Origin of the sequence: Levilactobacillus yonginensis, assembly GCF_003946265.1 — a bacterium.
GTDB lineage: Bacteria > Bacillota > Bacilli > Lactobacillales > Lactobacillaceae > Levilactobacillus > Levilactobacillus yonginensis.
In genome coordinates this window covers 1-171,016 of the sequence record NZ_RHNO01000004.1, presented here as the reverse complement: position 1 = coordinate 171,016, position 171,016 = coordinate 1, and the positions used below count along the sequence as shown (strand labels likewise).

156 protein-coding genes, 3 tRNA genes, 1 other RNA gene, 3 pseudogenes and 2 other annotated features are annotated in these 171,016 nt (G+C 47.7%); of the genes and pseudogenes, 134 read left to right on the top strand and 29 right to left on the bottom strand.

Going from position 1 to position 171,016, the window contains the following annotated elements; genetic code table 11:
- Positions 1 to 81: 81 nt before the first annotated feature.
- From EKM87_RS03810 to EKM87_RS12705, 11 genes and pseudogenes are all read left to right on the top strand, one after another.
- Positions 82 to 276: pseudogene (locus tag EKM87_RS03810) on the top strand (transposase); the annotation flags it as partial.
- A gap of 432 nt (positions 277 to 708) precedes the next feature.
- On the top strand, positions 709 to 1,017 hold the full coding sequence (locus EKM87_RS03805) for a hypothetical protein (protein WP_125682007.1): 309 nt from the start codon (positions 709 to 711) through the stop codon (positions 1,015 to 1,017).
- 76 nt (positions 1,018 to 1,093) lie between these two features.
- Positions 1,094 to 1,165, top strand: a tRNA-Asn gene (locus EKM87_RS03800).
- Between the two features lie 213 nt (positions 1,166 to 1,378).
- Positions 1,379 to 2,095 (top strand): NEAT domain-containing protein, encoded by a 717-nt coding sequence (locus EKM87_RS03795; RefSeq protein WP_125682005.1) that lies wholly within the window; start codon positions 1,379 to 1,381, stop codon positions 2,093 to 2,095.
- A gap of 68 nt (positions 2,096 to 2,163) precedes the next feature.
- Positions 2,164 to 3,339, top strand: a complete 1,176-nt coding sequence (locus EKM87_RS03790; RefSeq protein ID WP_125682003.1) for an NEAT domain-containing protein — start codon at positions 2,164 to 2,166, stop codon at positions 3,337 to 3,339.
- The gene (locus EKM87_RS03785) at positions 3,332 to 4,090 is read left to right on the top strand and encodes an NEAT domain-containing protein (RefSeq protein ID WP_125682001.1); all 759 of its coding nucleotides are present in this window, start codon (positions 3,332 to 3,334) and stop codon (positions 4,088 to 4,090) included. The genes EKM87_RS03790 and EKM87_RS03785 overlap by 8 nt, the downstream gene beginning before the upstream one ends.
- A gap of 14 nt (positions 4,091 to 4,104) precedes the next feature.
- Positions 4,105 to 4,998, top strand: a complete 894-nt coding sequence (gene isdE / locus EKM87_RS03780) for a heme ABC transporter substrate-binding protein IsdE (RefSeq protein WP_125681999.1) — start codon at positions 4,105 to 4,107, stop codon at positions 4,996 to 4,998.
- The gene (locus tag EKM87_RS03775; protein ID WP_125681997.1) at positions 4,995 to 5,963 is read left to right on the top strand and encodes an iron ABC transporter permease; all 969 of its coding nucleotides are present in this window, start codon (positions 4,995 to 4,997) and stop codon (positions 5,961 to 5,963) included. Before isdE ends, EKM87_RS03775 begins: the two co-directional genes overlap by 4 nt.
- Complete coding sequence (locus EKM87_RS03770; RefSeq protein WP_125681995.1) at positions 5,944 to 6,702, top strand: ABC transporter ATP-binding protein; 759 nt, start codon at positions 5,944 to 5,946, stop codon at positions 6,700 to 6,702. The genes EKM87_RS03775 and EKM87_RS03770 overlap by 20 nt, the downstream gene beginning before the upstream one ends.
- Before the next feature lie 440 nt (positions 6,703 to 7,142).
- Positions 7,143 to 7,508, top strand: coding sequence for a hypothetical protein (locus EKM87_RS03765; RefSeq protein ID WP_125681993.1), 366 nt, complete (start codon positions 7,143 to 7,145; stop codon positions 7,506 to 7,508).
- Positions 7,509 to 7,670: 162 nt separating this feature from the next.
- On the top strand, positions 7,671 to 7,793 hold the full coding sequence (locus EKM87_RS12705; protein ID WP_125682020.1) for a transposase: 123 nt from the start codon (positions 7,671 to 7,673) through the stop codon (positions 7,791 to 7,793).
- A gap of 108 nt (positions 7,794 to 7,901) precedes the next feature.
- Here the strand turns inward: EKM87_RS12705 and ppx are convergent, their stop codons facing one another.
- Genes ppx through EKM87_RS03735 form a run of 5 tightly spaced genes read right to left on the bottom strand, consistent with a single transcriptional unit; the run spans position 7,902 to position 14,002 of the window.
- Entirely contained in the window at positions 7,902 to 8,837 is a 936-nt protein-coding gene (gene ppx, locus EKM87_RS03755; RefSeq protein ID WP_125681991.1) for an exopolyphosphatase, read from the bottom strand.
- A complete protein-coding gene (locus EKM87_RS03750) occupies positions 8,838 to 10,997 on the bottom strand; it encodes an RNA degradosome polyphosphate kinase (RefSeq protein WP_263853765.1) in 2,160 nt (719 codons plus the stop codon).
- Between the two features lie 2 nt (positions 10,998 to 10,999).
- Positions 11,000 to 12,529, bottom strand: a complete 1,530-nt coding sequence (locus EKM87_RS03745) for a Ppx/GppA phosphatase family protein (RefSeq protein WP_125681987.1) — start codon at positions 12,527 to 12,529, stop codon at positions 11,000 to 11,002.
- Between the two features lie 27 nt (positions 12,530 to 12,556).
- Entirely contained in the window at positions 12,557 to 13,378 is an 822-nt protein-coding gene (locus EKM87_RS03740; protein WP_125681985.1) for a LicD family protein, read from the bottom strand.
- 33 nt (positions 13,379 to 13,411) lie between these two features.
- Positions 13,412 to 14,002: a DUF5067 domain-containing protein gene (locus tag EKM87_RS03735; protein WP_225428387.1), complete on the bottom strand. Its 591-nt coding sequence runs from the start codon at positions 14,000 to 14,002 to the stop codon at positions 13,412 to 13,414.
- A 146-nt stretch (positions 14,003 to 14,148) separates the two neighbouring features.
- On the opposite strand from EKM87_RS03735, the gene EKM87_RS03730 reads away from it, so the two are divergent.
- The gene (locus EKM87_RS03730) at positions 14,149 to 14,592 is read left to right on the top strand and encodes a MarR family winged helix-turn-helix transcriptional regulator (RefSeq protein WP_125681981.1); all 444 of its coding nucleotides are present in this window, start codon (positions 14,149 to 14,151) and stop codon (positions 14,590 to 14,592) included.
- Positions 14,593 to 14,890: 298 nt separating this feature from the next.
- Here the strand turns inward: EKM87_RS03730 and EKM87_RS03725 are convergent, their stop codons facing one another.
- Positions 14,891 to 15,340 (bottom strand): OsmC family protein, encoded by a 450-nt coding sequence (locus tag EKM87_RS03725; RefSeq protein WP_125681979.1) that lies wholly within the window; start codon positions 15,338 to 15,340, stop codon positions 14,891 to 14,893.
- Positions 15,341 to 15,730: 390 nt separating this feature from the next.
- Between EKM87_RS03725 and EKM87_RS03720 the strand changes: the two genes are divergently transcribed.
- Positions 15,731 to 15,910 carry a hypothetical protein gene (locus tag EKM87_RS03720; protein ID WP_125681977.1) on the top strand — a complete coding sequence of 60 codons (180 nt, stop codon included), beginning with the start codon at positions 15,731 to 15,733 and terminating at the stop codon, positions 15,908 to 15,910.
- A 506-nt stretch (positions 15,911 to 16,416) separates the two neighbouring features.
- On the opposite strand, the gene EKM87_RS03715 is transcribed toward EKM87_RS03720, so the two are convergent.
- Positions 16,417 to 16,788: a DUF1304 domain-containing protein gene (locus tag EKM87_RS03715; RefSeq protein ID WP_125681975.1), complete on the bottom strand. Its 372-nt coding sequence runs from the start codon at positions 16,786 to 16,788 to the stop codon at positions 16,417 to 16,419.
- A gap of 216 nt (positions 16,789 to 17,004) precedes the next feature.
- On the opposite strand from EKM87_RS03715, the gene EKM87_RS03710 reads away from it, so the two are divergent.
- From EKM87_RS03710 to EKM87_RS03690, 5 genes are all read left to right on the top strand, one after another.
- Complete coding sequence (locus tag EKM87_RS03710; RefSeq protein ID WP_125681973.1) at positions 17,005 to 17,499, top strand: alcohol dehydrogenase; 495 nt, start codon at positions 17,005 to 17,007, stop codon at positions 17,497 to 17,499.
- A gap of 136 nt (positions 17,500 to 17,635) precedes the next feature.
- Positions 17,636 to 19,024, top strand: coding sequence for a class II fumarate hydratase (locus EKM87_RS03705; RefSeq protein WP_125681971.1), 1,389 nt, complete (start codon positions 17,636 to 17,638; stop codon positions 19,022 to 19,024).
- Positions 19,025 to 19,738: 714 nt separating this feature from the next.
- A complete protein-coding gene (locus EKM87_RS03700) occupies positions 19,739 to 20,218 on the top strand; it encodes an RNA polymerase sigma factor (RefSeq protein ID WP_125681970.1) in 480 nt (159 codons plus the stop codon).
- On the top strand, positions 20,215 to 21,147 hold the full coding sequence (locus EKM87_RS03695) for a sigma factor regulator N-terminal domain-containing protein (protein WP_125681968.1): 933 nt from the start codon (positions 20,215 to 20,217) through the stop codon (positions 21,145 to 21,147). The genes EKM87_RS03700 and EKM87_RS03695 overlap by 4 nt, the downstream gene beginning before the upstream one ends.
- A 179-nt stretch (positions 21,148 to 21,326) precedes the next feature.
- On the top strand, positions 21,327 to 22,691 hold the full coding sequence (locus tag EKM87_RS03690) for a M20/M25/M40 family metallo-hydrolase (RefSeq protein ID WP_125681966.1): 1,365 nt from the start codon (positions 21,327 to 21,329) through the stop codon (positions 22,689 to 22,691).
- A 227-nt stretch (positions 22,692 to 22,918) separates the two neighbouring features.
- Here the strand turns inward: EKM87_RS03690 and ssrA are convergent.
- Positions 22,919 to 23,289: a transfer-messenger RNA gene (gene ssrA, locus EKM87_RS03685) on the bottom strand.
- Positions 23,290 to 23,564: 275 nt separating this feature from the next.
- On the opposite strand from ssrA, the gene EKM87_RS03680 reads away from it, so the two are divergent.
- The 9 genes from EKM87_RS03680 (at position 23,565) to EKM87_RS03640 (ending at position 34,705) form a co-directional block, all read left to right on the top strand.
- Positions 23,565 to 24,299 carry a response regulator transcription factor gene (locus EKM87_RS03680; RefSeq protein WP_125681964.1) on the top strand — a complete coding sequence of 245 codons (735 nt, stop codon included), beginning with the start codon at positions 23,565 to 23,567 and terminating at the stop codon, positions 24,297 to 24,299.
- Positions 24,296 to 25,768 (top strand): sensor histidine kinase, encoded by a 1,473-nt coding sequence (locus tag EKM87_RS03675; RefSeq protein ID WP_125681962.1) that lies wholly within the window; start codon positions 24,296 to 24,298, stop codon positions 25,766 to 25,768. The genes EKM87_RS03680 and EKM87_RS03675 overlap by 4 nt, the downstream gene beginning before the upstream one ends.
- A gap of 97 nt (positions 25,769 to 25,865) precedes the next feature.
- A complete protein-coding gene (locus tag EKM87_RS03670) occupies positions 25,866 to 27,014 on the top strand; it encodes a class I SAM-dependent methyltransferase (protein ID WP_125681960.1) in 1,149 nt (382 codons plus the stop codon).
- 185 nt (positions 27,015 to 27,199) lie between these two features.
- Positions 27,200 to 28,066: a GRP family sugar transporter gene (locus tag EKM87_RS03665; RefSeq protein ID WP_125681958.1), complete on the top strand. Its 867-nt coding sequence runs from the start codon at positions 27,200 to 27,202 to the stop codon at positions 28,064 to 28,066.
- A 238-nt stretch (positions 28,067 to 28,304) separates the two neighbouring features.
- A complete protein-coding gene (locus tag EKM87_RS03660) occupies positions 28,305 to 29,651 on the top strand; it encodes a glucose-6-phosphate isomerase (protein ID WP_125681956.1) in 1,347 nt (448 codons plus the stop codon).
- A 296-nt stretch (positions 29,652 to 29,947) separates the two neighbouring features.
- Entirely contained in the window at positions 29,948 to 32,968 is a 3,021-nt protein-coding gene (locus tag EKM87_RS03655) for a YfhO family protein (protein WP_125681954.1), read from the top strand.
- A gap of 197 nt (positions 32,969 to 33,165) precedes the next feature.
- Positions 33,166 to 33,238, top strand: a tRNA-Gln gene (locus EKM87_RS03650).
- Between the two features lie 299 nt (positions 33,239 to 33,537).
- A complete protein-coding gene (locus EKM87_RS03645) occupies positions 33,538 to 34,071 on the top strand; it encodes a hypothetical protein (protein WP_125681952.1) in 534 nt (177 codons plus the stop codon).
- A gap of 55 nt (positions 34,072 to 34,126) precedes the next feature.
- Complete coding sequence (locus EKM87_RS03640; protein ID WP_125681950.1) at positions 34,127 to 34,705, top strand: hypothetical protein; 579 nt, start codon at positions 34,127 to 34,129, stop codon at positions 34,703 to 34,705.
- Between the two features lie 222 nt (positions 34,706 to 34,927).
- Here the strand turns inward: EKM87_RS03640 and EKM87_RS03635 are convergent, their stop codons facing one another.
- Positions 34,928 to 35,185: a hypothetical protein gene (locus EKM87_RS03635; RefSeq protein WP_125681947.1), complete on the bottom strand. Its 258-nt coding sequence runs from the start codon at positions 35,183 to 35,185 to the stop codon at positions 34,928 to 34,930.
- A gap of 405 nt (positions 35,186 to 35,590) precedes the next feature.
- On the opposite strand from EKM87_RS03635, the gene EKM87_RS03630 reads away from it, so the two are divergent.
- Positions 35,591 to 35,664: transfer RNA gene (locus EKM87_RS03630), tRNA-Glu, on the top strand.
- A gap of 293 nt (positions 35,665 to 35,957) precedes the next feature.
- Here EKM87_RS03630 and EKM87_RS03625 read toward each other — a convergent pair.
- Both EKM87_RS03625 and EKM87_RS03620 read right to left on the bottom strand, forming a co-directional pair.
- A complete protein-coding gene (locus EKM87_RS03625) occupies positions 35,958 to 37,721 on the bottom strand; it encodes a SpaA isopeptide-forming pilin-related protein (RefSeq protein WP_125681945.1) in 1,764 nt (587 codons plus the stop codon).
- 405 nt (positions 37,722 to 38,126) lie between these two features.
- Positions 38,127 to 38,789 (bottom strand): EAL domain-containing protein, encoded by a 663-nt coding sequence (locus EKM87_RS03620; protein WP_125681943.1) that lies wholly within the window; start codon positions 38,787 to 38,789, stop codon positions 38,127 to 38,129.
- Between the two features lie 289 nt (positions 38,790 to 39,078).
- On the opposite strand from EKM87_RS03620, the gene EKM87_RS03615 reads away from it, so the two are divergent.
- Positions 39,079 to 40,203 carry a GGDEF domain-containing protein gene (locus tag EKM87_RS03615; RefSeq protein WP_125681941.1) on the top strand — a complete coding sequence of 375 codons (1,125 nt, stop codon included), beginning with the start codon at positions 39,079 to 39,081 and terminating at the stop codon, positions 40,201 to 40,203.
- 101 nt (positions 40,204 to 40,304) lie between these two features.
- Entirely contained in the window at positions 40,305 to 40,511 is a 207-nt protein-coding gene (locus tag EKM87_RS03610) for a hypothetical protein (RefSeq protein ID WP_125681939.1), read from the top strand.
- Between the two features lie 117 nt (positions 40,512 to 40,628).
- On the opposite strand, the gene EKM87_RS03605 is transcribed toward EKM87_RS03610, so the two are convergent.
- Positions 40,629 to 40,958: a hypothetical protein gene (locus tag EKM87_RS03605; RefSeq protein ID WP_125681937.1), complete on the bottom strand. Its 330-nt coding sequence runs from the start codon at positions 40,956 to 40,958 to the stop codon at positions 40,629 to 40,631.
- Positions 40,959 to 41,130: 172 nt separating this feature from the next.
- Between EKM87_RS03605 and EKM87_RS03600 the strand changes: the two genes are divergently transcribed.
- The 4 genes from EKM87_RS03600 (at position 41,131) to EKM87_RS03585 (ending at position 47,226) form a co-directional block, all read left to right on the top strand.
- Positions 41,131 to 42,864, top strand: coding sequence for an ABC transporter ATP-binding protein (locus EKM87_RS03600; RefSeq protein WP_125681935.1), 1,734 nt, complete (start codon positions 41,131 to 41,133; stop codon positions 42,862 to 42,864).
- Positions 42,857 to 44,698, top strand: coding sequence for an ABC transporter ATP-binding protein (locus tag EKM87_RS03595; RefSeq protein ID WP_125681933.1), 1,842 nt, complete (start codon positions 42,857 to 42,859; stop codon positions 44,696 to 44,698). The genes EKM87_RS03600 and EKM87_RS03595 overlap by 8 nt, the downstream gene beginning before the upstream one ends.
- A 152-nt stretch (positions 44,699 to 44,850) precedes the next feature.
- Positions 44,851 to 45,861, top strand: a complete 1,011-nt coding sequence (locus tag EKM87_RS03590; RefSeq protein ID WP_125681931.1) for a serine hydrolase domain-containing protein — start codon at positions 44,851 to 44,853, stop codon at positions 45,859 to 45,861.
- A gap of 240 nt (positions 45,862 to 46,101) precedes the next feature.
- A complete protein-coding gene (locus EKM87_RS03585) occupies positions 46,102 to 47,226 on the top strand; it encodes a zinc-ribbon domain-containing protein (RefSeq protein ID WP_125681930.1) in 1,125 nt (374 codons plus the stop codon).
- Between the two features lie 81 nt (positions 47,227 to 47,307).
- On the opposite strand, the gene EKM87_RS03580 is transcribed toward EKM87_RS03585, so the two are convergent.
- Positions 47,308 to 48,012 carry a type 1 glutamine amidotransferase gene (locus tag EKM87_RS03580; RefSeq protein ID WP_125681929.1) on the bottom strand — a complete coding sequence of 235 codons (705 nt, stop codon included), beginning with the start codon at positions 48,010 to 48,012 and terminating at the stop codon, positions 47,308 to 47,310.
- Positions 48,009 to 49,358: a Mur ligase family protein gene (locus EKM87_RS03575; RefSeq protein ID WP_125681926.1), complete on the bottom strand. Its 1,350-nt coding sequence runs from the start codon at positions 49,356 to 49,358 to the stop codon at positions 48,009 to 48,011. The genes EKM87_RS03580 and EKM87_RS03575 overlap by 4 nt, the downstream gene beginning before the upstream one ends.
- 207 nt (positions 49,359 to 49,565) lie before the next feature.
- Between EKM87_RS03575 and EKM87_RS03570 the strand changes: the two genes are divergently transcribed.
- The 26 genes from EKM87_RS03570 (at position 49,566) to EKM87_RS03445 (ending at position 73,719) form a co-directional block, all read left to right on the top strand.
- Positions 49,566 to 50,150 (top strand): thymidine kinase, encoded by a 585-nt coding sequence (locus EKM87_RS03570; protein WP_125681924.1) that lies wholly within the window; start codon positions 49,566 to 49,568, stop codon positions 50,148 to 50,150.
- A gap of 167 nt (positions 50,151 to 50,317) precedes the next feature.
- Complete coding sequence (gene prfA, locus EKM87_RS03565) at positions 50,318 to 51,403, top strand: peptide chain release factor 1 (RefSeq protein WP_125681922.1); 1,086 nt, start codon at positions 50,318 to 50,320, stop codon at positions 51,401 to 51,403.
- Positions 51,396 to 52,232 (top strand): peptide chain release factor N(5)-glutamine methyltransferase, encoded by an 837-nt coding sequence (prmC, locus tag EKM87_RS03560; protein WP_125681920.1) that lies wholly within the window; start codon positions 51,396 to 51,398, stop codon positions 52,230 to 52,232. The genes prfA and prmC overlap by 8 nt, the downstream gene beginning before the upstream one ends.
- A gap of 29 nt (positions 52,233 to 52,261) precedes the next feature.
- Positions 52,262 to 53,281 carry an L-threonylcarbamoyladenylate synthase gene (locus tag EKM87_RS03555; RefSeq protein ID WP_125681918.1) on the top strand — a complete coding sequence of 340 codons (1,020 nt, stop codon included), beginning with the start codon at positions 52,262 to 52,264 and terminating at the stop codon, positions 53,279 to 53,281.
- Positions 53,282 to 53,358: 77 nt separating this feature from the next.
- A complete protein-coding gene (gene glyA, locus EKM87_RS03550; protein ID WP_125681916.1) occupies positions 53,359 to 54,600 on the top strand; it encodes a serine hydroxymethyltransferase in 1,242 nt (413 codons plus the stop codon).
- A gap of 93 nt (positions 54,601 to 54,693) precedes the next feature.
- Positions 54,694 to 55,329 (top strand): uracil phosphoribosyltransferase, encoded by a 636-nt coding sequence (upp, locus tag EKM87_RS03545; RefSeq protein ID WP_125681914.1) that lies wholly within the window; start codon positions 54,694 to 54,696, stop codon positions 55,327 to 55,329.
- Positions 55,330 to 55,669: 340 nt separating this feature from the next.
- Positions 55,670 to 56,389, top strand: coding sequence for a F0F1 ATP synthase subunit A (gene atpB, locus EKM87_RS03540; protein ID WP_125681912.1), 720 nt, complete (start codon positions 55,670 to 55,672; stop codon positions 56,387 to 56,389).
- Between the two features lie 37 nt (positions 56,390 to 56,426).
- A complete protein-coding gene (gene atpE / locus EKM87_RS03535) occupies positions 56,427 to 56,639 on the top strand; it encodes a F0F1 ATP synthase subunit C (RefSeq protein ID WP_048732192.1) in 213 nt (70 codons plus the stop codon).
- 55 nt (positions 56,640 to 56,694) lie between these two features.
- The gene (gene atpF, locus EKM87_RS03530; protein WP_125681910.1) at positions 56,695 to 57,210 is read left to right on the top strand and encodes a F0F1 ATP synthase subunit B; all 516 of its coding nucleotides are present in this window, start codon (positions 56,695 to 56,697) and stop codon (positions 57,208 to 57,210) included.
- On the top strand, positions 57,200 to 57,742 hold the full coding sequence (gene atpH, locus EKM87_RS03525; protein ID WP_125681908.1) for an ATP synthase F1 subunit delta: 543 nt from the start codon (positions 57,200 to 57,202) through the stop codon (positions 57,740 to 57,742). The genes atpF and atpH overlap by 11 nt, the downstream gene beginning before the upstream one ends.
- 30 nt (positions 57,743 to 57,772) lie before the next feature.
- Complete coding sequence (gene atpA / locus EKM87_RS03520) at positions 57,773 to 59,314, top strand: F0F1 ATP synthase subunit alpha (protein WP_125681906.1); 1,542 nt, start codon at positions 57,773 to 57,775, stop codon at positions 59,312 to 59,314.
- Between the two features lie 29 nt (positions 59,315 to 59,343).
- The gene (locus EKM87_RS03515) at positions 59,344 to 60,243 is read left to right on the top strand and encodes a F0F1 ATP synthase subunit gamma (protein WP_125681904.1); all 900 of its coding nucleotides are present in this window, start codon (positions 59,344 to 59,346) and stop codon (positions 60,241 to 60,243) included.
- 22 nt (positions 60,244 to 60,265) lie between these two features.
- Positions 60,266 to 61,681, top strand: a complete 1,416-nt coding sequence (gene atpD, locus EKM87_RS03510; protein WP_125681902.1) for a F0F1 ATP synthase subunit beta — start codon at positions 60,266 to 60,268, stop codon at positions 61,679 to 61,681.
- 13 nt (positions 61,682 to 61,694) lie between these two features.
- Positions 61,695 to 62,114, top strand: coding sequence for a F0F1 ATP synthase subunit epsilon (locus tag EKM87_RS03505; RefSeq protein WP_125681899.1), 420 nt, complete (start codon positions 61,695 to 61,697; stop codon positions 62,112 to 62,114).
- Between the two features lie 549 nt (positions 62,115 to 62,663).
- Complete coding sequence (locus EKM87_RS03500) at positions 62,664 to 62,894, top strand: DUF1146 family protein (protein ID WP_125681897.1); 231 nt, start codon at positions 62,664 to 62,666, stop codon at positions 62,892 to 62,894.
- 27 nt (positions 62,895 to 62,921) lie between these two features.
- Positions 62,922 to 64,229, top strand: a complete 1,308-nt coding sequence (gene murA / locus EKM87_RS03495) for a UDP-N-acetylglucosamine 1-carboxyvinyltransferase (protein ID WP_125681895.1) — start codon at positions 62,922 to 62,924, stop codon at positions 64,227 to 64,229.
- Between the two features lie 154 nt (positions 64,230 to 64,383).
- The gene (gene mreB, locus EKM87_RS03490) at positions 64,384 to 65,388 is read left to right on the top strand and encodes a rod shape-determining protein (protein ID WP_125681893.1); all 1,005 of its coding nucleotides are present in this window, start codon (positions 64,384 to 64,386) and stop codon (positions 65,386 to 65,388) included.
- 22 nt (positions 65,389 to 65,410) lie between these two features.
- Positions 65,411 to 65,701, top strand: coding sequence for a membrane protein insertion efficiency factor YidD (yidD, locus tag EKM87_RS03485; protein WP_125681891.1), 291 nt, complete (start codon positions 65,411 to 65,413; stop codon positions 65,699 to 65,701).
- Positions 65,702 to 65,714: 13 nt separating this feature from the next.
- Positions 65,715 to 65,939 carry a DUF2969 domain-containing protein gene (locus EKM87_RS03480; RefSeq protein WP_125681889.1) on the top strand — a complete coding sequence of 75 codons (225 nt, stop codon included), beginning with the start codon at positions 65,715 to 65,717 and terminating at the stop codon, positions 65,937 to 65,939.
- A gap of 95 nt (positions 65,940 to 66,034) precedes the next feature.
- Positions 66,035 to 67,240, top strand: coding sequence for an FtsW/RodA/SpoVE family cell cycle protein (locus tag EKM87_RS03475; protein ID WP_125681887.1), 1,206 nt, complete (start codon positions 66,035 to 66,037; stop codon positions 67,238 to 67,240).
- 17 nt (positions 67,241 to 67,257) lie between these two features.
- A complete protein-coding gene (locus tag EKM87_RS03470; RefSeq protein WP_125681885.1) occupies positions 67,258 to 67,560 on the top strand; it encodes a glycine cleavage system protein H in 303 nt (100 codons plus the stop codon).
- 199 nt (positions 67,561 to 67,759) lie between these two features.
- Complete coding sequence (locus EKM87_RS03465) at positions 67,760 to 68,611, top strand: SPFH domain-containing protein (protein ID WP_125681883.1); 852 nt, start codon at positions 67,760 to 67,762, stop codon at positions 68,609 to 68,611.
- Between the two features lie 24 nt (positions 68,612 to 68,635).
- Entirely contained in the window at positions 68,636 to 69,604 is a 969-nt protein-coding gene (locus EKM87_RS03460) for a DUF2785 domain-containing protein (protein ID WP_125681881.1), read from the top strand.
- 74 nt (positions 69,605 to 69,678) lie between these two features.
- Entirely contained in the window at positions 69,679 to 70,821 is a 1,143-nt protein-coding gene (locus tag EKM87_RS03455) for a D-alanine--D-alanine ligase family protein (protein WP_125681879.1), read from the top strand.
- A 76-nt stretch (positions 70,822 to 70,897) separates the two neighbouring features.
- Positions 70,898 to 72,508, top strand: a complete 1,611-nt coding sequence (locus EKM87_RS03450) for a glycerophosphodiester phosphodiesterase (protein ID WP_225428386.1) — start codon at positions 70,898 to 70,900, stop codon at positions 72,506 to 72,508.
- Between the two features lie 353 nt (positions 72,509 to 72,861).
- Positions 72,862 to 73,719 (top strand): helix-turn-helix domain-containing protein, encoded by an 858-nt coding sequence (locus tag EKM87_RS03445; protein WP_125681877.1) that lies wholly within the window; start codon positions 72,862 to 72,864, stop codon positions 73,717 to 73,719.
- Positions 73,720 to 73,868: 149 nt separating this feature from the next.
- Here EKM87_RS03445 and EKM87_RS03440 read toward each other — a convergent pair whose 3' ends face one another.
- The 4 genes from EKM87_RS03440 to EKM87_RS03425 form a co-directional block, all read right to left on the bottom strand.
- A complete protein-coding gene (locus EKM87_RS03440; protein ID WP_125681874.1) occupies positions 73,869 to 74,348 on the bottom strand; it encodes a universal stress protein in 480 nt (159 codons plus the stop codon).
- Positions 74,349 to 74,443: 95 nt separating this feature from the next.
- The gene (locus EKM87_RS03435; RefSeq protein WP_125681872.1) at positions 74,444 to 74,731 is read right to left on the bottom strand and encodes a hypothetical protein; all 288 of its coding nucleotides are present in this window, start codon (positions 74,729 to 74,731) and stop codon (positions 74,444 to 74,446) included.
- 473 nt (positions 74,732 to 75,204) lie between these two features.
- Positions 75,205 to 76,458: a replication-associated recombination protein A gene (locus tag EKM87_RS03430; protein WP_125682016.1), complete on the bottom strand. Its 1,254-nt coding sequence runs from the start codon at positions 76,456 to 76,458 to the stop codon at positions 75,205 to 75,207.
- Positions 76,459 to 76,501: 43 nt separating this feature from the next.
- Positions 76,502 to 76,966, bottom strand: coding sequence for a YueI family protein (locus tag EKM87_RS03425; RefSeq protein ID WP_125681870.1), 465 nt, complete (start codon positions 76,964 to 76,966; stop codon positions 76,502 to 76,504).
- Positions 76,967 to 77,041: 75 nt separating this feature from the next.
- On the opposite strand from EKM87_RS03425, the gene EKM87_RS03420 reads away from it, so the two are divergent.
- Entirely contained in the window at positions 77,042 to 77,641 is a 600-nt protein-coding gene (locus EKM87_RS03420; RefSeq protein WP_125681868.1) for a DUF1054 family protein, read from the top strand.
- Between the two features lie 80 nt (positions 77,642 to 77,721).
- A complete protein-coding gene (locus tag EKM87_RS03415) occupies positions 77,722 to 78,762 on the top strand; it encodes an AI-2E family transporter (RefSeq protein WP_125681866.1) in 1,041 nt (346 codons plus the stop codon).
- A gap of 85 nt (positions 78,763 to 78,847) precedes the next feature.
- On the opposite strand, the gene EKM87_RS03410 is transcribed toward EKM87_RS03415, so the two are convergent.
- From EKM87_RS03410 to EKM87_RS03395, 4 genes are all read right to left on the bottom strand, one after another.
- On the bottom strand, positions 78,848 to 79,252 hold the full coding sequence (locus EKM87_RS03410) for a hypothetical protein (protein WP_125681864.1): 405 nt from the start codon (positions 79,250 to 79,252) through the stop codon (positions 78,848 to 78,850).
- A gap of 66 nt (positions 79,253 to 79,318) precedes the next feature.
- Positions 79,319 to 79,780, bottom strand: coding sequence for a hypothetical protein (locus EKM87_RS03405; protein ID WP_125681862.1), 462 nt, complete (start codon positions 79,778 to 79,780; stop codon positions 79,319 to 79,321).
- Between the two features lie 323 nt (positions 79,781 to 80,103).
- On the bottom strand, positions 80,104 to 80,709 hold the full coding sequence (gene rpsD, locus EKM87_RS03400; protein WP_125681860.1) for a 30S ribosomal protein S4: 606 nt from the start codon (positions 80,707 to 80,709) through the stop codon (positions 80,104 to 80,106).
- A 198-nt stretch (positions 80,710 to 80,907) separates the two neighbouring features.
- The gene (locus EKM87_RS03395) at positions 80,908 to 81,378 is read right to left on the bottom strand and encodes a GAF domain-containing protein (protein ID WP_125681858.1); all 471 of its coding nucleotides are present in this window, start codon (positions 81,376 to 81,378) and stop codon (positions 80,908 to 80,910) included.
- A gap of 190 nt (positions 81,379 to 81,568) precedes the next feature.
- On the opposite strand from EKM87_RS03395, the gene ezrA reads away from it, so the two are divergent.
- The 39 genes from ezrA (at position 81,569) to trxA (ending at position 128,200) form a co-directional block, all read left to right on the top strand.
- Positions 81,569 to 83,302, top strand: a complete 1,734-nt coding sequence (gene ezrA, locus EKM87_RS03390) for a septation ring formation regulator EzrA (RefSeq protein ID WP_125681856.1) — start codon at positions 81,569 to 81,571, stop codon at positions 83,300 to 83,302.
- 148 nt (positions 83,303 to 83,450) lie between these two features.
- Positions 83,451 to 84,596, top strand: coding sequence for a cysteine desulfurase family protein (locus EKM87_RS03385; RefSeq protein WP_125681854.1), 1,146 nt, complete (start codon positions 83,451 to 83,453; stop codon positions 84,594 to 84,596).
- Between the two features lie 20 nt (positions 84,597 to 84,616).
- On the top strand, positions 84,617 to 85,834 hold the full coding sequence (thiI, locus tag EKM87_RS03380; protein ID WP_125681852.1) for a tRNA uracil 4-sulfurtransferase ThiI: 1,218 nt from the start codon (positions 84,617 to 84,619) through the stop codon (positions 85,832 to 85,834).
- 739 nt (positions 85,835 to 86,573) lie between these two features.
- Positions 86,574 to 87,083, top strand: coding sequence for a thiol peroxidase (locus EKM87_RS03375; RefSeq protein ID WP_125681850.1), 510 nt, complete (start codon positions 86,574 to 86,576; stop codon positions 87,081 to 87,083).
- A 23-nt stretch (positions 87,084 to 87,106) separates the two neighbouring features.
- Positions 87,107 to 87,319: a binding site (T-box leader), on the top strand.
- Between the two features lie 84 nt (positions 87,320 to 87,403).
- Positions 87,404 to 90,049, top strand: coding sequence for a valine--tRNA ligase (locus EKM87_RS03370; RefSeq protein WP_125682014.1), 2,646 nt, complete (start codon positions 87,404 to 87,406; stop codon positions 90,047 to 90,049).
- 340 nt (positions 90,050 to 90,389) lie between these two features.
- Positions 90,390 to 91,709 (top strand): bifunctional folylpolyglutamate synthase/dihydrofolate synthase, encoded by a 1,320-nt coding sequence (locus tag EKM87_RS03365; RefSeq protein ID WP_125681848.1) that lies wholly within the window; start codon positions 90,390 to 90,392, stop codon positions 91,707 to 91,709.
- A gap of 42 nt (positions 91,710 to 91,751) precedes the next feature.
- Positions 91,752 to 92,417: a RadC family protein gene (radC, locus tag EKM87_RS03360; protein WP_125681846.1), complete on the top strand. Its 666-nt coding sequence runs from the start codon at positions 91,752 to 91,754 to the stop codon at positions 92,415 to 92,417.
- A gap of 153 nt (positions 92,418 to 92,570) precedes the next feature.
- Positions 92,571 to 93,575 carry a rod shape-determining protein gene (locus EKM87_RS03355; protein ID WP_125681843.1) on the top strand — a complete coding sequence of 335 codons (1,005 nt, stop codon included), beginning with the start codon at positions 92,571 to 92,573 and terminating at the stop codon, positions 93,573 to 93,575.
- An 83-nt stretch (positions 93,576 to 93,658) separates the two neighbouring features.
- Complete coding sequence (gene mreC / locus EKM87_RS03350; RefSeq protein ID WP_125681841.1) at positions 93,659 to 94,510, top strand: rod shape-determining protein MreC; 852 nt, start codon at positions 93,659 to 93,661, stop codon at positions 94,508 to 94,510.
- Between the two features lie 13 nt (positions 94,511 to 94,523).
- A complete protein-coding gene (mreD, locus tag EKM87_RS03345) occupies positions 94,524 to 95,054 on the top strand; it encodes a rod shape-determining protein MreD (protein ID WP_125681840.1) in 531 nt (176 codons plus the stop codon).
- A 20-nt stretch (positions 95,055 to 95,074) separates the two neighbouring features.
- The gene (locus EKM87_RS03340) at positions 95,075 to 95,746 is read left to right on the top strand and encodes a septum site-determining protein MinC (protein ID WP_125681838.1); all 672 of its coding nucleotides are present in this window, start codon (positions 95,075 to 95,077) and stop codon (positions 95,744 to 95,746) included.
- Between the two features lie 2 nt (positions 95,747 to 95,748).
- Positions 95,749 to 96,555 (top strand): septum site-determining protein MinD, encoded by an 807-nt coding sequence (gene minD / locus EKM87_RS03335; RefSeq protein WP_125681836.1) that lies wholly within the window; start codon positions 95,749 to 95,751, stop codon positions 96,553 to 96,555.
- 52 nt (positions 96,556 to 96,607) lie between these two features.
- Positions 96,608 to 96,834, top strand: a binding site (T-box leader).
- A 175-nt stretch (positions 96,835 to 97,009) separates the two neighbouring features.
- Positions 97,010 to 97,651, top strand: coding sequence for an amino acid ABC transporter permease (locus tag EKM87_RS03330; RefSeq protein ID WP_125681834.1), 642 nt, complete (start codon positions 97,010 to 97,012; stop codon positions 97,649 to 97,651).
- Positions 97,652 to 97,669: 18 nt separating this feature from the next.
- A complete protein-coding gene (locus tag EKM87_RS03325; RefSeq protein ID WP_125681833.1) occupies positions 97,670 to 98,305 on the top strand; it encodes an amino acid ABC transporter ATP-binding protein in 636 nt (211 codons plus the stop codon).
- 14 nt (positions 98,306 to 98,319) lie between these two features.
- Positions 98,320 to 99,168 carry an amino acid ABC transporter substrate-binding protein gene (locus tag EKM87_RS03320; protein WP_125681832.1) on the top strand — a complete coding sequence of 283 codons (849 nt, stop codon included), beginning with the start codon at positions 98,320 to 98,322 and terminating at the stop codon, positions 99,166 to 99,168.
- 180 nt (positions 99,169 to 99,348) lie between these two features.
- Positions 99,349 to 100,626, top strand: a complete 1,278-nt coding sequence (gene yfmF / locus EKM87_RS03315) for an EF-P 5-aminopentanol modification-associated protein YfmF (RefSeq protein ID WP_125681831.1) — start codon at positions 99,349 to 99,351, stop codon at positions 100,624 to 100,626.
- Positions 100,619 to 101,905 (top strand): EF-P 5-aminopentanol modification-associated protein YfmH, encoded by a 1,287-nt coding sequence (yfmH, locus tag EKM87_RS03310; protein ID WP_404819655.1) that lies wholly within the window; start codon positions 100,619 to 100,621, stop codon positions 101,903 to 101,905. The genes yfmF and yfmH overlap by 8 nt, the downstream gene beginning before the upstream one ends.
- Before the next feature lie 115 nt (positions 101,906 to 102,020).
- Positions 102,021 to 102,965, top strand: a complete 945-nt coding sequence (locus EKM87_RS03305) for a helix-turn-helix domain-containing protein (protein ID WP_125681827.1) — start codon at positions 102,021 to 102,023, stop codon at positions 102,963 to 102,965.
- Between the two features lie 72 nt (positions 102,966 to 103,037).
- Positions 103,038 to 103,625 (top strand): CDP-diacylglycerol--glycerol-3-phosphate 3-phosphatidyltransferase, encoded by a 588-nt coding sequence (pgsA, locus tag EKM87_RS03300; RefSeq protein WP_125681825.1) that lies wholly within the window; start codon positions 103,038 to 103,040, stop codon positions 103,623 to 103,625.
- A gap of 72 nt (positions 103,626 to 103,697) precedes the next feature.
- A complete protein-coding gene (locus tag EKM87_RS03295) occupies positions 103,698 to 104,948 on the top strand; it encodes a competence/damage-inducible protein A (protein WP_125681823.1) in 1,251 nt (416 codons plus the stop codon).
- Positions 104,949 to 105,038: 90 nt separating this feature from the next.
- Positions 105,039 to 106,160 carry a recombinase RecA gene (gene recA / locus EKM87_RS03290; protein ID WP_125681821.1) on the top strand — a complete coding sequence of 374 codons (1,122 nt, stop codon included), beginning with the start codon at positions 105,039 to 105,041 and terminating at the stop codon, positions 106,158 to 106,160.
- 239 nt (positions 106,161 to 106,399) lie between these two features.
- Positions 106,400 to 107,959 carry a ribonuclease Y gene (gene rny, locus EKM87_RS03285; protein WP_125681819.1) on the top strand — a complete coding sequence of 520 codons (1,560 nt, stop codon included), beginning with the start codon at positions 106,400 to 106,402 and terminating at the stop codon, positions 107,957 to 107,959.
- Positions 107,960 to 108,185: 226 nt separating this feature from the next.
- Entirely contained in the window at positions 108,186 to 108,980 is a 795-nt protein-coding gene (locus EKM87_RS03280) for a TIGR00282 family metallophosphoesterase (protein WP_125681817.1), read from the top strand.
- Between the two features lie 28 nt (positions 108,981 to 109,008).
- Positions 109,009 to 111,696 carry a DNA mismatch repair protein MutS gene (gene mutS / locus EKM87_RS03275; protein WP_125681815.1) on the top strand — a complete coding sequence of 896 codons (2,688 nt, stop codon included), beginning with the start codon at positions 109,009 to 109,011 and terminating at the stop codon, positions 111,694 to 111,696.
- Positions 111,697 to 111,768: 72 nt separating this feature from the next.
- A complete protein-coding gene (gene mutL, locus EKM87_RS03270; RefSeq protein ID WP_125681813.1) occupies positions 111,769 to 113,784 on the top strand; it encodes a DNA mismatch repair endonuclease MutL in 2,016 nt (671 codons plus the stop codon).
- A gap of 80 nt (positions 113,785 to 113,864) precedes the next feature.
- On the top strand, positions 113,865 to 114,470 hold the full coding sequence (gene ruvA / locus EKM87_RS03265; RefSeq protein ID WP_125681811.1) for a Holliday junction branch migration protein RuvA: 606 nt from the start codon (positions 113,865 to 113,867) through the stop codon (positions 114,468 to 114,470).
- A 21-nt stretch (positions 114,471 to 114,491) separates the two neighbouring features.
- Positions 114,492 to 115,514: a Holliday junction branch migration DNA helicase RuvB gene (gene ruvB, locus EKM87_RS03260; RefSeq protein ID WP_125681809.1), complete on the top strand. Its 1,023-nt coding sequence runs from the start codon at positions 114,492 to 114,494 to the stop codon at positions 115,512 to 115,514.
- Between the two features lie 234 nt (positions 115,515 to 115,748).
- On the top strand, positions 115,749 to 116,102 hold the full coding sequence (yajC, locus tag EKM87_RS03255) for a preprotein translocase subunit YajC (RefSeq protein ID WP_404819654.1): 354 nt from the start codon (positions 115,749 to 115,751) through the stop codon (positions 116,100 to 116,102).
- A 522-nt stretch (positions 116,103 to 116,624) separates the two neighbouring features.
- Entirely contained in the window at positions 116,625 to 117,692 is a 1,068-nt protein-coding gene (dinB, locus tag EKM87_RS03250; protein WP_404819653.1) for a DNA polymerase IV, read from the top strand.
- A gap of 97 nt (positions 117,693 to 117,789) precedes the next feature.
- Positions 117,790 to 118,755, top strand: coding sequence for a DHH family phosphoesterase (locus tag EKM87_RS03245; protein ID WP_125681802.1), 966 nt, complete (start codon positions 117,790 to 117,792; stop codon positions 118,753 to 118,755).
- On the top strand, positions 118,752 to 120,110 hold the full coding sequence (locus EKM87_RS03240) for a DEAD/DEAH box helicase (protein WP_125681800.1): 1,359 nt from the start codon (positions 118,752 to 118,754) through the stop codon (positions 120,108 to 120,110). The genes EKM87_RS03245 and EKM87_RS03240 overlap by 4 nt, the downstream gene beginning before the upstream one ends.
- Positions 120,111 to 120,412: 302 nt before the next feature.
- Positions 120,413 to 123,055: an alanine--tRNA ligase gene (alaS, locus tag EKM87_RS03235; protein WP_125681798.1), complete on the top strand. Its 2,643-nt coding sequence runs from the start codon at positions 120,413 to 120,415 to the stop codon at positions 123,053 to 123,055.
- A gap of 192 nt (positions 123,056 to 123,247) precedes the next feature.
- Complete coding sequence (locus tag EKM87_RS03230; RefSeq protein WP_125681796.1) at positions 123,248 to 123,520, top strand: IreB family regulatory phosphoprotein; 273 nt, start codon at positions 123,248 to 123,250, stop codon at positions 123,518 to 123,520.
- Positions 123,517 to 123,954 carry a Holliday junction resolvase RuvX gene (ruvX, locus tag EKM87_RS03225; protein ID WP_125681794.1) on the top strand — a complete coding sequence of 146 codons (438 nt, stop codon included), beginning with the start codon at positions 123,517 to 123,519 and terminating at the stop codon, positions 123,952 to 123,954. The genes EKM87_RS03230 and ruvX overlap by 4 nt, the downstream gene beginning before the upstream one ends.
- 8 nt (positions 123,955 to 123,962) lie before the next feature.
- Positions 123,963 to 124,274 (top strand): DUF1292 domain-containing protein, encoded by a 312-nt coding sequence (locus EKM87_RS03220; RefSeq protein WP_125681792.1) that lies wholly within the window; start codon positions 123,963 to 123,965, stop codon positions 124,272 to 124,274.
- 138 nt (positions 124,275 to 124,412) lie between these two features.
- Positions 124,413 to 124,676 carry a cell division protein ZapA gene (locus EKM87_RS03215; RefSeq protein WP_125681790.1) on the top strand — a complete coding sequence of 88 codons (264 nt, stop codon included), beginning with the start codon at positions 124,413 to 124,415 and terminating at the stop codon, positions 124,674 to 124,676.
- Between the two features lies 1 nt (position 124,677).
- Entirely contained in the window at positions 124,678 to 125,214 is a 537-nt protein-coding gene (locus tag EKM87_RS03210; protein WP_125681788.1) for a CvpA family protein, read from the top strand.
- 26 nt (positions 125,215 to 125,240) lie between these two features.
- On the top strand, positions 125,241 to 127,604 hold the full coding sequence (locus EKM87_RS03205) for an endonuclease MutS2 (RefSeq protein WP_125681786.1): 2,364 nt from the start codon (positions 125,241 to 125,243) through the stop codon (positions 127,602 to 127,604).
- Positions 127,605 to 127,885: 281 nt separating this feature from the next.
- Positions 127,886 to 128,200 carry a thioredoxin gene (gene trxA, locus EKM87_RS03200; protein ID WP_125681784.1) on the top strand — a complete coding sequence of 105 codons (315 nt, stop codon included), beginning with the start codon at positions 127,886 to 127,888 and terminating at the stop codon, positions 128,198 to 128,200.
- 158 nt (positions 128,201 to 128,358) lie between these two features.
- On the opposite strand, the gene EKM87_RS03195 is transcribed toward trxA, so the two are convergent.
- Positions 128,359 to 128,868, bottom strand: a complete 510-nt coding sequence (locus EKM87_RS03195) for a YslB family protein (protein WP_191988557.1) — start codon at positions 128,866 to 128,868, stop codon at positions 128,359 to 128,361.
- A 188-nt stretch (positions 128,869 to 129,056) separates the two neighbouring features.
- Between EKM87_RS03195 and murI the strand changes: the two genes are divergently transcribed.
- The 4 genes from murI to cbpB are packed head-to-tail and all read left to right on the top strand — an operon-like array spanning position 129,057 to position 131,519.
- Positions 129,057 to 129,884, top strand: coding sequence for a glutamate racemase (gene murI / locus EKM87_RS03190; protein ID WP_125681779.1), 828 nt, complete (start codon positions 129,057 to 129,059; stop codon positions 129,882 to 129,884).
- A gap of 2 nt (positions 129,885 to 129,886) precedes the next feature.
- The gene (locus EKM87_RS03185) at positions 129,887 to 130,486 is read left to right on the top strand and encodes an XTP/dITP diphosphatase (protein WP_125681777.1); all 600 of its coding nucleotides are present in this window, start codon (positions 129,887 to 129,889) and stop codon (positions 130,484 to 130,486) included.
- A gap of 3 nt (positions 130,487 to 130,489) precedes the next feature.
- The gene (locus tag EKM87_RS03180; protein ID WP_125681775.1) at positions 130,490 to 131,008 is read left to right on the top strand and encodes a YfcE family phosphodiesterase; all 519 of its coding nucleotides are present in this window, start codon (positions 130,490 to 130,492) and stop codon (positions 131,006 to 131,008) included.
- A 22-nt stretch (positions 131,009 to 131,030) separates the two neighbouring features.
- Positions 131,031 to 131,519, top strand: a complete 489-nt coding sequence (gene cbpB / locus EKM87_RS03175; RefSeq protein WP_125681773.1) for a cyclic-di-AMP-binding protein CbpB — start codon at positions 131,031 to 131,033, stop codon at positions 131,517 to 131,519.
- Between the two features lie 174 nt (positions 131,520 to 131,693).
- Here the strand turns inward: cbpB and EKM87_RS03170 are convergent, their stop codons facing one another.
- Positions 131,694 to 132,563: a mechanosensitive ion channel family protein gene (locus EKM87_RS03170; protein ID WP_125681771.1), complete on the bottom strand. Its 870-nt coding sequence runs from the start codon at positions 132,561 to 132,563 to the stop codon at positions 131,694 to 131,696.
- 164 nt (positions 132,564 to 132,727) lie between these two features.
- On the opposite strand from EKM87_RS03170, the gene EKM87_RS03165 reads away from it, so the two are divergent.
- The 4 genes from EKM87_RS03165 to EKM87_RS03150 all read left to right on the top strand — a co-directional run bounded on the left by EKM87_RS03165 (position 132,728) and on the right by EKM87_RS03150 (position 135,482).
- Entirely contained in the window at positions 132,728 to 133,132 is a 405-nt protein-coding gene (locus tag EKM87_RS03165; protein ID WP_125681769.1) for a DUF948 domain-containing protein, read from the top strand.
- Positions 133,133 to 133,154: 22 nt separating this feature from the next.
- The gene (locus EKM87_RS03160) at positions 133,155 to 133,553 is read left to right on the top strand and encodes a hypothetical protein (protein ID WP_125681767.1); all 399 of its coding nucleotides are present in this window, start codon (positions 133,155 to 133,157) and stop codon (positions 133,551 to 133,553) included.
- A 234-nt stretch (positions 133,554 to 133,787) separates the two neighbouring features.
- Positions 133,788 to 134,108 carry an ArsR/SmtB family transcription factor gene (locus tag EKM87_RS03155; RefSeq protein ID WP_125681765.1) on the top strand — a complete coding sequence of 107 codons (321 nt, stop codon included), beginning with the start codon at positions 133,788 to 133,790 and terminating at the stop codon, positions 134,106 to 134,108.
- A 78-nt stretch (positions 134,109 to 134,186) separates the two neighbouring features.
- Entirely contained in the window at positions 134,187 to 135,482 is a 1,296-nt protein-coding gene (locus tag EKM87_RS03150) for an arsenic transporter (RefSeq protein WP_125681763.1), read from the top strand.
- Between the two features lie 303 nt (positions 135,483 to 135,785).
- Here EKM87_RS03150 and EKM87_RS03145 read toward each other — a convergent pair whose 3' ends face one another.
- Positions 135,786 to 136,883, bottom strand: a complete 1,098-nt coding sequence (locus EKM87_RS03145) for an aminopeptidase P family protein (protein ID WP_125681762.1) — start codon at positions 136,881 to 136,883, stop codon at positions 135,786 to 135,788.
- A 194-nt stretch (positions 136,884 to 137,077) separates the two neighbouring features.
- Between EKM87_RS03145 and ccpA the strand changes: the two genes are divergently transcribed.
- The 5 genes from ccpA to EKM87_RS03120 all read left to right on the top strand — a co-directional run bounded on the left by ccpA (position 137,078) and on the right by EKM87_RS03120 (position 148,211).
- Positions 137,078 to 138,079 carry a catabolite control protein A gene (gene ccpA / locus EKM87_RS03140; RefSeq protein WP_125681759.1) on the top strand — a complete coding sequence of 334 codons (1,002 nt, stop codon included), beginning with the start codon at positions 137,078 to 137,080 and terminating at the stop codon, positions 138,077 to 138,079.
- A 182-nt stretch (positions 138,080 to 138,261) separates the two neighbouring features.
- Positions 138,262 to 139,089, top strand: a complete 828-nt coding sequence (locus tag EKM87_RS03135) for a hypothetical protein (protein ID WP_125682012.1) — start codon at positions 138,262 to 138,264, stop codon at positions 139,087 to 139,089.
- 350 nt (positions 139,090 to 139,439) lie between these two features.
- Positions 139,440 to 143,843, top strand: a complete 4,404-nt coding sequence (locus EKM87_RS03130) for a leucine-rich repeat protein (protein WP_125681757.1) — start codon at positions 139,440 to 139,442, stop codon at positions 143,841 to 143,843.
- Between the two features lie 384 nt (positions 143,844 to 144,227).
- Positions 144,228 to 146,081: a DUF5776 domain-containing protein gene (locus tag EKM87_RS03125; RefSeq protein WP_125681754.1), complete on the top strand. Its 1,854-nt coding sequence runs from the start codon at positions 144,228 to 144,230 to the stop codon at positions 146,079 to 146,081.
- A gap of 282 nt (positions 146,082 to 146,363) precedes the next feature.
- The gene (locus tag EKM87_RS03120; RefSeq protein ID WP_125681752.1) at positions 146,364 to 148,211 is read left to right on the top strand and encodes a DUF5776 domain-containing protein; all 1,848 of its coding nucleotides are present in this window, start codon (positions 146,364 to 146,366) and stop codon (positions 148,209 to 148,211) included.
- A 342-nt stretch (positions 148,212 to 148,553) separates the two neighbouring features.
- Here EKM87_RS03120 and EKM87_RS03115 read toward each other — a convergent pair whose 3' ends face one another.
- Both EKM87_RS03115 and EKM87_RS03110 read right to left on the bottom strand, forming a co-directional pair.
- Complete coding sequence (locus EKM87_RS03115; protein WP_125681750.1) at positions 148,554 to 149,294, bottom strand: amino acid ABC transporter ATP-binding protein; 741 nt, start codon at positions 149,292 to 149,294, stop codon at positions 148,554 to 148,556.
- A complete protein-coding gene (locus EKM87_RS03110; protein ID WP_125681748.1) occupies positions 149,287 to 150,765 on the bottom strand; it encodes an ABC transporter substrate-binding protein/permease in 1,479 nt (492 codons plus the stop codon). The genes EKM87_RS03115 and EKM87_RS03110 overlap by 8 nt, the downstream gene beginning before the upstream one ends.
- 276 nt (positions 150,766 to 151,041) lie before the next feature.
- Between EKM87_RS03110 and EKM87_RS03105 the strand changes: the two genes are divergently transcribed.
- The 18 genes and pseudogenes from EKM87_RS03105 (at position 151,042) to EKM87_RS03020 (ending at position 168,130) form a co-directional block, all read left to right on the top strand.
- A complete protein-coding gene (locus EKM87_RS03105) occupies positions 151,042 to 151,779 on the top strand; it encodes a YebC/PmpR family DNA-binding transcriptional regulator (RefSeq protein ID WP_125681746.1) in 738 nt (245 codons plus the stop codon).
- A gap of 261 nt (positions 151,780 to 152,040) precedes the next feature.
- Entirely contained in the window at positions 152,041 to 155,337 is a 3,297-nt protein-coding gene (locus EKM87_RS03100; RefSeq protein WP_164506422.1) for a YhgE/Pip family protein, read from the top strand.
- Between the two features lie 104 nt (positions 155,338 to 155,441).
- Positions 155,442 to 156,416 (top strand): annotated as a pseudogene (gene comGA, locus EKM87_RS03095) (competence type IV pilus ATPase ComGA); the annotation flags it as partial.
- A complete protein-coding gene (locus tag EKM87_RS03090) occupies positions 156,352 to 157,401 on the top strand; it encodes a type II secretion system F family protein (protein ID WP_125681740.1) in 1,050 nt (349 codons plus the stop codon). The pseudogene comGA and the gene EKM87_RS03090, both read left to right, overlap by 65 nt.
- A complete protein-coding gene (locus EKM87_RS03085) occupies positions 157,401 to 157,685 on the top strand; it encodes a prepilin-type N-terminal cleavage/methylation domain-containing protein (protein ID WP_191988556.1) in 285 nt (94 codons plus the stop codon). The genes EKM87_RS03090 and EKM87_RS03085 overlap by 1 nt, the downstream gene beginning before the upstream one ends.
- Positions 157,678 to 157,749 (top strand): annotated as a pseudogene (locus EKM87_RS12700) (prepilin-type N-terminal cleavage/methylation domain-containing protein); the annotation flags it as partial. The gene EKM87_RS03085 and the pseudogene EKM87_RS12700, both read left to right, overlap by 8 nt.
- Positions 157,750 to 158,005: 256 nt before the next feature.
- On the top strand, positions 158,006 to 158,299 hold the full coding sequence (locus EKM87_RS03075; protein ID WP_225428389.1) for a hypothetical protein: 294 nt from the start codon (positions 158,006 to 158,008) through the stop codon (positions 158,297 to 158,299).
- Positions 158,296 to 158,736, top strand: coding sequence for a competence protein ComGF (locus tag EKM87_RS03070; RefSeq protein ID WP_125681736.1), 441 nt, complete (start codon positions 158,296 to 158,298; stop codon positions 158,734 to 158,736). The genes EKM87_RS03075 and EKM87_RS03070 overlap by 4 nt, the downstream gene beginning before the upstream one ends.
- The gene (locus EKM87_RS03065) at positions 158,691 to 158,930 is read left to right on the top strand and encodes a hypothetical protein (RefSeq protein ID WP_125681734.1); all 240 of its coding nucleotides are present in this window, start codon (positions 158,691 to 158,693) and stop codon (positions 158,928 to 158,930) included. The genes EKM87_RS03070 and EKM87_RS03065 overlap by 46 nt, the downstream gene beginning before the upstream one ends.
- Positions 158,931 to 159,026: 96 nt before the next feature.
- Complete coding sequence (locus tag EKM87_RS03060; protein WP_125681732.1) at positions 159,027 to 160,049, top strand: class I SAM-dependent methyltransferase; 1,023 nt, start codon at positions 159,027 to 159,029, stop codon at positions 160,047 to 160,049.
- A gap of 18 nt (positions 160,050 to 160,067) precedes the next feature.
- Entirely contained in the window at positions 160,068 to 161,258 is a 1,191-nt protein-coding gene (locus EKM87_RS03055) for an acetate/propionate family kinase (RefSeq protein ID WP_125681730.1), read from the top strand.
- A gap of 209 nt (positions 161,259 to 161,467) precedes the next feature.
- The gene (locus EKM87_RS03050) at positions 161,468 to 162,874 is read left to right on the top strand and encodes an amino acid permease (RefSeq protein ID WP_125681728.1); all 1,407 of its coding nucleotides are present in this window, start codon (positions 161,468 to 161,470) and stop codon (positions 162,872 to 162,874) included.
- 194 nt (positions 162,875 to 163,068) lie between these two features.
- Positions 163,069 to 163,917 carry an aldo/keto reductase gene (locus EKM87_RS03045; RefSeq protein WP_125681726.1) on the top strand — a complete coding sequence of 283 codons (849 nt, stop codon included), beginning with the start codon at positions 163,069 to 163,071 and terminating at the stop codon, positions 163,915 to 163,917.
- 11 nt (positions 163,918 to 163,928) lie between these two features.
- Positions 163,929 to 164,537 carry a metallophosphoesterase family protein gene (locus tag EKM87_RS03040; protein ID WP_125681724.1) on the top strand — a complete coding sequence of 203 codons (609 nt, stop codon included), beginning with the start codon at positions 163,929 to 163,931 and terminating at the stop codon, positions 164,535 to 164,537.
- A gap of 62 nt (positions 164,538 to 164,599) precedes the next feature.
- Complete coding sequence (locus tag EKM87_RS03035) at positions 164,600 to 165,991, top strand: bifunctional metallophosphatase/5'-nucleotidase (protein WP_125681722.1); 1,392 nt, start codon at positions 164,600 to 164,602, stop codon at positions 165,989 to 165,991.
- Positions 165,988 to 166,701, top strand: coding sequence for a YutD family protein (locus EKM87_RS03030; protein ID WP_125681720.1), 714 nt, complete (start codon positions 165,988 to 165,990; stop codon positions 166,699 to 166,701). Before EKM87_RS03035 ends, EKM87_RS03030 begins: the two co-directional genes overlap by 4 nt.
- Positions 166,702 to 166,713: 12 nt before the next feature.
- Positions 166,714 to 167,508, top strand: a complete 795-nt coding sequence (locus EKM87_RS03025; protein WP_125681718.1) for a TIGR01457 family HAD-type hydrolase — start codon at positions 166,714 to 166,716, stop codon at positions 167,506 to 167,508.
- The gene (locus tag EKM87_RS03020) at positions 167,501 to 168,130 is read left to right on the top strand and encodes a TIGR01906 family membrane protein (protein ID WP_125681716.1); all 630 of its coding nucleotides are present in this window, start codon (positions 167,501 to 167,503) and stop codon (positions 168,128 to 168,130) included. The genes EKM87_RS03025 and EKM87_RS03020 overlap by 8 nt, the downstream gene beginning before the upstream one ends.
- A gap of 64 nt (positions 168,131 to 168,194) precedes the next feature.
- Here the strand turns inward: EKM87_RS03020 and EKM87_RS03015 are convergent, their stop codons facing one another.
- Together EKM87_RS03015 and EKM87_RS03010 are read right to left on the bottom strand one after the other, a co-directional pair.
- Positions 168,195 to 168,869, bottom strand: a complete 675-nt coding sequence (locus EKM87_RS03015) for a VTT domain-containing protein (RefSeq protein ID WP_125681714.1) — start codon at positions 168,867 to 168,869, stop codon at positions 168,195 to 168,197.
- Positions 168,870 to 168,976: 107 nt separating this feature from the next.
- A complete protein-coding gene (locus tag EKM87_RS03010) occupies positions 168,977 to 169,486 on the bottom strand; it encodes a phosphatidylglycerophosphatase A family protein (protein WP_125681712.1) in 510 nt (169 codons plus the stop codon).
- A 132-nt stretch (positions 169,487 to 169,618) separates the two neighbouring features.
- On the opposite strand from EKM87_RS03010, the gene EKM87_RS03005 reads away from it, so the two are divergent.
- Both EKM87_RS03005 and EKM87_RS03000 read left to right on the top strand, forming a co-directional pair.
- On the top strand, positions 169,619 to 170,206 hold the full coding sequence (locus EKM87_RS03005; protein WP_125681710.1) for a peptidylprolyl isomerase: 588 nt from the start codon (positions 169,619 to 169,621) through the stop codon (positions 170,204 to 170,206).
- Positions 170,207 to 170,229: 23 nt separating this feature from the next.
- The gene (locus EKM87_RS03000) at positions 170,230 to 170,616 is read left to right on the top strand and encodes a CvfD/Ygs/GSP13 family RNA-binding post-transcriptional regulator (protein WP_125681708.1); all 387 of its coding nucleotides are present in this window, start codon (positions 170,230 to 170,232) and stop codon (positions 170,614 to 170,616) included.
- Positions 170,617 to 171,016 lie beyond the last annotated feature (400 nt).

Sequence of the window (171,016 nt, the reverse complement as noted above, 5' to 3'; positions counted from 1 at the left end):
ATACCGCGGTGAAGCCGCTTAATCAAATCTACAAAAATTATAGTATTTCATCCGTCAACTTGACAGGGACTAGTACAGATGTTTGATCAGCATGCAAATTTGAAGTATAAATTTGGGAACCGACATTTTTGGTCAGTAGGCTATTATGTAAGCACGGTGGGTATGAATGAGGCCACCATCAAAAAATATATTCGTGACCAAGAAAAACATGACAAGGCGGTGGATAAGCTCAGTGTTCGGGAGTACGAGGACCCTTTCAAGGGTCAAGGTAGGTAATACAAACGCCGCTTAAAGCGGCAGCAAAAGTGGCAAACGCAATTTGGCTTTGACACACAAAAGCCAGCGCCTTGAGACGCTGGCCGGTACCCAGGGCTTATAGCCCTCGAGAAAACCACCCGTTTAACGGGTGGTTTTTATTATGCACTTTTAGACGGGAAGATGGCAGGGAAGAAAAATAAATTCTTTTCAACCGTCACAAACGTTGGTACAGCTCACCTTTTAATAAAAAAATCGATAAATGCGACAATTATTTTCAGAAAGCGGTTGACAGCGCTTACAAATGTCGGTATATTATACACGTAAGGTATTAATAATTACCTTCTAATCAATTCTCTTTCTCTCTTATGCCGACCACTGCCATTCCCTGGTAGTGGTTTTGTTTTGTCTAAAATCACGGTATAATAGAATATTGTGCGGAGGTGAGTAGTGATGAAAAGTCACGAAGTATTTACATTAATCGAGGAAATTACCCGACTAGATGGCAGTAAGTATATGGAAGTCAGCAATATGGTTCAAAATGGTCGGGCGGAGTTAGCCGTAGAACGTGGATTGATCAAGCAAGTTCGCATTCTTCAGTTGAACATTGCCCATACGCCTCACGTCCAAGCCTATGAAGACTATGTTAATGAGCATTACACCATGCCAGAAGAGGACTTTAAAACTTTTCAGGAGTGGGAAAAACCAACCGAAGTTCAGGATGAAGTTCAAGCCATTCTGCACGAAAATCATATTGGTTAGAAAAAATCTCATAGAAATTTCATAATTCACTTGTTTTACCCCTGAATACGTGTTATAACTAATTCATAGCAATTCTTGCTCCGTAGTTCAGCGGTAGAATAATTGACTGTTAATCAAGAGGTCGCTGGTTCGATCCCAGCCGGAGCAGTTGTTAAGAGGGTTCAGGATGAATAATCCTGAACCTTTTTTCGTGCAATTGAATGGGAACTCAGTTAGCATACGATAAGTCAAAAGTTATCTCAACCCGTACTTTTTTTTATAAATAGGGCGCAAAAGTGTGGTACTCAATTAATAATCGTGCTACTATGAAAACGGATTCACATATCTACATATTTCTAACTTTTTGGAGGGAGTTATACTTATGAAAAAATCTTTAACCGTTTTAAGTGCGTTGTTAATGTTGTCAGGTGCGGGTGCCGGCATTCCTTTGAGTCAGGTGGTTACGCCAACACCAACTGCGCAAGCGGCTAGCCTGAATGCGGCTAAACTCGCAAATGGTAAGTACAGTGTGGCTTACAGTATTCTCAAGACGGGGACCAGCACGCCTTCTGATGCGGCGACTTACTTTAGTTTGAAGGCAAATGTGGTTGCTAAAAACAAGAAGACGTCAGTGGCTTTGAAGACTACGGCAGCAGCTAACCAGATGATCCAATCAATTACGTTGGGTGGTAAACAGGCGAAGGTGACCAAGTCTTCGACCGGGAACGTTTATACGTTTAGTAACGTTAATTTGAAAAAGAGTCAGACCATTAGTTTTGCTTTGAGCATTCCCAATATGCCGCAAGTCATGAAAGAATCTGCCACGCTTAAGTTTAAGACGAGTTCGTTAGCAGCAACAACTAAAGTGAAGTTAAGTACGAAGAAGATCAAGGCTAAAGGCAAGAAGGTTACTGGCACCACAACTAAGGGTGCTAAAGTTACCGTTAAACATGGAACGACGACTTTAGGCAAAGTGACAAGTAAAAAGAAGGCTTACACGGTCAAGCTGAAAAAGGCCGTCAAGAAGAGCTGGAAGTTAAAGGTTACCGCTTCTAAGGCCGGCTACAAGACCGTAACGAAGACCGTTACCGTTAAGTAAGTGAAAAAATCACTGCCAGGTCGGTAGTGATTTTTTGCGTATTCAAATAAAGAAATGGGGGAGCAATAATGCAACGATTTAGACGATTTTTACGAGTCGTAGGATTGCTGATACTGGGCCTCGTTGCGGTGAGCTTCAGCCAAACGCAAGCTGCCCACGCTGCGACAACCCTAGACGATGGCATCTATCAGGTACCCATGAAAATTATTAAAGCCGACTCAAGTGCCACCTCCTCAGCCAACGCTTTCTTTGGCGAGACGGCTGCGGTTCGCGTGCAGCACGGTCAGTATACGGTCATGATTACGTCGAACGGTGAGCAGTATATCAAATCAATGAAAGTCGCCGGGGCAACGCTGACCTTAGCAAAAACGCTTGATAGCCAAGCGATTTACCAATTTAGCTTGGCCAAGCCAATTAGTCCACTGGCAACTTCTTTCAATTTGACAACGCCAATGGGAGCAATGAAGGAGTCAGCTCGCATGGTGCTTGACTGGGACCAGGCCAAATTGGTTTCATCGGACACCACAGCAACTAGCTTGTTAAGCCAAGCAGAAAAGTTGGTGAAAGCATCGGCTAGTTCAAGTAGTCATTCAATAGCTGACAAGCCGAAAGCGACAACGACCAAGAGTACGACAGCTACTTCTGCCGTTTCTAAACCGGCAACCAAGGCAGCAGAATACTGGAAATATCAGGTGATCCAAGGCGATAAGATGAAGAAGTCTGACGCTGATCAGTACTACACGGACGTTGCCCAGGTGGTGCCAACCAAGAACGGTTATCAAGTTACACTGAATGTAAAGTATGCGAAGTCGCTAAAATTGGGTTCACAAGCAGTTGTGCCAGAGGCTATTAATGGTCAGTCACCGCAGAATGTCAGCTACGGGCAGAGTGGTCGCAATTATACGATGTCCTATACCTTTACGATTGCGAGCTTACGAGATCTGACCAAGCGCCTGATTCCCGGTAAGATCCACGTGACGGTGCCGGCACTGAATATTAGTCAAACGTTCCCTGTGCGCTTTCGGTTTGCAGCGAGTGGTGCCGCTGACCTAGCTTCAGCAGCTAACGTAAGTGCGTTGCCCAAGAAGACGGTGGCGAAGTCTGTTGCCGCACCGACCGCTGACCACGCAACTAATGCCGCCAAGTTACCAGAGACTGGTCACCAGAACAACTTAGTGGCAACCCTAGTGGGGAGTGTTCTTTTGGGAATGCTAATTATCTGGGGAGGTAAGCGCCATGCGTAAATTGCTAAACTTACTTCTGATTCTCTGCATGGTTGGCATTGGGGTTTACTGGGCCAAGCCAGCGACCGCGCATGCGCAAGCTATCAGCTATTCGGCACTGAAGTACGGTACGAATCAAACGTCAATGGCGAGTGGATATTTTGTTCGTCCAGCTAAGGTCGTTGTTAAGAATCACGCGTACGTTGTGACCATGGACATCAAAACGGCTAAAAAGTTGACCAGTTGGCCGGTCACGGTGACCTCAGTGAATGGTCAAGCCCCGCAGGACGTTCAGAAGAAAAAGGACGCTGCCGGAAATTCCCATCTTTACTATTCGTTTACGACCACGAGTTTGAAGTCACGAATCAATGCGAAGTTATCGATTTACGTGCCCAAGGTTTACAAGGCTAAGCACAATATTTCGTTTAAATTTCAAACCAAAGGGTTACCAGCACTTAACACGTCGACCGCTAAAACAACAACGCCGGCGCCGGCAACTACCAAAGCAGACGCAGCGTCTGCATCAAAAAAGACGTCAGCTAGTTCGGCCAGCAGCAATAAACCGTCCACGGGGAGTTCTAAGACCACTACTAGTTCCAAAACGAGCGCCAGTCAGCAAGCCAGCACCTCTTCCGCAGCGCATTCTCAGGAAGCAGACAGCGCTGCTAAGGTTCCCGCTCAAAAGACTCACTGGGGTGGCCTGATTGGTGGAATTGTGGCAATCGTTGTCCTGGTCGGCGGTGGTAGTTGGTGGTACTTCGGACGTCATTAGGAGGTCGGTCTTATATGCAAAATCCACGAAAAATCGGACTGATCACGTTGGCTGTCCTGATTGTTTTGGGAGTAGTTGGTGGTGGGATTGCTTGGCAACGGCAACGGCAAAAGCAAGCGCAGCCACGGATCGTTGCCACCACCTACGCTATCGTTCAGATTGCGGATAAACTGAATTTACCACTGGTTGGGGTACCAACGACTCAAAATAAATTACCGAAGCAGTATCAACACGTAACTAAAGTGGGGAATCCCATGAATCCTAGTGTCGAAAAAATCACTTCGTTAAAACCAACGGCGGTGTATTCGGTAACGACACTGGATGATCAGTTTGGGAAAGCCTTTAAAGAACAACATGTGACGCCACATTTCCTCAATCTCACTAGCGTTGCTAGTCTTGAAAAGACGCTAACTCAGTTAGGAAAAAAATATGATCGACAACCGGCCGCTACTAAACAGGTGCGGCTGATCAAACAGGCCAAACAACGGGCCCAGCGACGGGCTAAACACCGGCAAGCGCCGCGGGTACTTGTTTTGATGGGATTGCCTGGTGCCAACTATATGGTGGCAACCAATCATTCTTACGTGGGTGATCTGGTGCAATTGGCTGGCGGCCAAAATGTGTTTGCACAACCGAAGCAGGAGTACTTACAACCGAACGAAGAAGCCATTCAAAAGGCGAATCCACAGGTGATCTTGCGGTTGGAACACGCCATGCCAGCAATGGTTACCCAACAGTTTAAGCAGGAGTTCAAGCAGAATGGCATGTGGGCTAAGACAGCGGCTGTTAAGCAACATCGTGTCTATGACCTACACGAGCCAACCTTTGATGCCACGGCGAATATGAACGTTGTGCCAGCCTTGAATCAGGTCAGCCAGTGGCTGTATCCGAAGGGGGCGGCCACATGAAAAACAACGCAGGCTGGTGGTATGGTGGGGTTCTGACCCTGCTGTGCATCACTATCTTGGTAGCTTTAATGGCGGGCACCACCTGGATCAGTTTGGGCCAGCTGGGCAGAATTGTGGGGGCGCCAGCCAGTCGCGATTTTACCACGGTCTTTTCCTTGCGGGTTCCCCGGATTTTAAGCAGTTTGATTTGCGGGGGGAGTCTAGCGGTTGCCGGGGCCCTTTTTCAAGCGGTCTTCCGGAACCCCATTGCTGACCCGAGTATCTTAGGAATTAGCTCGGCAGCTGACTTCTTCAAATTAGGTGGGGCGATGCTGGTTCCCTGGTTACCAGGGCGTTCCTGGGTGATGGCCATTCTGGGTGGCCTGGTGGCGCTGATGATTTTAACCAACGGTAAAGCCCTCAGTAATCCGTACCGCCTCATTATTGTTGGGGTGGCGTTAGATGCCACGTTTGTGGGCTTACAGCAATTGCTGAGTGGTGGGGCCACCCAGGTCAGTCAGAGTACCTTTAATGCTATGACGTGGGCTGACACGACGATTCTGCTCATTCTAGGGGTCTTAGGCCTCTTTGTAGCACTGATACTAGCACCCTGGGCTAATTACCTTAAATTACCCGATGATGCCCTTAGAAACGTTGGTATTCCCGTTAGCGTTCTCCGATGGAGCCTGTTACTTTTAGCCACTTATTTAGCGACCAGTGTCACGGCCATTGTTGGAGTCATTCCCTTTGTCGGAATCGTGGTTCCCAACGTTGCGCGGCGAATCGTAGGACATGATTACCAAACCCTCCTGCCATTTTCAATGTTGGTTGGTGCTTGGTTGATGTTAGCTGCGGATACGCTGGGACGGACGGTCATTGTCCCCAGTGAGATTTCTGCAGCAACGATGATGGCCGTCATTGGTGGACCGTTTGTTATTATTCTCTTACAACGGGGGCGAGTTCTACATGGAATGTCAACACATTAGTTACCAATACCCCCAGCAAGCAACGGGATTGGTGGATTTATCTGGCCTTTTTCCTGAGGGGCAGGTTACCACGATCATTGGTCCCAACGGTGCGGGGAAGTCGACGCTACTCAACGTTTTGGCTCGGCGGTTACTCCCTCAGCAAGGCACGGTGTTGGTAGCTGGCAAAGATAGCCGTGCCTTATCCGAGCGCCAATTCGCTCAACAAGTGGCGCTAGTGACTCAGCAACACGAGTTATTTGATGAATTGACAGTCCGTGAAGTGGTGGCAACTGGCCGCTTACCCTATCACGGGCTATTGTCACAGGTGCCCCCGGCAGAAGTGGCCCCGTATCTTGAAGCTAATGGACTTGCCGACCTGGCAGACGACTTGATTCAAAATCTATCGGGGGGCCAACAACAGCGCGTTTGGCTAGCTGCGGCGTTGGCCCAGGAACCGCGGGTACTCCTCTTGGACGAGCCGACGACTTACTTGGATGTGCACTATCAACAAGCGTTGATGGCTCAGCTCCGGGATTTGGCCGCGCGGGGGATGACTGTGATTCAGGTACTTCACGACATTAACCAGGCCTTCAGGGTCAGTGACTGGCTGTGGCTATTGCAGGACGGTCGGCTGGTTAAGTGCGGGACGCCCACTGAATTAAGAACAGCACCGTTATTGGCGCAAACGTTTAAGACAGCAGTTGAAATCGTTGAGGTACCGAAACTGGGGCCCTATATTGTGCAATTACCAGAGTGACTGGCAAGTTGATCAGATTTGAAATAGCAGTTATTTAGTAAATAATTTTAGATAATAGTTTAGAGGATGATGAGTATTTGTGCTCATTATCTTCTTTTGCTTAGAAAGTATTTGTCGGGACTGGTCAGAAATCAAGGCTCAAGTGAGCGTAGCTAATCGACATCAGATTTGGCGATGATGGCTACTAGGTTCGGAATAGCTGTAAATAAGCACAATCCGCAAATAAAGCGCACAGTTTAGGACTATCGAAATTGGCTAAATTTTAGTTGTCGAATTTAAATTGAATTTGAAAGGGAATTGCCCCCTTAAGATTCCTTTGCTAACACAGATTGACAAAGAACGCTTTAAATACCAGACTGGTGATAAGTTAGACGTAGTGGTGGGGTGACGCAAAATTGGCCTTAAAACGTTAAAAGTTATCGGGAAGAGGGGGAGCGTGTATGATGAAAAAAACAGTAACGATTGGATTAAGAATACTAGCTTCAATGATAACTATCTATGTAGGCCTATGGTACCTTGTAAACGCTGACGCTGAAGTAAATACGGTTGAAACAGTTGATCCGTCATTTATTTGGGCTGATGCACTTATGTGGTTAGAAGTTGGGTTGATGTTCCTTATATTAGTTAACTTGTGGTTAGGATTTCGACTATCTGAGAAGGTAACTAATTGGAGTGTGATAAGTTCATTGTTCGTGTCTATTCTGATCTTTTTCATGGCACAAGGACTAGGATTTTTCATTCCAGTGATAGTGGTTTTGTCGTTAATTATTTGGATTCTAAATTTCAAAATAAAAGAATTGCATTAATGATGAACTATCGGAATTAAATCCTTGAAGTTCAGTAAGTTATTGATATCGAAAGATATTTAGTCAAGACGTAAAGCGCAGGCTATTAATATAAACTTCCTAATTATTACCCAAATTAAATGAATTGCCTAAGTATAAGATGAATCAGACTTAATTTGATCCATCTTTTTTGCATGTACTCAAAAACCCGTTTCCAACATCCCAATAGAGGGCATCAATCATAGAATCAAGCAAATAATGCACACGGTTTTAGGCTATCGCAATTGGATGAATTGCAATTGTTAAATTCAAAATCAGAATACAGAAAAGAGGTCCAATTCGAAAGTGAATTGGACCTCTTAAGTTTTCTTCATCAATGCTGGTTGCCTAATTTATACAAGTCCCAGCAGGCAGCTAATCAATTGCTGATTTAATCTGCTCAATGCGTTCAAATAAAATACCGTCACGCAGACCAGCGTTGGAGAAGGTGATCTGTTGCGAGTCTAACAATCGCATCAGCAGGGCCACGGGAATCAACCCGCCGATGATGATGTCGGCCCGGTCCTTGGAGAGTCCCGGGACCTTTTTCCGTTCAGCCAAGTTGAGGCCGAGCAGTTGGGTGAGGGTGGCGTAAACGTCATCGGCACTAAGCTTGTAGCCGTGAACGTCTTCAAAATTCAAGAAGTTTTTATTCCGCCGGTTGATCTTTGCTAATGTCCGGTTGGCGCCACCTAATCCGATGACAGGAAGGTTCTTAGCCTCGTTTAACCACCAGACATCGTTGAAGACGTTGTTCACGAAAGTCATCGCTGAAAAGAGCGAGTCAGCCTGAACCTTGTCACTTTCCAGGTAGGCTTGTGACAGGGTCACCGAACCCAGTGGAATTGAGACAACGTGCTTCATTTGCCTGTTTTGAACCAGGATGAGCTCGGAAGAAGCCCCACCAGTGTCGACCAGTAAGCCATTGATGATTGGCAGCGTGTTCACGACTCCCAGGTAGTCATACCGCGCCTCGGTGGTCCCAGAGATGACGTCGAACGTGAGATCAAGTTCATCTTTGACCAGCTTTAAAAATTGCTTTTGATTACTGGCTTGACGAACGGCTGCTGTGGCAACCGCCTTGATTTTGGGAGCATCTAATTCAGCATAGATTTTTTTGAATTCCCGTAAAGCTTCCAGTGTTCGGTCGATAGCCTCGGGTTGTAAGACCTGTTCAGTTCCCATGTTTTCTGAGAGACGGACGTAGCGTTTGACCTGGTTGACGGTATTGGGGGTACCAGCCTCGTCAATTTCACTAATGGTCATACGAACCGAGTTGGAGCCTAAGTCAATAACGACTAAATTTTCCATTTATTCAATACTCCGATCAATGGGGGATTTGGGTTGGTTCTTAGGACTGAGCATCGGTTTGAATTGGCGCGGCGCGTTCGTTTCTTTTGGTTGCCGGGTCGTATTCGCGGCCGTTTTCTGCTCAGCTTGCTGCATGAATTCTTCTTGTGCGTCTAGTGGTTCTAAGCCTCGCCGGTCCACCCGGGTGAAGGTTCGGTCAGGCGTCAGAACACGCGTCTTGACGTTATCATGCCAGAGCGTTGAGAAAATGTCAAAGACCCGTTGCCGCAGGTCATCCTTTAAAATTGGGAAGAGGAGTTCTACCCGCCGATTGAGGTTTCGGGTCATGAGGTCAGCGCTGGACAAGTAAACTTGAGGATCACCTGCATTGGCAAAGCCATAAACGCGACTGTGTTCTAGGAAGCGGCCGACAATGGAGTGGACCTCGATGTGTTCACTTAATTCGGGGATGCCCACGTTCAGGCAACAAATCCCCCGGACGATGAGTTTGATTTGGACACCAGCATTGGAGGCCTCGTAGAGTTTGGCAATCATGGCTGAATCGGAGAGGGAGTTCATCTTCATTTCGATCCAGGCCGCTTGACCGCTCTTGGCGTTCGCAATTTCCTGATCAATTTTGGACACGATGAAGTCGCGAATCCCATCGGGTGACATGTGAAGCTGATGGAAGTAAGGGGGTTCTGAATAGCCGGATAACATGTTGAAAATGTTAGAGGCGTCGATTCCCATATCAGTGTTGGTCGTCATGAGGCCCAAGTCAGTATAGAAGTGGGCAGTGACGTCGTTGTAATTCCCGGTTCCCATGTGCATGTAGCGGCGGATCCCATCGGGTTCCCGCCGAACGATTAAGGCCAACTTACAGTGGGTCTTCAACCCGATTAGGCCGTAGATAACGTGACAGCCCATCTTTTCCAGTTGTTGCGCCCAGTGGACGTTGTTCTCTTCATCAAAGCGTGCTTTAACTTCTACTAAAACGGTGACCTGCTTGCCATTCTGAGCGGCACTCCCGAGGTATTTAATAATAGGTGAGTTAGCCGAGACCCGGTACAGGGTCATCTTGATGGCCAGAACGCCGTCGTCGCAGGCAGCTTGGCGAATCAGTTCCGTGACCGCTGAGAAGGAGTTAAATGGGTGATGGACCAGAACGTCGTGTTGCCGGATAGTCTTGAAGATATCGTCGTCATGCTGGAGGCCGGGAACGTCGGCCGATTTGAAGGCCGGGTAGCTTTCTTCAGCGTGGCCACTGATCTGTTTCGTGAGCTTGCTGAGAAAAGTTAAATCGATGGGGCCACCAATTTCGTAGACGGCATAGTCGTCGATCTTAATCGCAGCGGTCAAGCGCTTCCGTAGAGACTGGCTGATGCCAGATTCTACTTCCAGCCGAACGGCACTCCCATGTTCCCGTTTCTTGAGTTGGTGTTCCACTTCCTTTAATAGGTCGGACGTATCTTCTTCGGCCACATCCAAGTCCATATCCCGGATAACTCGGTAGTTGGCTACTTCCTTGACTTGGTAGCCAATGAAGAGGTTCCCGATGAAGGTTTTGATAATGTCTTCCAACAGGATGAAATCATTGTCAGCCCCAGGGAGCCGGACGGTCCGAGGAAAGATTTCTGGCACTTGAACCGTTGCAAAACGCCGGTCCTTCTTGTCCCCGTTTTTGAAGAGTCGCATGGCAATGTTTAAAGTGTTGTTGCCAATGAACGGGAAGGGGCGGGAGCTGTCGACTGCCATGGGGGTTAGGGCTGGTGAAATTTCATCGTTGAAGTATTTTTCAATAAACCGGGACTGCTGAGCGGATAAATTGTCCGGCGTTAATAAGTGGACATTCAAATTGGCTAGCGCGGGCAATAACATTCGATTTAGGGTCGAGTATTGCTTGATCACCTGGTCGTGCGCCTTGGCGTTAACTGCTAGTAATTGGTCTTCGGCGGTCATTCCGGATGCGTCTGGCTTGGGGTAGTTAACGGCGGCCAGCTTAGACAGTGAGGCGACGCGGACCATGAAAAATTCATCAACGTTACTTTGCGTGATTCCTAAGAATCGTACCCGTTCGAGTAGGGGGTTCGCTTTGTCACGAGCCTCCTCAAGAACTCGATCGTTAAAGTCGAGCCAACTGAGTTCTCGATTGGTGTAGTACTTAGGCTTTGTAAAATCCAACGTCATTTGTGTAACCTCCTTTGTTTTAAGACGGGCTGTAAGCCAAAGACATCCGTGAAGAATTCGGCCTTGAAATTGAAGGCCCACCGGATGAGGGAAAGTTCATCATCGCTGTAGACAGTGATAATGACTTTGTTGGTTCGCAGGGAAACTGAAATTTTTTGAATGGTTTGTTGGTGGGCATCATCTAGCGCGTCGGCCAGCCGTAGCATGGCGGAAAGCTTGGCGACGGTCAGTCGTTTTTCTGGGCTTAACAAGCGGAAATGGGCGAGGTCTTCGCCCGGCGTGCGAGTACTGTGGTAGCGGGATACCGCTGCGATAATCTGAATTTCTTCAGCGGAAAGTCCCAACATTTCAGATTGTTTAAGCACGTAGTCTGAGTGAAAATAATGCTCATGTGTGTCAATGAATCCGCCAATATCGTGGACGATGCTGGCAACCTGGAGCAGAAGCCGGTCGCGGGGAGTGAGATGATGCAGTGGCCGCAGCTGATCGAAGAGGTGCAGGGCAAAGCGCCGAACGAGTTCCATGTGTTTGGGTTCGACCCGGTAACGGCGGGCGAGGTCGTCAGCAGCCGCCAGAATTTGGTTTTCAAAATGATATTTGTGGTAGCCAGCTGCAATGGCGCGGTCAGTGGTTAAGCCCTCCAGCACGTTAAGGTTGACCAGGTGGAGCTCCTTAGCGTGAACTACGGTCAGAAGTTTTTTGATCAGGAGAACCACTGGGAGAATAATTTCGACGTTTTCTTCACTGAGGTGGAGTCGCTCCATTAAGAATTGATTGGAGGCCCCAGACACTTCATGCGCAAACTTGGCAAACTCCTTGAGCGTCAGGGTGTAACTGACTTGGCCCCGGGGAATGAAGTAGGTGTTGAGTGGTGAAGCACCAATCAAAATGACTTCATTGGCTGTCGATTGCAGGTTGTCTGGTAAGAAGCGGTAAAAGTCATCGACTTTGCTATTAATGTAGTCGTCCAAGACATCGACGGGATTAGGTGCGGTGGCTCGCAAGGTTTGGAGTACCTCTTTGATTCGAACTGGCCCCAGCTTCATGTTGTGTGAAGCGACTAAGGCGTCGTTGGCGAAGAAGGATAGCGTGGTGCTACCAGAGTTCATCCCAATAATTGCGGCGTGGTCTTTGACTAAGTCGTGATATTGATCAAAGTGGAGGGCAATCGCTTCATTACGGACAAAGGACTCCTGTCCGAGTGATAGCCATTTAATGTGGAGGCTGGTCCGAACGAAGAGTTGATCACGAATGAACTCGGCATTGGGCGCCGAAGAGAGGGCTTGTGATCCCCACAGTTCATAATGGGTGACGCCGTAGTCCTTAATGACTTGCATGAAGCCCCGTAAGGCTTCGGCAGCGTCCGCCACGTTTTTAAAGTTGATTTCTTCATGGTTGTAAATATTTTCCCCAATAGCGACAGTCGACTTGACCCGTTCCGTTTGGGTGCCGGTCTTTAAGTTCACGATCGACAGTTCGAGACTGGAAACATTTACAAGCATTGCGCCAAAATAATCGTCAGCCATAAAATCATCTACTTTCTGAGTTAGTTTTTAATCGGTGAATACCTGATTATCCATGATGACCCGTTCCAAATGTTTTTCGGTTTGCTGGTTTTCCGGGGGGAGTTGCAGGTAATCGCCATACATACGCGTCAAAATGTTAGCATAGTCAGCTGGCACCTGAACCGTCAAATGCTCAAACGGAACGGTGGTTAGGTTGGTGACTTCCGGAACGGTCAGCACCTCTTTGGTATAGCTGTACTGAGAGGCCAGATTCTTGACCTGAGTCAGCTGTGACTGTGCTTGGTATTGCGTCATAACTGCTTGTCGCTCGGCTTTGAGCGAACGGGCCTCGGCCAATTGGTCCGCATTAAGCGGATTCTGTAATTTACGTAAGGGATTGTCGACCAAGTGATAGCGTAGCTGGAAGAGTAAACGTGTATTTAAAATTTGGAATTTAGTGAGCTGTTCACGCTGGGCAGTGAGGTCGTCAGAAATTCGATCCAACGGGAAGATATCAATGAAGATGCCTTTGCGGGCATTGTTGACATTGTTTTTTTCTTCGATATAGGTGTTACGGTCTAACAGCTTGGCATAGCTGAGCGCATAGTTTTCATCACTCGCAGGTGTTTGGAGAAAATAGTGCGTCCCGGCTAAGGCGGCGGGCGCGGCTGCTAGGAGCCGGTCGTAATCGGCACGCAGCAGACCAACGTCCACGTCGTCATCCCAGGGGATGAACCCCTGGTGGCGAATAGCGCCTAGGAGTGAACCGCCCATTAAAAAGTAGGGCAGATGCAGATCGTCACAGAGCTGAATGAATTGTTCCAGATTACCCAGCTCAACTTGATGAATTCGATCAATCAATTGCGGCATAGAAGTGTCCTTTCAGTTACAAGATTTATTAAGTTAGTTTAAAGGATAGGTGCTCTGGTGAACGGTCTGGTTATGGGTATCCTTAAAGATTACCGTGATGGTTTGGTTACCTTTTGGCTCAAACGTAGCCAAGCCCGTGACCGTCTTACCGGGCTTTACCGGCATTACGGTACGATTGAGTTTGTTGTTATCCTGGGTTTGGCTGGTCGTAAATGCCAGGTTCCCAGTCCCTAATTTTTTGCCATTCTGGGTGGCACTAACCGCGGATTGCCACAGGTCACTAGGCACGACATCGCGCGTTCCGTTGTTGGTTACGGTATAATAGAGCACGAATAGATTCCGGTTAGCGGTGGCACTGGTGGTAATCTTGTCGGCGGTAATCTTGAAGGCGACATCTTTAATTGTGAAAGTTTGATTGGCAAAGGTCGCCGTCTTGGCTTGCGTGTGCGAACTAGCTGAACTACTGGTGTGACTGGTGCTGGTTTTATGCGATTGATCGTTACGCTTACTGGTAGCAGGTTCTTGCTGACTGGACGGCTTGGTGGCACCGGATTTATTGACGGTACCGCAACCGGCTAGGAGCAACAGACTGCTAATTGCTGTGATAAATTTTACGTGTGACATGATGCATTTTCCCCCTCGGTTAGCTTACCTATTATTCTAGCATAGGTTGGTCCAGACCACCGGTTATCTAGCGCGAAAAAGCTGGTATTTAGTGGGCGTAAATGCTAAGATAAAAATCGTATTTTGAGAAATGTAGGTGGGTAATTATGGTTGAGCAAGAACAACCTTTGTTGGACGCTTTTATCGACGTCTACATGAATTCACTCAAGTATTTAGACGAGTTCGTTTCAGAACCGGCTAAAGAGTTTCACTTGTCGTTTGAGCAATACTTGATTCTACGGGACGTTACCCGTAATGAGCACGTGACACTGATGGACATTGCCAGTAAACGGCAAGTGACCCGCAGCGCTATCTCACGGCAGATCAAAGTATTGTTGAAGCAGGGGTATCTACAGCAGCGGCCGGATGAGAATGACCGGCGGCGTTTGTACTTGTTGACGACGCCTGAGGGAGCCAAGGCTGAACGGGTTATCCGGCAGCGAATCAATAAACGGTTTCAGGGATGGGTCGACGTGTACGGAAATGACCGTGCTCGGCAAATCTTGCAGTTTATTCAAGACTTTAGTCAAGTGACACGGATGAAAAAGTAGTGAACGGTTTAAGAGAGTAAACGCCACAGACTAACTGTGGTGGTAAGAAGGAGATTGAAGTCAATGAGCAAAAAGCGCATGAGTGATGAGGAAGCAAAGCGCTGGCGCAAGATTGTCTTCATGGATGATGGCCACGATGACAAGCGGGCGTCACGGCATCCACGATCCTTTGTGTATGGAGAATCTACACAACGTTCGTGGTGGGAACGACTAAGAGAACGTTTCAGCCGACGCTAACGAAAAATGGACCACACGACCCTAACTGAGTTAGGGAGTGTGGCCCATTTTTTTGGACTAATTATTCAGTCACTGCAGGAACCGGTGAGAACTCCTTAACGAGCTCAACGTGAACGTTTTCGCTATCACCCAATAGTTTGGCAACGGGGCACCGCCGTTCAGCTAGATCGACCATTGCTTCCGCGGTTTCTTGGTCGACGCCAGGTAAGCGAATCTGAGCGGTTAGGTAAAATTGAAAACCGCGCTGATCCCGGGCCATTTCAACAATCGTGTGAACTTGTGAGGTGTGGGGGAGGTCACGACGCTTTTCGATGGCCTCCAGTGTGGCATTCAGGCAGGTGCTAAGCGCCAAGCCAATGAATTGTTCTGGATTTGCTCCCGGCTGGTCATTGAGTGGGGTGCTGGTCAGGACATCCAGGCCACCTGGAACGTAGGAGTGACTTTCAAGGCCGTCATCATTGATAGCAACGGTTCGGTACAGTGGTGGAAATTTTTTACGGTCAATGGCCAAAGAGGTCAACTTCTTTCCTTATATTTACCTCTAGATTACGCTGTTTCTGGGTAAAAAACAATGAATTCGCTGTATAAATGTAAGGGCTTTCGATAGAGCTAAACCACTGACTGTTGACTGATTAAACTGTTGCGCAAAGATAAGGAGTGACTAGCGGTCAACCGGTTGCACGTGACACCTATACCAATTATATAATGAACCGTCAATAAATTACCCATAAATGGATTTGCAATCTAATAATAACGGCGTCATATCGGGGGATGTAAGTAAATGGGTTTATGTAAATTTTTTGTATTTTTTATCCATTTAGGGTAGACCGGCTAAAATAATTTGTTATAATGTAGGGGACAAGTAAGAGAACACTGGCGATTAGAGTTTGGGGGGAGCCAAATGTTAACGGAAGAGCTGTCAAACGAGCGTAGAAAGTTTCAGATGATCAGTTGGCGAGCACAGCAGCACGGTGCCCAGGTAGTCGAACGCGAAATGATGACCCGCTTTACGGCCACGATTGCCGAGCAGGAGGCCATTATTGCTGCCGCTCAACGTCGAGAAGTTTCATCAGTTAGTTAGTCCAGTACAAGTACTAAGACCCACAGTACATTCACAGCACGCACCCGTGATAGGCTTGGAGCAACAAAGGTCGATGAGGGGGCAATGGGATGAAACATCCAGTGATGTATTATCTGTATTATCTTGGTGGTGTTTTATTTGTTGGGATGATGGCGCTGGTTATTTACCACATGATTCATCTGTGGCTAGCTGCTAGTCAAATGTAGAAAAAGTGTTGATCCCTGATAGCTGGGGAATCAAAGCATTAATAGCTCAAACAATCCCATCACCCGACATGCGGCAGGTGATGGGATTGTTTCTTTAAAAAAGGCCATAAAAAAAGCTAGTTACGAATAGACGCAACCAGCAGAATAGAAGTATGTGTACGGCTTCAATGGTGTTAATAATGGCAAAATGTCAATTAACTCCTCCAACGATTGAAGTTCCGTGGCAGGCTCTCACCTGAATATGTATCTACATTATAACGTGGTGAGCAAGGCCTGTAAACCGTAAAACACAAGATTCTTTTAAAAGATTAAGGTTAGTAAAACGAGAAACGTCAGTAACGCCGGCATTCCTTGTAGCCAAAATATATCTTTTTTAACGGTGAAGGCACCAAAAAGGGCCACAATTACGACAAAAATCATCAAAAGTGAGCTAATGATTAAACGTGGTTCGGTAGTCAGGACGCGTTGACTGGCTAAGATTAAGAACCCTAGCATCCCGTTGTAAATTCCCATGTTCCCCAGGGCTGCTTTTGCCGGGGCCTGTTTAACAAAGCTAAGGGGCATGCCAAACACCTTGACTTGTGTCTCAGGTTTCCCCCAGATTTCTAAGCACATGATGAATATATGCTCGAGACCAATTAAATTAATTAAGATTGTACTGATTAAAATCATAATTATTGCCTTCTTTCTACTGATTAGTTATAGTATAACTTAACGGTGTGGGTCATTACCCATTGAACGACGAAATGTTTAAAACTTTAAGCTAACTTTTAGTTTGGCGTGTAGAATAATTAAGTGAGGATGTTTTTGTCAGGGGAACTCAGTTCATTCACGGGGAGAACGGCATAACGACAGACCTTTTTGAAATTTTGAATGGAGGAATTACCCATGAGACTCCTAGACTTAACTGGTGAACAATTCGGCAGACTGACGGTTATTCGTCGTGACGGTACCGCTAAGAACGGCAACGCAACTTGGTTGTGTAAATGTTCATGCGGCAACTTGGTGGCGGTGGATAGCTACCGCTTACGCCACGGTATTACCGTTAGCTGCGGTTGTTACCGTCGCGACATTAGTAAGGAACGCTTAACTAAGGATCCCCGGACCCGTAAGCAAATCGGCAATGCCATGAACCTCCCATTGGTGAATGGCTCCAACGTTGCTGCTTTGACTAAGATTAGTTCCCGAAATATTTCCGGTGTTATCGGTGTGAGTTTTGATAAGCGTTCTGGTAAATGGGCCGCACGCTTATTCTACCACGGACGTTATATCCTGAACCAGACCTTTACCGACTTCTACGATGCCGTTGCGGCTCGTAAACAAGCGGAACAACAACTGGCTAAGAATGATGATGTTCAAATGAAAGCCTCCGCTGAAGGCTAATTCAGCAGATTAACCAGCAAATAATAGAAGCCAAGTGGTCGATCCTCCGGGGTCGGCTTTTTTGGTGGAATGATTGACGTTGCCAAGACCACCCGGTATATTGAACGTAATCAGGTTTTAGAGAGGAAGAGGAAAGATGGATTATCGTGAAGAAGCGGATACATTGGGAACGGTTAAGGTCCCGGCTAAGGCTCTGTGGGGCCCCCAGACGGAGCGTAGTCGTCACAACTTTACGACAGGACCGTTGATGCCAATGGTCCTGATTCGAGCGTTGCTGCAACTTAAGCGTGCGGCAGCCATTGCCAACCGGGACTTGGGAGAAATTCAAGAGGCCAAAGCCCAATTGATTATTCGGGCCACGGAAGACCTGTTAAAGTTGTCTGATACTCAACTACAACGAGATTTTCCGTTGCGAGTCTATCAAACGGGGTCCGGTACGCAGACGAATATGAACGTCAATGAAGTGATTGCTCACCAAACCGTGACGTACGATCCGACGAGTGGGGTTCTGCCCAATGATGATGTGAATCGCGGTCAAAGTTCCAATGATACCTTTCCAACGGCGATGGCCGTAACGTCAACCATTGCCGTTAACCAACTAATTACGCAACTGGACAAGCTGATATCGGAATTACAAATGAAGCAGCAAAAATATTGGCAAGTCGTTAAGATTGGACGGACACATTTGCAGGATGCCACGCCGTTAACCTTTGGTCAGGAAATTAGTGGGTGGGTCAGTACTTTACAACATGATCGCGATTACCTAACCTCGTTAGCCCCAACACTAGGTGAATTACCAATCGGTGGGACGGCTGTTGGGACAGGATTGAACGCGGCCCCCGGGTTTGCTACCGCGGTGGCTGCCGAGCTGAGTAAAGCCTATCAACAGACCTTTACTGCGGATACCAATAAATTCTTTGGGTTGGCTGCTCATTCCGGCTTAACCGTCGTGCATGGGGCCATTCGAACGCTAGCCGGTGACCTGTTGAAGATTGCCAACGACATTCGGTTCTTGGCCAGTGGTCCGCGAGCCGGCTACAATGAATTAAACATCCCCGCCAACGAGCCGGGTTCTTCAATCATGCCTGGCAAAGTCAATCCCACCCAAGCGGAAGCGCTGACCATGGCGGCGACCCGGGTGATGGGCAATGATGTGACAATTTCCGTGGCAGCTTCCCAAGGAAACTTTGAATTGAACGTTTATAAACCGGTAATCATTGCCACTTTCTTGGAGTCGACGGATCTTTTGACCGGGACGATTGCTAGCTTTACCACCAAATTGATTCAGGGACTCACTGTCAATGCGGATCGGATGAGCGAACTGGTTGATCAGTCCTTGATGACGGTGACGGCCCTCTCGCCCCACATTGGGTATCACGCTAGCGCTGAAATTGCCCAGCAGGCTGAACGAGAGGGGACAACTTTACGGGCAGCTGCTATCCAGTCTGGGAAAGTAACTGCCGCTCAGTTTGACGAATGGGTTGATCCCTTAGCAATGACGAATAACGATGGAACTAGAAACTGAGTATTTAGGCAATTTAGTGTGTTTCTTGCGCCTTACCGGTCGCCAGATATGGGCTGGAACGGTGCGGACGCAACTTGAAGCCTCGAAAGTACCGAGTCTCCAAGCTTGGTCTTCTGCTAAGTCAGCAGGAAAAGCTCCTACTGACAAAGCAGAACGACGCGCCTGAGCCCATATCTGACGACCTCTCGGCTTACACGGTATTTCGCTGCTAGTTAGTATGTTGAAAATCGACTAGTCATCATGACTAGTGTGCGTCAACTCTTTTGCGGTGATGAGACCAAACGACAATTAGAGTGGAGGAGGCCAGGGATACAGCCAGCAGTGAAGGTGGTGTTAGCTGGTGATTTTTGCCAGCCTACACCACGGGCGACTTTGAAGACACAGGTTCTTAGTGGCTTCAAATCGAGCGAGAAGACTGGTGTTTTTCCAGTCTGAAGCGTCCCCACAGCAGGCTGTATCCCTGGCCTCCGGAGTGCAATCAATTTAGATTAGTTTGGTAGTTCCGATATTTATTAAGAACGACTCGAACCAGACAGGCTGTTTTCGACATTGAGTTGGTCAAATTTAAATGAATTTACAACGGATAGTGACCTGATTGCGGGTCACTTTTTTTTTTGCTGTTATTTTCAGGTATACTGCGATTACTTATTTTTTTGAAAATAGGTGTTACCTTTTGCCAACTCGTTCGTTATCACTAGTGAAAGGGGAGCAGACATGCGGTTACAGGCTTATGAACAGCTGGTCGGTGAACTAGCAGTTGAAATTCGGGGTTACCTGATCAACCGGGGTGCTGACCGAGAGATTGCGGCTGACGTGGTACAGGATGTATTTGTTAAATTGTTGGAAATGCAGTTAATTTTACCACCCGACAAATTGCGACCGTATATGTATCGGGTGGCCTGGTCAACGTATTTGGACGGATATCGTCGGCGCCAACGATACGCCGAAATTGTGCAAAATTATTTACGACCAATGCTGGAAACGGTTGGGAATTTGTCGATTGAGACTGGTTTGGCATTAGCTTTGACACGACTGTCCCCGCGGGAGATCACCTTACTGTTGCTCCGTTATGAAGAGGCCTTATCCATAGCGGAAGTGGCTACGCGATTGGGGGTTCGACCGGCAACAGTTAAGATGCGGTTACACCGTGTCCATCGCAAACTAGAAAAAGTAATGAGGGGTGACGTGGATTGAACGAAGGGAAAAAGTTTCGGCGGTTGGCACTACGGGTGAAAATCTTTCGGTGGATTGGCACGGTTATGATTGTCCTAGTTGCTCTGCTGCTGGTAGCCATCGGGAGTTATAAATTAACACAAATGAAGGCGGCCAATGAGTCTAATGCACAAATGAACTACTTAGAAATGGTTTCGCAAATTATGGCGCCTAATATCCAAACTAGTGAGTTGCGGCTGAAGGATACTTCCTTGCTGGGGGGACAGGCTTTTAATCGACGATTTAAGGATATCGAAGGGGTCCACGTTCCTTGGTCATCGCTCACGGCAACGTATTCCTGGTTGTACGGTTCTCACATCTCAGGGAATTTAAACGCAGTTGAGTCCAATGGTACGAGTGGTGCCGTCTATGATCGTGAGACCCAGCAAAAAGTCCCCGTGTTTTACAATCCGCGTTTAAAAAAAGCAGCAGAGAAACCAGCCCACGACTTACAAAAAATTGCGAATCAGCGAAATGCTGTGGTTGAAATGGGGGTTACCTTCAAGGAACCACTGAGTTACGCTGCCATTCAACAACGGTTGCCAAAAGGCGTCCACCCAGCCTGGTATTGGATTGGGGTCGAGAAAAAGGCTGACCCAACTTTTATGGATAATAATTTATTTGGCTTGAACGTCCAAAACGCAGCGGGGACGCTGAATGAGGATGATTATCGGGGCTTTCATCAAGGCTTAGTTTATGCACATAAGCATGACTTGGGTTTGACCTATGATGACGTTAACATTTTCAAGTTTGCTGGTCAGTACGCTAAGCAATATCCTAACTTACGGACGGCCAAGTTTGCTGGCCTCATCGTTACGGGCAATAGCGAAGCGTTTAAACCATTATTAAAAGCGAGGTGGATCGCCAACAGTTCGGTTGGCATCTATCAGATTCGCACACCAATAAAATGAGTATTCAATGAGAACTTCTTGACTTTTTACTCATCAAAGATTAATGTAAATGACAAGTTAGTTTTCAAGAATAAGTTTAGGCCAGGATATTTTCTGGATAAACGGTGGGTAACCGCAATGGCGCCTTCGGTCGGAAACTTTGACTGAGGGCGTTTTTGACGTAAAAAGGAGTGTGGCGTATGTCAGAGAGTACGGACAAATTGAAGACGGCCGTGACAGCGGCTTTAGAGGAGGACCATCAACGCTTAGCGGATTATCTAAAGATTGAAACGGTATCCGCTCAGAATAAAGGTATCGAAGAGACAGTCGCCTTCTTAGAGTCGGCGTTTAAGGAGTTGGGTGCCGAAGTCACGGTGTGGCGGGACGTGCCTGGCAGTAATCCATTTGTCTTTGCCACGCTGCCAGCAGGGCCCCAGGGTAACGCAGAGAAGACGTTACTCTTCTATAACCATTACGATGTTCAGCCCCCGGAACCATTAGATGAATGGCAAACCGAACCCTTTAAATTAACTGAAGTGGCTGGTAAGTATGTGGCCCGAGGTGTTTCGGATGATAAGGGTGAACTCATGCTACGCTTGTCTGCAGTAAAAGCTTTGCAGCGTAGCGGTGGGTTGCCGTGTAACCTCAAGTTTGTCGTTGAGGGTGAAGAAGAGATCGGTAGTCGGCACATTCCCCAGATGACCGTCAAACACGCTGCTGATTTAGTTGCGGATGGTCTCGTCTGGGAAACTGGCGGTAAGGATGCCGACGAAAATTTCGCCATCACCTGTGGTGTGAAGGGCATCATGAGTTTTGAACTTACCGTACAGACGGCGGCGGTGGATCTGCATTCCTCGCTGGCAGCTTACGCGGATAACGCCGCTTGGCGGTTGACCCGGGCGCTAGCTTCCTTACGTGGTCCGAAAAATGAAGTCTTAGTAGCTGGTTTTTATGATGATGTTCGGTCGTTGACACCGGTTGAACAGGCTGCCGTGGATGAGATGAATTTTAACGAGGAACAAACCCGGCAGACGTTTGGGCTGAAAGCACCATTGGTGACCAGTGAACCAACTACGGCACTGATCAACGCAACGACCATGACCATTAACGGGTTGACCAGTGGCTATGAGGGTGATGGGGTTAAGACCGTCTTGCCTAAGTTTGCTAAGGCTAAGTTAGACTGTCGACTTGTACCCAATCAGGATCCACATAAGTTAGCAGAATTGATTCAGCAGCAGTTAACGGTCAACGGTTTTCCTGATGTTAAGGTTAACTACTTATTGGGTGAGAAACCATTTCGCTCTGACTTAACGGATGAACTGGTTCAGACGGCGGTGGCAACTGCCCATGAAGTTTATGGTAATTCTGTGAAATTAGTGCCAAACTCTGCCGGAACTGGCCCTCAAGCACCATTTGATGAGGCGATTAAGACGCCAATCGTGGCGTTCGGCTCTACCTGGTCCGGCTCTGGGGCCCACGCGCCAAACGAAAACATCCGAGTGGCTGATTACCAGCAGGCGGGGGAATACACCGCTAGATTTATTCGGGCATTTGGGGAAGGTTAGCAAGCCGGGTTTGACGTTTAAGTCATGGCCCAATCCATGACACTGCTTATTCGTTCAATAAATCACATATTTAATGGAAGAAAAAATTTTTAATTTAGGTATTTGGCAAGTGCCTTTGGTTGGACAAACTGCGCTAAATCAGGGCTTGTTCAGTTAAAGAGCATAAAAAAACCACGCTCCCGAGGGAACGTGGTTTTTCTCGTCATAGGTTTTAAACGTACTGGCATTTATGGAGCCGGCGGGGATCGAACCCGCGTCCTAGCATATTGCCACCTTAACGTCTACACGCATAGGCAGACTACTTATAGTTTCACTGAATAACTTGCCGCCTGTCAGGGCCCACATACTCAGCTAACCTGATTCATCTCTTCTAACGAACTTCAGGTGGGAGCCGTTAGCGTAAGCCCGTTAAATTTAGGACCCAGATCTAGACCGCGGGCAAGCCTAGGAGGATCTACGTTAAGCGCCTATTAAGCAGCTAAAGCGTAAGAATTGTTATTATTTTTTGCAGTTATAATAAACTGGACCTTTTAACGTAGATGCCGCTACGACGCGCAGTCAAGGTTCAACCTATACCAGTCGAATCCAGAACGGCCCCATGACGATACTAATTAAGTTTACCATACCTGTGTCGCCCTGCAAAGAATTTCGCCTAATCGGGCTTAAATTAAGGCATTAATGCTTTGAGCAGTATAGTATAATAGGTAGTTGAGAAAGCCTCATAGCCATTAAACCAAGTAACCGGTCAAAAGTTACAGAAACTTCAAGGTTCCATCATGACTATTTCTGATGCGCCTGTTAGTTTCAAAGTACCCATGTTCACGAACTTTTGCCGGCTCCGATGACATGACACGAGAATCTTTGGAGGATGCAATGAAGTTATTAATGATTGAAGACAACCACTCAGTATCACAAATGATGTCGATGTTTTTTAAGAAGGAGCAGTGGGATGCCCAATTTGCCTACGATGGCAATGAAGCAGTTGAAATGTTTGCGGCCGCTCCCAATGACTGGGATATGGTCACTTTGGATCTGAACTTGCCCGGTATGGATGGCATGCAGGTCAGCGCCGAGATCCGTAAATTATCGCCAACAGTGCCAATCATCATGCTCACTGCTCGGGATTCCGAGAGCGACCAAGTGTTGGGGTTGGAGATGGGGGCTGATGATTATGTCACGAAGCCATTTAGTCCGATTACGCTGATTGCAAGGATCAAGGCCCTCCATCGCCGGGCTGGGCTGGCCGCTACAGCGAAGACTACGGAAAGTGCACCGTTGAACGATACGGAGGCCTTTGACGTCGTCACCGAGAATTTTAAGCTCAATACGAAGACTCGTGAGGCCTACCTGAACGGCCGTCAGATTCAGGAATTGACGCCCAAGGAGTTCGATTTGCTCAAGACTTTAGCCCAGAAACCACGCCAGGTCTTTTCTAGAGAGCAGTTGCTCCAGCTAGTTTGGGACTACGAGTACTATGGTGACGAGCGGACAGTGGATGCCCACATTAAGAAGTTACGACAAAAGATTGAAAAGGTTGGCCCCCAAATTATTCAAACCGTTTGGGGTGTCGGTTACAAATTTGATGATAGTGGAGCAGATCAGCAATGAAGTTAATGTACCAACAAATGTTAGGATTCTTTGCAGCTATCACCATTATTCTGGTTCTGATGGGGGTCTCATATTCCCAGATGACGCGGCATATGGTGTACAGCAATACGTGGAATTCACTGGAAAAGTATTCAAACAGCTTGATTGAACAGTCGTTGCGAATCAGTTCGCAAGATCCACGAACGGTTAACTTTGACACGACGGCGTTAGAGAACAGTGAGCAGCTCTTACAAAATCAAGCCATTAGCACGACAATCTATAGTGCCACGAATAAGATTGTTTTTCCGGCTAACGTTTACCAACAACCCATCAATAAGTCTGATTGGAAGAAACTCAAAAATAATCAGATTATTCACAAAGTAGTCGATCGCCAGGTGCGCAATAAAAATGGGCGGGTCAGTCCAGCCATGACCGAGGTCATGAAACCCTATTTCTACAATCACAAATTGGTGGCCGTGGTGGTCATGGGGGCGTTTGTCTCTGATATCAATACTAACGTGAACCAGATTAATCGAAACTTGATTCGTTCCCTGCTAGTTTCCTGTTTGGTAGCCATCGTGGCCAGCTATATTTTGGCGCGGTACTACACCTCTCGAATCAATCGCTTGCGGAAAGCAACCAATCAGGTTGCCAAGGGGAACTATGATGTGCAAATGGCTAGTCGCAATCGAGATGAAATTGATGACTTGATCAATGACTTTAACGGGATGGCTCATTCGCTGAAAGACTCGCAAGAGGAGATTCAACGACAAGAGGAGCGCCGGCGAGAGTTCATGGCCAACGCCTCTCATGAAATGCGGACCCCGTTGACCACCATCAATGGGTTACTCGAGGGAATGGCATACGATGCGATTCCGGAAGACAGCAAGGAAGAAAGCATTGCGTTGATGCGGAGTGAAACCAGTCGGTTAATTCGACTCGTTAATGAAAACTTGGATTACGAGAAGATTCGTTCCAACCAGATTGCGTTAAACTTGCATGAATTCAATGCGGTGGATGCCCTGCATAACATCGTCGAACAGTTGAAGCAAAAGGCGGAGGACAGTGGGGATTACCTGGAGTTACAGGCGCCCAAGGAAATTGAAGTTTACGCCGATTATGACCGGTTCGTCCAAATCATGTTTAACATTACTCAAAATGCCATTCAGTTTACCCAGCACGGGCACGTCACGATTTCCGCTCAGCGGGGATATGAAGAGACCATTGTGAAGGTAGCCGATGATGGCATGGGGATGTCTGAGGAACAACTGCAAAACATCTGGGAACGTTACTACAAGGCAGATCCATCACGGAAAAATACCAAGTATGGTGAGTCTGGGTTGGGGTTGTCAATCGTCCACCAACTGGTTCAACTGCATCACGGGAAAATTAGTGTGACGAGTAAGGAAAATGTTGGGACGACGTTTACGGTGATTTTTCCAGACCAACATCAGACCAACTCGGAACGTGCGCGAACGGATGAAGGTTAACCCTATGCAGAGGTTACCGCTGCTTGTCGCTGAAAACTAACGGCTGTGTTTCACGACCAGCCATGTTACAATGAGGAGACCATTAAGGAGGAAACTTTTGAAACGAGTACAAATTACCGGGAAGTCCGTCCGCAAGTTTGAGGACGGCTATCCTATCGTATCTATCACTGACTTAGAAAATCGTCGCGACTTTGAAGATGGCGCGTGGGTCCAATTGGAAAACCACGAGCATTTCGTTGCGATGGCTTACTTCGCTAAACAACACCGAGGCATCGGGTACGTCCTGAGCCTACGAGAAAATGAACCAATCGATGAACGCTTCTTTGCTAGTAAGTTTAGAGCGGCCGCTGCCAAACGGGCTGCCTTTGCGGACACTGCAGCGTACCGCTTCTTCAACGGGACGGGTGACAACCTGGGTGGCTTGGTCATCGATGTTTTCAACGGACAGTACGTCTTCCGTTGGCAAAACAATGCGTTGAAGCAACAATCACGGTTGATCTATGCCGGGTTTGAGCGCGCAATGGGTAAGGACCACGTGGTTTTAGCCGCTGCTCCTGGCCAAGATAAAACCCAGATTATTAGTGGTAAGCCAGTTGATCAACCAATGAATATCATGGAGAATGACATGTCCTTCCCCGTTGACTTGAAGTCAACGCGACAACAATTGGCCTTGGAATTCCGTGACGTTCGTGACTGGCTTAAGGAAACGAGCCAACAGAAGCGAATTCTGAATCTTTTCAGTGCTGAAACAGGGGCTGTCTCAGCTGCGATGCTGGGTGGGGCCGTTGAAGCCGTGACCGTTGATCCAACCAACCGGGCAACGACGACCGTTCAGGCACAGTTAGCAGCTAACAACTTGGACCAAGCAGCTGTTGAAATGCGGACGATGGACGTTGAAAATTATCTAGACTATGCGATTAAGCATGAGTTGACCTTTGATACCATCGTGATCAACCCACCGGCCTTTATTCGGGGTAAGAAGCGGGCGTTCACCTTGGAACAAGATCTCCAGCCATTAGTAGAACAGGCACTGCAGCTTGCGCAGAGCGGGACGAGCGTCCTAGTGACGACGACTGCACCAACGTATTCTATGAAACGATTGAAGTTAACGATTAACGATGCAATTCAAAATTATACCGGTCATGTAAGTGTTTCCAAAGAATTCACTTCACCAGCTGACTTTTTGACTAACGTTTCGGACCGTCATAGTGAATCAATTAAGGGTTTATTGTTATTAGTTGATTAATGAAAATTCATGAAAATTATCAATATGAAGACCGAATGGTAAGATAGACCACTTACCGTTCGGCCTTTTTTTGAATAAAATTTGTTTACTTTTAAATCGGAAACCATTACACTGACTATTGCAAATCAAAAAGCGCTTACAGAGAATAGTCTACAGAATGAAACGAGAGAGTTGAGGCTTGCAAGATGGGTATATTATTAGCTTTAATCCCCACAATTTGTTGGGGGAGCATTGGTTTAATTAGTGGACGTTTGGGTGGGACTTCCTACCAACAAACATTGGGAATGACCGCTGGAGCCGTATTATTCGGACTGTTTGCATTGGTTTATTTTCATAAACCAATTACAGGAATGTCCATGCTGGTTGGGGTTGCATCAGGACTCTGCTGGTCAGTTGGTCAGTTTGAACAATTTCAATCGATGAAGTTTATCGGAATTTCACGAACCGTGCCAATTTCAACTGGTCTCCAGTTAGTTGGGACCGCGTTGGCCGGGGTGCTATTGTTCCATGAATGGACGACCACTAAGATGGTCACCATGGGGACCATCGCCGTGATTGTCTTGATTGTTGGGGCAGCGATGACGTCGTTGCGTGACAAGCGAGCGACGGCCGGTGCCAGTCAACCAGTTGAAGCCGGTAAGGGGAGTATTGCCATTGCGATTTCAACCATTGGTTACGTACTTTACACGGTTATCGTGACGGCTTCAGGTCTGGATTCTAAGACCGTCTTATTCCCACAATCCCTGGGGATGATTCTGGGAGCCTTGATTTTCGTGATGTTTTCTCGGCAGAAGGTTTGGCATAAGGCCACTGCTAAGAACATCATGACTGGGCTGGTTTGGGGCATTGGGAACTTCTTCATGTTCATGTCCATTCCAACAGTCGGTTTGGCAATTAGCTACTCCTTAGCACAATGTGGGATTGTTATCTCGACATTTGGGAGTATCTGGTTACTGGGTGAAAAGAAGACTAGTCGCGAAATGGTTTACATCACCATTGGCTCACTGTTAGTTGTTGTTGGTGGGGTAACCTTGGGCTTGATGAAGCACTAATTTGATTCTTAATAAAGGTGGGTCTGGACGATTGTCTGGACCTTTTTTTATGCGTAAAATTTTAGTAAAGGTTAATTGGACGGGTCATTGCCAGCTGGTGACGGCAGCGCAACCGTGCTATAAGTGATTTGAAAGCGCCTAAAAAACTTTCGGTCTATTTTGGACTAGACCATTTACGATTGGCCAAGTTTGCGGTATAATAAGGCAGTCAAATCAATAAAAGTGAGGTTATCTGAATATGGCACATATCGCCTTTGATCGTTCCAAACTTGATCCGTTTATTCATGACAATGAACTGGGGGAAATGCAGGCGCTGGTCAACGCTGCTGACGCTGAGTTACGTCAGGGAACCGGTGCGGGGAGTGATTTCCGTGATTGGTTGGCATTGCCAAAAGAATACGATAAAGAAGAATTTGCCCGCATTAAAGCGGCTGCAAAGAAAATTCAATCTGATTCCGAAGTCTTAGTGGTTATTGGTATTGGGGGGTCCTACTTAGGGGCCAAGATGGCTGTCGACTTCTTACACGACACGTTCTTTAACTACTTACCTGCTGAGAAGCGTCAAGGACCACAAGTGTTCTTCGCTGGTAATTCTATCAGCCCTGACTACGTGCACGACCTGATCAACTTGATTGGCGATCGTGATTTCTCCGTTAACGTGATCTCAAAGTCTGGGACAACGACGGAACCTTCAATTGCGTTCCGAATTTTCAAGGATAAATTAATTAAAAAATATGGTGAAGATGGGGCCAAGTCCCGGATCTACGCCACAACTGACAAACAACGCGGGGCTTTGAAGACTGAAGCCGATGCTGCCGGTTACGAAACCTTTGTTATTCCTGATGGCGTTGGTGGTCGTTACTCCGTTTTGACCGCTGTTGGCTTGTTGCCAATCGCTGCATCTGGTGCCAACATTGATGACTTGATGAAGGGGGCCGCTGATGCACAAGATGCATACACCAACCCTGATTTGACTAAGAATGAAGCTTACCAATACGCAGCCTTACGGAATATTTTGTACCGGAAGGGTTACACCACAGAATTGCTTGAAAACTACGAACCACGTCTACAGTACTTCGCAGAATGGTGGAAGCAATTAATGGGTGAATCCGAAGGGAAAGACCAAAAGGGTATCTACCCATCATCCGCAAACTTCAGTACCGACTTGCACTCCTTGGGTCAATACATCCAAGAAGGTCGGCGGAACCTGATGGAAACGGTAATTACCGTTGATCAACCACAAAACGACGTCGATGTTCCTAGTGCTGACGATGATTTGGATGGCTTGAAGTACTTGCAAGGAAAGCCAATGAGCTTTGTAAACAAGAAGGCCTACGAAGGGGTCGTTCTGGCACATACTGACGGTGGCGTACCAAACATGGGTGTTCACATTCCAGACCAAACGCCATACACGTTGGGCTACCTGATTTACTTCTTCGAAGTAGCTGTTGGTATCTCTGGTTACTTGAACGGGATCAACCCATTCAACCAACCAGGGGTGGAAGCTTACAAGACGAACATGTTTGCTTTGCTGGGCAAGCCAGGTTTTGAAAACTTAGGCAAGGAATTAAACGCACGACTTTAATTTGAAAGATTGTATTTGGAAGGGTTCGGGACGTAGTTGTCTCGACCCCTTTTTTTGAGGGCAAAATTTATAGGACAACCGGTTGAAAAAGTTTCAGCTGTTACGGGTTAATTATGTTAGAATAAATTTCTAATGTTATTTTTAAGTAACAGGGGCGTGACAAGGATTAAAGTTTTGGTGCTAATTGGTCAGAACCCTTGAGACGTATGGCTAGACAGACTATAGTTAAATGAGTTGGGCTTCGGGGTAGGGGCCAACGATTGGGCTCTAGATTTGAAGTAAGGGGAGATTTTAACGTGAAGGCGTCAAAGCGGAGTTATTTAGACTACACCGTTATTTTTGTGGTGTTGGCGATTTTCCTGTACGGCATTTTTCTGCTGACAGGGAAGTCCTTTATTTGGGAGGGTGATGGGCTTGCCCAACACTACCCAATTTTAGAAAAATTTTATACGTGGCTCCATCAAGGCAGCCTGACCGGCTGGTCTTGGGATTTGGGGTTAGGGGCCGATAAGTTGACCACTTTTTCATACTACGTATTAGGTGACCCGTTTAGTTATTTAATCGGTTTATTTCCCAAACACAGTATTGAATTAGGCTACAACTTGTTGATTTTGTTGCGCTTGTACGTGAGTGGGTTGGCATTCATGCTGTTTGCTCGCCAACGGTCGTTCAAGCCCAGCAGCCGGTTGCTAGGAACGTTAACGTACACATTTACGGGGTATTCTTTGTACGTTAGTATTCGGCACCCATTTTTCCTGTTACCAATGATCCTGTTTCCACTTTTAGCTTACGGTATCGATCACATCTATCGTCAGAAATCGTGGTTGCCGCTTGCCTTTTTCACGGGACTCGCATTGATCAGTAACTTTTACTTTGCCTACATATTAGCCATCGGTAGTTTTGTGTACGCAGTGCTGCGTTACTTTAAGCTACGTGAAACGACGCACTTTAAAGTTTGGCCATTAATTGGTCGTTTCGTTGGTGCTGGGGCAACGGGGTTCCTGTTATCTGGGACACTGTTGTTGCCATCGCTCCTAGGGGTGACCAGCTCAACGCGGGCAACGTCATCTTTTGCCAACGGCTATTTTCTATATCCATTTAACTATTACTTGCGCTTACCCAACATGCTGGTGACGACGGGGAATCCTATGCGTTTTTGGGTGAACCTGGGGTTGGCCGGCTTGACCTTCTTAAGTCTGGTTTTCGTGCTCCGTCACTTCAAACGTTACCTGTGGCTCAACATTAGTCTCTTATTGCTAGTGGTTGGCTCACTGGTGCCCGCTATTGCGGCCGTGATGAATGGGATGACGACACCTTCTCAGCGTTGGTTATTGCTGGGATGTTTGGCATTTAGTCTTGCGGTCATGACCTTTATGGATGAGTTGGGGAACTTGACCCGTAACGATTTTACAGTGCTGATCGTCAGTACACTGGGATTGTTGGCCGTTGTTTGGGCGGCTAACGGGTTTATCTATAGTAACCATCCACATGATTTCGTGATGTATGGGTTATTGTTGCTCACACTGGGCGCCATTTTGAGTAGTCACTTCTTCCAGTGGTCTCAGTCACGAACAATCTGGACCTTGTTGGGTCTCTTGAGTTTAAATATCATTACGAACGGATACGGTTACTTCAGTCCTAACTCTGGTGGTGCCAGTGCTCAGCTGGTGCCACAAGGCATTGCGACGAAGTACCAAAAGAACTATTACGATGGTGCTGAAAAATACACGAATAAGCAGAAAGGCTTTCACCGTTCTGCTACGAGTAAGTTCTATTACTATGCCAATGAAGCTAAGACCAACATGGGGATTAACCTAGGCGCGCACGATATTATGACCTATTTCTCAATCGAGAATGGTTCCATGGGGGACTTTAGTCAGTCCTTGGACAACGCACAGTTCAAGATGAACAAACCCATTAATCAGGCTGATAGTCGGACGACGATGAACAACCTCTTGGGCGTTAAATATGTCTTTGCGCGGACGAATCAATTGGGGATGCAGGCTTTTCCATACGGGTACACGCCAGCCAAACACAAGAACGGGCAGGACGTGACCTACCGGGATCAATCTGTACATGATTTGGGGAATAACTATCCGACAACTGTGCTCAAATCAAAGAACGCTTTGCCATTAGCTTATCTGCAAACGCAGCAACTCAGTCAGCGTCAATTTAACCAACTCAGTGGTCCAGACCGTGAGCAGGCCTTGACGACGGGGGCTTTGGTTGAAGGCGGCGCAAAGCGTGTTCAGACCAAGACGTATCACAGTCAAACTCGACAAGTCAGTTACCAAGCATTGGCTGATGATCGGTCGGTCTTGGATAGCCTGAGCAAGGTGGTCGACTACCGGAAGTACGGGAATAAGACCGAAGCCGAGCTGGAGATGAAACCATTCCAGCCATCACTGCGGAAAAATAACCGTGATCGTTCTGTGAACATTGATAATGATGTGCAACGGGTGACGAAGCTGACCGAGCAAAACGCCCGGACGTTTAAGCGGAACCAACAGGTTAATGCACATGGGTTGAAGGAAATGACTTCTGATAATCAGAATGATCCCATTACCTATAATTTGAAGGTCAATGATCCCAAGCAGACGCGGAATACCGAGTTGTACTTGGAAATCGATGGCATTAAGGCGGAAAACTTTAGTGTCGCTGACAAATACAATGGTGATCGGAACAATAGTATCTTTAAAAACAACGCTTATACCGGTATTTCGCGGATCAATAAGCTGCGGAGTGCCATCTGGCAACAGAGTGACGGTGCCTATACGGCGACGGCGACAACGCCAGAAAATATCAACACGTTCAGCCAACTCGGTCGGAGTAATTTATCCGACTATCAGAACAAGCAACGGGTCGTGCTGAACTTGGGTTATTCACACAAGGACCGCCGGAATATTCAGTTGGCCTTCAAGGGTGTGAAGAGCTTGAAGTTTAAGTCCGTTAAATTGGTCGCTGTGCCATTTGGTAAGCAGTATGACCAACGGATGCAGAACTTAAAGAAACAGGGCTTACAAGGACTCTCCGTTAAGCAAAATAGTGTCACGGGGACCTCTCAGTCAGCCCGGCCAAGTGTCCTGACTACGTCCATTCCTTATTCTAAGGGGTGGCATCTGACGGTCGATGGCAAGCAGCAAGCAACTAAGAAGGTCAATGTCGGCTTTGTTGGTGCACAGCTGCCAGCTGGTAACCACCGTATTCGGTTGACGTATCAGACGCCAGGACTGAAAGCTGGCGAATTGGCCACTCTACTGGGTGTGCTGGTACTCTTAGCTACGGGTGTCGTGAGTTTTTGGCGCCGGCGAAGATAAGTTAAAGCTATTTTAGAGGAAACTGCCGATTTGGTGGTTTCCTTTTTTGCGTCGAAGAAGGGCAACCGTCACTCTGTATAAACTTACATTTCCTGGTAATTCATACAATCTGACCGAAAAATTCCGAAAATTTATTGACACCAAACGCTGAACAGGTTACTATTAAATAGTTGTTTCGACATTGGAAACAGGCTTATTGGGTATTAGCCAAATTGGTAAGGCGGCGGACTCTGAATCCGTAATTTACTGGTTCGAGTCCAGTATACCCAATTATAAGGTTCATATTAGTCGTCAGATTGACCTCACAGAGGTTGGTTTGGCGGCTTTTTTCGTGCAACGAATTTTACCCAGTCGTGGGTGATTTTCGGCTGCGGTCGGTATACCAAGTCAATGCCCTTGAAATTGCTGGTTAAAATTGAAAAAATTTATATTTTTATTCGACAAACCAGGCTAAACGACATAATGTGACATACCCATCATGTATGATTACTAGTGTCTAGTGAGTTAACACTACGACAAGGATAAAGGCAATCAAGGTGACCGGTTGCTACTTGAAGGAGGAACTACATATGGGATTGATGAAAAGCGGACTCACTAGTTTGCTGGTTGTGCTGAGCCTAGGCGGTGGCCTGATTACCGCGTCTACCACGGCACAAGCCAAGTCTCTAGAAGTTACGATTACAGATGACAGTGGTAAGCAGACCGTGACGTATAACGGTAAAAAATATACTGCAGAACAGGCAGTTAAACTGGGACTTATCGTTGATAAAACGGTTAACGCTAAGGAAAATCGCTGGGCCTACCAGGTCACAAACGTGAAGGCTAAGCGCACTAAGTCTGGTAAATCGGTGAAGGTCAGTGGGAAGCTAAAGGTCACCAACATTAGAACCAGTGTTTTCACACCTGCAAAGAACGTTCAGATTAGCGTGGGTAACACCACCAAGTTGGCTAAATTATCGAAGAAGTTAACCTTTAGTCAGGTGGTGAAGACCAAGGCCAAGAAGCTTAAGTTACGGGCAGGCTATACTGAAAAAATTAAGGGTCACAAGTCGTTTACTGTGTTATCCGCTAATAAGCAATTTAAGGTCAAGGCTTACAAGTAACATTAAATTAAGTGAATTAGTTTAAGCATATCAATAGTTAAAAGGAGAAAAGATCATGAAATTATTAAAAATTGTAAGTGCAGTGATGGTTGCTACAACCATGGGAGCCGCAGTCGTAGTAGCTACGCCAGGGGTTACGGCGGATGCTAAGTCTAAGAAGTCTTTGAAGACTTTTCCGAAGTCTTTGCGGCGTACTTGGTATCATTACGAAAAAAATGATAAAGGTAAGTTCAGATATAGTAAGGTGACTTTTTCTGCCAAAAAATGGACTAATATCTGGAATGGTGATTCCTACACTGTGCCAAGCACAGCTAAAGGGGTCTTACATCAATACGATCCAGCTAAGAAACTCCAGAAGGGGAAAGACAGTTGGATGTTTGCCTACAAGGCTGGTAAGTCAACTAAGGTAGGATTCTGGAATACTACTAAGAAAGCTATGACTCCTAAGTATACGTTAACTGGCTACAAGGTTGTCACAGCTAAGGTGAACGGCAAGAAAGTCAAAGTCTTGCACGCAGAAAACTTGCATTCATTGCCTGTGAACACGCCTTACTACTACACCAGCAAGCACTTGGCTAAAATAACCAATCCTAAGGGGTACAACTACGAGACCCTTTACGGTCCCAAAAAATAAGATACTCACTAACGATCACCTCTTCTGCCGTCAGGGAGAGGTAATACTCAGGACGAATCAATAGATTAATGGCTATAGGGATGCGGTTGAAATTTGTCGAAGACAATCAACGTTCTCAATAGGTGTTGATTTAGCAAGTTTGGTTTCGTCCAAAGAAAACACGTTTGATAGTTCGTCCATTGGGGCAAACTATCAGACGTGTTTTTGGTCGACTAATTAATGTTAGGAAGCTACCGAAGCAGAACTGGCCACTACGGTAAAGTGCGTCACGACAAATTGTTTGCGCTGGTTTGTGTGACCATAAAGCGCGACGTGCGTCCCGCCAGTCGCCTGGTAGAGAAAGTTTAGCCCGTGTTGATGAATTAGACAGTTGTGTATGTTGCCAGTCTCATCGGCAATTTTAGCGAAGATGAGCAGGGGTCTGAGTTTGAGTACTTTCGGGTCTGCTAGTAATTTTCCGTTGAATGCGCGTTGGTCCATGATCATCACCTCAAATAGCATTATACGAACAAATGTTCGACGGTGCAAGTGTGACGTCCTGACTTAAAATAGACCGCTTTTCAGACTGTAGGTGTTCCCCCCCACAGCAGGCGGAATCTCTGACCGTCGCAGGTGGCCGGGTGAGCCTAATTTTAGGTCTGTAATGCCATACTGTTCTTGGATTGATAACGTTTTTCGAACCTTCAATCTTTAGTAATTGGGTATACTGGGAATGAACCAGTAGCATCTGGACTGAACGGGGGTTACTGACTAAACTGACAATAACTGAGCTAAACTTAAAAACTAAATTACTGCATGAAGTCTCATTTTAATGTAATTTCATGCAGAGAAGGATTGACATTTTTTAGCGAATAGCGTAAATTAGATATTGCTAGTAAATGACATTGCCCGCTGGTCAAACTGGTTTAAGACGTCGCCCTCTCAAGGCGGAGTTACGGGTTCGAGCCCCGTGCGGGTGATAATTAGAGAAACACTGAGATATTAAAAGAGCTAGAAATGCTGATAAAACAGCGTTTCTGACTCTTTTCTTTTTGTCTGAAAAGCACTCAAATACAAATCGTTCTTCGCAATTTCTTCGCAAAACTGAAATTCAGAAAAAATGTGCGAAGAATTGCGAAGAACAAGACCAAGGTCACGTGGATTAGATCGTTTTTGTGATTGGTTAACCAAAAAAACTGCCCCAAGATTAGCTTGAGGCAGTTTGATAACCTAATTAGTGATCAGCAAAAATTACATTAGTCATGAGGATTTTTTATTCATGCCGCTTCTGGTGAATCCAGAGGCCACTAGTCGTAATTAACAGAGCAAATCCGGCAATCGTCAGAAGGAGGCTACTGGTCTTGTGTTCACCCGTTTGTGGCAGGGTAGATCCGACGTAGCTGCCACTGCCAGTCGATGAACCACTTCCGGTAGTTGTTGGGGCGCCGCTACCAGCTTCGTAACCAGTGGATCCGGAACCAGTCCCTTGGCCGGAAATGTTGCTACCGGCCCCACCAGTAGTCACGTTACCGCTACTTTGACCACCGCCTGGATAGGTGATTGGCTTATTCGGCTTAGCTGGTTTGTTTGGCTTTACAGGCTTTACCGGTTTAACTGGCTTAGTAGGCTTTACCGGTTTCGTCGGCTTTGGTGGCTTGACGGAAGGAGTCGTCGTTCCAGGATTTTCTGGATTCGTTGGCGTCGTAGTAGGGGGTGTCGTCGTTCCAGGATTTTCTGGGTTGGTTGGCGTCGCAGGTGGCGTAGTCGTCCCAGGATTGCCAGGGTTCGTAGGTGGCGTGGTCGTGCCGGGATTTCCGGGCCCTGAGGTATCAGGTGTCTTCGTATCTTCGGCAGTCACACTGACTTCAGCGGATGAACCGGCCTTAATTTCAAACGGAATGGGCGTCTTATCCAATTCGTAGCCCTCAGGCGCCTTGGTTTCAACAAATTGATACTTGCCGACAGCTAATCCACCGTACGTAATCGTTCCGGCAGCATCAGTGGTCATGTCGGCCTTAATGACCTTGCCAGTTGCGTCTTGGAGTTCGTAGACGGCACCAGCTAAGGCTTTACCGGTGGCTTTATCGGTCTTGGTTAGTTTGACTAGACCGGAATCTTCTTCTTCGCTACCACCATTACTGCCGTTACCAGTACCACTGCCGCCCCAAACGATTTGAGAGTTAACGGTTTGGCCATTCAGTGTGGCACTGTTTTTCCAAGCACCACCAGTACCGGAAACGTCTGGCTTTGTGTGGTAAGTCATATTGACCGCTGTGGTGATATTGTCAAAAGTGAAAATAACGGTACTATTACCAGCTTCAACGTTAGGCGTTACGGAACCACCATCACTAACAAAGCTACCAGTGTCATCGAATTTTCCAGTTTGGGCATGGACACTACCTGGGACGTAACTTTGCCCGGGGCCAAGGTTATCAGTGATGACAGCTTGACCTAAGTGGGTGCTGTTGGGGTTGAACGCAATGTTCCAGGTGAGTAATGCGGGTGAACCATCTGAGTTACGCTCAGCTACCCAACCGATCTTGTTGATGCCCCAATCAAGACCGATGTTGGCATTCTGTTCGGTTCCTTTGACGTAGAAATGCAGGTCTCCGCTACGGTTAGTCGACGTACTGGATAGGGTGTCGTTAAAGGTGATAGTTCCCGTGTTTTCACCTTCTTTAATCGAAAATGTCCCGATCTCTCGGCCACTGTCATCGTACAGTGGGAACGAAACGTCTCGCCGACCGACAGCTGTGTGAGGAAAAGTGACAGTTGCCGTATCGCCGGCCTGAATGGCTACACCGTCGGGAATGCCCCATTTGTAATCAACTAAATAGGTATCCCACTTGCTGAGATCACTCCCATTAGGAATAACCTTACCGTTGGTGTCTGTAATGACTGCATTATTTTCACCTAAACCGGCGACTTGAATATTCTTGGCTTGAGCAGTGACTGAAGTCATACCGATACCGCCGATCAAGAAAACAAAAACAGCTATTAAGATGCCAATAATTAGATTGGCTTTCTTTTTTCGCATCGTAATCCTCCTCCAATCTACAAGTGCTCGCAGCCTACAGATTGACTAAACATCAATCGGAACAACTGCTTGTGTCAGAAATACTTTGTCTAAGATGTTTCATTCACTGCTCTGTATTTACTATAATGACAATTGGCCGGAGTAGGGTATCTGTGAGAAAAAAATAAGGTAGTTAAAAAAAAGGGGAACGTAGCCCACAACTAATGTTGCAATTCCATTGAATTTATCGAAAAAACATCGCCACTAAGGTTGGCGTGAAGCCATTTGGTAGCTATTTTAGTTAACGAATTAGATGTTGCTGAGGGAAAATTAAAAACCGCCTACCGTTTGGTAGGCGGTTTTGTTTGATTGACTCGTTAATTTGAGGATGATGCGGTTAAGCCCGTAGAACATGTTTAATGGCCATTACAGGGCAATTAAGTGGGGTTTACCGTAGTACCAGCCTTGACGGAGGGGAATCTCAAGTTGGTTGGCGAGTTCATCCTCCTCAGCGGTTTCCACACCTTCAAGGATTAACCGGAGGCGATACTGCTGAGAAATTTTCTTCCAGAATTTGAGGGCGTCTGGAATTTCGGTTTCCCGACCAGCCTCCCGAAAGTTCTGCATAGCAAATTTGATTTCGCTAGCGTATGACAGAATCGGTTCAATGTGTTCGTATGTATTGATACCGGTACCGATGTCGTCGAGGCTAAGTTGAATGCCTTGCTCGTCGAAGTAGTGGACCTGATCAATGACCTGTTCATCGGTGATGGTGGCATCAGTAAGTTCCTCAGTGACCTCTAGCACCAAGGTGATCGGGTAGATGGCGCGTTGAGCAGCGACGATAGTCTTCGCAATAGTGGAATTCACAAACTGAGTTTGGTTAACGTTATAAGAGACCGAAGCAACCTTAAGTCGCAATTTTTGAGCTGTTTGGCGAATTAAGTCAGCTTGGACGTCAATTGGAATGGTTTCAAACTCGCGGGGGAGAACCCAATGGTCAGCAACCCGTTGCCGAATGAGCATCTCATAGCCAATTAGTGAATTGTTGAGAACGTTTAGTTGTGGCTGGAGAAAATAACGGTACATGGTGTTGGCGCGCCTCCTTTTGAAATGTCTGTTACCATCATACTTTATTTTTCCCATTTTAAATAGGGGAATGACGGAGAAAGCAGGTAACTGAGGGAAAGATTTTCAAAATTCTCGAATTGATATAGGAATTTATATAATTTTAAATGGCGTCATTATATGAAAAGGTTTATAGTAGATGTATTCGTGTGATTAACGCGGTATAATTATTGGTGGGTGATGGGCTTTATCGACAGCCCCCCCACCAAATCGTTAGTTAAAACATTTAATTTACAAGGAGAATGGTTCTATGTCATGGACGATGTGGCTCGTTCCCCCAATTATTACCAGTATCTTCTTCGTGCTAGGCGTTATCACGCTTTACTGGTCCATTTTTAATTGGGTAACGGCAAAGGTCGAATCGCAAAATAAGCCGATCGACATCAAAAAAGTTCAAATTGCCATTGGGCTGACCTGTGCGGTGGTCTCCGTTTTTGCCCTGCAGTTCTTGGTTCGCGACAGTCACCTTTCGTGGACATTCACTAATTTTCAGTTACTACTACTGATATTTGTGGCATACTTTTTACAACTTAAAATTCCACACTGGTTGATTTTTATTTCCGGAGTAGGTTTCATGTTGATCAATGGTAACGTGACGGCGCCCCTGTCGTGGACCTACACCATTATTTTCGTGTTGTTCTACGTGGTTTCTTACCAGCAGAGCACACATTTATGGCGCTGGCCGTTTACCCGTTATATTTCGATTGCGGTAGCTTTTGCCCTGGTTCTTTGGGGGCTAGTCGCTGTACGGTTTCACCTGGGAATGGCCACTTATTGGATTGAAATCGCAGATTACACCGTCTTGGCAAGTCTCATGTACGGTTACTTCAAGATTCAGGATAAGGATCGGCGCATCAAGGACCGGCTGTTCCAATCGGCTAACTGGGATGCACTGACGCACGTTCAAAATTTTGCGGCTTACGACCGGGCCATTAACTATCGCTTTCAAAATAGTTCTGTGCACAATGAGAATTTGTCGATGGTGATGTTTGATATTGACCACTTCAAACAAGTGAACGACACGTACGGCCATTTGGCTGGAGATGAAGTTTTAAAGGCGGTAGCGCGGGCCGTGACGGATGCGCTAAAGGCCGTTGACGCCAGGATGGTGCTGTATCGAACGGGTGGGGAAGAATTCAACATTATCCTACCAAACTGTGACTTGGAACGGGCACGGCCTGTTGCTCAGACCGTTTTCGATGCGGTTGATGATTTAGAGATTCCGTACAACGAAACGACGCTGCACGTCACCATCTCGGTGGGCGTTTCCGGATTGAGTGCGGCGGATCATAACCCGCTGGACTTTTACAAGCGGGTCGATGCCAATCTGTATCACTCGAAGGAACACGGTCGTCGCCAGATTACGGTCGGTTAGTTTCTTTATAAATTTGTAAATATAAGATAGGTGTTTGCCCGGTCTGATTGGTGTAGAATAATGGCTAGTCAGGGATTCCCGGACAGAATGGAGCGATCATCGTGATATTAAGCCTTCTACTATTACTTTTACTATTTCCAATTTTGCGATTGGTCTTCGGCATGGCTGGCTGGTTGCTGGGACTGGTGGGTACCCTGATTATTGGGGTTATCGTGCTAGTTGCTTTTGCAGCGTTGTTCCGCTTCTTTCTGGTGGCCGTGTTGGTCATCGGGGGTGGCGTCTGGGCTTCGCGAGCATTATTTAATTAAAGCTAAAAGTGTAGCCTTGTGGGCGAGTGGCTTGTAGGCTACGCTTCAATGCAAAGGCATTTAAATACCAAAAAAGACTATGACGTTGGTCACAGTCTTTTTTTAGTGTGTAGATTACTATTCAAATGAAATTTCCACCAAATAGGTGTGCTCGGCTTGAATGTACCCGGTCGTGATCCAGACCTCTGAATAGTCTAACTTTGAACTATTGGTTCGGTCAAAGAAATCGTTTAACAGGTCGCCATTTTTAGCCAGGAAGTCTTCATCCATCCGATTGACTAATAGCCGGTCAGTTGGGAAGTAGATGTCTGGGTTGGCCACCTTGACAGTGTCAGGGACGCCAATCGAAACAACGTTGCTATTGCGCTGCTGGATGAAGGACACATCTTGTTGGTGGCGGTGAATGTATGTCAAAACATTATAGATTGAATCTGAGTTACTCGCCACAGTTTTCTTTCTCCCTTCGGTGTCTACATTGTAACAAATATTTGGGGGTTTACCAGTGCTTCATTTCTCCGGTACATCGTTATTGCAAACAGCTTTCATGCGTGTATAATTATCGCATATGCTGTTTTAGACATTTATAGAGTATACCAAAAAGAAAGAAGGCCAAATTGCAATGATGCGACTTGCCCGAAAACACTTGGACTGGTGGGCAGTAGTCCTTGCTGTGGGATTCATGATTATTCAAGTTGCCTGTGACCTGTCGTTGCCAACGCTAACCTCGAACATTATTGATAAGGGGATTGCGAACAATGACATTGGTTATATCTGGCGTACTGGTGGCCAAATGCTCCTCCTGAGTTTCATTGGGGTACTGGGTGCCGCTGGTAACGTTTATTTTGCGTCAACACAGTCGCAGAAGATGGGCCAACGTATTCGAACAGGTATCTTTAAAAAGGTAACCTTTGCGTCAACGGAAGAGTTTGAAACGGTCGGTAACGCTTCATTAATTACGCGGACAACTAACGATGTGGTCCAAATTCAAAACGTGATGGTTCAGATGTTACGGATGATGCTGATGGCACCAATTATGTTGGTGGGTGCTGGTATTTTGGCCTACATTAAGAGTCCCCGGTTGACGGTGGTCTTTTTGGTAGCCTTGCCAGTCTTAGCCTTGTTTACCTTTGCCATTATGTTTTTTGCAGTACCACTCTTCAAGAGTCTGCAAAAGAAGATTGACCGGATCAACCTGGTCTTTCGTGAAGGCTTAACTGGGGTGCGGGTTATCCGAGCCTTTAACCAGGACCAGTTTGAACAAGACCGGTTCGAAGGGGCTAACCAAGATTACACGAACACTGGGATTAAAGTGTTCATGATCGTTTCATTGATGTTCCCAATCATTACGTTAATTGTGAGTGGCACGAACATCGGTATCGTGTGGTACGGGGGCCAATTGATTGGCTCGCAAGCCATGGAAGTTGGGAATTTAGTGGCGTTCATGACTTATGCCACGCAGTTGCTGATTAGTTTCATGATGGTCTCAATGGTCTTTGTTTTCGTGCCACGGGCGCAAGCTTCTGCTGCACGGATCAACGAAGTGATGGACCTCAAGTCTAAGATCAACGATGCTGATCAACCCGTTGATTTACCAGCTGGTCCAGCAAGCTTAGCCTTTGATCACGTGAACTTTCGGTACACCGGTGCCGAGAAGCTGGCGTTGGCCGACGTGAACTTTTCAGCCACGGCCGGTCAGACCGTCGCTATTATTGGGGGAACCGGTTCTGGGAAATCCACGCTGGTTAACCTGATACCCCGGTTGTTTGATCCCGAAAGTGGTCAAATTAAACTGAATGGGATGGCGCTGACGGCTGCCAGTCAAGCAGCTCTGCATGATGCGATTTCCATCACGCAACAAAAAGCGGTGCTATTCTCTGGGACCGTTAGGAGCAACATGGTCTACGGAATGAAGGATGCCAGTGATGCACAGATCTGGCACGCCTTAGACGTTGCTCAAGCCAGTGACTTCATTAAGGAAGAAGGCGGGCTGGACGGTGTCGTTGAACAGGATGGTGCGAACTTCTCCGGTGGCCAACGACAACGGCTAGTGATTGCTCGGACGATTTTGAAACGGGCGAGCGTCTACATCTTTGATGATTCGTTCTCTGCCTTAGACTTCAAGACGGACTCCTTGCTACGGCAAGACCTGCGGAAGGACGAACAAGTCCAAGCCGCCGTCACTGTGATTGTGGCCCAACGGGTTTCGACCGTTGCCGACGCCGATTTAATTTTGGTCATCGATGGTGGTCAGATTGTCGGTCAAGGGACGCACGATGAATTGAAAGCAACGAACAAAACTTATCAAGAAATTCTAGAATCACAACTCCGAAAGGGGGATGAGGTCGATGCGTAATGGACGCGGGTCCGCAACGAAACAGCGGCCACAAAATTTCTGGGGGACGACGGTTCGACTCTTTAAATACATGAAGGCCTGGATTCCAAGTCTGCTGGTAGTCTTAGTCTTTGCCGTTGCCTCAGTAGTCCTTCAAATCAAGACGCCAAAAATCTTAGGGGAAGCCACAACGGAACTCTTTAAGGGTGTGATGAAGGGCCAAGCTGAACTGAAAGCCGGCATTAGCATTCACAGTTTGCCCGTGGATTTCGGTAAGATTGGTCATATCCTGTTAGTTGTTGGGATTATGTACGCTGGTGCGGCCATCTTTGGGGTCGTTCAACAACTGATTATGAGCTGGATTTCTCAAAAGGTCGTTTATCGGTTACGGCGAGACCTTAAGGAAAAGATGCAACGTTTGCCAATCAGTTACTACGATACTCATAGTAACGGGGACCTGATGTCCCGGATGGCTAACGATATGGATAACATCGGTGGGACGTTGCAACAGACGCTTTCACAGATGGTAACCAGTGTGCTGACTTTCTTCGGGGTGCTTTACATGATGCTTACCATCAGTGGCTGGTTGACGCTGGTTGCGTTAATCTCTGTACCACTGAGTTTATTGGTCGTGATGGTGGTGGCCCCTAAGTCTCAACGGTTCTTTGCGAGTCAACAAAAGAACTTGGGGTTGCTGAACAACACGGTTGAAGAAACGTACGCTGGCCATACTGTGGTCAAGACGTTTAATCGGGAGCAAGCATCTCAAGAAGAATTTGAAGAGCATAACCAAAAGTACTATCAATCAGCCTGGAAAGCACAATTTGTGTCCAGTTTGATTTTTCCTCTGATGAACTTCGTGAAGAACTTGGATTACCTGGCCGTTGCGGTCATTGGGGGAATTCAAGTTGCTAACGGAACCGTCACTTTGGGGAACGTACAGGCCTTCCTGCAATATACCAACCAGTTTTCACAACCAATCACGCAGATGGCCAACCTGACGAACACGATTCAGGCGACAATTGCTTCTGCTGAACGGATCTTTGGCGTCTTGGACGAAGACGACATGACTGATACGGCTACGGCTAAGTTGCCAGAACATACTGCGCCTGCCGACAACGTCATTGAATTTGACGACGTGGCTTTCCAATACGTGGAAAGTAATCCGCTGATTGCCGACTTCAATTTGAAGGTCAAACCGGGTGAAATGGTTGCAATCGTTGGGCCAACGGGGGCCGGTAAAACGACCATTATTAACCTGTTGGAACGGTTCTATGACGTTGGCTCAGGTCAGATTAAATATCGGGGTCAAAATACCTTGGATGTTGATCGTAAGGACTTACGTCGTCATTTTGCCATGGTGCTCCAGGATACTTGGCTCTTCACCGGATCCATTTTCGATAACATCAAGTATGGTCGTGAGGATGCCACGGATGACGACGTGTATGCTGCTGCCAAGGCTGCTCACGCGGATACCTTTATTCGCCAGTTGCCTGACGGCTACGACACGGTACTGAATGAAGCGGCTACGAACATTTCTCAAGGACAACGGCAATTGTTGACGATTGCGCGAGCCTTCGTGGCCGATCCAGACGTTCTGATTTTAGATGAAGCAACGAGTTCTGTGGATACACGGACGGAAATGTTGATTCAACACGCGATGAAACGTCTGTTGGCTGGTCGAACGAGCTTTGTGGTGGCGCACCGATTGTCAACGATTCAAAGTGCTGAGAACATTGTGGTTATGAACCATGGGCACATCGTTGAAACGGGGAATCATGACAGCTTGTTGGCTGCCGATGGGTTCTACGCTGACTTGTACAACAGTCAATTTGCAGGTAATAACTTAGCTTAGTGTTGTGGTCGCTTCGGCTGCCAGACTAATAACCTAAAAGCGAGGTTCAGCAGTTGCTGAGTCTCGTTTTTAATTTGATTAATTTACGAAAACTTTGGTTGCGCGGGTGAATGGGCAGTGGGTACAATGGGGCAAGAGAAAGAGGTGCGGGTATGACTTATCCACAAACAAAGGCGGCGTTGCAGCGATTGCTCACGGACCACGTGGTGCCGGGGGTCAGTTACGCCTTCATTGACCATGACGTTATTGAAACCGGGGAGATGGGGCAAGCTGCAGTGATTCCCCATTCAGAACCGCTGCGAGCGGGGATGGTTTTTGACGTGGCATCGTTAACGAAGGTCGTGGGGACGCTGACAGTGGTTCTCCAGCTATTAGCCCAAGGGCGGCTACAACTCACGGACCGTTTATCAGATTGGTTACCAGAATGGCAGGATCGGCGGGTGACGGTGCGACATTTATTAACGCACACGTCCGGCATCGTGGGTTACATCCCCAATCGTAACCAGTTGGGGGCAGCGGACCTGACAGCTGGGTTGCTGCAGCTCCACGTGGGCCCCAACTTTAATCGGAAAATGGTTTACGCCGATGTTAACTATATTTTCTTAGGCTGGATTGTTGAGAAAATATTAGGCGAGCCAATTCAGGTGGCTGCCCAAAAACGCGTACTGAACCCCCTAGGGATGACGCACAGTACGTTCACCCCGGGGAATCCGTTGGCTTGTGTACCGACCGAACTGACGACTGACCGCGGTTTAGTCCGAGGTGTTGTGCACGACCCTAAGGGCTACGTCTTACAGCGGCGTTGTGGGTCGGCGGGGCTATTCAGTACGACCGACGATTTGGCAACCTTTTGTCACGCCTATCTGAATCCTGAGCAGGTCGCCAGCGTGTTACCGCCAGCTTGGCTTCACCGATTGACCACCGACTGGACGCCTACGGGGACCGCGGGCCGGTCTCTTGGATGGGCGTTAGCGGGGACACAGTGGCCGCAGCCACATCGAATCATCTGGCATTCGGGCTTTACCGGGACCTATTTGGTGCTGGACCCCCAGCAGCAACAGGCCATGGTATTTCTGTCAAATCGGATCCATCCAGACGCACCAAACGAGTTTTACCTCGACCAGCGAAATGCGGTCATTGGGACCTATTTAGCTGAAAAATAATTACTTACTGGTGCGTGTGTAAGGGCTTGGGACTTTTGTTCCAGGCCCTGATTGTTTGGTTAAATTGGCATGATTGGCGACAATCAACCTTAATATCCCGCGTGTTTTTATTGGGAATAGAAATCGCTTACAGGCAAAATGGTTAAGGAATGTGAATAAAACTGTAGCTAAACGATGTCCAGGTGTTTTATACTTAGAAGGTAATTCAAAAATAAAATGTATAAAAGGGGAAGATACTAGATGGATAATCAAACCTTGCTGCGGTTCTGTTCACAGTGTGGTCGGGAAAACGTCGAACACGGAAAGTTTTGTCCGCAATGTGGGCACAGCTTAGTTCGTGAGGGTCAACCAACGCCGCAATCTCAACCAAAACCAGAGCAACCCCAGCAATCACAGCCACAAGCAACAATGGCTCAAAATACCGCTGGGCAAGCCACGGTGGGACAAGCACAGGCTAATGAACAGACCGAACAACCACAAGCTACTCGGGAGTCACTATCACAGGCTACTGGCAATGCACAAGCAACGAGTAACCAGGTGACCCATGCTGGAAACCAAGAATTGATGTTGAATCTAACCAACTTGGGCCACATTGGCGTGTGGATTCACAACAACCTGGTGACTGCTGGGCTGGGCGTCTTGGTATTATTTCTATTATTTACATTCACAGCAGCCCACATTGTGTGGTGGCTAATTCTCTTATTAATTGTTATTTTGTATCTCGTAGCTGGCATTTATGGCACTGGTGCCACTAGGTTCGAACAAAAGGTTAACCGCTACTATCAAGACCCAGAGTATCGGACACAGTTCAACCAGAACATCCAGGCAAAGACGGCGTCGACCTTTAAACAATCAACGGCTACGGGAACGCAACCAAGTAACGGACAGGCCGGCATGGCGGTTCCAACTAACCAGGGCAGTCTGACCATGGGATTGACCGAAATTATGGTTGTCTTGGGTTCCTTAGCTGTCTTAGGTGCCATTTACGTTGGGCCCTATTTCCAAGCCTCTGAAAGTTTCTTTGGCAATTCGGCTGGTGTGAGTTTGGCCAAGACGTTACAATTTGGAAATTACTTTAGCCAGAATGCCATGACACTGTTGGTTATTTTGACGGTATTGCCAATTGTAACGTTAGTTCTGGGTATTCTGCCAAGTCGGATAGCTCGGATTATTAACATTGTGATGGCCATCATCAATGATATCGTGTATATTTTGCTGTTTAGTGAACTCTACAGTGAGATAGGCGGCGGTGTTTCCAACTCGTTCTTTAGTGCTGGATATGGTATTAGCGCTTGGATCACGATTATCGGTTGCATCGTTGTCACAGTATTTGCGTTTATTTCAGTCTTTAAAAAGCGTCAGTAAACGGCTTGTAAGTTAGACATTATCATCGTAATTAAAAAACCACTTCGGCAGACTGTTACAATCTGCTGGAGTGGTTTTTGGTTAAAACGTTGCTGGAATTGGTAAAGCTGCTTGTTGAGAAAAGTCGGCATCCGGATATTTACGTTTGAGGGCGGCCACCAAGAGGTGCTTGGCAATGTCACCGTTCCGGGTCAGGATTGGGCCATGGAAGTAGGAGCAGTAGACGTTCTTGTAAATTGCGCCTTCCGTCCCATCCTCACCGTTATTTCCTTTACCAGATACCACATTGCCTAATGGCCGTTCACCTTTACCAAGGAAGGTGATTCCCTGATGATTTTCAAATCCGTGATAGGTTTCGCCAGTTTCCTGGTTTTTGATGACAATATCCCCAATAAATCGGTGGTTATCTTGCTTGTCGGTATAGTGGTCAAGGGCCCCAATACCAGGTAGCTTTTCACCATCAGCGCCGATATAGTAGTGGCCCAATAACTGGAAGCCCCCACAGATGGCCAATAGGGGACCGTCTGACTCGATGAACTTAGTCAGCTCAGCCTTTTTCGTCTGAATGTCTTGGGAGACGATGGTTTGTTCAAAGTCTTGGCCACCGCCAAAGAAGGCGAGGTCGTAATCGGCGGCTTTAAAATCTTCTTCCAAGCTGACAATTTTAACGTTCAGCTGGACGTCCATTTGTTTGGCATAGTAGTTAAGTGCCAAAATATTACCGACATCCCCGTAAGTGTTCATGAGGTCGCCATAGAGATGAGCGACGTTTAATTCGTAGGTCATACGCCGAGTCCCTCCTTGATGTAGCCCTTTGAGGCCAAAATCTTTCGTAACTGAAGCATCGCCGTGTAGGTAGCCAGTACGTAAACGTGATCAGTGGAGACCTGTTTGATTTGGTCGACCACTTTTTCTAAGTCGGGTTCCACGATGTGATTCTCGTCGGGAATACCCGCAACCTTCAACCGGAACGTGATGTCCTTATAGCGTTCACCACCAGTGATGACGGTTGGAATTTCCCGGTTGGTTAGCTGTTCAAAGTCACCATCCCAGATCCAACTGGTGTCGATACCATCCGCATAGTTAGCATTGAGTAAACCCACCAGTGAGAAGGGGTGCGTGTCCGTGCCAATCATGTGTAGAACTTGATCTAAGCCAACGGGGTTCTTGACTAGAATGATGGTCACGTGTTTGCCATCAACGTTGATGACTTCTTGCCGACCAAAGACCTGTTCGTTCGTATCAAAGGCCTTGGCAATCAGATCAGGATCAACGCCCATGAAGCGACCGACTGAGTACGCTGCGAGTGCGTTGTAGATGTTATAAGTCCCACCGACCTGAATCTTGAAGGGATGGTTGTCAACGTCAAACTCCGAGGACGTTGGCGTTTGCTCGCCTAATTTGGTCAAGCGGTAAGTCAACTCTGGCCGGGAGAAGCCGCAGTTAGGGCAGAAGTACTTACCTTGATTACTGTAAGTCAGTGAATGGTAGTGCAGAATATGTTCACAGTTGGGACATAGCACGCCGTCCGTGTTGGGCTTAGCCTTGAAGTCACCATCTGGTTCGTTATCGAACCCATAGTATTGAATGGGATTCGGCAATTCTTTAGAGTGGAAAATAGGTGAATCGCCATTGGCAATAATCGTCGCGTTGGGAGCCAGAGCGACCCCGTCCAAAATCTTCTGATAAGTGGTGTAGATTTCACCATAACGGTCCATCTGGTCCCGGAAAATATTGGTGAAGACGAACGCCTTAGGTTCAATGTATTGGGTGACCTTGATGACGTTAGCTTCATCGACCTCTAAGACGGCCAATGGGCGCCCAGTCTTGGGGTTCTTGGCGTTCAGGAAGGTGGTCACGATTCCCTGTTCCATGTTAGAACCGGTCGGGTTCGTCAGAATAGTGGGGTACTTTTCGTGGAGAACGGAGACCGTCAGTGCGGTGGTCAGCGTTTTCCCGTTAGTTCCTGTAATAACAATAACGTCGTACTTGGCGCCCAAACTTTTCAGAATGTTGGGGTCAAGTTTTAACGTAATTTTTCCGGGGAGGGAACTCCCTCCGTGTAGAAATGTGTGGAGAAACCAGTAAGAGGATTTCCCGGCGAAGGTGGCAAAGCCGCTTCTGAATGACATGAACATTTCGCTCCTTAATCACGACAAGATTTTTTTAATATCGTACTATTGAATATCCAAGCCTTAATTCTAGCATTTTTTCAACGTTTAGGGGAGAAACCTGCCTCAATTTTGCGAAAACGCAAGGAAAGTTTGCAGGAACGACGGTCGAATTTTAAGGACTAATCAGCTATAATAGATAGAAACTGTCAAAAAGGTGGGAGTAACGTGGCGCAGCTGTTTTTTCGGTACGGTGCAATGAATAGTGGGAAGAGCATTGAAATTTTGAAGGTCGCTCATAACTATGAGGAACAAGACAAGCGAGTCATTATTATGACCAGTGGGTTAGATACGCGCGATGGCGTGGGTTACATCACCAGTCGGATTGGGCTAAAGCGGGCAGCTCGTCCAATCTTTAAGGAGACAAACCTGTATGAGGAAATTGAACGTATCGACGCAAAAGCTAACTGTGTTTTGATCGATGAAGCACAATTCTTAACCAAGGCCCACGTGTTGCAGCTGGCTAAGGTGGTTGATGAGTTGCACATCCCCGTGATGACGTTTGGTTTGAAGAATGATTTCCGTAATGAGTTGTTTGAAGGGTCTAAGTATCTGATGCTGTACGCGGATAAACTCGAAGAAATGAAGACGATTTGCTGGTTCTGTACCAAGAAGGCCATCATGAATCTCCGGTTTCATGACAATGCGCCCGTCTATGAAGGCGAACAGGTTCAAATCGGCGGTAACGAAACGTATTATCCCGTCTGCCGTCGTCACTACTTCAACCCACCAATGGATCAAATCGGCAAGTAATGCGACGACTCGGCAAGCGTGCTAGCAGCAACGTTTACGACGTGGTTGGGCCAGCTTAGCCAGAAAATGGTCGTTAGTTTGAAATGTGGATTAGTTATTTAATGTAGAAATTGTCATTGCAGATACGATTTTAATGACGCTTAAAGATATGAAAGAGGTTAAATCGAATGGATGAAATGTTTGACAAGCTCCAAGCCGTAGCGGATCGCTATGACGAGCTGAATGAATTAATCAGTGATCCTGAAGTGATTGCTGACACGCAAAAATTTATGAAACTCTCCAAAGAAGAAGGGGAGTTGCGGGAAACGGTGGACAAATATCACCAATACCAAAGCGTCACCCAGCAAATCGCTGATGACGATGAAATGCTCCGCGAAAAACTGGACGATGACATGGATGCCATGGTCAAAGAAGAGCTGAAAGATTTAAACGATCAAAAGACGAAGTTGGAAGACGACATTAAAGTCTTACTCTTACCTAAAGACCCTAACGATGATAAGAACATCATCATGGAAATTCACGGGGCTGCTGGTGGGGATGAAGCCAGTTTATTTGCTGCTGACCTCTTCAGCATGTACTCCAAGTACGCCGAACGCCAAGGGTGGTCGATTGAAGTGGTTGATGAGAATGCCACCGAAGTTGGCGGTTTCAAGGAAATCGTTTTGATGATTACCGGTGACAAGGTTTATTCCAAGCTGAAGTATGAAAACGGTGCGCACCGGGTTCAACGGGTACCCGCTACTGAATCAGCTGGTAGGGTTCACACCAGTACTGCCACTGTCGGTGTTATGCCTGAAGAAGAAGACGTTGATATCGATATTGACCCTAAGGATATTCGGACTGACGTTTATCGTTCATCCGGTGCCGGTGGCCAACATATCAACAAGACTTCTTCAGCCGTGCGGATGACCCACTTGCCAACTGGTATCGTGGTGGCCATGCAAGACGAACGATCACAACAACAAAACCGGGCCAAGGCCATGACTATTTTACGAGCCCGGGTCTACGATTACTACAAGCAACAAGAAGAGGATGCCTACAACGCTGAACGGAAGTCAGCTGTGGGGACCGGGGACCGTTCTGAACGGATTCGGACCTACAATTACCCACAAAACCGGGTGACCGATCACCGAATTGGGTTGACCTTGAACAAACTTGACCGGGTCATGAACGGTGAAATGGACGACATCATCGATGCACTGATTTTGTCTGACCAAGCCGCTAAGCTTGAAGACCTGAAGAACAATGGCTAAAGTGACTTATTTTCAGTTGCTAAAAATGGCGCAGGAACAATTGCGGTCTGCTAACCGCGATGAGAGTGCGGCCGAGTATCTGCTCCTTGAGGGACAGAACTGGCGGTATACCGAGCTGATACAGCATTACCGGGAACTGGTTCCGGTTGCTGTTCAGCAGCGGTATCGGGAGACGTTAGAACGAGTCTGTGCGGGTGAACCGGCGCAGTACGTTCTGGGACACGCCCCATTTTATGGCCGGGAATTTCACGTAACACCCGCAACTTTGATTCCACGGCAAGAGACTGAAGAGTTGGTGGCCTGGGTCCTAACCGTCCCAACACCGACGCTCAGTCTTTTGGACGTGGGAACTGGAAGTGGGGCGATTGCTGTGACCTTAAAGGCTGAACGTCCCGGGTGGCAAGTCACTGCCAGCGACATTTCAGCAGCGGCAGTACAAGTTGCCCAAACGAATGCACAAGCCCTGGCAGCACCCGTGACCTTTGTCACCGGCGATTTATTTGCACCGGTGGCTGGTGAGCGGTTTGATGTTGTGGTGTCAAATCCACCATACATTGATCGCGAAGAACTAGCTGTTATGGATGAATCTGTGAAAAAGTATGAGCCTCAGCAGGCCCTCTTTGCAGATGACCACGGCTTAGATTTTTACCGGCGCTTTGCTGCTGAACTACCGACCGTTTTGACCAAACACGGTCGGTTCTTTGCTGAAATCGGTTATCGCCAGGGCACCGCCGTTCAAGAAATTTTTGAACGGGCCTTCCCACAAGCGACAGTCACGATTCGCCAAGATATTAATGGACACGACCGGATGGTGTGTGTGCAACTTTAATTTTGTTAGATGGGAGTGTATGGATGCATATGGAAACGAAAATTTTTAAACCAAATCAAATCGATCAAGCGGCTGCAGCAATTAAAGCTGGCGAGTTGGTCGCTTTTCCCACGGAGACCGTTTACGGTTTAGGTGCCGATGCCACCAACGAGGCCGCCGTTAAGCAAGTGTATCAAGCTAAGGGCCGGCCAAGTGATAACCCGTTGATCGTTCACGTGACTGGGGTGGATCAGGTGAGAAAGTATGCCCAACCACTCCCAGCAGCTGCTGAAAAGCTGATTAAGGCCTTCTGGCCCGGCCCCCTAACATTAATTTTTGAACTTCAACCAGGGGCACTTTCCAAGTCCGTGACCGGTGGCTTGACCACCGCTGCCTTTCGTAATCCGGACAACCAGCCTACGTTGGATTTGATTCGTAAATCTGGCGTGCCACTGGTTGGCCCTTCGGCGAACACGTCGGGGAAGCCTAGTCCAACGCTGGCAGAACATGTTTATCATGATTTAAATGGTAAAATTGCCGGTATCTTAGATGATGGTCCCACTAGAGTTGGGGTGGAATCAACCGTTTTGGACATGTCTACGGACGTGCCAACCATCCTGCGTCCAGGTGGGGTGACTGAGGAACAGCTTGAAAAAGTTATCGGTACAGTACGGTCGAGCCATCATCACGTTGGTGCGGGCGAGGTTCCTAAGGCACCAGGTATGAAGTACAAGCACTACGCGCCTAACGCCCAGGTCTACATCGTCGATCACGAGGAAGACTGGCCAGCCGCCCTGACTTGGGCCGGCCAACAGGATGGTCAGGTAGGGGTCATGGCGTTAGAAGCCACGATTGCTAACGATCAACTGCCGGCTAACGCGGAGTTCTTCACGTTGGGCGCTGATATGCAGACGGCGAGTCACCAGCTATTTGCTGGGCTTCGTCACTTTGACTTGGAATCACCAGTCAAGAGTATTCTGGCACAAGGTTTTGATGATCAAGGCCTGGGGGCAGCCTACATGAATCGCTTGAATAAATCGGCTGGGCAGACTCACTTTACTAATAAATAAATTTGTAAGCCAAGTCGTGCAGTCGAAATGAATCTTTCTGGTAGAATTAATCTAATCACTGCTTAGGAGGGGTTAACATGAATTTTAAAGACCAAGATCCAGAACTATGGAACGCCATTGCGAAGGAAGAAGACCGTCAGGAGAATACGATTGAACTGATTGCTTCCGAAAACATTGTGAGTCACGCGGTCCGTGAAGCACAAGGGTCCGTTTTGACCAACAAGTATGCTGAGGGGTATCCAGGCAAACGGTATTACGGGGGTGCTCAGTACATTGACGTGGTTGAACAATTGGCCATTGACCGTGCTAAGAAGCTCTTTGGTGCCGAATATGCCAACGTACAACCTCACTCTGGTTCTCAGGCGAACCAAGCGGCCTACGCGGCGTTCCTGAAGCCTGGAGACATTATTCTAGGGATGAGCTTAGATGCTGGGGGGCATTTAACGCACGGTGCTAGTGTTAACTTCTCTGGAAAGATTTATAAAGACTATGGCTACGGGTTAAATCCTGAGACGGAATTATTAGATTACGATATGATTCGGGACATTGCGAAAAAGGTCAAGCCACAGATGATTGTGGCGGGGGCTTCAGCTTACTCACGGATCATTGACTGGCAAGCATTCCGCGATATTGCCGATGAAGTTGGGGCTTACCTGATGGTTGACATGGCCCATATCGCCGGTTTAGTCGCTTCAGGTTTGCACCCCAGTCCAGTGGGAATCGCCGATGTTGTGACGACAACGACCCACAAGACCTTACGGGGACCACGGGGGGGCTTGATCCTTTCGCAAGCTGAAAATGCTAAGCGAATTAATTCAGCCGTCTTCCCTGGGACACAAGGTGGGCCACTGGAACACGTGATTGCTGCTAAGGCGGTTGCTTTACACGAAGACCTGCAACCAGAGTTCACGCAATATTCACAGCAGATTATTGACAACGCACAGGCAATGGCCGACGAGTTCAACAAGATGGACGACGTACGGGTCATTTCTGGTGGGACAGACAACCATTTGATGACGATCGACTTAACGAAGACGCCATTGAATGGGAAACAGGCCCAAGAATTACTGGATAGCGTGATGATTACGACCAATAAGGAATCTATTCCGAACGAACCCCTGAGTCCATTTAAGACGTCTGGGATTCGCTTAGGGACGCCAGCTATCACGACTCGTGGGTTTAACGCCGACGAATGTCGTGAGGTAGCCCGGTTGATCATGCAAACCATCGAAAATGCTGAAGATGAAGCCGTCTTAAACCAGGTCCGCGAACGGGTTCAAGCTTTGACCAGCGCTCACCCACTAACAGCGTTACCATAAATTTTTAGAAAAAACGGTTTCATTTCAAATTGTATGTTCTGTCGTTGACGATACATGGTACAATTGAAAGAAATCATAAAGGAGCGTTTATTCATGGGTAAGTTTCAAGTACTCGACCACCCGTTGATTCAACACAAGCTGACAATCATTCGTAGTAAGAACTGTGGGACCCGCAGTTTCCGCGAGGTTGTTAACGAAATCTCGACTTTGATGGCATATGAAGTCTCACGTGATATGCCATTGCAAGATAAGGTAATCGAGACGCCAGTGTCTAAAATGACTGCTAAGGAGCTCTCCGGTAAGAAGGTCGCTATTGTCCCAATCCTGCGTGCTGGGATCGGAATGGTCGACGGTATCTTAGAGTTGATTCCTGCCGCTAAGGTTGGTCATATTGGGATGTATCGTGACGAAGAAACACTCCAACCCCATGAATACTTCGTAAAAATGCCATCTGACATTGATCAGCGGCAGATTTTCATTGTGGACCCAATGCTGGCCACTGGTGGTTCTGCCATCATGGCAATCGATGCCCTAAAGAAGCGTGGCGCTAGTGAAAAGAACATGAAGTTCGTTTGCTTAGTTTCCGCACCAGAAGGGGTTAAAGCATTACGGGCTGCTCATCCGGACGTGGATATCTTCACGGCCGCTTTGGACGACCACTTGAACGAAGATGGGTACATTGTACCTGGTCTCGGTGATGCCGGTGACCGTCTGTTTGGAACGAAATAAACTTTAAAGAGATTCGGCAATTTTGCCGAGTCTCTTATTTATTTGATGAATTTCGTTTTGAAAAAGTGCGCCAAATAAATCGGTTTGCAAGTGCGCGCGCAAATATTTGTTGTAACCGCTTGACAGACGGTATGAGCACTGACTTTATACAAGCTTTCGAAATTGCTTATAGGGTGAAAAATTGTTTTGTCTTTTTGTAGAATTGGTGGTATGATTTCCAGTGTATTTGAATGGAGCGCTCGCTTCGTTCACTATTCCGCATCTCTTAAGGAAATGCCTAGAGTTATCGGGAACTACTTGGGAATTGCGTTCATATAGTGTGGAAAAGAGGTGATATTCGGTGAATGGTGAACCAGTTTCAACCTTCCAATTTTTGGGACTGACATTTAGTACTGCTAACATTGTTGCCGGTTCGGTCGTTTTTCTACTGGTTGTAGCAGTCATTTTTTTCACTTCTAGAAAATTGGCCATGAAGCCAACCAAGGGGCAAAACTTCTTGGAATGGTTGATCGATTTTACCAACGGAATCCTGAAGGGATCTATACCCGCTGGCGATGTTGGTAAGTTTGGTTTGTGGGGCTTTACTTTGTTCCTCTTTCTCTTCCTATCTAACGAAATTGGGTTATTTATTCAGGTGGCGACCCGAAGTGGGGCAACGATTATGCGTAGTCCTACTTCCGATCCCATCGTAACGTTAACGTTCTCGTTAATGACGATGATGTTAGCTCAATTCGCTGGTGTGATGAAATTGGGGTACAAGGCTCACTTTACCAACTACTTGAAGCCTTTCGTGTTCTGGCTTCCGATTAGTATCTTTGAGGAATTCACGAACTTCTTGACGTTGGGTCTTCGTATCTTTGGGGTTATCTTCTCTGGCGAAATGCTGTTGGGGGTAATCTGGAATTTGGCAGTTTCACACGGTATCGTGACAATGATTGTTGCGCTGCCGATTGAAATGGCTTGGCAAGGGTTCTCCGCTTTCTTGGGAGCAATTCAAGCCTTCGTTTTCGTTACGTTGTCATCAGTTTATATTTCTCAGAAATTAGAAGTTGAGGGATAGAAAAAGGTTTATTTAATTTAAGGAGGAAACACAGATTATGGGAGCTATTGCAGCTGGTATTGCTATGTTTGGTGCCGCCATTGGTGGGGGTATCGGTGATGGTATCGTCATCTCAAAGATGCTTGAAGGTATGGTTCGTCAACCTGAATTATCAGGCCAATTACGGACGAACATGTTTATTGGGGTTGGGCTGGTTGAAGCCATGCCTATCATCTCCTTCGTTGTTGCTTTGATGGTTATGAACAAGTAGTAACAATGAATCAGTTTGGTTGTAAATATCTGATAGCAAAAGGAGGTGTCAATAGATGCTCTCACATTTAGTGATTGGTCAGACGCTCTATTACGGAGACACAATTTTCTACGTTATTTCATTTATTCTGTTAATGTGGATTATTAAAGTCCTTGCTTGGGGTCCTGTTACTAAAATGATGCAAGAACGTGCCGACAAAATCAGTAACGATATTGATTCTGCCGAAAAGTCACGGAATGATGCTGCTGGCTTAGTTCAGAAGCGTGAAGCCGCTTTGGCTAACTCACGTTCCGAAGCACAAACGATTGTGAATACTGCGAAGACCAATGGTCAACAACAGCGTGAACAAATCGTGACGCAGGCACAAGCGGATGTCCAAACATTGAAGCAAAATGCCCAAAAGGACATTGAACAAGAACGACAAGATGCTTTGTCAGATGCTCGCAACGATGTGGCAGACTTATCTATTGAGATTGCTTCCAAGATCATTCAACGAGAATTAAAGGCTGACGATCAAAAGGCATTGATTGATTCTTATATTGAAGGGTTGGGGAAGCAACATGAGTCTTAATAGGGCAACGGTAGCAAGTCGCTACTCACGAGCATTATTTGATGTGTTGTCCGAACAAGACGAACTGGAGTCAGGTTTTTCAGAATTAAAGGAACTTCGGCGTGTCTTCCAGGACAACCCACAGTTGAGCACAGTTCTCTCAGATGCTAGCCTGAAGGCCGATGAACGAGCCGCATTGCTTGAACCTTTGTTGAAGCAGGCGTCGCCCCACATCAAAAATCTGATTCAAATGACTTATGACTACGGTCGCATGGAAAACTTGGTCGACATTATCGACCAGTTCCAAGCGTTGTATGATGAAGCACACAATACGGTGTATGCCGAAGTGACAACTGCGGTGGCGCTTTCCGATGACCAATTGGCCAAGATTGAAGCCGCCTATGCTGAACGCGTGGGTGCTCAAAAAGTTATTTTGAACAGTAAAGTCGATCCTGATGTGATCGGCGGAGTTATCGTTAAGGCCGCTGATACGGTTCTTGATGGTAGCTTACGGACTAAAATTAATCGTTTACGGCAGCAACTGCTAGCATAACGAATTCGGTGATAAAGAGGTGAAACTTTCATGAGCATTAAAGCTGAGGAAATCAGTGCTCTAATTAAACAACAATTAGAAAACTACAAAGATGAAATCTCAGTTGAAGAAACTGGTACGGTTACTTACGTTGGTGATGGTGTCGCTCGGGCCCACGGTCTGAACAACGCTTTGCAAGGTGAGTTACTGTTATTTGATAACGGGGTTTATGGAATGGTCCAAAACCTCGAAGCCAGTGACGTTGGTATTGTTATCTTGGGTGATTTCACTGGAATCACTGAAGGCGATACCGTCAAGCGTACTGGCCGAATCATGGAAGTTCCCGTTGGCGATCAACTGATTGGCCGGGTTGTTAACCCATTGGGTCAACCAATCGACGGTAAAGGGGACATTTCCACGGACAAGACGCGTCCAATTGAACATAAAGCACCAGGGGTTATGGACCGGCAAGGGGTTAGCGAACCTCTACAAACCGGGATCAAGGCCATTGATGCCTTAGTTCCAATTGGTCGTGGTCAACGTGAATTGATTATTGGTGACCGGAAGACGGGTAAGTCTTCAATCGCGATTGATACGATTATTAACCAAAAAGATCAAAACATGATTTGTATCTACGTCGCAATTGGTCAGAAGGCTTCTACGGTACGTGCACAAGTTCAAACGTTGGAAAAATTCGGCGCTATGGACTACACCATCGTGGTTACTGCTAGTCCTTCTGAACCAGCACCATTACTGTACGTGGCTCCTTATGCCGGTGCAGCGATGGGTGAAGAGTTCATGCACAACGGCCAACACGTTTTGATCGTCTATGATGATTTAACCAAGCAAGCCGATGCTTACCGTGAACTTTCTCTGATTTTACGGCGTGCGCCAGGTCGTGAAGCTTACCCTGGTGATATTTTCTACACCCACTCTCGTTTACTTGAACGGGCGGCTAAGTTGAACGATGAACTTGGTGGCGGGTCAATGACTGCTTTGCCAATCATTGAAACCAAAGCTGGTGACGTTTCAGCTTATATTCCAACCAACGTTATTTCCATTACCGATGGTCAAATCTTCCTGAACAGTGATTCCTTCTATTCAGGTGTTCGGCCAGCTATGGATGCCGGGACTTCTGTTTCCCGGGTTGGTGGGGACGCTCAAATCAAGGCCATGAAGAAGGTTGCTGGGACGTTACGGTTGGACTTATCTGCTTACCGTGAACTGGAATCCTTCGCCCAATTTGGGTCTGACTTGGATGCTGCTACGCAAGCTCGTTTGGCACGTGGGGCCCGGACCGTGGAAGTCTTGAAGCAAGGCTTACATGAATCCGTTCCCGTTGCTAAGGAAGTTATTATCTTGTTTGCCTTGACCCATGGTCACTTGGACAAGCTCGAAGTTGGCGACGTTTTACGTTACCAAGACGAACTGTTCGATTACATGGACGCAAGTCATCAAGATCTCGAAGACGGTATCGTCAAGACCGGGAACTTGCCAGAAGGCGACTCCCTGGAAAAGGCCATTGCCGAATTCGACACGACGTTCCAAGCAACTGCCAAGGCCGACGATACGGCGGCCAATGCGGCTGATTAGGATACTTGAAGGAAGGATGGTGAGAAATAATGGCTGAATCAATTCATGACGTTCAACGTCGAATTAATTCCACGAAAGCTACCCGTCAGATTACGGCGGCGATGCACATGGTCTCGACCGCGAAGTTAAATAAGATTCAGAAACAAGCAGTCGGCTACCAAGACTATGTTTCTAAGGTTAAGGCTGTCGTCATGCATCTTTCGCAGTCTCATCTGTTGGATAATTCCTCAAGTAGCCTACAGTCGAACCGTCCAGTAAAGAAAACCGCATATTTGGTCATCACTTCTGATCGGGGAATGGTGGGCAGCTACAACAGTAGTGTCCTCCGTGACGCAAATGTGTTCATCAATGAACGGACACCTAACCCAAGCGACTACATGGTGTTAGCCGTTGGGGGAACTGGTGCTGACTTTTATAAGCACCGTGGTGTCAACGTTGCCTACGAATACCGTGGGGTCAGTGACGTTCCTGAGTTCAATGAAGTTCGGGAAATTGTTAAGACCGTTACCACGATGTTCAACAACGAAGTGTTCGATGAACTCTTTGTTTGTTACAACCATTTCGTTAACCGGATTTCATCTCGTTTTCGGGCTGAAAAGATGTTACCAGTCGACAAGGAAACAATGACGACTGATGCGGCAAACGATACGCAAGTGTCACCATTAACTGCTGAATACGATACGGAGCCTTCTGAAGAAGCTGTGCTCCAAGTTGTGTTACCACAATACGCTGAAAGCTTAGTTTATGGTGCTATCTTGGACGCAAAGACGGCTGAACATGCATCAAGTACCAATGCGATGCAGTCTGCCACTGATAATGCTGATGATTTGATTGGAACTCTGCAACTGCACTACAACCGTGCACGTCAAGCACAGATTACGACCGAAATCACCGAAATTACTGGTGGTCAGGAAGCCTTAAATAACTAATGACGGGAGGAATTAACGAATAATGAGTGCTGGTAAAATTGTTCAAGTTATCGGACCTGTTGTCGACGTTGAATTCCCGTTGAACGATGAATTACCTGACATCAACACCGCCCTAAACATCAAAAAAGATGATGGTAGTATCCTTGTAACCGAAGTTGCCTTGGAATTAGGTGACGGGGTTATGCGGACGATTGCCATGGACGGTACCGATGGTCTTCGCCGGGGATTGGAAGTAGAAAACACTGGTGCTTCTATTTCTGTTCCTGTTGGTGACGATACTTTAGGTCGGGTGTTCAACGTTCTCGGGGATCCAATTGACGGCGGTGCCGAATTTGGACCAGACGCAGAACGGATGCCAATTCACCGTGACGCACCAAAGTATGACGAATTAAACCCTACGACTGAAATCCTGGAAACTGGGATTAAGGTTATTGACTTGCTCGAACCTTACGTTCGTGGTGGGAAAATTGGGTTGTTCGGTGGTGCCGGTGTTGGTAAGACCGTTTTAATTCAAGAATTAATTCATAACATTGCCCAAGGCCATAACGGGATTTCCGTCTTCACCGGTGTTGGTGAACGGACTCGTGAAGGTAACGACATGTACTGGGAAATGAAAGGCTCCGGAGTTCTGAAGCAAACGGCCATGGTTTATGGTCAAATGAACGAACCTCCTGGTGCCCGGATGCGGGTTGCTTTGACTGGTTTAACGATTGCGGAATACTTCCGTGATGTTAAGGGCCAAGACGTGCTGTTGTTCATCGACAACATTTTCCGGTTCACGCAAGCCGGTTCTGAAGTTTCTGCCCTGTTGGGTCGGATTCCTTCAGCCGTTGGTTACCAACCAACGTTGGCTACTGAAATGGGTCAATTACAGGAACGGATCACGTCAACGAAGAAGGGGTCAATCACCTCTATTCAGGCCGTTTATGTGCCTGCCGATGACTACACCGACCCTGCTCCTGCTACGACCTTCGCCCATTTGGATGCAACGACTAACTTGGAACGTTCTTTGACGCAACAAGGGATCTACCCAGCCGTTGACCCATTGGCTTCTACTTCTACTGCCTTGGCTCCTGAAATCATCGGTCAAGAACACTATGAAGTTGCTACCGAAGTTCAACACGTTTTGCAACGGTACCATGAATTGCAAGATATCATCTCTATCTTAGGGATGGACGAATTATCCGATGAAGAACAAACCATCGTTAACCGTGCTCGGCGGATTCAATTCTTCTTGTCACAACCATTCTCCGTGGCTTCTCAGTTTACGGGTATGGACGGGAAGTACGTCAAGTTGGAAGACACGATTCGGAGTTTCAAGGATATTCTTGATGGTAAGTACGATGACTTGCCAGAAGATGCTTTCCGGAACTGTGGTGCCATTGAAGACGCCATTGCTAAAGCTAAGCAAATGAATGACGCCGTTGCCAACAACTAGGGAGGGATTCTAATTGGCTGATAATCAATCAGTGTTATCTGTTAGTATCGTTACCCCTGATGGCCAGGTGTATGAAGAGAACGGCGATATGCTTGTCGTTAAGACGACTATTGGTGAATTAGGTATTTTGCCTAATCACGTTCCCTTGATTGCGTCACTCGTTGTCGATGAGGCACGGGTTAAGCACGGAGATAATGAAGATGAAATTGCCGTTAACGGTGGATTTATCGAATTCTCTGACAACGTGGCGACCATTGTTGCAGACAGTGCGGAACGTCAAGACGATATTGACGTTAACCGGGCGGAAGATGCTCGGAAGCGGGCTGAAGCAACGATTAAGAAGGCTCAGGAAGCTCACGATACCGACACCCTTGCACGGGCAGAGGTTGCTTTACGGCGAGCTGTCAACCGGATCAACGTTGCCAAGCACTAAAAAAGTTAATGTTTCTTTGAAACGTTAGCAAGCGGTTCTCCCAATTGGGAGGCCGCTTTTTTAGTCTCATTTTTTTGGTGCAGGGTCGTGCTGGGGGCACCGCCGGTTAATTTTGGCAGGTTTTACTACCAAGAGTGAGCTTGAAAATTAGCTGTTCATACTACTTGGTAACTGTCAAAATGGTTTAGCTTACATTGTCAGCTGGCAGTATCCGCTGACCTAGAGTTGGTTAATACCCTTATGACTTTTAAGGCGTTAGATGCTTTTACACTGGGGCTGTGGCGTGGGGACGTAGTCAGCAGATGTTGACCTTGCAGACTTTGAACCGTGATTTTTGACTGATTAAGTCGGGTAAAAATATGGTTGAATGAATCATGGTTTAGCCCCGAAAGGCTTAAGGCTTTTTTAGGTTAGTCCAAGGGATATGTTAATTAATAAGCTTAACCAGACCAAATGTAATATTACAAACGCCGATTTTATGGGAATCTCAAGGACAAGGGTGAGAATTTATGCTATAGTTAGTGGGAATGTTTAGGAAGGATTGAGGTAATGAGACTCATCGGGCTACAGGGTATCTTAACAATTGTCAGTCATTTATCGTTTATTGCTTTGGCTTTTTGGGCAATATCAGCGCTCCATATTGAGCGCTTAATGACTTTTTACCCCCGTCAATCTCGCGTACTGATCGTGATGTTAGCGGTTGCCATTGGATTTGGGTGTAGCTCATTCTTCTTAGACTTCATCGATAACGTTCGTAACCTGGGCTACCTGTTACGGTAGACCCTTAATAATCTTTGGAGGTATCCCATGGAAAAAATTATCGTTCATGGTGGGAACCGCTTAACTGGTGTGGTCCATATTGAAGGGGCCAAGAATGCCGTTTTGCCTATTTTAGCTGCGTCTATTCTTGCCTCAGAGGGCATCACTCACTTAGCAAATGTTCCGGTTTTGTCAGATGTTTATACGATGAACAAGGTCTTACGCTTCCTGAACTTGAAAGTTGATTTTAACGAAGGTAAGCGTGAAGTCACCATTGATGCTACTAAACAAGTATCTAGTGAAGCACCATTCGAGTATGTCTCGAAGATGCGCGCTTCAATCGTTGTCATGGGGCCATTATTGGCTCGCTTGGGTCATGCCCGGGTTGCGTTACCAGGTGGTTGTGCCATTGGTACGCGACCAATCGATTTGCACTTGAAGGGTTTAGAAGCCCTGGGCGCTCGAATTGAACAGCATGATGGCTATATTGAAGCTTTTGCCGATCGTTTGCAGGGAACTCACATCTACTTGGACTTCCCAAGTGTTGGTGCGACCCAAAACATCATGATGGCTGCTTGCCTCGCTGAGGGGACGACTGTCATCGATAACGTTGCCCGTGAACCTGAAATCGTTGATTTAGCTAACATCCTGAACAAAATGGGTGCTAACGTCCGCGGTGCTGGGACTGAAACACTGCGGATCGATGGGGTTGCTAAGATGCACGGCGCTGAACACAGTGTGGTTCAGGACCGAATCGAAGCAGGAACCTTCATGGTCGGTGCCGCTGTGACCCACGGAAACGTGTTGATCAAGGACGGTATCGTTGAACATAACAAGCCTTTGATTTCTAAGATGCAAGAGATGGGCGTTCAGGTTACCGAAGAGCCCGGTGGTATTCGGGTTATCGGACCAGAACACCTAGAAGCAACGGATGTCAAGACGTTGCCTTACCCTGGGTTCCCAACTGACATGCAACCACAAATGACGGTTCTACAATTGGCCGCTGGTGGAACCAGTACCATGACGGAAACCGTGTTTGAAAATCGGTTCATGCATTTGGAAGAACTTCGGCGGATGAACGCGCAGTACCAAGTTAATGGCCGGACGGTCGTTATGCACGGTCCAACTGACTTTAACGGTGCTGAAGTGGCAGCTACTGATTTACGAGCAGCCGCAGCCTTAGTTCTGGCTGGGTTAGTCGCTGACGGGTATACTCAGGTTACCAACTTGAAGTACTTAGATCGCGGTTACTATGACTTCCACAAGAAGTTAGCCGCCCTCGGTGCTGAGATCAAGCGGGTCTCCGTACCGGATAACGATGCGGTAGTTTTAAAGAACTCCCACGTAAATAACTAGCAATCATTTAGAGGTGGCGCAATCAGCCGCCTTTTTATTTTGGTAAGGTCGCCGTAAATTGGCTGTATCCTGTGAGAAACCATTTAGAGTTCGGGCCGTTTATGGTATAATGAAATGTTGAAAATTGGCAGAAAAATCAGGAGGACACATAAGTATGGCGAAAGATATTGGAATTGATCTGGGTACTGCGAACGTTTTAATCTTCGTGGTCGGCAAGGGTATTGTATTAAATGAACCATCCGTCGTTGCAATTGACACGAAGACTGACAAGGTTTTGGCAGTGGGTTCAGAGGCTTACCGGATGGTTGGCCGGACTCCTGGTAACATTCGGGCAATTCGTCCGTTAAAGGATGGGGTCATTTCTGATTTCGATATTACCGAAGCTATGCTCTCCTACTTTATCAATAAATTAAGCGTCAAAGGCTTCTTATCTAAGCCAAACATCATGATTTGTGCACCAACGAACATCACTGAGATTGAACGGAAGGCCATCGTTCAGGCTGCCGAAAAATCCGGTGGTGCCAAGGTCTATTTGGAAGAAGAACCAAAGGTTGCTGCTTTGGGTGCCGGGATGGACATCTTTAAGCCCAGTGGTAACATGGTGATCGATATGGGTGGGGGAACGAGTGATATCGCTATCCTTTCCTTGGGGGACATCGTTTCTAGTCGTTCAATTCGCGTTGCTGGTGACCGAATGAACTCCGAAATCGTGAACTACATGAAGCACAACCACAATTTGATTATTGGAGAACGGACGGCTGAAACGGTTAAGATTAAGATTGGGACGGCCTATCCAGAACCTGAGAATGAAAAGAAGACGATGGAAGTTCGTGGTCGCGACTCCGTGAGTGGCATGCCAACCGAAACCACCATTACGGCAGCCGAAGTGGAAATTGCTATCCATGATACGGTAGAGCAAATCGTTGCAGCGGCCAAGGCAGTTTTGGAAACGACACCGCCTGAATTAGCTGCGGACATTATTGATCGGGGAATTATGCTGACCGGTGGGGGTGCCTTACTGGATGGTATCGACAAGTTGTTCTCTGAACGCTTGACGGTTCCCGTCATCATTTCCGAAGATCCATTGGACAACGTGGCCAAAGGTGCCGGGGTCCTCTTGGAACACATGGATACCAAGACCGCTAAAGAAAATAACTAATTTGTGAAAAGGGGGGCTGGCAATGCGTCACCTATTACGCTTTCTGGTCCGGGGCTATCAGCGGTTCATTTCACCGCTATTTCCGCCGACCTGTCGGTATTATCCGACGTGTTCAAACTATATGTTGCAGGCGCTAGAGAAGCACGGGGCATTTAAGGGAAGCTTAATGGGAATTGCGCGAATTTTACGTTGCCAGCCATTTGTACGAGGTGGTATTGATCCAGTACCGGATCATTTCACTTTGAAACGTAACGTTGCAGCCGAGCGCGCTTACCGTAAGGCAATGAAATTGGATGAACCCCCCGTAAAATAAAAGGAGAGTTGGCATGAGTAAACGAGAAAAATCAGTCCAAGTCACAATCGATGAACAGAAACTACCAGATGGCGGCAGTATGTCCGTCTTAAAAATCGGAACCGAAACCATCGGGACCGTTACACCGGATGAAGATCGGTTTGAGGCCCAATTGAACGATGGGGACGTCTACCGGGTCAAGTCCGTTGACGAAGGTGTTGAGCTCCTGTTACGGGACTATCACCTGCATCGCGGTTAATAAATTTTAGTAAAGTTGGCCGGAGCGAAACGATGAATTTCACTTCGGCCTTTATAATTAAGACAAATCTTAGTTTTGATTAAGGAGCAATCATTGTGGCAAAGAATGCGACAGAAAAGCGGGGCGACAGCGAGTCACGCATCGACTGGGGGATCATCTTTTGTATCCTGATGTTGGCGTTGATTGGGTTAGCTTCCATCTACGTGGCGGCGACCCACGACAGTAGTGCAACCAGTATTACTTCCGCCGTGGTATCCCAGTTAGCTTGGTACGTGATTGGAACCGTCGCCATCATTATTATTATGCAATTTGATTCAGAGCAACTTTGGAAGGTGGCGCCAGTTCTATATGGACTAGGAATCTTTCTGCTCATTGCGGTGCTGGTCTTCTACAGTCGTGCGTATTTTGCGAATACCGGTGCGCGGAGTTGGTTTGCGATTGGTTCACTAACCTTTCAGCCATCTGAAGTCATGAAACCAGCTTTTATCTTAATGCTGGCGCGAGTGGTTACCGAACATAATAATCAATTTCCAATACATGAAGTGCGGTCTGATTGGTTACTGATTGGGAAATTGATTCTCTGGACGTTACCGGTAGCGGTGCTATTGAAACTTCAAAATGACTTTGGGACCATGTTAGTGTTCTTCGCCATCGTTGGTGGGGTCATCTTGGTTTCTGGCATCACTTGGAAGATTATCGCACCAGCGTTTAGTGCCATTGCCGTAGTCGGTGGTGGGGCGTTAGCTTTAGTCACCACGGACGGTGGGCGTCAGATCCTGGAGAAATTTGGGTTCCAGGCCTATCAATTCTCTCGAGTCGACACCTGGTTACATCCTGCTCAAGATACATCTAATGAAGGCTACCAGCTCTGGCAGAGTATGAAGGCCGTGGGTTCCGGGGGAATCTTCGGAACGGGATTCAACGTCTCACACGTGTACGTGCCAGTTCGTGAGTCCGATATGATTTTTTCCGTGATTGGTGAAAATTTCGGTTTTATCGGCGGCTGTGTTTTGATTTTCCTGTACTTCCTCTTGATTTATCAAATGATTCGGGTCACGTTTGATACTAAGAATGTATTCTATGCTTACATTTCAACTGGGGTCATTATGATGATTCTCTTCCACGTGTTTGAAAACATTGGGATGAGTATTGGGCTCCTACCATTGACTGGTATTCCGTTACCATTCGTCAGTCAAGGGGGATCCGCGTTGATTGGGAACCTGATTGGGATTGGCTTAATCATGTCAATGCGGTATCATTATAAGAGTTACATGTTTAGTCGTAATGAATCGTTTAAGTAGAAGGAGAATGTTTACACATGAGTGAAATGGTAAAGTATTTCTGGACCAAGGCTGTTAACGATGGTACGAGAATTGGTTTGACCTCTGAAGGCCAAGACGAATTAGGGACGGTTAAGTTTGCGAAGTTGCCCGAAGTGGGGGACGACGTGAAGAAGGGTGAAAACCTGTTAAGCGTTGAAGCTGACAAAGCGGTTTCTGATATTCCTAGCCCAGTTTCTGGTAAAGTAACTGCCGTTAACTCTGCCTTAGCAAGCGATTTCGATGCCTTAAACGGTAGCGATATCGATGCAGCTTGGTTTGTTGACGTTCAAGAAAACTAGGGTCATCGATTGATAAGCCGGTCGGACTCCCCATTGGGGGTCCGACCGGCTTATTTGTGCTAAAATATGTAACCTTCTTAGGGGTTTCGACCTGAGTCGGGTATAATAAAGAGGACCAGCCTAGTTGTGACTTTAGTCACAGCTAGTTTGAAGCGTGGAAGTTAATTGACTTAAAATCAAGGGGAATGGAGTGAGTCACATGGCAGAGAAGAATGTGTTTCACATTAATGGGTATTTAGGCCTCATTATTGTTTTGGCGCTGTTGGTTGTCAGTGGGTATTTGTTTGCAACGGCTCAGTTGATCGTGTTAGCGGTCATTCTGATTTTTGTGGCAATTCTGGCTGCTAGTAGTCTGACGATTATTAGTCCCAATCAGTCAAAGGTGCTGACCTTCTTTGGTCGGTATATTGGGACGATTCGGGAAGCCGGCTTGTACTTGACCGTTCCGTTGACAAATAAGGCAACGGTGTCCTTACGGGTCCGGAACTTCAACAGTGCGATTCTGAAGGTCAATGATCTTCAAGGAAATCCCGTTGAAATTGCCGCTGTAATCGTGTTTAAAGTTGTGGACACCAGTAAGGCATTATTTGCTGTCGAAGACTACGAACAATTCGTTGAGATTCAAAGCGAGTCGGCCATTCGACACGTGGCTTCAGAGTACGCGTACGATAACTTTGGGGATGGGGAAGCGTTAACGTTACGAAGCAATCCAACGGAAGTTTCCAATCATTTGACCGAGGAACTGCAAGAACGCTTAAACGTTGCCGGCGTTCAAATTATGGAGACGCGGTTAACCCACTTGGCTTATGCGACTGAGATTGCGTCGGCCATGTTGCAACGGCAACAGTCACAAGCTATTTTATCTGCTAGAAAGATTATTGTGGAAGGGGCCGTTTCCATCACAGAAGGCGCCATTGAACGACTTTCGGCGGAAACTAGTCTGAACTTAACCGACAATCAAAAAATTCAACTGATCAATAACATGATGGTTTCAATTATCAATGAACGTGGCTCTCAACCGGTGATCAATACCGGTAAGATTGCCGAATAGGTTTAAATTAATGGAGGATGCTTGATGGATGAACAGATAGGAACGTTAATGCAGGAACTTGCCGCACTCAATGACCAGGTCAGAGGTGGGGATATTTATCAATCCCTCAGCACGCGATTAGGCAAACTGATGGATGATATTCACCGTCGCCGGCGAACGGCGGTCACATTGCCGGATGACGACGATGGCGTCGCTGCCATTTTGACGGGGATGCGGCATCAATTAGAAGAAAACGTTCCGGTGACACTGACGGGTGAAAAACTAGACCTGTTATTAGCACATCTGTCTTCCACTGATCCCAAGGTACGTTACGAGGGCATCAACTTCACTGTCTATGACGCGCTACAACAGGATGCGTTTGATTCCAGTCAGATGAAGGTTTTGCTGGAGAGTCTCCAGAACCCAGACGGACTATTTAACCATATTTTGGAGCCCGCTAACGTGGGTGTCTTTGGCCGAGCTGCTCGCGTGGCAATGTTGGCGGCGATTCTGCACTTTGTGCCAGCTGATAACTACGGGGAACAGGAACTTCGCCATACGGTCCTATTAGCGGCCACATACATTTGCTTGGAGACCGATACACGAGGCTTCGTGAACCAACAGGGCTGGGCGCATGCCTTCTCCGCTGCGACGGACCTACTAGCAGTGCTGGCCGGGAATGAATCGCTCCCCCGTGCTGATAAACTATTTCTGATGATGACCTTGTTGGAGCGAATTAAACGACTGAATACGCCGTTGATCTACGGGGAAAATGACCGGATGGCGACGTACTTCGTTGAATTGGTGAACCGCCATCCACTTTACGAGGAGGCGTTCCTGTTGTCCTTGAAGCAATGGCGGCAGCGAGTTGCGATGCACCGTCGTCCAGACACCATTGCTGGCTGGAATCGGTTCTTTAACCGGAAACGGCTCCTGGATGCGTTAAGGCTTCATGGCGACCTCCCCAAGAGTATTCACGATTATTTGAATTCATCCATCGATTTTTTAGGGTAATTTCATTCTAAATTATTTTGAGAAATGGTATACTGAAGGCTAACCGAAATATACGAGATAGGATGAGTGACAAAATGGATACAAAATCAAAGCTACACGTAGGTCTATTATTCGGTGGAAATTCCTCTGAACATGATGTTTCGAAGCGTTCGGCTCATAACATCTATGATGCAATGGATAAGGACCGCTACGACGTTAGTTTATTCTTGTTGACGCGTGATGGGTTCGTTCTGAGTGACGAAGCTTCCCGGCGCGTATTTGATGGCGAGGATGAATTAGAAGTTGCGGCCGAGGAACAAACGAAGGTAGACGCTGCAAACCCATTGGCACCCATTTGGAATTTATCCCAAGCAAAGAACATTGATGTCTTCTTCCCAATCATTCATGGTAACTTGGGTGAAGACGGCACGATTCAAGGACTTTTCCGTCTGCTGAAAAAGCCCTTTGTCGGGAGTGGCGTCTTGGCATCAGCCGTGTCGTTTGATAAGGATATGACCAAGCAAGTCTTGACGGCACATGGTATCCGGAACACGAAGTACCTTGTGTTGACCCCTGAGAATCGCGCAGACTTTGACTACGCAACCGTTCAAGCTAAATTGGGCGATAACGTCTTCATCAAGCCTGCTAACCAGGGATCTTCTGTGGGGATTCATAAGGCTGGTAACGAACAAGAATTTGAAGATGGTATCGAAGATGCCTTCCGGTATGACTTTAAGGTCTTAGTGGAACAGACTATCGATGGTCCTGAAGAAGTTGAAATTTCCATTTTGGGGAACGAAAAGCCGCTGGCTTCTAAGCTGGGTGCAATTCGGGTACCTAAGTCGGACGTTTTCTACGACTACAACAACAAGTTCGTTGATGCCAGTGGTGTGACCTTCGAGGTTCCCGTAACGTTGCCAGAAGACCTGACCAAGGAAATTACGCAAATGGGTCTGCAAACTTACGCTGCTTTAGGGCTTAAGGGAATGGCACGAATCGACTACTTGGTTTCCAAGGATGGCGTGCCCTACGTAGGTGAGGTCAACACCTTACCTGGGTTCACGAACATCAGTCTGTACCCACAATTGTGGCAGGCAACGGGTATTAGCTACGAGGACTTGATCGACCGGTTGATTTCATATGCCATGAACGAATTCAATTACCAAGATGAATTGGCTTATGATTTCATCCCATTGGACGACAACTCAGCGGCTTCTACTTACAAGCCTAAGAACTAGATTACCTGTTAGTCGGTAGCGAACGGAGACGTTCCTACCGGCTTTTTTTGAACAATTGAAGGGGGAGGTATGAAACGTGCATAAATGGTGGCAAGAATTACGACGGAGTTGGCAGTTTGGTCTTGTGAATCCGGGGTTACTGTCAGGTTGGTTGGGGTTGGCTTTAGGTGGGCTAGGCCTGCGATTGATGGGGCAGCTACCAAGCGCTGGCTGGTTAGCAATCATCGTGGCTATTTTGACAGGGGCACTAGCGGCATGTCAGCTGACCCGGCTGGCGTTGGCATTGGTGATGGGCCGGGTGCCACGCTGGCGGTTAACCGGACACTTGGTTGCTAAATATTGGTTGAGATGGGTCAGTGGTTTACTCGCACTAGCAGTGTTGGCTTTGCCATTTGGTATGTGGGGGTTGGGTAGCCGGTTCTTTGTGCAATTACCCTTACCTGCCGACTGGATTAACTTTGTTGGCCTAAATCGTCGCCCGGTCTTGACGGTTGCTGCGCTGATTTACTGTGGGCTGGCGGGTTACTTTCTGTTACGGGGGCCGGTACACTTTCGGCGTGTTTTACCAACTGGAGCTCAGCCGGGAACGGTTAAACAGATGGCTGCGGGTCTCGGCGTTAGTGCAGCTCTTAGTGGCCTCTGGCTGATAGGGTCGGAGGTATTAGTCGTGCTCAACCGGGACTTAGCGGTGAGTCGGGGAGTTGCTCACTGGTTGTTGCGTGGCTCCCTCGCCGTAGTTCTGCTGGGGTACTTGATAGGAGTGGGCTTACTGACGGTGACCCTGGTATGGTGCTGGTGTGGTCAACCGGTCGTTTCCGGGCAGACGAAGCCAACGACCAGATTGTGGTCGCAGGTAAGCCTAGTTCTGCTGGTAGGGGCAGCTATCGGTGGGGTGGTTTGGCAGACAGTTCAGCAGCAGCCACAGTTTGCCCGAACGCTGACCATCAGTCACCGTGGCGTTGACCAGGGAGTTGGCGTGCAGAATACGTTGGGGGCACTCCGACACGTTCAGCGACGTCATCCGGATTACGTTGAAATGGACCTCCATGAAACGCGGGATCATAACTGGGTCGTGCTCCATGATGAAAATTTGCGGGTCTTAGCCAAGCGAAACGTCACGCCACATCAATTGACACAGGCACAGCTAGAACGGCTGGTGGTGCACGAGAACGGCTATCAGGACCATTTGGTGGACTGGCCGACCTATTTACGAACGGCCGAGCGGCTCCATCAAAAATTACTGATTGAAATTAAGACGACCTCGCAGGACTCACCGGGGATGGTAGCTCGTTTTGCGAAAACGTATGGTTCTCGATTGATCACAGATCATGATGCCGTCCATTCATTGGATTACCGTGTCGTTCGTCAGTTGCGACAACGGGCCCCTCAGTTACGGGTAGGCTATATTACGCCCTTCAACTGGGTGGCGCCCCGGTCAGTCCCAGCCGATTTTTATTCTTTTCAGCAGATTTCGGTTAGTCATCAATTTGTTCGGGCGGCGCATACTTTGGGCGCGTCAGCTTATGTCTGGACGCCAGACTCGGTTTCAGCAATGACGCGAAGCTGGGCTTTGGGGGCCGATGGTCAAATTACCAATGAGGTGAGTCGATTGCAGCGGGTTTTGGCGGATGAATCATGGCGTGCTAATTGGGCAGTCCTACAAAACTTCATTTTTAGTTACGCATAGATTGTTGGATAATCAATTGAATGGGTAATATACGAACTTAGACAATTAATATTTTGAATAAATTCGGACTAATCGTGACTAATTATAAATTTATTTGTAGTGAAATGAAGAAACGGCCTAGACAGATTAGAGTTCTTTCATAATCTAGTATATTGCTTGTAATCCCTTAGAAATCCCTTATTATTAGACTTAATGATAAAGGCAACCGGACTAGGCCATTTATATTCCGGGGTAGGAATTTAGCGATTATTACGTCTTATACTTAAAAATAATTGCCGCTCGCAATTTGAGTAATGTTCGGCTTTATCAGACAAACAGCCACTGCCAACGTTACCATACGCGAGGAGGAGCACATGCGATTATTAGGAAGTAAAGTGAAACAATATCGTAAACAAAAGAATTTATCCCAACAGGAACTAGCCGATGGTATCTGCACGCAGGCCACGGTTAGCTTGATGGAAAAGAAAAACAAGGTGCCAAGTATCAAAATTATCTTGCAGATTTGTCGGCGTTTGAACATCTCGTTAAGCGACGTCTTATCTGGTCTCGGAAGTGGGATGGACGAACAGTTCGAGGCCATTTCCGTGGCGATTCGGCGGGAAGATTACTTAGTGGCCGCTAGCCTCTTGGGTAAGTTAGAAATGACCAACGTTCAAAACTCATTTGACCGGGAACGGTATCACTACTACCGGGGCTTCGTTGAATTGGGAGCTCATCATCGGCCAGACGAAGCAATCTTCCACTTTAACCTTTTGTTGCACAAGACGTTCAAGATGCCTTGGGATCTCTATGCTATCGTGGGGAACGTGGGGATGGCGAGTGCCTACTTGTCACGACACGAATTGGATAAGGCCCGCTATTACTTGAATGAAGCCGTGTCCTACCTGGATGATTTTGAGTGGCATGACGAAGCCACTTTTAAGCGGTTGGTGTGGGCCCGCTATCAAATTGCCAAGATGTACTTAGAGTTGCAATTACCGCAACTGGTCATTGAGAGTGTGGAAGCGGCTTTATCCGCGGTTAAGCACCAGGCGTCACTTTACCTGATCGACGTCTTGTACGAAGTGAAGGGGCAGGCGGAACAGGCCTTGATGTCTAAGGCAGCCGCTAAGCGGAGTCTACTGATTGCGAAGACCTTGGCTTTAGTGACGCATAACGTGGCCTTACAAGAACGTTTGGCCCCAGCTGTAGGTTCGACCATACTGGAGTAACAGCTTAACTGATCTGAAATTAGACAGCTCGTGGGACACAATCCACGAGCTGTTTTTGTCGTTGTTAACTATTTGCGGGTGGTCATCGTAACTAGAGACAAAAAAAACACCGCTGCCAAAGCAACGGTGTTGGGTTTATCAAAATTAACTTAAGCTTCTGGACGAGAAACCTTAGCGGGTTGGTTGTCCAAGTCAGTCCGGACAACGATAACGTCGCAGACAGCGGTCCGAGTAACGTATTCAGTCACGGAACCAATCAGGAGCCGTTCAACGGCATTCAAACCAGTTGCACCGATCATAATCAGGTCAGTGTCGTTATCCCGTGGAACATCGCGAGCGATAATGGTCTTAGGAGCCCCATACTCGATAGCGTAGTCAATGCTCTTTAAGCCATCAGCCTTAGCATCAGCCACGTACTTGTCGAGCGTCTTCTTAGCAGTTTCTGTGACTTGTTCAACCATGCTGGTATCGAAGCTAGAAATGTTTTGGAAGGCCCGCGTATCAACAACGTGAACGAGATGTAAATCAGCATCGTTACGCTTAGCAACAGCGACCGCTTTCTTGAAGGCTAACTCTGCTTCGTAAGAACCGTCAACTGGAACTAAAATGTGCTTGTATTGTTGTAACATATTGTTCACCTCTCATTACTTTATACTCTTATCATACGTTATTTATCATGAAAAAAACAGCGAAATGACAAAAAAGGTGACAAATTTGTAAACGGTTACCCCTTAGGAAACCAATGTAACAGGATTAGTTGCAGGACGATAATAATAACAACACCTACTAATAGGGTGCTGGCTAGGAAGATGCTGTTATTGATGATGGTAGCGGCGGCTGCCACGACGCCTAACAGCATCAGAATAAGTCCGCCGACTGTGACGACCCGGCTGAGGGCGGGCGTCGTTTCCGGATGGAAGACTAGGAAGGGCCGGGCGCGGTGGCTGAACAGGTACCAGCCGATACCGAAGGCCAAAAGGGTGTAACAAATCATTAAAATCGTAATAGCCAAGAGATGAATCCTCCTTAAATATTTTGCATCAATCAAGTTGGGATTGCGTGGGGAAGTTGATCGTAAATCTTGCGCCAATCCGTAGAAAAGTTAACCGATCAATCACGTAAGTAGGTTTAAGTATACATGAATTTGGCGGGCTTGGGGCGAAGAAGTGTGAATTCATGAACAGTGATTGAAACTTCATGAAAATTGCTCAAAAAGAAAAGGACCATTCAATGGAATGGCCCTCAAAGCAAAGCTTTGGTTGATCTAAGTGGTGCCGTTAATTGTCCAGTCATGTTGACCCGCGATGACAATGCAGGGGGGAAAGCTAGCAAGAGCGTCTGACTTCCAAGTGAAAAGGCATGTCATGTTCTCAAGCATCTTGCAATCCCGTTTAAGAATTACTTGTTCGGCAACTTGTAGTGAGACAACGCGTACACCTTAGAACTACTTGTATATTAGCATACAAAAGATTAAATATCAATTTATCAATTTTGATTAGCAGCACGTAGCTTACGATACTGTTCAGCCAATTGGCTTTCGAACCGGCCGTTGGTTTTCGGGTGGTAGTACTCGGCGTGCTTCAGGGTATCGGGGAGATATTGTTGTTTGACCCAGTCCCCGGGGAAGTCGTGTGGGAACTGATAGTTGTTGCCGTGACCCAGCTTCTTGGCGCCGCTATAGTGGGCGTCCTTCAGGTGATCCGGCACGGCACCGTTATGGCCGTTTAAAACGTCGGCTAAAGCAGCATCGACCGCAGCGATGCCGGAGTTGGACTTCGGTGAGAGGCACAACTCAATCACGGCATCGGCCAAGGGAATCCGGCCTTCGGGCAACCCTAGTTGTTGCGCCGCTTGGACTGCCTGCACCGTTCGTGCAGCAGCCGGCAAATTAGCCAGGCCAATGTCTTCGTAGGCAATGACCATCAATCGGCGACAGATAGCTGGCAGGTCACCGGCCGCGACCAGTTGGGCCAGGTAGTGGAGGGCGGCGTCAGTGTCGCTACCCCGAATAGATTTTTGAAACGCTGAGATAACATCGTAGTGGGCGTCCCCGTTCTTATCGCCGACCAGTGCTTTACGTTGGAAGCAGGCTTCAGCCACCGCGAGGGTCACGTGAATCTTACCGGAGTCCTCATCGGGTGGGGTGGATTGAGCGGCCAATTCCAGGCCGTTCAAGGCACTACGAAGGTCGCCGTTGGTGGCACCTGCCATGAAGGCCAGTGCATCATTGTCCACCACAAGGGATAATTTACCCAGTCCCCGTTCCTCATCGTCAATGGCGCGTTGGAGGGCAGTTTGAATGTCGTCTAGCGACAGGGGGTGCACTTCAAAAATCTGAGTTCGGCTTCGAATGGCGGGGTTAATGTTGATGTAGGGATTTTCCGTCGTGGCGCCGATTAGGATAATGCGACCGCTCTCCAGGTGGGGGAGCAAAAAGTCTTGCTTGGTCTTGTCCAGACGATGGATTTCATCTAACAAAAGAATCACGGTGCCACTCATTTTGGCTTCTTCCGCGACGACCTGGAGATCTTTTTTGGTGTCTGTGGCGGCATTCAACTTACGAAAGGCGTATTTGGTTGAGCCAGCGATGGCGCTGGCAATGCTGGTTTTACCAGTACCAGGTGGTCCGTAGAGAATCATGGATGATAGTAATTTGGCCGCAACCATCCGAGCAATAATTTTACCCGGACCGACCAATGCTTGTTGGCCGACGACTTCTTCTAGTTTCCGAGGTCGCATGCGGTAGGCTAATGGGTGTTGAGCCACAAATGGGACTCCTTTCTCAGTGATGTAATAATTTATCGAGCCAGGAGGTCTTGGCAGGTGTTTTAGCGTTCGTAGTGGTCAGATCCCGATTAGCGGGATACTTTTTGGCCAACAAAATAGGATTTTCGTTGATGGCGTGGTCGCTGGCAACGACTAATCCCAAATCAGTGTCATTGACACCGTAAATTTCGTCTTGTTTGATGGTGAATTTTAAATTATGTTGGCTCGCCAATTTCATGTAAGGACCCAGATCAGTCTGTTCAATGTGACCGTTTAAGATGACCTGAAAGTCTGGGTGGGCGGAAATCTCAGTGATGAAGGCGTCCAAATTTTTCCGGTCGGTCACCTCGGCAATGGTCATCGCTAGTGAGACGCGTTCCCGGAAAGTTCCGAGGTAGTGACGCTGCTCGTCGGGGTTGATTTTCGGTGTGCCGTAGACGGAATTTTGTAAATGTTGTTCCATTTGACTCTTCTCAGCCATACAGTTCCCTCTTTTCAAATTAGTCTTACCAGTATAACATGGAATCAGAGTCACGTTTAGCAAGGAGGCCTTGGCATGTATCTGGATCAAGATTTTCACGTTTTTGACGACCCAACGTTACCAGGACGGTTGGGGAAGATTCAAGCTCAGATTGATCCTAAGTTTCTAGAAACGGTGGCGGACCTGCAGGAAACATTTGCGCAGTTGGCGGTGCCCATTTATGATCACGTTTCACAGCACCGGCGGCGAACCAAGAACCCGCCAACCGACACGTGGGTGGCCTTTAGCACCTCTAAGCGGGGATATAAGATGCTACCGCACATTGAAATTGGGTTCTGGGATGACCGTTTCTTTATCTGGTTGGCGGTGTTGCAAGAGGCCAAGAATCGACAGGCACTGTTGAGCGGGCTCAAAGAAGATCTCGTTTTACAATTGCCGACTGGTTTTGCGTGTGGCAGTGATCACACGGATAAGGACAGTGGGGTGCCGTTGAATCGGGAAAACTACCAAGCGTTGATGGCGACCCAAACCAACCGCCATGCTGAGTGGCAGATTGGGCGGAATTTTCTGCGTGGCAGTGACTTTTTCACCGGCTCGCCAGCGAAACAAACTCGCGTGATTCAGGAAACTGTGCAGGCTTTGTTGCCCGTGTACGATCAATTGATTCGGGTGTGAGTTGGCGAGGATATGCGTAGGTTTGAGACAAACTAAGCTTGATGGAGATCATGGCTTAGAAAATTTGAGGGGGAGTTTGTGTGTTTGAACTGATGAAACGGTTGTGGCGTAACCCATTGACCGCATTTTACATAGCTTTGGTACTGTTAATTTTAATTGCCTGGGAGGCCCGGGCATTTCTGTCACTGGCATTATTCACCATCATTTTTATTTATTTGGGGAATGCCGCGATTACTAGAATTGAGGGGCGCTTGCACCTGCGTCATCTGTGGGCGACTTTACTAGTTTATCTGGTGTTTTTGGTGGTCCTGGTGGCAGCTTTCTCCCAGATTATTCCACCACTGGTGTCGGAAGCGGCCCACTTGCCCCATACCATTGATAAAATAATTGTGACGTACCCGCAGTTACAAACGATGTTTACGAAAATGGTGAAGAATCTTTCCCAGAATGCGTCCGTCATCAGTAATGGTAAGACGCTGTTTACCAGTGGGTTGGGTCAAATCTCACGGTTTAGTTCGGGGGTTGAAACGATTCTGTTGGCCTTTTTCTTCGGGTTTATCTTTAACTTAACGAAGGGGCAGCTGCAGGTGTTTGCCCACGCTTTCACCAAGAGTCGTTTTGCCGGATTGTTCGTGCCCATGGGCCAATTGATTATGAAATTTGTTCAAATTTTTGGCACGGTTATCGAGACGCAACTCTTAATTTGTACAATTAATACGATTTTGATGGTTCTGGGTCTGTGGATCATTGGGATGCCCAGTCTGCTGATTTTAGGGATTATGGTTTTCTTCTTGGGATTGATTCCGGTAGCTGGGGTGTTGATTTCTCTGATTCCGTTAACCATCGTGGCTTTTGTCACGGGTGGACTGATTCGGGTTATTGCGGTCTTAGTTCTCATCGTGTTGATTCACTTGTTTGAATCTTACTTCCTGCATCCACGGTTGATGGCCAATGCCACCAATTTGCCGATCTTCGTGACGTTCATTACGTTAATTGTGAGTGAACAGATCTTTGGTGCGTGGGGCCTACTGGTCGGTGTACCACTGGTAGCTTTCTTATTGGACGTGTTCGATGTCCAGCTGAAGCCTAAGCACGTGGCGGCAGAGTCGAAGGATGCGTAATTTTCAAGATTAACACATAAAAATCCCTGCCAGCCGGCAGGGATTTTTATGTGTTAATTGGAAATCTGATGGGTAAGACATTCATTTAAGCCTGATCGTGATAGTGTTTGCCAGTCTTTAAATTAACGTAGTCCAAACCGTAGGCGTTGCCCCCATCAAATGTTTTTGATCTGAACATAGCGTAGGTGCCCTTGTGATGAATGGTGGGGAAGGCATGAACGTCCGTTGTGCGGTGTTGGTAAGCACCTTTGGTCGTAATGCCATAAAAGTAATTATCTTTGGTCGTATAGCCATAAAATTTGGACTTTTTATATTTCAGATGATACTTCTTACGCATCTGTTTAATTGTATATTTTGATTTATATTTTTTACCATGCCATTTGATATAGTGAACGGATGCTTGAGCATCTACGGGCGTCGTTGTAGTAGCGGTGAAAACACCACCAAGAGTTAGCACAACAACGAAAACCATTAAGGTTCGTTTGAACATTGCTAGGACTTCTTTCTTTAACTATGAGAAAATATACAGTTTGGAGAGAATGAATCTCATTCATGTTTATTTAATTTTTGTCATTTTATCTGCTTCATTGTAACGAATTCTTGAGGGGTGTTTGCAAAATGTGCCCGAACTGACAGTCAGTTTTTTCTTACTGTGTTTGATAACCTTAAGCGAGGGGTAACCGGCATAAGCTTTATCAAATTTTCCTCTGATAATAAAGTGCGTGCCCTTCTTAGTGTACTTACATTTTGAGAGCTTCATATTGTATTGGTAACCACTGAACTTAATGGTTGTTTTGTATGTATGAATTCCTTCGTACAAACGACTCGCGGTTTTGTATTTCTTGCCGTCGATGATATGATACTTTGGCTCAAGCTTTGTTCGATAAAAGCTGTGTTTCAAAAATGATGGGACACCTTTGTGCCAAGTGGCCGCTTGTGCATTGGTTTGGAGCAAGGCTCCTGAAAATGATAATCCAATGCCGATGAGAAAAAACAGTTTTAACTTTTTGAGACGCATAGTGATGGTCCTCCTTATATATTAATAACCTTATTCATGCTAAAAATAATAATAAGATATCTCGATTGATTGTGCAACTGTAAAATTGTTTCTGGGGTTTTCCTTTTGGAAGGAGTGTTATTACCTCAGGGAGGGCCTGCAAATATTTTATGTTTGGAAGGGAATCTAGGTTTCAAATACCATGGGGGCTGTTCTGCAAGTTTCACACAAATGGGGGACCGATTGGAGAAAATAGGAAATACCAATAGCCTAAGCACCTAAAAACAACAAAAAAATCCCCGCCAAGTGGCGAGGATTTTTTCAAACCAGTTAAAACCGAAATCTTAACGGTTGTAGTATTCAACGATAAGAGAATCGTCGAGTTCTGCATCGAGTTCTTCACGTTGAGGGAAGCGGGTAAGGGAACCTTCCAGCTTGTCAGCGTCGAATTCAACGTATTGTGGACGACCAACAACGGCTTCAACAGCGCCCTTGATGATAGCCATGTCCTTGGACTTTTCACGTACTGAGATAACTTGGCCAACTTCGACTTCGTATGAAGGGATGTCAACGCGCTTACCATCAACAGTGATGTGACCATGGTTAACCAATTGACGAGCTTGACGACGAGTCGTTGCCAAACCTAAACGGTAAACCATGTTGTCCAGACGACGTTCGAGTAAGATCATGAAGTTAGTACCATGGGTACCTTCAGAGATCTTGCCGGCACGCTTGAACAAGTTGTAGAATTGACGTTCAGTCATGCCATAAGTGAACCGGAGCTTTTGCTTTTCACGCAATTGCGTACCGTATTCAGATAACTTTTGACGACGACCTTGACCATGATCACCAGGTGCGTAAGGACGACGGTTTAATTCTTTACCAGTGCCGGAAAGGGATACCCCTAAACGACGGGAAATACGCCAGCTTGGGCCAGTGTAACGAGACATAGATAGTTCCTCCAATAAAATATTATTTGGAGTAAAATAAGCTGTTTATAAGTTTAGTATTCGTGCAGATTGCTTTGCAAGTTTCACCGTATGCAGCCGCAGGTTACTTCTTGAACCAATGGAACGGCAACAATCTGTTGACGAGCTTACCACTTATCGCTGCATTATTTTACACAACGACCAGTATAACCAGAAACCCTAGTCCTTGTCAACGTGTTTCAACAGAACCCGGGCAAACTCTTCAAGAACGGCTTGGTCTGCAGCACTAAAACGGTCCTTGGTGGGAGAGTCAATGTCCATGACGCCAAGCTTGGTACCATCAGCTAAGGTCAGCGGCACAACAACCTCGGCGTTGCTGGAAGAGTCGCAGGCAATGTGACCCTTAAACTGGTGAACGTCGGCAACTCGCTGCGTTGTTTGGGTCGCTAGTGCGGTGCCGCAGACACCACGATTATTTTCAATGTGAACACAGGCAACGTTTCCCTGGAATGGCCCCAAGATGAGGTCGTCGGTTTCTGGTTGATATAGATAGAAGCCAGTCCAGTTGACGTCATCTAATGTTTGCATCAATAGGGCAGAGGCGTTGGACAAATTTGCCACTAAGTTCTTTTCTTCATATAGCAGTGCATCGAGTTGTTCCGTAATTATGGGATTAATTGGGTCACTCATAGAAAGGCCTCCAAAGTTTAGTACATAAATTATTCGATTATCGTAAAAACAGCCAGAGAATCACGAAAACCTAGTGAAGCCCAAGTGTTACTTATGCTATAATCGAAATTAGATTAAATTGTAAAATTAACTGGGCTGTTTTGCAACCCGTGAATAAAACGTTGAAATGTGGATGAAGGATGGGGTCAATATGATAGGTGTGCTAATCGGAATCGTCATACTTGCCATCGTTGCCTACGTGGGCGTGCTAGCCTACCAGCAACGGGTACGGCGGCAGGTCGCGACGTTAACCGCAAAAAAAGAAACCATGGTGGCTATTCCCTTAACGGATGAGCTGGAACTGGTTGGGCAATTAAGCCTCACTGGCCAGTCCCTGGAGCAGTATCAACAACTTGAAGATGACTTCACCGACATCACTGAGAACCGGTTTACGCGCATCGATGAAGCACTCACCAAATTGACTGCTGATTCACGGGGAATCAATCTGGTACAACTCCGACAGGATCTAAACAAGGTCACCCTGTTGGTTAGCCAAACTGACGAACTCGTGCAATCGGTTCAAGCCAAATTGGCTAGCTTGCAAGAAGTAGATAAGCAACACCGGCAAGCCGTTCATGACCTGGAACAAAAGTACCAGGGGTTGCGGAAGACACTGTTGGCCAAGAACTTTGCGTTTGGACCCAGCATTGACGGTTTGGAAGAACGCCTCAGTCAACTGGAAGACAATTTTGATACCTTTACCCGGTTGACGCAAGAAGGGGACCACGAGCGAGCAGCCGATGTCCTGAGTCAGTTAGATACGGATACCGATGAGCTGGAAGATTTAATTAAAGCCATCCCACCATTGTATAAGGATTTAACGGTCGTTTATCCGGATCAACTGAAAGAATTAAAAGCAGGTTACGACCAACTGACCAGTCAGCACTTCCACTTTGGTGAGCAGGACGTCCCCCAAATGGTGGCGGACATTAACAGTCACGTGACTGAAAACCTGGAAACGCTGGGTGATTTACGGCCTGACGATGCCAAGGTCGTGAATGATCGCATTGCCAAACAAATTGATCAAATTTATGATTTGATGCAGACAGAGATCGATGCCAAGACACCGGTTGAACAAAATTTGGATAACGTGGCCAAGTTTATTGGGCACGCGCAAAATCAGAGCCACGCTTTGTTGAATGAGTTGGACCGGTTGAGTCAGAACTATACGTTGGATCACCAAGAGCTGGAAACGGCGCGTGAACTCAACGAGCAATTGCGAAATATTGATGGCACGTACCAACGAGATGTGCAGGATCTGACCGGCCAAACGGCGACGTATTCCATTATTTTGGAACACCAGCAGCAACAGGAAAAGGACCTGCAACAGATTGAAGAACAACAGGCTGACATCTTAAAGAGTGTGGCTGGATTGGCTGATGAAGAGCGGCAAGCCAGAGACACCTTACAACAATTTGATTTTGATCTACATAGCTTACGTCGTCAGGTTGAAAACTTGAATCTGCCCGGGATTCCCCAGGAGTACTTAGACTACTTCTTCGTGGTACGGGATGAAGTGGCCCAATTAGCGACTGACATGGATCAACCACAAATCAACATGGAACGGATTACCAAGCAACTGTTGATCATTCAAACGGATTTAGATACCCTTCGGGAAAAGACGGAGGATCTAATCGATAGTTCCCAATTGGCCGAACAACTGTTACAGTACGCTAACCGTTATCAAACCAGTCACGACAATGTGGCTGAGGCGAGTGAAAAAGCAGCACAGTTGTTTGAACACGACTTCCAGTACGCCCAGGCGTTGGAAACGATTGCCACGGTACTTGATGAAGTGGAACCTGGTTCTTACAAGCGTTTAGAGGATGCCTACTATGCCCGTAAAGGGACGGCTAAACCTAAGCGACGAACTGAAGAAGATTAACCAAAAGGCTTACCCAGACGGAAACACGGGTAAGCCTTTTCATTTATTTGCCCGGCGTGAAAAGCTTGTGGTTGGTTGCATTTGTGTTTATAATGAAAAAGAATTTCTATCGGAGTCGAACCAATAGAAAAAGATAAGAGGGTTCAGTATGATTTATTTTGATAACAGTGCAACGACCAAGGCAGCGCCTGAAGTCGTTGATACTTACGCCAAGGTCAGTGAACGTTTCTGGGGTAACCCATCAAGCCTACACAACGTTGGTGAACAGGCTTTCAATCTGCTTGAACAGTCACGACAACAGATTGCTGACCTCGTCGGTGCCAAGCTGAGTGAGATTCTATTCACCAGTGGCGGGACTGAGGGTGACAACTGGGTCATCAAAGGGACGGCCATCGCTAAACGCGAATTTGGGAACCATTTGATTACGACCGAGGTTGAACATCCAGCCGTTTACAACACCATGGCACAGCTGGAAACGCTGGGCTTTGATGTGACTTACTTGCCAGTTGATGAGAATGGTCGTGTGTCCGCCGAAGACTTGCGGGCTGCCATTCGGCCATCAACGATTCTGGTATCCACAATGGCCGTGAACAATGAAATTGGGGCCATTCAACCACTAGATGAAATCGCTGCTGTGATGCGCGACTTCCCTCGGATTCATTGGCATATCGATGCCGTCCAAGGAATTGGTAAGGGACTGATGGACCATATTTTCAACGACCGAGTGGACTTTGTGACCTTCTCTGGTCATAAATTTCATGCGCCACGTGGGATTGGGTTCATGTACAAGCGTCAAGGCCGAAAGATTGCGCCACTCATGACTGGTGGGGGACAGGAACGGGATTTACGTTCCGGAACTGAAAACCTCCCCGCGATTGTTGCAATGGCAAAAGCTTTGCGGCTATTACTGGACGATGAGGATGAAAAGGTTAAACTCCAACGCGAGATTCGCTTAGCGATTCTCCATCACGTCGAAAAGTTCCCCAACGTAACGATTTTCTCGAAGGAGTCGCCACTGTTTGCACCGCACATTCTGTGCTTTGCCATAGCAGGGGTTCGAGGAGAGACCATCGTGCACGCATTTGAACAACATGAAATCTATATTTCTACGACGAGTGCTTGCTCATCTAAGAAGCACATGGAATCCAGTACATTGAAGGCTATGAAGATTGACGACGGTATCGCTACGAGTGCCATCCGGATTTCTCTGGACGAACACAATACGATGGCCGAAGCCGAAAAGTTCAATCAAGTCTTTGATGAACTTTACACACAATTTGCAAAATTAAGCTAATTAACGAAAGGGGTCGCGCCATGGAATACAGCGAGATTATGGTTCGTTACGGCGAGTTGTCGACGAAGGGAAAGAACAAGAAAGACTTTATCAAGCAACTTGGCCACAACGTTCGCAAAGCTCTGAGTAAGTTTGACGACTTAGATATCAGTGCACAACATGACCGGTTACACGTTACCCTAAACGGTGCGGATTCAACAGCCGTTATGGCTCGCTTAAAAGGGGTTTTTGGGATTGAAAACTTTTCACCTTCTGTGAAGGTCGAGAAGGATATTACGGCCGTCAAGGCTGCAGCCATTGCCATGCTGAAGGAAAACTACCAGCCAGGAATGACCTTTAAGATCAATACACGGCGACAGGACAAGGAATTTCCATACGATACGTACCAGCTGAATGAACTTTTGGGTGATACCTTGCTGGATGCTTTTCCTGACCTAGTGGTTAAGATGAAGCACCCTGACTTAGAACTCCGAGTTGAAGTTCGGGTAAACGGGGTCTTTCTTTCCGGCCAAACGATCCATGGAGCCGGAGGGCTGCCCGTTGGAACCGGTGGCAAGGCCGTAATGATGTTGTCTGGTGGGATCGACTCACCAGTGGCTTCCTACTACGCATTGCGTCGTGGGGTCAAAATCGACATGGTTCACTTCTTCAGTCCGCCTTACACGTCGGAACAAGCCTTGGCTAAGGCTAAGGAATTGACGGCACGGTTAGCTGGGTATTCTGGTGGCATTCAATTCATCCAGGTACCGTTCACCAAGATTCAAGAAACCATCAAGGAACAAGTTCCTGAAGGTTACCTGATGACGGTTCAACGGCGCTTAATGCTCCGGTTGACGGCAGCAATTGCTGAAAAGCGGCACGCTAAGGGAATCTTCAACGGAGAATCTCTGGGGCAAGTTGCCTCCCAAACTTTGGAAAGCATGGCGGCTATTAACGATGTGACCTCGATGCCAATTCTACGGCCACTGTTGTCAATGGATAAGACGGAAATCATCAAGGTTGCCGAGGATATCGACACTTATGACCTGTCCATCCTGCCATATGAAGACTGCTGTACAATCTTCACGCCGCCGGCACCTAAGACTCACCCTGACTTGGAAAAGTCTCGGCGGTTTGAAAGCTTTATTGACGTAGAAGGCTTGATGAAGGAAGCACTCGATGGCATCACCGTTACAGAGATTCGACCAGGGGATAACTACCTGAATCAAAACGAAGACGTTTTTGCAGAATTACTTTAATATGAGTGTGTGACACCAGGCGGTTGAGAGCAACTCTCGGCCGCCTTTTTTGTCTGAAAAATAGGACGTTAAATACCAGTTAGGTTTGTTGTAATAACAATAGTTGCGTATAAATTAGGCAACCTAGTGTGCTTGATACAACAAGGGTTGGGGGGTAGTCAGACATAGTGGGAAATTTCCGCCTTACCGTTCGCCAAATTTGGACTGGAACGCGGTGGGCAGGACGGGACAAGCCAAAAAGCGGTCTTGTCCTTCGCTTGAAGCCGCAAAGCACGTCTCCAAGTCGCCATTTTCAAGAAGATTACTTGAAAATCCCACGGCTGAGTCCAAATGTGACTCACTCTCGGCTACCTGGTGGCGCGCCAATAATACTGAGTAAGTTCTGTCATTCAGGCATGTAAGTTAGCTTATTCTCCAAGAACCTGTTTAACCGGAGGTGGTCAGAGGTGGAGCCAGCTGTGTCGACGGTGTTAGCCGATTTTCGGCTTACAGCGTGGGACGAGTTTGGAGACTGGTGGTTTTTCCAGGCTTCAAACCGAGCCGAAGGACCGCTTTTCAGGCCGGAGGCGTTCCCCACAGCAGGCGGAATCTCTGAGCGCCGGAGTATAACCGATTTGTCTTTAACTTGAGTTTTTCGTGATTTTATATCAAAACGCTTGTCAGGACCCCCTATGTTGCGTGATAATTGAACCAACCAATCGGCATAGGGCCGATAAACAACTTGAAGGGGTTGATCTGCGTGGAAGTTACACGACTCGGCGATACATTTTCTCTCTCTGGCACGTTACCAGAAGTGGGGGATCAGTTACCTAAATTTAAAGTATTTGATCAGGAAAACACGAAAGTAAAAACGGCTAACTTGATTGGCAAAGTTACTTTGATCAGCGTTGTTCCCGACCTCGACACGCCAGTTTGCACGCTACAAACGCGGAAGTTTACCCAGCAGGCGGACCATTATCCAGCAGCGCGGTTCTGTACGATTTCTAACAATTCAATCGCAGAGCAAACCGGCTGGTGTGCTGCTCAGGGTGTTGAAAACGTCGACCTGTTATCCGATGAAGAGTTATCATTCGGTTACGAAATGGGTCTGTACGTTCCTAACCTAGGGAATTTGGCACGGTCCATCTGGATCATTGATGACACGGGTAAGATCTTTTACCGGCAAGTGGTCACTGAACAGAGTGACGAGCCAGACTACCTGGAAGCTATCGATGCCCTCGAAAAATTAGTTCCCCGAGTTGACGTTTAGGGAAAAGTTGAGTAGACTATCTAAGAATAGCTAAGAACAAGTCAGTAACGAGAACGAAGTTGTCTAGAGAGCCGGGGATGCTGGAAACCGGTCGCTTGGTTCACGTGAACGTAGCTTGTGAGCTGACAGACTGAAATGAAGTAGGCCTGTTCCGGAGCACTCTCCGTTAACAACGATGTTAAGTGGGGCATGAACGCCCAATTTAGGTGGTACCGCGAAGAATCTTCGTCCTAATTGTTTAGGACGGAGATTTTTTTGCGTCCATCCACTAACGTCAAATCAGAAAGGAATTGATTTCATTGGCAGACAAGCAAATCGACATGCCAACCAAGTACGACCCAACAGCCGTTGAAGCCGGCCGTTACCAGTCTTGGTTAGACGAAGACGTCTTCAAGCCTAGCGGCGACAAGAAGGCGAAACCTTACTCAATCGTTCTCCCACCACCTAATGTGACTGGGAAGCTCCATTTGGGGCACGCTTGGGACACCACGCTACAAGATATGATCATCCGGCAGAAGCGGATGCAAGGCTTTGATACGCTCTGGATTCCAGGGATGGACCACGCCGGTATCGCCACACAAGCCAAGGTGGAAGCCCGGTTACGCGAACAAGGTATTACGCGTTACGACTTAGGTCGGGAAAAATTTGTGGACAAGGTTTGGGAATGGAAGGACGAATATGCCGCTACCATCCACAAGCAATGGGCCAAGATGGGTCTTTCCATGGACTACTCTCGTGAACGGTTTACGTTGGACGATGGTCTTTCAGATGCTGTTAAGAAGGTCTTCGTGACCCTCTACAAGAAGGGCTTAATCTACCGTGGGGAATACATCATCAACTGGGATCCCCAAGCACGGACGGCATTGTCCGACATTGAAGTGATCCATAAGGATGACAAGGGTGCGTTCTACCACGTGAAGTACCCATTTGCTGATCCTGACTTCACCTTTAACGGCAAGCATTACATTGAAATTGCGACGACCCGTCCTGAAACGATGATGGGTGATACGGCCGTTGCCGTGAACCCCGATGATGACCGGTACAAAGAACTCGTGGGCAAGGAAGTGGTCTTACCACTGGCTCACCGCAATATTCCAATCATTGCTGACCAATATGTAGACATCGATTTTGGAACTGGGATGGTTAAAATTACGCCAGCCCACGACCCTAATGACTTCTTAGTTGGGAATCGGCATAACCTGGAACGAATCAACACCATGAACGAAGACGCAACGATGAACGCCCGTGCTGGCAAGTATGAAGGTATGGATCGGTTTGAAGCACGGAAGGCCATGGTTGCCGATTTGGACGAAGAGGGTGTCTTGATCAAAGTTGACCCAATCGTCCATTCCGTTGGTCACTCAGAACGGACTGGGGTTCAGGTTGAAGCACGGCTTTCCACACAATGGTTCGTGAAGATGAAGCCATTGGCTGAAGCTGCCATCAAGAATCAAGAAGGCGACAACGCCGTAGACTTCGTACCAGAACGGTTCGAACATACCTTTACGCAATGGATGGAAAACGTCCATGATTGGGTTATCTCACGGCAACTCTGGTGGGGTCACCGGATCCCAGCCTGGTACAACAAGAAGACTGGTGAAGTTTACGTTGACGAACAGGCACCTAAGGATCCCGAAAACTGGGAACAAGATCCCGATGTTTTGGATACTTGGTTCTCTAGTGCCCTGTGGCCATTTTCTACGATGGGTTGGCCAGATGAAAATAGTGCCGACTTTAAGCGCTACTTCCCAACGGACACGTTAGTTACTGGTTACGATATCATCTTCTTCTGGGTTTCCCGGATGATCTTCCAAAGTCTTGAATTTACGGGTAAGAAGCCGTTCAAACACGTCTTGCTACACGGCTTGATTCGGGATGAAGAGGGTCGCAAGATGAGTAAGTCCCTGGGTAACGGAATCGATCCAATGGACGTCATCGACAAGTACGGGGCCGATGCTTTACGGTGGTTCCTGTCTACTGGGTCGACCGCGGGCCAAGATGTTCGGTTCAGTTACAAGAAGATGGATGCTTCCTGGAACTTCATCAACAAGATTTGGAACGCCAGCCGTTACGTTATCATGAACTTAGGTGACAACACGAAGCCGGTTGTCCCTGATGCGAGTCAATGGGATTTAACTGACAAATGGATTTTGAGTCGGTTGAACGACACCGTTAAGCACGTCACCGAAATGTTCGACAAGTTCGAATTCGGTGAAGCTGGCCGGGCCCTTTACAACTTCATCTGGAACGACTTCTGTGACTGGTATATCGAAATGAGTAAGGAAGTCTTGACTGGTGATGACGAAGCCGCAAAGGGGCCTAAGCAGGACCTGTTGGCTTACGTGCTGGATCAGACTCTGCGTCTGTTACAACCAATCATGCCATTTGTGACTGAAGCCATTTGGCAAGCAATGCCACACGAAGGCCATTCTCTGGTAACGGCGGCTTACCCAGTCGACCATCCAGAATTTGACAATCCAACGGCAGAAGCTGACATGACCAGTCTGATTGACTTGATCAAGGCTGTGCGGAACATTCGGGCAGAAGCCAACGCCCCAATGTCTACACCAATTGACCTGCAAATCAAGACACAGAACGCCCAATTACAAAGTGTCTTCGAGAATAACCGTGATTACATTGACCGGTTCGTTCATCCTAAGGACTTTGCAATTGGGGCCGACCTGGTTGCACCAAAGCTGTCGATGACTTCCGTGATCACCGATGCTGAAGTTTCCGTACCGTTAGCCGAACTGGTTGATTTAAACGATGAAGCTGCGCGGTTGGATAAGGAAGTTGCTAAGTTTACGGCAGAAGTTGACCGGGCTACTAAGAAATTAGGCAACGAACGCTTTGTGGCCAACGCGCCAGAAGACGTGGTGAACGCCGAACGTGAAAAACAAGCTGATAACGAAAAGAAGTTAGCTGCAACGCAACAACGTTTAGCTGACATTAAAGCACAACTTTAAAACATCTTGAATCGGCTTTGGCCGGTGAATAAGGTTTGATGACGATGTGATTCCTCTGATGGGGGACCACATCGTTTTTTGGTGTTGTGAGGAGTGTCTACTTAAATTAACGAAATCGGCGTCGGATTTGTCACCCGGTTCGACTAATTTTCGTGGATAGTCAACGATTAGTGAGGTGACTTAACTATCTGACAATCGTTAGGGCCAGGTTGGCAACTGAATCATTGGCAGAAAATACCGGACCGCCAAGTTTGACCATAAATTGACTGGTAAGCTGGCGTTCTTTTTCAAGGGAAATCTGCTAAACTGGAGGGCAGTGACAAATCGGGAGGTTTTAAATTTGGTGAAGACGTACGCCGAAGCTTTACAATTTATTCATGGTCGTGATCGGTTTAAAAAGAAGCCCACGTTGACACGGATGCGTGAGTTTATGCGGCTACTTGGTGATCCACAAGCTAAGTTAGAAATGATTCACGTCGCTGGGACAAACGGGAAGGGGTCCACGGTGGCCTTTTTACGAGATTTGTTCATGGCGGACGGGCAAACGGTGGGCACGTTTACGTCGCCATTCATTACCCGGTTCAATGAACGAATCAGTACGAACGGCGTCCCTATCAGTGATTCAGCGCTATTAGCTACGGTCAATCAGATTGAACCAGTGGTCGCTAAGCTGGATGCTGAATTGGGTGATCAGGGGCCTACGGAATTCGAGATTGATACGGCACTGATGTTTTGCTATTTTGCGCAGCATCCGGTGGATTTAGTTGTGGTTGAAGTTGGATTAGGTGGCCTCTATGACTCCACGAACATCATTACGCCAGCCGTGTCGGTCATCACTACGATTGGGTTAGATCATATGAAAATATTAGGGGACACCATCCCCAAGATTGCGACGCAAAAGGCGGGAATCATCAAGGAAAACGTCCCCGTGATTTGTGGCCGCTTAACGCCTGATGCTCTGGCGGTGATGGATGAGACGGCGCAACGTCAGGAAACGCAGGTGACGGCTTTGGGTCGGGACTTTACGGTCCAGAACCAACCAGAGTCGGCGTGGGGCGAGCGGTTTGCCTATGAATTTGGCACGACCCGCTGGCAACATTTGCAAGTCGACCTGCTAGGCCAGTACCAAATCGATAATGCAGCCACGGCGCTAACCGCTTACCTGACCTACCATGCGTTACGGCAGTTGCCAGTGACTGCTGCCACGGTGCGACAGGGACTGCAACATACGTCTTGGCCGGGCCGGTTTGAACGGCTGAACGAACAACCCTTGATTGCCATCGATGGGGCGCACAATGAACCAGCAATGGTCGAAATGGCCCGGCTGTTGCGCCAACATTTTGCGACCAATGACGTGTATATTGTATTGGCCGTATTAGCTGACAAACAGTATCAGCAAATGGTGCAAACGCTACTAGCTGTGCCCAACGTGCACTTGATTTTGACGCAGTTCCAAGGCCCCGGTAAACGGCAGGCCGCCACACCGCTTGAATTGGAGGAAGCAGTTGCCAACCACGACCGGATAACGGTCGCGTCAGACTGGGCAGCGGGGCTGAAGTTGGCTCTGAATACAATGTCGGCGGAAGATTTACTCTTGTTGACGGGATCGCTCTACTTTATTTCAGAAGTGCGGCAATACTTTAAAGGGACCGACGTGTAAATCAGGTTTTCTTACGGAGCTAATCTGTAAGGGGATGAGAGAATGCAACGGTGTCAGGTAACGGTTAAGAATGAACGGCAGATGGTCAGTCGCGTACTAGCCACTTTAGGTTTGGCCGATGTTCGGGAATGTGATCGCTTCTTCCGGTATTTCCAAACGGTCGCGCGCCTGCGTTATGCTAGCCAACGACAATGTCAGGCTTATGTAGGCGGACAGACTCAGCGGCAGGCCTTCTTGCAGGCGTTGGCCCTGGGCCGCTGGTCGCAGCGTGCCCCCCGTGAGATCTTGGGCGCAGTTCAGGCCAGTAGTCAGATTGGTCAGGCCTTGATGGATGACCTGCGGTTCTTACCACAGGAACAACTGGAGGTTTTAGCGTTAGATGCCAAACACCAGATTATTGATCGGCAAACGGTGTTTCGGGGCACGCTGGACAGCTGTCCCGTGCATCCCCGTGAAATCTTTCGGGTCGCACTAGTGACTGGTGCGGCTGCCTTGGTAGTCGCCCATAATCATCCTAGCGGAAACGCGACGCCATCGGAGAATGACTTGGCATTTATGAACCGTTTGGCTAAGTGCGGCCAATTGATGGGTGTACCACTACTGGATGGCTTCGTGGTGGGCCTGAGTAGCTATTTTAGCCTCCGCGAAAACGGCCAGTTACCGGTTGAAATGGACCAAAGTATCTCAGAACCTTTAAAAACTGATTAAAATCACTTTTAAGTATTTCTTTCTCGTTAAAAGTTCGGTATTCTTAATCTTGACGACGTGTTCTCACGTAGATAGGTATGTTATAATACGTCTATCAATGAATAAGACAAAAATCCATTAATAATTTTGTTGACAATGAAGGGATGAAACACAGTGTTCGGATTAGGAACGAAAAATATTGGGATCGATCTTGGTACCGCCAATACAATTGTATACGTTGACGGTAAAGGAATCGTTCTTCGCGAACCTTCTGTTGTCGCCAAGAACACAAAGTCTGGGGAAATTGTGTCCGTTGGTGAAGACGCTCGCGCAATGATCGGCCGTACGCCGGCTAGTATTGTTGCCATTCGGCCCATGAAAGATGGGGTTATTGCTGATTATGATACGACCGTTGCCATGATGAAGTACTTCATCGAAAAAACGGTTGGTAAATCTAGTGGTAAGCCTTACGTCATGGTCTGTGTACCGAGTGGTGTAACGGAAGTAGAAAAGCGGGCCGTCATTGACGCAACCCGTGTTGCTGGTGCTCGTGACGCTTACGTCATCGAAGAACCATTTGCTGCAGCTATTGGTGCCGGCTTGCCCGTCATGGACCCAACCGGGAGCATGGTTGTTGACATGGGTGGTGGAACGACCGACGTGGCAACGATTTCCCTAGGCGGAATTGTTTCCAGTCGTTCAATCCGAGTTGCCGGTGATAAGCTGGACGACGCCATTGCGACGTACGTTCGGGCCAACTTCAACCTGTTAATTGGTGAACGGACTGCTGAAAAGCTGAAGATGGACATTGGTTCCGCTTCAGTTGAAGATGCTGAAAACATTGAAGGAACGACGATTCGAGGTCGTGACCTGATTACCGGTTTACCTAAGGGTGTTGAAGTATCTGCCGTTGATGTGGCTAAGGCCATCCAAGAACCCGTTCAGGATGTCATTACCGCTATCAAGGAAACCTTGGAAGAAACGTCGCCAGAAATTGCTGCTGACGTCATCGATCATGGAATCGTCTTAACTGGTGGGGGCGCTTTGCTGAAGAACTTATCTGAAGTAATCGCTGATGCCACGAAGGTTCCGGTATCCATTGCCACCGATCCATTGGATTGTGTTGCTGCTGGTACTGGTGAATCATTAAAGAGTATCGATGTCATGAAGAAAAAATAGGGACTAGCGGGAAGGCAGCTTCCCGCTTCTTTATTGTGACGGTATGCTAATTACCAACATACCGAATCAGATGGAGGTCAAACATGCAGAAATTTTCTTTCAATCGGCGACTGGTCATCATCATTGTCTGCGTGATTGTTAGCTTTGCCTTGATGACGGTATCCGTAACCATTCGGAATAAGAAGTCCACGCCACCATTGGTTCAACAATTCGGTAACGATATTGTTGGCTTTGTGGACCGCGTCGTCGCCATCCCAACTAACGGTCTCAGTGGTTCTGTCAGTTCACTGTCAGAGTTACTGAATACGTACCAAGAAAACCAGCAATTGAAGAAACAAGTCAGTGAGCTCGCCCAGACCAAGGTGCGTGATCAGACGTTAGCTAAAGAAAACAAACAACTCAAAAAAGAGATTTCATTGAATAGCTCATTGACGGACTATTCAGCCGTGACAGCGTCAGTAATCACGCGGACGCCATCTTCTTGGCAAAACCAAGTGGTGATCAACAAAGGCTCATCCGCAGGGATTGTGAAGAATATGCCAGTTATGTCTGGATCAGGACTGATTGGTCGAGTTGCTGAAGTTAACAAGACGAATTCTAAGGTCGAGTTGATTACGGATAATAACGATACGGCCAACCGATTTGCCGTTCAGATTACGACTAAGTCCGGTAGCACCGTTAACGGTGTCTTGAGTGGTTACAAGTCCACAACTGGTCAGATTACCATGAACAATATCACCACGAAAGCCAAAATTAACAAGGGTGATAAGGTCGTTACCAGCGGCCTCGGCGGCGTCACGCCAAAGGGTTTGTATGTTGGTAAAGTGGCGAAGGCCAGTGGGGATGACTACGGTCTGTCTACTAAGCTGTACATCACACCCGCTACTGATCTGAGCGACCTGAACATTGTGACGGTTGCCGTCACGAAACAGTAGGGGGGAACCAATCGTGTATCGATTATCCAAGTTACGCTTTGGCTTTCCCGTAGGTTTATTCTTGATGCTGTTGATCGACGGGGCTATTAGTCAAGTGTTTAGTGTGCACATGTTTCGAGCACCAACGGCTATGGTTAGCCACTTAGTGGTTCTATGGCTAGTGTGTGGTGCTATTTTTGAGGCTGATTCATCTGCATTTGAGATGCCGCTGGCTCGGTGGGCGGCTGTTGCCGGGGCAATTTTTGACTTGTACTATACGGGAATCTTTGGGATTTATATCTTCATTTTCCCCGTAGTTATTTACCTGACCCGGTTAATGGTCGCCTACATTCGGCCTAACTTTTTAAGCGGTTTGTTGATCTACTTTATTGATATTACCGTTGTAGAAGCGCTAGGTTACGTGGCCAGTCGTGCCATTCATTTGAATGACATGGCGGGGAGCACCTTTTTGGTGAATACGTTAGGGCCAACGTTGGCCTTTAACTTAGCAATGTTTGTCCTTTTATATTTCCCGATTCGTTGGGTGTATAATTGGCTAAGATAGGTGTGGAGGGAACGAAAGCTATGCAAGCTGCCGTATTACGTGGAACACAAAACGGCTATGATTTGGTGCTCAAGCAATCAGCGAGTTTAGACCAAATCCTGGTTGACTTAAAAGCATTATTAGAAAATCTGAAGGTTGATCCGCAGGCGTTGGCATCGTCCAAGGTGTCTTTGGACGTGTTGACGGAAGATCGCATTCTGACTGCCGATGAACGAACCCGTATCGAGCAGCTCGTGGCCAACTATCCACGCTTCGAAATTCATAAGATTTCAGCGAACGTCATGACGATTGACGACGCGTTGCAATTGAAAGAACGGGACAATGTTCATTTGTTGAGTAAGATTATTCGTAATGGGCAAGAGGTCAACATGAAGGGGGACATCCTGTTCCTAGGAACCATTCATGAAGGCGGTAAGCTGGTTACAACGGGTAATATCTTTTCAATGGGGGACGTTATGGGTATTCTCCAAGCAGGGTACCCCGATGACGAATCCAAGCTGATTATGGGGAATCTTCAATCAGCCCAACAGGTTCGAATCGCAGAACAATTTGATATTATTGAACCAGATCAGTTGACTGATTCTGGTCAGACTATTGCGTACGTCAACGACTTACACGTCTTGTCGTATGGCAAGTTGGGCCAACTTAAGAAGATTAATCCAAAGTTGTATAACCAGATTGGAGGAATTTAGATATGGGAAAAGCAATTGTTATCACCTCCGGTAAGGGTGGTGTTGGGAAAACAACCACGAGTGCCAACATCGGAACGGCCTTAGCCTTAATGGGCAAACGGGTCTGCCTGATGGATTTGGATATTGGTCTCCGGAACCTGGACGTGGTCTTAGGCCTCGATAACCGCATTATTTATGATATTGTGGACGTTGCTGAGGGCCGCGCTAAGTTGCCGCAAGCGCTGGTCAAGGACAAGCGCTTCGATGACAAGCTGTACTTGTTGCCAGCTGCTCAGAACACGGACAAGACGGCCTTAGATCCCGAACAAGTCAAAGAAATTGTTGATGAATTAAAACCTGAATACGATTACGTTTTAATTGACTGTCCAGCCGGAATCGAGCAAGGGTTCATGAATGCCGTTGCGGGTGCTGACGCTGCCATTGTTGTGACGACGCCAGAAATTTCCGCCGTACGGGATGCCGACCGGGTCGTGGGTCTGTTAGAACAACATCCATTGACTGAAGCACCACGTTTATTGATCAACCGGATTCGCCGGAATATGATGCAGGACGGGTCGATGATGGATATTGATGAAATTACCCATCACCTTGGTATCGAGTTATTGGGGATCATCTTTGATGATGATGCGGTGATCACCACGTCTAACAAGGGTGAACCAATCGTGATGCAGACTGACAATCCAGCTTCTCAGGGTTATCGTAACGTGGCCCGTCGGTTGGAAGGTCAAACCGTGCCACTGATGAAGATCGAGGATCAGGAATCTACTGGTTTTTGGCACCGAGTCAGCAGTTGGTTTCACCGCGGCTAGAAATTAGGGGTTGACGGTGAGTCAAAAAACTCGTACTATATTGGCAATGAAATAAAAAACTTTGAACGGAAGAGTAGACTGACTAAGAGACGACAGAAAGCCCGGTAGATGGAAACGGGTGGTCTTAGTTGGTCGAACCACATCTGTGAGTTGACCGTCTGAAACAAGTAGGATGGTTCGGGGTAGCCCGTTATCGCTGGAGTTGCTTGCAACTCGCTGAGGTCGTTTTAGTGATAGAACGACAAACAGAGGTGGAACCACGATGTTATCGTCCTCTTAGGTCTTCGGACCTAAGGGGACTTTTTTAATCCCACTCTTCTTCAGCAGTGCTGGCAACTCGTTGAGTCGGCGTGGCGTGAGCTTCGTCGAGAACATGAGGTGGCACAGCGTACAAACGCCCTCTTGAGAAATTTTCTCAAGGGGCTTTTTTTGTGGCAAAAGGAGGAGAATTGTTATGCACTATGTTGAACAGATTTTACCATCACTGATTTCCGGGACCGGAATGACGTTGTCGATCTTCTTCTGGACGATTATTATCTCAATTCCGTTGGGAATTCTGGTAGGTCTAGGAATGACGACCAATTTTAAACCCCTAACTTGGTTGATCAACGTTTACGTTTGGTTAATGCGGGGAACGCCATTGTTACTGCAATTAATTTTTGTCTTTTACGGTCTTCCCATCGTTGGCATCGTCTTTCAGCGTTACGATGCAGCACTCTTCGCCTTCATCTTGAACTACACGGCGTACTTCGCTGAAATCTTTCGGGGTGGGTTACAAGCCATTCCGGTTGGTCAGTACGAAAGTGCCCGGGTTCTGCGATTAACGAACTGGCAAACGTTACGACGAATCGTTATTCCGCAAGTGGTTAAAATTGTGTTACCATCCATTGGGAATGAAGTTATCAACTTGGTTAAGGATTCATCTTTGGTTTACGTTATCGGGTTAGGTGATTTATTACGAGCCGGAAATGTAGCCATGGCGCGCGACGTAACGTTGCTGCCAATGCTGTTGGTTGGGGTCATCTACTTACTCCTGACGGCGGTTTGCACGTTGGTCCTGAAACGGTTAGAAAAGCACTATAGTTATTGGCGTTAAAGAAAGGATGGGTCAAACATGTTAGAACTTAAAGGAATTACGAAAAAATTCGGTGGTAAGACTATCCTTGATGACGTGAACTTAACTGTTGCAGATGGTCAGATTTTGACGATTGTTGGACCTTCTGGAGCCGGTAAGACGACCTTACTCCGGTGCATCAGTGGATTAGCCACGGTGGATGCCGGGACGTTTCTACTGGATGGCGAAGCCTTTGATCCAGCCACGAACCGGAACAACGACGCCGTCATTGGGGTTGTGTTCCAAGACTTCCAGTTATTTCCCAATTTAACGGTTTTACAGAACGTTACATTAGCGCCAACCATGGTCTTGAAAAAGTCTGCTGCTGAGGCAGAAAAAGAAGCCCGGCAGTTGCTTAAACAATTGAATTTGGAAGGGAAAGCCGACTTATTCCCATACGAATTGTCTGGGGGACAAAAGCAACGGGTCGCCATTGTCCGGGCCCTGGCCATGCATCCTAAGTTGTTATGTTACGACGAACCAACTTCTGCGTTGGACCCCGATCTGCGGCGGGAAGTTGAACAAATTATTTTAGATCTAAAACAAGAAGGCATGACCCAAATCGTGGTCACCCATGATATGCCATTCGCTGAATCAATTGCTGATCAGATGTTGCGGGTCGAACCCAAGAGCTAGGAGGGACCAATTGAATGAAATTTAAAGCAATTCGAATTTGGGCCCTGTTAGGACTCGTGGTTGGATTGGCTGGCGTCTTAGCTGGTTGTGCAACGGTTACGCAGCGGGCAGATACGGCGGACACCTGGTCGACCATCAAGAAGAATAAAAAAGTGGTAATTGGGTTGGACGATAGTTTTGTTCCCATGGGTTTCCGACAGAAGAGTGGGAAGCTGGTTGGATACGATATCGACTTAGCTCGCGCTGTTTTTAAGCTTTACGGGGTGAAAGCTGACTTTCAAAGTATCGACTGGAACATGAACGTCACTGAATTACACAACGGCACGATTGACTTGATTTGGAATGGGTTTTCCATTACCCCCCAACGGGAAAAACAAGTCGCCTTCTCAGACACCTATCTGAACAATGATCAGGTGTTGGTTACGCTGAAAAAGGATAACATTACGTCCTATGCCGGCATGCAGGGTAAGGTGTTGGGAGCGCAAACCGGTTCATCAGGAGCAAACGACATTGATACCTATCCAAAACTGTTGAAAGATCGCATCAAGAATCATGAGGCAGTGACTTACGACTCATTTACCAACGCGTTTATTGACCTGAACGTTGGCCGCATTAAGGGCTTATTGATCGACAGTACCTACGCGAACTACTACATCAAACACCAGGCACATCCCGAGGATTATCGGGTGACTGTTGGGTCCTTCCCTAAGGAAAAATTTGCCGTGGGAACGCGGAAGGGCGACGTGACGATGCGTCGGAAGATTAACGCTGGTTTGAAGCAGTTAGCCGCTAACGGCCAATTGAAAAAAATTAATGAAAAGTGGTTCGGCAGCAATGTTGATACACCACTTCTGAAAAAATAACGCACGGTGTCGTCTAGACACGTGACGTAATGAAGAGACCAGACGAAATATGTCGCGGTCTCTTTTTCTTGATAATGGAACGACCATTCTGGATGAATTTGGTCGGCTCGCTTGTATTTAGCTGGCAGTTCCCTTAGAATTGAACATCGATTAGTATTTTGTCAGAGGAGGCAATAACGCGTGCATTTTCGCATTCGAGATGGGGTAACCTTAGACATGTTACCCTCCAAACAATTTAAAACTATTGGGATTAAGGTGGACTTTGTTGCGCCCTTAAGTGTTGACGCCATCACGGCGCGGGCGTTACTAGCTCAGGTCTTAGAGACAAGTACGGCCGCTTACCCGACCCAAACCGCTTTAGCGCGGCAACTTTCCCGAATGTATGGTGCGGTCTTTGGGATTAGTGTCTTAAAGCTCGGGACCAAGCACGTGATTCGGTTGACCTGTTCAGTGGTTAACGAACAGTATCTCGATCAGTTTGCTGAAGAACAACCCTTATTTGAGCAAGCAATGGACCTGCTAAAGGCGGTTATCTTTGAGCCGCTCTTACCGGCTGGAAGTTTTGATGCACCAACTTTTACGCAACAACGGCAAAATCTGTTGGCAGCCATCAAGTCCTTGGATGATGATAAACAGTACTTGGCCAACCGCCGGGTACAAGAATTAGTCTTTACCGAGCCCGCCCAGGCCATGAGTGCTTTGGGGGATACTGAAAAATTAGGCCGGTTGACGGCGACTGATATTTTACAGACGTATCATGAAATGTTAGCCAATGATGCCGTTCACGTGGCAGTTGTAGGGGATGTGGATGCCGACCGCGTTCAGTCGTCCCTCGCTACTTGGCCACTGACGGATCGCACCGTGGTAGACGCTTCACCGTACTATCACTGGGATGCACGTCCGTCAGTGACGCAAGGGGATGACCAAGCAGACGTGGTTCAAGCCAAATTAAACTTGGCCTACCATCTTCCCATTTATCGTGATGATCCAGACTTCCTGGCTGCCGTTGTCTTTAACGCGGCCTTTGGGGGAACCCCCTTATCGTTGCTCTTTACTAACGTGAGAGAGAAGGCTAGTCTGGCCTACTACGCTAGCAGCAGTTACAACCCGTTCACGGGAATTATGGGTGTGCAATCAGGCATTCAGGCACAGAATCAGGAGCGGGTCGTCGCCATCATTGGTGAACAACTCGCCGATTTGCAGGCTGGAAAGCTCTCTGCTGAACTCTTGCATGAGGTTAAGGCCAGTTTGCTCAATGCCCGTTTAGCGGGATTGGATAGCCCACAACGACGATTGACCGGGCTGTTAAACACGCAGCTGACACATATGACGGAGCCACTTAAGAGTTGGCAAGCAAAGTTAGACGCAATTACGGTGGCGGACGTTCAGCGGGTCGCTCAAAAGGTCACGCTTCAAGCCACGTATTGTTTACACGGAGGTGACCAAGATGCTGAATAAACAAGCGTATACCCGTCTGGGGGAAGCCGTTTACCAGACGACATTAGCAAATGGGTTAAAAGTTATTTTGGTTCCTAAGCCAGACTTTCATAAGACGTTTGCGGTCATGACTACTGATTATGGGTCCATGGATAATGAGTTCGTACCCCGGGGCAGCACCCAATCGGTCCGATTCCCAGATGGAATTGCCCATTTTTTGGAACATAAATTATTCGAGAAAAAAGACCATGATGCGTTTGATTTGTTTGGTCAGTATGGGGCTAGTGCCAATGCCTTTACGAGTTTTACCCAGACAAGTTACTTGTTTGCGACAACCAGCAAGCTTCGTGAAAACCTGGATATTCTGCTCGACTTTGTGCAGGACCCATACTTTACGCCGGCAACGGTGAATAAAGAAAAGGGCATCATCGGTCAGGAAATTCAGATGTACGATGATGACCCAGGATGGCAGAGTTACTTTGGCATGATTGGACGGTTATATCCAAAGGAACCGCTGCACATTGACATTGCTGGCACGGTTGACTCAATTGATAAAATTACAGCTGATGATTTGTATGCCGCCTACAAGACGTTCTACCATCCTGGCAATATGAGTTTGGTCGTCGTGGGGCAGCTGGATCCCGAAGAAACGTTGTCGTGGATTACGGCTAATCAGGAGCAAAAGACGTTTGCACCGAATGAACCGATTCAACGGGTACCTTCACCACAGGCTGAACCGGCTGAAATTATTCCGACTACGACACGGCACCTGACCGTTACACGGCCTAAAATCAGCATCGGGATCCGTGGATTTGATCAGGTCCCAACTGGTCGGACGGGGTTAAAATACAGTGTTGCCGTGTCGTTAGCGATGGACCTGCTGTTTAACGATACCAGTGACCACTACTTGCGTCTGTATGATGCAAACGTCATTGATGATAGTTTCGGTTATGATTTCCAGGTTCAACGGGGGGCTCACTTTGCCCAACTTGCGGGCGATACGGACCAGCCAGAACAGTTTGTTAAGGAATTGACGGCGATTCTGAATGATGCGCCGGCACAGTTACAGGCTGCGCAGGACCAATTTGAACTCGTGAAGCGCGAAGCCATTGGTCGCATTGTTGGTGCCATTAACTCCGTCGAAGCCATTGCTAACCAGTATGACGGGCCGTTATTTGACGGGGCCACGATTTTTGACGAGCTGACCACGCTCGAAGGTCTGACGTTCACTGATATTTTACCAGCGGCTGAGGCATTCTTGGGACAGGGTCGCCAAACGGTTTATACGATTCTGCCCTAAATGGGGAAGTTAAGAAACCGTTAAATCCCGAAAACTGGGTGCTGTCGCTAAAAATGTGACGGTGCCTATGCTATACTGCATTGTAGAGAAATTTTGAACAGGTGGAGAATTTAAAATGAGTGATAACAGCAAAATAACATTGGGAAAAACGCTACGCGATGCACGAATCGCGAAGGGGTACACGCTGGATGATCTGCAACAGACGACGAAGATTCAAAAGCGTTATCTGATTGCCATCGAAGATCAAAACTTCGATGAATTACCTGGCGATTTTTACGTACGGGCATTTATCAAACAGTACGCCGACATGGTGGACTTGGATGGTGCCGAACTGTTGAAGCAATTTGACAGTACCCTGCCCAGCACCCAGACACAGGAGTACGTGGATAAGGTCAATGAGAACAACCCGGAGACCCGGTCACAACAACGTCAGGTCGATGAACGCTACGTTAAGCTACGCCGCACGGTTCCCATTGTGGGAATTGTCATCGTTGTCTTAGCAGTCTTGGTTGGTATCTGGATTGCCGCTTCTCGTAACAGCAGTTCTTCAACCAACAACAATGTTGATAGCAGTTCGGTCAGTGTTTCTGGTAGCAGTTCGAGCGCTAAGAGCAGTTCTAAGAAGAGCTCATCTAAGAAGTCTTCATCCAAGAAGACTTCAACGGCCAGTTTCAAGAAAATCAGTTCCACGACGTCTGGCTCAACTTGGGAAATGAAGAACGCTTCGTCGAAGCCTAAGCTTAGCTTGTCTGCCACTGGTAGTGCTTGGATGGCTGTTAAGGTTGGGGGGACAACTACTTGGCAAGGAACCTTGTCTAGTGCGACAACCCATTCCTTGACGCTACCAAGTGGGACTACCAGCGTGACGTTTAACTTCGGTAACGCACCGGCTACTTCTGTAAAAGTGGACGGCAAGAAGTTTGACTTCACGACGGCTACTAGCACCAGTGCCGCTTCTAGCTCAAGTACAACGACCACGTCTGATTCAACGACTGGGACGACTACAACTAGTAGCAGTACGACTTCTCAGGTACAAACCGTAACTTTAGAGTTCAAGTAGACTCAAGGCGGGTCGGTCCGTTGCGGCCGGCACGCCTTTTTACGTTGAGATATGTTTAAGGAGGAAAATTTCGTGAATCTACCAAATCGCTTAACCATTGTTCGTATCATCTTGATTCCAGTCTTTCTGTTGCTGCTGGTGTTGCCCTTAAATTGGGGGGAGGTCACCTGGTTAGGAACGGCTATTCCGGTTACCCAAGTTTTGGGGGCAATTGTCTTTGCCGTTGCGTCAATCACTGACTTTCTGGACGGGCAAATTGCCCGACGTCAACACTTGGTCACGAACTTTGGTAAGTTTGCGGACCCGTTAGCGGATAAAATGATCGTCATGACGGCATTCATTTTGCTAGTTGCCATGAAAGCTGTCCCAGCCTGGGGCGTAGCCATCATTGTTTGTCGGGAACTGGCTGTGACTGGACTACGGTTGATTGTGGTTGAAACGGGTGGCCAAGTTTTGGCTGCCGCTTGGCCAGGTAAAATCAAGACGACCACGCAAATGGTTGGCATCATTTTACTGCTGCTGAATAACATTGGTTTTGGTGCAATCAACGTTCCAATGGCGCTGATTTTCTTCTACATCTGCCTGTTCTTCACGATTTATTCCGGTATTGATTACTTTGTTCAAAACCGACAAGTATTTGCGGAATCTTCAGCTGAATAAAAAAATTTAAAAAAGTAAAAAAATAACGCCGATATTTACGGAGTTAATCTATGACATCTCAGGAGGGGTAGCATGCAAGCAGAAGTTATTGCGGTCGGAACGGAAATCTTGCTTGGACAAATCGTGGATACGAACTCAGCATTCATTGCCCGAGGATTAGCAGATGCTGGTATTGAGGTCTATTACCATTCTTTAGTGGGCGACAATGCAGACCGGCTGACGACAGTCGTCAACCAGGCCCGTTCCCGCAGTGATCTGGTCGTGATCAGTGGTGGTTTAGGACCAACCAAGGATGACCTGACGAAGCAAACGGTGGCTCATCTCTTGGGTGTGAAACTAATTGAAGACACTGCTGCGATGGAAAAAATCCAGCGACACTTCGAAATCACTGGGCGAGAAATGACACCTAATAACCGGCTACAGGCACTTTACCCAGCTGGGAGCCTACCACTCAAGAATGAGACGGGCATGGCTGTAGGGGCCTTCTATCGTGACCCAGACGCCGCTGATCTCATGTTGCTGCCAGGACCTCCGAGCGAAGCTGAACCGATGTTTGAACACCAAGCGTTACCACAGATTATTGCGGCTTATCATCGACATGAGTTTCTGGTGTCAAAGGTGCTTCGTTTCTTTGGCATTGGTGAAAGCAAATTGGTTACGGAGCTGAGTGATCTAATTGACCACCAAACGAATCCGACCATTGCGCCATATGCTAAGGTCAATGAAGTCACGCTACGCATCACTGCACGGGCAACGGAAAAAGCGGTGGGCGAACAACTCTTACGTGAGATGACGGCAACGATTATGGCGCGGGTCGGTGATTACTTCTACGGCTTTGGTGATGACAACAGTCTGGCACAAGTCGTGGTCAATGAACTGATTGACCGTAAACTGTCCATTACAGCGGCTGAGAGTCTCACTGCTGGTAAGTTCCAAAGTACGTTGGGGGATGTCCCTGGCGTTTCAGCCGTCTTTCCCGGTGGCTTTGTCACTTACGCCAATGATGCCAAGCGCGACCTGTTAGGGATTCCCCAAGCAGTGATTGACGCACAGGGTGTGGTTAGTGAAGCGACTGCTAAGGAAATGGCCGAACGTTCCCGAACAAAATTGGATACCGATTTTGCGCTCAGTTTTACTGGCGTTGCCGGCCCCGATTCGCTAGAGGATCAACCAGCGGGAACGGTTTGGCTGGGGTTAGCGCAACGAGGTAAGGCCCCCATGGCTAAGCTGGTCCATTTCACAGGGAACCGCGCTAAGATTCGGGACCGGTCTGTCTTGACTGGCCTCGATTGGGTACGTCGCGTTTTACGTGGCTCAAAATAAAGGGGAACTATTGTTCTATTTTTACTTGCATTTTGCGAACAAAACCCGTATAGTGATACTTGAATATTGATGCATTTGAGGAGGATTTGAATGGCTGACGAACGACAAGCAGCGCTGGATAAGGCGTTGAAGAAAATTGAAAAAGACTTTGGTAAGGGCTCCATCATGCGGCTAGGTGACAATGCGAACATGGAGGTTGAAACCGTGCCATCCGGCTCGTTAGCCCTTGATGTGGCTCTGGGTGTTGGGGGATACCCCCGCGGTCGAATCGTAGAAATCTACGGTCCAGAATCATCAGGTAAGACGACGGTTGCGCTTCACGCCGTTGCAGAAGTACAGAAGCAAGGTGGAACGGCAGCTTATATTGATGCCGAAAACGCTTTGGACCCTGCCTATGCAACTGCGTTAGGTGTTAATATCGATGATCTCTTGTTATCTCAACCAGATACTGGTGAACAAGGTCTGCAAATTGCAGATGCTTTGATTTCCAGTGGTGCGGTTGATATCTTGGTTGTCGATTCCGTTGCCGCTCTGGTTCCTCGAGCTGAAATTGAAGGCGAAATGGGTGACGCTCACGTTGGGCTACAAGCCCGCCTGATGTCACAAGCCTTGCGGAAATTGTCTGGGTCCATTAACAAGACGAAGACGATTGCTTTATTTATTAACCAAATTCGTGAAAAAGTTGGGGTTATGTTTGGTAACCCTGAAACGACCCCTGGTGGTCGGGCTTTGAAGTTCTACGCAACGGTTCGACTTGAAGTCCGTCGTGCAGAACAAATCAAGGACGGTACTGATGTTATTGGTAACCGGACGCGAATCAAAGTTGTTAAGAACAAGGTAGCTTCACCGTTCAAACGTGCCGAAGTAGATATTATGTATGGCCACGGGATTTCCCAAACTGGTGAATTGATCGATATGGCCGTCGAAAAGGATATCATCGACAAGAGTGGTTCTTGGTACTCTTATGGTGAAGACCGAATTGGTCAAGGCCGTGAAAATGCCAAGCAATACATGGCTGATCATCCGGACATGATGGCTGAAGTTAACAAGCGTGTGCGGGCTGCATATGGTGTTGGCGACACGGCTGATGATGCAAAGAACCCGGATAGCAAGGCTGCGACTGACGATAAGAGCAAAAACGCGAAGTCATCCAAGGATGGCAAGGGTAAACCTGAACAGATTGAGTTGACTCCAGGAAAGTCTGGTAAGTAACTCGTTAAAAGCCTTTCCATGCAGAGACGTGGGGAGACTTTTTTATTTGGTGAGAGAATTAGACGATGGCTTTTTGGACGGAATGGCGATGTCAGCAAACTTGGTGATGAGAATCGATGGAGTTTAGTTGACAGGGTTAGTGGCAACCATTAAAATTGAAGTTGCGTCAGTTATGAAATCAACATCTTGAAAAGTCTGATTTTTAAATTAGTCATTTTTGATGATGCGGAGGTGGAATCATGAGTGTTCCAAGCATAATCCTCGCAATCATCGCTATCGTTGTTGGTGTTGTGGCCGGGTATTATTTACGTAAATCCGTCCACGAACGGAAGTTAGATGCTGCTAAGTACACCGCAGAAGGTGTGTTAGTAGAAGCTAAGAAGCAAGCTGAGACTGCTACCAAAGAGGCCTTGTTAGAAGCCAAGGAGGACAGTCATAAGTACCGTGCAGAGGTCGAACAAGAGCTGAAAGAACGTCGTGCCGAAGTTCAGAAGCAAGAAGATCGCTTGATTCAACGGGAAGAAACGTTAGACCGGAAAGATAACTCTCTGGAAAAACGTGAAAACTCGTTAAATCGTCGGGACAAAAAGCTAAGTGCGGAAGAGCAAAATTTAGCGAAGAAACAGCAACAAGCAGACTCACTGATTGAGAAACGCCAAGCAGCGGTTGAAGAAGTCGCTGCGTTATCCCAGGACGATGCACGTGACCTGATTATTTCGGAGGCCAAGACGGCTCTGGCAGGGGAACGCGCAAAAATGATCAAGGAAAGTGAAGAAACAGCACGCAAGACGGCCCAGGCTAACGCCAAGGACTTGATTGTGTCTGCCATTCAACGGAGTGCCGCTGACATGGTCACCGAGACGACGATTACCGTGGTCACGTTGCCAAATGACGACATGAAGGGCCGAATCATCGGTCGTGAAGGGCGGAATATTCGGACGTTAGAGACGCTGACCGGGATCGACCTGATCATCGACGATACGCCAGAAGCTGTTGTATTGAGTGGCTTTGACCCATTACGGCGAGAAGTTGCCAAGATTGCTTTAGAGAAGTTGATTCAAGACGGGCGGATTCATCCGGCTCGGATTGAAGAAATGGTTGCGAAGGCCAAAAAAGAACTGGACGAACATGTCCGGGAACTTGGCGAGCAAGCAACGTTTGACCTGGGGATTCATTCTATGCATCCCGAATTGGTCAAGCTGGTTGGTCGCTTGAACTTCCGCATTTCTCATGGGCAAAATGCCTTGGCTCACTCAATTGAAGTTGCCAAGATCACTGGGGTGCTGGCTGCTGAATTAGGTGAGGATGTTGCGTTAGCAAAACGTGCAGGATTACTACATGATATTGGCCGTGCTGCCGAGCACGAAGACGATAGTTCTTATATCACAACGGGAACGGAACTCGCCAAGAAGTACCGCGAGAGTTCCGTTGTGGTCAACGCTATCGCTGCTCAGGCAGATCAAACGGCGCCGCAATCCGTGATTGCGGAACTGGTCGGGACCGCTGACATTATCTCAGCGACGCGGCCAGGCGCACGCTCAGATTCCTTGGAAAGTTACATTCATCGTTTGGACAAGTTGGAAACTGTTGCGAATGCCTTTGACGGTGTTGACCACAGCTTCGCCATCCAAGCGGGCCGAGAAGTTCGAGTGATTGTGCGGCCAGAAAAGATTTCCGATACGGATGCCGTTGTCTTGGCACGAGACATCAAGAAACAAATTGAGGGCGACTTGGATTATCCAGGTCACGTCAAGGTTTCCGTCATCCGGGAAGTCCGGTCAGTTGAATATGCGAAATAAGTCAGAGAAGCTAGGCCATTGTGGTCCTAGCTTTTTTACGTTGTTGACGCAGCTGAGCTGGCAAGTTGACAGTCATTGCTAACTAGGATGGCAATCGGGGCGTCAGTCGCTCGGTCCAGCGGATTTAACTCACGCAGAATCCAAGGAACCATGGTAAAATAGAGGTTATTTAATAATACTGGAAAAACCAGCTAGACCTTGTGAGGTCTAAGATAGGGGAACGAAGATGCGAATTCTGTTTGTCGGTGACGTTGTTGGGAACTTGGGTATGGATATGATTCACGAGTACCTCCCACAATTGAAACGCGATTTGAAGCCACAGGTCACCATAGTTAACGGGGAGAATTCGACCCCGGTTGGTCGCGGAATCAGCCAAAATATTTACAAGCAACTCTTGAAAGATGGTGCGGACGTTGTCACTATGGGGAACCATACCTGGGACAACGCCGAACTGTATGATTTTATCGGTGATGCCAACCGGTTGGTGCGGCCCTTGAACTTTCCTGGTGATACACCAGGACAAGGGTGGACTAAGGTAAAGGTCAACCAACAAGTACTGGCCGTAGTCAACATGCAGGGGCGAGTATTCATGAATCCCATGGATGATCCGTTTGCGATGATGAAGGACTTATTGCCTAAGCTCGATACGGACTTTGTCTTTGTAGATTTCCATGCGGAAACGACCAGTGAGAAGCGGGCCTTTGCGATGCGGTATGACGGCCAGCTGTCAGCAGTCGTCGGGACTCACACGCACGTCCAAACCAGCGACGCACAAGTATTGCCACACGGAACGGCCTTCTTGACCGAAACGGGGATGACTGGTCCCGCTAACAGTGTGCTGGGTATGCAGGCTGATAGCGTGATTGAACGCTTTGAAAACCAACGACCAACCCGGTACACGGTTCAGGAAAAGGGCCCGGGTCTACTCTCAGGCTGTGTGATTGATATTAATGACAAGACGGGGCACGCAACGCGGATTCATTCGATCTTGATTAGTCCGCAACACCCGTACCAGAGCTAAACGACAACGGAAGGATGAACCATTTTTCATGACGAAAGCGAACACGACTCCCATGATGGTGCAGTATCAAAAAATTAAAGATCAGTATCCTGATGCCTTTCTATTCTACCGGCTGGGGGATTTCTATGAAATGTTTAATGAGGATGCCGTCAAAGGCTCCCAACTCTTAGAATTAACGCTGACGACGCGGAGTCACAGTGCGAAGAATCCGATTCCCATGTGTGGGGTACCACATAAGGCTGTGCAGAGCTATATCGATATTCTCGTCGATCAAGGTTACAAGGTTGCTATCTGTGAGCAGATGGAAGACCCTAAGCTTGCTAAAGGCATGGTTAAACGGGAAGTTATCCAACTGGTGACACCTGGGACGCAGACCGATACTGGTGCGGCCGGTGCGAAGCGCAACAATTATTTGACTGCGCTGATCATGCCAGCTAAGGATGACTTTGGCTTAGCCTACACCGACCTGTCGACTGGTGAGCTGAAGGCGGCCGAGTTGAGCAGTGTGGATGCAGTGGTGAATGAATTGATGAGTTTGCAAACGAAGGAAGTCGTCGTGGATGATACGGTGACGACTGAGTTGCGGGATCGACTCAAGCAATTAGGAATCTTGATCTCTACGCAAACGGACGTCCAAACTAGTTCTGAGTTGAGTTACGTCGAGCAGGACCTTACCACGGACCGATTACGTGGCGTGGTGGGCGTCCTAGTGACCTACGTCACGGTCACTCAGAAACGTAGCCTGGCCCACCTACAACGAGCAGTGGCTTACCAACCGACTGCTTTTTTGAAGATGGATCATTCTTCTCAGACCAATCTGGAAATCACGCAAAACTTGCGGACCAAGAAGAAGTCGGGGACATTGTTGTGGCTGTTGGATGAAACCAAAACGGCGATGGGGGGACGACTCCTCAAGCAGTGGCTTGATCGTCCTTTGATCAATCGTCAACAGATTGAAGACCGACAGGCCAAGGTCGGCGCTCTGTTGGACCACTACTTTGAACGTAACAACCTGCAGGGCGAATTGGTCAAGGTCTATGACCTGGAACGGTTGGCTGGACGAGTGGCCTTTGGGAGTGTCAACGGTCGAGACTTGATTCAGCTGCAAACGTCGTTGGAACAGGTTCCACAGATTCAGCATACCATCGAGGAATTGGGCGAAAAGATTTTTGATCCGATGCTCAACAACCTGGACCCTGTGGCGGACGTAGCGGATATCATTCGAGAAACCATCGTGCCAGAACCACCATTGTCAGTAGCTGACGGTGGGGTCATTCGCGATGGGTTTAATGACCAACTGGACGAGTACCGCGATGCCATGCGTAACGGGAAGACTTGGCTAGCTGAGATGGAGGCCCACGAGCGTGAGGTCACTGGCATCAACAACCTGAAAATTGGGTATAACCACGTCTTTGGTTACTACATTGAGGTGACGAAGGTCAATCTCGATAAGTTACCAGCTGACCGTTACGAACGTAAACAAACCTTGGCGAATGCAGAGCGGTTTTCAACGCCAGAATTGAAGGAAAAAGAACAGCTCATTTTGGAGGCTCAGGAAAAGTCTAAGTCGCTAGAATACCAATTGTTTGTTGACCTGCGTGAAGAGGTTAAGAAGGCGATTACTCGTCTACAAAAGTTAGCAGCAACGATTGCCAGCTTGGATGTTCTGCAAAGCTTTGCGGTGGTCAGTGAGGACTATCACTTCGTTAAACCAACGCTGGTGGCGGGGCACACGCTGAAGATTACGCAGGGCCGCCATCCCGTGGTCGAAAAAGTGCTGGGTCGGCAGTCATACGTGCCCAACGATGTGACGATGGATCAGGATACTAATATTTTGCTGATCACCGGACCCAACATGTCTGGGAAGAGTACTTACATGCGGCAACTGGCACTGACTGTGATCATGGCGCAGATGGGGTGTTTTGTGCCCGCTGAGGCTGCTGAAATGCCCATCTTCGATCAAATTTTTACGCGAATTGGTGCGGCGGACGACCTGATCTCTGGTCAGAGTACGTTCATGGTTGAAATGCAGGAAGCCAATCACGCCTTGAGTCAGGCGACTGCCAACAGCTTGATTTTATTTGATGAAATTGGGCGGGGGACGGCCACCTATGATGGGATGGCGTTAGCACAAGCCATCATTGAGTTTGTGCATAATCGGGTGCATGCTAAGACGCTGTTCTCAACCCACTACCACGAGTTAACGGCGCTAGACCAGTCGCTCAAGCAGCTACGTAACGTTCACGTTGGCGCGGTTGAACGTGACGGCGACCTGGTCTTCTTACATCAAATGCAGCCAGGTCCGGCCGACAAGTCTTATGGGATTCACGTGGCGAAGCTGGCGGGGATGCCAGACAACTTGTTACAACGGGCAGAGGTTATTTTGCAGCATCTGGAAGAGGAAGCTGCTGAACAGCCTGCTGTCGCAGTTGAGACGACGAGTACAGCCGTTGTGACGCCTGAATCACAGGTGACTGTGCCGGTTGAGCCAGCACAGGATACGGCGCCAACGCCGGCTGCAACTACACCAGCACAACCTGAAAGTACCGCTTCTGATCAGGATCAACAGTTGTCCTTGTTCTCAGATGCACCAGAGTTGAGTCCGGCACAGAGTAAGGTGCTTGGCCAGCTATCTGAGTTGAATCTAATGGGGATGACGCCCATGGCGGTCATGAATCAGGTTTATCAATGGCAACAGAAGTTAAATAAAAAATAGTGTGAGTTGCATTTAACTGAATGTTTCAAAAACAAAGTATGATGAAATTATTTTAAGAAGGGAAGGGTCGTTATGGCCAAAATTCATGAGTTAGCGTCGGTTCTGGCCGACCAAATCGCAGCGGGTGAAGTGGTTGAACGGCCCGCCTCAGTGGTCAAAGAATTAGTGGAAAACGCGGTAGATGCTCACAGTCAGCAGATCGACATTACGGTTGAAGAGGCTGGCTTGAAGCGGATCACCGTCGTTGATGATGGGGACGGCATTGCGGATGAAGATACCGAGATGGCCTTCAAACGTCATGCCACCAGTAAGATCACGGAACGGCGCGATTTGTTTCGAATCAAGTCGCTGGGGTTCCGGGGTGAAGCGTTGCCAAGTATCGCGTCCGTGGCCGATGTGACGTTGTCCACGTCTACGGGTGGCGTTGGTACGCTGATTCATAACGTTGGTGGTATCATCCAGGAACACACCGCTGCGGCGGCTCGTAAAGGGACGACGGTTACAGTGAAAGATCTCTTCGGCAACGTCCCAGCACGCTTGAAGTATTTGAAGTCACCTGCGACCGAATTGGCCCGAATTACTGACATTGTTAATCGTCTAGCTCTGAGCTACCCCAACATTGCTTTTTCTCTGGTTCACAATGGCCGTGAGTTAACCCGGACGACGGGGCGGGGAGATCTCCAACAGGTGATTGCCGGTATTTACGGTGTTCAGAGTGCCCGTAAAATGGTTGACATTCAGGGTGAGAATCCAGACTTCAAGATTCACGGTTACGTGAGCCTGCCGGAACTGACCCGGGCTAGTCGGCAGTATATTTCCCTGTTACTCAACGGTCGGTTTATTCATAATTTTCAGCTGAGTAAGGCGTTGATTGCTGGGTATGGTTCCAAATTGATGGTCGGGCGTTATCCGCTGGCGGTGTTAGACATCACAATGGATCCACTGTTAGTTGACGTGAACGTTCACCCAACCAAGCAGGAGGTTCGCATCAGTGAGGAACCCGAACTGATGCAACTGATTCAGGACACAGTTTTCAAACGATTATCGCAAGAAAATTTGATTCCGGATGCCCTCAGCGAAGGCGCCCCCACCAAGCGGGAAGAACGCAATACAGATCAGTTGACTATGGCGTTGAACGACGTATCAGCTAAGTACGAAATGCCTACTCAGGCGAGCCTTCAAACACCTGAGCCTCAGGTTGCACAGCCCATCCAGCCGACGTCCTCGGCCGCCGATTCGGTGGCCCCCGCAGCTGGACCGCAACCGCTACAGACACCCGAAGAGGTGCCAGTGGCGCCCGTTGTGGTTCACGACCGGGCGGACTTTGCACAATCAGCAGTTAAACAATTCGATGAGAAGTATCAGACTGAAACGGTGGCCGCACCGCTAGGGAGGTCGCAGGCTCCCACTAAAGAAGCGACCGCGACGACGGTGGCAGCGACCAACCATATGACTGCGGAGCCACCCGTCCAGCGTTTTCCACAATTACGCTACTTGGGTCAAGTTCACGGGACGTATTTGCTGGCAGAAGCGGATGACGGTCTCTACCTGGTGGATCAACATGCCGCGCAAGAACGCGTCAACTATGAGTTTTACCGTCAAGCAATTGGCGAGGTCAGCGATGACGAGCAGAAATTGTTGGTTCCCATTGTCTTAGACTACCCAACCACGGATGTGTTGGAACTTACCAACCATCTGGAAACGTTGGGCAGTGTGGGGGTTCACCTGGAATCATTTGGCCCCAACAGTTTTATCGTTCATGAACATCCCACCTGGTTCAAGGCCGGTCAGGAAACGGATACGGTTAAGGAAATGGTGGATTGGGTGTTGAAGGATGGCAAGATCTCCGTGGCGGCTTTCCGGGAAAAAGCGGCCATCATGATGAGCTGTAAGCGAGCCATCAAGGCTAACCATCACTTGGATGACCAGCAGGCTCGAGCGTTGTTGAAGAAGTTGGCAACGGCTGAAAACCCGTTCAATTGTCCTCATGGGCGTCCAGTCCTGGTTCACTTCACTGACCAAGACTTGGAAAAGCTCTTCAAACGGATTCAGGATCCGCATCACAGTGGTGACGACTGGGAAGAATAGATTTTTTGCCAGTTTCGTTGGCCAATGTGGTACAATTTGTAGAGCAAACATATGTTTTCTTAAAGGAGATTAGACGGACCATGTATGAATACCTCCACGGGACCATTACGGCCGTTTATCCAGACCACGTTGTTGTTGATGTTAACGGCGTGGGGTACCTGGTAAATACGGCCAATCCCTACCGCTACCAAGTGGGCAGTGAAGCCACCACGATTTACGTGTATCAAGCCGTTAGTGACAGTGCCCAAACGTTGTACGGTTTTGCAGATTTTGCAGAAAAGCAACTCTTTTTGAAGCTGATCAACGTGAACGGTATTGGCCCCAAGAGTGCCTTGGCTATTTTGGCAAATCCGGATCACCAGGGATTGATGTTGGCCATTAAGACCAACGATACTGGTTTCCTCACGAAGTTTCCCGGAGTTGGTAAAAAAACGGCCGGTCAGATTGTGCTGGATCTGCAAAACAAGCTGGATGATCTGGCACCAGCTGATGATGGCACGTTGTTCACACCAGAAGTGGCGACAACGGATGGTGAGAATCCTCAGCTGGCCGACGCCATTGCTGCGTTGACCGCACTGGGTTATCGGGCCACCGCAGTTAACAAAATCAAACCCAAGCTCATGAAATTTGCTGGCGAGTCCACGAACGATTATTTGAGCGAAGGTTTACGGTTATTAACCAAGTAATGAGGGAAAGGAGGGGCAGTTATGACGGATGACGAACGAATCGTTTCGCCGGAACCTGAAGATCAAAATGAAGATTCCATTGAAAAGTCTTTGCGACCACAGACGTTGGCGCAGTATATTGGGCAGGCACCCATCAAGCATGAGCTGTCGGTGTATATTCAGGCGGCTAAACAGCGTGAGGAATCGCTCGACCACGTGCTGCTATACGGACCACCTGGCCTAGGGAAAACGACCTTAGCCATGGTGATTGCCAATGAGATGGGTGTGCAGATTCGGACGACCAGTGGTCCGGCCATTGAGAAGCCGGGTGACTTGGTAGCACTTTTAAATGAGTTACAACCAGGCGACATTCTCTTCATAGACGAAATTCACCGGTTACCGAAAATCGTTGAGGAAATGTTGTATTCTGCAATGGAAGACTTTTTCATCGACATCGTGGTTGGCCAGGGACCAACGGCGCATCCCGTTCATTTTCCCCTCCCACCGTTTACTTTGATTGGGGCCACCACGCGGGCCGGACTACTGTCCTCGCCATTGCGGGACCGTTTCGGTATTGTCGAACACATGGCATATTACGAGACGGCTGACTTGCAAGAAATTGTGACGCGTTCAGCGGACATTTTTAACACGACGATTGCGACTGAGGGGGCCCATGAAGTGGCGCTCCGTTCGCGGGGGACACCGCGGATCGCCAACCGCTTGTTGAAACGAATTCGTGATTTTGCAGAGGTTTCGCCGGACCATTCGACAATTGATCTGGCTATTGTCGATCACGCGTTAAAGCTGTTACGCGTGGATTCAGCGGGCTTGGATTCCACAGACATCAAATTACTGGAAACGATGATCGATTACTATAACGGGGGTCCGGTAGGCCTGAACACCCTGGCGGCTAACGTCGGGGAAGAGACCGAAACGGTTGCGGCGATGTATGAACCTTACCTGTTACAGCGCGGATACCTGAAGCGAACCGCTCGTGGGCGGGTCGTGACCGCCGCTGGCTACGCCCACCTAGGACGGGAGCTCCCGCCAACAGCCAACTCGTAAACGACTCGATGCACCAGTATTTGTGGCGTCAGGCAGGATGGTTGTTGAATTTGGGCACTAAAACGAACTCGTTAAGAATTTCTAGAAATAATTGGACGGATTCCCGGTATTCTGGTAAAGTTGTCCAATAGATAGATTATAAAGGGGTGAACGAACGTGTTAGATAGTTTTAACGTTGCCGCAGCAACTGGTGGTTACTCAACGCTGATCATTTTGGTGGTCTTCTTAGGCTTGATGTACTTCTTAATGTTACGGCCACAACAAAAGCAACAAAAGAAGCACAAGGACATGATGAGCGAGCTTAAAAAAGGCGACCACGTCATCACGATTGGCCGGTTACACGGTGTGATTGATGAAATCAACGATGCCGACAAAACGGCTACCTTGGATTGCGACGGAATCTACTTGGTCTTTGACCTCCGGGCCATTGCACAAGTAACTTCTCAAGCACCACAAGCAGTAACTGCCCCAGCTGCTGAAGAAGCAACTAGCGAAGCTGCTACTGAAGACAAGCCAGCTGAAAACGATACTGACGATGCTGCCAGTGACGAAGCTGCTGAAAAAACTGACGACGAATCAGCTAAATAGTGTCAAAAGTTCGGTCTCTCGGAGGCCGTTTTTTTTTGCTGATTTTTAGAGATAAACAGTCCGTAATGTTTTTGGATGGGCTTTAACAAACGAATCAGTAATTGGATAAAAGTTTATGCTAGAGGAGAAATTGTTAACTGATAAAGGGGATGCTGACAAGTCGCGAGGTAGTCTCATCCTTGTCAACGATGTAAGCGGAGGTGGTCAGGGCGGGGGCCGGCAGTGAAAATGGCGTTAGCTAACGGTTCTGGTTAGCTTAGGCCATGGGCGTATTTAAAGACACGGGGGCTTCGTGGCTTTAAATCGAGCGAGAAGCCCGCTCTTGGGCTGAAGCGTCCCCACAGCAGGCGCCCGCCCTGACCATCGGAGCGGATGTTATTACCAACACCTATTGACTATTTAATCAAAACCGTTGAAGGCAAACGGACGTTTGGGTACAATGGGAATAGGAATTTGCTAAGCTGGGAGGTGACAGCGGTGGTACCCGCAAAGTACACGCAACGAAAGATTATTCACGTTGATATGGATGCGTTCTACGCGTCGATTGAGGAGCGGGACCACCCGGAATTTAAGGGCCATCCCTTGATCATTGCCCGAGACCCCCGTCGCACGGGTGGGCGTGGGGTTGTGACCACCGCTAATTACGTTGCGCGGCAGGCCGGGGTGCATTCTGCCATGAACGCCAATGAGGCGTTAAAGCTCTCACCCAGTGCCACCTTTAAGGACCCCGATTTCCCCCATTACCGAGAAATTTCGGATCAAATCCACGCTATTTTTCATGAATATACGGACAAGATTGAAACTGTGGCGTTTGACGAAGCCTACCTTGACGTGACGGAGAATAAGCACCACATTCATTCGGCGGTTCAGGTCGCCCACGCGATTCAGGTAGAGATTTTTGAAAAGACCCATCTGACGTGTTCAACGGGTATCTCGTACAGTAAGTTCCTGGCTAAGGAAGCCTCCGACTTTCGGAAACCGGTCGGGGTAAGTGTGATTTTGCCGGAGGACGCTCACGACTTTCTCATGGCACTGCCAATAGAGCGGTACCGGGGAGTCGGCAAGAAGACGGTGCCCAAGATGCACGAGCTGGGAATCATGAACGGAGCGGACCTTTTTCAACGGTCACAGTTGGAGTTGATTCACGACTTTGGCAAATTTGGCTATGTGTTGTACCAACGGGTTCGCGGAATCGACGAGCGGCCGGTTGAATATTTACGAGAACGTAAATCGATTGGCAAAGAACGGACGTACGGTCCTCCGCTGACCTCAGTGGGGGAAGTGGAGAATCAGCTACAACGGTTAGCAGAAATGGTTGCCACGACGGTCAAACAAAAGCAGCGTCACGGTAAAACCCTGGTACTGAAGTTCCGGGATAGTGAATTTAATACCATCACTAAGCGGATTACCCAGGATGATTTCATCGACAACGACGCCCAGGTGTATTACGATTTGGCGTTGGACTTGTACCACAGTGTGGCTAAGGATGAGGAACCCGTCCGATTGCTGGGAATTACAATCACCGGCTTGGCAGCACAGACGTTTGAAAATTTAAAATTACCGTTATTTGGCCCGAATCGTGAGAAATAGCAGACTTTCTTTGATATTACCCCGTAAAACTTGTATACTGAAACGCGGTATCGACGCGTCTTGGTCGAAAAAACGGATAGAAAACGGGTGAACTATATTGGCCATTGAAACTGCCATTTTAGAAGAAATTAAAAAGTATGAAACGATTATTATTCACCGTCATCAACGCCCAGATCCTGATTGTATCGGGGCTCAATTGGCTTTACGGGACATTTTAAAAGCCAGTTTTCCTGATAAGAAAATCTTGGCCGTTGGGAAACATTATCCTGGCTTTGACTGGATGGGTCAGGCCGACCAGGACGTTGCCGATGAGGCCTTTCAGGATGCTTTAGTCATCGTGGTCGACACGGCTAACCAGCCGCGGGTCGATGACGAACGGTGGCAGTCGGGGAAGGCGGTCATTAAAATTGACCACCATCCTAACGACGACGCCTTTGGTGACCTTCAGTGGGTATTGGATCAAGCGTCCAGTACGTCTGAAATTATTTATGACTGGTACGATGTGAACTCAGCTGAACTGACCATGCCTGACGATGCGGCTCGACTACTGTATGCCGGCATCATTGGTGACACCGGTCGGTTCATGTACCCAGCTACCTCTGCCAACACTTTTGCGGTAGCTAGCAAGCTTCTGACCTACAACTTTTCCATGACCGCCGTCAACCAGGCGGAAGATGAAATTTCGCCGGCCATGGCCAAGTTGTCCGCTTACGTTTACCAGAACCTCGAAATTCTGCCTAGTGGGGCAGCGTACCTAAAGCTGACCGATGAAATCGTTGAGTCCTTTGGTTTAGCCGCCAAGGATTCAACGTCTGCCGTGGTGCCATTACCAGGTAAGATTACGTCGGTCGTTGCCTGGGCAATTTTCGTTGAATCTAAGGACCAGACGTTCCGCATTCGGTTGCGATCGAAGGGACCTTCCATCAACGAATTAGCGAAGAACCACGGTGGGGGCGGTCATGCCCTGGCCAGTGGTGCCACTGCCCACGATCAAGCAGAGATTGACCAAGTTATCCACGAACTCGATGAGTTAGTGGCTAACGATAAAGGAGAAAATGAATGAGCAAGGATTTTAAAGAATTTAACCTGCAGCCGTATTTAATGACGGCCCTGCACAAGATTGGCTTCGTGAAGCCCACAGCGGTTCAGGAAAAATTAATTCCCATCATCGCTTCGGGTAAGGACGTTGTCGGCCAATCACAGACCGGGAGTGGGAAGACGCATACTTTCCTGTTACCGATTTTTAATCAATTAACTGAAGAGAACCAGGTTCAGGCAGTGATCACGACCCCTAGCCGGGAACTCGCTTACCAAATTCACACAGCGGCAGAACAACTAGCAGCTGAGGCACCTTTTGAAATTCGGATTGGTAATTACGTTGGGGGGACTGATAAGAAGCGGCAGATTGAAAAGCTGCATCATTATCAACCCCAATTGATTATTGGGACGCCTGGTCGGGTCAAGGATTTAATTGACTCACAAGCACTGGATGTGCATACCACACGGCAGTTTGTCGTCGATGAAGCTGACATGACTTTGGACTTAGGTTTCTTAGACCAAGTTGATAAGATTGCTGGCCGGATGCCTAAGAACCTGCAAATGATGGTCTTTTCAGCGACGATTCCCCAACGGTTGAACCCATTCTTACGTAAGTACATGAACCATCCAGTTGTTGAAGAGATTCCAACTGATACCATTATTTCAGACACCATCGACAATTGGTTGATTTCAACCAAAGGTCAGAACAGAAACCAACTGATCTATTCCCTGATTACGATGGGAGAACCTTACCTGGTCTTAATCTTTGCGAATACCAAGACGCGAGTTGAACAAATTCACGACTTCTTGAAGAATCAAGGCCTCAAGGTTGCCATGATTCACGGGGGCATCAAGCCTCGTGAACGGAAGCGGGTCATGCGTGAAGTTAAGAACTTGCAGTATCAGTTTGTGGTGGCAACCGACTTGGCTGCCCGGGGAATTGATATTGAAGGGGTTTCTCACGTGATCAACGATGATATCCCTGAAGATTTGGACTTCTTTATTCACCGGGTCGGTCGGACGGGCCGTCAGGGGATGCCAGGAACGGCCATCACCCTGTACTCACCAGATGAGGAAGTTAAGATCAGCCAGATTGAAGCGTTGGGGATCAAGTTCCAACCTAAGCGCATCAGCAATGGTGAAATCGTTGATTCCTATGACCGGAACCGCCGGACTAAGCGGGCTAAGAGTACCGCTAAGTTGGATCCAACCCTGATTGGGATGGTCAAGAAGAAGAAAAAGAAGATCAAGCCTGGCTATAAGCACCAAATCAAGCAGATCATTCACGCCAAGAAGGACCAAGAGAAGCGGATTGCGGCACGTCAGAGTGCGCGTAATGAGCGGAAACGGCGGAAGCGCGAATCAGACCGTTACCAATAATCTGAGATTCGTCGGTGAGCCGGCACTTCAGAATTGACAAGGTCAGCTCAGCCACCTATAATTTTGAATGGACAATTAAATATATCTCGAGGACATACCCCCGGTTACGGATTTTCAGAAACGTTTTGGATGCTGTGAAAAACGAGTCGGTAACGGGGTGGCGCTCCCTCAGTAACATCGCGACTCAGCGTTATGAGTTCAAGAGGTAAACGATTAAAACATCGTTGCAAGTAAAGTGGTACCGCGCTTCGGCGTCTTTACGGGCAACGGTGTTTTTGACATTTTTTGGAGGTTTTTAAGAGATGAAAGAGTTATCAAGTAGCGAAATTCGCCAGATGTACCTCGACTTCTTTAAGTCGAAGGGGCACGCAGTGGAACCAAGTTCGTCACTGGTTCCCCAAGATGATCCCTCATTATTGTGGATCAACTCCGGGGTGGCCACGATGAAGAAGTATTTCTCCGGCCAGGTTGTGCCAGAGAATCCCCGGATGACGAGTTCTCAAAAGAGTATCCGGACCAACGATATTGAAAACGTTGGGAAGACGGCGCGCCACCACACGCTGTTCGAAATGCTTGGGAATTTTTCTGTGGGTGACTACTTCAAGAAAGAAGCCATTGGATTTGCTTGGGAACTGTTGACGTCACCAGACTGGTTTGGCTGGGACGCTGATAAACTGTATATGACGGTTTACCCTAAGGATACGGACGCCAAGGATGCTTGGGAAGCGGTGGGCGTTGCTCCTGACCACATTATTGCCGTTGAAGATAACTTTTGGGATATTGGTGAAGGTCCTTCGGGCCCTGACTCCGAAGTCTTCTACGACCGGGGCGAAGCCTTTAATAACTTGGCTGCCGACGATCCAGAGAATTACCCTGGTGGCGAAAATGAACGCTACTTGGAAGTTTGGAACATCGTGTTCTCCCAGTTTAACCATGAACCGGATGGTAGCTACAAGCCCTTACCTCGTAAAAACATTGATACGGGGATGGGCTTAGAACGGGTCGTTTCCATTTTCCAAAATGCTCGGACGAACTTTGAAACCGACTTGTTCCTGCCAATTATTCATAAAACGGCTGAATTAAGTGACGGCAAGAAGTATGGTGACAATCACGAAGACGACGTGGCCTTCAAGGTGATTGCTGACCATGCCCGGGCTATTACGTTTGCCATTGGTGACGGGGCCTTGCCTAGCAATGAAGGTCGGGGTTACGTTATCCGGCGGCTGATTCGGCGGGCAATCGTTAACGGCCAGAAGCTGGGAATCAGTGGGGCTTTCTTGGATCAACTTGTCCCAGTGGTTGGCGAAATCATGCAGTCCTACTACCCAGATGTCTTGAAGCAGGCGGACTATATCGCTAAGATCGTTCGTTCTGAAGAAGACCGGTTTGGCGAAACGTTAAACGATGGGCTGAACCTGTTGAATAGTGTGATTGCTGATTTGAAAGAACAGGGCGGTACGCAGATTGACGGTGCCGACGCTTTCAAGTTGTATGATACCTACGGTTTCCCCGTTGAATTGACTGAAGAATACGCGGATGACCAGGGCATTACGGTCGACCAAGATGGCTTTAAGGCTGAAATGCAAAAGCAAAAGGACCGTGCTCGTAACGCGCGGGGCAAGCAAACAGCGATGGGGTTGCAACATGACCTGTTGATCAACGTTAAGACGCCTAGTGAGTACGTCGGGTACACGGACCTCGAGACGACCAGTACGTTGACCGAGTTAGTGGTTGATGATCAATTGGCCGATGAAGCGCCAGCTGGTGCGACTGTTGAAGCAATGTTTGACACCACGCCGTTTTACGCAGAAATGGGTGGTCAAGTTGCTGACAAAGGGGATATCTTGGCCAGTGACGGTACTGTCGTTGCCCACGTGACTGACGTGCAACACGCGCCTAACGGTCAAAATCTTCACACGTTGCGCCTCGTTGCGCCAATGAAGAAGGGCACGCGTTATGAACTGAAGGTTGACCGGAAGTTCCATAGCAAAGTTGAAAAGAACCATACGGCAACCCACTTATTGGACAAGGCTTTACGTGAAGTGTTCGGTGAACATACGCAACAAGCTGGGTCACTGGTTGAAGGCGACTACTTGCGGTTTGACTTTACTCACTTTGGTGCGGTTGATCCTGCTGACTTAGCCAAGGCTGAAGCCATCGTTAACGAAAAGATCTTTGCCGAAATGCCCGTTAAGACGGTTGTGACCGACATTGAATCCGCCAAGAAGATGGGTGCCATTGCGCTGTTTAGTGAAAAGTACGGAAAGACCGTTCGGGTCGTCAGTGCTGGTGATTTTGTAACTGAATTTTGTGGGGGGAACCACGTTAAGAATACCAATGAAATTGGCTTGTTCAAGATTACCTCAGAATCCGGGGTTGGTGCCGGTGTCCGGCGGATTGAAGCTGTGACTTCAGCTGCCGCTTACAAGTACTTGCACGATCATGATGACATTTTACATGCCGTAGGGAACGCTCTAAAGGTCACTCAGGTTACTGAAGTGACTCAGAAGGTTAGCGCCCTACAAGCACAAGTGAAGAGCTTAGAACAGCAACAAGCAGCCTTAGAAGGCAAGTTGGCTAGTCAAGAGGCCAGTGCCGTGTTCGATAAGATTACGACTGCTGGGAATTACCAACTGATCAGTGGGACCGTACAAGTGTCCAAGATGGACCAATTGCGGGCGTTAGCAGACACTTGGCGTGACCAAGCCCTGTCCGATGTGTTAGTATTGGGAGCCGAGGTAAACGGGAAGGCTAACCTGATTGTTGCAGTGTCTGCGGACAAACAAAAACAGGTCAAGGCCGGTGATCTAATCAAAGCCATTGCCCCTAAGATCAACGGTGGTGGTGGTGGTCGTCCTAACCTGGCGCAAGCCGGTGGGAAGAATCCCGCTGGGTTGCCAGATGCTATGACAGCCGCAGTTGATTGGCTGAGCGAACAAGACTAGACTTGAGCAGACGATGGTCATTGGATCGCGGTTTGCTGAATGAGATTGTTAAACGCCAGAGCCTGGGAAAATTTCTCCCGGGCTCTTGCTACCGGCAGTATTACGAATAGGTTACATTGAGAATCGTTCATTGTAGTTTTGTCGGCAATCGAGTAAAATTGAGGCTAAGTGAGAAGTGCGGGGGTGTTTATAGTGAGTTCATTAGACAAAACGATGTATTTTGACTTTGGGGCTAACCAGCCAAAGGATGTTCACGATACGCTGGTAACGGTCTATCAGGCACTAGAGGAAAAGGGTTATAACCCAATTAATCAGATTGTCGGCTACCTACTATCGGGCGATCCTGCATATATTCCACGTATTAATGATGCGCGGAACTTGATCCGTAAGCACGAACGCGATGAAATCATCGAGGAACTGGTGCGGGTTTACTTGAATCAGAATGGACCGGTGAAGCCTAAATGAAGTTAATGGGATTGGATGTTGGTTCCCGTACCGTGGGAATTGCCATCAGTGATGCGCTAGGTTGGACAGCACAGGGTGTTGAAATCATCCGGATCAACGAAGAGGAAGAAGTTTTCGGGATCGACCGTGTGGCCGAATTGGTTAAAGCTCACGAAGTTCAAGGCTTCGTGGTAGGTCTTCCTAAGAACATGAATAATTCGTTAGGTCCACGGGCCGCTGCTTCCAAGCGGTACGGTGAGATGTTGACCGAACGTTTCCATATGCCCGTTGACTTTGAGGACGAGCGGTTGACAACGGTTGAGGCGGAGCGTATGTTAGTTGAACAGGCGGATACGTCTCGCCGCAAGCGTAAAAAAGTTATTGATAAATTAGCAGCCGGGTTGATCTTGCAGAACTATTTAGATCGGCGAGGAAAATTAACCCGAGAAAAGTGAGGTTTCCCATGAACGAAGACCAAGAACAAATCACATTAGTTGATGAAAACGGTAATGAAGAATTATACGATGTTTTATTTACCTTTGAATCTGATGATTTTGGTAAGTCATACATTTTGATTTACCCATCCGGCAAGAGCGAAGACGAAGAAGTAGATATCCAAGCCTACGCTTTACCAGCCGATGATGACCCAGCTAACCCATCCGGTGGTGACTTGCAATTAATCGAGTCCGATGAAGAATGGGACATGGTTGAATCAGTTCTGAACACCTTCTTGGCAGACGGAACGATTGACCCTAACGCTGGCAAGAAAGACTAGTCAGTGATGAGGAAAGGACGGAGTATTCCGTCCTTTTTTGTTTGGCGTGAGTTTACGGAATATTAAGACGTCAAAACGTGCGTCCAGCCCCCTATTAATGGTAAAATAGGGCATTGTGCAAAACAGGGGGAAATTAAAATGACCGAAGAAACACACCGCTTCAAAGCTGTCATTGCGGGCAAGAGTTACACGATTGTGGGCCAAGCAACTGACGAGCATATGCGGGCAGTAACGGAATTGCTCAATGATCAATACAAACAGCTAAAAGAGTTGTCACCCAAAATCAGTAAGGAAGACGCTGCGATTCTGATGGCATTTAATGCTATTTCTGATCAGTTGAAAATGGCGGCGGCCAGTGACCAATCAGCTCCCAAAAAGGATAACGCGGAAACGGGGGACTAGTTTGGTACTCAGTTTAATTATTTTAGCAGTTCTCTACTTTGGTTTTCGCCGGGGCTATCGGCGGGGACTAGTGCTCCAAATACTGAACACCATTGGTTACATTATCGTGTGGCTAGCAGCCCGGTTTGGGGCCAAGCCATTGGCGGCAGGAATTGGCCAATTTGTGGGAAATCTGTCGCTTAACAGTTCGGTGAGTGCGGTGACGGCCAGCCAGAGTAGTTCTTTTTTCCTAAATGGGATTGCCTTTTCTGCTATTCTAACGGTGGGTTTCTTTATCACCCATCGCGTTGCCTACACGTTGAACAAGGTGACGTGGCTACCAGTTATTCATCAAGTAAACTCGTTAGCGGGCGGTCTAATTAATTTAGTCATCCGCTACGTCGTGATTTTTTTAATTCTAAATTTAATTATCCTGTTACCAAGTACGGGATTACAAAAAAGTTATCAAGCCTCGCCAGTGGCCCAGTTTATCGTGAAGCAAACGCCGGTTTTATCAAAACAGGTGTATAGCTGGTGGTTAACTGAGCAGGCGGCTTAACAACAATCGGTAGAGAGGAGAGCCCGATGAATCAAAAAACATTAAAAATTATGGAATACGATCGTATCAAACAAGCGTTACGGGGCTACCTAGTCTCCGCTGCGGGTCAGCATGAACTGGCACAATTAGCGCCAACGGCCGATGCCAAGCAGCTACAGATTTGGTTAGACGAAACGCGTGATGGTGCGGATATTTACCGACTAGAGAGTGGCATTCCACTCCCTAAACTCGATGATATTCGGCCGCACCTTCATCGCTTAGAGATGGAAGCGGCATTAAACGGTCTAGAATTGGCACAAATTAGCCGGGTGCTTTGGACGACAGGATCCGTGGTGAAGTTTTTCCACGACTTAGCTGAAAAGGAAGTTGATTTACGCCGGCTCAATCGTGTCGTCAAAGAGTTAGTGACCCTGCCAGATGTGACGCGCCGGTTGCGGACATCCCTGGAAGATGACGGTCACGTTACCGATGAGGCGTCACCGGCCCTGCGGCAGATTCGGCAGCACATTACGTCGACGGAAGCTGAGATTCGACGGACGATGGATCAATACACACGCGGCAAAGATGCCAAGTATTTGAGTGAAACCATTGTGACGATTCGAGATGATCGGTACGTCATTCCCGTGCGTTCTGAATACAAGCAGCGGTTCGGAGGCATCGTCCATGACCAAAGTGCCAGTGGACAAACGTTGTTTATAGAACCGCAGGCAGTGGTTGGGTTAAACAACCGATTACGGCAGAATCAGATTGATGAGCGACACGAAGAGCAACGGATTTTAGCCGAATTGACGGCATTATTAGACCCTTACCAGGAAGAAATCCTCCGCAACGCTGAGTTGTTAGGTCACTTTGACTTCATTAACGCTAAGGCCAAGTATGCGCATCAGTTAAAGGCCACGGAACCTAAGTTGTCAGTGGAAAATCAAGTGAGTCTGCGTCAGGCGCGTCACCCGTTGATCGACCAGAAGAAGGTCGTAGCTAACGATATTGCGATTGGAAAAGACTACAAGGCAATCATTGTGACTGGACCCAACACTGGTGGGAAGACTATTACCTTGAAAACGCTGGCTTTAGTGCAGCTAATGGGGCAATCTGGTCTCTTCATTCCGGCTAACGAGAACAGTGTTATCGGTGTGTTCAATGATATCTTTGCGGATATTGGGGATGAACAATCCATTGAACAGAGTCTGAGTACGTTCTCGGGGCACATGGAAAACATCGTCGCTATTCTTCAACAAGCCGACGACCACAGTCTCATCGTGGTCGATGAACTGGGTGCCGGAACCGATCCACAAGAAGGGGCGGCCTTGGCCATCGCTATCTTGGATGAAATCGGGACGTTGGGTAGCTACGTGATGGCGTCGACCCACTATCCAGAATTGAAGGCGTATGGATATAACCGACCAGATACCATCAACGCCAGCATGGAATTTAACGGCGAAACGCTACGGCCGACCTATCACCTGTTGATTGGGATTCCTGGGCGCAGTAACGCGTTAGACATTGCGGCGCGACTGGGGATGCCTTCACAGGTGATCGATGCAGCCCGCGGGCTGACGGATCAGGATAGTCAAGATTTAAACGCCATGATCTCAGATTTGACGGAACAGAAACGGCGGGTTGACGCAGATGCTGAGAATCTTCAGACCCAACTGACTGAAGCAGAAGAGTTACACGATGACTTGCGGAAGCAGTTTGACGCCTATCAACATCAAAAGGATCAGTTGATGACGGATGCTAAGCGTGATGCCAACCGACTGGTTGATGAGTCCCGTAAGCGGGCCAACCAAATCATCTCAGACCTCCGTAAGAAGCAGTTAGCTGCCGGTAAGAGTGTTGTTAAGGAAGATGAGTTAATTGCGGCTCAGGGAGCCTTAAACGCCCTCCAGCAGGACACTAAGCTCAAGAAGAATAAGGTCTTGCGTCGGGAAAAGGCCAAGCTGGACTTCCACAAGGGCGACAGTGTTCTGGTTAAGTCGTACGGTCAAATTGGGGTGCTGATGGAGCAGCTTGATGAGGGCCACTGGGAAGTACAATTGGGTATCTTGAAGATGAAGATTGCCAACAATGACTTGGAAAAGGCCAAGGATCCAGCTAAGTCGGCCAAGCAACCACGAGCAAGTATCAAACGGAGTGGGTCTAGCGGTATGTCGCCAACCCTTGACCTGCGTGGTCACCGTTACGAGGAAGCCATGGCTGAAGTCGACCGGTACATTGATTCCGCCTTGCTGGCTGGGTACCCATCTGTGACAATTATTCACGGTAAGGGGACTGGGGCTTTACGAACCGGGGTCACCAATTATTTGAAGCGGAACAATCGTATTAAAAGTTTTGGCTTTTCACCAGCTAATGCTGGGGGCGACGGTTCAACCGTTGTGCGGTTTAAGTAAGGATAGATTTAATGGTTTAGAACTAGTTTTAAAATGATGAGATAAAAAAGGCCGCTGTTGCGGCCTTTTTTTATTTAGGAACTTTAATTACAGGGGCTAATCGCAGATCATTCGGCTGGTTCTGAACTGATAGGTTGAGATGTCTATCAGAGGCTAGCACATTTCAAGGATACGAAAGTTAGTCAGCACTAATAAATTGTAAGCAACTTAGTTGTGATTTCAGAATATTCTGGTAGACTGGAAGCTATAGTAATGATGAATTTTAAGAGGGAGGCAATACAATGGTTTCTGAGACAACTGATAAAACCTTTGAACAGGATACCGCTACTGGTGTTACCCTGACTGACTTTTGGGCAACTTGGTGTGGTCCTTGTCGGATGCAATCACCCGTTGTTGAACAATTAGCTGAAGATATGGACAACGTGACCTTTAACAAGATGGATGTTGATGCTAATCCTAACACGCCACAATCTTTTGGCATTATGAGTATCCCAACCTTACTCGTTAAGAAAGATGGCCAAGTGGTTGACTCCATCGTGGGTTATCACTCAAAAGATCAATTGAAGAAGATTTTAAACCAATACGTTGAAGCTTAAGCACTAACCTGTGGCGCACGTGTTGACGTGAAAACGGAGTTGAGATGGTGTCTCAGCTCCTTTTTTGAACCATTTTGTAAATTCTAAACCACAAAAAAACTGGTCAAGGACCAGTCGTCAGCAATTTTGAATTTTTAATGAAGCCTCAAGTGGGTTACCTATTCGTTCTCAGAATCAGCTGGCCGAACTAACTTCAGGGGTTCTGGAGCGTCATAGTCTGGAATGACGTCATCTGGATCAGTGTATACTTCAAAGGTGACCGCCGTTGCTTGAAGTTTGCGGGGGCTATCGACTAATTCGGCTTCCGTCGCAACGCCGAGTTGTTGCGCCATCATTTCGGCCAGAAAACCAGCCTCCAAAGTAAAGTCGGTTTCACCAGCCACTTGTTTTCTAAGCTTGACAGGTTCTCCGGCCAGTTGCCAGCGGGTCATCTGCACAGTTTGTTTGACCAAAGTTAGTTCGCCAAAGCCTGCTTGGTTGAAGAAAAGTGCTGCGTCTTTAGGGTTGCTAAGTGGAAAATGACGGGCAAGGGCTTTACCAGCCCAATAGTTGATATCACCCTGGGCGTCACCCAACAATTCGGGTAAGAGGGTGTCCCGCAGTAGCATTTGTGGTAAATAGGCAGCGCCGTTGGTTTCACCCATAACGGTTTGATATAAATTTTTCACGATGGTTGGCTCCTTCATCCGAATAGATTCTAATTATATTATACCGTATATTTTTAGGGAAGTTGGACTGTCAGAAAATTTAACTATTTTTTAGTTGTCAGAGGTGTTTTGGCTGACTCGAAACTTGAAAACGATGCCTAAAAAGGCGATAATGTAGTTTCAAGTAATTCGAGAAGGAGCGTTGATTCATGCAAAAAGATCCAATTGGACTGATGGATTCAGGAGTCGGCGGCTTAACGGTTTTAAAGGAAGTTCAGCGACTCATGCCGAACGAGAATACGGTATTTCTAGGGGACCAAGCACGATTGCCATATGGGCCACGGCCGGTGGCGGAAGTCACGACCTTTACCCGGCAAATTGCCAGCTACTTAAAACAACGGGCAAATATTAAAATGTTGATCATCGCCTGCAATACTGCAACCGCAGCGGCGTTACCGCAGATACAACAGGAATTTTCTTTTCCGGTGGTGGGTGTCATTGCTCCCGGTGCACAGGCGGCGGTTACGACCACTAAGAACCATCGAATTGGCGTGATTGCCACTGAAGGGACGGTCAAGAGTGATCAGTATCGCCAAGATATTTTAAACACGGATGCGCAGGCAGTCGTGAAGAGTGCTGCTTGCCCGGCAATGGTAACGCTAGCTGAACAGAATGATTTAACCTCGTCGCACGCACTAAAAGTGGTCAGTGAGAGTTTAGCTTCGTTACGCGGCCAGCGGTTGGATACGCTGGTGATGGGTTGCACGCATTACCCATTATTAGCGGGGGTGATTCAGCAAGCAATCGGGGCCGGCGTGACGTTGGTTGATCCCGGAATGGCGACCGCCCAGCGAGCGCAACAGATTTTGGCCGAGCAACATCTGACTAATACGGACCATGATGCCGTAGCGGCGGCTTACTGGACCACTGGCAATGCCCAGCAGTTTGACGAGTTAGCTACCGATTGGTTGGGTATGGCAGTGCACGCTCAACACTTACCAGTTGCAGAGTTAGCGCGCTTAACGGAGGAGAACTAACCATGGAAAATACAATCGTGATTGCCACCAATAATGCTGGAAAAGCGCGAGAATTTCGTGCCATTTTTGAGCCCAAGGGTCTGACGGTCAAGACATTGGCAGACTTTCCGAATCTTGTTCAGGTTCAAGAGACTGGAACGACTTTTACTGAAAATGCAAGGTTGAAGGCAACGGCGGTGGCTCACGCGACGCAGTTACCGGTGTTGGCTGATGATTCTGGTTTAATGGTGGATGCGCTAAACGGCGAACCCGGCATTTATTCGGCCAGATACGCTGGTGATCATGATGATACGAAAAATAATGAGAAACTATTAGCTAATCTAGCTGATGTCCCTGCTGAAAAGCGGACGGCGGCCTTTCACACCTCATTGGTGTTGGTTAAGCCCAATGGTCAGCAATTGGTGAGCACCGGGGAAGTCCGCGGTCAGATTCTCACGGCTCCACGTGGCACGGATGGTTTTGGTTACGATCCCTTGTTCTACGTCCCCGCTGAGGGACAGACCTTCGCTGAGATGAGTTTGGCAAAGAAGAATCAACACAGTCACCGGGCTAAGGCGACCGCAGCAATGTTGCCTCAGTTTGATGCCTGGTGGGAGGCCTAAGTGATGACGAAATGGTTAGTGGTCAGTGATAATCATGGTGATCGAGATGTTCTGGTGCGTCTGAAAACAGCGTTACAACCAGATACGATTTTTCACTGTGGTGATTCTGAAATGGCGGCGGATGATTCTTGGTTTAAGGACGTCTATGCGGTTCAAGGAAACATGGATTTTGGTAGCACGTTACCGATGGTGGAAACACCGTTAGTTGATGGTTGGCGGGTACTTCTGACGCATGGTCATCATGATGACGTGAATTGGGACCTAACCAAGTTAAAATTACGGGCGGATCAAGAGGAAGCGGCTTTTGTATTTTACGGCCACACGCATCAGTTAGCCGTTGACCAGGTGGGTGGCCACATTTTCGTCAATCCTGGTAGTATTAGTCAGCCACGTGGGGAGTATGAACGCCTCGGTGGGACGTGTGCTTTGATTACGTTAACCGCTACAACTTGGACGATTCAATACTATAATCGCAAAGCTCAACCCGTTTCAGATTTAACGTTTACTTTTAACCACGCTTAGTTGTAGAAAGGATGAGACTCCCATGATTGACCCTGCTGTTGCGCGCATGCTACGTAATGATCCGAAGAGCTATGTGATTTCCGCCGACATTGTTGCGAATGTGACTGCGACAAATACGTTGGAACACGCCTTTATGGTCCTGTCGAAAGTGGGCTACAGCCGGATTCCCGTGTTGGATGCGGACGACCACCTGCAGGGGATGATCTCCTTGGCGGTGATTACGGATAAGCTCTTGCACGTTCCGGGCGCCGCGGTTGATCAGTTGAGCAATTATACAGTCGCTGATGTTATGCTGCCGGTAGAGCACTGGGTTGATGATCCGACCAAACTCGAAACTATCTTAAACTATATGATTAACGAACCGTTTATTCCACTGGTAGATGAGCATAAAGTCTTCCAGGGAATCATCACACGGCGTGAAATTTTAAAGCGGATTAACTACTTAGCACATAACTTAGCAAACTATTATGAAGTTACACCACGAAAAACAGTGGTGGAGGAAAACAAGTGAAGTTGGTAGGTCAGAGTTTTATGGTTTTGAAATTCTTAGATTACTGAAGGAAAAGCGAGTAAGTTAAATTCTGAAATTCTGAACAACTAATCACCAAAAACACCTGAGGCAATGGCCGGTTCCGACCAACGTCTCAGGTGTTTTATTTGGTATCTATGGTTGCCGATTGAAAGATTACTTGCTGGGAGTGGCAGTGTGCGTGGGCAATTGAATGCCAGCCGTCCGAATCGCTTTTAGATACGCGGTCAGAAAGGTGGCTTGTAGAGCGTACTGGCTACCACTCTTAGCGACGACAATCACTTGGTAGACCAGTTCCCCAGTAGGGAGGGTAACAACGCCAATCAAGGCTGGATCGCCGATGATGTTAGGGTGGTCAGGCTTGAGATAATCGTTTACGTCACGAATGATACCAGGCAATTGTTCGACTGGAGTGGTAGACGCAATGGGAATGTTGACGGTCGCCCGCATGTCATTACGGGAGCGGTTGGAGATGATGGTAATGTTGCGGTTAGGAATGAAGTTCACAGTGCCATCAGCGCTGGTAACCTGCGTGGTTCGTAGGCCCATGGCGGTAACGGTGCCTTCAATCGTACCAATCTGAACAGTATCACCTACGTCGAGTTGCTGTTCAAATAAGATAGAAATTCCTGTCACTAGATCGCTCACAAAGCCTTGAGCGCCGAGACCTAAAGCTAAACTGAAGATTCCGGCACCGGCAATTAACGTGCCAACAGGTACGCCCAAAGTGGAAAGAAGTGCGTAGATCCAGAAGAACAAAACCGTGTAGTGAAAGATGTTCATCGAAAGCATACTAATGGTTTGTAGGCGATTGCTGGGGCCGGATTTCGGGACCAGGTAGCGCTTGAAACTGCGGTTCAGAATCCATTTACCCACAATGTTGATCACTAGGAATAGCAGGGTTAAAAAGAGCAGTGAGAGAAACCGACTTGTAATCAGGTGCAGAAATTTTTCCCAGTCAAACGAATTGATGTAGTTTTGAAGCCACTTAGACGAGGTGGCAGTGGAAGTAACTAGGGCCGTCAAGGGACGAGCCTCCTTTGAAAAAGATTATGTTCCCAGTTTAGCAGATTTTAGCGGGAGTGCCCACAGCTCAGGGAGAAAACACACGTGAATTAAGGGTTTTAATTGCGTGTCGTCCGTGAGAATGCTATTCTATTGGTAAGTAACGAGTACAAGGAGGGGTTGTCATGACCGGTGGACAAGTAGCGGGCCTGATTGCAGCAATTGCGTTTCTAATCTTGGTTCTCTTCATTGGCATGTTCTTAGTAAAAATGAATAAAACGTTGAGTGAGGTTAACCGCTCAATGAAAACGATGACATCGGACGTTGACGTAATTAGTCATCAAGCCGAAGACATTATGGCGAATGCCAACGAGTTGTTGGAGGATGTTAACAAGAAGGTTGCAACCATTGATCCGGTCTTCCAAGCTGCTGCCGATTTGGGCGAGAGTGTGTCCGACTTAAACACTGCAACCCGTAACCTGACTGAACGCGTGAGTGACACTGCGAAGACGACGGCCAAAACGTCCTTGGCTGCGCGAGTTGGTAAGACCGCGTTTGATTTATACAAGAATCATAAGAATAAAGATTAATCACGGAAAGGGAGTCATGAGAATGGCAAAACACAAGCTCTTAGCAGGATTATTATTGGGTGGGGTTGCTTATGCAGCATATCACGCCATGGATTTGGAACAACGTGAAGCCTTAAAGGATGCCGCTCGTGACCGGTACAACACCTTAAAGGATCGGGCCGTAGATTACGCCTTCTATGCCGCCGATGCTGTCGATGATTTCAAGGAAACCATTGATGACCATTTGGCTGGCAAGGACGACGCACCGGCTTGGCAAAGCGCTGCAGCGGATGAAACGAGTAACGATGCCGATGACGATATCGTTTTAAGTAGCAATGAAGTTGCTGACTTACCAGATGAGGAGGCAGCCGATTCAGCTAGTAGCGAAGCTGACCAGCCAGCGGCTGCTAGCGACGATTCAGCCAGTGACCAACCTGTTTAAGTAAATGTTGTTAATTGCCGCGATGAGAATCGCGGCTTTTTGTTGTTTAATCACCGTTCTTCCCACAGCAGCTAGCGTTCCTGCGTAAGCACCAAACTAGACAATTTAAATCAGTGGTAAATTTACCAAAAGAGAATATCGCTAAACAGCTATCAAATTGCTCTTGAATTTATATAGATACTTATCTATACTTTGATACATAGATAAGTATCTATATATTGAGGAGGGGAAATGTTGAACTATGCAGCGTATGCTCAAGTCATTAAGGCAATGGCTGATGAAAACCGACTTAAAATTATTGATTTATTATCTTGTGGGACAATGTGTGCCTGTGAGATTTTAAAAAATTTTGACTTTACGCAGCCAACACTTTCTCATCATATGAAAGTTCTCCAGACTGCCGGAATTGTCAGCGCTGTTAAGAAAGGGCGTTGGCAGTACTATACACTGCTGCCGGAATTTACAACTGAGTTTTCTGAGTTTATCAAGCAGTTGTTGCGGGACAGTCATGAGTGTGTGTGTCACAGTGATTCGAGTTGTTCTAGGCCTGACTAGACAAATTAGATTACCTAATTTATCTAGTTTTGATGGAATGGATTCAAAGTATAATTTGAAGGTTGTAGGTGGCGTTTTGTGCTAGTTATTTGGTCAAGCTTGATTTTTGTTGTGACACTAATATTGGTTATTTGGCAACCGCGGGGATTATCAATCGGGTGGTCTGCCACGGGTGGTGCTGTTTTAGCACTATTGTTTGGGGTTGTTTCATTCAAGGACGTTGGAACGGTTACTGGGATTGTCTGGAATGCCACATTGTCTTTCGTCGCAATCATTTTGATTTCATTAATTTTAGATCAGATTGGTTTCTTTGAGTGGGCTGCTTTACATATGGCGCGTTTGGCGCACGGCAAAGGGGTAACGATGTTTATTCTGATTGCTGTTTTGGGGGCTGTGGTGGCCGCACTGTTTGCTAACGACGGTGCAGCTTTGATTTTAACGCCAATTGTTCTATCGATGGTTCGGGCTTTGAAATTTGATGATCGAAAAATTTTCCCGTTTATCATCGCGAGTGGATTTATTGCGGATGCAACATCTTTGCCGCTGGTGGTAAGTAACCTAGTGAATATTGTATCGGCAGACTTTTTTGGACTATCATTCTCTGAGTATGCACTGCGAATGTGGTTACCTGATCTTTTTTCTTTAGGGGCAAGTATTCTGATCTTATATTTGTATTTCCGAAAGGCAATCCCAAAGGAGTTTGAAGGGCGGCACTTGCCAGAGCCACAAAGCGTGATTAAGGATTTACGGTTGTTCCATTTGTCATGGGTTGTGTTGGCTACCTTGCTAGTTGGCTACTTTCTAAGTAGTTTTCTGAAAACGCCAGTGTCGTTGATTGCGTTACCAATTGCTGCAATTTTCTTAGTCTTGGCGCAACGAAGTCCTCAGATTGATGCCAAGGCTGCCGTTAAGGGCGCCCCTTGGAATATTGTGGTATTTTCTATCGGAATGTACGTCGTGGTATATGGTCTTCAGAACGCCGGGTTAACCAGTATCTTAGCAAGTGCTATCCAACAGATGGCTCACTGGGGAAGGTTAGGCGCTACGTTAGGGATGGGATACTTGGCGGCCTTCCTTTCGTCCGTAATGAATAATATGCCAACAGTTATGATTAATGCGTTATCGATTCAAGACAGTAATACAGTCGGTCTCTTGCATAAGAGTTTAGTTCTGGCTAACGTGGTGGGCTCTGATTTAGGACCCAAGATTACACCGATTGGGTCGTTGGCAACGTTAGTTTGGCTACACGTGTTGGATCAGAAGGGAATAAAAATTAAATGGGGAACTTATTTTAAGATTGGAATCACGGTGACGTTACCGGTTCTGCTGGTTACGTTGTTAGGCCTATATCTCTCATTGTCTATTTTCCACTAGATTTTAAGATTGAAAGTCTCAAAGGTTAGCCAAACCTGACATAGCAACGATATTGGTAAAGAATTAGGCGGGCAAGAATTTGGCCATCAAATAGGGGCTAGAACAGTGAGAACCTGGCACTGGGTCTTAAAACTCACGAACTGTTATATTTGATCTGTTACTGAGCTAAAGAAAAATCGGGTCTGGGATAAAACGCCAGGCCCTTTTTAGCATCTTCGAACTTATATTGCTGAAACAATTCGGAGATGGACTCAAAAAAACTTCCTCTACAGAAAGATGTAGAGGAAGTCACGGTGTCAGTGGTTAGCCAACGTAAGTTAATTCTTTAGATGTGTGGGTGAACGGCAAGCTACCGTCTGCTGTTACGTGAATGCAATCTTCAATCCGGACACCGGCGACACCAGGAATGTAGATACCAGGTTCAATTGAAAAGCACATACCGGGTTCCAGTACCAAGTCGTTTCCAGCCATGATGGATGGGAATTCGTGATCACTCATTCCCATACCGTGACCAGTCCGATGAATGAAGTATTCACCGTAACCAGCTTTGGTGATGATATCACGGGCAATTTTGTCAACGTCTGCGGCGGTCATCCCGGGTTTTACCGCTGCTTGAGCGGTGACTTGGGCTTCCAAGCAAACGGCGTAGATTTCTTTTTCCTTGGCCGTTGGTGTACCTAGGGCTACCGTCCGGGAGGCATCGGAGATGTAACCATCGTAGACGGTTCCCAAGTCAAACAAAATGAGTTCGTTGTTCTCAAATTTCGTATCGTTGGTTGCCCCGTGGGGTTCAGCGGCGTGGGCACCGGCTTGGACCAAACTCCCGAAGGACATTTCCATGATGCCTTCCTTCATTAGAGCATATTGGAGTTCAGCAACGGCGGATTGTTCCGTCTTGCCAGCTTTAACGGCTGCAAAACCGTGTTCAAAAGCAAAGTCGTCCCATTTACCGGCAATTTCCAACTTCTTGATTTCATCGGCCGATTTGATTAACCGCGTGTGGTCAATGAAGCTGGTGATATCGAGGTCAAATTGTGGGTTCGTGAATTGAGCGGCCAGGGCTTCCATCCGGGCAACTTGCAGTTGGCCCTTTTCGAGGGCGATGTGGTCGGGATTCACGTGGCGAGCCTTAATCTGGTCCGCAATCATGGCCCAAGGATCTTCATGGTCTAAGTAACCGATAACGGGGAAGGCCCAACCGGTCTGTTTAATGACTTCAACTTCTAGGGCTGGTGCAAAGATAAATGGTTCTTGATCCGGGAAGATGACGAGTGCCAGGACCCGTTCAATCGGGTCACTCCCAAATCCAGTGAGGTACTGGATGGTCTTGGGATTGCTGAGATAGGTAAAGCTAGCGTGGTGTTCTGCTGTCCATTGCTGAATCTGTTCGAGTTTTGTCATTCAATCACCCCTTAAAATTATGAGTTAATTATAGCATATGAGATGGTCAGCCTTGAAAATTACGTGAAATTAAGGTATTCTTTGATATGAAAGCGTTTTCAGTTGTTGCGTGAAAGTCCAGCTTTCTGTATACTGGTCAAGTTGCTTGAAAACGAATGAAAACATATTAAAACAAGGAAGAAAGGGCTATCGCTATGGAAAAACAAACTGTAACAATTTATGATGTAGCGCGTGAAGCAGCGGTCTCAATGGCCACGGTTTCGCGAGTTGTCAATGGAAATCCCAACGTTAAGCCGGCGACGCGGAAGAAAGTTTTGGAAGTTATTGATCGGTTGGACTACCGACCAAACGCCGTTGCACGGGGGCTGGCTTCAAAGAAGACGACCACGGTTGGGGTAATCATTCCCGACGTGACAAACGCTTACTTCTCCTCACTCGCACGAGGAATTGATGACATCGCCATGATGTATAAATATAATATTATCTTGACTAACTCCGATGAAAACGGGGGTAAAGAGGTTCAAGTCTTGAACACCTTAATGGCCAAGCAGGTGGATGGTATCATCTTTATGGGGAACCAAGTGACCGATGAATTGCGGGAAGAATTCCGTCGTTCAAAGGCCCCAGTTGTGTTAGCTGGTTCCGTGGATGAGGAAAAGGTACAACCTAGCGTGAACATCGATTACGTTGCTGCGGTAGCTGAAGCTGTTAAAAACTTGATCGACCACGGGAATCAAAAAGTGGCCTTTGTTTCTGGTTCTATGGATCAGGCCATCAACCACGACTATCGGTTGAAGGGGTATAAGAAGGCGCTGAAGGATGCTGGTATTGCCTACGATGACAAGTTGGTCTTTGAGACTGATTACACGTATAAGGCGGGCCAATCTTTGGAACCAGCCTTATCCGCTGCTGGCGCTACGGCAGCGTTTGTCGGTGACGACGAATTAGCTGCGGGTGTGATGAACGGGTTAACCGACGCTGGGGTAAAAGTTCCAGAAGAATTTGAAGTCATCACAAGCAATGACACGAAGCTGACGGAATTAGTGCGGCCTAAGATGAGTTCCATTACGCAACCATTGTATGATATTGGTGCCGTAGCCATGCGGCTGTTAACGAAACTTATGAACAGTGAAGCGGTTGAAGAAAACACCGTTATTTTACCTTATGGGTTAATGAAGCGGAGTTCAACGAAGTAGCTGAATTTATGAAAAACGTTGTCGTGAAAGCGACAGCGTTTTTTTAAATGACCCAATAGTTTGACATGAAAGTCAGTTGAAAAAGTATAAATTTTCATGTGATTAAGGCGTGCTTAAACTTAATGGCGGGCGAGTATGATAAAATAATGGATAATCAATTTATGAAGAGGGAGGTGCTGAGTTTGGAAACACAGAGTCGAATGTCTTGTTACCATTCCGATGAGGAACCAGAGGCGCCTCAGCAATCAGCGCCCACCGAAAGCTATCAGCGAAGGCCAGGGCTGGCTCGGTGGCTGGCACTATTATTTGCTATCCTAACGATTACATTGGGACTACGGTTTACCGCTTTTAACGCTACGTACACGGCGGGAGTTGTTTCCCGGTCTTCAGTTGGTGAGAAAATTATTAATCGCTTAAACGATAATTTAGATAGTTACGGGGTGAGTGGCAGTCCAGTGACGACGAGTGTTGCAGAGCCCTTCATTGCTCAAGGGGTTGAACGCCTATACGGTCAAGCCGTGACCGCAATTGATACCACTGACCTGGCGACAGCCATTAAAACGCAGGCTGCTCAGACTGGTGTCACGGCGAGCGATAAGTTTATTAATCGGGTCAGTCAAGATGCCCAAAAGCAAACCAAATCGACCTTAAATGCTAGCGCGATGATGGCTGCGATGACCAAAGTCCAGTTAGCTCGGCGTGTGAACTACTGGTTAATGTTAGCGAGCGCATTGCTGGCGGTTGTGACGTTGATCTACGCAGTTGGCATGCATCATTTTCTTGGGAGTTTGGGTCCTGGATTGACCCTGGGTGGTTTTCTGGCAGGGGTGGTCAGTATCGGTGGCTTCTTCTTTGCTCCGTTTGCGATTACCTCGACCAGTGGCTTAGCTACAACCCTCATGACGACGGTCGCTCGTAGTGGTCTTAGCGTGGTCATTTTCATTGGCGTTACTGAGGTCGTTTTAGGCCTATTAGTCATGCTGGGGCATCGCACATTCCGACGTGAATAGTTAGGTTGCACATATAATAGGAAATAACCGTTAAAAAGTTCACCCCTTGAGCAGTTAGTTAAGGGGTGAATTTTTTTGTGTTTACGAATATTTTTGGTATTTATTGATTGACCCTCGCGCTCGCTGGTAATATTATATGAATCAAGGGTTTAATGAGTAAACGTAAATTTGATAGATTTAGTCGGCTATTTGGTAATGTTTAGAGACTAACTTGGTTGCACAAATGACATTTAGTTGCACTCGGGGATTAAGGTATTAAAATGCCAAGTTGAGGAACATAAACCGTTGATCCGAAATTAGGAAATGTTTAGGGGACTGGCTAGCCCGCTTTTGAGAGGAGCAAATCAACGATGCAAGAGAAACGGCACTTTAAAATGTACAAGGATGGCAAGCACTGGGTCTTTGCAGCTATCACAGTGGCAACAATTGGCTTAGGGACACTTGCCGGGCAGGATGCCTTAGCTCATGCCGACACGACATCGGCTGGTGCAACTAGTGGTCAAACAACAGCTGAGTCTTCAGAAAATGATAGTCAACAACAAACATTAAAAACCACAATAGCGTCCGAGTCAGCAACTAGTGATCAGGATCAATCTGATTCTAAAGTTACCGGTGAGACTAGCACCGACAATGGGACTCAGGTTAGTTCAGATACCCATGATCAGTCGAAGACAGAGGCGTCTGGGGAACAGGCTAATAGTGTTGGTACTGGGGCTAACGGTGAGTCAGTAACTGGTGATAATCAGCTCACTGATGGGACAGGTTCCGGTAACGGTGTAACTAACGGTTCTGATGCTGAAACGTCGGATAATGCCGCTTTAGACCAGTCATCAACCGGACACACTGGAACGTCTGCTAATGATGGCATCACCGGAGTAGATACAGGAAATGGTGCGGGGACTGATGATAAGCGAACCGGAGACGGTGCACAGATCAATGATGTACCTGGCGAGGCGGCTTTGACGAAAGTAATGGCCGTCAAGGCGGCCATTATGCCGACCGACTATACGGACAACAATTTTCAATTCACCATCAATGATGATGGTACCGCCACACTGACCAGCCTTGTGAATGTCAATGATTCAGCCACATTGGTGGTTCCCACGACTGTTAGTCGTACTGAGAATAACGTGACGACCAACTATGCTGTAACGGCAATTGGTAGTGGAGCCTTTGCGGCTGGCGGTGGAAAAATGGCTAACGTCACCAAAATCGTGATTGGTGACGGCATTAAGACCATTGGTGACAACGCTTTTGCATACAATCAGGATCTTCAAGTGGTGGACTTAAGCGAAAATCATTCGTTGGAAACGATTGGCTTTCAAGCCTTTGTTGACACGGGGCTAACAGCACTTACATTGCCGGCCACTGTCACAAGTATTGGTGGCAATGCATTTCTAGGTACTAAAATTGCTAGTCTGACATTGCCTGCCAGCTTAACCAGTATTGGTGAAGGTGCATTCATGTACGTTCCGTTGACAACATTAGACTTAAGTGCCGCAACCAATCTTCAAAGCATTGGTAAACAGGCTTTCTTTAGCAGTCAACTGACTGGCTTGACGCTCCCCGACAGCGTGACAAGTATTGGGGATCAGGCGTTTGAGTATAACAACAACCTAACCAACGTTAAATTGCCTGCCAATCTCACCTCAATTGGGGCGAGTGCCTTCGCCAAGGACGAAAAATTAACGACCGTAGATTTCTCAGCGGCAACGCAATTGGATACGATTGGAGTTGGGGCATTCGCTGGTGCTAATTTGACGACCTTAACGTTGCCCAGTGCTGCGGTAATTGGTGCTGGGGCGTTCGCCGGGAATCAAGCCTTAACGACGGTGACCTTCGGAAATGGTGTCCAATCTATTGGTGACTCGGCCTTCTCCGGATACACTGCTCCCGACGGTTCCTACGTGGTGGGTAATGACACAGCCTTAACGACAGTTACACTGGGGAGTAACGTGACTTCCATTGGCGATAGTACTTTTGCTGGTGCGGCCGCTTTGGCTTCGCTGACCATTCCTAGTGATAGCCATTTGACGACAATCGGGAATAATGGATTTTATGCGTCCGGCTTAACGGCTGTTCAGCTTCCAGCTAATCTGACATCAATTGGTGATGGGGCTTTTGAGTCTAACCTCAGCTTGGCCGACGTAATCTTTGCGGGGGGCGAGGCTGACGCTGATTTGACGATCGGTGCAAATGCCTTTGCCTATGACGGCCATCTCATTACGTTGAATTTGCCAGCGAATCTGCTGGTTATCGGCAGTGGTGCCTTCACTGCCGATAACTTGAAGGATGCCGATGGGAACACGGTTGGTGGCCTGACGACTGTGACATTTGCTGAGGGCAGCCGGTTGACCACTGTGAGCAACAATGCCTTTATTTATGATTCCGTTCTAAACGACATTACATTGCCGGATACGGTCACAACGATTGGTAACCAAGCCTTCTTAGCTAATTCGGCATTGACAAGCTTTGTCTTGCCGGCCAGTCTTCAGAGCATTGGGGCCAATGCCTTCACCTACGATGATGCACTCACAACGGTTGATACCAGCAAAGCCGCGAATCTGACGACGATTGGCAACGGGGCGTTTGAATATTCTGGGGTCGAAAGCTCTGGTCAAACGGACGCAGATGGTAATCCGCTCTTTGTTCTGCCTGATGGTGTTACGTCCATTGGCAACTATGCCTTTGCCGGGAGCCACCTAGAGAACGTTGTGTTAAACAAGGGCTTAACATCAATTGGCGAGGGAGCCTTTACCTATAATGAATTGAGTGGCAGCTTGGACCTTCCAAGTACGGTCACCTCAGTTGACGCCAAGGCCTTCTATGGGAACCAACTCAACGGCGTAACGGTCCCCGCTGGCGCCACGGTTGGAACGGATGCTTTCAGCTACAACCGAATCACGCAATTGCACACGGGTGTGGGTGATAGTTCGCTGGCAATGAACCAGTACGCCGCTTATTTCGGCAATTCGAGTAGCGTGACGATCGACACCTTGTTCGACACCCAGGTGGGTCGTTTGACGAACAAGGACTTGGTGGTGACGTCATTGACTAACGGTGTCACGTATAATCCCGCTCTCGGGACATTTAATATTCCAGATCAAACGGCTAATTTCCGGTTCGACTGGTCCTTAACGGATGATCTGGGTGTGACTTACGCCGGGGCCTACCAAGTCGTTCTGAACGATCCGAAAATTAAAGTGGTGGATGGTCAGGCTTGGTACAAGGATAACTGGACACCGGAATCAAACTTTGTGAGCGCAGAATTGCAAGATGGTACTAGTTTGAAGTACAGTGATTTAACGGTCACGGTCAAGACCGCTGCTGGTGAGCCTATTGATGCCGACCTAGTTACGCAAGCACCAGGTGTTTACCAGGTTACCTACATGTATCAGGGTGACACGAAGAATGCCCAGACGATTACATTGACGGTTTCCAAGCGTAAGGGAACGTATACCTTAACTGGGAATCAAGAGGTGATCTACAATGGTGAGACACCAACGTTGAAGGCTAGCAATTATCAAATTACCATGTCCGACGGATTTGTCTACACCTTGAAGGATGGCGACTTAGAGTTAGTGCCAACGAATGATACGAATGCCAATAATCTTCTGGATTCCGTAGGGGCAACGGCAATGAGTAGCGTCCCTAACGTTGGCATCTATCAAGTAGTGCTCGACCCAGACGCCATTGCGCGGGTTCAAAGTGAAGCAGATGCGGCCGACCTCTTTGATTGGACGGAGAAAGATTCAAATGCAACACTGAGTATTGTTCCAGCCAACTTTACGGTAACTATGAATGATGACGGAGCGACCAAGGTGGCCGGAACTGCTGACCCTGTGCCAACCTTTACGATCACCGACGACAGCGATGCGACCGGAACGCCATTGGCCGACTTCCCGTTGACCGTGTCATATACACGGGTGGCTGGTGAAAAGGTCGGGACGTATGCTTACACGTTGTCAGTTCCTGCCAGTGCTAATTACAACGTCACCTACGTGCCGGCTAGTCTGACAATTACGCCAGCTGAAGTGACCTTGACTGGGAAGGACGGCACGATCACAGTGGGCGATGCCACACCAACGGCCAGTGTCTTTGGGGCGACCGCTACTGATGAGAACGCGCTGGCCGTATCAGCTAATCAGATTGCGGTGGACTTGCAGGGAGCAGATTTGACCGTTCCTGGGACCTATCCCGTCAAGTTAAGCTTTGGGGGGCAAACGATTACCGTAAACCTGACCGTTAAGCCAGCTTCAACCGGTGGTAACGGGAATGGTAATGGGGGTTCCGGCGACAATGGTTCGGGGACAGTTGATCCCACTGATCCCGTAGATCCCACTGACCCAGTGGACCCAATTAAGCCGGACGACAAGGATAAAGAACACGTCGTTAGTGATCAGGACGTGCGGTACCCTAGTTCAGCGATTAAGCCAACCCAAAAAGTACAAAAGTCGATTGACCAGTACTTGCAGGTTCACGATGGTGGCTCAGCAGCTATGATTACGCGAGGTACCAGTAACGCCAATCCTGCTACTGGTACCACCGGTGGTATCATGACCGGCGGCGCAGGTGCTACCGTTACTGTTAAAGCGGGTGGGTTCGCAACGGCTCAGTCCCAACCAACTGCTGACAAGCAGGCGACGACAACCTTACCGCAGACGAATGAAGAACGGACGCCTTGGTGGTCCGTTCTCGGATTAGCGTTGGGGAGCTTGAGCCTTGCTGGTTGGCGGAAACGTCGGCACAACTAAATTGATGGTTAAAATCAATTGCTCATTAAAATCTTAAGAAGTCACGAAAGGACTCAGCCATGTTTTGGTTATGGACGAGTCCTTTTTGAGTTGGGTAAATGATGGCTGAGAATGTAAGGGCGATGAAAACGAAGAAAATTAGGATTTAGGCGAAAAGATTAGCAAAAAAACGTTTTCAGGATAAACAAATTACCCCAAATAACTTCTCAATCCGGTCCAATTTGTACGAGGTGTGCAATCCGCTAAAGAGGTGCTATTTATTCATTGAATTTTCATTTAAAGTCCCCAGGATATTGCTATTGCTTGATTTGTCCTGTTATTTCACCTGCGAATATGCTATAGTAGCAGTTAATAAATAAGAGAAAAGTAAACGGGGTGTGCTAAATGAATCGAATTTTGAAACAAGTGACAGTTTCTGGGTTAACGTTACTATTACTAGGTGGTATCGTGACTCCCAGTGTTGCCAGTGCCGATACGACTAGCTCGGCGCCTACAACCACCAGCACGAAGGATGCTACCAGCGCGGATCTTAAAGTGAGTGGCTTTGAAATGCCTTACGTCAGTCTGCGAGCTAGTAATGGCAAAGAAACACGAGTTTATCGGTATCCCAAGTTACCAGCTACTTTATCGGTGCAGAAGCTGCAGCAGGCTGATTATCGTGAGTGGGTTATCGCACAATACCCGAATGACAAAGACCTTGCTGGAATTGCTAACAGTGGTGGCCAGATTGAAGATGCCGCTGCTGAAAGATTCGCGGGAAAACAGAATTCAAGCCAAAGTATCATCGACTATATGTCAGAAATTAGTGGTACTAAGGTTCATGCAGAATTAGTGGCTGCGAACAGTGCAATGATGGCTTGGATTATTGGTGCAGGAACTAAGTTTGAGGATGGAAAACTTACCCAGTCCGATGTTCAGAAAAGCTTTAAAGCAGAAGTGACACCTTTGGTTGAAGCCAGCCTAAAAATTGATTCGAATGATCGCTTAAAAGCACAGTTTGAAAATTATCAGGATCTGGTTAATGTGAAGAGTGCCGATGATTTTGCCACAAAAATGACGCAGGCGACTGACATAGCAGTCGAAAGCTTGTTTGGGCCTCAGGTTTCTCGTGACCGCCTTGCAAAAATTAATGCCGATGGGACTTACAAGGCTATGCTGGCGGCGTATAATGCACCGATGAGTACGGCTTTTTTGAAACAGGCAGATGGGACATACGTCTTAGGTCAGTCTGTTACACAAATTGGTGGAGCGGGTATTGCAATTTTTGTTGAAGGGGTAGATCAGGAAACTACGACACCGACCGACCCAACGCCAGCCAAGAGTCAACCCGTTACCGTCCATTTCGTTGATGTTGATGGTCATCAGATTGCGGCAGACAAGACCTTAACTGGAAAGCTTGGCGATTCTTATCATGCCGAAGCCCAGGATGTTTCCGGGTATAAGTTAAGTAAGATGCCAGCGAACGCAACTGGCAAGTTTACCGGTTCCGCTCAGTCAGTGACGTACACTTATGATGCCGTTGTTCAGAGCGGTTCTGCGGGAGCAACGATTGCCCCTAAGGGAACGGTAATCTACGCGACGAAGAAAATCGGTTTGTACAAGCAAGCAACGTTTACTAAGCAGGCCCGCCAGCAATGGTACCAGCGGAAATCACGGATGAACCGACCAATGTTTGTTGTGACGGGTTACGCCAAGTCTAAGAACGGCGTTAAGCGTTACAAGGTCAGAGACGTTAACCACCACAGTAAGACGGTCGGCAAGACGGGTTATGTCACGGCTAACGCCAAGTACACGGTACCGGTCTACTACGCAACTAAGCACAATCAGATCACGGTCATTAATCCTAAGGGCATCAATGCTTATAGTAAGAAGACGTTGACCGGTAAGCAGACACACTACCGGCAAGGACAGGTTTTGAAGGTCAAGAAGATTGTGTCGCATAACCTGACGACCCGCTTTGTCCTGAGCAATGGGCGTTACATTACGGCTAACAAACAGCTGGTTCAGGCTGGTAAGCGGACGATGCCTAAGCGAGTTACGGTCAAGCGCGGCATCAACCGCTATCAGACGGCGAACCTCACCAAGCGCAATCATCACTATAGTGCTGGAACGGTCCTGAAGGTTAAGGGCTGGACGGATTCCAACGCCAATAACTTCAGCAAGGGCGATAGTCTACGCTACCAAGTTAGTGGGGGATATATTACGGCCAATCAGCGCTTTGTTCGGTCAACTAAATAATCGTTTAGAAGATTCAGCTGTGGCTGAATCTTTTTTTTATAACCAATTTTGAATAGACCGATGGGTGTTAGGTTATGCATGACAAAGACTAATCCGGTTATCACCTGATTACGACAACACTGCTGACGTGTGGTGGTAATAGTTAGTCGGATTTCCAAACGAATAATAGTGCAAGAATCGCTCTATACCAGTATTTAATAATGAAAACGATTACCAAATTTTGTTCATTATATGATATACTGCTACTAGATGAAGATGATAAAAGTAAACGGGGTGAGCTAAATGAACCGCACAACCAAACGACTAACAGTTTCAGGATTAACGTTGTTGTTATTAGGGGGGCTCGTTAGCCCAGTGACTGCCAATGCCGAGACGACTAACTCGGGCTTGCCAGTTACACAGGGAACGACGATCCGCACAGGGCAGACGTATTCGGTGGGATCAATGGAGATGCCGTACACGTTGATGGGGAGTAAGACGGGGAACGTCAAAGTTTATTGGTTCCCCAAGCTACCAACGACCTTGAATGCTGACCAGCTTGAAAATCAAACGTATTTACACGAGTTGGCCGCTCTGTATCCAGATACACCTGGCCTTGAAGATGTTCTTAATAGCTATCGACAAGCTCTTCAAGATATCAACCTACTGTCAGGGGAATCGTTGATCGATTTTGAGTTTAGACAGGCGGAGGAATCTGGTGATATTCCCGATGGTATGAGCAAGGAAAGCTATCTTGAATCGATGGGAAACGCTGCCTATGTAACTGCATGGTTGCTCAGTGAATCTGGCAAATACACGACAAAACAAATTACGCGGGAGGAGCTACAACAAAGTTATGAGGACAATCTTAGACCACGTTTAGCCAAGCTGCCGGGTGGTGACGAACAAATTGTCACCTTTGACAGAATATTCGCTTTGGATAGCTCGCAGGATTCGGCATTTGATGCGATGTTTAAGGCCTTTTACCAAGGTGGCCGGACCAATGCTTACTTGAACGATGTACCTGAAGCAGACGTGTTAAAAATCGATCCAGCCGCCACCGAACGGCAAACGCTTGCTCGGGCAAAGCAACCAATGACGGATTTCTTAAAGAAGCAAGCGGATGGAACGTATCAACTTGATGGGGGATTCTTCACAAACTTTGCTACGTACAGTTCCTGGTTTGAAGAGGTAGTCACGCCACCGACAACTGAGAAACCAACACCAGCTAAGAGTCAGCCCGTTACCGTCCATTACGTTGACACTGATGGTAAGTCAATTGCGGCTGATAAGATTTTGACGGGTGAGCTCGGAGCTGAATACAAGTCTGAGGCGCAAACAATTTCGGGCTATAAGCTGACCAAGGCACCAGCAAATGCGACTGGTAAATTTACCAGTTCAGCTCAGTCAGTGACTTATACTTATGATGCTGTGATTCAGACGGGCTCGGCGGGGGCCACTGCTGTGCCAAAGGGGACCGTTATTTACGCTACTAAGAAGATTGGTCTCTACAAACAAGCCACTTTTACCAATAAAGCGCGCAAGCAGTGGTATCACCAAAAGTCGCGGACAAATCGGCCGATGTTTGTGGTGACGGGTTACGCGAAGTCTAAAAACGGGGTTAAGCGATACCGGGTGAAGGATGTCAACCATCACAGCAAGACTGCTGGAAAGACCGGTTACGTGACGGCTAACGCGACCTACACGGTGCCCGTCTACTACGCAAGCAAGCACCAGACAGTTACGGTGATCAATCCCAAGGGTATCAACGCTTACAGTAAGAAGACGTTAACAGGTAAGCGGGCCCACTACAAGCAAGGTCAGGTGCTGAAGGTCAAGCGGATTGTTTCCCATAACCTGACAAACCGATTTGTCCTCAGCAATGGCCGCTACATTACTGCGAACAAGCAATTGGTTCAGTCAGGGAAGCAACAGCGAGCAAAGAGCGTTCGTGTTCGGCGGGGAATCAACCGGTATCAAACGGCTAATTTCACTAAGAAAAATGGGCACTACCGACGTGGCACGGTTCTGAAGGTTAAGGGTTGGATGTATTCCAATGCCAATAACTTTAGCAAGGGCGATACGCTTCGTTACCAGGTTAGCGGCGGTTACGTGACGGCGAATGGCACCTACGTTCGCAGCATTCGGTGAGTAACTTAAGACATGAAAATAGGGACCAAGTCAGTAAACGTTCTATACTAAAGTGAACGTGATTGGCTGGTCCTTTTTGATAGGCTGGGGATGACGGGGAAAGTTTGAAAATCGTTGTCAAGCCAAGAATAGTAGGGTGTTATCGACTTGAAATTGGTCCTACCCACCGCGTTCCGGTCCAAATTTGGCGCATGGTAAGACGGCAATTTCCCACTATGTCTGACTAAACACCAAATAGCCAATCCTTGTTGTGTCAGGCATAGTGGGTGTTTAACCGTTAGCTGGACACCAAAAGCGCTACGCAACTGATTCTAATCAGTTGCGTAGCGCTTCGGTGTAGGTTTACATCAGAATCTTAGAGAGGAAGTCTTTAGCCCGATCCGTTTGGGGATTGCTGAAGAATTCGTCTGGAGTGTTGTTTTCTTGAATGTAGCCATCGGCCATGAACCAGACGCGGTCGGCCACGGATTTGGCAAAGCCCATTTCGTGGGTAACCACAACCATCGTCATGCCCTGGTTGGCTAATTCTTGCATAACGTTCAACACTTCGCCGACCATTTCAGGGTCCAAGGCAGAAGTGGGTTCGTCAAACAGCATCACCTTTGGGTCCATTGCTAGTGCCCGGGCAATGGCAACCCGTTGTGCTTGCCCACCAGATAAGCTGCTAGGGAAGGCGTCGGCGTGATCATCCAGGTTAACTTGGTCGAGCAGTTCGTGGGCCCGTTTGGTGGCCGCTGCATCGTCCATGCCTTTGACTTTCATGGGTGCCAGCTTGATGTTTTCTAAGACAGTCATGTTAGGGAAGAGGTTGAATCCTTGGAAGACCATTCCCATTTGTTCCCGTAATTCATTGACTTTTTTGGTATCGAGGGTGGTCAAATTCTGGCCATCGAAATCAACTTCACCACTGTTGGGCGTTTCTAACAGGTTGAGGCAGCGAAGGAAGGTTGACTTCCCACCACCGGAAGGACCAATGACAACGATGACTTGGCCAGGATTTACTTGTTCCGTAATGTCTTTCAACACGTCATTTTTGCCAAAGCTTTTGGCGAGGTTCTTAACCTCAATAATTGGTTTAGTCATGCTGCATTCTCCTTTCGAAGTAGTTTAAGATCCGGGACGCCGTGAACGTCAGAACAAAGTAGAGGACCATGATGACGGCGATTGGAGCAACCCCCCGGTAAGTGTCAGACCGGACAATGTTGCTTTGGAAAATCAATTCGGAGACCCCGATGATGGAAACGATGGAACTATCCTTGATCAAGGTAATAAATTCGTTTCCTAATGAAGGCCAGATGTTCTTCAAGGCTTGTGGTAAGACTACGAAACGCATAGTAGCACCACTGGACATCCCTAGGCTCCGTGCGGCTTCTGTTTGACCATCATCTACGGAGTTGATCCCACCACGAATGTATTCAGCCACGTAAGCACCAGAGTTTAGTGAAATGGCAATGATCCCGGATGTCAAGGCCGGTAAGTTTACAATGAGGCCTAAGCCGAAGTAGACGAACATGACTTGAACCATCATAGGTGTCCCCCGGATGAATTCAACGTAAGCTGTTGCTAACCAACGGAGACCCGTCCGAACAACGCCGCCCTGACCCATCCGTGCTAGGGCTAAGATGACCCCAAGGATAAATCCAAAGAAGACGGAGCAGACCGTGATGATCAAGGTGTATTCAATCCCAGTCAGGAAGGCCTTCCAGTAGTGGAGCATGCTGGTGTTGACGGTGTTGGTCTTCAAGTACTTCCCAGCAGCGGGGAGGTAATTCTTGTTAACCAGGTTCTGGTTCTTAATCTGGTCAACGGACTTGTTAGCCTTGGCAACCAGAGCGTCAGATCCCTTAGCAAAGGCAACGGAAGCACTAGTATCGGAAGCACTTAAATCAAATTTACTTGGAATAGCGGCCAGTTCCTTGTTGTTAGCCACGTAGGCTTGAGCTGAAGGCTTTTCCATGGCTACCCCTTGAATCTTGTGGCTTTGCAAAGCCAGAATCAAGTCGGAAACGGAGGTCATGCCTTTGACAGTCGTACCTGACGTTTGCTTCTTGGATTCATTATACATAGTCGAACCGGTTTGAGCACCAATAGTCTTACCGACGAAGGAATCCTTGTCTTTATAGATACCTTTGTCGGATTTATTGATGACAATGCTGTAGCCACCTTGGTAGTAGGTGTGGGTAAAATCAACATTCTTCTTCCGAGCGGGAGTTGGGTTCATTCCGGAGATGACCATGTCAACCTTACCGGTTTGCAAGGCAACCAGGAGGGAGTCAAAGGACATGGATTTAACCACGAGCTTCACGCCCATATCCTTGGCAATTTTCTTCCCAACGGCTACGTCCATGCCGACGATTTTCGACTTGCCGTGAACGGTAGCTTGGAATTCATACGGTGGGTAGTCAGGGGAAGTTCCCATGACCAACGTCCCCTTTTTCTCGACCTTCGTCAGCGAGTTATCCGTGGCGGCATTGGCTGTCGTTGAAGACAGCGTGGTGAAGCCAGTCACGATTGTTAAGACGAGGGCGAGCAATAAGATTAGTTTCTTTTTCATATATAATTGCTCCTCTTCATTTGTTGATGTATTGAGTATAGTGGCTTTCGTGTATTTATGCAAGATTTATTTTAAATAATTAGTTTTTATACATAAGATATCCGAATAAACATGGGTAAATGCCTGATTCTAGAGCGAATGTCATAAAACTTATACATTTTGAAGTGAATTTCAAAAAGCCGAGTTATTTAATTGAATGAATTGAAAGTAAGTGCTAACATAAACAGTGTCTGTTTTATACGGATATCTAAAAAATTTTAGAAAAGAGGAGTTACGATGTCAGGACATTCAAAATGGCATAACATCCAGGGCCGGAAAAATGCTCAGGATGCAAAACGTGGAAAAATCTTCCAAAAAATCTCACGTGATTTGTACCAAGCTGCAAAAGCAGGTGGTCCTGATCCCGACGGTAACCCTCAACTTCGTTTGGAAATGGACAAGGCGCGGGCAGCTAACATGCCTAAGGAAAACATCAAGCGGGCTTTAGACAAAGCTTCTGGTGTTGGTGGCGCCAAGTTCGAAGAAATCACCTACGAAGGCTACGGTCCAGCCGGGACAGCAATCATGGTTGCTGCCTTAACGGATAACAAGAACCGGACGGCTGCGGCTGTTCGTTCTGCCTTCACGCACCACGGTGGCGCACTCGGTGCAGCAGGTTCCGTTTCATACATGTTCGACCGTAAGGGTTACATTGTTATCTTACGTGACGGCTTGGATACGGATGAAGATACGATGTTGATGGATGCTTTGGACGCCGGGGCGGATGACATGGAAACCACGGATGATGAGTTCAAGATCTACACGGATCCTTCGAGTGAAATCGCTGTTCGTGATGCCCTTCAAGAAAAAGGGTATTCACTGGACACCGCTGAAGTTCGGATGTTCCCACAAAACACGACTGAAGTTCCAGAAGCCAAGGCTTCTCAATACCAAGGTTTAATTGAAGAATTGGAAGACAACGATGACGTTTCTGATGTCTACGAAGCTGCCGTTTTACCTGACGGTGTGGAATAGGTTTATCGAAAACTTTTCGTTAGCAAACCCGTTACTAGGATTGACCTGGTAACGGGTTTTGTTATATCTCCAGCGAAAATGAGCCTTGCAATCTAAAAATGGAAGGCGTAAACTGCAAAGCTATGGTAGGGCTTTGTGGCCCCGCGTTTTTTTTGATTAAAAGCAACATGCCATATACTAATTTATTATATTTTCTGAAAAACGTTGGGTGCCATGCAGTCTAATACAACATGCCATATACTTTTGAGGGGTGTTATGAATTTGAAAAAATTAAGGAAGAACGGAGTTGCTGGGTGGGTGTTAGCCGCCAGCCTGGTGCTGCCAGTTATCTGTGCGAGTCTACTCATTCGGTCCTTCTGGGACCCATTTGGGCAAACTGCCAAGCTGCCAGTGGCCGTGGTTAATTTGGATCAGCCAGTTAATTATCAGGGAAAACGACTGGCTGTGGGGGACAATGTCGTGAGCCAGTTAAAGCAAAATCATGAACTGGGCTGGCGTTTTCTATCTGCGAGTGAAGCGGCGGCGGGAATGAAACGGAACCGATACTACACGGTCATAACGATTCCTAAGAACTTTTCCCAACATGCCAAGACGGTGACGGATGCACAGCCCCAGCCCATGAAGCTGTCGTATGCGACGAATGATTCGCTGAACTATATTGGTGGCATTATCAGTCAAACTGGTGCTACTCAATTGAACCAGGCCGTACGCCAAGCTGTGACGAAGGCGTACGCATTGAGCATGTTTCAGCAGATCAAGCACAGTGGTCAGGGCTTTCAACGGGCAGCAACGGGGGCTACGCAGTTAAAGAATGGGACCGTGACGTTATCTGATGGCTTAAATGCTTATACCACTGGGGTTCACAACTTGAACAAAGGGGTGCTTCAGCTGTCAACAAAAGTTCAGACGCTGCCGGTTGGTGTACAGCGTCTCACAACTGGGGCTGGGAAATTGACGACTGGGTTGGACCAGCTCCACGCGAAGACGCAACCGTTAGCAACTGGTGTTTTACGACTGGATACCGGGTCTAAGCGTTTGACAACGGGTGCTGCTAAGGTTGCTGATGGTGCAGAGCAACTGACCACGAAGACAGGGCGTTTGGCACCTGGTGTTCGGCAGCTAGCTGTGGGAGCACGCCGAGTGAATAATGGGATGCACCAACTAGAAACGAAGGTAAGTCCCTTGGCACCAGGTATTTCACGACTGGATAACGGTTCCCAACAAGTAACAACCGGATTGCAGCAACTAAATGCCAAGAGTGGTGCTCTTGCGTCCGGCGTCGTGCAGCTACAAGATGGTAGTCAGCTCTTAGCCATGAGTACAGTTAAGTATACGAATGGGGTTTACCAGTTGAATACTGGTCTTCAGGCGTTGAATACCAAATCTCAAACTTTAACCCAAGCAATTGAGCGGTTAGCTGTGGGTTCTGATGATTTGAATAAGAGCGTTCAGGGCGGACAAAAAGGTATAACAGATCTGTCTAAGGGTGTTCAAGCTTTAGCTAGCGGTTCAGCAACTGGCCAGCAGAAGTTTATTGCTGTGACTGCCAACGCGACGTCCGTATTGACGCAGGACCTGGCAGCCCTGGAACAAGCAATTACTTCTGACAGCACGACTGCAAGCGATTCTTTACAAGCCGTCCAGAACAACGTTGCTCAGTTACGACGTCAGGCGGGTGGTACTGATTCAACGGGAACTGGCAATGCCACCTCCCAGGCAGCGGCAAACCTGACGCAGGCAGTGGCTAATTTGGACGATTCGCATGCAAGTGATGCTGGACTGTCGCAGAGCCAGATTGATGCTAAGGTGACGGCTGTTGCGGCTAAGACTAAAATGACCGCAGAACAGCAGGCGGCGATGAAGTCAGCACTGGCAAATGCTGGTACGTCGCGAAGTAGCACTGACTCGTCGGCCAAACAGGCAGTGACTGTGGCTGCTCAAAAGTTGGTGGCTGCTAGTGATCAACGGTCAACTGCACCAACTGTAATGACTCAGCGAGCCATGGCTAAGCTTCAAAGTCAGCTAGTAGCGCTTGATGACTCGTCCGCCAATTCTTCAGCGGCTACGATTGCTTTGAAGAAGTTAAAGGCGGATGTACAAACGATACAGGGTGGATTCAGCGAATTGGGACAAGCGCTAGCGTTACAGAGTGCCGCGCTGAGTGGGTTAAATACGAAGGTGAATACATCTGATAAGAGTCTGGCGAGTCAATATGCGGCTTTAATTAGTGGCTCCCAAAAATTGGCTGCTGGGTTAGATCAGGTTAAACAACAGACGCCGGATCTAACGGCTGGTGTTGGCCAACTTGCGCAGGGGAGTCGTCAGCTGAAAGATAAAAGTCTAGCATTGACAGCGGGCACTTCTAAATTGGTGGCAGGAACGGCTGAAATGGCTCAAGGGATGCCGACCCTCACGACTGGTGTTGGGAAATTACTAAATGGCTCACAACAGCTGACAACGGGCCTCCAGCAGGTAAATGGTCAAATGCCCGTCCTCCAAGGTGGCATAACGAGCTTGGCGAATGGTTCGTTACAAGTGGCCGATGGCTTAACCACGTTAAATGCCCAGTTGCCAGCACTGACCAATGGGTTGCAACGACTTACTACGGGAGCCGGTAGTGTTGTCAATGGTGCGGGTCAATTGCAAGGCGGCCTGGATCGGTTAAACGGTCAAGTTCCTCTGCTGGTCGCTGGTGTCTCGCAATTAACTGCAGGTGGTCATCAGCTTAGTAATGGACTGACCACCTTGAATGGTCAGACGCCTGCTCTGGTCAAAGGGATTGGTCGACTGGCTACTGGTTCGCAAAAGCTGGATCAGAATTCAGATAAATTGGTTGCCGGGGCGAAGAAAGTCTCTGATGGCAATGGAACTTTGGCCCAATCATTACAAGGGGGTGCCGATAAAATCAGTGCTCAGCCACTGACAAGTCGAATGGCAGAAATGTTTGCAGCACCTTCGGACTTGGATCATCAGCGTTTTAGTTATGTGCCGAACTTTGGTCATGCAATTGCGCCCTTTGTGGTAGCGATGATGACGTTCTTAGGACTGACCGTGTTAGTAGTATTCTTTGATATCTGCCAACGGTTACGCACGCCAAGACAACTCTTGAACCTGACTGGCTGGGTCGTCCTCCAAGGTCTGTTGACCAGTGGTCTGCTCGGAGTGATGCTTCATGCTGTTCATCCGCTTGCTTTCATGGGTTGGACGACGCTCTTTGCCGTGACGGTGTTGAGTGTTGAATTAGCGTTGCGGGTGTACCTCGGACGGTTAGCAGTGTTCGTGGTCGGTGGACTCTTCTTCCTGCAGCTTTGTGTGGCCAATGGCATCTTTCCTAGTCAAACGGTGAGAACATTATATGCACCACTGGCTAAATTCTTGCCAGTAACTTACGCGAACCTCGGCCTGTCGCAAGCACTGAGTGGAATGGGAATCAGCACGACCGTTTTAACAATGGGGCTAAGTGCAGCATGTGTGATCTTAGTTCTGAGTGTGGGCGCAATTAGCCTACGATTTGTGCGTCAGTTTGATAAGCAGCAATCAGAAACATTAGATAATTAGTAGTAGTGACGAAGAGGTTCAGAAATTTCTGAACCTTTTTTGCTGAAATTAAAAATAAATGGCTGGCTTTTACGGAGTTAACTTAAAAGGGGCAGGAGAGTGAGCGTGTGATAAAACGGGTGATTGATGAAATGCTAGCAGCGGCAGTTGCGGTGCGAGCCTCCGATATATATGTGTTACCGCAAGCAACAGGGTATTTGATACGATTGCGCTATGCACAAACGGTTCAGTTGTGGCGTGAGGTTAGTCGAACGATTGGAGAACAACTTATTTCTTATCTCAAGTTTCAGGCCAATATGGCAATTAGTGACCAACGGCGACCTCAGGTGGGTGCCCTGAATTGGACGGGAAAAGGTGGGGACTTGGAACTAAGATTTTCAACGGTGGGGGACTATGCGGCCCGTGAGTCGTTGGTGATACGGATAATCTACCCCTATTTTTCTGGGAACATGGCTTTTCTGGATGCCCGTCAGCCAACCAGGTTGATCCAATTAGCACAGCAACGGGGATTGATGGTTTTTGCTGGGCCAACTGGTTCCGGTAAGACGACCACGATGTATTTGACAGCCCGCGAACTAGAGCAGACTGCTATGATATTGACCATTGAAGATCCGGTGGAGATTCGGGAGACTAGTTTTGTTCAGCTACAGGTTAACGTTGCTGCAGGGATGACCTACCCCGAACTTTTAAAAGTGGGATTACGCCATCGACCGGACGTGTTTATTATTGGTGAGATTCGAGATGCAGAGACGGCTCAGACAGCGGTGCGCGCGGCGTTGAGTGGCCACTTAGTGCTTAGTACAGTACACGCGCGCAGCGCTGGTGGCGTGCTGACTCGGCTGGCAGAACTTGGTGTGTCACTGAATCAGTTACAGCAAGTCTTGACGATGACGAGCTATCAGCGGCTAGTTCCCAGAATAACTGGCGGGCCAGCAGTCTTATTAGACATTGTCACCGGACGAGAACTGCAAAAAAAGCAGCGGTTAGAATTTTCTGAAAGGTGGTGGGAAGCTCTTGAGATGGCGCGGATTAACGGCGAAGTTTCACAAGAAGTGGCTCGGCAACTCCGCTACGGTTAAGTGGCCATTAGCTAGTCAGCTGCAATTTTGCCAGTTACTAGCTGATCAATTGGCGAGTGGGTTTTCTCTGCGCCAGGCGATCGCTTTCAGTCGAGAGGTAAAGGCTGACCTACCTGAAAGTGTGGCTCAAGTAGCCACTGAACTGGCGGAAGGGACTAATTTTGTGGCCAGTTTAGCGCCGTATTTACAGCCTAACGTGTTCTATCAGCTACGGTTAACCGCGACGTATGGTGAGCTTGGTCCGGCACTAAATCAGGCGGCTACGCTCCTAAGGTTGATGGCTACTCAGAAGAAACGCCTGCACCAATTGCTTTTCTACCCGTTTGCACTTCTGCTGGGGATGTTGGGATTATTTGTCACGCTTCAGGTGGGAATTCTACCACAGCTCCAGCAAGAGATTGCCCCACAGCGGACGACAACCTTTGCTGCGGGTCAGTACCTGATATTGATGAGCGTCATCGGTTTCGTGTGCTTTGGAGTGACGAGTTATCGTTGGTGGCGTCAACAATCCCGATTGACTTTGGCTAGCTGGTATCTGCGGTTACCCTTGATAGGACGACTTTGTCGGGCGTACTATGCGTATTATTTGGCGGCTAGTTTGAGTCAGTTAGTGAACAGCGGCCTGAGCGTTAAGCAAATGATTACTGTCCTCATTCAGTTACCAGAGCAAGCGTTGTTGCATCAGCTGGCTGTGACTTTGTCTAGTCAATTAGGTGCCGGTCAGTCGCCAGTTGGTTGGTTGCGGCAACAGGCTTACGTGCCGAACCAACTCGTTATTTTGCTCCAGAAGGGGAGCACCAATGATCAGTTGGCTAGGGAACTTCAGCTCTACAGTGATTTACGTTATCGAGAGCTGGTTCAAGCCAGTGAGCAGACGTTGGCTCTCGTGCAACCAATCTTATTAACGGTGGTTGCATTAATGATTGTCGGGGCGTATTTGAGCTTGTTGCTTCCCATGTATACAAATTTGCAGGGGGTTATGTAGTGCAGAGGAGAAGGGGATTTACCTTGGTTGAAATGACAATTGTGCTATTCATTATTTCGCTACTGATTTTGATTATCCTGCCAAATCTAAGTGGTCAGCGACATCGAGCGCAACGAATTCATAAAAGTGCGATGGAGACGGTGGTTCAAGGACAAGTCACGGCCTATCTAGACGACCATGCTGGGGCAGTCAGCGTGAGCTATGCTGATTTGGAACGGGACCACTACCTGACGCCGGCTCAAGTCAAACAAGCGGAACAAGAAAAGATTCCGCCACGTGGTTGAGCGCCGGGGGTTCACGCTATATGAAATGTTGCTGGTATTGGCAGTCGTCACCAGTTTGACTACCCTAGTGGGTTTCCAGAGTAATCGGCGAACCAACATGGCTGCTGAACAAGCCTTTTGGCCAGCGTGGCAACGAATTTGGCAAGCTGGCCGTCAACAGGCTATTCAACTAAAGCAGCCGTTGCGTTTGTCAATTGAACAGAAGACTGGGACTACGACGCTGCGAGAGAGTCGTTCTGGAAGAGTGCTGAACCGATTGCGGCCCCCGACGACGTTGAAATGGCGTGGCGGGGAGTCTAGTTGGCAACTGTTGCCGCACCATGGCACCGCACCGCGATTGGTGGAGTGGTACAGCACCACGTATCGTTGCTGGTGGTATCAAACAGTACAGTTGGGAGGAAACCTCATTCATGTGGAATCAGCACAGCAACGACGATCATCAGGGCTTTCTCCTGCCTGACGCCTTAATCGCGTTAGCCGTCGTCGCCTTGACGGTGGGACTGGTTACACAAACCGTTCTGGTCGTGCAGCGGCAAACGCACGCACGTGAAGAACGTTTGCTTCGAGCTCGTCTTCGGCATGATCAGGCGTTACTAAAATGGGCGCAAGAATGAAGTGTCATCAAGGTTTTAGCCTATTTGAAGCAATTTTGGCCTTGGCAATTGCTGCAGGAATGTTCGTCGTGGCTAATGGAATTGATCGCATTCTTTTAAGGCCTGTTCGACAGGATTCATTGGCTTGGTTTCAAGCAGTTACGGTGTTGGAACAACCACACCGGTACCGGATTCGGCGAGTGTTACCCACTGAACTGCAGCTGTGGGATACCCAAAGTACGCCGAGCAACAAAGCAATCTCAATCTGGCGAGACAATCATAATATCTTACGGTTAACTAATGAACAGAAACAGGGGTATGATCCACTGTTGAAACGGGTGACGGAGGTTAAGTGGACTGAGGTTGATCGGCGCGGGCTAGTTCGGTTGACTCTCAAACAGGAGGGATTACCATGGCACAGCACCATCCTCGATTTACGCGGCAGCAGGGATTCTTAACCTTGTGGGCTCTGTTCCTTTTAACCGGGGTCAGCCTGCTATTGACCGTGGTGATAGTTGCCACAGCTGCACAACGACAAGCGACTAATGCCTTGATTGCGCGTTACGATCAGGCGACTGAAACCATTCGGCGCCAGAATACTTATCATGTGAAAAAAACCACAGATAAGTCCGCCCGTAATCGCGCTAAATAAGGATTAGCCGCAAAGATTGCTTGAATAAGTTCGCAAAAATCGGTACTATAGATAGCGGATACAACGTGTCACGGAAACTTCACAAGGAGGCGAAGCGTGCTGTCACAAGAACAGACCGAAACGCTATTTAAGGTCCTCGATGAATCAACGATGACTTTACAATCTGCGTTAAGCACATCTTATTTAGATGCGTTCATTGAAACGGGAGACAATCTCCTCAATGGACAAGTTCAAGTTGAAGACGGCCGGCCAGAGGCCAAGGTCGTTCAACAGCTGACCGACTTGTATCAACAAGCCGATTGGCAGACGTATGACGCCGAAACGGTTCGACGGGCAGTTCAATTGGCAATGTTGAAGGCGATTCGCGTCGATGACATCCAAGCCAATCATCAATTGACCCCTGATACAATTGCTTACATTATGGGATACTTGGTTACCCGACTGGAAAAGAACAAACAACATTTAACGTTGCTTGATTTGACGGTGGGTACGGGTAATCTGTTAACGGCAGTGTTTTCACAACTGAAGGCGGTCGTAGCTGGAAAGATCGATGCTTATGGGGTGGACAACGATGATACCATGTTGGCCATTGCACAGACGTCGAGTGATCTTCAACGTTTACCAGTGGAATTGATCCACCAGGACGCGTTGGAGCAGTTGTTGGTTCCAGCTAGCGATTTGATTGTTGCCGACTTGCCAATTGGCTATTATCCAATTGATGAGAATGCAGCTAATTACCAAACACGCGCGACGAGTGGTCATTCATTTGTTCACCATCTGTTGCTTGAACAGGCGGTAAATCAGTTAACTGAGGGGGGTATCGGGGTCTTCTTGGTACCTTCACAGCTATTCCAGACGGATGAGGCCCACGGCATGTTGAAGTGGTTGCCGGGTCACGCCTACCTACAGGGCTTATTGAACCTACCAAGCGAGCTCTTTGCCAATGCCAACGCGCAGAAGGCGATTCTGATTCTCCAGAAGCCGGGCGCAGGTGCCAAGCAAGTTGAACAAGTAATGTTGGGTGAATTCCCCTCATTTAAGAATCAATCAGCATTTCAAAAGTTTGTCGCAGAGATTGTTCAGTGGGAAGAACAGAACCTACTGACGGATCGTGCATAAAAAGGAGAAAAACACCACATGGGAAAATCATTAGCTATTAACGCCGGAAGCTCAACCTTAAAGTTCAAGCTGTTCCAAATGCCTGAAGAAAAAGTTATTGCCGAAGGTGCGATTGACCGAATCAGCTTAGGAAACTCATTAGTTGAAATTAAGTACGGTGATGGCCAAAAGTACGAAACTCATGAAGACGTTAACGACCATAACGCCGCCATTCAATTAATGTTGGACCAATTGACTGAGTTGAAGATCATCACGGACTTCAATGAGATCACCGGTGTTGGTCACCGGGTTGTTGCTGGTGGTCAAGAATTCAAGGATTCTGCTATCATTGACGACGACGTCTTACAAAAGATTGAAGACTTGTCTGAATATGCACCACTACACAACCCAGCCGCTGCTATGGGTATTAAGGCATTCAAGAAGATTCTGCCCAACGTTTTGAGTGTGGCTGTCTTCGATACATCTTTCCACACATCCATGCCACAAGAAAACTACATGTACGCTATTCCTTACGAATACTACGAAAAGTTTGGTGCTCGGAAGTATGGGGCCCATGGAACGAGTCACCGTTACGTTGCTCACCGTGCCGCTGCTATGTTGGGTAAGCCATTGAAGGACTTAAAATTGATTACGATGCACTTGGGTGCTGGTGGGTCAATCACTGCCATCAAAGATGGTAAGTCATTCGACACATCCATGGGCTTCACGCCACTGGCCGGGATTGAAATGGCAACGCGGTCAGGGGACATTGATGCTTCCTTGGTAGCCTACCTGATGGAAAAGCTCAACATTGACAAGCCTAACGATATGATTAACATCTTGAACAAGAAGTCTGGCTTGGTTGGGGTTTCCGGTGTTTCAGCCGACATGCGTGATTTGGAAAAGGTCCAAGCTAAGAACCCACGGGCTAAGTTAGCTCGTGATATGTTCATCAACCGGATCGTTCGTTACGTTGGTTCATACTTGGCAGAATTGGGTGGTGCTGATGCCATCGTCTTCACTGCCGGTGTTGGTGAAAACGACATCATGATTCGCCAAGAAGTAGCCGACAAGTTGGCTTACTTCGGTATCGGGGTTGATCCTGAAAAGAACGATATCCGGGGCGTTGAACGTGACCTTAGTAAGGCAGGCTCAAAGATTAAGACGCTCTTGATTCCAACCGATGAAGAATTAATGATTGTTCGAGACATCGAGCGTCTACGTAAATAAGCTTTAGCAGAGGCTTTCCAGGACTGTTTGCCCTGGGGGGCTTTTTTGTTCACTGAAAGATGAATGAATTTCATCTAAAATGAATTAAGTTGAAATGTATGACTCTATACCGGGATTGCTCGCTACTTAGCTTAACGAACCAACCGTTACTGCTGGTAGCATTGTTCATACGTCAGTGTATAATATATTTCAACAAAGGGGCGATTAAGATGAAAGATAGTCAACAGAATCAGGATCAAGAGTTTTCACGTGGCCTGCAGAGTCGCCACGTCCAACTGATTGCCCTTGGGGGGACAATCGGGACGGGACTCTTCTTGGGTTCTGGCCAAGCTATCCATTTGGCAGGACCATCCATATTGTTAGCTTACTTAGCGACGGGTGTGATGTGTTTTCTACTCATGCGGGCCCTAGGCGAGCTATTGCTTTCCGACTTAAACGTGCATTCTTATATTGACTTTATTCACCGCTACTTGGGTGATAAAATGAGTTTTGTGGCTGGTTGGACCTACTGGGTCTGCTGGATTGCTTTAGCCATGGCGGAAGTTACTGCCGCCGGCCAATACATGCAATTTTGGTTTCCCCGGCTACCACAATGGTTGACGGCACTGGTCTTGTTGGGAATTCTACTGACGCTGAATTCCGTGGCAGTGGGCGCATTTGGTGAAACCGAGTTTTGGTTTGCCATCATTAAAATCGTGGCCATTATTGGTTTGATCTTAGCGGGTGCCTACATGGTAGCCGTACGTTTTCCCACACCAGCCGGCCACGCAAGCGTGAATAACTTAGTCTCTAGTGGGTTCTTTTCTCATGGTGCCAAAGGATTCTTCCTATCATTTCAAATGGTGCTCTTTAGTTTTGTGGGAATTGAAATGGTGGGGATGACTGCTTCTGAGACGGCTAATCCAACCAAGGTTATTCCCAAGGCTATTAATGATATTCCCGTGCGAATTATTCTATTCTACGTGGGTTCCTTGCTGGCATTGATGTGTATTTATCCATGGCACGCTATCTCGCCAGACAGCAGTCCGTTTGTACAAGTCTTTAAGAGTGTCGGGATTCAATCGGCGGCAGCCGTCATTAACTTTGTGGTGTTGACCGCAGCGGCTTCTGCTTGCAATAGCTCACTCTTCACGACTGGTCGGATGCTGTTTTCGCTCACGTATGATGGTGAGGGACGATTTTCCAAGAAGATGAGCACGTTATCGAAATCGCAAGTTCCTGTACCTGCCCTGCGTTTTTCGACGGTGGTGATTGCAGTATCGGTATTTCTCAACTTCATTATGCCTGGACATGTTTTCGCCTTGGTCACCAGTGTGGCAACGACCTGTTTTCTCTTCATCTGGTGTGTGATTGTTCTGGCCCATATGAAGTTTAAGAAGCAGCAGCGTGAACAGGGAATTCAAGCGGCGAAGTTCCATCTGCCATTCTTCCCCTACAGTGATTACTTTATCCTGGCCTTTCTGGCGATGGTGGCGGTAGTGCTGTTCTTTAAGACGGATACGTTGATTGCCTTGATTGGGTCGGTGGTTTGGTTAGGAATCCTGATGCTGGTAAAAACGGTGAAGGATCGGCGAGCTGCGGTTACAGCAACCGAATCGGACGATAATCATGAGTAGTTTTTTAAAATGACAGCGGGCCGGTGATTTGCCGGCAAGTTAACCAAATAGACATTGTAAGTAAAGTTGGCCGGGGAAGGTGATTCCTCGGTTTTTTTGATCGAAAGTTTTCACAAACAGTAACCACCGATGTCAGCGAAATTCACAGGGAAGTGCTACGATAAGACTATCTATTCAAAACGGAGGGTCCATTGATGGAAACAGTTAAAATTGCCGGTAAGACTGTCCCGGCCATCGGAATCGGGACTTGGCACATGGGAGATCGGGCAGATCAACGAGAAAACGAAATTGCTGCAATTCAGGCGGGACTCGCTGCGGGTGCGCGGGTCGTCGATACGGCGGAAATGTATGGGTCAGGCCGGTCGGAGACGCTCGTCGGTGAGGCTTTGGCTGGCAGTAAGCGGGATGACCTCTTCTTAATATCGAAGGTGCTGCCTGAAAATGCCTCTAAGCAACGGATGGAAACTAGCCTAGATGCCAGTCTACGCCGTCTTCGAACGGATTACCTGGATCTTTATCTGTATCATTGGCGGGGGAACGTTCCTCTAGCTGAAACGGTGGCCGAGCTCCAGCGTTTGCAAACGACGGGAAAAATTCATGCTTGGGGCGTTTCTAACTTTGATGTGGCTGACCTTGATGAACTGTGGGCACTTCCACAAGGGAATCGAGCCGTAGCTAATGAGGATCTCTATCATTTGGGAAGCCGCGGGTTGGATTTCGCAGTACTACCTTGGCAACGGGAACATCAGCTGCCATTGATTGCGTATTCACCAATTGCCCAAGGGGATGCTTGGGGACACCAATTAACCACCAACGCGGTGGTCAAAGAGCTTGCGGCAACTCACGGTGTTGGGGTCTATCAAATCTTGTTAGCCTGGGTCATTCGGAATTCGCAAGTTCTGGCCATTCCCCAAACGAGCTCCGTCCTGCACATGGAACAGAACGTGGCAGCGGCTGATTTAACGCTGACTGCAACCGAGCTCACGGCATTAGATGAGCAATTTCCCCGTCCAACGCATAAAGAATCATTAGATGTTCTGTAAGGAGGAACAGCATGCAATTTTTTACGTCAGATACGCATTTTTTTCATAAAGATCTTTTAGGAGACAATGATTTTGCACCGCGGCTATTTGCCAACGTTGACGAAATGAATCAAACCATTATTGATAACTGGAACGCACGCGTGGCACCAGGTGATACGGTCTACCACTTAGGAGACATTGCCTTGTATTTCACGCGGCCGGCTAGTAAGTCGGATGAAGCGGTGTTTGAGGTGTTGAGCCAGTTAAACGGGAATTTGGAATTAATTAAGGGAAACCATGACAGTCGTGCTTTATTCAAGCACTTGGCTGCAAATAATTATGTTGATCACGGCAAGGATAAATTTACCTTTCACGATGTTGGCGCACTGATCAAGTATGATCACCGGCAGTACTATATGACGCATTACCCAATGATGTTGGGGATTGTTAAGCAAATTATCAACTTACATGGGCACATTCATCACTACGCAGTTCCCGTGAAGGAAAATATCAATGTCGGTGTTGATACGCCAGAACAACGGTACCTTGATCAAAAATTACCGTTTGGCACCCCGTTTTCCACGAGTGAAATTGAGCAGATGGTGACGGGTAAGGCAGCAGAGTTTCGCGACAAGCAATAGCGCTTGACCGTTTCCTCGCGATGCCGTAGGATTAAAACCAGTGTTAAGAGGAGATTGAGAGCATGGAACAACTGACCATTTTGCACACGAATGACCTACATTCTCATTTTGAGAATTGGCCCCGGATTCGTCGTTACCTGGCTAAAGCACGGCAAGAAGCCGTTGCTGCTGGGCATACGGTGTACACCTTTGACTTGGGTGACCATGTGGATCGGGTTCATCCCGTTAGTGAGGCCACGAATGGGCAACAGAACGTTCAGCTGATGAATCAGATTGGTTATGATGCGGTCACTATTGGCAATAACGAGGGACTAGGTTTCATGCGGTCTCAGTTGGACCATCTCTACGATCATGCAAATTTTCCAGTAATTTTGGGCAATCTGCTGACGGCAGACACCCATGAACGGCCCAGCTGGGCGGTCGACCATCGCCTCTTGACGACGGAAGCGGGGACCCGAGTCCTTGTTTTGGGGCTGACGGCGCCCTATCAATTGACGTACCCGTTGGCTGGCTGGAAACCCATTGCAGCCATGAAGGCATTACAGGAATTATTGGCAACCTATGCCGATCAATTTGATGTCTGTGTGCTTCTTTCTCATTTGGGATTGGACGTAGACCGTCAGATTGCCAAGCGCTTTCCTCAGGTGACCGTCATCATTGGTAGTCACACGCATCATTTGTTACCGCACGGTGAGCATGATCAACAGAGTCTACTTGCGGCGGCTGGCAAGTTTGGGCGATACGTGGGTAAAATTGAACTGACCCTAGACGACCACCACGCGGTGACAGTTGCGTCGGCCAGTGTCGTGGAGACATCTACTTTGCCGGTAGAACCCGGCGACCAGGCAGAAATTTCTGGTCTGGAGAACCTTGGTGCGTCAATTCTCTCCGAGCAACGGGTGGCTGATTTGCCAGTTGCCATGGAGGCTGATCCGGTGGGACAACCACGCCTGGTTCGTGAAGGCTTGCACGCCATTGCTGAGTATGCAGGCACCCAGGCCGCTATCTTAAACGCTGGTTTGTTTTTACAAGATCTGCCTAGCGGAATTGTGAATGCAAATCAGTTGCATCAGTTGCTACCACATAATATGCACGTCATGACGGTCACCTTGAATGGGTATGACTTGTGGCGCCTAGTTCAAGAATTTGAAATTGCACGGTTATTTTTACGGCGATTCCCTCAGAAGGGGATGGGCTTTCGTGGGAAGATTTTCGGGGAACTTAATTACCTGGGAATCGCGTATGACTCACAGTCCCATGCTGTCACCTGGCGGGGCGAGGCTTTATCTGCCCACCGCCAGTATAAGATTGCTGTGCTAGACCATTACCTGTTTATTCCATTTTTCCCAACAATTCATATCGTGGGGAAAAACCAGATTTTATACGAAGATTTATTGCGGGAAGTGTTTGCCAAGTATTTGGCTAAGCACTATCCCATTGACGAGAGAGGATGACGACGGTGGATCGAAAAGATTTAGAGGCGTTAGTCGCCGAACAACGAGAGAGTCGTGAGCCAGCCGCCGAAGTAACGCGGGTGGATGAGACGCATTTAACGATCAATGGTCACCCATACGAATTGGTGACGGATGTTCGTGACGGATTTGATTTCACCGAGTTTGCCCGCCGGTTCAGCACGATTTTGAGTAAGTTTGATTATATCGTGGGTGACTGGGGCTTTGAACAACTACGGTTGAAGGGCTTTTACGCTGAGGACCGTGCCGGTGCTAAACAGAATCAGATTGAAGCAGTCCAGGATTACCTTTATGAGTCCTGCAACTTTGGCTGTGCTTACTTTATTTTACACAACTTAGATGTGAAGTCGGCACCTAAGCCCCGGCGGAGTCGCTCGCGGCGCCGGAACAAACCAGCAGCGACTGGGACGAAGGAAACTTTGCAGCAGAGTGTGAAGCCACGTGAGACGGCCAAGCCCCATGCTGAAAAGAAAGCCACAACCAGTAATGGGAATCATTCCACCAACGGTAATGGTAATGCCCATCGGCGGCGGTCACGTCACTCACGGCGAAAGAACACGGCGCACCCATACACTGAGGAACGTCGAACAACGACTAAACAACCAACTACTGACAAAGCCAAAACAGTCACAGTTGGCTCTGGCGGTCACGGTCGTCGCCACTTTACCATTAGACAGAAAAAAGAAGATTAGGGAGAGTTTGCGGTGAAAAAGTATCAAGCTTATTTAATTGACTTGGATGGCACCATTTACGCGGGTTCCAAGCGTTACCCTAAGGCTCGCCAATTTGTGGAACGATTGCAGGCGGCCGGTACGCCATTTAAATTTGTTACCAACAACACCACCAAGTTGCCGGTTGATGTCGTGCGTAATTTAGCAGACAATCATGATATTCACGTGACGACGGACAACGTCTACACGGCGGGTTTAGCAACTGCTGACTATCTGGATCAATTGGCAGGAAGTACTGGTGAGCGAACCGTCTACGTCGTTGGTGAGATCGGTTTGCGCCAAGCATTGACTGCCAAGGGCTTCACCGTGGATGAAGAGCACCCCAAGTATGTTGTCGTCGGTCTAGATAGCGACGTGACCTACGAAAAATTTGCGAAGGCCGTTTTGGCTATCCGTAGTGGTTCAGTCTTTATTGGAACCAATTCCGATTCCAATATTCCTAAATCTAGAGGATTGATGCCTGGTGCGGGGGCGCTAGTTGACCTGGTCCGGTACGCAGTCCAGACTGATCCTATTTTTGTGGGCAAACCTGAACCGATTATTTTAAATAATTCGTTGCAACAAATGGGAATCGCGCCGGAAGATGCTTTGATGGTTGGAGACAACTATCTGACGGATATTTTGGCTGGTATTCATGCGGGGGTGGACACACTCTTAACCTATACGGGGGTTTCCACGCCGGAACTGGTGGCACAACAAGCCATTCAACCGACCTATACTGTACCTTCACTGGACCATTGGGATCTCGAGGTGGGACCTATTGCGTAGATTGAATCGCTGGGCGGGACTGACCGTGCTATTTTTAGCATTGATCAGTCTGGTCATTGCTCTGACCATCAATGCTTTTTGGTTGTACCGGTTGGATATTCACTGGCTGGGGATTTCTCAGACGGTGGGGATGACCCCACATAAGCTCATGCATAATTACTATCAGATGGTGGGTTACCTGGAACTGCCTTGGGTCACAGATCTCAACATGAGTGACTTTCCGACGTCCTATACGGGGATGATTCACTTTCATGATGTGAAAAATTTATTTCTATTAAACAACATTGTGTTGTTGGTGACCATTGTGCCGGCGGGATTCTTTTTAAGACAATTGCACCGGCATGCAGAACAGTGGCGATTACTGTGGCCGGTTCAAGTAGCAGCAGTTGTACCGTTGCTTTTAGGTGCGTTGATGGCAGTCAACTTTAATGGTTTTTTCGTTGCTTTTCACAAGGTGCTCTTCCGGAATAATGATTGGTTGTTCGATCCCTCCCTGGACCCAATCATTACGGCACTGCCGGACACGTTTTTCTTGCACTGCTTTGCCTTGGCCTTTGTTTTGTTTGAACTAGGGCTCGGCATCTTGTATTGGCGGGGACGCGTGGCAATCAAGCGTGCTTAATTAAAGATTTAGTGTAAACAAAAAAGCCTGACGTCAGTCAGGCTTTTTATCGTTGGATCAATATTTATTCTTCTTCTGGGAGGTTACTCGGTGCGGCGTTACTGGCTGTGTGACGACCCTTTAACCAACCAACAACGGCTGGAATCAAAGAAATCACGATGATACCCAACACAACGGCTGAAAAGTGAGCTTTAACGAACGGAATGTTACCGAAGAAGTAACCGCCACCGCAGCAAATCAGGACCCAGGTAATTGCGGCACTAACGTTGTATTTTAAGAAGCGTTGGTAGGGAAAACGTGAGCCGGCAGCCGTGAAGGGGACGAAGGTCCGAATGATGGGCATAAACCGGCCCAAGAAGATGGCCAATGGACCATGTTTGCGGAAGAATTTCTCGGATTGCGCTAGCTTGTCTTTATTGATCAAACGACCAAACCAGGAGTGGTTGGACAAGGCTGCCCCGGCTTTACCACCGAGAAAGAAATTTAGAGAGTCGCCGCCAATCGCTGCCACTAGGAAGATGGCAACGAAGAGCCAGATGTTTAAGCCATAGGCTGGATTAGCCGCTAATGCTGCTGCTGCAAACAGAAGCGAATCACCAGGTAGAAATGGGAGAATCACGGCACCAGTTTCAACGAAGACGATGGCAAAGAGTATCAGATAGGTTGAGCCGCCAAACGTGGTGACGATGTTGGCCAAATGGCTGTCGATGTGAAGCACAAAATCGATTAAGTATCCCATTTTAATATAGTTGCTCCTTATGCATTAATTTGTTTTCATTCACATTGTAGTGGCTTTTGACCCAGCAGTCAGCAGAATCAGCGAAGCTTAAACAAATTATGATATTTCTATTGAAAGGGGGTGTCCTCTTCATTAACGTCGTCATGAGCTAATCGTGCCGCTGCCGCTGCGGCAATCGCGCCTACTAGATCATCTAAAAAAGTGTGAATGATACCTGGTTCGTGCGCGTTGAGCTTGGCTAAGATGCCTGGCTTAGTGCGGTCAATGTAACCGTAGTTCGTGAAACCGATGGAGCCGTAGATGTCGACGATTGAAAGAGCCATGGTTTCATCAACCCCATAGAGTCCCTCGTCGCGTTCGACAATTGTTTGCAGAGGTTCTAAGAGGTCGTGGTGTTCGGCGGCAATGTCAAGTTGGATACCGGTAATGATGGCATTCTGAACTTCCCGTTTGCTAAGGACGGTGGTTACGCTATGGAGGGCGGTTTCCGTAGTCAGGTCCTTGATATAATCCTTTTGCAGGAAGAGGACAAGTTGGGCAATGTCTGTCAGCTCAACACCGCGTTCATTTAGTAAATCAATTGTTCGTTTCTTTAATGCAGTTGCTGGTTTAGCCATGAAAAAGTCTCCTTTTTGAGAAAAATGTCGTGCTTCTAGTATAGCACCGAACCCCTGAGTTGCATTTTTCGTGGTAGGCGGTGATAATATAATAGATAAATAGAAAGTGTTTAAACGATATGGAGGATAATTATGACAAAGTTTCCACAAATTGATTTGGCTAACGCCAGGGGTCCGCAAGTAACTATTGAAACATCGATGGGAAACATTCAGCTGCAGCTCTTCCCCGAACAAGCACCAAAGACAGTTGAAAACTTTGTAACCCACGCCAAAGCTGGTTACTACGACGGCTTGACGTTCCACCGGGTGATTCCTAATTTTATGATCCAAGGTGGGGATCCTACTGGTACGGGAATGGGTGGCGAAAGTATCTGGGGCCAACCATTTGAAGATGAATTCTCTAAGGAGTTATATAACTTGCGTGGGGCGCTCTCAATGGCCAATGCTGGTCCTAACACTAACGGTAGTCAATTTTTCATCGTTCAAGATAAGGATATGACTGATCAGATGCAGAACCAGATGCATGATGCTGGCTTCCCTGAAGAAATCGTTGATGCTTATAAAAATGGGGGAACGCCTTGGTTGGACTTCCGACACACGGTCTTTGGTCAGGTGATTGAAGGGATGGACGTGGTTGACGCCATTGCCCAAGTTAAGACAGACTCCAGTGACCAGCCAGCAACACCAGTGACGATGGATAAGGTTACGGTCAGCGAGTAAGCGTTATGGAAGAGGTGACAAGCATGGCATTTAAAATTGGCCAACGCGTCACGGGTCAGATTACCGGGATACAACCATATGGCGCATTCGTCAGCTTGGGAGGCCATCGGCAAGGTCTGATTCATATTTCCGAATGTCATTGCGGCTATGTAAAGGACATTCATGATTATTTGAAGGTTAATGAAGAAGTTGAGGTCGTTATTTTAGACATCGATGAGTTTACGGGTAAGATTAGCTTATCGTTGCGTTGTCTAGAGCACCTTGATACCAGTGCAGAGGTTTTAGATCACCAACACCGTCATTATTGGACGAATCATCGGATTAATATTGGCTTCAAGCCGATTGGTGACCGCTTGGTAGGGTGGAAAAAGGAAGCATTAAAGCACCTCGATGAACAGGAAACGTCCTAATTTGGGATGTTTCCTGTTTTTTTTGAATTTAGTCTTGACCTGAAGGGGGATGATTGATAAGATATTACCTGTTGCTGTTATTCGCAGTTAATTGCATAAAAATTAAATTGATGAATAGCCATACAAATTAAAATTTGTGCTTGACGAGTTAAACAGCAACTGCTAGAATGATTTATGTTGTCAAAAGGCAAAACATATCGTTTTCATGGCGATTTGAAATCTTGAATATATATTCATTAATTTCAAAAAGATGTTGACATGATTTTGACAACATGATATACTTTAAAAGTTGTCACGGAGCGTTAATCGTTTCGTTAATAACTGGTAGACCTTTGAAAACTGAACATTGTTTCGACAAACCAAATATGTGTAGGGCGGTTTGATACTTGGTATCAAACCC

Bases quoted from the DNA above. Each gene is read 5' to 3' on its own strand.
- EKM87_RS03805 (WP_125682007.1), top strand. From the start codon at position 709: ATGAAAAGTCACGAAGTATTTACATTAATCGAGGAAATTACCCGACTA.
- EKM87_RS03795 (WP_125682005.1), top strand. From the start codon at position 1,379: ATGAAAAAATCTTTAACCGTTTTAAGTGCGTTGTTAATGTTGTCAGGT.
- EKM87_RS03790 (WP_125682003.1), top strand. From the start codon at position 2,164: ATGCAACGATTTAGACGATTTTTACGAGTCGTAGGATTGCTGATACTG.
- EKM87_RS03785 (WP_125682001.1), top strand. From the start codon at position 3,332: ATGCGTAAATTGCTAAACTTACTTCTGATTCTCTGCATGGTTGGCATT.
- isdE (WP_125681999.1), top strand. From the start codon at position 4,105: ATGCAAAATCCACGAAAAATCGGACTGATCACGTTGGCTGTCCTGATT.
- EKM87_RS03775 (WP_125681997.1), top strand. From the start codon at position 4,995: ATGAAAAACAACGCAGGCTGGTGGTATGGTGGGGTTCTGACCCTGCTG.
- EKM87_RS03770 (WP_125681995.1), top strand. From the start codon at position 5,944: ATGGAATGTCAACACATTAGTTACCAATACCCCCAGCAAGCAACGGGA.
- EKM87_RS03765 (WP_125681993.1), top strand. From the start codon at position 7,143: ATGATGAAAAAAACAGTAACGATTGGATTAAGAATACTAGCTTCAATG.
- ppx (WP_125681991.1), bottom strand. From the start codon at position 8,837: ATGGAAAATTTAGTCGTTATTGACTTAGGCTCCAACTCGGTTCGTATG.
- EKM87_RS03745 (WP_125681987.1), bottom strand. From the start codon at position 12,529: ATGGCTGACGATTATTTTGGCGCAATGCTTGTAAATGTTTCCAGTCTC.
- EKM87_RS03740 (WP_125681985.1), bottom strand. From the start codon at position 13,378: ATGCCGCAATTGATTGATCGAATTCATCAAGTTGAGCTGGGTAATCTG.
- EKM87_RS03735 (WP_225428387.1), bottom strand. From the start codon at position 14,002: ATGTCACACGTAAAATTTATCACAGCAATTAGCAGTCTGTTGCTCCTA.
- EKM87_RS03730 (WP_125681981.1), top strand. From the start codon at position 14,149: ATGGTTGAGCAAGAACAACCTTTGTTGGACGCTTTTATCGACGTCTAC.
- EKM87_RS03720 (WP_125681977.1), top strand. From the start codon at position 15,731: ATGTTAACGGAAGAGCTGTCAAACGAGCGTAGAAAGTTTCAGATGATC.
- EKM87_RS03715 (WP_125681975.1), bottom strand. From the start codon at position 16,788: ATGATTTTAATCAGTACAATCTTAATTAATTTAATTGGTCTCGAGCAT.
- EKM87_RS03710 (WP_125681973.1), top strand. From the start codon at position 17,005: ATGAGACTCCTAGACTTAACTGGTGAACAATTCGGCAGACTGACGGTT.
- EKM87_RS03705 (WP_125681971.1), top strand. From the start codon at position 17,636: ATGGATTATCGTGAAGAAGCGGATACATTGGGAACGGTTAAGGTCCCG.
- EKM87_RS03700 (WP_125681970.1), top strand. From the start codon at position 19,739: ATGCGGTTACAGGCTTATGAACAGCTGGTCGGTGAACTAGCAGTTGAA.
- EKM87_RS03690 (WP_125681966.1), top strand. From the start codon at position 21,327: ATGTCAGAGAGTACGGACAAATTGAAGACGGCCGTGACAGCGGCTTTA.
- EKM87_RS03680 (WP_125681964.1), top strand. From the start codon at position 23,565: ATGAAGTTATTAATGATTGAAGACAACCACTCAGTATCACAAATGATG.
- EKM87_RS03675 (WP_125681962.1), top strand. From the start codon at position 24,296: ATGAAGTTAATGTACCAACAAATGTTAGGATTCTTTGCAGCTATCACC.
- EKM87_RS03665 (WP_125681958.1), top strand. From the start codon at position 27,200: ATGGGTATATTATTAGCTTTAATCCCCACAATTTGTTGGGGGAGCATT.
- EKM87_RS03660 (WP_125681956.1), top strand. From the start codon at position 28,305: ATGGCACATATCGCCTTTGATCGTTCCAAACTTGATCCGTTTATTCAT.
- EKM87_RS03645 (WP_125681952.1), top strand. From the start codon at position 33,538: ATGGGATTGATGAAAAGCGGACTCACTAGTTTGCTGGTTGTGCTGAGC.
- EKM87_RS03640 (WP_125681950.1), top strand. From the start codon at position 34,127: ATGAAATTATTAAAAATTGTAAGTGCAGTGATGGTTGCTACAACCATG.
- EKM87_RS03635 (WP_125681947.1), bottom strand. From the start codon at position 35,185: ATGGACCAACGCGCATTCAACGGAAAATTACTAGCAGACCCGAAAGTA.
- EKM87_RS03625 (WP_125681945.1), bottom strand. From the start codon at position 37,721: ATGCGAAAAAAGAAAGCCAATCTAATTATTGGCATCTTAATAGCTGTT.
- EKM87_RS03620 (WP_125681943.1), bottom strand. From the start codon at position 38,789: ATGTACCGTTATTTTCTCCAGCCACAACTAAACGTTCTCAACAATTCA.
- EKM87_RS03615 (WP_125681941.1), top strand. From the start codon at position 39,079: ATGTCATGGACGATGTGGCTCGTTCCCCCAATTATTACCAGTATCTTC.
- EKM87_RS03600 (WP_125681935.1), top strand. From the start codon at position 41,131: ATGATGCGACTTGCCCGAAAACACTTGGACTGGTGGGCAGTAGTCCTT.
- EKM87_RS03595 (WP_125681933.1), top strand. From the start codon at position 42,857: ATGCGTAATGGACGCGGGTCCGCAACGAAACAGCGGCCACAAAATTTC.
- EKM87_RS03590 (WP_125681931.1), top strand. From the start codon at position 44,851: ATGACTTATCCACAAACAAAGGCGGCGTTGCAGCGATTGCTCACGGAC.
- EKM87_RS03585 (WP_125681930.1), top strand. From the start codon at position 46,102: ATGGATAATCAAACCTTGCTGCGGTTCTGTTCACAGTGTGGTCGGGAA.
- EKM87_RS03580 (WP_125681929.1), bottom strand. From the start codon at position 48,012: ATGACCTACGAATTAAACGTCGCTCATCTCTATGGCGACCTCATGAAC.
- EKM87_RS03575 (WP_125681926.1), bottom strand. From the start codon at position 49,358: ATGTCATTCAGAAGCGGCTTTGCCACCTTCGCCGGGAAATCCTCTTAC.
- prfA (WP_125681922.1), top strand. From the start codon at position 50,318: ATGGATGAAATGTTTGACAAGCTCCAAGCCGTAGCGGATCGCTATGAC.
- prmC (WP_125681920.1), top strand. From the start codon at position 51,396: ATGGCTAAAGTGACTTATTTTCAGTTGCTAAAAATGGCGCAGGAACAA.
- EKM87_RS03555 (WP_125681918.1), top strand. From the start codon at position 52,262: ATGGAAACGAAAATTTTTAAACCAAATCAAATCGATCAAGCGGCTGCA.
- glyA (WP_125681916.1), top strand. From the start codon at position 53,359: ATGAATTTTAAAGACCAAGATCCAGAACTATGGAACGCCATTGCGAAG.
- upp (WP_125681914.1), top strand. From the start codon at position 54,694: ATGGGTAAGTTTCAAGTACTCGACCACCCGTTGATTCAACACAAGCTG.
- atpE (WP_048732192.1), top strand. From the start codon at position 56,427: ATGGGAGCTATTGCAGCTGGTATTGCTATGTTTGGTGCCGCCATTGGT.
- atpF (WP_125681910.1), top strand. From the start codon at position 56,695: ATGCTCTCACATTTAGTGATTGGTCAGACGCTCTATTACGGAGACACA.
- atpH (WP_125681908.1), top strand. From the start codon at position 57,200: ATGAGTCTTAATAGGGCAACGGTAGCAAGTCGCTACTCACGAGCATTA.
- atpA (WP_125681906.1), top strand. From the start codon at position 57,773: ATGAGCATTAAAGCTGAGGAAATCAGTGCTCTAATTAAACAACAATTA.
- EKM87_RS03515 (WP_125681904.1), top strand. From the start codon at position 59,344: ATGGCTGAATCAATTCATGACGTTCAACGTCGAATTAATTCCACGAAA.
- atpD (WP_125681902.1), top strand. From the start codon at position 60,266: ATGAGTGCTGGTAAAATTGTTCAAGTTATCGGACCTGTTGTCGACGTT.
- EKM87_RS03500 (WP_125681897.1), top strand. From the start codon at position 62,664: ATGAGACTCATCGGGCTACAGGGTATCTTAACAATTGTCAGTCATTTA.
- murA (WP_125681895.1), top strand. From the start codon at position 62,922: ATGGAAAAAATTATCGTTCATGGTGGGAACCGCTTAACTGGTGTGGTC.
- mreB (WP_125681893.1), top strand. From the start codon at position 64,384: ATGGCGAAAGATATTGGAATTGATCTGGGTACTGCGAACGTTTTAATC.
- yidD (WP_125681891.1), top strand. From the start codon at position 65,411: ATGCGTCACCTATTACGCTTTCTGGTCCGGGGCTATCAGCGGTTCATT.
- EKM87_RS03480 (WP_125681889.1), top strand. From the start codon at position 65,715: ATGAGTAAACGAGAAAAATCAGTCCAAGTCACAATCGATGAACAGAAA.
- EKM87_RS03470 (WP_125681885.1), top strand. From the start codon at position 67,258: ATGAGTGAAATGGTAAAGTATTTCTGGACCAAGGCTGTTAACGATGGT.
- EKM87_RS03465 (WP_125681883.1), top strand. From the start codon at position 67,760: ATGGCAGAGAAGAATGTGTTTCACATTAATGGGTATTTAGGCCTCATT.
- EKM87_RS03460 (WP_125681881.1), top strand. From the start codon at position 68,636: ATGGATGAACAGATAGGAACGTTAATGCAGGAACTTGCCGCACTCAAT.
- EKM87_RS03455 (WP_125681879.1), top strand. From the start codon at position 69,679: ATGGATACAAAATCAAAGCTACACGTAGGTCTATTATTCGGTGGAAAT.
- EKM87_RS03445 (WP_125681877.1), top strand. From the start codon at position 72,862: ATGCGATTATTAGGAAGTAAAGTGAAACAATATCGTAAACAAAAGAAT.
- EKM87_RS03440 (WP_125681874.1), bottom strand. From the start codon at position 74,348: ATGTTACAACAATACAAGCACATTTTAGTTCCAGTTGACGGTTCTTAC.
- EKM87_RS03430 (WP_125682016.1), bottom strand. From the start codon at position 76,458: ATGCGACCTCGGAAACTAGAAGAAGTCGTCGGCCAACAAGCATTGGTC.
- EKM87_RS03425 (WP_125681870.1), bottom strand. From the start codon at position 76,966: ATGGCTGAGAAGAGTCAAATGGAACAACATTTACAAAATTCCGTCTAC.
- EKM87_RS03420 (WP_125681868.1), top strand. From the start codon at position 77,042: ATGTATCTGGATCAAGATTTTCACGTTTTTGACGACCCAACGTTACCA.
- EKM87_RS03410 (WP_125681864.1), bottom strand. From the start codon at position 79,252: ATGTTCAAACGAACCTTAATGGTTTTCGTTGTTGTGCTAACTCTTGGT.
- EKM87_RS03405 (WP_125681862.1), bottom strand. From the start codon at position 79,780: ATGCGTCTCAAAAAGTTAAAACTGTTTTTTCTCATCGGCATTGGATTA.
- rpsD (WP_125681860.1), bottom strand. From the start codon at position 80,709: ATGTCTCGTTACACTGGCCCAAGCTGGCGTATTTCCCGTCGTTTAGGG.
- EKM87_RS03395 (WP_125681858.1), bottom strand. From the start codon at position 81,378: ATGAGTGACCCAATTAATCCCATAATTACGGAACAACTCGATGCACTG.
- ezrA (WP_125681856.1), top strand. From the start codon at position 81,569: ATGATAGGTGTGCTAATCGGAATCGTCATACTTGCCATCGTTGCCTAC.
- EKM87_RS03385 (WP_125681854.1), top strand. From the start codon at position 83,451: ATGATTTATTTTGATAACAGTGCAACGACCAAGGCAGCGCCTGAAGTC.
- thiI (WP_125681852.1), top strand. From the start codon at position 84,617: ATGGAATACAGCGAGATTATGGTTCGTTACGGCGAGTTGTCGACGAAG.
- EKM87_RS03370 (WP_125682014.1), top strand. From the start codon at position 87,404: ATGCCAACCAAGTACGACCCAACAGCCGTTGAAGCCGGCCGTTACCAG.
- radC (WP_125681846.1), top strand. From the start codon at position 91,752: ATGCAACGGTGTCAGGTAACGGTTAAGAATGAACGGCAGATGGTCAGT.
- mreC (WP_125681841.1), top strand. From the start codon at position 93,659: ATGCAGAAATTTTCTTTCAATCGGCGACTGGTCATCATCATTGTCTGC.
- EKM87_RS03340 (WP_125681838.1), top strand. From the start codon at position 95,075: ATGCAAGCTGCCGTATTACGTGGAACACAAAACGGCTATGATTTGGTG.
- minD (WP_125681836.1), top strand. From the start codon at position 95,749: ATGGGAAAAGCAATTGTTATCACCTCCGGTAAGGGTGGTGTTGGGAAA.
- EKM87_RS03330 (WP_125681834.1), top strand. From the start codon at position 97,010: ATGCACTATGTTGAACAGATTTTACCATCACTGATTTCCGGGACCGGA.
- EKM87_RS03325 (WP_125681833.1), top strand. From the start codon at position 97,670: ATGTTAGAACTTAAAGGAATTACGAAAAAATTCGGTGGTAAGACTATC.
- EKM87_RS03320 (WP_125681832.1), top strand. From the start codon at position 98,320: ATGAAATTTAAAGCAATTCGAATTTGGGCCCTGTTAGGACTCGTGGTT.
- EKM87_RS03305 (WP_125681827.1), top strand. From the start codon at position 102,021: ATGAGTGATAACAGCAAAATAACATTGGGAAAAACGCTACGCGATGCA.
- EKM87_RS03295 (WP_125681823.1), top strand. From the start codon at position 103,698: ATGCAAGCAGAAGTTATTGCGGTCGGAACGGAAATCTTGCTTGGACAA.
- recA (WP_125681821.1), top strand. From the start codon at position 105,039: ATGGCTGACGAACGACAAGCAGCGCTGGATAAGGCGTTGAAGAAAATT.
- rny (WP_125681819.1), top strand. From the start codon at position 106,400: ATGAGTGTTCCAAGCATAATCCTCGCAATCATCGCTATCGTTGTTGGT.
- EKM87_RS03280 (WP_125681817.1), top strand. From the start codon at position 108,186: ATGCGAATTCTGTTTGTCGGTGACGTTGTTGGGAACTTGGGTATGGAT.
- mutS (WP_125681815.1), top strand. From the start codon at position 109,009: ATGACGAAAGCGAACACGACTCCCATGATGGTGCAGTATCAAAAAATT.
- mutL (WP_125681813.1), top strand. From the start codon at position 111,769: ATGGCCAAAATTCATGAGTTAGCGTCGGTTCTGGCCGACCAAATCGCA.
- ruvA (WP_125681811.1), top strand. From the start codon at position 113,865: ATGTATGAATACCTCCACGGGACCATTACGGCCGTTTATCCAGACCAC.
- ruvB (WP_125681809.1), top strand. From the start codon at position 114,492: ATGACGGATGACGAACGAATCGTTTCGCCGGAACCTGAAGATCAAAAT.
- yajC (WP_404819654.1), top strand. From the start codon at position 115,749: ATGTACTTCTTAATGTTACGGCCACAACAAAAGCAACAAAAGAAGCAC.
- dinB (WP_404819653.1), top strand. From the start codon at position 116,625: ATGGATGCGTTCTACGCGTCGATTGAGGAGCGGGACCACCCGGAATTT.
- EKM87_RS03240 (WP_125681800.1), top strand. From the start codon at position 118,752: ATGAGCAAGGATTTTAAAGAATTTAACCTGCAGCCGTATTTAATGACG.
- alaS (WP_125681798.1), top strand. From the start codon at position 120,413: ATGAAAGAGTTATCAAGTAGCGAAATTCGCCAGATGTACCTCGACTTC.
- ruvX (WP_125681794.1), top strand. From the start codon at position 123,517: ATGAAGTTAATGGGATTGGATGTTGGTTCCCGTACCGTGGGAATTGCC.
- EKM87_RS03220 (WP_125681792.1), top strand. From the start codon at position 123,963: ATGAACGAAGACCAAGAACAAATCACATTAGTTGATGAAAACGGTAAT.
- EKM87_RS03215 (WP_125681790.1), top strand. From the start codon at position 124,413: ATGACCGAAGAAACACACCGCTTCAAAGCTGTCATTGCGGGCAAGAGT.
- EKM87_RS03205 (WP_125681786.1), top strand. From the start codon at position 125,241: ATGAATCAAAAAACATTAAAAATTATGGAATACGATCGTATCAAACAA.
- trxA (WP_125681784.1), top strand. From the start codon at position 127,886: ATGGTTTCTGAGACAACTGATAAAACCTTTGAACAGGATACCGCTACT.
- murI (WP_125681779.1), top strand. From the start codon at position 129,057: ATGCAAAAAGATCCAATTGGACTGATGGATTCAGGAGTCGGCGGCTTA.
- EKM87_RS03185 (WP_125681777.1), top strand. From the start codon at position 129,887: ATGGAAAATACAATCGTGATTGCCACCAATAATGCTGGAAAAGCGCGA.
- EKM87_RS03180 (WP_125681775.1), top strand. From the start codon at position 130,490: ATGACGAAATGGTTAGTGGTCAGTGATAATCATGGTGATCGAGATGTT.
- cbpB (WP_125681773.1), top strand. From the start codon at position 131,031: ATGATTGACCCTGCTGTTGCGCGCATGCTACGTAATGATCCGAAGAGC.
- EKM87_RS03165 (WP_125681769.1), top strand. From the start codon at position 132,728: ATGACCGGTGGACAAGTAGCGGGCCTGATTGCAGCAATTGCGTTTCTA.
- EKM87_RS03160 (WP_125681767.1), top strand. From the start codon at position 133,155: ATGGCAAAACACAAGCTCTTAGCAGGATTATTATTGGGTGGGGTTGCT.
- EKM87_RS03145 (WP_125681762.1), bottom strand. From the start codon at position 136,883: ATGACAAAACTCGAACAGATTCAGCAATGGACAGCAGAACACCACGCT.
- ccpA (WP_125681759.1), top strand. From the start codon at position 137,078: ATGGAAAAACAAACTGTAACAATTTATGATGTAGCGCGTGAAGCAGCG.
- EKM87_RS03130 (WP_125681757.1), top strand. From the start codon at position 139,440: ATGCAAGAGAAACGGCACTTTAAAATGTACAAGGATGGCAAGCACTGG.
- EKM87_RS03125 (WP_125681754.1), top strand. From the start codon at position 144,228: ATGAATCGAATTTTGAAACAAGTGACAGTTTCTGGGTTAACGTTACTA.
- EKM87_RS03120 (WP_125681752.1), top strand. From the start codon at position 146,364: ATGAACCGCACAACCAAACGACTAACAGTTTCAGGATTAACGTTGTTG.
- EKM87_RS03115 (WP_125681750.1), bottom strand. From the start codon at position 149,294: ATGACTAAACCAATTATTGAGGTTAAGAACCTCGCCAAAAGCTTTGGC.
- EKM87_RS03110 (WP_125681748.1), bottom strand. From the start codon at position 150,765: ATGAAAAAGAAACTAATCTTATTGCTCGCCCTCGTCTTAACAATCGTG.
- EKM87_RS03105 (WP_125681746.1), top strand. From the start codon at position 151,042: ATGTCAGGACATTCAAAATGGCATAACATCCAGGGCCGGAAAAATGCT.
- EKM87_RS03075 (WP_225428389.1), top strand. From the start codon at position 158,006: ATGGCACCGCACCGCGATTGGTGGAGTGGTACAGCACCACGTATCGTT.
- EKM87_RS03070 (WP_125681736.1), top strand. From the start codon at position 158,296: ATGAAGTGTCATCAAGGTTTTAGCCTATTTGAAGCAATTTTGGCCTTG.
- EKM87_RS03065 (WP_125681734.1), top strand. From the start codon at position 158,691: ATGGCACAGCACCATCCTCGATTTACGCGGCAGCAGGGATTCTTAACC.
- EKM87_RS03055 (WP_125681730.1), top strand. From the start codon at position 160,068: ATGGGAAAATCATTAGCTATTAACGCCGGAAGCTCAACCTTAAAGTTC.
- EKM87_RS03050 (WP_125681728.1), top strand. From the start codon at position 161,468: ATGAAAGATAGTCAACAGAATCAGGATCAAGAGTTTTCACGTGGCCTG.
- EKM87_RS03045 (WP_125681726.1), top strand. From the start codon at position 163,069: ATGGAAACAGTTAAAATTGCCGGTAAGACTGTCCCGGCCATCGGAATC.
- EKM87_RS03040 (WP_125681724.1), top strand. From the start codon at position 163,929: ATGCAATTTTTTACGTCAGATACGCATTTTTTTCATAAAGATCTTTTA.
- EKM87_RS03035 (WP_125681722.1), top strand. From the start codon at position 164,600: ATGGAACAACTGACCATTTTGCACACGAATGACCTACATTCTCATTTT.
- EKM87_RS03030 (WP_125681720.1), top strand. From the start codon at position 165,988: ATGACGACGGTGGATCGAAAAGATTTAGAGGCGTTAGTCGCCGAACAA.
- EKM87_RS03015 (WP_125681714.1), bottom strand. From the start codon at position 168,869: ATGGGATACTTAATCGATTTTGTGCTTCACATCGACAGCCATTTGGCC.
- EKM87_RS03010 (WP_125681712.1), bottom strand. From the start codon at position 169,486: ATGGCTAAACCAGCAACTGCATTAAAGAAACGAACAATTGATTTACTA.
- EKM87_RS03005 (WP_125681710.1), top strand. From the start codon at position 169,619: ATGACAAAGTTTCCACAAATTGATTTGGCTAACGCCAGGGGTCCGCAA.
- EKM87_RS03000 (WP_125681708.1), top strand. From the start codon at position 170,230: ATGGCATTTAAAATTGGCCAACGCGTCACGGGTCAGATTACCGGGATA.